The sequence below is a fragment of the Rhizobium sp. SAFR-030 genome (genome assembly GCF_059415005.1).
The window spans coordinates 514,710-743,737 of record NZ_JBPFDO010000002.1; the positions used below are offsets into that span (position 1 = coordinate 514,710).

General features: G+C 64.3%; 207 protein-coding genes, 1 pseudogene and 1 riboswitch (2 of these 209 cut by a window edge). Of the genes and pseudogenes, 132 read left to right on the forward strand and 76 right to left on the reverse strand.

The features are described from left to right. The 3 genes in view from ACR65N_RS08065 to ACR65N_RS08075 are tightly spaced (at most 39 nt apart) and all read left to right on the forward strand, a layout consistent with a single transcriptional unit that may run on beyond the window. A protein-coding gene (locus ACR65N_RS08065; protein WP_430307001.1) for a hypothetical protein crosses the window boundary here: on the forward strand, positions 1-437 show its 3' portion. It extends 22 nt beyond the left edge of the window; 437 of the gene's 459 nt are visible here — the last part of the coding sequence; its start codon lies beyond the left edge, outside the window; its stop codon occupies positions 435-437. A 3-nt stretch (positions 438-440) separates the two neighbouring features. Further along, complete coding sequence (locus ACR65N_RS08070) at positions 441-1,823, forward strand: tripartite tricarboxylate transporter permease (RefSeq protein ID WP_440456543.1); 1,383 nt, start codon at positions 441-443, stop codon at positions 1,821-1,823. 39 nt (positions 1,824-1,862) lie between these two features. Continuing rightward, the gene (locus tag ACR65N_RS08075) at positions 1,863-2,894 is read left to right on the forward strand and encodes an SMP-30/gluconolactonase/LRE family protein (RefSeq protein WP_440456544.1); all 1,032 of its coding nucleotides are present in this window, start codon (positions 1,863-1,865) and stop codon (positions 2,892-2,894) included. Between the two features lie 136 nt (positions 2,895-3,030). Here the strand turns inward: ACR65N_RS08075 and ACR65N_RS08080 are convergent, their stop codons facing one another. Next, on the reverse strand, positions 3,031-3,273 hold the full coding sequence (locus ACR65N_RS08080) for a hypothetical protein (protein ID WP_430307004.1): 243 nt from the start codon (positions 3,271-3,273) through the stop codon (positions 3,031-3,033). A gap of 379 nt (positions 3,274-3,652) precedes the next feature. On the opposite strand from ACR65N_RS08080, the gene ACR65N_RS08085 reads away from it, so the two are divergent. The 3 genes from ACR65N_RS08085 (at position 3,653) to ACR65N_RS08095 (ending at position 6,427) form a co-directional block, all read left to right on the forward strand. Then, positions 3,653-4,393, forward strand: coding sequence for a response regulator (locus ACR65N_RS08085; RefSeq protein ID WP_430307005.1), 741 nt, complete (start codon positions 3,653-3,655; stop codon positions 4,391-4,393). Next, positions 4,393-5,790 carry an ATP-binding protein gene (locus ACR65N_RS08090; RefSeq protein WP_440456545.1) on the forward strand — a complete coding sequence of 466 codons (1,398 nt, stop codon included), beginning with the start codon at positions 4,393-4,395 and terminating at the stop codon, positions 5,788-5,790. Before ACR65N_RS08085 ends, ACR65N_RS08090 begins: the two co-directional genes overlap by 1 nt. 187 nt (positions 5,791-5,977) lie before the next feature. Beyond that, positions 5,978-6,427, forward strand: a complete 450-nt coding sequence (locus tag ACR65N_RS08095; protein WP_440456546.1) for a hypothetical protein — start codon at positions 5,978-5,980, stop codon at positions 6,425-6,427. Between the two features lie 130 nt (positions 6,428-6,557). On the opposite strand, the gene ACR65N_RS08100 is transcribed toward ACR65N_RS08095, so the two are convergent. Further along, the gene (locus ACR65N_RS08100) at positions 6,558-7,295 is read right to left on the reverse strand and encodes an SDR family oxidoreductase (protein WP_440456547.1); all 738 of its coding nucleotides are present in this window, start codon (positions 7,293-7,295) and stop codon (positions 6,558-6,560) included. Positions 7,296-7,390: 95 nt separating this feature from the next. Between ACR65N_RS08100 and ACR65N_RS08105 the strand changes: the two genes are divergently transcribed. Then, complete coding sequence (locus tag ACR65N_RS08105; RefSeq protein ID WP_440456548.1) at positions 7,391-8,311, forward strand: AraC family transcriptional regulator; 921 nt, start codon at positions 7,391-7,393, stop codon at positions 8,309-8,311. Positions 8,312-8,378: 67 nt separating this feature from the next. On the opposite strand, the gene hutX is transcribed toward ACR65N_RS08105, so the two are convergent. Both hutX and hmuQ read right to left on the reverse strand, forming a co-directional pair. After that, the gene (gene hutX / locus ACR65N_RS08110) at positions 8,379-8,915 is read right to left on the reverse strand and encodes a heme utilization cystosolic carrier protein HutX (protein ID WP_440456549.1); all 537 of its coding nucleotides are present in this window, start codon (positions 8,913-8,915) and stop codon (positions 8,379-8,381) included. Beyond that, a complete protein-coding gene (hmuQ, locus tag ACR65N_RS08115; protein ID WP_440456550.1) occupies positions 8,912-9,256 on the reverse strand; it encodes a heme-degrading protein HmuQ in 345 nt (114 codons plus the stop codon). The genes hutX and hmuQ overlap by 4 nt, the downstream gene beginning before the upstream one ends. Before the next feature lie 148 nt (positions 9,257-9,404). On the opposite strand from hmuQ, the gene ACR65N_RS08120 reads away from it, so the two are divergent. From ACR65N_RS08120 to ACR65N_RS08130, 3 genes are read left to right on the forward strand one after another with little or no spacing between them, the layout of a single operon-like run. Then, a complete protein-coding gene (locus tag ACR65N_RS08120) occupies positions 9,405-10,289 on the forward strand; it encodes a heme/hemin ABC transporter substrate-binding protein (RefSeq protein WP_440456551.1) in 885 nt (294 codons plus the stop codon). 2 nt (positions 10,290-10,291) lie between these two features. After that, the gene (locus ACR65N_RS08125; protein ID WP_440456552.1) at positions 10,292-11,380 is read left to right on the forward strand and encodes a FecCD family ABC transporter permease; all 1,089 of its coding nucleotides are present in this window, start codon (positions 10,292-10,294) and stop codon (positions 11,378-11,380) included. Next, positions 11,380-12,192, forward strand: a complete 813-nt coding sequence (locus ACR65N_RS08130; RefSeq protein WP_440456791.1) for a heme ABC transporter ATP-binding protein — start codon at positions 11,380-11,382, stop codon at positions 12,190-12,192. The genes ACR65N_RS08125 and ACR65N_RS08130 overlap by 1 nt, the downstream gene beginning before the upstream one ends. A 158-nt stretch (positions 12,193-12,350) precedes the next feature. Here the strand turns inward: ACR65N_RS08130 and ACR65N_RS08135 are convergent, their stop codons facing one another. Further along, complete coding sequence (locus tag ACR65N_RS08135; protein ID WP_440456553.1) at positions 12,351-14,540, reverse strand: TonB-dependent hemoglobin/transferrin/lactoferrin family receptor; 2,190 nt, start codon at positions 14,538-14,540, stop codon at positions 12,351-12,353. 349 nt (positions 14,541-14,889) lie between these two features. Next, positions 14,890-15,933: a dipeptidase gene (locus ACR65N_RS08140; protein WP_440456554.1), complete on the reverse strand. Its 1,044-nt coding sequence runs from the start codon at positions 15,931-15,933 to the stop codon at positions 14,890-14,892. 180 nt (positions 15,934-16,113) lie between these two features. Here ACR65N_RS08140 and ACR65N_RS08145 point away from each other — a divergent pair, with 180 nt between their 5' ends. The 3 genes from ACR65N_RS08145 to ACR65N_RS08155 all read left to right on the forward strand — a co-directional run bounded on the left by ACR65N_RS08145 (position 16,114) and on the right by ACR65N_RS08155 (position 22,619). Further along, a complete protein-coding gene (locus ACR65N_RS08145) occupies positions 16,114-17,622 on the forward strand; it encodes a serine hydrolase domain-containing protein (RefSeq protein ID WP_440456555.1) in 1,509 nt (502 codons plus the stop codon). A 51-nt stretch (positions 17,623-17,673) separates the two neighbouring features. Then, positions 17,674-18,558: a LysR family transcriptional regulator gene (locus ACR65N_RS08150; protein ID WP_440456556.1), complete on the forward strand. Its 885-nt coding sequence runs from the start codon at positions 17,674-17,676 to the stop codon at positions 18,556-18,558. Between the two features lie 221 nt (positions 18,559-18,779). Next, positions 18,780-22,619: a beta strand repeat-containing protein gene (locus ACR65N_RS08155; RefSeq protein ID WP_440456557.1), complete on the forward strand. Its 3,840-nt coding sequence runs from the start codon at positions 18,780-18,782 to the stop codon at positions 22,617-22,619. A gap of 29 nt (positions 22,620-22,648) precedes the next feature. Here the strand turns inward: ACR65N_RS08155 and ACR65N_RS08160 are convergent, their stop codons facing one another. From ACR65N_RS08160 to ACR65N_RS08180, 5 genes are all read right to left on the reverse strand, one after another. After that, positions 22,649-23,515, reverse strand: a complete 867-nt coding sequence (locus tag ACR65N_RS08160; RefSeq protein WP_440456558.1) for a D-amino-acid transaminase — start codon at positions 23,513-23,515, stop codon at positions 22,649-22,651. Continuing rightward, a complete protein-coding gene (locus ACR65N_RS08165) occupies positions 23,482-24,585 on the reverse strand; it encodes a DmpA family aminopeptidase (protein ID WP_440456559.1) in 1,104 nt (367 codons plus the stop codon). Before ACR65N_RS08165 ends, ACR65N_RS08160 begins: the two co-directional genes overlap by 34 nt. Positions 24,586-24,661: 76 nt before the next feature. Continuing rightward, a complete protein-coding gene (locus tag ACR65N_RS08170; protein WP_440456560.1) occupies positions 24,662-25,606 on the reverse strand; it encodes a dihydrodipicolinate synthase family protein in 945 nt (314 codons plus the stop codon). Between the two features lie 29 nt (positions 25,607-25,635). Beyond that, positions 25,636-26,514 (reverse strand): SMP-30/gluconolactonase/LRE family protein, encoded by an 879-nt coding sequence (locus ACR65N_RS08175; protein ID WP_440456561.1) that lies wholly within the window; start codon positions 26,512-26,514, stop codon positions 25,636-25,638. A gap of 71 nt (positions 26,515-26,585) precedes the next feature. Then, complete coding sequence (locus ACR65N_RS08180) at positions 26,586-27,299, reverse strand: FadR/GntR family transcriptional regulator (RefSeq protein ID WP_440456562.1); 714 nt, start codon at positions 27,297-27,299, stop codon at positions 26,586-26,588. Between the two features lie 252 nt (positions 27,300-27,551). Between ACR65N_RS08180 and ACR65N_RS08185 the strand changes: the two genes are divergently transcribed. The 7 genes from ACR65N_RS08185 (at position 27,552) to ACR65N_RS08215 (ending at position 37,118) form a co-directional block, all read left to right on the forward strand. Further along, positions 27,552-29,498 (forward strand): ABC transporter substrate-binding protein, encoded by a 1,947-nt coding sequence (locus tag ACR65N_RS08185; RefSeq protein WP_440456563.1) that lies wholly within the window; start codon positions 27,552-27,554, stop codon positions 29,496-29,498. A gap of 162 nt (positions 29,499-29,660) precedes the next feature. Next, positions 29,661-30,647, forward strand: coding sequence for an ABC transporter permease (locus ACR65N_RS08190; protein ID WP_440456564.1), 987 nt, complete (start codon positions 29,661-29,663; stop codon positions 30,645-30,647). A 9-nt stretch (positions 30,648-30,656) separates the two neighbouring features. Further along, positions 30,657-31,778, forward strand: a complete 1,122-nt coding sequence (locus tag ACR65N_RS08195; protein WP_440456565.1) for an ABC transporter permease — start codon at positions 30,657-30,659, stop codon at positions 31,776-31,778. Between the two features lie 9 nt (positions 31,779-31,787). Continuing rightward, the gene (locus tag ACR65N_RS08200; RefSeq protein WP_440456566.1) at positions 31,788-33,521 is read left to right on the forward strand and encodes an ABC transporter ATP-binding protein; all 1,734 of its coding nucleotides are present in this window, start codon (positions 31,788-31,790) and stop codon (positions 33,519-33,521) included. A gap of 13 nt (positions 33,522-33,534) precedes the next feature. Continuing rightward, the gene (locus tag ACR65N_RS08205; protein ID WP_440456567.1) at positions 33,535-34,722 is read left to right on the forward strand and encodes a galactarate dehydratase; all 1,188 of its coding nucleotides are present in this window, start codon (positions 33,535-33,537) and stop codon (positions 34,720-34,722) included. Then, entirely contained in the window at positions 34,709-35,578 is an 870-nt protein-coding gene (locus ACR65N_RS08210) for an aldose epimerase family protein (protein WP_440456568.1), read from the forward strand. Before ACR65N_RS08205 ends, ACR65N_RS08210 begins: the two co-directional genes overlap by 14 nt. 226 nt (positions 35,579-35,804) lie before the next feature. Next, entirely contained in the window at positions 35,805-37,118 is a 1,314-nt protein-coding gene (locus ACR65N_RS08215) for a GGDEF domain-containing response regulator (RefSeq protein WP_440456569.1), read from the forward strand. Between the two features lie 345 nt (positions 37,119-37,463). Here ACR65N_RS08215 and ACR65N_RS08220 read toward each other — a convergent pair whose 3' ends face one another. Beyond that, the gene (locus ACR65N_RS08220) at positions 37,464-38,828 is read right to left on the reverse strand and encodes an amidase (protein WP_440456570.1); all 1,365 of its coding nucleotides are present in this window, start codon (positions 38,826-38,828) and stop codon (positions 37,464-37,466) included. A gap of 319 nt (positions 38,829-39,147) precedes the next feature. Here ACR65N_RS08220 and ACR65N_RS08225 point away from each other — a divergent pair, with 319 nt between their 5' ends. The 3 genes from ACR65N_RS08225 to pcaF are packed head-to-tail and all read left to right on the forward strand — an operon-like array spanning position 39,148 to position 41,772. After that, entirely contained in the window at positions 39,148-39,855 is a 708-nt protein-coding gene (locus tag ACR65N_RS08225; protein ID WP_440456571.1) for a 3-oxoacid CoA-transferase subunit A, read from the forward strand. Continuing rightward, positions 39,852-40,556 (forward strand): CoA transferase subunit B, encoded by a 705-nt coding sequence (locus ACR65N_RS08230; protein WP_440456572.1) that lies wholly within the window; start codon positions 39,852-39,854, stop codon positions 40,554-40,556. Before ACR65N_RS08225 ends, ACR65N_RS08230 begins: the two co-directional genes overlap by 4 nt. 10 nt (positions 40,557-40,566) lie before the next feature. Further along, positions 40,567-41,772, forward strand: coding sequence for a 3-oxoadipyl-CoA thiolase (pcaF, locus tag ACR65N_RS08235; protein ID WP_440456573.1), 1,206 nt, complete (start codon positions 40,567-40,569; stop codon positions 41,770-41,772). A gap of 40 nt (positions 41,773-41,812) precedes the next feature. Here the strand turns inward: pcaF and ACR65N_RS08240 are convergent, their stop codons facing one another. The 6 genes from ACR65N_RS08240 to ACR65N_RS08265 form a co-directional block, all read right to left on the reverse strand. Next, positions 41,813-43,333: a S10 family peptidase gene (locus tag ACR65N_RS08240; RefSeq protein ID WP_440456574.1), complete on the reverse strand. Its 1,521-nt coding sequence runs from the start codon at positions 43,331-43,333 to the stop codon at positions 41,813-41,815. 94 nt (positions 43,334-43,427) lie between these two features. Further along, positions 43,428-44,276, reverse strand: coding sequence for a sulfite exporter TauE/SafE family protein (locus tag ACR65N_RS08245; protein ID WP_440456575.1), 849 nt, complete (start codon positions 44,274-44,276; stop codon positions 43,428-43,430). Positions 44,277-44,388: 112 nt separating this feature from the next. Beyond that, positions 44,389-44,547, reverse strand: a complete 159-nt coding sequence (locus ACR65N_RS08250; protein WP_430307039.1) for a YqaE/Pmp3 family membrane protein — start codon at positions 44,545-44,547, stop codon at positions 44,389-44,391. A gap of 94 nt (positions 44,548-44,641) precedes the next feature. Next, positions 44,642-45,142 carry a DUF1003 domain-containing protein gene (locus tag ACR65N_RS08255; protein ID WP_440456576.1) on the reverse strand — a complete coding sequence of 167 codons (501 nt, stop codon included), beginning with the start codon at positions 45,140-45,142 and terminating at the stop codon, positions 44,642-44,644. A 179-nt stretch (positions 45,143-45,321) separates the two neighbouring features. Next, positions 45,322-46,356, reverse strand: a complete 1,035-nt coding sequence (locus ACR65N_RS08260) for a Gfo/Idh/MocA family protein (RefSeq protein WP_440456577.1) — start codon at positions 46,354-46,356, stop codon at positions 45,322-45,324. Beyond that, positions 46,353-47,339, reverse strand: coding sequence for an MDR/zinc-dependent alcohol dehydrogenase-like family protein (locus tag ACR65N_RS08265; protein ID WP_440456578.1), 987 nt, complete (start codon positions 47,337-47,339; stop codon positions 46,353-46,355). Before ACR65N_RS08265 ends, ACR65N_RS08260 begins: the two co-directional genes overlap by 4 nt. A gap of 242 nt (positions 47,340-47,581) precedes the next feature. Here ACR65N_RS08265 and ACR65N_RS08270 point away from each other — a divergent pair, with 242 nt between their 5' ends. From ACR65N_RS08270 to ACR65N_RS08315, 10 genes are read left to right on the forward strand one after another with little or no spacing between them, the layout of a single operon-like run. Beyond that, complete coding sequence (locus ACR65N_RS08270) at positions 47,582-48,691, forward strand: NAD-dependent epimerase/dehydratase family protein (protein ID WP_430307043.1); 1,110 nt, start codon at positions 47,582-47,584, stop codon at positions 48,689-48,691. Then, complete coding sequence (locus ACR65N_RS08275) at positions 48,688-50,718, forward strand: NAD-dependent epimerase/dehydratase family protein (RefSeq protein ID WP_440456579.1); 2,031 nt, start codon at positions 48,688-48,690, stop codon at positions 50,716-50,718. The genes ACR65N_RS08270 and ACR65N_RS08275 overlap by 4 nt, the downstream gene beginning before the upstream one ends. Further along, entirely contained in the window at positions 50,718-51,827 is a 1,110-nt protein-coding gene (locus ACR65N_RS08280) for a glycosyltransferase family 4 protein (protein WP_440456792.1), read from the forward strand. Before ACR65N_RS08275 ends, ACR65N_RS08280 begins: the two co-directional genes overlap by 1 nt. Positions 51,828-51,829: 2 nt before the next feature. Next, a complete protein-coding gene (locus tag ACR65N_RS08285) occupies positions 51,830-52,960 on the forward strand; it encodes a CgeB family protein (RefSeq protein ID WP_440456580.1) in 1,131 nt (376 codons plus the stop codon). Continuing rightward, the gene (locus ACR65N_RS08290) at positions 52,957-54,045 is read left to right on the forward strand and encodes a CgeB family protein (RefSeq protein ID WP_440456581.1); all 1,089 of its coding nucleotides are present in this window, start codon (positions 52,957-52,959) and stop codon (positions 54,043-54,045) included. The genes ACR65N_RS08285 and ACR65N_RS08290 overlap by 4 nt, the downstream gene beginning before the upstream one ends. Then, the gene (locus ACR65N_RS08295) at positions 54,042-55,166 is read left to right on the forward strand and encodes a CgeB family protein (RefSeq protein WP_440456582.1); all 1,125 of its coding nucleotides are present in this window, start codon (positions 54,042-54,044) and stop codon (positions 55,164-55,166) included. The genes ACR65N_RS08290 and ACR65N_RS08295 overlap by 4 nt, the downstream gene beginning before the upstream one ends. 17 nt (positions 55,167-55,183) lie before the next feature. Continuing rightward, positions 55,184-56,227, forward strand: coding sequence for a UDP-glucuronic acid decarboxylase family protein (locus ACR65N_RS08300; RefSeq protein WP_440456583.1), 1,044 nt, complete (start codon positions 55,184-55,186; stop codon positions 56,225-56,227). A gap of 2 nt (positions 56,228-56,229) precedes the next feature. Beyond that, entirely contained in the window at positions 56,230-56,994 is a 765-nt protein-coding gene (locus ACR65N_RS08305; RefSeq protein WP_440456584.1) for a TIGR04290 family methyltransferase, read from the forward strand. Then, positions 56,984-57,847, forward strand: coding sequence for a TIGR02587 family membrane protein (locus tag ACR65N_RS08310; RefSeq protein WP_440456585.1), 864 nt, complete (start codon positions 56,984-56,986; stop codon positions 57,845-57,847). The genes ACR65N_RS08305 and ACR65N_RS08310 overlap by 11 nt, the downstream gene beginning before the upstream one ends. 11 nt (positions 57,848-57,858) lie before the next feature. Further along, the gene (locus ACR65N_RS08315; RefSeq protein WP_440456586.1) at positions 57,859-58,275 is read left to right on the forward strand and encodes a TIGR02588 family protein; all 417 of its coding nucleotides are present in this window, start codon (positions 57,859-57,861) and stop codon (positions 58,273-58,275) included. 17 nt (positions 58,276-58,292) lie between these two features. Here the strand turns inward: ACR65N_RS08315 and ACR65N_RS08320 are convergent, their stop codons facing one another. Then, on the reverse strand, positions 58,293-58,631 hold the full coding sequence (locus tag ACR65N_RS08320) for a hypothetical protein (protein ID WP_430307054.1): 339 nt from the start codon (positions 58,629-58,631) through the stop codon (positions 58,293-58,295). A gap of 250 nt (positions 58,632-58,881) precedes the next feature. Here ACR65N_RS08320 and ACR65N_RS08325 point away from each other — a divergent pair, with 250 nt between their 5' ends. The 8 genes from ACR65N_RS08325 (at position 58,882) to ACR65N_RS08360 (ending at position 66,128) form a co-directional block, all read left to right on the forward strand. Then, the gene (locus tag ACR65N_RS08325) at positions 58,882-59,931 is read left to right on the forward strand and encodes an NAD(P)-dependent alcohol dehydrogenase (protein ID WP_440456587.1); all 1,050 of its coding nucleotides are present in this window, start codon (positions 58,882-58,884) and stop codon (positions 59,929-59,931) included. A 2-nt stretch (positions 59,932-59,933) separates the two neighbouring features. Beyond that, on the forward strand, positions 59,934-61,145 hold the full coding sequence (locus ACR65N_RS08330) for an MFS transporter (protein ID WP_440456588.1): 1,212 nt from the start codon (positions 59,934-59,936) through the stop codon (positions 61,143-61,145). 90 nt (positions 61,146-61,235) lie between these two features. Then, on the forward strand, positions 61,236-62,033 hold the full coding sequence (gene pcaD / locus ACR65N_RS08335; RefSeq protein ID WP_440456589.1) for a 3-oxoadipate enol-lactonase: 798 nt from the start codon (positions 61,236-61,238) through the stop codon (positions 62,031-62,033). A gap of 2 nt (positions 62,034-62,035) precedes the next feature. Beyond that, on the forward strand, positions 62,036-62,455 hold the full coding sequence (gene pcaC, locus ACR65N_RS08340) for a 4-carboxymuconolactone decarboxylase (RefSeq protein WP_440456590.1): 420 nt from the start codon (positions 62,036-62,038) through the stop codon (positions 62,453-62,455). After that, on the forward strand, positions 62,452-63,192 hold the full coding sequence (gene pcaH / locus ACR65N_RS08345) for a protocatechuate 3,4-dioxygenase subunit beta (protein WP_440456591.1): 741 nt from the start codon (positions 62,452-62,454) through the stop codon (positions 63,190-63,192). The genes pcaC and pcaH overlap by 4 nt, the downstream gene beginning before the upstream one ends. Then, on the forward strand, positions 63,193-63,810 hold the full coding sequence (gene pcaG, locus ACR65N_RS08350; protein WP_440456592.1) for a protocatechuate 3,4-dioxygenase subunit alpha: 618 nt from the start codon (positions 63,193-63,195) through the stop codon (positions 63,808-63,810). Positions 63,811-63,817: 7 nt separating this feature from the next. Beyond that, positions 63,818-64,876, forward strand: a complete 1,059-nt coding sequence (locus ACR65N_RS08355) for a 3-carboxy-cis,cis-muconate cycloisomerase (RefSeq protein ID WP_440456593.1) — start codon at positions 63,818-63,820, stop codon at positions 64,874-64,876. Positions 64,877-65,051: 175 nt separating this feature from the next. After that, positions 65,052-66,128, forward strand: coding sequence for a glycoside hydrolase family 25 protein (locus ACR65N_RS08360; protein WP_440456594.1), 1,077 nt, complete (start codon positions 65,052-65,054; stop codon positions 66,126-66,128). Between the two features lie 16 nt (positions 66,129-66,144). On the opposite strand, the gene ocd is transcribed toward ACR65N_RS08360, so the two are convergent. After that, complete coding sequence (gene ocd, locus ACR65N_RS08365) at positions 66,145-67,200, reverse strand: ornithine cyclodeaminase (RefSeq protein ID WP_440456595.1); 1,056 nt, start codon at positions 67,198-67,200, stop codon at positions 66,145-66,147. 129 nt (positions 67,201-67,329) lie between these two features. Here ocd and ACR65N_RS08370 point away from each other — a divergent pair, with 129 nt between their 5' ends. The 5 genes from ACR65N_RS08370 (at position 67,330) to phnN (ACR65N_RS08390) (ending at position 71,203) form a co-directional block, all read left to right on the forward strand. Next, on the forward strand, positions 67,330-67,776 hold the full coding sequence (locus ACR65N_RS08370) for an Lrp/AsnC family transcriptional regulator (protein WP_430307064.1): 447 nt from the start codon (positions 67,330-67,332) through the stop codon (positions 67,774-67,776). An 84-nt stretch (positions 67,777-67,860) separates the two neighbouring features. Continuing rightward, on the forward strand, positions 67,861-68,280 hold the full coding sequence (locus ACR65N_RS08375) for an RbsD/FucU family protein (RefSeq protein ID WP_440456596.1): 420 nt from the start codon (positions 67,861-67,863) through the stop codon (positions 68,278-68,280). A gap of 31 nt (positions 68,281-68,311) precedes the next feature. Next, a complete protein-coding gene (locus ACR65N_RS08380; protein WP_440456597.1) occupies positions 68,312-69,241 on the forward strand; it encodes a site-specific integrase in 930 nt (309 codons plus the stop codon). Between the two features lie 223 nt (positions 69,242-69,464). After that, entirely contained in the window at positions 69,465-70,601 is a 1,137-nt protein-coding gene (locus tag ACR65N_RS08385; RefSeq protein ID WP_440456598.1) for an alpha-D-ribose 1-methylphosphonate 5-triphosphate diphosphatase, read from the forward strand. Positions 70,602-70,648: 47 nt separating this feature from the next. Then, entirely contained in the window at positions 70,649-71,203 is a 555-nt protein-coding gene (gene phnN / locus ACR65N_RS08390; RefSeq protein ID WP_440456793.1) for a phosphonate metabolism protein/1,5-bisphosphokinase (PRPP-forming) PhnN, read from the forward strand. A gap of 48 nt (positions 71,204-71,251) precedes the next feature. On the opposite strand, the pseudogene repC reads toward phnN (ACR65N_RS08390), so the two are convergent. After that, positions 71,252-72,442 (reverse strand): annotated as a pseudogene (gene repC, locus ACR65N_RS08395) (plasmid replication protein RepC); the annotation flags it as partial. Between the two features lie 628 nt (positions 72,443-73,070). On the opposite strand from repC, the gene ACR65N_RS08400 reads away from it, so the two are divergent. The 4 genes from ACR65N_RS08400 (at position 73,071) to ACR65N_RS08415 (ending at position 76,961) form a co-directional block, all read left to right on the forward strand. Continuing rightward, positions 73,071-74,072, forward strand: coding sequence for an ABC transporter substrate-binding protein (locus ACR65N_RS08400; RefSeq protein ID WP_440456794.1), 1,002 nt, complete (start codon positions 73,071-73,073; stop codon positions 74,070-74,072). A 191-nt stretch (positions 74,073-74,263) separates the two neighbouring features. Beyond that, positions 74,264-75,088 (forward strand): ABC transporter permease, encoded by an 825-nt coding sequence (locus ACR65N_RS08405; protein WP_440456795.1) that lies wholly within the window; start codon positions 74,264-74,266, stop codon positions 75,086-75,088. Between the two features lies 1 nt (position 75,089). Further along, positions 75,090-75,878 carry an ABC transporter permease gene (locus ACR65N_RS08410; protein ID WP_440456599.1) on the forward strand — a complete coding sequence of 263 codons (789 nt, stop codon included), beginning with the start codon at positions 75,090-75,092 and terminating at the stop codon, positions 75,876-75,878. A 24-nt stretch (positions 75,879-75,902) separates the two neighbouring features. After that, positions 75,903-76,961 (forward strand): ABC transporter ATP-binding protein, encoded by a 1,059-nt coding sequence (locus ACR65N_RS08415; protein WP_440456600.1) that lies wholly within the window; start codon positions 75,903-75,905, stop codon positions 76,959-76,961. A 21-nt stretch (positions 76,962-76,982) separates the two neighbouring features. On the opposite strand, the gene ACR65N_RS08420 is transcribed toward ACR65N_RS08415, so the two are convergent. From ACR65N_RS08420 to ACR65N_RS08440, 5 genes are all read right to left on the reverse strand, one after another. Beyond that, a complete protein-coding gene (locus ACR65N_RS08420; protein ID WP_440456601.1) occupies positions 76,983-78,851 on the reverse strand; it encodes an adenine deaminase in 1,869 nt (622 codons plus the stop codon). A gap of 127 nt (positions 78,852-78,978) precedes the next feature. Further along, complete coding sequence (gene scpB / locus ACR65N_RS08425) at positions 78,979-79,635, reverse strand: SMC-Scp complex subunit ScpB (protein ID WP_440456602.1); 657 nt, start codon at positions 79,633-79,635, stop codon at positions 78,979-78,981. A gap of 2 nt (positions 79,636-79,637) precedes the next feature. Beyond that, positions 79,638-80,588, reverse strand: coding sequence for a DUF1403 family protein (locus tag ACR65N_RS08430; RefSeq protein ID WP_440456603.1), 951 nt, complete (start codon positions 80,586-80,588; stop codon positions 79,638-79,640). Between the two features lie 118 nt (positions 80,589-80,706). Then, positions 80,707-84,174, reverse strand: coding sequence for an ATP-binding protein (locus ACR65N_RS08435; RefSeq protein ID WP_440456604.1), 3,468 nt, complete (start codon positions 84,172-84,174; stop codon positions 80,707-80,709). Further along, entirely contained in the window at positions 84,174-85,442 is a 1,269-nt protein-coding gene (locus ACR65N_RS08440; RefSeq protein ID WP_440456605.1) for a metallophosphoesterase family protein, read from the reverse strand. The genes ACR65N_RS08435 and ACR65N_RS08440 overlap by 1 nt, the downstream gene beginning before the upstream one ends. Positions 85,443-85,577: 135 nt before the next feature. Continuing rightward, positions 85,578-85,680: riboswitch (TPP riboswitch) on the forward strand. Positions 85,681-85,819: 139 nt separating this feature from the next. Between ACR65N_RS08440 and ACR65N_RS08445 the strand changes: the two genes are divergently transcribed. From ACR65N_RS08445 to ACR65N_RS08485, 9 genes are all read left to right on the forward strand, one after another. Continuing rightward, positions 85,820-86,614 (forward strand): ABC transporter permease, encoded by a 795-nt coding sequence (locus tag ACR65N_RS08445; protein WP_440456606.1) that lies wholly within the window; start codon positions 85,820-85,822, stop codon positions 86,612-86,614. Then, complete coding sequence (locus ACR65N_RS08450; protein WP_440456607.1) at positions 86,611-87,555, forward strand: ABC transporter substrate-binding protein; 945 nt, start codon at positions 86,611-86,613, stop codon at positions 87,553-87,555. The genes ACR65N_RS08445 and ACR65N_RS08450 overlap by 4 nt, the downstream gene beginning before the upstream one ends. Further along, positions 87,552-88,298 (forward strand): hydroxyethylthiazole kinase, encoded by a 747-nt coding sequence (locus tag ACR65N_RS08455; protein ID WP_440456608.1) that lies wholly within the window; start codon positions 87,552-87,554, stop codon positions 88,296-88,298. The genes ACR65N_RS08450 and ACR65N_RS08455 overlap by 4 nt, the downstream gene beginning before the upstream one ends. Beyond that, positions 88,285-88,947 (forward strand): thiamine phosphate synthase, encoded by a 663-nt coding sequence (gene thiE, locus ACR65N_RS08460; RefSeq protein WP_440456609.1) that lies wholly within the window; start codon positions 88,285-88,287, stop codon positions 88,945-88,947. Before ACR65N_RS08455 ends, thiE begins: the two co-directional genes overlap by 14 nt. Beyond that, positions 88,944-89,744: a bifunctional hydroxymethylpyrimidine kinase/phosphomethylpyrimidine kinase gene (thiD, locus tag ACR65N_RS08465; protein ID WP_440456610.1), complete on the forward strand. Its 801-nt coding sequence runs from the start codon at positions 88,944-88,946 to the stop codon at positions 89,742-89,744. Before thiE ends, thiD begins: the two co-directional genes overlap by 4 nt. 62 nt (positions 89,745-89,806) lie before the next feature. Then, positions 89,807-91,519 carry a TRAP transporter large permease subunit gene (locus ACR65N_RS08470; RefSeq protein WP_440456796.1) on the forward strand — a complete coding sequence of 571 codons (1,713 nt, stop codon included), beginning with the start codon at positions 89,807-89,809 and terminating at the stop codon, positions 91,517-91,519. Positions 91,520-91,533: 14 nt separating this feature from the next. After that, positions 91,534-92,520, forward strand: coding sequence for a TRAP transporter substrate-binding protein (locus ACR65N_RS08475; protein ID WP_440456611.1), 987 nt, complete (start codon positions 91,534-91,536; stop codon positions 92,518-92,520). A gap of 43 nt (positions 92,521-92,563) precedes the next feature. Then, positions 92,564-93,124, forward strand: a complete 561-nt coding sequence (gene recX / locus ACR65N_RS08480; protein ID WP_440456612.1) for a recombination regulator RecX — start codon at positions 92,564-92,566, stop codon at positions 93,122-93,124. A 212-nt stretch (positions 93,125-93,336) separates the two neighbouring features. Further along, on the forward strand, positions 93,337-95,958 hold the full coding sequence (locus tag ACR65N_RS08485) for a DNA translocase FtsK (RefSeq protein WP_440456613.1): 2,622 nt from the start codon (positions 93,337-93,339) through the stop codon (positions 95,956-95,958). Between the two features lie 3 nt (positions 95,959-95,961). Here the strand turns inward: ACR65N_RS08485 and ACR65N_RS08490 are convergent, their stop codons facing one another. The 6 genes from ACR65N_RS08490 to ACR65N_RS08515 all read right to left on the reverse strand — a co-directional run bounded on the left by ACR65N_RS08490 (position 95,962) and on the right by ACR65N_RS08515 (position 101,154). After that, entirely contained in the window at positions 95,962-97,314 is a 1,353-nt protein-coding gene (locus tag ACR65N_RS08490) for an LLM class flavin-dependent oxidoreductase (protein ID WP_440456614.1), read from the reverse strand. A gap of 26 nt (positions 97,315-97,340) precedes the next feature. After that, complete coding sequence (hutC, locus tag ACR65N_RS08495) at positions 97,341-98,129, reverse strand: histidine utilization transcriptional repressor HutC (RefSeq protein WP_440456615.1); 789 nt, start codon at positions 98,127-98,129, stop codon at positions 97,341-97,343. A gap of 2 nt (positions 98,130-98,131) precedes the next feature. Then, a complete protein-coding gene (locus tag ACR65N_RS08500; protein WP_440456616.1) occupies positions 98,132-98,923 on the reverse strand; it encodes an amino acid ABC transporter ATP-binding protein in 792 nt (263 codons plus the stop codon). Continuing rightward, positions 98,920-99,588, reverse strand: coding sequence for an amino acid ABC transporter permease (locus tag ACR65N_RS08505; RefSeq protein WP_440456617.1), 669 nt, complete (start codon positions 99,586-99,588; stop codon positions 98,920-98,922). Before ACR65N_RS08505 ends, ACR65N_RS08500 begins: the two co-directional genes overlap by 4 nt. After that, positions 99,585-100,226, reverse strand: a complete 642-nt coding sequence (locus ACR65N_RS08510) for an amino acid ABC transporter permease (protein WP_440456618.1) — start codon at positions 100,224-100,226, stop codon at positions 99,585-99,587. The genes ACR65N_RS08505 and ACR65N_RS08510 overlap by 4 nt, the downstream gene beginning before the upstream one ends. A 100-nt stretch (positions 100,227-100,326) precedes the next feature. Next, positions 100,327-101,154, reverse strand: a complete 828-nt coding sequence (locus ACR65N_RS08515; protein WP_440456797.1) for a transporter substrate-binding domain-containing protein — start codon at positions 101,152-101,154, stop codon at positions 100,327-100,329. Between the two features lie 268 nt (positions 101,155-101,422). Between ACR65N_RS08515 and ACR65N_RS08520 the strand changes: the two genes are divergently transcribed. From ACR65N_RS08520 to ACR65N_RS08530, 3 genes are all read left to right on the forward strand, one after another. Beyond that, positions 101,423-103,201, forward strand: a complete 1,779-nt coding sequence (locus ACR65N_RS08520; protein WP_440456798.1) for an ABC transporter ATP-binding protein — start codon at positions 101,423-101,425, stop codon at positions 103,199-103,201. A 192-nt stretch (positions 103,202-103,393) separates the two neighbouring features. Then, positions 103,394-106,114 carry an ABC transporter transmembrane domain-containing protein gene (locus tag ACR65N_RS08525; protein WP_440456619.1) on the forward strand — a complete coding sequence of 907 codons (2,721 nt, stop codon included), beginning with the start codon at positions 103,394-103,396 and terminating at the stop codon, positions 106,112-106,114. Positions 106,115-106,152: 38 nt separating this feature from the next. Next, on the forward strand, positions 106,153-106,617 hold the full coding sequence (locus ACR65N_RS08530; RefSeq protein ID WP_430307101.1) for a cyclic nucleotide-binding domain-containing protein: 465 nt from the start codon (positions 106,153-106,155) through the stop codon (positions 106,615-106,617). 44 nt (positions 106,618-106,661) lie between these two features. Here the strand turns inward: ACR65N_RS08530 and ACR65N_RS08535 are convergent, their stop codons facing one another. Next, positions 106,662-107,144 carry a class I SAM-dependent methyltransferase gene (locus tag ACR65N_RS08535; RefSeq protein WP_440456620.1) on the reverse strand — a complete coding sequence of 161 codons (483 nt, stop codon included), beginning with the start codon at positions 107,142-107,144 and terminating at the stop codon, positions 106,662-106,664. Positions 107,145-107,179: 35 nt separating this feature from the next. Beyond that, positions 107,180-108,523, reverse strand: coding sequence for a nucleotide sugar dehydrogenase (locus ACR65N_RS08540; RefSeq protein WP_440456621.1), 1,344 nt, complete (start codon positions 108,521-108,523; stop codon positions 107,180-107,182). Positions 108,524-108,724: 201 nt separating this feature from the next. Here ACR65N_RS08540 and ACR65N_RS08545 point away from each other — a divergent pair, with 201 nt between their 5' ends. Beyond that, positions 108,725-109,813 carry a glycosyltransferase family 4 protein gene (locus tag ACR65N_RS08545; protein ID WP_440456622.1) on the forward strand — a complete coding sequence of 363 codons (1,089 nt, stop codon included), beginning with the start codon at positions 108,725-108,727 and terminating at the stop codon, positions 109,811-109,813. After that, positions 109,810-110,544: a polysaccharide deacetylase family protein gene (locus tag ACR65N_RS08550; RefSeq protein WP_440456623.1), complete on the forward strand. Its 735-nt coding sequence runs from the start codon at positions 109,810-109,812 to the stop codon at positions 110,542-110,544. Before ACR65N_RS08545 ends, ACR65N_RS08550 begins: the two co-directional genes overlap by 4 nt. 7 nt (positions 110,545-110,551) lie before the next feature. On the opposite strand, the gene ACR65N_RS08555 is transcribed toward ACR65N_RS08550, so the two are convergent. Then, on the reverse strand, positions 110,552-111,532 hold the full coding sequence (locus ACR65N_RS08555) for a glycosyltransferase family 32 protein (protein WP_440456624.1): 981 nt from the start codon (positions 111,530-111,532) through the stop codon (positions 110,552-110,554). Positions 111,533-111,797: 265 nt separating this feature from the next. Here ACR65N_RS08555 and ACR65N_RS08560 point away from each other — a divergent pair, with 265 nt between their 5' ends. From ACR65N_RS08560 to ACR65N_RS08600, 9 genes are all read left to right on the forward strand, one after another. Next, positions 111,798-113,687 (forward strand): ABC transporter ATP-binding protein, encoded by a 1,890-nt coding sequence (locus tag ACR65N_RS08560; protein WP_440456625.1) that lies wholly within the window; start codon positions 111,798-111,800, stop codon positions 113,685-113,687. Then, entirely contained in the window at positions 113,684-115,588 is a 1,905-nt protein-coding gene (locus ACR65N_RS08565; RefSeq protein ID WP_440456626.1) for an ABC transporter substrate-binding protein, read from the forward strand. Before ACR65N_RS08560 ends, ACR65N_RS08565 begins: the two co-directional genes overlap by 4 nt. Further along, positions 115,581-116,588, forward strand: coding sequence for an ABC transporter permease (locus tag ACR65N_RS08570; RefSeq protein ID WP_430307112.1), 1,008 nt, complete (start codon positions 115,581-115,583; stop codon positions 116,586-116,588). The genes ACR65N_RS08565 and ACR65N_RS08570 overlap by 8 nt, the downstream gene beginning before the upstream one ends. Continuing rightward, positions 116,585-117,757: an ABC transporter permease gene (locus ACR65N_RS08575; RefSeq protein WP_440456627.1), complete on the forward strand. Its 1,173-nt coding sequence runs from the start codon at positions 116,585-116,587 to the stop codon at positions 117,755-117,757. Before ACR65N_RS08570 ends, ACR65N_RS08575 begins: the two co-directional genes overlap by 4 nt. 58 nt (positions 117,758-117,815) lie before the next feature. Beyond that, positions 117,816-119,024, forward strand: coding sequence for a glycosyltransferase family protein (locus tag ACR65N_RS08580; protein WP_430307114.1), 1,209 nt, complete (start codon positions 117,816-117,818; stop codon positions 119,022-119,024). A gap of 5 nt (positions 119,025-119,029) precedes the next feature. Continuing rightward, the gene (locus tag ACR65N_RS08585) at positions 119,030-120,280 is read left to right on the forward strand and encodes a glycosyltransferase family 4 protein (protein WP_440456628.1); all 1,251 of its coding nucleotides are present in this window, start codon (positions 119,030-119,032) and stop codon (positions 120,278-120,280) included. A 6-nt stretch (positions 120,281-120,286) separates the two neighbouring features. Continuing rightward, a complete protein-coding gene (locus ACR65N_RS08590; RefSeq protein ID WP_440456629.1) occupies positions 120,287-121,444 on the forward strand; it encodes a glycosyltransferase family protein in 1,158 nt (385 codons plus the stop codon). Positions 121,445-121,588: 144 nt separating this feature from the next. Further along, positions 121,589-123,040 (forward strand): sensor domain-containing diguanylate cyclase, encoded by a 1,452-nt coding sequence (locus ACR65N_RS08595; RefSeq protein WP_440456630.1) that lies wholly within the window; start codon positions 121,589-121,591, stop codon positions 123,038-123,040. A 194-nt stretch (positions 123,041-123,234) separates the two neighbouring features. Beyond that, the gene (locus ACR65N_RS08600) at positions 123,235-123,636 is read left to right on the forward strand and encodes a host attachment family protein (RefSeq protein ID WP_430307118.1); all 402 of its coding nucleotides are present in this window, start codon (positions 123,235-123,237) and stop codon (positions 123,634-123,636) included. An 80-nt stretch (positions 123,637-123,716) separates the two neighbouring features. On the opposite strand, the gene ACR65N_RS08605 is transcribed toward ACR65N_RS08600, so the two are convergent. Beyond that, positions 123,717-124,967: a D-amino acid dehydrogenase gene (locus ACR65N_RS08605; protein ID WP_440456631.1), complete on the reverse strand. Its 1,251-nt coding sequence runs from the start codon at positions 124,965-124,967 to the stop codon at positions 123,717-123,719. A gap of 27 nt (positions 124,968-124,994) precedes the next feature. After that, a complete protein-coding gene (alr, locus tag ACR65N_RS08610) occupies positions 124,995-126,113 on the reverse strand; it encodes an alanine racemase (RefSeq protein WP_440456632.1) in 1,119 nt (372 codons plus the stop codon). Between the two features lie 135 nt (positions 126,114-126,248). On the opposite strand from alr, the gene ACR65N_RS08615 reads away from it, so the two are divergent. After that, positions 126,249-126,713 (forward strand): Lrp/AsnC family transcriptional regulator, encoded by a 465-nt coding sequence (locus tag ACR65N_RS08615; RefSeq protein ID WP_440456633.1) that lies wholly within the window; start codon positions 126,249-126,251, stop codon positions 126,711-126,713. A 15-nt stretch (positions 126,714-126,728) separates the two neighbouring features. On the opposite strand, the gene ACR65N_RS08620 is transcribed toward ACR65N_RS08615, so the two are convergent. The 7 genes from ACR65N_RS08620 to ACR65N_RS08650 are packed head-to-tail and all read right to left on the reverse strand — an operon-like array spanning position 126,729 to position 134,268. Beyond that, a complete protein-coding gene (locus tag ACR65N_RS08620; protein ID WP_440456634.1) occupies positions 126,729-127,493 on the reverse strand; it encodes a copper homeostasis protein CutC in 765 nt (254 codons plus the stop codon). Positions 127,494-127,531: 38 nt separating this feature from the next. Next, on the reverse strand, positions 127,532-128,740 hold the full coding sequence (locus tag ACR65N_RS08625) for an MFS transporter (protein ID WP_440456635.1): 1,209 nt from the start codon (positions 128,738-128,740) through the stop codon (positions 127,532-127,534). Between the two features lie 40 nt (positions 128,741-128,780). Continuing rightward, on the reverse strand, positions 128,781-130,229 hold the full coding sequence (locus ACR65N_RS08630) for a M81 family metallopeptidase (protein WP_440456636.1): 1,449 nt from the start codon (positions 130,227-130,229) through the stop codon (positions 128,781-128,783). Between the two features lie 25 nt (positions 130,230-130,254). After that, positions 130,255-132,180, reverse strand: a complete 1,926-nt coding sequence (locus ACR65N_RS08635) for a beta-N-acetylhexosaminidase (protein ID WP_440456637.1) — start codon at positions 132,178-132,180, stop codon at positions 130,255-130,257. A gap of 35 nt (positions 132,181-132,215) precedes the next feature. Further along, positions 132,216-132,992: an SDR family oxidoreductase gene (locus ACR65N_RS08640; protein WP_440456638.1), complete on the reverse strand. Its 777-nt coding sequence runs from the start codon at positions 132,990-132,992 to the stop codon at positions 132,216-132,218. Positions 132,993-132,995: 3 nt separating this feature from the next. Next, complete coding sequence (locus tag ACR65N_RS08645) at positions 132,996-133,859, reverse strand: MurR/RpiR family transcriptional regulator (protein WP_440456639.1); 864 nt, start codon at positions 133,857-133,859, stop codon at positions 132,996-132,998. Positions 133,860-133,881: 22 nt separating this feature from the next. Continuing rightward, on the reverse strand, positions 133,882-134,268 hold the full coding sequence (locus ACR65N_RS08650) for a RidA family protein (protein WP_430307128.1): 387 nt from the start codon (positions 134,266-134,268) through the stop codon (positions 133,882-133,884). Between the two features lie 112 nt (positions 134,269-134,380). Between ACR65N_RS08650 and ACR65N_RS08655 the strand changes: the two genes are divergently transcribed. The 3 genes from ACR65N_RS08655 (at position 134,381) to ACR65N_RS08665 (ending at position 137,563) form a co-directional block, all read left to right on the forward strand. Beyond that, a complete protein-coding gene (locus tag ACR65N_RS08655; RefSeq protein ID WP_440456640.1) occupies positions 134,381-134,866 on the forward strand; it encodes a hypothetical protein in 486 nt (161 codons plus the stop codon). Positions 134,867-134,976: 110 nt separating this feature from the next. After that, entirely contained in the window at positions 134,977-136,446 is a 1,470-nt protein-coding gene (locus tag ACR65N_RS08660; protein ID WP_440456641.1) for a M81 family metallopeptidase, read from the forward strand. A gap of 1 nt (position 136,447) precedes the next feature. Beyond that, positions 136,448-137,563, forward strand: a complete 1,116-nt coding sequence (locus ACR65N_RS08665; RefSeq protein WP_440456642.1) for a D-TA family PLP-dependent enzyme — start codon at positions 136,448-136,450, stop codon at positions 137,561-137,563. Between the two features lie 130 nt (positions 137,564-137,693). Here the strand turns inward: ACR65N_RS08665 and ACR65N_RS08670 are convergent, their stop codons facing one another. Next, a complete protein-coding gene (locus ACR65N_RS08670) occupies positions 137,694-138,455 on the reverse strand; it encodes an SDR family NAD(P)-dependent oxidoreductase (protein WP_440456643.1) in 762 nt (253 codons plus the stop codon). A 143-nt stretch (positions 138,456-138,598) separates the two neighbouring features. On the opposite strand from ACR65N_RS08670, the gene ACR65N_RS08675 reads away from it, so the two are divergent. Continuing rightward, positions 138,599-139,228 (forward strand): TetR/AcrR family transcriptional regulator, encoded by a 630-nt coding sequence (locus ACR65N_RS08675; RefSeq protein WP_440456799.1) that lies wholly within the window; start codon positions 138,599-138,601, stop codon positions 139,226-139,228. Between the two features lie 11 nt (positions 139,229-139,239). Here the strand turns inward: ACR65N_RS08675 and ACR65N_RS08680 are convergent, their stop codons facing one another. Next, entirely contained in the window at positions 139,240-140,250 is a 1,011-nt protein-coding gene (locus ACR65N_RS08680) for a LacI family DNA-binding transcriptional regulator (RefSeq protein WP_440456644.1), read from the reverse strand. 160 nt (positions 140,251-140,410) lie between these two features. Here ACR65N_RS08680 and ACR65N_RS08685 point away from each other — a divergent pair, with 160 nt between their 5' ends. From ACR65N_RS08685 to uxuA, 8 genes are all read left to right on the forward strand, one after another. Next, positions 140,411-142,339 (forward strand): ABC transporter substrate-binding protein, encoded by a 1,929-nt coding sequence (locus ACR65N_RS08685; protein ID WP_440456645.1) that lies wholly within the window; start codon positions 140,411-140,413, stop codon positions 142,337-142,339. A 103-nt stretch (positions 142,340-142,442) separates the two neighbouring features. Continuing rightward, positions 142,443-144,557, forward strand: a complete 2,115-nt coding sequence (locus tag ACR65N_RS08690) for a family 10 glycosylhydrolase (RefSeq protein ID WP_440456646.1) — start codon at positions 142,443-142,445, stop codon at positions 144,555-144,557. A gap of 28 nt (positions 144,558-144,585) precedes the next feature. Then, positions 144,586-145,572, forward strand: coding sequence for an ABC transporter permease (locus ACR65N_RS08695; RefSeq protein WP_430307136.1), 987 nt, complete (start codon positions 144,586-144,588; stop codon positions 145,570-145,572). A 9-nt stretch (positions 145,573-145,581) separates the two neighbouring features. Beyond that, positions 145,582-146,757, forward strand: coding sequence for an ABC transporter permease (locus ACR65N_RS08700; protein ID WP_430307137.1), 1,176 nt, complete (start codon positions 145,582-145,584; stop codon positions 146,755-146,757). Between the two features lie 11 nt (positions 146,758-146,768). After that, positions 146,769-148,481 carry an ABC transporter ATP-binding protein gene (locus ACR65N_RS08705; protein WP_440456647.1) on the forward strand — a complete coding sequence of 571 codons (1,713 nt, stop codon included), beginning with the start codon at positions 146,769-146,771 and terminating at the stop codon, positions 148,479-148,481. A gap of 12 nt (positions 148,482-148,493) precedes the next feature. Continuing rightward, a complete protein-coding gene (gene otnI, locus ACR65N_RS08710; RefSeq protein WP_440456648.1) occupies positions 148,494-149,279 on the forward strand; it encodes a 2-oxo-tetronate isomerase in 786 nt (261 codons plus the stop codon). A gap of 3 nt (positions 149,280-149,282) precedes the next feature. Beyond that, on the forward strand, positions 149,283-150,134 hold the full coding sequence (locus tag ACR65N_RS08715; protein ID WP_440456649.1) for a 2-hydroxy-3-oxopropionate reductase: 852 nt from the start codon (positions 149,283-149,285) through the stop codon (positions 150,132-150,134). Positions 150,135-150,238: 104 nt separating this feature from the next. Then, positions 150,239-151,420: a mannonate dehydratase gene (uxuA, locus tag ACR65N_RS08720; RefSeq protein WP_440456650.1), complete on the forward strand. Its 1,182-nt coding sequence runs from the start codon at positions 150,239-150,241 to the stop codon at positions 151,418-151,420. Positions 151,421-151,475: 55 nt separating this feature from the next. Here the strand turns inward: uxuA and ACR65N_RS08725 are convergent, their stop codons facing one another. Beyond that, positions 151,476-152,555, reverse strand: coding sequence for a GAF domain-containing protein (locus tag ACR65N_RS08725; protein ID WP_440456651.1), 1,080 nt, complete (start codon positions 152,553-152,555; stop codon positions 151,476-151,478). A 1-nt stretch (position 152,556) separates the two neighbouring features. Further along, a complete protein-coding gene (locus ACR65N_RS08730) occupies positions 152,557-152,772 on the reverse strand; it encodes a hypothetical protein (RefSeq protein WP_440456652.1) in 216 nt (71 codons plus the stop codon). Here ACR65N_RS08730 and ACR65N_RS08735 point away from each other — a divergent pair. The 11 genes from ACR65N_RS08735 (at position 152,771) to ACR65N_RS08785 (ending at position 165,291) form a co-directional block, all read left to right on the forward strand. Beyond that, entirely contained in the window at positions 152,771-153,490 is a 720-nt protein-coding gene (locus tag ACR65N_RS08735) for a winged helix-turn-helix domain-containing protein (protein WP_430307143.1), read from the forward strand. The two genes, ACR65N_RS08730 and ACR65N_RS08735, sit on opposite strands and share 2 nt — an antisense overlap. 110 nt (positions 153,491-153,600) lie before the next feature. Next, a complete protein-coding gene (locus ACR65N_RS08740) occupies positions 153,601-154,455 on the forward strand; it encodes an MBL fold metallo-hydrolase (RefSeq protein ID WP_440456653.1) in 855 nt (284 codons plus the stop codon). Positions 154,456-154,667: 212 nt separating this feature from the next. After that, positions 154,668-155,813: an iron ABC transporter substrate-binding protein gene (locus ACR65N_RS08745; RefSeq protein ID WP_440456654.1), complete on the forward strand. Its 1,146-nt coding sequence runs from the start codon at positions 154,668-154,670 to the stop codon at positions 155,811-155,813. A 194-nt stretch (positions 155,814-156,007) separates the two neighbouring features. Further along, positions 156,008-157,621 carry a GMC family oxidoreductase gene (locus ACR65N_RS08750; protein WP_440456800.1) on the forward strand — a complete coding sequence of 538 codons (1,614 nt, stop codon included), beginning with the start codon at positions 156,008-156,010 and terminating at the stop codon, positions 157,619-157,621. 89 nt (positions 157,622-157,710) lie between these two features. Beyond that, positions 157,711-158,460, forward strand: coding sequence for a CDP-diacylglycerol diphosphatase (locus ACR65N_RS08755; protein ID WP_440456655.1), 750 nt, complete (start codon positions 157,711-157,713; stop codon positions 158,458-158,460). A 119-nt stretch (positions 158,461-158,579) separates the two neighbouring features. Continuing rightward, positions 158,580-158,918: a hypothetical protein gene (locus ACR65N_RS08760; RefSeq protein WP_440456656.1), complete on the forward strand. Its 339-nt coding sequence runs from the start codon at positions 158,580-158,582 to the stop codon at positions 158,916-158,918. 90 nt (positions 158,919-159,008) lie between these two features. Beyond that, positions 159,009-159,248: a DUF1127 domain-containing protein gene (locus tag ACR65N_RS08765; protein ID WP_440456657.1), complete on the forward strand. Its 240-nt coding sequence runs from the start codon at positions 159,009-159,011 to the stop codon at positions 159,246-159,248. Positions 159,249-159,559: 311 nt separating this feature from the next. Then, positions 159,560-160,282, forward strand: coding sequence for a response regulator (locus tag ACR65N_RS08770; RefSeq protein ID WP_430307150.1), 723 nt, complete (start codon positions 159,560-159,562; stop codon positions 160,280-160,282). Continuing rightward, a complete protein-coding gene (locus ACR65N_RS08775; protein ID WP_430307151.1) occupies positions 160,279-161,319 on the forward strand; it encodes a cytochrome-c peroxidase in 1,041 nt (346 codons plus the stop codon). Before ACR65N_RS08770 ends, ACR65N_RS08775 begins: the two co-directional genes overlap by 4 nt. Beyond that, complete coding sequence (locus ACR65N_RS08780; protein ID WP_440456658.1) at positions 161,276-163,807, forward strand: two-component system VirA-like sensor kinase; 2,532 nt, start codon at positions 161,276-161,278, stop codon at positions 163,805-163,807. Before ACR65N_RS08775 ends, ACR65N_RS08780 begins: the two co-directional genes overlap by 44 nt. Positions 163,808-163,929: 122 nt before the next feature. After that, positions 163,930-165,291: an MFS transporter gene (locus ACR65N_RS08785; protein ID WP_440456659.1), complete on the forward strand. Its 1,362-nt coding sequence runs from the start codon at positions 163,930-163,932 to the stop codon at positions 165,289-165,291. A gap of 69 nt (positions 165,292-165,360) precedes the next feature. On the opposite strand, the gene ACR65N_RS08790 is transcribed toward ACR65N_RS08785, so the two are convergent. After that, the gene (locus tag ACR65N_RS08790; protein WP_430307155.1) at positions 165,361-165,621 is read right to left on the reverse strand and encodes a hypothetical protein; all 261 of its coding nucleotides are present in this window, start codon (positions 165,619-165,621) and stop codon (positions 165,361-165,363) included. A 277-nt stretch (positions 165,622-165,898) separates the two neighbouring features. Between ACR65N_RS08790 and ACR65N_RS08795 the strand changes: the two genes are divergently transcribed. Continuing rightward, entirely contained in the window at positions 165,899-166,669 is a 771-nt protein-coding gene (locus tag ACR65N_RS08795; protein WP_440456660.1) for a GNAT family N-acetyltransferase, read from the forward strand. 94 nt (positions 166,670-166,763) lie between these two features. Here the strand turns inward: ACR65N_RS08795 and ACR65N_RS08800 are convergent, their stop codons facing one another. Further along, positions 166,764-167,981: a cytochrome P450 gene (locus ACR65N_RS08800; RefSeq protein WP_440456661.1), complete on the reverse strand. Its 1,218-nt coding sequence runs from the start codon at positions 167,979-167,981 to the stop codon at positions 166,764-166,766. Positions 167,982-168,199: 218 nt separating this feature from the next. Here ACR65N_RS08800 and ACR65N_RS08805 point away from each other — a divergent pair, with 218 nt between their 5' ends. Further along, on the forward strand, positions 168,200-169,078 hold the full coding sequence (locus ACR65N_RS08805) for an alpha/beta fold hydrolase (protein ID WP_440456662.1): 879 nt from the start codon (positions 168,200-168,202) through the stop codon (positions 169,076-169,078). A gap of 47 nt (positions 169,079-169,125) precedes the next feature. On the opposite strand, the gene ACR65N_RS08810 is transcribed toward ACR65N_RS08805, so the two are convergent. Continuing rightward, positions 169,126-169,971, reverse strand: coding sequence for an SDR family oxidoreductase (locus ACR65N_RS08810; protein WP_440456663.1), 846 nt, complete (start codon positions 169,969-169,971; stop codon positions 169,126-169,128). 169 nt (positions 169,972-170,140) lie between these two features. Between ACR65N_RS08810 and ACR65N_RS08815 the strand changes: the two genes are divergently transcribed. Beyond that, the gene (locus tag ACR65N_RS08815; RefSeq protein WP_440456664.1) at positions 170,141-171,082 is read left to right on the forward strand and encodes an AraC family transcriptional regulator; all 942 of its coding nucleotides are present in this window, start codon (positions 170,141-170,143) and stop codon (positions 171,080-171,082) included. A gap of 60 nt (positions 171,083-171,142) precedes the next feature. On the opposite strand, the gene ACR65N_RS08820 is transcribed toward ACR65N_RS08815, so the two are convergent. After that, on the reverse strand, positions 171,143-172,078 hold the full coding sequence (locus ACR65N_RS08820) for a LysR family transcriptional regulator (protein ID WP_430307163.1): 936 nt from the start codon (positions 172,076-172,078) through the stop codon (positions 171,143-171,145). A gap of 151 nt (positions 172,079-172,229) precedes the next feature. On the opposite strand from ACR65N_RS08820, the gene ACR65N_RS08825 reads away from it, so the two are divergent. From ACR65N_RS08825 to ACR65N_RS08835, 3 genes are all read left to right on the forward strand, one after another. After that, a complete protein-coding gene (locus ACR65N_RS08825) occupies positions 172,230-173,027 on the forward strand; it encodes an alpha/beta hydrolase fold domain-containing protein (protein ID WP_440456665.1) in 798 nt (265 codons plus the stop codon). A 247-nt stretch (positions 173,028-173,274) separates the two neighbouring features. Continuing rightward, on the forward strand, positions 173,275-174,453 hold the full coding sequence (locus ACR65N_RS08830; protein WP_440456666.1) for an efflux RND transporter periplasmic adaptor subunit: 1,179 nt from the start codon (positions 173,275-173,277) through the stop codon (positions 174,451-174,453). 220 nt (positions 174,454-174,673) lie between these two features. Continuing rightward, the gene (locus ACR65N_RS08835) at positions 174,674-177,856 is read left to right on the forward strand and encodes an efflux RND transporter permease subunit (RefSeq protein WP_430307166.1); all 3,183 of its coding nucleotides are present in this window, start codon (positions 174,674-174,676) and stop codon (positions 177,854-177,856) included. 174 nt (positions 177,857-178,030) lie between these two features. Here ACR65N_RS08835 and ACR65N_RS08840 read toward each other — a convergent pair whose 3' ends face one another. Beyond that, complete coding sequence (locus tag ACR65N_RS08840) at positions 178,031-178,543, reverse strand: PAS domain-containing protein (protein WP_440456667.1); 513 nt, start codon at positions 178,541-178,543, stop codon at positions 178,031-178,033. Positions 178,544-178,789: 246 nt separating this feature from the next. Here ACR65N_RS08840 and ACR65N_RS08845 point away from each other — a divergent pair, with 246 nt between their 5' ends. From ACR65N_RS08845 to ACR65N_RS08865, 5 genes are all read left to right on the forward strand, one after another. Beyond that, positions 178,790-179,938, forward strand: a complete 1,149-nt coding sequence (locus ACR65N_RS08845; protein ID WP_440456668.1) for an ABC transporter ATP-binding protein — start codon at positions 178,790-178,792, stop codon at positions 179,936-179,938. Continuing rightward, positions 179,935-180,870, forward strand: coding sequence for a carbohydrate ABC transporter permease (locus ACR65N_RS08850; RefSeq protein ID WP_440456669.1), 936 nt, complete (start codon positions 179,935-179,937; stop codon positions 180,868-180,870). The genes ACR65N_RS08845 and ACR65N_RS08850 overlap by 4 nt, the downstream gene beginning before the upstream one ends. Next, positions 180,870-181,691 carry a carbohydrate ABC transporter permease gene (locus tag ACR65N_RS08855; protein WP_440456670.1) on the forward strand — a complete coding sequence of 274 codons (822 nt, stop codon included), beginning with the start codon at positions 180,870-180,872 and terminating at the stop codon, positions 181,689-181,691. The genes ACR65N_RS08850 and ACR65N_RS08855 overlap by 1 nt, the downstream gene beginning before the upstream one ends. A gap of 45 nt (positions 181,692-181,736) precedes the next feature. After that, on the forward strand, positions 181,737-183,032 hold the full coding sequence (locus ACR65N_RS08860; protein WP_440456671.1) for an ABC transporter substrate-binding protein: 1,296 nt from the start codon (positions 181,737-181,739) through the stop codon (positions 183,030-183,032). A gap of 71 nt (positions 183,033-183,103) precedes the next feature. Next, complete coding sequence (locus tag ACR65N_RS08865; protein WP_440456672.1) at positions 183,104-183,904, forward strand: phosphodiesterase; 801 nt, start codon at positions 183,104-183,106, stop codon at positions 183,902-183,904. Positions 183,905-183,958: 54 nt separating this feature from the next. Here the strand turns inward: ACR65N_RS08865 and ACR65N_RS08870 are convergent, their stop codons facing one another. The 4 genes from ACR65N_RS08870 to ACR65N_RS08885 form a co-directional block, all read right to left on the reverse strand. Further along, a complete protein-coding gene (locus ACR65N_RS08870) occupies positions 183,959-184,981 on the reverse strand; it encodes an LLM class flavin-dependent oxidoreductase (protein WP_430307174.1) in 1,023 nt (340 codons plus the stop codon). 164 nt (positions 184,982-185,145) lie between these two features. Next, the gene (secD, locus tag ACR65N_RS08875) at positions 185,146-187,659 is read right to left on the reverse strand and encodes a protein translocase subunit SecD (RefSeq protein ID WP_440456673.1); all 2,514 of its coding nucleotides are present in this window, start codon (positions 187,657-187,659) and stop codon (positions 185,146-185,148) included. A gap of 88 nt (positions 187,660-187,747) precedes the next feature. Further along, positions 187,748-188,083, reverse strand: coding sequence for a hypothetical protein (locus ACR65N_RS08880; protein WP_440456674.1), 336 nt, complete (start codon positions 188,081-188,083; stop codon positions 187,748-187,750). A 178-nt stretch (positions 188,084-188,261) separates the two neighbouring features. Next, complete coding sequence (locus tag ACR65N_RS08885; RefSeq protein WP_430307177.1) at positions 188,262-188,546, reverse strand: helix-turn-helix domain-containing protein; 285 nt, start codon at positions 188,544-188,546, stop codon at positions 188,262-188,264. Between the two features lie 102 nt (positions 188,547-188,648). Here ACR65N_RS08885 and ACR65N_RS08890 point away from each other — a divergent pair, with 102 nt between their 5' ends. Genes ACR65N_RS08890 through mnhG form a run of 6 tightly spaced genes read left to right on the forward strand, consistent with a single transcriptional unit; the run spans position 188,649 to position 194,709 of the window. After that, positions 188,649-191,570 (forward strand): monovalent cation/H+ antiporter subunit A, encoded by a 2,922-nt coding sequence (locus tag ACR65N_RS08890; RefSeq protein WP_440456801.1) that lies wholly within the window; start codon positions 188,649-188,651, stop codon positions 191,568-191,570. After that, on the forward strand, positions 191,570-191,908 hold the full coding sequence (locus ACR65N_RS08895; protein ID WP_430307179.1) for a Na+/H+ antiporter subunit C: 339 nt from the start codon (positions 191,570-191,572) through the stop codon (positions 191,906-191,908). Before ACR65N_RS08890 ends, ACR65N_RS08895 begins: the two co-directional genes overlap by 1 nt. Further along, the gene (locus ACR65N_RS08900; RefSeq protein WP_440456675.1) at positions 191,905-193,536 is read left to right on the forward strand and encodes a monovalent cation/H+ antiporter subunit D; all 1,632 of its coding nucleotides are present in this window, start codon (positions 191,905-191,907) and stop codon (positions 193,534-193,536) included. The genes ACR65N_RS08895 and ACR65N_RS08900 overlap by 4 nt, the downstream gene beginning before the upstream one ends. Beyond that, positions 193,536-194,012, forward strand: a complete 477-nt coding sequence (locus tag ACR65N_RS08905; RefSeq protein WP_440456676.1) for a Na+/H+ antiporter subunit E — start codon at positions 193,536-193,538, stop codon at positions 194,010-194,012. The genes ACR65N_RS08900 and ACR65N_RS08905 overlap by 1 nt, the downstream gene beginning before the upstream one ends. Next, positions 194,009-194,290, forward strand: a complete 282-nt coding sequence (locus tag ACR65N_RS08910) for a K+/H+ antiporter subunit F (RefSeq protein WP_440456677.1) — start codon at positions 194,009-194,011, stop codon at positions 194,288-194,290. Before ACR65N_RS08905 ends, ACR65N_RS08910 begins: the two co-directional genes overlap by 4 nt. Beyond that, the gene (gene mnhG, locus ACR65N_RS08915; protein ID WP_440456678.1) at positions 194,287-194,709 is read left to right on the forward strand and encodes a monovalent cation/H(+) antiporter subunit G; all 423 of its coding nucleotides are present in this window, start codon (positions 194,287-194,289) and stop codon (positions 194,707-194,709) included. Before ACR65N_RS08910 ends, mnhG begins: the two co-directional genes overlap by 4 nt. Positions 194,710-194,742: 33 nt before the next feature. Here the strand turns inward: mnhG and ACR65N_RS08920 are convergent, their stop codons facing one another. Together ACR65N_RS08920 and ACR65N_RS08925 are read right to left on the reverse strand one after the other, a co-directional pair. Further along, a complete protein-coding gene (locus ACR65N_RS08920) occupies positions 194,743-195,384 on the reverse strand; it encodes an NrsF family protein (protein WP_440456679.1) in 642 nt (213 codons plus the stop codon). Next, positions 195,371-195,943 (reverse strand): sigma-70 family RNA polymerase sigma factor, encoded by a 573-nt coding sequence (locus tag ACR65N_RS08925; RefSeq protein ID WP_430307186.1) that lies wholly within the window; start codon positions 195,941-195,943, stop codon positions 195,371-195,373. The genes ACR65N_RS08920 and ACR65N_RS08925 overlap by 14 nt, the downstream gene beginning before the upstream one ends. Before the next feature lie 164 nt (positions 195,944-196,107). On the opposite strand from ACR65N_RS08925, the gene ACR65N_RS08930 reads away from it, so the two are divergent. From ACR65N_RS08930 to ACR65N_RS08940, 3 genes are all read left to right on the forward strand, one after another. Further along, positions 196,108-196,383 carry a pentapeptide MXKDX repeat protein gene (locus tag ACR65N_RS08930; protein ID WP_430307187.1) on the forward strand — a complete coding sequence of 92 codons (276 nt, stop codon included), beginning with the start codon at positions 196,108-196,110 and terminating at the stop codon, positions 196,381-196,383. A 214-nt stretch (positions 196,384-196,597) separates the two neighbouring features. Next, positions 196,598-197,644: an alpha/beta hydrolase gene (locus ACR65N_RS08935; protein ID WP_440456680.1), complete on the forward strand. Its 1,047-nt coding sequence runs from the start codon at positions 196,598-196,600 to the stop codon at positions 197,642-197,644. Positions 197,645-197,655: 11 nt separating this feature from the next. Continuing rightward, the gene (locus tag ACR65N_RS08940; RefSeq protein ID WP_440456681.1) at positions 197,656-198,186 is read left to right on the forward strand and encodes a DUF4142 domain-containing protein; all 531 of its coding nucleotides are present in this window, start codon (positions 197,656-197,658) and stop codon (positions 198,184-198,186) included. Between the two features lie 105 nt (positions 198,187-198,291). On the opposite strand, the gene ACR65N_RS08945 is transcribed toward ACR65N_RS08940, so the two are convergent. Next, a complete protein-coding gene (locus tag ACR65N_RS08945; RefSeq protein ID WP_430307191.1) occupies positions 198,292-198,723 on the reverse strand; it encodes an organic hydroperoxide resistance protein in 432 nt (143 codons plus the stop codon). Positions 198,724-198,850: 127 nt separating this feature from the next. Between ACR65N_RS08945 and ACR65N_RS08950 the strand changes: the two genes are divergently transcribed. After that, positions 198,851-199,309, forward strand: a complete 459-nt coding sequence (locus ACR65N_RS08950) for a MarR family winged helix-turn-helix transcriptional regulator (protein WP_430307192.1) — start codon at positions 198,851-198,853, stop codon at positions 199,307-199,309. 31 nt (positions 199,310-199,340) lie between these two features. Here the strand turns inward: ACR65N_RS08950 and ACR65N_RS08955 are convergent, their stop codons facing one another. After that, positions 199,341-200,027, reverse strand: a complete 687-nt coding sequence (locus ACR65N_RS08955; protein WP_440456682.1) for a GntR family transcriptional regulator — start codon at positions 200,025-200,027, stop codon at positions 199,341-199,343. Positions 200,028-200,309: 282 nt separating this feature from the next. Here ACR65N_RS08955 and araD point away from each other — a divergent pair, with 282 nt between their 5' ends. After that, a complete protein-coding gene (araD, locus tag ACR65N_RS08960) occupies positions 200,310-202,046 on the forward strand; it encodes an L-arabinonate dehydratase (protein WP_440456683.1) in 1,737 nt (578 codons plus the stop codon). 20 nt (positions 202,047-202,066) lie between these two features. Continuing rightward, positions 202,067-202,792: a ribonuclease activity regulator RraA gene (locus tag ACR65N_RS08965; RefSeq protein ID WP_440456684.1), complete on the forward strand. Its 726-nt coding sequence runs from the start codon at positions 202,067-202,069 to the stop codon at positions 202,790-202,792. Between the two features lie 22 nt (positions 202,793-202,814). Here ACR65N_RS08965 and ACR65N_RS08970 read toward each other — a convergent pair whose 3' ends face one another. From ACR65N_RS08970 to phnG, 14 genes are all read right to left on the reverse strand, one after another. Next, entirely contained in the window at positions 202,815-203,174 is a 360-nt protein-coding gene (locus tag ACR65N_RS08970; protein WP_440456685.1) for a response regulator, read from the reverse strand. Beyond that, on the reverse strand, positions 203,171-206,269 hold the full coding sequence (locus ACR65N_RS08975) for a PAS domain S-box protein (RefSeq protein WP_440456686.1): 3,099 nt from the start codon (positions 206,267-206,269) through the stop codon (positions 203,171-203,173). The genes ACR65N_RS08970 and ACR65N_RS08975 overlap by 4 nt, the downstream gene beginning before the upstream one ends. A 136-nt stretch (positions 206,270-206,405) precedes the next feature. Next, the gene (phnN, locus tag ACR65N_RS08980; RefSeq protein ID WP_440456687.1) at positions 206,406-207,008 is read right to left on the reverse strand and encodes a phosphonate metabolism protein/1,5-bisphosphokinase (PRPP-forming) PhnN; all 603 of its coding nucleotides are present in this window, start codon (positions 207,006-207,008) and stop codon (positions 206,406-206,408) included. Continuing rightward, entirely contained in the window at positions 207,001-208,140 is a 1,140-nt protein-coding gene (locus ACR65N_RS08985; RefSeq protein ID WP_440456688.1) for an alpha-D-ribose 1-methylphosphonate 5-triphosphate diphosphatase, read from the reverse strand. The genes phnN (ACR65N_RS08980) and ACR65N_RS08985 overlap by 8 nt, the downstream gene beginning before the upstream one ends. A gap of 42 nt (positions 208,141-208,182) precedes the next feature. Continuing rightward, positions 208,183-208,920: a phosphonate ABC transporter, permease protein PhnE gene (gene phnE, locus ACR65N_RS08990; protein WP_440456689.1), complete on the reverse strand. Its 738-nt coding sequence runs from the start codon at positions 208,918-208,920 to the stop codon at positions 208,183-208,185. A 146-nt stretch (positions 208,921-209,066) separates the two neighbouring features. Beyond that, a complete protein-coding gene (gene phnD, locus ACR65N_RS08995) occupies positions 209,067-210,065 on the reverse strand; it encodes a phosphonate ABC transporter substrate-binding protein (protein WP_440456690.1) in 999 nt (332 codons plus the stop codon). 25 nt (positions 210,066-210,090) lie between these two features. Then, positions 210,091-210,933, reverse strand: coding sequence for a phosphonate ABC transporter ATP-binding protein (phnC, locus tag ACR65N_RS09000; RefSeq protein WP_430307203.1), 843 nt, complete (start codon positions 210,931-210,933; stop codon positions 210,091-210,093). 84 nt (positions 210,934-211,017) lie between these two features. Continuing rightward, positions 211,018-211,632 carry a DapH/DapD/GlmU-related protein gene (locus tag ACR65N_RS09005; RefSeq protein WP_440456691.1) on the reverse strand — a complete coding sequence of 205 codons (615 nt, stop codon included), beginning with the start codon at positions 211,630-211,632 and terminating at the stop codon, positions 211,018-211,020. Then, complete coding sequence (phnL, locus tag ACR65N_RS09010; RefSeq protein WP_440456692.1) at positions 211,629-212,375, reverse strand: phosphonate C-P lyase system protein PhnL; 747 nt, start codon at positions 212,373-212,375, stop codon at positions 211,629-211,631. The genes ACR65N_RS09005 and phnL overlap by 4 nt, the downstream gene beginning before the upstream one ends. Before the next feature lies 1 nt (position 212,376). After that, entirely contained in the window at positions 212,377-213,150 is a 774-nt protein-coding gene (phnK, locus tag ACR65N_RS09015) for a phosphonate C-P lyase system protein PhnK (protein WP_440456693.1), read from the reverse strand. After that, on the reverse strand, positions 213,147-214,025 hold the full coding sequence (locus ACR65N_RS09020) for an alpha-D-ribose 1-methylphosphonate 5-phosphate C-P-lyase PhnJ (RefSeq protein WP_440456694.1): 879 nt from the start codon (positions 214,023-214,025) through the stop codon (positions 213,147-213,149). Before ACR65N_RS09020 ends, phnK begins: the two co-directional genes overlap by 4 nt. After that, complete coding sequence (locus ACR65N_RS09025; protein WP_440456695.1) at positions 214,022-215,119, reverse strand: carbon-phosphorus lyase complex subunit; 1,098 nt, start codon at positions 215,117-215,119, stop codon at positions 214,022-214,024. The genes ACR65N_RS09020 and ACR65N_RS09025 overlap by 4 nt, the downstream gene beginning before the upstream one ends. Before the next feature lie 5 nt (positions 215,120-215,124). Then, entirely contained in the window at positions 215,125-215,718 is a 594-nt protein-coding gene (phnH, locus tag ACR65N_RS09030; RefSeq protein ID WP_440456696.1) for a phosphonate C-P lyase system protein PhnH, read from the reverse strand. Next, positions 215,718-216,170 carry a phosphonate C-P lyase system protein PhnG gene (gene phnG, locus ACR65N_RS09035; protein ID WP_440456697.1) on the reverse strand — a complete coding sequence of 151 codons (453 nt, stop codon included), beginning with the start codon at positions 216,168-216,170 and terminating at the stop codon, positions 215,718-215,720. Before phnG ends, phnH begins: the two co-directional genes overlap by 1 nt. Before the next feature lie 114 nt (positions 216,171-216,284). Here phnG and phnF point away from each other — a divergent pair, with 114 nt between their 5' ends. After that, on the forward strand, positions 216,285-217,019 hold the full coding sequence (gene phnF / locus ACR65N_RS09040) for a phosphonate metabolism transcriptional regulator PhnF (protein ID WP_440456698.1): 735 nt from the start codon (positions 216,285-216,287) through the stop codon (positions 217,017-217,019). A 16-nt stretch (positions 217,020-217,035) separates the two neighbouring features. On the opposite strand, the gene ACR65N_RS09045 is transcribed toward phnF, so the two are convergent. Beyond that, positions 217,036-217,449 (reverse strand): winged helix-turn-helix transcriptional regulator, encoded by a 414-nt coding sequence (locus ACR65N_RS09045; RefSeq protein WP_440456699.1) that lies wholly within the window; start codon positions 217,447-217,449, stop codon positions 217,036-217,038. Positions 217,450-217,552: 103 nt separating this feature from the next. Between ACR65N_RS09045 and ACR65N_RS09050 the strand changes: the two genes are divergently transcribed. From ACR65N_RS09050 to ACR65N_RS09100, 11 genes are all read left to right on the forward strand, one after another. After that, entirely contained in the window at positions 217,553-218,566 is a 1,014-nt protein-coding gene (locus ACR65N_RS09050) for a zinc-binding alcohol dehydrogenase family protein (RefSeq protein ID WP_440456700.1), read from the forward strand. A gap of 144 nt (positions 218,567-218,710) precedes the next feature. Beyond that, the gene (locus ACR65N_RS09055; protein WP_440456701.1) at positions 218,711-219,496 is read left to right on the forward strand and encodes a DeoR/GlpR family DNA-binding transcription regulator; all 786 of its coding nucleotides are present in this window, start codon (positions 218,711-218,713) and stop codon (positions 219,494-219,496) included. Continuing rightward, a complete protein-coding gene (locus ACR65N_RS09060) occupies positions 219,493-220,410 on the forward strand; it encodes an N-acetylglucosamine kinase (RefSeq protein ID WP_440456702.1) in 918 nt (305 codons plus the stop codon). The genes ACR65N_RS09055 and ACR65N_RS09060 overlap by 4 nt, the downstream gene beginning before the upstream one ends. 17 nt (positions 220,411-220,427) lie before the next feature. Next, the gene (locus ACR65N_RS09065) at positions 220,428-221,675 is read left to right on the forward strand and encodes an ABC transporter substrate-binding protein (RefSeq protein ID WP_440456703.1); all 1,248 of its coding nucleotides are present in this window, start codon (positions 220,428-220,430) and stop codon (positions 221,673-221,675) included. After that, positions 221,675-222,574 carry a carbohydrate ABC transporter permease gene (locus ACR65N_RS09070; protein WP_440456704.1) on the forward strand — a complete coding sequence of 300 codons (900 nt, stop codon included), beginning with the start codon at positions 221,675-221,677 and terminating at the stop codon, positions 222,572-222,574. The genes ACR65N_RS09065 and ACR65N_RS09070 overlap by 1 nt, the downstream gene beginning before the upstream one ends. Continuing rightward, positions 222,574-223,425 (forward strand): carbohydrate ABC transporter permease, encoded by an 852-nt coding sequence (locus tag ACR65N_RS09075; protein ID WP_440456705.1) that lies wholly within the window; start codon positions 222,574-222,576, stop codon positions 223,423-223,425. Before ACR65N_RS09070 ends, ACR65N_RS09075 begins: the two co-directional genes overlap by 1 nt. 14 nt (positions 223,426-223,439) lie before the next feature. Then, the gene (locus ACR65N_RS09080; protein ID WP_430307227.1) at positions 223,440-224,384 is read left to right on the forward strand and encodes an SIS domain-containing protein; all 945 of its coding nucleotides are present in this window, start codon (positions 223,440-223,442) and stop codon (positions 224,382-224,384) included. 33 nt (positions 224,385-224,417) lie between these two features. Beyond that, positions 224,418-225,473 (forward strand): ABC transporter ATP-binding protein, encoded by a 1,056-nt coding sequence (locus ACR65N_RS09085; RefSeq protein WP_440456706.1) that lies wholly within the window; start codon positions 224,418-224,420, stop codon positions 225,471-225,473. Between the two features lie 150 nt (positions 225,474-225,623). After that, positions 225,624-226,514 (forward strand): substrate-binding domain-containing protein, encoded by an 891-nt coding sequence (locus ACR65N_RS09090; protein ID WP_430307231.1) that lies wholly within the window; start codon positions 225,624-225,626, stop codon positions 226,512-226,514. Between the two features lie 124 nt (positions 226,515-226,638). Then, positions 226,639-228,153: a sugar ABC transporter ATP-binding protein gene (locus tag ACR65N_RS09095; RefSeq protein ID WP_440456707.1), complete on the forward strand. Its 1,515-nt coding sequence runs from the start codon at positions 226,639-226,641 to the stop codon at positions 228,151-228,153. After that, positions 228,150-229,028 carry the 5' portion of an ABC transporter permease gene (locus ACR65N_RS09100; RefSeq protein ID WP_440456708.1) on the forward strand. It continues 84 nt past the right edge of the window, so only the first 879 of its 963 coding nucleotides appear in the window; its start codon is at positions 228,150-228,152; its stop codon lies off the right edge, out of view. Before ACR65N_RS09095 ends, ACR65N_RS09100 begins: the two co-directional genes overlap by 4 nt.

A 229,028-nucleotide genomic window follows, 5' to 3' on the forward strand; every position in this document is an offset into this window, starting at 1 on the left:
GCGCCGCCGGCGCGCATGGTCAGCTTGCCGAGATCTGGGGAGACGTCGTGTCTCGGCCACAGCTCGCCAAGGCCATGATCATCGGCGCCATACTGAGCGTCGCGGTTTACTACGCGACGCTTGCCGCCATTGCGCCGATGGCTGCCACGCCGGCCGTCGGCAAGGCGCTGGCAATGCTTGCCGGCATCCTCGGCTCGGTAATCAGCGGCGCCGTATGCTCGCGGATATTTGCGCCGAAGCGCGTCGTCGTCGAACAGGCGCAGACCGGGACCGCCTGGCAGGCCGACGTCCTGGAGCAGCTCGAACAGGAGGGCGGGCCGATCGGCCGGGTGGAGGATCTTCCGCCGGTCGTGGTGCAGGAGATGCGTGAGGTCGGGCTTTACGATCTGTTCAAGACATATCAGGACCGCAGCAGCGCTGTCAGGCAGGGGGAGTGACCAATGGACGGCATGCTTTACGAAATCGTCATGGCGGTGTCCCTCGGCCTCCTGGGGGCCATCCTGTTCTCGGCCATCGGCCTGATCTCGGGAACGGACGAAACCACCACGATTGCCCCTGTCACCCTTCTCGTCGTTCTTCTCGGTGCGCCGCCGGTCGCCGTCTTCACCTTCTGGATGTGCGCGGCGGTTTCCAAGCACATGACGCATGCGGTGCCGACTGCGCTGCTGGGCATTCCCGGCGACACCCTGGCACTGCCGCTTCTGCAGCAGGCGACGGCGCTTCGCAATCTGGGTGCGCCGCACGTGGCACTGCGCAAGATGCTCGCTGGTTCCGTCATATCGGCGTTCATCGCCGTGCCGCTGGCGGTGCTGTTCGCTGTCATCCTGGCACCGTTCGGGACCTACATCACCGCCTCCGCGCCGTGGCTGTTCATCGGTGCGGCGCTCATCATCGCCTATTTCTCGGCCGGCCGCTGGGCGTCCGTCCTGGCGCTGATCCCGTTCACGCTGCTGATCGTGGCGCTGCAGGGCTTCACCGCTACGCACAACATCAAGCTCGGCGTCAGCTACTTCCTCGGCATCGCCGTCGGGCCTTTGGTGGCGGAACTGTTTTCCGCCGTCTCGCCACTTGAGAGCAAGCGCATGAACCGCAGCGAATTGCGGCAGACGACGCTTGCGCCAGACGTGAAGGGCTGGGGCGGCTACTTCCCCAACCCGTTCCGGGTGCTCGACCGGAGCCAGGTGGTGACGACTGCGACAGCCGCTGCCGTGACCAGCGCCACCTTTGTGTTCAGCCCGGTCGCCGTCACCGTCATCGCCGGCGAGATCGTTGGCGCGCGCATCAAGCACGCCTACCATCGCCTGACCTCGGTGCTTGCGGTGCGGAACGGCGTGACCGAATCCACCTACATCGCCGAAGCGCTGATCCCGCTGATCGCCTTCGGGCTGCCGCTGAGCCCGGTTGCGGCCGGCCCGGCAGCACCGCTGTTCAACGCGCCGCCGCGCTTCACGGTCGATGCCGGCACCGGCGTCGTCAACAACCTGCACACGATGATGTCGGTGTCGGAATTCCTCATCTGGGGACTGATCTCCGTCGTCATCGCCGCAGCCATTGCCTACCCATTCGCGATGAACCACGCCCGCAGCGCCGCAGCCTTCGTCGCCAAATACATCAGCCATGAAGCGATCATCGCGACCTTCGTGGGCCTCATCCTGGTCATCGGCCTCTGGGAGGGCGGATTGCTGGCACTGCTGGTGATCGTCACCGTCGGCCTCGTCGGCGGCCTGCTCTACCGCGTGCTCGGCATGAACACCGGTGTCCAGTTCATGGGCTACTACGCCGCGATCCTGAGCGTTCCGGCGATCCTGAAGCTGATCGGCTGATCCAGCCGCTCGGCAGAGAGACTATGGGAGGAGAAAACGATGAACCGACTGCTACGCATGTCGGCTCTGGGGGCGGCACTGATCCTGATCGGTGCCGCAGCTCACGCAGCCGATGACAAGTCCACGCTTCCTGCCCTGGATATTCCCAGGGCACTGCGAAGCGTCGTACCACTGCCGATGGCGGAAGCTGATCTGCCCTCGGTCGAGGCCCGCGAATATCTCAAGGTCTCCGACAAGGGCCTGCAGCTCGAATGCCCGACCTTCGATGCGAAGGGCGACCTGCTGTTCTGCGAGGTTTTCGGCGGAACGGTCTTTCGCCTGACGCCCGACAAGCAGCTGTCGAGCTTCGTGCCGGATGCCGAACTTCGCCCGGCCGGTCTCGCCGTCCACCCAAGCGGCCGCATCTACATGGCCGAACTCGGCGACTTCGGGTCGAGGGGTTCGGTCGTGACGATGGCGCCTGACGGCACGGACGTCCAGACGGTGGTCTCCCGAAACGACGGCTTTCTGCCCGACGACCTGGTCTTCGACAAGGACGGAGGCTTCTACTTCACCGACTTCAAGGGCGGATCGAGCACACCGAGCGGCGGCGTCTATTACATCGGCCCGAGTGGCGGCAAGCCGGTGCTGGTGGTGCCCAACCTGCGGATCGCCAACGGCGTAAGCCTCAGCCCGGACGGCAAGACGCTTTGGGTGACGGAACTGGCCGGCGGCCGGCTGCACCGCATCTCGCTGGCCAACGCCACCACCATCGCGCCGTTCGGATCGTCACTGGTGTACAATTTCGTCGGCGGCGGCCCGGACTCGCTGCGCATCGATGCCGACGGCAACGTCTATGTGGCAATGTACGGCCAGGGCCGGATCATGGTGATGAACCCGCTCGGCTTTCCAATCGGCCAGTATCTGCTGCCCGGCCGCGACGAGGGGCACAACCTGCGTTCGACAGCCATGGTCATCCGGCCCGGCACCGACGAACTGCTGATCTTCACCAACGACTGGGACAAGGGCCAGGGATCGACCATCTTCGTCGCCAAGGCGCTGGCGAAGGCGGCACCCTCACCTTCGCCCTGAGAAGAGCTCAACCGTGGCCCAAATGGATGGTGGAGGCCGGAAGGAATGCCGGCCCCCGCTGGGGACGATCGAGCTGCGCCTCGGCTCGTTGAGCGGCTATCGCCGCATCAGGCGGCAAACCCGCGATCGCAAGCCATTACAGGCATGCCTGCGTGAGCGCGTCCACCTGTTGCCGGCACATTCTGGATTGTGACTTGCCGGCAATGTTGCGCGCAACCTCCTGCCGCTCGCCGCCGGCCAGCAACGACCTTCGCTGCCGAAGGGCAGCATCGGCCAGCAAGGTCTCCATGGCCTCCAGCGAGACGCCGTCGGCACGCATCATGAGCCGGATCATGGGGTCTCTCAGGATCTCGGTGATCGTCAGGTCGGTCTCGGTCATCGTGTTGTTCCTGTTGCAGACCCTGATGTAGGTTGGTTTTCCAACCACGCGATGTCGAAAGCCGGACAAAAGAAAGGCGGCTGATGAAGTTATGTTGCGCAACCGTTACGCCGCATGACGAGGGTCGATCGGCCGTTTCTCTCAGCCCCCAGTCTCTCGGCCGCTGTCTCACAGGGTGAGGCCGCTTCGGGTTCCGTGATGCTAAGAGATGGGGTGGTGCCGTCAATGACCGGGTCGTGGTGCGGGTCAGTGGCTGATCCAGCCCGTCTCGCGTGCTGCGGATCAGTTCCGGCTTAATATTTAAAAACAAATATTCCCGTGACCTCGCCCGCCTGTTTCGTGAGTATGTTCGTCAGTCGCCCTGACCATAAGGCACACCATGAGCGCTCATCTGCATCTCGTCGCCCCGGAAACCGGTTCGCGCATTCTGCTGGTCGAGGATGATCAGGAGATCGCCTCGATGGTCGTCGAGATGCTGCGCGACAGCAACTTCAGCGCCGTCGCGGTGGGATCCGCAGCCGACATGGACGCCGTGATGCGGAAACAGTCATTCGACCTGATCGTCCTGGACGCCATGCTGCCCGGGGAAGACGGGTTCAATATCTGCCGGCGCCTGAGGGCCGTCTCCGTCACGCCAATCATCATGCTGACCGCCTTGAAGGACGACGTCGACCGGATCGTCGGCATAGAGCTCGGCGCCGACGACTACATCACCAAGCCGTTCAACCCCCGCGAATTGATGGCGCGGATCAAGGGGCTGCTGCGCCGGGCCTCCTACAGCGCCGATCAGCGCGCACCCCGTGGCCCGATGGAATTTGCGGGATGGTTGATCGATCCCGTCCCGCGTCAACTGATCAGCCCGGACGGCGTGCACGTGTCGATGACGACGGCGGAGTTCGACGTGCTGCTGGCCTTCTGCCGCAATCCGGGCCGGGTCATGACGCGCGAGCAGTTGCTTGGGCTGACGCATGCCGGTCTCGCAGGACCGGTCGAGCGCAGCATTGATGTTCATGTCAGCCGCGTTCGCCAGAAGATCGAGCCCAACATCCGCGAGCCGACGTTCATCAAGACGGTTCGCCTCGGTGGCTACCTGTTCACGCCAAGGGTGGAGATCCGTTGATGATGCTGAAGCGGATGAGAGCCGGATCGATACGGTGGCAGATTGCGGCATCGGTAATGGTGCCGGTCTTGATCGTGGCGATCCTGACGATCCTGACGGAGCCGATGACGCTGTACGAGCCCGAACGCCTGTCCTATGCGCGCGGCACGGCGGTCAAGATAGAGATGGTGACCGAGCAGGTGCGTACCGCCGATACGCCCGAACGTCTAGCAGCGCTGCTGGCGATCGTTTCGAAGACCGGGCTTCAGGTGGAAGAGGTTTCGCCCGCCGAACTGACACCCGACCCCAGGGTGGAGGTCGCGCGCCGGGACCCGCGGCAGCTTGTGAGAAAGAACATGCCGGAAGCCATCCTCACGAGTTTTCGGGCCGAGACATCGACCGGAAGGCTGAACGACGTGCTGGTGGTGGCGACCGGCGACGGCCGCGCCCTGGCGTTCCGGCCGGCGCCTGCTCCACCCGACACCTGGATCACCAACAAGCAGATCAACCTCATGATCAAGGTTGTCGTGGTGATCGTGCCGGTGCTTTTCCTGTCGCTCTGCGCTGCATCGATGATCACCGCCCCGCTTCTGAAGTTTGCCGAGGCTGCCGAGACCCTGAGGCCCGACGAGGGCCCCGATCGTCCGTTTGAAGAAAGCGGAGCGGCCGAGGTCCAGACGCTGGCGAAATCGCTAAACGACATGCGCAGCCGCGTCCGGGGCATGATCGAGGATCGCACCCGCATGCTGCGGGCCATCAGCCACGATCTTCGCACGCCCCTGACGCGCCTGAGATTGCGCGCCGAACGATCCAACCAGCCGGACCTCAAGGCATCCTTCCTCGCCGATATCGCCATTCTCAGCGACATGATCGATGACACGCTGATCTACCTCAGCAAGGAGATGGGCGCCGAAAAGCTGTTGAACGCCGACCTGCCGAGCCTGCTGGAAACGGTCTGCGCCGACTTTACGGACATGGGCTACGATGTCGAATACCTGGGCCCCGAGCGGTTTGCCTATCGCTGCAAGCCGCGCTGGTTGGCCCGTGCGGTGACCAATCTCGTCGAAAACAGCACCAAGTTTGCGCAGCGTATCACGGTGACCCTCTCCGTGGTTGAGGGAAGCACAGTGCGCATCAGCGTCCAGGATGACGGTCCCGGCCTGCCCGCCGACCTGCGCACGCGGGTGCTTGAGCCGTTCTTCAAGGCCGACAATGCCCGAACGTCCGCCGATCGAACCGGCTTCGGCCTGGGGCTTTCCATCGTCGACGACATTGTCCGGGCTCACGGCGGCAAGACCAGGCTGCTGAACGCCGTGCCGCACGGGCTCATCGTCCACATCGATCTGCCAACGGAGGAAGCCGCTTCCATGCTGACGATGTCTCCGCTGCACAGCGGGGCGAGCCGCGCGACCGCCTGATCCCGCCGCGCGGCGACGGCTGACGGCAGGAGCGTCCGCGGTCACCCACAGGCGCTGCCTGCCCGCACGTCCCATCCCCGGAATGCACGGCGACCAGCCGTCTTTTCCGCAACAAAACTAAACCTATCCGAACACACGGGCCGGCGGCGTCTGCGTATCATGGCACCAGTTAGCCAAGGATATTGCCATGGATCACCATCCCGGACAGCGCATTCTGGTCTTCCTGCCAGACGCCGCAGCAGCTCTGATTGCCACGCGCCTGAACGAGGCCGGTTATCTTGCTTGCGTCGCGTGCACCGTGCCCGAGCTTCAGAAGGCTCTCGCCGAAACGGAGTATCGTGTCGTCGTCACCACCCGTCCCGACATCGACACCGTGCGCGACATCCAGCCGCTGCCGGTCGTCAACCTGGAGATCTTCTTTCATCCGGATCCAGGCGGGACCTCGACCGGACGCCGGACGAAGCGCTTCGACGCCAAGGCATTTCTGGATCGGGTGAGGACTTTGACCGAACCTGCAAAGGCGCGGGAAGAACCACACGCTTTGCACAGTCCCATGCCATCGGATGGGCTTGGTTTCCGGCTTTGGAGGCTGTTCCGGCTTCGCGCAGCGCCGAACGGCACGCAGTTGGCCCGCTAGACGATCTTCCGTTGCAGGCACATGAAAGACCGTCCCAGGGATCTACGCATGATCTATGAGTGGATCGCGGTCTTGTCGTGTGTCGGCGACCTGCAGACCGAGGACATGACGGGGCGCTGCGCAAGCTTCTTTATCCCTGCGCCGTCGGGCGCAGGACGATCTCACCGACATCGACATTCGGCGGCTGGGAGATGGCGAACACTATCGCATCGGCGACGGCCGACGCCGGCATTCCCATCGACTTCATGCCGGCTTCCCCTTGTGCGCGCATCGCGGGATCGGTCATCGAGGATGCCAGGTCCGTATCGACGAAGCCCGGCGAGATGCCGGTCACCCGCAGCGACGCGCCGGCTTCCTGGCGAAGCCCTTCGGTGATCGTTCTCACGGCGTTCTTCGATCCCGCATAGACGGCCATGGTCGGCACGATCTTCAGCCCGGCGGTCGAGATCGTGTTGACGAAGTGACCGAAACCCTGGCGGCGGAAGACCGGAAGAGCCGCGGCAATGCCGTAAAGGACGCTCTTGACGTTGACGTCGATCATCGCCTCCCAGTCCTCGACCCTCAGATCGTCGAGCGGCGAAATCGGCGCGATGCCGGCATTGCTCACCAGAACGTCCAGCTTGCCGTATGTGTCGACCGCATGCGTGACAAGCGCCTCGACATGTTCGCGACGCCTGACATCGGTGACGCGGTAGGATGCCGTTGCGCCCTTCGCCCCGATCGCCTGCGCGAGTGCTGCCAGCCGATCCTCACGCCGAGCGCCGAGAACCAGAATGGCGCCCTGCCCGGCCAGCTTCAGCGCTGTCGCCTCGCCGATACCGCTGCTCGCGCCGGTGATGGCGATGACCTTGCCTTCGATACCAATCATGATCTTTCTCCTGTTGTTCGGAAGGAGTCTCGCATCGCTGGTTGATCCGATCTATGCTGTAAGCACTCAGAAATCGTCGCGATCGGATAGATGTCATGGATCCCTTGTCCGAAGTCTTCTCGCTGCTCAACATCCGCAGCGCGCGCTGCACACGCTTCGAGGCCAGCGGGCCGTGGTCCTACCGGTTCCCGGCCAAGCCGGCATTCAAGTTCGGCGCCGTGTTGCGTGGCAGTTGCTGGATCGATTTCGGCGATGGCGAGCGCCGGCAGCTGGCGGCAGGCGATTGCTTCCTGCTGGCCAACGCGCCGAGCTACGTGCTGGCGAATGACGATGAGGTTGCGCCCGAAGACGGGATCGCGGCTTTCGACTGGGCACAATCGGATGTGGCGCATCATGGCGGCGATGACACGGTGCTGATTGCCGGCACCTTCGGGTTCGAGACATCGGGCGCCGAACTGCTGCGGGGATCACTGCCCCGGTTCCTGCTGATCCCGTCCGGCAACGCATCGGCTGCCGTCGTGCGCGCGACGCTCGACATCCTCGACCTTGAAATCAGGAGCACGCGTATCGGCGCCGGCGTTCTTGTCGACAGGCTGGCCGACGTGCTTCTCATCCAGGTTCTGCGGGCGGCGCTCGATCAGGACAGCGGCGAGGATTTCGGCTGGATCAGCGCGCTGGGCGATCCGCGGATCGGCAAGGCGATCCGGTCTATGCACGGCGATGCTGCCCATCCGTGGACGCTCGACGGTCTGGCGGGATCCGTGGCGATGTCGCGAGCGTCCTTTTCCAGGCGCTTCAAGGCGCTGGTGGGCATCTCGCCGCTGGATTACCTGCTGCGCTGGCGCATGCGGCTGGCGCGCAGCGATCTTCGCCATGGATCGACGATCGCAGCGGTTGCCGTCAGGGTTGGATATTCGTCGGAAAGTGCATTCGGGCATGCGTTCAAGCGCATCTATGGAGTGGCCCCTCGCCGGTACTGGCGAACGCACGACGAACCCGAGACCGCTGCCTCCTGAAGGCGGAGCCGGACAGAAAAAGGCGGCCGGCACGTTTTGCACCGGCAGCCCTTCGATCAGGTGTGCGTCAGACCGCGGCGTAGCGGTGGGCCAGAGCCTCGAAGCTGCCGAGCTGGTCGGCCAGCAGTTCGCGGGCCTCGTCGCGCCGGACGAAGATCTTGAACATCGCGGCACCATCGGCGTTCATGAACCAGATCGAGCACGACCGGCGGCCGTGGAACATCCGGTCGACGAAGGTGATGCCGGCGCAGCGATCCTTGCGGATATGTCCGCCAATGGGGCTGTCGCCGTGGATGTTGAACCAGCCATGGCCTTCGCTGCCCTGAGGCAGGCTGCCGGTCACTTCCAGCACGATATCGCCGGTGTGAACGATGAACAGCACATCGCCCCAGCCGGAGACCTCGGCCCAGATCGTCTCGAAGGCATCGGCACCGACGGATACCGCGGCTCCCGAAGGCAGGATGGCGAGGATCTCGGCCGGCGTCACCTCGGCCTTCGTGGCGATCGCCTCGACCACGCCGTCCGGCTTTTCCGCCAGCGCCGCGAGTGCTCGCTGCCGCCTGTCTTCATCGGCCTGCAGCATCGGACTGACAGACGTCGTCATGCAGCCTTTTCCTCTTTGCCGTCGCGGCCTTCGTGGATGATGACCTCGAAGCCTTCGAAATGCGGGCCAGAGAGATATTGCACGCTCCCGCGATTTTCGCCGGCGCGGGCATGGGCGGCACGGAACTGCTCCGACTTCGTCCAGGCGGTGAAATGCTCGACGCTCTCCCAGATCGTGTGCGATGCGTAGAGCGTGTGGTCGTCGTGCTTGGCGCCCTTCAGCATGCGAAATTCCAGGTAGCCTGGCATGCTCGACAGGTGCCGCTCGCGGCTGCGCCAGACCTCCTCGAAGCGTTCCTCGTGGCCCGGCACGACCCGGAAGCGGTTCATTGCAATGTACATTCTGTGACCCCCATTAAAACTGGTGTGATCCGCTCATGATATAGATTGCCCTCCCGGAAGGAAAGTCCTAAGACTTGATAATCACAGTCAGGTTTTAGCGCTGCGCCCGGGTTCAAGGCGTGGCGTCGAGGGGAACGGGGTAGCAGTCATGGCCAAGCAGAAGCGTTTCAGGAGGCTTGGCCTTCCGGTATTCGGCGTCCTCGCGGCGATAGCGGCCGGCTCTGCGCTGGCTGCCGAACCCGCCAATCCAGCCGCCCGCCGTATCGTATCGATCGGCAGCGCCGTCACCGAGATTCTCTATGAGCTTGGTGCCCAGGACCGGATCGTCGCCGTCGATTCGACCAGTACCTATCCGCAGGGCACAAAGGAAAAGCCGGATATCGGCTACCTGCGGGCGCTGTCCCCGGAGGGCATCATCGGCCAGAACCCGGACCTGATCCTGCTGCAGGACGGTGCTGGGCCGCCGGATGCGCTGACCGTCCTGCGCGCCAGCGGCATCGCCACGGCAACGATCAAGGCGCTGCCCTTGAGCGAGACGATCCCCGACAAGATCCGCGACGTGGGCGCCGCCGTCGGTCTGGCAGACAAGGCCGACGTGCTGGCGCAGAAGACCAAGGCCGAGCTCGACGCCGCGCTCGCCGAGACCGCGAAGATCCCGCAGCCGCGCAAGCGCGTGCTGTTCATCCTTTCCGTCGCCAACGGCCGGATCATGGCCGGCGGCAAGGGCACCGAGGCCGCGGCGATGATCGAGATGGCCGGCGGCATCAACGCCGCCGACCAGATCACCGGCTACAAGCCGCTGACCGACGAGGCGGTGATCGCCGCAAGGCCGGATTACGTGCTGGTCATGCAGTCGGGCAACCACCACCTGACGCCCGACCAGGTCTTCAGCCTGCCGGCCTTCCTGTCGACGCCCGCCGCCGACAATCGCGCCCTGCTGCAGATGGACGGCCTGTTGCTGACCGGCTTCGGCCCGCGCACGCCGACAGCCATCGGAATGCTGACATCGCAGCTCTATCCGCAGAGCAACTAGAGATGCGCCGCAGCCTGATCGCCGCGATCCGCTCGAGCGAACCGGATGGGGACCGATCCCGCCTCGGCGTGCTCTGCCTGACGGGCCTGCTCCTGCTTCTCGGTGTCTCGTGCTTCGTATCGCTGGCGCAGGGTCCGACCGGCGTCGATCTCAGCCATCTCTGGCTCTACGTCACCGGTCGCTCGGCGGAATTGACGCTGCAGGAACGCGTGGTCCTGGAGGCAGTGCGGCTGCCGCGCACGGCGCTTGCAGTGCTGGTGGGTGCCGGCCTTGCCGTTTCCGGCGCCATGATGCAGGGGCTGTTCCGCAATCCGCTCGCCGATCCCGGCGTCGTCGGCGTGACCTCGGGCGCGGCCCTGTTCGCCGTCCTCGGCATCGTGCTGGGATCGGGGCCACTTGCCTCGCTCTCCGCTTTTCTCGGGAGCCATTTCCTGCCGGTGATGGCGTTTGCCGGGGGGCTCATCAACACGCTGCTGCTCTACCGGATCGCCACGCATTCCGGCCAGACCCAGACCAGCACGCTGATCCTCTCCGGCATCGCGGTCGGCGCGATCAGCGCCGCGATCATGGGGCTGCTGATCTTCGTCGCCGATGATCGTCAGCTGCGCGACATCACCTTCTGGAGCCTCGGCTCGCTGAGCGGCGCGACCTTTGCCCGCGTCCTCTCCATCCTGCCGTTCGTGGTGCTGGTATCGGCCGTCATCCCGGCCGTCGCCCGCGGCCTGGATGCGCTGGTGCTGGGCGACGCAGCGGCCTTCCACATGGGCGTCCCGGTGCAGCGCCTGAAGCGCCTCGTCATCCTGGCTGTTGCCGCCGCTTGCGGAGCGACGGTCGCCGTTGCCGGTTCGATCGGCTTCGTCGGCATCGTCGTACCGCATCTGCTGCGGCTGATCATCGGGCCGTCGCACCGCTTCCTTCTGCCGGCGTCCGCGATCGGCGGCGCGGTTCTGCTGCTTCTGGCCGACAGCGTCGCCCGCACTATCGTCGCTCCGGCAGAACTGCCCCTCGGCATCGTCACGGCGCTGTTCGGCGCGCCGGTCTTCCTGCTGCTGATCGTCGGACGCAATGGCATGCGCACAGGAGATGCATGATGTTCAAGGCTCATTCCGTCACGGTCGAACGTCGTGGCCAGCGATTGCTCGATGACGTCTCGGTGAGCCTGCAGCCGGGTGCCATGACGGCGGTCATCGGTCCGAACGGTGCGGGTAAGTCGACGCTGATGAAGGTCCTGTCTGGCGAGCTTTCGCCCTCCAGCGGATCGGTGACCTATCATGATGTCGACGTCAGGCTGCAGGATGCCAGAGCGCTGTCCGCCAAGCGCGCGGTTCTGCCTCAGGCAAGCGAACTGGCCTTCCCGTTCACCGTGCTCGAGGTCGTGCGCATGGGGGCGGTCGCCCAAGGTGCTGCCGATCCGAGTACCGCGGCACGAATGGCGCTGGCACGCGTCGGGCTGACGGGCTTCGAACGCCGGCCCTTCCCAACACTGTCGGGTGGCGAACAGCAGCGCGTGCAGTTTGCGCGCGCACTCGCCCAGGTCCCGCAGCCGGTGAAGAACGGCATGCCGATGGGCCTGCTGCTCGACGAGCCGACCTCCAGCCTCGACCTCAGCCATCAGATTGCCGTCCTGGAGACCGCCAAAACCTTTGCGCGCCAAGGCGGCATCGTGCTGGCGATCCTGCATGACCTGAACCTGGTCGCCGAGTTCGCCGACCGGATCGTGGTGCTGGAAAAGGGCCGCGTCGTGGCGCAGGGCAGCTGCGCGGAGAGCCTGAACGACGCGATGGTTATGCAGGTCTACAAGATCTCCGGCGCCGTCGGACGCACCCCTGTCGGCCAAATGCCGTTCGTGCTGCCGCAATCGCGCGACCGCCACATCAGCTCATCTCATCCTGATCCATCATAGTGACGGCTTCGGTTCCGGAGCCTGACGGCGGCTGGTCCATGCCTGCCGGCGGAGAGGAATTTCGCTGCCGGTAGCGGCCGGACGATCAGACCCATCGACGCATGCAAAAAGGGCACCCCTCCTGCGAGGGATGCCCTTTTTCGGTGGGATCGTTTTCTTCAGAACCGCTGGGTCAGCGACACCTTGAATGAGCGGCCGGGCTCCGAATAGAACTCGCGGGCCTGGGTGGCGGCGTTCGAGCGAACCGAGCTGTAGTCGTAGTAGGTCTTGTCGAAGACATTGTAGATGCCGGCATTGATGCGCAGGCCCTTGACCTGCTCCGGTTCCCACCATGCGGTCAGGTCGACGAGACCATAGCCCGGCGTGCGGAAGTAGGTGCCGGCCTTGCCGTCGTCGTGGCGCGACGCCGAGACGCCGATGAGGTCGACGCCGACGCCCCAGATTTCCGTATCGTAGCCGAAGCTGACGACGGCCTTGGCCGGCGCGACGGAGCGCAGGAAGGTATCGTTGTCGAGATCTTTGCCGCTCAGCGCGGAAAGTCCGAGGCCGACGCGCAGGCCGTTGTCGAAGGCGCGGTGGCCGGAGACCTCGACACCGTAGATCTCAGCCTTGGAGATGTTGCGGAACTGCTGGACGCCGCCCTGGCGGTAGTCGTTGAGGTTGTAGCCCATGGCAGCGGCCTCGCCAGCCGTTAGGCTGCGCGAGTCGATGAAGTTTTCATAGCGGTTGTAGAACAGGTTGATGCTGCCGCCGAAGCTTTCGTCGCCGAGGTTGGCGCCGATCTCGAAGCCGTTGCTGGTTTCCGATTCCAGATCCGGATTGCCAAGGCGCAGATAGGTGCCGCTGGCACCGAAGCGGCTGTAGAGTTCGCCGGCGGTTGGTGCGCGGAAGCCCATCGCCCACTGGCCGAAGAGCTGGATATCCGGTGCGGCATCGTAGGTCAGACGTAGCTTGGGCGAAACGGCGGTGTCTTCGAACGAGGCGGGGAGCGACGGCCGCGATGCGTTGCGGGCAAATCCATCGGTCATCTGCGGCTCGTAACGAACCCAATCGAAGCGCAGGCCGGGCGTCAGCGTGAAGCCGGACTGGCCGAGTTCGATCGCGTCGTCGAGATAGAGGCCGATGCGATTGCCGTCGACCTTCGGCGTATCTGCCTGGTTGGTGTGCAGGTTGTTGCAGGCCGTTGCGGCGCCCGTATAGATGCCGCTGGCCGGCTTGCGCGGGCACGCGTCGTAGCCTGCCGAATACTGGTCGCTGGTGATCGTCGCGAGGTCCCAGCCGAAGGTCAGCAGGTGGTTGTTGCCGCCGATGGATAGGTTCTTCTGCGCCGCGCCGATCAGGCCGATGTCGCGCTCATCGGAGGTGTTGTCGCGGCCGATCGGGCCGACGATCGACGTCGAACGGAACCCTGTATAGCCGTCGAGAGTGCCGATCTTCTGGACGTAGAGCGAGGTCCAGAGGTTGTCGATGAAGCTCGTATCGCTCTCGCTTTCGAACTTGTAGTCGAGCGAGGCGCGGTCGCGATCGCTCTCCTTCTGCGACTGATAATTGCCGGGGCGATAGTTGCCGGTCACCGCCTGGTTGATGCGGTTATCAATATCGCGATCCTTGCGGTAACGCTCCAGCGTGACGCCGATGGTGTGACCGCCGGCCAGCTCCTGTCGCAGCTTGAAGAGCAGGTTGTGCTCGTTGAAATCCGACGGGTTGGCTTCCGTGCGGGTGGTGCTGTAGCCGCCGATGCTGCCATCGGTCTCAAGCTCATGGCCCTTCTTGTAGCTGCCCTGGAACAGAACCGAGGTGCCGTCGACCTTGCGGGCGACCGCTGCCGCGCCCTGCCAGCTGCGCTCCGAGCTGTCGTAGATCGTCTTGACGAGGCCGCCCCACTGCTTGCCCTCGCCGATCAGATCCTCGGGCTCCAGCGTCCGGTAGGCAAGAACGCCACCCAGCGCGCCGGCACCGGCGCGGCTGGAATCGGCACCCTTCATGACGTCCACCGCCGACAAGGCGCTGAAGTTGACGGTATCGACGCCGCCGGTCGCCTGGCGGGTCGGGTCGCTGAGGAACGGCAAGGGGATACCGTCGACGGTGGTCAGCACGCGGCTGCCTTCGAGACCGCGAATGTTGACCGAACCGTTGGCGCGGTTGAAGTTGACGCCTGGCTCGGCGACACGCCCGAGATCCTGGACGCTGGTGATCTGCCGGGCCCCGATCGTCTCCCGGCTTACTTCACTGGTCAGCGGGCTGTCTGTGGCACCGCCCTGCGGGACGCTAGACCGGTCGCCCTTGATGGTGACGCGCGACAGGACCGTCGCATCCGAGGGGGACGCCTGTTGCGCAACGGCGGTCATGGGGAGGCCCAGGGACGCGACGCTGGTGCAAGCGAGCAGGAGACGAGAAAGGCGGGGCAGCATCGCTGATCTTTCATGTTGAGCACGCGCACGGACACGGCGAGGCTGCCGCGCACAGAGAGCGTTGATGTGGTGGGTGAGGCCGCCGAGACGCCGGTGCCTTATTTCTACCGAATAAAAAACATGATTCCTTTTGTCAACATATTTAACATGACAAACAGACTCTTGTTTTAGACCGATGCCGCTCAGGCCCGCTGATGTGGCTTCAACGCACGTTAAGTGCGCAAGCGCTTACATGCCGGCCCTGCGAGAAGCGCGACTTGTTGAACAGAGAAGAGGTGGATTAGGCTCAGCCGCCCCAGGTGCGCTCCAGCACGTCAATCCAGTTGCCGTGGCCGATGGCCGCCAGCGCCGCGTCGTCGAAGCCGCGCTGGCGAAGCGCCTCGATCAGCCGTGGCAGGCCGGCGGCATCACCGAGTTCCTTTGGCACCGTCGTACCGTCGAAGTCGGATCCCAGTGCCACATGCTGGATACCGATGCGATCTGCGACATAGGCGACGTGGTCGGCGATCTTCGACAGCGGCGTATCGCCGTTGCGGGCGCCATCGTCGCGCAGGAACAGCACGCCGAAATTGATGCCAACGAGACCGCGGCTGTCGCGAATGGCATCGAGCTGTCGGTCGGTGAGATTTCGGCTATGCGGGCAGAGCGAGTGGACGTTCGAATGCGAGGCGACGAGCGGTGCCTGCGACAGGCCGGCAACATCCCAGAACCCTTGCTCGTTCATGTGCGAAAGATCGATCATGATCTTCAGGTCGTTGCAGGCCCGCACGAGGGCCCTGCCAGCTTCCGTCAGGCCCGGCCCGATATCCGGCGTCGATCCGAAACGGAACGGAACGCCGTAGGCGAAGATGTTCGGGCGGCTCCAGACCGGTCCCAGCGTCCGCAGACCCGCCTGGTGCAGGAGGTAGAGCGCGTCGAGGTCGGCACCGACCATCTCCAGACCCTCGATGTGGAAGACGGCGGCAAACGATCCCGCGTTCATCGCCGCACGGATGGCCGCAGCGCTGCGGCAGACGGTGACGGCACCCTGCGAGCGGCTTTCGAGCTCGAACAGCAGGCGCGTCATGGCCATTGTCTCGTTCAGCGCATCGGCCTGGGCTGGGGCGAGGAAATCGCCGTTGGCATCCGGACGCATGCTCGGCGGCGGGATGAATATGGCGCAAAGGCCGCCGGCGAGGTGACCGGCGCGCGACCGCGGCAGATCGATATGCCCCGTCGCCTCGCCGTCGAGGAAGCCCTGCACCGGATCGGCCTGCCCGGCGCGGCGCATGCGAAGCAGGACGTCGTTGTGGCCGTCGAAAACGGGGATAGCGGCAGGAATGGATGACATCGCAATATTCCGGGGAGCTTGTGTCTGAGGGTGGATGCACTGGTAGGTATGGTCGCACCGCCCGGCAAATGCAAACTGCGCATGGCGTTCGTGCAAAATGGAATTGGTCGCAGCCGGCGAGCGCTGGTAGACGATGGACTGGGAGGGCGTGCTGCAAGCCGCAACGACCTTAAGCGAGGAATGACGATGTCATTGGACTGGGACGCCGCCGCTGCCGCGGCCAAGACATTCACCGATGGCTGGGGGCCGGATGCGCCGGGCGGCGCGGTCATAGGCTTCGATATCGACGGCATCCGGTTTTCCGCCTGTGGCGGAGTGGAAAGCCTCGCGACGCTGGTGCCGTTTAGCGTCCGAAGTGTCGTGCGGTACGCCTCGGTGACCAAGCACGCCTTCTGCGCCATGGTGCTGTCCCATCCCGAACTGATCGGGCTCGACGACAGGCTCGGCGATCATCTGCCGGAACTGCAGGCGCCGCTTGCCGCGGTGTCCGTCGGGCAGGCACTCGACATGAGCGGTGGCCTTCCCGATACGCGCGAATGCCTGACGCTGCTGGGGCTTTCTGTCTATACCGAGACCCGCTCGACGGAGCTGCTCGACTTCATCTCCCGCCAGACACGCCTCAACTACCAGGCAGGCACGGAGACCTCCTATTCTAATACCGGCTATCGGCTGGTGGAGGCGGCGTTCGCGCGAAAGGGCACGTCGTTCAAGTCTTTCATCCAAGCAGCCGGTCGCCGGGCGGGTGCCGAGTTCGACGCGCCGGATGTCTGGAACGATCCGGTCGCCGGCCTTGTCCCCGGCTATTGGCGCGACGATGAGCGCTGGCAGCTGTCGTCCGCCGGCCTGCACCTGTCCGCATCCGGCAGCATGACCGGTAGCGCCGAAAGCCTCGTCGCCTGGCTGCGCATGCTGATGGCCGACGCAGGACCGTTCGGCGACATCCTGCAGCGGCTGGCTTCACCGCGCCTCCTCGCCGACGGCCGGCCGAGCGGCTATGGCCTCGGCTTGCGCCGGTCCGTGCTCGACGGCCAGGACTTCATCGGCCACGGCGGGTCGCACCCTGGCTACAAGACCTATTTCCTTCTCGATCCGGACACGAACGCCGGCTTCGTCGTCGTCTCGAACCGCGAGGATACCAACGGCTACGGGATCGCGTTGCAGGCCATGGCGGCGCTGCGCGGCCTGCCGTTGCCCCGCGTTTCGACGGCCCTGATCGACGGGCTCTATGTCACGCAGGAGGGCCCCTGGTGGATCAAGGTCGCCGGCAGCACGGTCACCTATCTCGATGCCGACGAAACGGTCTATGACGACGGCGACGGCTGGGTCTCCTCCCGCTCCGCCTCCTCTCCCTTGCGGCTGCGGATGGACGGCGATGAGATCGTCGGCGAAGTCGGTCACGCGGCACGGCGTTTCGTGCCGGTCCGCACTGTGGATGTGCCGGAAACCCTGTCCGGAGAGTGGGTTTCTCCCGAAGGTGCGCGGTTGGAGATCCAAGCGGATGTGCTGACGATGGGGATCGGCCCGGTGCGCCATGGCATGCCGCTCACCGCGCTCGGAAACGGCCGTTTCCTGTTCACCTTGAAGGACGGACCGTGGACCAAGCGCGTCTGTATCCACATGCTGGCGGACGATCGGCTGGAACTGGTGCTCGGCCGGGCCCGGATGATGGAATATAGCCGTCGGCACTGATGCCGGTCTGATCGGCACCGCCGAACTTGTGGCCTGGAAATGGAGAGCATTGTGGAAGTCAAATGGCTGGAGGACTTTCTGGCATTGGCCGGGACCTTGAACTTCTCCAGGGCCGCCGACGAACGGCATGTGACGCAATCGGCGTTCAGCCGCCGCATTCGCCAGCTTGAGGCCTGGGTCGGCACGAGCCTGATCGATCGCGCCACCTATCCGTCGCGGCTGACGGAGGCCGGCGAGCGGTTCGTTCCGGTCGCCGAGCAGACGCTGCGATCACTCTATCAGGCGCGCCGCAATCTCCGGCACGAAGACGGCGCCGAGGTGCAGCGGGTGACGCTGACGGCGTTGCATACGCTGTCCATCACTTTCTTTCCCGGCTGGATACAGACACTGGGCGCGGCTGTCGGACCGCTCGTCTCGCACCTGCGGCCGGATTCCGGCAGCATGGAAGAGAACCTCAACTCGCTGGTCGACGGCCATTCCGATTTCCTCCTCACCTACCAGCACGCGCATGTGCCGATGCTGCTCGGGCCGGAGTTCGAGCACCTGACGCTCGGCCGTGAAAATATCGTGCCGGTCAGTGCTCCGGATGAACGGGGCGCGGCGCGTCACCCGATCGAGCCGAGCTTCCTGCATGCCAGCTACCAGAAGAGCTCGTTCTTCGGCCAGCTCATCGCCGGCGCGCTTGCGGACCGCCTGCCGCCCAACACCTGCGCGCATGTCGGCAGCATGTCAGTCGGGCTGAAGGCGATGGCGATGGCCGGCAGCGGTCTCGCCTGGGTGCCGGAAAGCCTGGTGAAAGACGAGCTTGCCACGGGCGTGCTGGTGCGCGCCGGCGGTCCCGAATGGGACATCGCGGTGGAGATCCGCCTCTACCGATCGCGCGACAACGGACGGGCGATCGTCGGTCGGATCTGGGAGCTACTGCAGGTCGCCTGATCCAGCGGCCAGACGCCGGCCAGCCACCACAGGCTCGGGCAAGCCATGCGGTGTACCGGATCTCATCCGCATGCAGCAGCCAGGGAAACCGGCACTCGGCGGCCGGGCGACATCGGACGAGCGACAGAGATTTTCGATCCGAAGCAGGCGGATCACTCTGGCAGTCGGCTGCCGGCGCTCGCGTAGTGCCGCCGATCCATTTGCTCCGAGGGCCGCTGTCAATGACCTCCATCGTTCCCAATCTCAGCATCTACCAGATCAAGGCGCTGTCGACCGCCTCCATCGCCTCCTGGACCTCGAGCGACGTCTCGCAGCTGTCGGCGGCCCAGGTGAACGCTCTTTCGTCGAAGCAGATCGCTGCGCTTGAGAGCGAGGACATCGCCGCGCTCAACACCGCGCAGATCGCTTCGATCGCGGTGAAGTCGCTCCCGGGCCTGTCGCTCGACCAGCTGGCGGCGCTCGGTACCGACCGGATCGCCAGCCTTGGTGCCGCCCAGGTTGCGGCCTTTTCCACGGCACAGATCGGCGCCCTCAGCAGCGAACAGGCCGAGGCGCTGACGCCAGCACAGATCTCCAAGCTGAGCGCCAAGCAGATCGCAGCCCTGGATGCCGCGGATCTCGCCACGTTCTCGACCGCCGATATCGCGGCAATCAGCGCGAAGGCGGTCGGCGCCCTTTCTTCGACGCTGATCTCCGGCCTGGCGACCGACCAGATCGCTGCCCTGACCACCCTGCAGGTGGCATCGATGAGCGCCCAGCAGGTCAAGTCTCTGACGTCGGACCAGGTGGAGGTGCTGAACCCGTCACAGATCCGCACGCTGACGGGCCTGCAGCTTGCGGCGCTGAGCAGCGACAATCTCGCCGGCCTTTCGACGAGCCAGATTGCCGCGATCAATGCCAAGGCGGTTCCCTCGCTGACCTCCGGCCAGATCGCTGCCCTGTCGACGCAGCAGGCCGAAGCGCTGACGGCGTCGCAGGTGGCGGCCCTGTCGCCGAAACAGCTGGCGCTGTTTTCCGCCGACGGCATCGCCACCTTCTCGACCGCCGACATCGCCGCGATTTCCGCACGGGCGATCGGTGGGCTCGCGAACCTCACCATCGCGCTGCTGTCGAGCGGCCAGCTTGCAGCTCTCACCTCCGCCCAGATCGGTGCGCTTAGCAGCAGCCAGCTCGGCTCGTTCGGCAGCAGCCAGATCGGCGCGTTGACGACGGCGCAGCTGAAGGGCCTCGCCTCTGCGCAGCTGGCAGCGATCACCACCGAGCAGATCGCAGCGCTCTCGACCGATCAGGTGGCGGCCCTCAGCGCCAAGGCCATACTCGGCCTCACCTCTCTGCAGCTTGCCTCGCTGTCCACCAACCAGGCAGAGGCGCTGACCTCCGCGCAGGTGGCGGCGCTGACCTCCAAGCAGCTTTCCGCCCTCACCCCGGCTGCCCTTGAGACCTTCTCGACCGCCGATGTTGCCGCCATCGCTGCCAAGGCAATCTCCGGCCTGCCGACCGAAACGCTGGCGGCGCTGACGCTCGAGCAGGTATCGGCACTGACGACGGCGCAGATCGCGGCGTTGAAGACCAGCCAGATGGCAGCGCTCGCCCCGTCGCAGATCGAAACCTTCAGCACCGGCCAGATCCGCGCGCTGGCGTCGTCGCAGCTTGCAGCCCTGTCGACCGACAGCGTCGCCGCATTGAATGCGGACCAGTTCGCCGCACTCACCGCCAAGGCCATTCCCGGCCTCAGCACGATGCAGATGGCTATCCTGACGCTCGACCAGATCGAGGCACTGTCCAGCGCCCAGATCGCCACGCTCACCGCCGCGCAGATGGCCTCGCTGACCTCGGACGGGCTGGAGACGTTCACGACATCGGAAATCGCGGCCATCAATACCCGGGCGCTGGGCGGGCTTGCGTCGACGACGCTTGCGGCGCTCGGTCTCGAACAGCTTTCGGCACTGACGGCGGGCCAACTTGCTGTGCTGAAGACGGACCAGATCGGCGCGCTTGGCGTCGGGCAGATCGGTGCGCTGACGACCGCTCAGGTGAAGGCCCTGACGGCAACCCAGCTGGCGGCGCTCGGCACGGCTGCAATTGCTGCCCTGTCGGTTGACCAGATCGCCGCGCTCAACACCCGGGCCATCTCCGGCCTGACGACGACGCAGCTTGCCGCGTTCAATGCCGACCAGGCGGAAGCCTTCCTCGCCTCGCAGGTCGCGGGTCTCACCGCCACCCAGATTGCCGCCCTTCCAACCGATGCGCTGGCAACCTTCTCGACGGGCGACATTGCGGCTATCACGGCGGCCGCCATCGCCGGCCTGTCAAGCGATGGCATTGCGGCGCTCAGCCAGGACCAGTTCGCAGCCCTCACCACGGCGCAGGTCGCTTCGATGAAGTCATCGCAGATCGCTGCGCTGAACCCCTCGCAGATCCTGTCGCTGACCTCCGCCCAACTGCGTGCGCTTTCGGCGGCGCAGGTCGGTGCCGTCGCGACAGCAAGCCTTGCGGGCCTGTCGCCGGACCAGATCGCGCTGCTGACCGCAAAGGCTGCGGCCGGGCTGACGACGGCGCACATCGCCGCGCTCACTCTGGAACAGGCGGAAGCGCTCACGCCGTCCCAGGTCGCCGCGCTGAGTTCGGCTCAGATTGCCGCCTTCAGCAACCAGAACCTTTCAGCGTTTTCCGCCGAGGACGTGGCCGCCATCGGCGCGAATGCGATCGCGGGCCTGCCGACGAGTACGCTTGCCGGCATCGGCACCGAACAGATCGCGGCGCTGACCTCCGGTCAGCTTGCCGGGCTGCAGTCAGGCCACATCGCCAGCCTGACCTCGTCGCAGATCGCCAGCCTGTCGACGGCGCAGATCCGGGCACTTGGCGCGACCCAGATCTCGGGCCTGGAGACCAGCCAGCTTACCGGCCTCAGCGGCGACCAGATCGGCGCGCTCGGTGTGAAGGCGGTTGCGGCGCTCTCCTCGACGCAGCTTTCGGCACTCTCGACGCTCCAGTTCGACAACCTGTCGACCGGGCAGCTTGCGGCACTGACGTCAGCCCAGGTCTCAGCCCTGTCGAGTGACGCGATCGCCACCTTCTCGACCGCCGATATCGCCGCACTTTCGGCAGCCGCCATTTCGGGCCTGGCCAGCGACGCACTTGGCACTCTGAACGCCGAACGCATCGCAGCGCTCACCGCAGCGCAGATCGGCGGACTGTCCGGCAGCCAGATCAGCCAGCTTTCCGCAGCGCAGATCGGCGCCATGAGTTCTTCGCAGATCGCTGCGTTCAATCCGGTGCAGGCGGCGGGACTTGGCCCAACCGTGCTCGCCAGTCTGTCGCCCGAGCAGGTCGGAGCGCTATCGGCGAAATCCATTGCCGCATTGACCTCGGACCAGGTCGGGGCGCTCTCCCCGTCGCAGTTCGATGGCCTTGCCGCCAGTCAGATCGGCGCACTGTCTGCCAGTCAGATTGCCGCACTCGGCACGCAGGTGCTGGAAGCGTTGACTTCGGCCGACATCGCCGCGATCAGCGCCGCCGCTGTGGCAGGGCTGGCGAGCACGACGATCAGCCAGCTTTCGGGCGAACAGGTGGCGGCATTGACGCCTGACCAGGTAACCAAGCTGAGCTACTTCCAGCTGACGGCGATGAGTTCGACGCAGCTTTCTGCGATGACCACCAGCCAGGTCGGCGTGTTCAACGCGCTGCAACTGGCGGCTCTCGGCACCGCCAAGATCTCGGCACTGGAGACGGCACAGATTGCCGCAATCAGCACCAAGGCGATCGTCGGGCTGACGACCGCGCAGATCGGCGCCCTGTCCACCGCCCAGGCCGAGGCGCTGACGCCGGCGCAGGTCGCAGCCCTGAGTTCTGCTCAAATCGCCGCCCTCAGCACGCAGGAACTCGGGACCTTCTCGGCGGCCGACATCGCCGCGATCAACACCGCGGCGCTCACCGGCCTGTCGACCTCCGATCTCCTGTCGCTGAGCAGCGACCAGTTGCTGGCCTTCACCTCGCCGCAGATCGACGCATTGAACGCCGACCAGGTGGTGGCGATCATTTCGGCCTACCAGGCGTTCTGATCGCAGCGACGGGCGGGTACCCGGTCGGTTCAGATCGCCGTCTTGCGGGCGTTGTCCATGTACAGCGCCCGCAGCCGGCGGACGATCGGCCCCGGCTTCCCATCGCCGACCGGCTGTCCGTCGATATTGGTGATCGGCACCACGAAGTTGGAAGCGCTGGTCAGGCAGGCCTCGACCGCGGTGTGCGCTTCCTCCACAGAGAACGGCCGCTCTTCGAGGATCATGCCGGCCTCCTTGGCCAGTTGCAGGACGGCAAGCCGGGTGCAGCCTGGCAGCGTCGCGTTCGAAGACCCCCGCGTGACGATGCGGCCATCGCTCGTGACGATATAAGCTGTCGACGAGGCGCCCTCGGTGATGAAGCCGTCCTCGACCATCCACGCTTCGTCGAACCCTTCCGCCTTGGCAGTACGCTTGGCGAGCACCTGCGGTAGCAGGCAGACGGACTTGATGTCGCGCCGTTCCCAGCGCTGGTCGGGGACGATCTTGACCTTCAGCCCTTTTTCGACCGCCGCCACATGCTCAAGAGTTCTGGCCTGGGTGAACAGCAGCAGCGTCGGCTGGAGATCCTCGGAGAACAGGAAATTCCGGTCCTCGGCGCCGCGGGTGTATTGCAGGTAGACGACGCCTTCGGTCAGCCCGTTGCGTTCGATCAACTGCTTTTCGATGGCGACGATCTCGTCCGTCGACACCGGCAGGAAGCCGCCGATCTCGCCGACGCTGCGCTCCAGCCGCGCCATGTGAAGGGCACTGTCGATCAGCCTGCCTTCAAGCACGGCGGTGACTTCGTAGATGCCGTCGCCGAACAGGAAGCCGCGGTCGAAGATCGACAGACGCGCCTCGTTCTCCGGCAGAAAGGCGCCGTTCAGGTAGACTGTGCGGAGGGTCGGGCTGGACATGAATGCTCCTGGATGTGGGATCGGTTATGGGCGCTCGGTGGCAGGCGCAGGGCCTTCACCAGGCTCGACTTGCCGGTTGCGGCATTGAAGCCATGGGTGTCTTCGGCCATCGTCAGCGAGTTGAGGATCGCCTCTTCTGTCGCCTCGATGGCGGCCTCGAACAGCGGCGAGACGATGTCGTTCGATAGCGACGGGATTGTCATGACGGCCTTGCGGCGCTCCGGCGTGCGGCGAACCTCTTCGGCCGTCGAAAAGGCCAGCGCATAGTCGCCGGAGCCGTTGCTGAGGGCGGCACCGGTGCGGGCGAGCCCGCCGAATGCGCGGCTGGCAAGCCGCTTCAGATTGCGCGGGCAGAGCGGCGCATCGGTTGCCAGGATGATGACGATGGAGCCGTCGCGGTCGTGCTCCGCCAAGTCGTCGACATGTCGTCCGGCAACCGTCAGTCGGCCGCCGTAGTTCGACTGCACAAGCACGCCGAGCGTGAAGCTGTGCCCGGCGACCGGCACGATGCGGGAAGACGTGCCGATGCCGCCCTTCAGGCCAAAGGCGACGGTCCCGGTTCCGGCTCCGACCGCACCTTCGTCGACCGGGCCGGATGTTGCGACCTCGATCGCCTGGCGCATCTCGTCGATGCTCGGGCGTGGCTGGCGGATGTCGTTCAGCCGGGAATCGTTGGTTTCGCCGACAACGGCGTTCAGTGAGACGACACGCTCGTTCCCGGGTTGGTCCAGCGTGTAGCGGTTGATGGCCTCGATGGCCCGGCCGACGGCGAGCGTGTTGGTCAGCAGGATCGGCGTCTCGATCTCGCCAAGTTCCTCGATCTGCGTGGCGCCGGCGAACTTGCCGAAGCCGTTGAATACGGACAAGCCCGCCGGCACCTTGTCCTGGAACAGGTTGCCGCCATGCGGCAGGACCGCGGTGACGCCGGTGCGGGTGCGCTCGCCTTCGACGCACGTGACATGACCGACTGTCACGCCCGCCACGTCGGTGATGGCGTTCAACGGTCCGGTCTTGAAGCGGCCGATGGAAATGCCGAGTGCGCGGGCGCGTTTAGCTGGCTGGTTTGTCATCGTCGCGGTCACCTCGTCTGATGCGGCGACACTAACGCGACGACCGGACGAGCGGCAGCAGAAAAACGGAATAGTTTCAGACCGCGTTTGCAACGGCGCGCGGTCGCTCTCCGGTTTCGGGAAGAACCTGCCACTCGCCGAGAAGCGTCTTCAGCGCCATCCGGTCCGCCTCGTCCAACTGCGGCAGGCCCGGGACACGCACCGGCCCGACATCGAGACCGCACATTGTCACAGCTTCCTTGACGACGGTGACGTTGGCGCCGTTTCGGAACTTGGTGCGCATCCGCTCGAACGGTTCGATGCGTGCGACGATGGCGCGGGCCGCGTCAAAATCGCCGGCATCGAGCGCCGAGAGCACTGCGAGCGAGAACTGCGGCGCGACGTTGACGAGACCCGAGGTGAAGCCTCGGGCGCCGACCGCGGCGAAGGCCGGTGCCCAGCTTTCGGCAAGCCCGCAGACGAAGATCGCGCCGTCCGGATCAGCCGCCTGGATGGACCGCGACAACAGCATCAGGTCGGTGGTCGCGAACTTGATGCCGGCGATGTTGGGATGATCGGCAAGTCTCACCATGTCCTCGACTGAAAAGCCGTCAGCCCGAACATAGGCGACGAGCGGCAGCGGCGTTGCATCCGCAAGATTGCGGAAATAATCGATCTGCGCCTGCGGGGCGGCAAACGGATCGACCGGCTGATGCGACATCACAGCGGATGCCCCCATCGAATGCGCCTGCGTCGCCATCGCCACGGCCTCGCGCTGCGAACGCCCGATCGCCGCAGTCACCGGCGACCGTCCATCGACGCCCGACACGGCTGCCTCGTAGACCTTCAGGATCTCGTCCGGGGTCAGTGCATAGAACTCGCCGGTGTTGCCGGCCGCCACGATGTTGTGGATCCCGGCATCGGCGACCTTCGCATAGACCTCTGCCGTCATGGCAGTATCGACCTCGCCGTCCCGGCCATAAGCGGTCACCGGAACGCCCGAGACGCCCTTCAGCGCAGTGCGGATAAACTTCATGGTCATGGTGTTGATCCCTTTGCTGCCGGATAGCGTCAGATGGCGAAGCGCGTCACGGGCACGCCCGGCACGTCGACATCGAAGGCGAGAATGCTGCCGTGCTCCTCGACGCCGTCGACGGTGCGCGACAGGGTCGAGAGGTAGAGTGTCTTCAGGTCGGGGCCGCCGAAGCAGGGCATGGTGGGGCCGGACACGGGCATCTGGTAGACCTCGATGATCTCGCCCTCCGGCGACAGGCGGTTGAGCTTGCCGTCCAGCACGCCGGCGCTCCAGTAGAAGCCGTCCACGTCGGTGGCGCCGCCGTCCGGGCGTCCCTCGAGATTGGTGAAATCGGTCAGCCGGCGCGGCGGGCCGAGCGCGCCGCTCTCGGGCACGAACGAGAAGGACTGGAGGAACTGGCCGCTGCTGTCGGAATGGAACATCGTTTTGCCGTCGGCGCTCCAGGCGAGACCATTCGACGTCTTGAGGCCGTCGAGGATCTGGCTGAACGAGCCATCCGGCGCGACCCGGTAGAGCCTTGCATTGCCGGTCTGCGGCACGGCCTCGTCGCGGGTGCCGACCCAGAAATGTCCATCGGGGCCGACCTTGCCGTCGTTGAGGCGACTGTCCGGACGTCCGCCATCCGGATCGCAGAGGAATTCAAGCGTGCCGGTCTTCGGATCGAGAAGATGGACGCCGGTTTGCAGAGCAACGGCGATCCGCCCGCTTTCGCACAGCGCAAGGCAGCCGATGAGCGCCGGCATGTCGAAGCGCGACAGGCGGCCGTCCGCATGCAGGCAAAACGCAGCCGGCGCCAGGATATCGACGAACCACAGATCGCCGGTTCGATCGTCCCAAGTCGGCGATTCCCCGACCTTGAGCGGCGTATCGATAACATGGCGTGCTTTCGGATGAACAATGCGTGGCGCTGGCATGCGATCTCCTTCCCTGTGACGGCTTGTTCGGCGCGATCAAGGCACCTTCCGCCGTCAGCTTCTGTCAACGCTCAGATGCCCTGGAACATCCGTGCCCTGGCGTTCAGCACATGCGCCTTCATCGCCGCATGGGCGCCTGCCTCGTCGCGCGCGAAGATCGCCGAGACGATCGCCGCATGCTCATCCTGTACGGCGCGCACATGGGCGGCGGTGCGCTTCAGGCTGAGGCTGCGCGTCACCGCCATGCCGATGGCGATGTGCGGCTTGAACCATTCGCGCGCCAATGTGTGGAACTGGTTGCCGGTGGCGAGCGCCACCGCATCATGCAGCGCCAGATCCTCGTCGGTCCCGAGGTCGTTGCGCTGCAGACACTGTTCCAGCGCCTCGAACATAGCCTCGATGCGCGTCCGGTCCTGCGGCTGCCAGTTGCGCGCCGCCAGTTGCGCCGCCTCCGCCTCCAGCCCGGCACGGAACTCGAAGAACCGCTGGACATCGGCAAGCGACCCGACAGGAACGTCGCTCAGAACCGAGACGTCGGGCCGCTGGCGAACATACGATCCGGAGCCCTTGCGCGAGACGATCAGCTGGTCGGTGCGCAACCGCTCCAGCGCCTCACGCACCACCGGGCGCGAGGCGCCGAGCATGGTCGCAAGATTGATTTCCGACGGCAACCGCTCGTTGACGGCAAAACGGCCGTCGGCAATCATCCCGACGATCTTCTCGTAGATAATGTCGCTGAGGCGTGTCTCGTTACGCTGAGACGCGATCAGCTCAGGCTTGTTCATTGTCGACCCTTGTTCATCACGATCTCCCATAGCGCGCGACCCGAATGATCCTGCCGTCGGGACCGTCCTCTCCCAGGCGTCGCTGCGCTCAGAACTAGTGTTGCTGTAAAAATCTGTCAATACTTGTCATGATCTGAAAAGCATCCTATGGTTCCTCAGCTGGCCTTTGGAGGGGCCGGTTGCGGCATCTGCTTGGGAGAGCAGCGGGCGAAAGCCCCGCCGGTGCCATCGATCTTTGGGAGGAGATGTCTGATGCAGGATGGGAACAAGCAATCGGGTGTAAGCCGTCGTACGGTTCTCGCCGGCATGGGGGCTGCCGCGGCAATGTCGCTTGCGCCGTATGGGGCGAGAGCGGCCGGCGGCAAGGAGGCGCCGCAGCTGGCGGCGCTGGTCAAGGACGGGAAGCTTCCGCCGCTCGCCGAGCGTCTGCCGCCGAAGCCGATGGTGGTCACGCCGCTTGAAAAGGTCGGCACCTATGGCGGGACGCTGCGGCGCGGTCTGCGCGGTTCGTCCGACCACAACGGTATCCTGCGGCTGGTCGGCAACCAGGGCCTCGTGCGCTGGAACATGGATTTCACCGAGGTGCTGCCCAATCTCGCAGAACGCTGGGAGGTCAGCGATGACGCAACGCAGTTCACCTTTCACCTGATCCCCGGCATCCGCTGGTCAGACGGTCATCCTTTCACCGCAGACGACGTGGTCTTCGCCATCGAGGACGTCGTCAAGAACACCGAACTGTACAGCGCAACGCCTGCCCAGCTGGCCGTCGCCGGCAAGCCGGTGGTCGTCGAGAAGATCGACGACAGCACGGTGAAGTTCACCTTCGCTGCAGCCAATGCGCTCTATCTGGAAAACCTGGCGACACCGCTCGGCCAGCACCCGACGCTGTTTGCCAAGCACTACTGCATGAAGTTCCTGCCGAAATACAATGCCGGCCTCGACGCCGAGGTGAAGGCGGCCGGCGTATCAAGCTGGACGGAACTCTTCCGCGCCAAGTGCGGCGACATAGAGATCCCGTCGCGCTGGTCGAACGCCGAAAAGCCGGTGCTCGACCCGTGGGTGGTCAAGGAACCCTATTCCGGCGGCGCGACCCGCGTGGTGATGGAGCGCAACCCGTTCTTCTGGCAGGTGGACACCGCAGGCAACCAGCTGCCCTACATCGACGAGCTGAACTTCGGCATCAGCCAGGATGTCGAATCGCTGATGCTCAACGTCATTTCCGGCAAGATCGACATCCAGGAGCGCCATATCAGCGTTCTCGCCAACAAGCCGACGCTGTCGCAGAACATGAAGAAGGGCGACTACCGGCTGCTGTCGCTGGTGCCGTCGGCGGCACAGCAGTGCCAGATCTATCTCAACATCACCCACAAGGACCCGGCGATCCGCAAGATGTTCGCCGACAAGTCGTTCCGCCAGGCGCTTTCGCTCGGCATGAACCGACAGGAAATCATCGACATCGTCTATTTTGGCCAGAGCGAGCCCTACCAGGCCGGTCCCCGACCGACCCATCCCTGGTACAACGAGAAGCTCGGCCGGCAGTTCACCGAGTTCAATCCCGAGCAGGCAAACAGCATGCTCGACAAGATCGGCCTCGACAAGAAGGGCTCGAACGGCATTCGCCTGCGGCCGGACGGGCAGCCGGTATTCTTCTCCATCGACGTCATTCCGACGCTCTATCCGGATCTTGTCGATACGCTGGAACTGGTGAAGTCGCACTGGGCGGCGATCGGCGTCGACATCAAGGTCAACACCATCGAGCGCGCCCTCTATTATACGCGCGGCGATGATAACGCCCATGACGCGGCCGTCTGGCCCGGTCCGGGCGGCCTCGATCCGATGCTCGACCCGCGCGATTTCTTTGCTTTCCATCCGCAGGGCTCGCGCTACGCAATTCCGTGGACGCTCTGGTACACATCCAACGGCGCCAAGGGTGAAGAACCGCCGGAAAGCCAGAAGCAGCGCTTCAAGCTGTTCGACGAGGCGCGCTCGACGGCCGACCTCGAAAAGCGTGGCGCCTTCATGAAGCAGTTGTTCGACATCACCGCGGAAGAATTCGAAACCATTGGCGTCTGCCTGGCCGTCGGCGGTTTCGGCATCATCCGCAACAATCTTCGCAACGTGCCGGAGAAGGAACCGGACAGCTGGTCCTGGCCGAACCCCGGCCCTGCCCTGCCGCAGCAGTTCACTTTCACAAGCTGACTCGGCACAAACTGCCCGGACACACTGTCCGGGCAGAAGCCGCCCTGAAGAGCCGACGCCGCCACACACCGCGGCGCCTCGTCAATGCCGGAAATGGGATCCACCCTCGCAGGCGCTCTGCGACGGCGCTCCATCCCGGCCCTTGTCTCAGAGTGCCTTCTCATGCTGAAATTCCTCATCAAACGCCTGCTGTGGATGATCCCGTCCCTCTTTGCCGTCAGCTTTCTCGCCTTCGTGCTCATCCAGCTGCCGCCGGGCGATTATGTCACCACCTACATTGCGACGCTGGCCGCCTCCAACGAGATCATCGACCAGAACACGGCCGCCCAGTTGCGAGAGCGGTTCGGGCTCGGCGATCCGCTCGCCGTCCAGTACGTGAAGTGGATCTGGGGCATTGTCACCCGCGGCGATTTCGGCATTTCCTTTGAATGGCAGCAACCGGTCTCCGGGCTGATCTGGGAGCGCATGGCGCTGACGCTGGTGCTCGCAATCGCCAGCCTTCTCGCCACCTGGGCGATCGCCTTGCCGATCGGCGTGTTTTCGGCAGTCCGCAAATACTCGATCGGCGACTACGCCTTCACCGCCTTCAGCTTCTTCGGCCTCTCGGTTCCCTCGTTCCTGCTGGCGCTGGTGCTGATGTACATTGCCGCCGTCGAATTCGGCCAGGACGTCGGCGGACTTTTCTCGCCGGAATATGAGACAGCCTCCTGGAGCATCGGCAAGATGGTGGACCTGATGGCCCACATCTGGCTGCCGGTGATCATCCTTGCCGTCTCGTCGACCGCCAGCCTCATCCGCGTCATGCGCGCCAACATGCTGGACGAGCTGCCGAAGCCCTATGTCACCACTGCGCGGGCAAAGGGACTGTCCGAGTTCAGGCTGCTCACCAAGTACCCGATGCGCATTGCCCTCAACCCGTTCATCTCCACCATCGCCTGGCTGCTGCCGAACCTGATCTCCGGCTCGGTGGTGGTCGCCATCGTCCTCAACCTGCCGACTGCAGCGCCCCTGCTTCTCCAGTCACTGATGGCGCAGGACATGTACCTGGCCGGCGCATTCGTGCTTCTGATCTGCGCCCTCACCCTCGTCGGATCCCTGATCAGCGACATTCTGCTGGCGCTGGTCGATCCGCGAATCCGTCTCGAATAGGAGGGCATCATGGTCGATATAGCCGCCGTCAACGTGCAGCCGGACCGTGCCGCCGTCGCCTCGCAGTGGCAGCTGATCTGGTGGGCATTCAAGCGCCACCGGCTGGCGATGATCGCCCTCTTCGTGACCATCGCCATGTATGTCGTGGCGCTGGTTCCGGGCTTCTTCGCCATCAACGATCCGGTGCTGCAGAACGCCCGGGCGACCTTCTATCCGCCGCAGCGGGTGCATCTCTTCGACACGTCCAACGGATTTTCGCTCGGCCTCCACTACTACGCGATGAAGCTGACCCGCGATCCGGAAACGCTTGCCGCCATCTTCGCCGAGGATACGTCGAAGCCGATCCCGATCCAGCTGTTCGGCCGCGGCTACCAGTATTCGGTGCTCGGCCTGTTCGACACCAATATCCACCTGATCGCCTCGACGGATCCGACCAAGCCGCTCTTCCTGTTCGGCGCCGATCGCCTTGGCCGCGACGTCTACAGCCGCGTCGTCCAGGGGGCGCAGATCTCGCTGTCGATCGGCCTCGTCGGCGTATTCATCTCGCTGCTGCTCGGCGTCATCCTCGGCGGCATTTCCGGCTATTACGGCGGACGCATCGATTTCATCATGCAGCGGGTCATCGATTTCGTCCTGTCGCTGCCGACGATCCCGATCTGGCTGGCGATGGCCGCCGCCCTTCCGCAGGGCTGGCCGGCCGCGCTCCAGTACATGATGATCACCATCATCCTGTCGCTGACCGGCTGGGCGCAGCTTGCCCGCGTCGTGCGCGGCCGGTTCCTGTCGCTGCGCACCGAAGAATTCGTCGCCGCCGCCCGTCTCGACGGGGTGTCGGAAGGGCGCATCATCTTCCGCCACATGCTGCCGAGCTTTTCCAGCCACATCATTGCTTCAATGACGCTTGCCGTGCCGGCGATGATCCTGGCCGAAACTTCTCTGTCCTTCCTCGGGCTTGGACTACAGCCGCCGACCATCTCCTGGGGCGTGCTGCTGCGCGAGGCTCAGAACATCCGCTCGATTGCGACGGCTCCCTGGCTGTTCATGCCGGGTGCCGCCGTCGTCGTCGCCGTCATGGCGCTCAACCTTCTCGGCGACGGCCTGCGCGATGCAGCCGATCCCTACAATAAGTGAGGGCGGATGATGTCTGAAATCGTTCCCATGACACCCCGCAAGCCGCTGCTCGACGTCCGCAACCTGGTGACGGAATTCCAGCTGCGCACCGGCGTCTTCCGCGCCGTCAACGATTTGTCCTTCTCTATCGAGACCGGCAAGACGCTCTGCGTCGTCGGCGAAAGCGGCTCCGGCAAATCGGTGACAGCCCGCTCGATCCTGCAGATCGTCGACAGCCCCGGCGAGATCGCTTCGGGCTCGATCGTCCTCAACACCGCCGATGGCAAGTCGGTGGACCTTGCCAGGCTGCATCCGCGCTCCAAGGCGATCCGCGACATCCGCGGCCGCGACATCGCGATGATCTTCCAGGAGCCGATGTCGTCGCTGTCGCCGGTGCACACGGTCGGCGACCAGATCACCGAAGTGCTCCGGCTGCACATGAAGATGACGAAGGCGCAGGCGCGCGCGGAGGCGATCAGCCTGCTACGCCAAGTCGAGATCCCCAATCCCGAGCAGGCGATCGACCGCTATGCCTTCCAGTATTCCGGTGGCATGCGGCAGCGGGCGATGATCGCCATGGCGCTCGCCTGCAAGCCGCAGCTCTTGATCGCCGACGAACCGACAACGGCGCTCGACGTGACGACGCAGGCGGAAATCCTCGACCTCATCAAGCGGCTGCAGACATCCTTCGGCATGGCGGTTCTGTTCATCACCCACGATATGGGCGTGGTGGCACAGATCGCCGACGAGGTGCTGGTCATGCATCACGGCGTTGCCAAGGAATACGGCCCTGTCGAGCAGATCTTCCATGCGCCGCAGGATCCCTATACGAAGATGCTGATCGGCTCGGTTCTGAAGCTGGAGCAGAAGGCAGAGATTCGGCTGGCCCGCCCGCCGCTGGACCTTGCCGCAAAGCCGATCCTCGAGGTGCGAAACCTGTCGCAGCATTTCGGCACGCTGAAAGCGGTCGATGACGTCTCGATCTCGTTGCTGCCGGGCGAAACGCTCGGCATCGTCGGCGAAAGCGGGTCCGGCAAGACCACCATGGGCCGCGCCATCATGCGGCTCTACGATCCGACCGGCGGCGAGATGCTTTACCGCAAAGCCGACGGCACGGTGGTCGACCTGGCACGGCTGGAGGGCTCGGCACTGAAGGCGGCGCGGCGCGAGCTGCGCATGGTCTTCCAGGATCCGTTCGGCTCCCTCAACCCGCGCATGACTGTCGCCCAGGTGATCGGCGAACCGCTGCTGGTGAACGGCGTCGCGCGTGGCAAGCAGCTCGACGAGCGCGTCTGCCACCTGATGGAGCAGGTCGGTCTCGATCCGAGCGGCCGCGAACGCTACCCGCACGCGTTTTCCGGCGGCCAGCGCCAGCGCATCGGCATCGCCCGCGCCATCACGCTGAAGCCGCGCATCATTGTCGCCGACGAGGCGACATCGGCGCTCGACGTCTCGGTACGTTTCCAGGTGCTCGACCTCCTGATGCGGCTGCAGGACGAGCTCGGGCTCGCCTACATCTTCATCAGCCATGACATCGGCGTCATCCGCTACATGTGCGACCGCGTCGGCGTCATGTATCGCGGCAAGCTGGTCGAGGTGGGCGATGCGGAGAAGGTCTGCAACGCGCCCGACCACCCCTACACCCAGGCGCTGCTCTCGGCGATCCCGCGGCCGGATCCGCGCGACCGCGACCGTTCACGCCGGTTCCGCTATGTCGAGCCGGTGCACCCCTCCCCACACGTCACCACCATGATGAGCCACTGAGGATATTTCGACCATGAAGATCGATCGCATGCGCGTCTTCGTGACGCGCGACAAGGACCGTCCACGCGTTATCGTCGCACTGGACACCGATGATGGACTGACCGGCTGGGGCGAGTGCTACAATCACGGGCCCGACCTCGCGCTACCGCCGCTGCTCGACTACCTCTACGGCTTCATTTCCGGCCAGGATCCGACGCGGGTCGAATATCTCGTCAACCTGCTGATCCAGCAGAGCCGCTTCCCGCCTGGCGCCATGGGTCTCTCGGCCATCTCGGCGATCGATCACTGCCTGTGGGATCTGGCGGCCAAGGCGCTGAACGTGCCGGTCTACAAGCTTCTCGGCGGCGCCGTGCGCGATCGCATCAAGGTCTATGCGGGTGTTTACACCGCTCCGGACGCGCCGGCGGCGCGCGACGAGTTCGACCGGCTGAACGAGGGCTGGGGTTTTACCGCCTTCAAGCTCAGCCCTTGGCGGATCGACCTGCACGCCAACCGGTGGGGCGAAGTCGTGCGCGCTTCTGCGGACTACTTCCGGTCGCTGCGAGAAACCATCCGCAACGATTACGACATCGCTTTCGACGCGCATGCGAAGATCTTCGAGCCGGCCGCTGCAAGACAGCTCGGCAATGCGTTGGCGCCCTACGATCCGCTGTTCTTCGAGGAGCCGCTGAGGCCGGAAAACATCGAGGCCTGGGGCGACCTGAAGCAGGGGCTGAACTGCACGCTGGCCACCGGCGAATCCCTCTACAGTCGCTTCGAATTCCTGCGGCTTCTGCAGGTGAAGGGTGCCGATTTGATCCAGCCGGACATCTGCGTCGTCGGCGGCATCACCGAAATGCGCAGGATCGCCACCATTGCCGAAGCCTTCTTCGTGCCGATCGCGCCGCACAACCCGATGGGACCGCTGGCGACCGCCGTCAATGTGCATTTCGCCGCCGCCACTCAGAGCTTCAAGATTCTCGAATACCGGCTGCCGAAGGGACCGGTCTATGTCTATGGCGGCACGCAGGTGGAGAGCCGAGAGGACGAGGCGCGCTACGTCGCCGATCCCTACCTGCCGAAGGATGGCTATCTGGAACTTCGGCCGGATCGCCCGGGCTGGGGCGTCGAGATGGACGAGAAGGCGATGTCCGAGGATGGCTACATTCACTGGCAGCGTAGGGTTCCCAAGCGGCCCGACGGGTCCTATGCGTTTGCCTGACATCACCATCGGTGCGGGAGCGATGAGCGCTTCGTTTCGTCCCGATGCCGGCGGGCGGATGAGCCGTCTGACGCACCGGGTGTTCGGCGAGATCCTGGTGCCGATGGCTGATGGGTCTTTCGATCCTTACGATTGGCCGAAAGCCGGCGCCTATCCGCTGTTTCCGTTTCACAGCCGGATCCGCGGCGGACTGGTGCATCACGAGGGGCGAGTATTGCAGCTTGCGGCCCATCCGGCGCTTTCCCCCGACGTCATGCATGGCCCCGCCCATCGGCGGCCGTGGCAGGTGATCGACCACGCCCGCGACCGGCTGTCGATGCGGCTCGACTACTGTGCGGATGCCGACTGGCCGTTCGACTTCCGGGCGGAGCAGGAGTTTCGTGTCCGTGAGGGCTCGCTGACCATTGAGCTGCGTCTCGTCAATATCGGTGCGCTTCCCATGCCGGGCGGGCTCGGCTGGCATCCCTATTTCGCTTCCGGACTGCGACAGACAGCGACGAGCGATGCCGCGTTGTCCTATCCGCTCGATCCGTTGAACCTGCCGACCGGGGAGCCAGCCGTGCACCGACAGCCCGGCCCCCTGCCCGAGCATGCCGGTTATACGATCCATCTGCGCGACTGGTCATCCGCGAGCCTGACGCTGGACGGCGGAGCGGTGGTAACGATTGGCGCAGGTCCGACCCTGCCGCATCTGGCCGTGCACCGGATGCCGACCTACCTCTGCCTGGAGCCGGTATCTCACCGTGCCGGCGCGCTTGGTTCACCCGGTGAAGCGCTGGCCGAGGATGTTATCGCCTCGATTGCTCCAGGCGAATATTTGGATGCGCTAATTCAAGTCGAAATTGCGGAAGCCTGAACGCTTCTTCGGTTGATCCTGCCGGTTGCATATTCGCGTCAAGGATGAGCGAGCTTTTCCGGCGGCCACACGTCTCGGGAGAACCCTGATTTACTGCCTGCTGCTTGCCGCTGATTCTAGAGTTTCGGCGTAAGTCATGAGTTTATTTACGCTCTCCTGATATCTGTCTCGGCAACGGGCGCGGCGACCTTAGAGGCCGCGGAAACTGGCCTTTCAGGAGCCTTGGGTGAACAAATTCCGCATTGCCGAAGCTTCAAACGCGGCCGTCGCGCCCTCTGCCGATGTTCTGCTGATCGAAGACTCGGTGGCGCTGTCGCTGCTCTTGAAGCGACGTATCGAGGCAGAAACCAATGCGACGGTTCACCTGTGCACCAGCTTCGCCGAAGCCGAGCGGGCACTCGACAATGGTCAGTTCACGCTTGCGCTCACCGGCCACAACCTACCGGATGCCGCAGACGGCGAGATCCTCGAACTGCTGACGGATCGCGACGTGCCGACCATCCTGTTCTCCGGCAGCGTCATCAATGACCTGCAGAGCAATTATGCCAAGTACCGGCTGGTCGACTACATCATCAAGGACAATCACGCGACGCTCGACGCGGCCATCGCTGCGGTCGCCAAGGTCATCGCCAACCAGATGATCTCGGTGCTTGTCGTCGACGACGCCAATGCCGCGCGCACTGACCTCGTCGGCTTCCTGCAGCGGCAGAACTTTCGCATCTACGAGGCGGTCACCGGCCAGCAGGCCCTACAGTGCCTGATCGACGAGCCGTCGATCGAACTCGTCATCACCGACTACTACATGCCCGACATGGACGGCTACGAACTGACCAAGCGCATCCGCGCGCTGCACGGCTCGGACCGTATCCGGATCATCGGCGTGTCGGCCTCGACGGATCGCGGCCTCTCCGCGCAGTTCCTCAAGGCGGGCGCCAGCGACTTCCTCTACCGCCCCTTCGTTCCGGAAGAACTGCAGTGCCGCGTCAACAACAATGTCGAGACGCTGGTGCAGCTGAAGCGGCTGCGCCATCTGGCCGAGCGCGACCCGCTAACATCCCTCTATAACCGTCGGGCCTTCTTTGAGCGGGCGGAGAAGCATCTGCGGATCTTCAGCGTCTCCGAGATTGCCGGCGCGATCGCAATTCTCGACATCGACCACTTCAAGCGCATCAACGACAATTTCGGCCACGAGACCGGCGACAGCGTGCTGCGCCAGGTGGCCGAGATGCTGCTGCGCGCCGCCCAGCAGTACAAGCTGGTCGCCGCTCGCCTGGGAGGCGAGGAGTTCGCGCTTTTCCTGCCAGGGATGAGTATCGAGGACGCGCAGGAACTGTGCAACTGCCTGCTGGAGGACCTGCGTAGGCAGGCTTTCGCCGCGAACGGGCGGCCGCTCCAGGTGACCGCGTCGATCGGCCTTGCCAGCCTCTACCGCAACGAGACGCTCGACAACCAGCTGAACGCCGCGGATCAGATGCTGTATCTGGCGAAGACCGGTGGCCGCGACCGGGTGTTCAGCGAAATCGTCCTCGCGGAACTGTGAAGATCGGCGCGTGCGGTTTGGCGAGACATAAACACTAAAAGCGCACGTGTTGTCGGCGGCTCAAAACGTCCGATAATGGTATCGGGTGGGGTCGACAGCCTGGGCTGCCGAAGCTGTTGTACCATACCACAGCCGGATCCTGTGTGGATGCAGCAGGATGGAAGTTTCACCAGATTTTCTCTCGGAGTGATGAGCGCGATGCCGCCATGCCGCCATTGGCATCTGTCATCTTCGGTAAAGAGATGACGATCCGGCGGTGTCCAACTCGGTGGGTATCCTCCCCTCTTGAAGCCAGGGCAGTCCCCTGCCCTTCCCTTCCCTGCTCTTCCCTCGCCTACGTGAACTTCAGCCAAAGGCGGTGATCGACGCCAATGCTGCCTCTATGGCCAGGCCTACGGAGAGGATCTTCCGGTCCTGCATCTGCGCGCCGGCGATCATCAGTCCGGCGGGTGGTTCACCCGGCGCGTGGCACGGGACCGACAGAGCGCAGCCGTCGAGGAAGTTGATCATCGTCGGGTTGCGCAACACCAGTGCGTTGGCGGCGAAGAACGCATCGTCGTCCCCCTCCAGTGCGGCAATCGCCGGGGCGATGATCGGCACCGTCGGCATCACCAGGGCGTCGTAGCCGGCAATCTTGGCCTCCACCCGCGCCTGCCACAGGCGCCGCACCGCAAGCGTTTCGATGTAGTCGGCAGCCGTCACCTCCCTCCCCCGAAGGATGCGCACGCGCACGCGCGGGTCATACTGCTCACCAACGTCGGCGATCAGCTGTCGATGCCAGTGGTACGCTTCGGCCGCAACGAGCCCGCCCCGTGCATAGATCGTCGCCACCTCGGAGAACTCGGGCAACTCGATGTCGGTGATCACCGCACCGGCCGACGAAAGCCGGCTGAGCGCCCGATTGAACGCGGCGGACACCGCGCGATCCATGTCGGCAAGCACGACCGTCTGCGGGACCGCCAGGCGCAGGCCGGCGAGCTGTAGCTCGAATGGCGGGAGCGGCGCGTCAGCGGCGATGATCGCATCGATGGCGGCACAGCAGGCGACGCTGCGGGCAATGGGTCCGATCGAATCGAGCGAGGTCGACAGGGGCACCACGCCTTCCGCCGAGACGCGACGGGCGGTCGGCTTGAAGCCGGTCAGTCCGCACAGTGCTGCAGGAATACGGATCGAGCCGCCGGTATCGGTGCCGATGGCGGCGACTGCCATGCCATCCGAAACGGAGACGGCAGCCCCGGACGACGAGCCGCCGGGGACGCGCCCGGTCTCGCGGTCGAAGGGGTTGCGGGGTGTGCCATGATGCGGGTTGAGACCGATCCCTGAGAAAGCGAACTCGCTCATGTTGGTGGTGCCGACGATGACCGCACCGGCAGCGACCAGTCGCTTGACGACAGGAGCATCGGCGTTGGCCGCAGGCTGTCTGGCGAGCGCTGTGCTGCCGGCGGAAGTCGTTTCGCCGGCGATGTCGAACAGGTCCTTGACTGAGATCGGCAGGCCTTCCAGGACGGAGCGTCGGCGGCCGGTGCTGCGAAGGAGATCGGAGGCCTCGGCCATCGCGATTGCGCGGGTGTCGTTGCGCCGGACGAAGGCGCGGCTCCCCTCGCCCGCCGGCTCGGCGATGCGGTCTATAGCGTCGGACGCCATTTCACGGGAGGTGGCATCGCCGTGGATAAGAGCTTCGGCGGCGGCGGCAATGGTGGGTTCAGACATCGAATCGGGATCCAGACTGTCGGCGGGGTGAAGCGGGATGCTGGGATGTTTTGGCGGATCTTTCAACTGCGTTTGTCGCACGCCGCTTCCGATGGGGGTCGTCCCGGCTCGATACGCGGGCAAGAGTACAGCTGATTCCCAGCGGGGTTGACAGCTGTCAACCGGAGTCAACCTCGTCTGATGCTGAACCCACTGCTGCGTTGACATCTGTCAACGCATCCCTCTCCCTCACGCTGATGCTGGATAGCTGGGGCTGGAGAGTTGACGGCTGGCAACTCGCCGAGTTTACTGCCCAAAGACCAGCGGGAGGGGCGGCAGCATGAACAAGACGGTAGGCACCCTCGCCGAAGCGGTCGAAGGCATCCGCGATGGCGCCACCGTCATGATCGGTGGATTTGGCGGCTCAGGGGCGCCCATCGAACTCATTCACGCATTGATCGACAGGCGTCTGAAAGGCCTGACAGTCATCAACAACAACGCCGGCAACGGCCGCATCGGCATCGCAGCAATGATTGATGCCGGCATGATCGCAAAGATGATCTGTTCGTTCCCGCGCTCTTCCGATCCGCGTGCCTTCACCGAACAGTATCTGGCGGGAAACATTGAGCTCGAGCTTGTGCCGCAGGGGACGCTCGCGGAGCGCATCCGGGCGGGTGGCGCCGGTATTCCGGCATTCTACACGCCGACCGGCTACGGTACGGAGCTCGCGATTGGCAAGCCGATGGCCGAATTCGAGAGCCGGCATTACGTCCAGGAACGCTGGCTGAAGGCGGATTTCGGGCTGGTGAAAGCCCTGCACGGCGATCCGCAGGGCAATCTCATTTACAACAAGGCGGCGCGCAACTTCAATCCGCTGATGTGCATGGCGGCGGCGACGACCATTGTGCAGGTCTCCAGGGTTGTTCAGGCGGGCGCGATTGATCCGGAACACGTCGTGACGCCCGGGATCTTCGTGGACAGGCTAGTGGAGGTGCCGGAGCCGCAGCAGGAGGAAGAACTGGTGCGCGCAGGAGCCGTTTACCCATGACAGAAGAACAGAGCCCGCCGAACGCGCGCGACGATATCAGGCTTTCCAATGCCCAAATTGCCTGGCGCGCCGCACAGGACGTCGCCGATGGCGCTTACGTCAATCTCGGCATCGGCTTTCCGGAGCTTGTCGCGCGCTTTCAGCCGCCCGGGCGCGAGGCGATCTTTCACACTGAGAACGGCATCCTCAACTTCGGTGAAGCGCCGCCGGAGGGCGACGAGGACTGGGATCTGATCAATGCAGGCAAGAAGGCCGTGACACTGAAGCCGGGCGCCGCCTTTTTCCACCACGCGGACAGTTTCGCGATGGTACGGGGAGGCCATCTGGATGTCGCTATCCTTGGCGCCTACCAGGTGGCGCAGAACGGCGATCTTGCCAACTGGCGCGTCGGCGCCAAGGGTGTGCCCGCCGTCGGCGGCGCCATGGATCTGGTGCACGGCGCAAAACAGGTGTTCGTCATCACGGAGCACGTCACCAAGGATGGCAAGCCGAAGCTGGTGGATGCCTGCACCTTCCCGCTCACTGGAGTCGGCTGCGTGACCCGCGTCTATACGAGCCACGCCGTCGTCGATATCAAGGAAGGACGATTCGTTCTGCGGGAAAAGCCAGCGACGATGACGGTGGATGAGCTTCAGGCTATGACCGGTGCGCCGCTGCATATCGAAGGGCACGTCGCCGACCTCGTCGTCCCGGCACTCTGAGGAAGTAACAATGACTGATGCCTATATCTGCGACTACATCCGCACCCCAATCGGCCGGTTCGGTGGCTCACTCTCCTCGGTCCGCGCCGACGATCTCGGGGCCATCCCGCTCGCCGCGTTGATGAAACGCAACGTCGGCGTCGATTGGGAAGCGGTCGACGATGTGATCTACGGCTGCGCCAACCAGGCTGGCGAGGATAACCGCAACGTGGCGCGCATGTCGCTGCTGCTCGCCGGGCTGCCGGTCGCCGTCACCGGTACTACCATCAACCGGCTCTGCGGCTCCGGCATGGATGCCGTGCTGGCTGCGGCCCGCGCCATCAAGGCCGGCGAGGCGGAGCTGATGATTGCCGGTGGTGTCGAGAGCATGAGCCGCGCACCCTTTGTTATGCCGAAGGCCGATGCCGCGTTTTCGCGCAACGCGGAGATCTACGACACGACGATCGGCTGGCGTTTCGTCAACCCGCTGATGAAAAAGCAGTACGGGATCGATTCGATGCCGGAGACTGGCGAGAACGTCGCGGAAGAGTTTGCGGTTAGCCGCGCCGACCAGGACGCTTTTGCCATGCGCAGCCAGAACAAGGCGGCGGCTGCACAGGAAAACGGACGGCTGGCTAGGGAAATCACGCCGGTGACGATCCCGCAGCGCAAGGGCGACCCGCTGCTTGTCGAGAAAGATGAGCACCCGCGCGCCACGACGATGGAGGCGCTGGCAAAGCTTGGCACGCCGTTCAAGAAGGATGGCGGCACCGTCACCGCCGGCAATGCCTCTGGCGTCAACGACGGCTCGGCGGCTCTGATCATCGCCTCCGAGGCAGCCGCCAGAAAGTATGGCCTCACCCCAATCGCCCGGGTTCTCGGTGGTGCCACCGCTGGTGTCGCGCCGCGCATCATGGGGATCGGTCCGGCTCCGGCGTCGAAGAAGCTGCTGGCCCGGCTTGGCCTGACGCAACAGCAGATGGACGTGATCGAACTCAATGAAGCGTTTGCCAGCCAGGGTCTCGCGACGCTGCGCGATCTCGGAATTGACGACGACGACCAGCGTGTCAACCGCAACGGCGGCGCCATTGCGCTGGGTCATCCGCTCGGCATGTCGGGTGCACGCATCACCGGCACGGCCGCCCTGGAACTGCAGGAAACGGGTGGCCGCTACGCGCTGTCAACCATGTGCATCGGCGTAGGGCAGGGGATCTCGATCGTTCTCGAGCGGGTCTGATGGAGAAGTTGACAGGGCAGCGACTTTGCCCTGCCGCCCCTCAATCGCTCGGCGACGACTGGTAGAAAACCTTGGCGTCGCCATACATCGCCGCCCGCTCCGCGTCGCGCGTGTAGAACATGTGGCCGCCGCGATAGACCTTCAGCGTGGTCCGGTCCTTCGAGAGCGTCGGCGGCAGGTGGTCAAGCACGTAGCGGCTCATGCCGTAGGGCGTCAGGATGTCGCTGTAGCCGTGCGCCACCATCAGCCGGAATGACGGGATGACCGAGAGGAGATCCCGCAAGTCATTGGAAACGCTGGCGATTGCCCGTGTTCCGGCTCCGCGGCCACCGTTCCACTCCCACCGCCGGTTGACGTCTTCGTTGAGCAGCGAATAGGTCATCTGCGTCCGGAAACCCAACTCGCTCCTCGCATAGGACGCGAAGGCTGACCCGTATGCGCGGGTAAAGCCCTCAAGCACCGGATCGTCGTTCTGGCCATAGGCCGCCTCGGGATAGGCGTCGGGAAGCGCGTGGCCGGCATCGTAGGGGCTGAGAATGTTGCCAGGCCCGCCCGCTTCCTTGGCGTAGACGCCTCCGACGAAGCCGCGGGTGCGAGCGACGCGTTCCGATGACAGGCCAGTCAATTCGGCTATGCGGCCGAAGAAGGCGTCTGCCTCGCTGCCGGGCGCTGGTGGGAGCGCAAGCTTCGGCAAATACCCGGATATGGCATAGCGTTCGATATCGGCCATCGCCTGCGGCTCAAAACGACCCTGCCGCTCCATATACGCAGCCGCAAGCGAGGGCAGTTGCAGGGCAGCGGACAGCGGATCGTCGTCCGCGCCGAAGATGAACCGGCCTTCGAGCAGCGGCGACACCATGATGATGCCGGAGGCGATCATGTTCTGGCTGTTCTTCAGCGCCACGGCCACCTTTGCCGCCCGGAAGCCGCCATAGCTCTCGCCGAGCAGGTATTTGGGCGCGGCGATGAGGCCGTTCTCCTGGACGTAAAGGGCGATGGTCTTTGCCATGCTCTCGGCATCCTGCTGAACGCCGTAGAAGCGTCCGGCAGCCTCCTCGTTGATGCCGCGGCTCCAGCCCGTGCCGACCGGATCGATCAGCACCAGATCGGTAAAAGCTAGCCAGCTCTGCGGATTGTCCTTCAGCACCGGGTGCGAGCCATCGCTGTTGGCACCCTCGAACGGCAGGATCTTTGGCCCGACGAGACCGAGGTGAAGATAGGCGGAGGCGGCACCCGGGCCGCCGTTGAAGGCGAAGGTGATCGGCCGGTCTGCGGCGCGATCCTTTGCCCTGTAGGCAGTGTAGAAGATTTTTGCGGTGACCTTGCCGTCCTGGCCACGCAGTTCCAGCGTTCCGGCGGTCGCCGTATAGGGGAGGGGGCCTTCCTCAGTCTGCAGCACGTGCTCGCTGACCGCATTGGCCGGCAACAAGCCGAGTATACCCTCGGGGCCTGCCTCCGGAACGGGCCTTTCCTCGGCAACCTGGGGTCCGCGATCCTGGGCATGGACCGGCACGACGAGCGCTGTAAGGGCGACGAGAGGGAGTATCTGGATCAGGCGCACGCGTCTTCCTCCTGCAATGACAAGAGCTATGTAGCGCGCAGATCGTCGAGGAAAATCAACTTGGGTTGATCTGCGGCCGCTTGGCCAGCGGCAGCTAGAGCGAGACCAGGAACCGCAGGCAGATCAGCAGCAGAAACAGGCCGAGCGCCAGCTCCAGCTTGCGGCGTGACAGCCGGTGCGCGAGATTGGCGCCGAACGAGGCGCAGAGAACGCTTGTCGGGATGAAAAGCGCAGCACCGATCAGCGACACGAAGCCGACCGCCAGCGGGAATTGCAGGGCGACGATATCGGGATTTTCCGCAGCACGTCCCGAGCCGGCATAGATGTAGCCGAGCGCCCCGGGGATCGACACGAGCAGACCGACACCGGCGGATGTCGCCACGGCCTGGTGGATCGGTCGCCCGTAGAAGGTCAGCATGAGGGTCGACAACTGTCCGCCGCCGATCCCCATCAGGCTCGACAGGACGCCGATCACGACGCCGTAGATCCTAAGCGCCGGCTTGCCCGGCAGTTCTGTACCCAGCCGCCAGCTTTCGCGCGAGAAGATCAGCCGGATGGCGGAGAAACCGGCGACCAGGATGAAGACGATCTTGAACACCTCGGGTGGCGCGTAGCGGGCAATGACGCTGCCGCAGAGCACGCCGATGATGATCGGGAGAGCCCACAGCTTCAGCACGTCGGTATCTACCGCGCCCCGCTTGCGATGCGCCATGAAAGAGCGAAACGATGTCGGGATAATGATGGCGAGGGAGGTGCCGACGCAGAGCGGCATCCGCAGGTCCTCGGGCACCTCAAGGATGCGGAACAGCTCGTAGAGGACCGGCACGATGACCGTTCCGCCGCCGACGCCGAAGAGGCCAGCGAGAACGCCCGTCACGGCGCCGGCACCGGCAAGTGCGACGACGAGCAGGATCAGATCGGAAATCGGCAGGGAGGAGAACATTGTGCACTTTCAGCTGCTTCTTGCCCGGGCGGGCGTGTCTGCAGCTGACTAGACGAGGATGCGCGCCGGGCCAAGCCCGGCACGAGCCTTTCGGCGGTCGAAAATGCGGCCGCTACTTCTTCAGGATCACCCAGAGCGCGTGGATGATGCCCGGGACGTATCCGCAGATCGTCAGGAGAATGTTCAGCCAGAAGTGCAGGCCAAGGCCGACCTGCAGGAAAACGCCGACCGGCGGCAGGATGATGGCGAACAGAATACGAATGATATCCACGGAAAACCCCTTAAGTCCATCGAATGAGGACCCATAACGCGGATCGGCTCGTTTGGTTCAACAGCCGTGAACATCAGCCCGGAACGGACGGTTGTTAGAGCTTGCTCTTCTTCTCGCGCTCGATCTTGTCCATCACCTTTTCCGGCCTAACGTCCCGCTTCAGCTCGTCGATTTCGGTATCGATCTCGGTTTGAACATTGAGCTGCCGGGCCAGCTCCGAAACCAGCGCGATCAGCCGCGTGGTTTCGTGCTCGTGCAGCAGGGAGATCTGCAGGTTGAGGTCTGCGCGCTTGTCGTCGGCTGCCGACATGCGGTTCTGGCTGATGAGCACGAAGGTCGACAGGAAGATCGCCTCGACGGAAGCCGCCATCGCCAGCACCACAAGCGACGCGTCGAACGGCCGGACCAGGGGCAGGATGCCGGTATTGATCAGGATCCATCCGCCGAACAGGGCGAGGTGCAGATAGACGAACAGCATGCTGCCGGCAAACCTCGTGATCCCGTCGGCCAGCCGCTCCTGCAGACCAACCTCGACGGTATCGCGCCTTGTCCGATCGACCAGCGCGTCGATGTTGCGCTCCAACGTGCGGCTCATGGCATCGCCGCCCTTTTCAGAGCGGCAATAGGTTGGCGAATCTGGTGACGAAGAGGGTGTCTGCATGGGCGAAGCGATCTCGTTGCATCACCCGAACCGCCGCCGATCGGTCCGGTTCCAGGCGGTGTCGCAGGATGACACCTGTCCCCCTGACGGCCGAGGCGCGGCTTGCTCGCGTCTCAGTCCCGGTGTCGCCCGTAGATCCGGTCCAGCACGTCGGCGACGTCGACCATCCGGTCGCACTCAGTGTCAAAGCGGGCGCCACCGGCCAGCCGCCTTGCCCAGTCGGCCGCGGCACGGCCGCCCCATTGTTCCGGTGGCACCGACAGCACCTCCCGGGACGTGCCGCGCAGGTGCTCCGCCTGGAAATCGTAGAAGGAGCCGCCGACGTTCTGGAACTTGGCGCCGCCGGAGGTGCCGAAGAAGTCGGCGCCGATTACCGCGTCCTGGCCAGCCGGCAACCGCCAGGAACAGGCGAGCCGGACGCTTGCGCCGCTCTCCAGATCGAGCGTTGCGATCGCATAGTCCTCGATCTTGTCGCTGTCGCCGGAGATCGGCGTGCCGCCGCTCATCAGCCGGCTTTCGATGCCGGTGACCGCCGGAAAGCCGAGCGCCCAGAGCGCCGCGTCCACCAGATGAACGCCGAGGTCGATGACGCATCCGCCGCCCGACAGCGCCTTGTCGTAGAACCAGGGCTTGTCCGGCCCATAGGCGTTGTGGAAGACCAGATCGGCAGCAAAGACTGTGCCCAGCTGGCCGCTCTGGATCAGCGTGCGGATCTGCTGCATGCCCTCGGTGAACCTGTAGGAAAGATCGACGCCCAGCAGCCTGTCGGCGGCGCGGGCCGCATCGACCACGGCCTGCACTTCGGCAGCCGTCCGGCCGAGAGGCTTCTGGCAAAACACCGCCTTGCCGCTTTCCAGCACCCGGATCGACTGCTCGGCATGCTGGGCGCTGGGGGTTGCGATCACCACGCCGTCGATATCCTCGGCGAGCATGTCCTCCAGCGACGATGCCGTCTTCGCTCCGGGCGCCACCTGCAGGCCCGCCTCCAGCATCTCGGGCGACGGATCGGAGATGACGGCCGCCTGCGCCAGGCCCGTGTCCAGCACCGCCTGCATGCGATGCCTGCCGATCCAGCCGATGCCGAGAAAACCCAGCCGCACGGGCCGGGTGACGGAGGAGAGGTCGTCCTGCTTGATCATCTGGTTCATCGCAACATCACCATGGCTTTCAGGAAGCCTTCCGGCCGGTCGCGGGTCGCGTTCAGCGCCTCGTCCAGCCCGGAAAGCGGATAGGTGTGGGTATAGAGCGGCGAGGGGTCGAGCCGCCCGCTGGCGACCGCCTCCACGGCCTCGCGGATGCCGTCGATATAGATCTTCGGGTCCCGCTCATGGGCGTTGATCACGTCGAGGCCGCGCCAGTTCCACATCTGCATGTTGACCTGTCGCGGGCCGTCCTGGTGATAGCCGGCAATAATCAGGCGGCCGCGTTCGCGGGTCAGTTCGCCGGCGAGATCCAGCGGCCACTGCTTGCCGACAGCTTCGACGACCCGGTCGCAGAACTGGCCGTCGGTGAGGTGCCGGACCTTCTCGATAATCTCCCAGTGGTCGTGCATTTCGATCGTCTCGGCGGCGCCCATGCGACGCGCGATCTCAAGCGAGAACGGCCGGCGGGAAATGGCGATGACGCGGGCGCCGGCCTTGGTTGCCAGCTGCGTCAGGAGCGCGCCGAGGAAGCCGATGCCGATGATGGCGACCGTCTGGCCGGCCTTGATCTCGGCACGGCGGAAGATGTTCATGGCGCAGCCGAGCGGCTCGCCGGGGAATGGCTTTCCCGCCATTTCGGCGGGCAGCTTTACGACGCTGTCGGCCGTGGCGATGTCATGGGTGGCATAGGCGTGATAGGTGAGGGCGGCCACCCGGTCGCCGACTGCAAGGTCCGTCACGCCTTCGCCGATGGCGTCGATTTCGCCCCAGCCTTCGTGGCCAAGGCCGCCCGGCTCGGTCGGAAACTCCATCCAGTCCGGCCCCGACCAAGGCGTCAGGTTCGAGGCGCAGACGCCGCAACCTTCCAGCCGTATGCGCACCTCGCCGTGCTTCGGCTCCGGCAGCGCAACCTGGCGCACCTCCATCTCTCCGGCGCCGGTGATGACCGCAGCGCTCATTGCGGCCGTCGTTTGCGAAAGAGTGTCCATCCCTATCCCTTCTGTTCGTCCACCTACGCCGTCGCGCAGGTTCACGGGAGCGTTAACAGGCGGAAGCAGATGAAGTTCCTGAAGGATGACATTGATGATGTCATTCAAGATGACATTGCCGAGGCGGATCCGCTAGCGCCTTCGCAGGCAAGGAAAATTTCCGCCGGGAACATTTCGGATTGTTCGCTTGTTCGTCCGCTGATTGATCATCTTCAACCTCCAAGAAAAACAGGTGAAACCCGGTGTCCAAGAAGGTCCTTATCACAGGCGGTTGCGGCTTCATCGGCCGCTATGTCACGGAAGAACTCCTCGCGAACGGCTATCAGGTGCGTATCTTGGATGCCCTGATCGACCAGGTGCACGGCGATACGGGCGTCAGCGTTCCGGACGGCGTCGAGTTCATCCAAGGCGATGTCTGTGACATGGCCAAGGTAAAGCAGGCGCTCGACGGAGTCGACTCTGTCCTGCATCTGGCGGCCGAAGTCGGCGTCGGCCAGTCGATGTACGAGATCGCCCGTTACGTCGGCGGCAACGACCTGGGCACCGCCGTGCTGCTGGAATCGATGATCGGCCTGCCGATCAAGCGGATCGTCGTTGCCTCCTCGATGAGCGTCTACGGCGAGGGATTGTATGTGAGCGACGATGGCCGCCGCTTCGGCCAGGTGCGCCGCCGCAGCGCCCGCATCAAGGCCGGCGAGTGGGAACCGCAGGGTCCGGCCGGCGAGATGCTGACCCCGGCGCCGACTGATGAGGAAAAGCCCGTCGACCTGGCGTCCATCTATGCGCTGACCAAGTATTTCCAGGAGCGCGCCGTGCTGATCTACGGCGAAGCCTACGGCGTCGATGCCGTAGCGCTGCGGCTCTTCAACGTGTTCGGCCCGGGCCAGGCGCTGTCCAACCCCTATACGGGCGTTCTCGCCAATTTCGCAGCGCGCATCGCCAACGGCCAGCCGCCGATGATCTTCGAGGACGGCAAGCAGCGCCGCGATTTCGTCCATGTCCGCGACGTCGCCCGGGCCTTCCGGCTGGCGCTCGAGAAGCCGCATGCCAGCGGCCACGTTATCAATGTCGGCAGCGGCCAGTCCTATTCGGTGGCCGAGGTGGCGTCGATGCTGGCGGAAGCGATGGGTGCGCCCGAACTTGGTCCCGACATCATGCACAAGGCCCGTTCCGGCGATATCCGCAACTGCTTCTCGGACATCTCCAAGGCCCGCGAATTGCTGGGCTTCGAGCCCACCCATCGCCTTGAAAACTCGCTGGGCGAGCTGGCCGAATGGGTGCGCGAGGCGGGTGCCATCGATCGCGGTGCCGAGATGAAGCGCCAGCTTGAGCAGCGGGGCCTGGTATCATGACGGCAGCCGGATCCCCCGCAAGCGGGCGGCATTTCGGCTTTGCCGAGTGGTTCCGCCCGGGCGAATACGAGCGAACGGAAAACCTGCTTCCCGGCATCATCGGCAGCGGCGCCAGCTATCTGCGCACCCATTTGTCATGGGCTGAATACCTTGCGCCGGGTGGCCAGGAATGGTTCGACTGGATGATCCCGAAGGTCGGCAGCCAGATCGACCTGATGCCCTGCATCCACTACACGCCGCCGTCGATGTCTCGCACCGGGCGCTCGAACGGCGCGCCGAAGGTGCTGAAGGATTACGCCGATTTCGTCGACCACGTGCTGACCCGCTACGGCAAGCATTTCCGCCACATCGAGCTGTGGAACGAGCCGAACAACTTGCTCGACTGGGACTGGCGCGAAGACGCTGATTTCCAGCTGTTCTGCGAGATGGTTGGCGGTGCCGCCCACTGGGCCCGGGAGCGCGGCTGGAAGCCGGTTCTCGGCGGCCCGTGCCCCTTCGATCCGATGTGGCTGAACCTGATGGGCGAGCGCGGCGTGCTGAACGTCGTCGACGCCGTCGGCTTCCACGGGTTCCCCGGGACCTGGGATAGCGAGGAGGGCAGCTGGGGCGGCTGGGACATGCATCTCGGCGAGATGCGCTCGATCCTCGACCGTCACAATCCGAAGGCCGAGATCTGGATCACCGAGACCGGCTACTCGACCTGGCGCAACGACGAGATGGAGCAGGCGCGCCGGTTCACGCGGGCGCTGCAGGTGCCCGCCGACCGCATGTACTGGTACTCCTACGCGGATGTGCCGCCGGATGTCGCGGTACAGGAAGGCCTGTGGTTCGACCCGCGCCACTACCACCTGGGCGCGGTTACCCACGAAAACCAGCCGAAGCTGCTGGCCCGGCTGCTGAGCGAAGGCGGCATCGATCGGCTGATGGACGTGACGCGGCTTGCGACGCCGCATCTGGCCACCGGTGCCGCGCCCGTGATCATCACCGGCGGCAGCGGCTTCATCGGCAGCAATCTTGCAGACAGCTTCCTGGCAGAAGGGGAGGACGTCATCGTTCTCGACAATCTCGGCCGCCCGGGCGTCGACCAGAACCTTGCCTGGCTGACCGAACGACATGGCGGCCGCGTGCATCCGGTGCTGGCCGACGTGCGCGACCTGCGCGGCATCGAAGCCGCCTTCCAGGATGCCAAGGCAGTCTTTCACCTGGCAGCGCAGACGGCCGTGACCACCAGCCTGGTCTCGCCGATCGACGACTTCGAAGCCAATGCGCGCGGCACCGTCAACGTGCTGGAAGCCGTCCGCAAGGCAGGCAAGAAGGCACCGGTGATCTTCGCCAGCACCAACAAGGTCTATGGGGCACTCGAAGACATCGAGATGGTCGAGATGGACGACCGCTATGTGCCGGCCGACCGCGCCATCCGGGATTTCGGCATCGACGAACGCCGCCCGCTCGACTTCTGCACGCCCTACGGCTGCTCGAAGGGCGTCGCCGACCAGTACATGCTCGATTACGCCAAATCCTTCGGCATCCCGACCGCCGTCCTGCGGATGAGCTGCATCTACGGGCCGCGCCAGTTCGGCACCGAGGATCAGGGCTGGGTGGCGCATTTCCTCATCAAGGCACTGTCAGGCGAACCGGTCTCGATCTACGGCAACGGCAAGCAGGTGCGCGACATCCTCTATGTCGACGATGCGATCGCCGCCTACCGGGCGGTGCATGGCGCCATCGACACGGTCAAGGGCCGCGTCTTCAACCTCGGCGGCGGACCGCAGAACTCGGTCAGCATCCTTCTGGTGCTGCGCGAGATCGAAAAGCTGGTCGGTGAGCCTTTGCAGACCGCGTTCGGCGATTGGCGCGCCGGCGACCAGTTCTTCTTCGTTGCCGATACGCGACGGTTGGAAAATGAGCTTGGCTGGCAGGCGTCGACCCGTTGGAAGACTGGTCTCCGGCAACTCGCCGAGTGGCTGCAGGAGCATCGTTTCGGCGGCAGCCGGATCGCCGACGAGCGCGTGAGGGTGACCGCATGATGCAGCAGGGCCAGCCGCGCAAGATCCTCATGACCCTGGACGCGGTCGGCGGCGTCTGGCGTTATGCTTTGGACCTTGCCGCCGGACTTTCTGCGCAGGGCTCGGAGGTTGTGTTTGCCGGTCTCGGGCCACAGCCGAGTGCCGACAAGCGCCGCGAGGCCGAAGCAATCGGCGATCTCGTCTGGCTGGACGCGCCGCTCGACTGGATGGTGTCGGACCCGCAGGATCTGGCCGGCATTCCGGACCTTTTGAGCGATCTCGTCTCGCGCCACGGCGTGGACCTCGTTCATCTCAATCTGCCGACACAGGCGGCGGACCTCCGGGTGGATGTGCCGGTGGTCGCGGTTTCGCATTCCTGCGTCGTCACATGGTTTGCCGGCGTCCGCCGGCAGGATGTGCCGGCCGATTGGGCCTGGCAGAAACATCTCAACGCGCAGGGCCTCCGGCGCGCGGACAGGGTCATCGCCCCCAGCCGGGCGCATGCCGACATGCTGGAAGCCTGCTATGGGCCGATGCCGCAGTTGACGGTCGTCCACAATGCGACGCGCATAGCCGTTCCCGCCTCATCACCGAACCGCGAACCGTTCGCACTGGCCGCCGGTCGCTGGTGGGACGACGGCAAGAACGGCTTCGTTCTCGACCAGGCGGCGGCCTCGACGAACTGGCCGGTGGTGATGGCGGGACCGACCATCGGGCCGAATGGTCAGAGCGTCACGCTCGCCAATGTCGATCACCGGGGCGAACTCGGGCACGCGGCGACGATGGACCTGATGCGGCGTGCGGCGATCTTCGTTTCGCCGTCCGTCTACGAGCCTTTCGGTCTCGCGCCTCTGGAGGCTGCAAGGCTCGGCGCAGCACTGGTTCTTGCCGACATTGCGACCTACCGCGAGCTTTGGGACGGCGCTGCCCTGTTTGCCGAAGCAAGCGATCCACACGCCTTCGCCGATGCCATCAATCGCCTGGCAGAGCGGCCGGTCCTGCGGGCCGATCTTTCTCGGCGCGCCCGCGAAATCTCCCGTCGTTTCACCCCCGAGGTGCAGGCCGAACAGACCAGCCGGATCTACGCGAGCCTGCTTTCGCCGTCTCTTGTCCCCGCCGCTGCGGAGTAATCATGAAGTTCCTGTTCTATACCCATTCCCTGATCTCCGACTGGAACCACGGCAACGCCCATTTCCTGCGCGGCGTCATGCGTGACCTGATCCGGCGCGGCCATTCCGCCACGGCACTTGAGCCGGAGGGCGCCTGGAGCCGAGAGAACTTGATCGCCGAAGGCGGCGAAGCGGCCGTCAGTGCCTTCCACGAGACGTTCCCCGATCTCGAGACCAGCATTTATGATAGCGACTTCGACCATGAGGCCGCCGTCAATGCGGCCGATGTAGTCATCGTGCACGAGTGGACGGATCCGGCGCTCGTGGAGCGGATCGGCAAGGCGCGTCGCAACGGCGGCAGCTTCACGCTGATTTTTCACGACACCCATCACCGCGCAGTGTCGGCCAAAGGCGATATCGCCGGCCTTCAGCTGCAGGACTACGACATCGTGCTGGCCTTCGGTGAGACGCTGCGGCAGCGCTATCTCGACAGCGGCTGGGGCAAGCAGGTCCACACCTGGCACGAGGCCGCCGACGACACGCTGTTCCGGCCGATGATCGAGGTGGAGAAGGAGCGCGATCTCATCTGGATCGGCAACTGGGGCGACGACGAGCGGTCTGCTGAGATCGCGGAATTCCTGGTTCGGCCGGTCGAGGAACTCAAGCTGTCCGCCACGGTGCGGGGCGTCCGCTACCCCGAGCACGCGCTGACGTCGTTGAAGAAGGCCGGCATCGCCTATGGTGGCTGGATCGCCAATGCCGAGGCGCCGAAGGCCTTCGCCCGGCACAAGCTGACAGTGCACATTCCCCGCCGCCCGTATGTGGAGAACCTGCCGGGCATCCCGACGATCCGCGTCTTCGAGGCGCTCGCCTGCGGCATCCCGCTGATTTCCGCACCCTGGGACGACTGCGAGCATCTGTTCCGCCCGGACCGGGACTTCGTCATGGTTCGTAACGGTACCGAGATGAAGAAGGCGATGCGCGATCTCCTCAACGATCCGGCGCAGGCCCAGGAACTCGTCAGTGCCGGCCTCGAGACCGTCACCATGCGCCACACCTGCCGGCACCGCGTCGACGAACTCCTCGGCATCCTCAGCCGTGACGGCACCAAATCCGTCAAAGATGCACTCGCCCTTCCGGAGGCAGCAGAATGAAGATCGCATTTTATGGCTCGAGCCTTGTTTCCGCCTATTGGAACGGTGCCGCCACCTACTATCGCGGCCTCTTGCGGGCGCTTGCCGCCAAGGGCTACGACATCACCTTCTATGAACCGGATGTCTACGACCGGCAGAAGAACCGCGATATCGATCCGCCGGAATGGGCACGCGTGGTGGTCTATGACGGCACCGTCGAAGCCCTGAGGCGGGTGGCCGTGGAGGCGGCGCAGGCCGACATCGTGGTAAAGGCAAGCGGCGTCGGCTTCGAGGACGACCTGCTGCTCGCCGAAGTGCTGCGCCACGCCCGGCCGGATGCGATGAAAATCTTCTGGGACGTCGATGCGCCAGCGACGCTTGCCGAACTGCGCGCCCATCCCGACCATCCACTACGCCATGCACTCGGTCAGCTGGACACGGTACTGACCTATGGCGGCGGTGATCCGGTGGTGGCCGCCTACCGCTCGCTCGGCGCCCGCGATTGTGCGCCGATCTATAATGCGCTCGATCCGGAAACCCATCATCCGGTGCCGGCGAACCCGGGTTTTGCCGCCGATCTCGGCTTCCTCGGCAACCGGCTGCCCGACCGCGAGGCTCGCGTCGAGCACTTCTTCCTGGAGCCGGCGGCCCAGGTGCCGGGCCAGCGCTTCCTGCTCGGCGGTTCCGGCTGGGAGGGCAAGCCGATGGCCGGCAATATCCGCGCCATCGGCCATGTGCCAACCCGCGACCACAACGCCTTCAACGTGACGCCGAAGGCCGTCCTCAACATCTCGCGCGACAGCATGGCGCAGAACGGCTTCTCGCCCGCCACACGGGTCTTCGAGGCGGCCGGTGCCGGCGCCTGCCTGATTACCGACTACTGGGAAGGCATCGAGCTTTTCCTCAAGCCCGACGAGGAGATCCTTGTTGCGCGCGACGGCCGGGAGGTGGTCGAGATCATGGCAGGCCTCACCCGTGAACGCGCCGAAGCCATCGGCCGACGCGCGCTCGATCGCGTGCTCTCGGCCCATACTTATGCCCATCGTGCCGAAGATGCCGACCGCATCTTCAAGCGATTCGCCGAGCGTCGGGAGGCCGCCGAATGACGAAGCCGCTCGATATCGTCATCCTCGGTCTGTCGCTGTCGTCGTCCTGGGGCAACGGTCATGCGACGACGTTCCGCTCGCTGCTGCGCGGCCTCCAAGGGGCGGGCGATGGGCACCGGGTGCTGTTCCTCGAACGCGACGTACCTTGGTATGCAAGCCACCGCGATCTTCCCGATCCCGACTTCTGCGAGTTCGCCTACTATTCCGACATTGATGACATGCTGTCGACCTATGGCGAGCGCATCCGGCTTGCGGACGCCGTCATCGTCGGATCCTACGTGCCGGCCGGTGTGACGCTGATGGATGCGCTGATCGCGCTCGGTCCGCAGCGCCTGTGCTTCTACGACATCGATACGCCTGTCACCCTGGCCAAGCTGGAGCGGGGCGACGAGGAATACATCGCCCGGCGGCAGATCCCGGAGCTCGACGCCTATTTCTCGTTCACCGGCGGGCCGATACTGCGCCATCTGGAGAGACACTACGGCGTCCCGAAAGCGCTGCCGCTCTACTGCTCCGTCGATGCCGACCGCTACCAGCCCACGGGCGAAGCAATCGAATGGGATCTCGGCTATCTCGGCACCTACAGCCCCGACCGGCAGCCGGTGCTGGAGAAGATGCTGATCGAGCCGGCAAGACGAATGAAGGATCGTAGGTTCGTCGTCGCCGGCCCGCAGTATCCAGCGGACATCGACTGGCCGGAGAATGTCGAGCGTATCGACCACCTGCCGCCGTCCGAGCACGCCTCCTTCTACAGCCGCCAGCGCTTTACGCTGAACGTCACCCGCGCCGACATGATCGCCGCCGGCTGGTCTCCGAGCGTGCGGCTGTTCGAGGCAGGCGCCTGCGCGTCGCCGATCATCAGCGATGCCTGGGAAGGCCTCACGGACCTGTTCCCGGACGGCGAGGCGATCGTCATCGCCAGGACGACGGAGGAGGTCGTTGCTGCGCTCGAACAGACGAGCGACGAGGAGCGCCAGGCGATGGCCGAGGCAGCACGCCTGCGGGTCCTGGAAGGCCACACAGGCCGTGCCCGTGCGGCCGAACTGATCCGCGACCTTCGCGACTTGCCGCTTCGCCGGCAGGACATGGGCGCTGCGCCGCGCCACAAGATTTCGGCATGAACAGAGAGGAAATGGGAATGCTGCAACGTACCACTCGCGGAATGACGAAAACCGTCCTGGTTGCCGGAGGGGCCGGCTTTGTCGGCTCGCATCTCTGCGATGCACTCTTGGCGAGGGGCCATCGGGTGATCTGCGTCGATTCCTACCTCACGGGGTCGGAGGACAACATCCGTCCGCTGGAAAATCATCCCGGCTTCCGGATGATCGAGAAGGACATCTGCGCCCTGACCTCGATCGATGAGCATGTGGACGAGGTCTACAATCTTGCCTGCGCCGCTTCCCCGCCGCAGTATCAGGCCGATCCGGTGCACACGATGATGACCTGCGTTGTCGGTAGCGGCAACCTTCTGGCGATTGCCGAGAGCCACGGCGCGTCCTTCCTGCAGGCCTCGACCAGCGAAGTCTATGGCGACCCGGAGGAGCATCCGCAGCGCGAAGACTATCGCGGCAACGTCAACTGCACGGGCCCGCGCGCCTGCTACGACGAGGGCAAGCGAGCCGCCGAAGCACTGTGCTTCGACATGCTGCGTTCCGGACGGGTGGACGCCCGCGTGGTGCGGATCTTCAACACCTACGGCCCGCGCATGGCGCCGGACGACGGCCGCATCGTCTCTAACCTCATCGTCCAGGCGCTGAAGGGCGAACCGCTGACGATCTACGGCACGGGCGAGCAGACGCGCTCCTTCTGCTTCGTCAGCGATCTGGTTGCCGGTCTCATCAAGCTGATGGAGGTTGATCCCAATCCGGGCCAGCCCGTCAACATCGGCAATCCCGGCGAGTTTACCATCAATGAACTGGCCGACATGGTGCTGGCGATGGTCCCCACTCAGTCCCGCATCGTTCACCATCCGCTGCCGATGGACGATCCGCAGCGTCGGCGGCCCGATATCGACCGGGCCAAGGAGCTTCTCGGCTGGGAACCGAAGGTGCCGCTGGCTGAAGGTCTCCGGCAGACGATCGACCACTTTATTTCGGTCATGCCGAGCAACCGACAGGGCGTGCGGTTTACACCGGCCAAGACGCGTAAACCGCTCATCTCCGATTTGAGCCTGGGGGTCTGAGAATGGATGCCGCAAGAACTCCGCCGGCCGAACTGCGCCGGCGGATCGCAGAACTGGGTCCATGGTTTCACAATATGGAGATCGGCGGCGTCCAGACGGCGCCGGACCATTTCCTCGGCGACTACCCCGCCTTCAAGTGGAAGGGTTTTCAGCATGTGCTGCCGGAGGATCTCGAGGGGCGCAGCGTTCTCGACGTCGGCTGCAATGGCGGCTTCTACTCGATCGAGATGAAGCGCCGCAATGCCGGGCGGGTGGTGGCGCTGGATACCGATGCACGGTATCTGGCGCAGGCACGGTTTGCTGCGGAACAGGCGGGCTACGACATAGAGTTCCAGCAGATGTCGGTCTACGACGTGCCGCAGCTACAGGAGCGCTTCGACCTCGTCATCTTCATGGGCGTGCTCTACCACCTGCGCCATCCGCTTCTCGCGCTTGATCTTCTCTGGGAACATGCGGTCGGCGAGCAGATGCTGTTCCAGTGCCTGCAGCGGGGCGACGAGCGGATCCCGCACCTGCAGGAAAATCACGATTTTTCCGAATGGGCTCTTTTCGATCAGCCCGATTATCCTAAACTCTTCTTCGTCGAAGAGCGCTATGCCTCCGACCCGACGAACTGGTTCATTCCGAACACGTCGGCGATGGAAGCAATGTTGCGCTCCTCGGGCTTCGAGATCGAGGCGCATCCGGAGAGGGAGGTCTACCTGGTGAAGCGAGGCAATCGGCACTACGCGGTGGAGCCCGCGCCGTGCGTACATCATGACGGCTGACGCCAAGGCCGCCGAGGCGCAGGACGAGCAACGGCGTTTCCTTGTCGGGCTTTTGCGGGGCTCCGGCGGAGCTTTGATCTTCGGCCTGCCGATGCTGATGACGATGGAGCTCTGGTTCCTCGGCTTCTACATGGAGCGCGGCCGGCTGCTTCTGCTGATGCTCGTCAACATTCCGCTGCTGATCGCGCTTGCCCACCGCATCGGTTTCGAGCCCACATTCACCTGGCGCGAAGCGGTGCGCGATGCGATCACCGCCTATGCCCTGGCGATCCTGACCAGTGCCCTGGTGCTGATGCTGCTGGGCGTCCTGACGGCCGACATGCCGCCGCGCGAGTGGGTCGGGATGATCGCCATGCAGTCGGTGCCGGCGAGCATCGGCGCATTGCTCGGCCGCAGCCAGTTCGGCCAGTCCGAGAAGGATGACGAAGACGACGACCAGGATGCCACCGAGGAGATCAGCACCGGTTATGCCGGTGAACTGTTTCTGATGGGCATCGGCGCGTTGTTTCTCAGCCTCAACGTCGCGCCGACGGAAGAGATCATCCTGATCTCCTACAAGATGACCGCCTGGCACGGGCTGGCAGCGGTGGCCGCGTCGATAGCGGTCATGTACGGCTTCGTCTACGCCGTCTCGTTCCGCGGCACCCATCAACTGCACGAGCACACGCCGAGCTGGCATGCCCTTCTGCGCTTCACCCTGCCCGGCTATGTGGTGGCCTTTGCCATCAGCCTCTATGTGTTGTGGACGTTCGGACGGCTGGACGACACGTCGTGGACGCAGATCATGATGTCGGGCATTGTCCTCAGCCTGCCTGGCTCCGTCGGTGCCGCGGCGGCACGCCTCATTCTTTAAGGACGACACCGATGACGGTGACCAACAAACGCTCGCGGACCAACACCGAGCAGCGTGAGGCAAGCTGGGTCGAGTGGACGACGGGCATCGTCTCGCTTCTGCTGGTTCTGGCCCTGCTCGGCTGGATCGGCCGCGAGGCTCTGGTCAAGGACAGCAGCGCGCCGGAACTGAAGATCGAGATCACCGGCATGTCGCGGTCGGGCGAATTTCATCGGGTGGAGTTCGAGCTGGTCAACGACGCACCCTCGACAGCGGCCGCAGTAAAGGTCGTCGGCGAGTTGAGAGGGGCGAACGGCGAGGTGGAGATCTCGGACGTGACATTCGACTACGCGCCGGCTGAATCCCGCACCAGGGGCGGGATCCTCTTCCGGGGCGACCTGCAGGCCGGCACTCTGTCAATCCGGCCTGCGGGCTACACAGAGCCCTGATCATCGGTCAGGCGGACCTAGCCGGGGATCTGGCCGAGTTCCGGAAACTGCTGGCGTGCCGCATCGATCGATGGGCAGATCGTATCGCTGGCCCCAAGCGTCACGGAGATGTTGTCGCCAACCTCCAGTTCGCCGTCGAAGAAGACCGGCAACTGGTCTCCCTGGTGTCGGACGAGCGTCGCATCGCGCTTGAAGCCCTGCATCAGCAACCAGTCGCGCGGGGCCATCACCGATATCTTCACTCTCACCGCATCGTCGTGCTCGCGGGTTGCGACCAGCTTGTAGCCGACGGTCGACCGGCTTTCGCCGACCTGCAGTTCTCCGGTGCTCGCTGCTTCCTGCAGATGCTCGCTCATGGAAATCTCCGCTCTGAATGAAATCGATAGGATGGATTGCCAGCTTAAACCGACCTTTCCTTTGCTTTGTTCCGTGCCGTGAGCGTGTGACCTGCCCTCTTGCACCGGACTTGCGCCGCCTCTCGGAGGATCGGGCAATAAATCCGGCGGATCGAATAAATCAGTTCGCAAGCTCCTGGGTTAAGAGAGTGTCGCTCCACCGGCGCCGGGCGAGCACTCCTCAATTCACTCAGATCGAAAGGTCTTCACCATGGCTACTGCAAGAGGCTATGCGGCGACGGATGCGTCGAAGCCGCTCGAGTTCTTCACCTTCGAGCGCCGCGAACCGCGCGACGACGATGTCGTCATCAACATCGAATATTGCGGCGTCTGCCACTCGGACATTCACCAGGCCCGCAACGAGTGGGGTAACTCCCGCTTCCCGATGGTCCCAGGCCACGAGGTTGCCGGCACGGTGACCGCCGTCGGAACCAAGGTCAGCAAGTTCAAGGTCGGCGATCGCGTCGGCGTCGGCTGCTTCGTCGACTCCTGCGTCCATTGCCAGACCCGCGACGTCGACAACGAGCAGTACCTGCCGGGCCTCGTCCAGACCTACAACGACGTCGAAGCCGATGGCACGACGCCGACCTACGGCGGCTATGCCGACTCGATCGTCGTCAAGGAAGGCTACGTCCTGTCGATCCCGGACAACCTGCCGCTCGACGCGGCGGCTCCCTTGCTGTGCGCCGGCATCACTCTCTACTCGCCGCTCGCCCACTGGAAGGCCGGACCCGGCAAGAAGGTGGCGATCGTCGGCATGGGCGGCCTCGGCCACATGGGCGTCAAGATCGGCTCGGCCATGGGCGCCGAGATCACCGTGCTCAGCCAGACCCTGTCCAAGAAGGACGACGGGATGAAGCTCGGGGCGACGGCCTACTACGCCACCTCCGACGCCGAGACCTTCAAGACGCTCGCCGGTACCTTCGATTTGATCATCTGCACGGTCGCTGCCGAGATCGACTGGAACGCCTATCTCAACCTCTTGAAGGTCGACGGCACCATGGTCCTGGTCGGCGTTCCGGAGAACCCGGTTCCGGTGCACGCCTTCTCGCTGATCCCCGGCCGTCGCAGCCTCGCCGGCTCGATGATCGGCTCGATCAAGGAGACCCAGGAGATGCTCGACTTCTGCGGCAAGCATGATATCACCGCCGAAATCGAAGTGATCGACATCAAGGACATCAACCAAGCCTATGAGCGTGTCGTGAAGAGCGACGTGCGCTATCGCTTCGTCATCGACATGGCAACGCTGCCGAAAGCCTGAGAATGTCCAATCATCGCCCCGAAGGTGCCGCCGGCATCGCAGACGGCCCTTCGACGGCCTTGATAACAACAGTCGGATTGGCGGCGGGAGCTCTCGTTGCCAATCTCTACTATGCGCAGCCGCTGGTCAGCCAGATCGGGCCCGAACTGGGCATCGATCCGGACGTGGCCGGTGCGCTGACTAGCACCACCCAGATCGGCTACGGCGTCGGCCTGTTCTTCCTCGTCTCGCTTGCCGACCTCGTCGAGAACAAGAGACTGGTGCTGGTGACGCTTGTCATCACCATGCTCGGTCTCGTCGGCATGGGGCTGTCGACATCGGTGGTACCGTTCTTCATCGCCTCTTTCCTCATCGGGCTCTGCTCGACGGGCGCCCAGGTGCTGATCCCGATGATCGCCCACCTCGTGCCCGTCGAACGACGCGGCCGGGTCGTCGGCAATGTCATGGGCGCCGTTCTCACCGGCATCATGCTGGCGCGGCCGGCATCACTATTCATCTCGGCAAGCTTCGGCTGGCGCTCGGTGTTCTTCCTGTCGGCTGGATTGATGGCGATCATCGGCCTGTCGCTGGTGGCGGTGATGCCCCGCCAGAAGCCGAATAGCGGCATGACCTATCCGCAGATCCTCCGCTCGATGGGAACGCTGTTCCGCGAGACGCCGGTGCTGCGCTGGCGGTCGTGCTACCAGGCGATCGTCTTTTGCGCCTTCAACCTGTTCTGGACGGCGATCCCGCTGGCGCTTGCCGATCGGCTGTCTCTCGGGCCGCGCGAGATCGGCCTGTTTGCACTGGCCGGTGCCGGCGGCGCACTCGCAGCCCCGATCATCGGCCGGCTGGCGGACCGAGGTCTCGGCGTCGTGCTTTCGGCATCGGCGATGCTCGGGCTGGCGGTTTTCTTCGCGATCAGCGGCTATGCCATGGCGGCCGGGGCGCTGATCCTCCTCACGCTTTGCGCCGTGCTGCTCGATGCGGCCGTTCAGGCAAACCAGATCATCAGCCAGCGGATCATCTTCGCCATCTCGCCGGAAAAGCGCGGTCGGCTGAATGCCATCTACATGACCTCCGCCTTCATCGGCGGTGCGATCGGCTCGACGCTCGGCACCATCACCTATCACTGGGGCGGCTGGACGGCGACGTCGGCCGTCGGCAGTCTACTCGGTATTGTCGGACTCGTGCTGTTCAGCATCGAACAACGGGGCCGGCGCCTGGCCGCCTGACGACCGGCATTTCTGCGACAACCATCTGCACGATTTCTTATTTTGCTTCGCCACCCTGTTGGTGCAATAAAAGCAGCGGAGGAGTGCAGCATGAGGTTCGTCCGCATCAACGATGTCGTCATCAGCCATGACCTTCATGGCCAGGGGAGCGGCAAACCGACGATCGCGTTCATCAACTCGCTCGGCACCGATCGCCGTATCTGGGAGCGGGTGGTCGAGGCGCTGGCGCCCGACTTTACCATCCTCACCTTCGACAAGCGCGGCCACGGTCTCTCGGATCTTGCCGCACCGCCTTACCGCATCGAGGATTTCTCCGGCGATCTTGCCGGTCTCATCGACCACTACGGCCTGAAGGACGTCATCGTCTGCGGCCTCTCGGTCGGCGGGCCGATCGCCCTCAGCCTCTACCGCGCCCGCCCGGATCTGGTGCGCGCCCTGGTGCTTGCCGATACGGCGCACAGGATCGGAACGCCGGAATTTTGGAACGCCCGCATCGAGGCGGTCCGACAGGGCGGCATTGCAAGCATCCTCGAACCGATCATGTCGCGCTGGTTCACTGCCGCTTATCGCCGTGACGATAAAGCCGACTACCGCGGCTACTGCACGATGCTCGCCCGTCAGTCGCCGGAGGGCTATGCGGGCACTTGCGCCGCGGTTCGCGATGCGGATTTCACAGAGGTCGCGCGATCGGTCGCGGTGCCGACGCTCTGCGTCGTCGGCGCCGAGGACGGATCGACACCCCCTGAACTGGTGCAGTCACTGGCCGAGCTCATTCCCGCCTCGCGCTTCGCGATCATCCCGGATGCCGCGCATATTCCTTGCGTCGAAGCGCCGGAAACCTTCATCGCGCTGCTGCGCTCCTTCATCGACAACCTTCCCGGAGCTTGACCATGGCCGACCAGTCCCCTCCGTCCGAACGCCACCGCCAGGGAATGGCGACCCGGCGGGCGGTGCTTGGAGATACGCATGTGGACCGGGCCGTCGCCGGCGAGACCGCCTTCGACCAGCCGTTCCAGCAGATGATCACGGAAACGGCCTGGGGCACGGTGTGGTCGCGCCCGCATTTCAGCAAGCGCGAACGGTCGATCGTCACCATCGCCCTGCTGGCTTCGCTTGGCCAGGACGACGAACTGGCGCTGCATATCCGGGCGACGGCGAATACCGGCGCGACTGAAGAAGATGTCTGCGAAGCGCTCATGCATGTGGCGGTGTACGCCGGCGTTCCGGCAGCCAATCACGCCTTCAAGATCGCCAAGTCGGTCTATGCCGAAATGCGGGCGTCGGGTGCCGACAGGGAGGACAAGGCATGAAGAACACTCTGCCGGAGACGGGCGGCTTTTTTGCCCGTGACCGAGACATCCATCCGCCGGCCTACACGCCCGGCTACAAGACGTCCGTTCTGCGCTCGCCGCAGCGGGCGCCGATCTCGCTGGACGGGACCAGGAGCGAGATCACCGGCCCGGTGTTCGGCCACAACATGCTCGGCGCGTTCGACAACGACCTGATCGTCAACTACGCGCAGCCGGGAGAAATGGCGATCGGCCAGCGCATCCTCGTCCACGGCCGGGTGCTGGATGAGCGCGGCATTGGCGTGAGCGGCGCGCTCCTTGAATTCTGGCAGGCGAATGCCGGCGGCCGCTACCGGCACAAGAAGGAGACCTATCTGGCGCCGCTCGATCCGAATTTCGGCGGCTTCGGCCGGACGATCACCGATGACGACGGCACTTACGCCTTCCGCACCATCAAGCCCGGCGCCTATCCATGGCCTAACGGCGTCAACGACTGGCGCCCGGCGCATATCCACTTTTCGATCTTCGGCCATGGCTTTGCCCAGCGGCTGATCACCCAGATGTATTTCGAGGGCGACCCGCTGATCTGGCTGTGCCCGATCGTCAAGACGATCCCGGATGAGGATGCCATCCGGCGGCTGGTCGCGCCGCTCGACATGAACAACACCATTCCCATGGACCTGCGCGCCTACAAGTTCGACATCGTGCTGCGCGGCCGTCGCTCGACCTTCTTCGAGAACCGCAAGGAGGGCAACTGAATGGTGCAGCCGCTCACCTACCTGAAGGAATCCTCGTCGCAGACCGCCGGCCCCTACGTCCACATCGGCTGTACGCCGAATTTTACCGGCATCCACGGCGTCTACGAGACCGACCTCGGCGCCGGGCCGATGGTCAACGACAAGACGCGCGGCGAACGGATCACCATCCGCGGGCGGGTGATCGACGGCACTGGAACGCCGCTTCGCGATGCAATGATCGAGATATGGCAGGCGGATGCCGACGGCTTCTACAACAGCCCGTCAGAGACCCGCGGCACCGCCGATCCGGAATTCTTCGGCTGGGGCCGTTGCCCGGCGGACATGACGACCGGCGAATTTTCGTTCGAGACGATCAAGCCGGGCCAAGTACCGTTCAACGACGGCCGACTGATGGCGCCGCATGTGACGCTCTGGATCGTCGCGCGCGGCATCAACATCGGCCTTCATACGCGGATGTATTTTTCCGACGAGGAGACGGCCAATGCCGAGGATCCGATTCTTGCGCGGATGGAGCACCGGGTGCGGGTGCCGACGCTAATCGGCTCTCGTGAGGGCAATACCGTGACCTTCGACATCCACCTGCAGGGCGAGGACGAAACTGTCTTCTTCGACATCTGAGGCTTCCATGAGCATCTCCGCCTTCGAGCATCCCTACCTGTCCGGCCTGGTCGGCGACGAGGAGACCGGTGCGATGTTCTCGGCCAGCGCCGACATCGGCGCCATGCTCGCCTTCGAGCGGGCTCTGGCCCTGGCGGAAGGGGAGGCCGGCGTCATCCCTTCGGCTGCTGCGGGACTGATCGCCGATCTCTGCGGCGTGTTTGAACCGGATGTCGTCGCCCTGCGCGCGGGCGTGGCACGCGACGGCGTTGTCGTTCCGCAACTGATCAAGCAGCTCAAGGCCGCAGCCGGCAGCGATGCCGCGCAATTCGTGCATCTCGGTGCCACGAGCCAGGATGTCATCGACACCAGCCTGATGCTGCGACTGAAGGGCGTGCTTACCATATTCTCCATTCGGCTGGAGCGGCTCTCCGAACAGTTCGCTCAACTCGAAAAGAACTTCGGCGCCCGGCCGATGATGGCGCATACGCGGATGCAGGCAGCGCTTCCCATCAGCGTTGCCAATCGCTTGCGGTCTTGGTCGGCGCCGCTCGAGCGGCACCGAACCCGTCTGCGGCATCAAATCTCAGCACTGCCGATCCAGTTCGGCGGTGCCGCCGGCAATCTCGATCAACTCGGTCCGCGGGCGTCAGAGGTCCGGCGGCGACTGGCGGATCATCTCGGGCTGGCCGACCAGGTTCAGTGGCAGAGCCAGCGCGACGGTGTCGTCGACGTGGCCGATACCCTGTCGTTGATCTCCGGCAGCCTCGGCAAGTTCGGCCAGGATATCGCGCTGCTGGCGCAGATGGGGGAGGAGATCAGGCTGGCGGGCGGCGGCGGCTCTTCGGCCATGGCGCACAAGCAGAACCCGGTGGCGGCCGAAGCGCTGGTAACGCTTGCCCGTCACAATGCGGTTCTTGTCTCCGGCATGCACCAGTCGATCGTCCACGAGCAGGAACGCTCAGGTGCCGCCTGGACCCTCGAATGGCTGCTGCTCCCGCAAATGGCGATCGCAACCGGCGCCTCGCTGCGGCTGGCATCCGAACTCGTCGTCAAGATCCAGTCGCTCGGCCGGACTGACGGTTGATCCGGCATCCCTCTCATGACGGAAACGTGATGCTGTTCTCCATCAGCGCCCGCTGAAAAAGCGCGCCTCGCGACCCTTGCGGTAAAGCTTGCATTTAGATTTTGCCGGTAATGCTCTGTTAGTCACGTTCCGTCGAACCGCCGCTTGCGGCTCCTTGCTACAGAGTACGGTGTTCATGCGTTCCTCTCTCATCCCCGCCATCCTCGTCGGCTGCCTCGTCATCGGCGGCTGCCGCTCAAGCGGGCCGGAGGAAGCGCTGACGCTTGCACCGTCTCAGGAAATCACCAGCGCCGTCTCGCCGGTCACGCCGCCCGGGTCAATCGGTTCGGCGGCTCCACAGGTCGAGACGGCAGCGGTTCAGGAAGCTGCAGACCAGGCAAGGCCGGCGCCGCACGAGCTCGCCTGGTCAGGAAACGTACCGCAGCCGCAATCTTTCCAGACCGGACCGATGGATGTCGGCATGCCGGTTCCGAGCAACCGCCCCGTCGCCATGCTGGTCCCCGACGCGCCGGATCTGCGCGGTCCGTCGGGCAAGCGCGAGCGCGTCTACAGCCAGCGCTTCCGCGATGCCAAGCCGATGAATTTCGGCCGCATCACGCCGCGTCACCACCCGGTGCACGGCGTCGACGTATCGCGCTGGCAGGGCAATATCGACTGGCCGAAGCTGCGCACCGAGGGCGCCAACTTCGCCTACATCAAGGCGACCGACGGCGGCGATCATCTCGATCCGATGTTCAAGACCAACTGGCAGCGCGCCAAGGCCGCCGGCGTCAAGCGCGGCGCCTACCATTTCTTCTACTGGTGCCGGGTGGCGAGCGAGCAGGCCGAGTGGTTCATCCGCAACGTGCCGAACGACCCGGACGCCCTGCCGCCGGTGATCGACGTCGAATACAACCATCAGTCCGACTGCAAGCGTCGCCTGTCGCCGGAGAAGATCCGCGAGAAGATGCAGGTGTTCATGGACACGCTGGAGCGCCATTACGGCAAGCGCCCGCTGATCTACACGGCCCCGGACTTCTACAAGGACAACCTTCAGACGGCGTTTCCCAACCACCCGTTCTGGCTGCGTTCGGTGGCGGCGCATCCGTCGAAGATCTATCCCGGCCGCAACTGGGTGCTGTGGCAGTATTCCGGCTCTGGCCTGTCGCAGGGCGTCAACGAGAAGATCGACCTCAACGTCTTCTACGGCAGCGCCGAGCAGTGGTACCGCTGGTCCACCGCGCGTCCCGGATCGCAGATCGCCACCCGTTGACCGCTGCCCCCGGGGTCTAAGCCGGCTCCACTGCTCTTTGCAGCATCCCGTAGAGATCGCGCGGATCGTCCGGATCGGCGATGATGTCGAGGAGCTCGAAAAACTCGGTGCCGACGATCCGGCTGCGGACATAGCGCAGCGCCGAGAAATCCTCGACGGCGAACCCGACACTGTCGAACAGGGTGATCTGGCGCGCGTCGCGCCGGCCTTCCACCTCGCCTGAGATCACCCGCCAGAGTTCCGTGACCGGATAGTCCGCCGGCATCTGCTGGATCTCGCCCTCGATCCGCGTCTGCGGCGGATATTCGACGAAGGTGTCGGCCCGCTTCAGGATGTCCGGATGCAGCTCGGTCTTGCCCGGGCAGTCGCCGCCGATCGCATTGATATGCACGCCAGCGCCGACCATGTTGTCGCTGAGAATGGTGGCGTACTGCTTGTCGGCCGTACAGGTGGTGATGATGTCTGCCCCTTCGACGGCCGCCTGAGCGCTATGGCAAGGAATGAGGGTGAGACCGGTGCCGTGGAGGTTGCGGCAGACCTTTTCCGTCGCCCGGCTGTTGACGTCGAACAGCCGCAGATGGGTGATGCCGAGCACCGCTTTCATCGCCAGCGCCTGGAATTCCGCCTGAGCCCCATTGCCGATGATCGCCATCGTCCGGGCGTGGCGCGGAGCGAGATGACGCGCCGCGACGGCCGACGTCGCCGCTGTCCTGAGCGCCGTGAGCAGCGTCATCTCGGTCAGCAGCACGGGATAGCCGGTATCGACTTCCGCCAGCAGGCCGAAGGCGGTCACCGTCTGCAGACCCTTCGCCATGTTGCGGGGATGGCCGTTGACGTATTTGAAGCTGTAGATCTCGCCGTCGGAGGTCGGCATCAGTTCGATGACGCCGTGGCGCGAGTGCGAACCGAGCCGCGGCGTCTTGTCGAACACCGGCCAGCGGCGAAAGTCCGCCTCGATCTCGTCGGCCAGACCGACCAGCATCGGCTGAAGGCCGATGTGGTGGACCAGCCGCATCATGTTCTCGACGCTGACGAACGGCACCAGGGCCTTTGGCGAGGGGATCTGCAGCAAGACGTCCTCCTTGTTTTGCGACTGGCCGCAGCCTAGCGCATGCAGGCTTGTGCGCAAAAGGGCAATCATGTGTTGAAATCGCCAGCGGATTGAGCGAAATGCACATGACGATCCAGCGGAATGATGAAGATGAGCGACACGCCCCAGCGCAGCTACGTTCCCGACGACCTCGACCGGCGCATCATCGCGCAGTTGCGGATCGATGGCCGTGCATCGCTCTCCAAGCTGTCGGATCTGCTGGGCGTTGCCCGCGGCACGGTGCAGAACCGGCTGGACCGGTTGATGCAGACCGGCACCCTGACCGGCTTCACGGTACGCGTGCGCGAGGATTTCGACGCCCAGACGGTGCGGGCCATCATGATGATCGAAGTCACCGGCAAATCGACCGACCGGGTGATCCGCAAGCTGCGTGGCATGCCGGAGATCCATGCGCTGCACACGACCAACGGCAACTGGGATCTCGTCGCCCAGATCCGCGCCGCCAACCTCGGCGAATTCGACCGCGTCCTGCGCGATGTCCGCGTCATCGACGGGGTATCGAACAGCGAGACCAGCCTGTTGCTCACCAGCGTTTGATGCCGGGCTTCGGCTTGACGAAGCATTCGCGGCGCCGATAACGTCCGGCCGGAACCGGCTGTGCGCCGGCGGAGGCCGCTTTCCATGCTCATCAATATCGATCCACTGCTTTCCCCCGAACTTCTCCATGCGCTGAGGGCGATGGGGCATGGCGACGAGATCGCGCTTGTCGACGCCAATTTTCCGGGCACGTCGAACGCCCAGCGCCTGATCCGCCTGGACGGCGTGACCATCACCGACGCGGCCAGCGCCGTGCTGAGCGTCCTGCCGCTCGACGAGTTCGTCGACGTGCCGGTGTTCACCATGGAAGTCGTCGGCAATCCCGATGAGGTGCCGCCGGCCGTTGCCGATCTCCGGGCGATCGTTGGCGATCGCGCCGCCTGCGGTACGCTCGAACGGCACGCCTTCTATGCCCGGGCGCGAACCTGCTTTGCGATCGTCCAGACCGGGGAGACCCGGCTCTACGCCAACATCATCCTGAAGAAGGGCGTGGTGCGCAGCTAGCATCGCCGACGCGGCTTCAATTCGAAGCGCCGTGATCTATGCTGCCGGCATGGATACGTCGCGATTCGCAGCTGCATTGCCGCCCCAGGCGCCGACTTCCCACTCGACCGTGGATGACGCTCCGGCCGCGACCGGACAGCCGCTCGTATCGGCCAATACGCGGCGCGCCTATGCTTCGGACTGGAAGCACTTTTCTGCCTGGTGCCGACGGCAGGGCAGGGCGGTCCTGCCGCCGACGGCGGATCTGATCGCTGGTTACATCGGCGACTGCGCGGCGGGACGGGCTGATCCGACAGGGCGCGACAAGGCGCCGTCGACCGTGGCGCGGCGGCTGTCGTCGCTGTCGTGGAATTTTGCTCAGCGCGGGTTTCCGATCGATCGCCGGGATCCGCAGCTTGCGGACGTCATTGCACGTCTGCGGGAGGCGCCGCGCACCGACACCGGGCCGTCTGCTGCAGTCATGCCGGACGATCTGCGCGCCATGCTCGAGACGCTGGACCGCGGAACGCTGCGCGGCCTGCGGGATCGGGCGATGCTGCTGGTCGGATATGCGGGCGCTCTGAGACGCTCGCAGGTCGTCGGACTGGATGCCGGTCCGGACCAGACGCCCGACGCTGCCGGCTGGATCGAAGCCGATCCGAACGGTCTGCGGGTGACGCTGAGGACTCGCAAGGGAATGCGCAGCATCGAGATCGGGCGCGGCTCCTCCGATGCCACCTGCCCGGTACACGCAGTCGAGACCTGGCTGTCGCTGGCAAGGATCGAGCGCGGGCCGCTCTTCCGCCGCGTCACCGGTCAGGGCCGTGCCGTCGGTCTGGATCGCCTCAACGATCGCGAACTGGCGCGTCTCGTCAACCGCACTGCCCGCAGCGCCGGCATCAGCGACAACCTGGCGAGCCGGGCGCTTCGCGCCGGACGCCTGGCGGAGCCGCGTTCAACGCCAGAAAAGCCAAGCTCCTAGAGGATAAGATTGACCTCTGGCCTCGGTTCGGACGGCTTGTGGTGATGGGCATGAGTTTTCCCGCCCGGTGTTGATCTTCCGTCTCGTGATTGTCATCTTCCCGGTCATAGTAGACATCTCTCGTCGCGGCCGGCTCCCGGCTGTGATGGTGCATCGCCGGCACCCCGGTGGCACCAATACCTGCATTCGGGCTCGCAGCAGCTCCCAACATACGGTTTCCTTCATGCCCGACCTCATTCTTGGCAATGCCCGCATTGTTCTCGACGACCGGATCCTCACCGGCAGTGTCCGGGTTCGCGACGGCCGGATCCTCGATATCGATGAAGGGCAGAGCGCGACGGGTGAGGATCTCGACGGGGATTACCTGATCCCCGGCCTCGTCGAACTGCACACCGACCACCTGGAAACCCATTATTCGCCGAGACCCGGAGTGCGCTGGAACACCATGTCGGCAATCCAGGCGCATGATGCGCAGATCGCTAGTTCCGGCATCACCACGGTGTTCGACTGCCTGCGCATGGGATCGGACGAGAGTTCCGGTTTCGAACGAGGCGAGATGCGGCGCATGGCCGATGCCATCCAGACGGCGCAGAAGGAGGATCGGCTGCGCGCTGACCATCTGCTGCATCTGCGCTGTGAAGTCTCGGCCGCTGATGTCCTGCAGCATGTCGAGGACTTCGGCGACGATCCTGCCGTCCGTCTCGTCTCGCTGATGGATCATGCCCCCGGCCAGCGGCAATTCCAGACGCTCGACCAGTACACGCTCTACTACAAGATCAAGCGCGGGCTCTCGGACGAGGCGTTTGCGCATTTCATGAAGCGGCGTCAGGACGATGCGGCCCGCTATGCAGCGCCGCATCGCCGGCAGCTTGCCGCCTTCTGTCAGGCTCGCGGCATCACCGTCGCCAGTCACGATGATGCGACGCTTGAGCATGTGGAAGAGGCGATCGACTACGGCGTCCGGCTCGCCGAATTCCCGACCGGTCTCGATGCCGCGGATGCCTCCCACGCAGCGGGCATGAGCGTGCTCATGGGGGCGCCCAACGTCGTGCGCGGCAAATCGCATTCCGGCAACATCGCTGCCCGTGATCTCGCCGAACGCGGCGTTCTCGACGTCCTGTCGTCCGATTACGTGCCCCTCAGCCTGCTGCACGCGCCCTTCGTGCTCAGCGAAGAGATCGAGGGCATGTCGCTGCCGCGGGCGCTCGCCATGGTCACGTCGACGCCCGCCCGCACCGTCGGCTTCGAGGACCGCGGCCGTATCGCACCCGGCCTGCGCGCCGATCTCGTTCGTGTCCGCCATACGCAAGGCGTGCCGGTGGTCCGCGCTGTCTGGCGCCAGGGCCAGAGGGTGGCCTGATGCAGGCGGGATCCTTACAGCATCCGGGGCCTGGGCGGTTCGGCACGATGGTCGTCGTCGTCGGCGCAAGCGGCGCCGGCAAGGACAGCCTGATCGACTATGCCCGCGCCAGACGGTCCGAGCGTGCCGACATTCTTTTTGTCCGGCGCGCCATCACCCGCAATGCCGAGGCCGGTGGCGAGGACCATGAGCCGGTATCGAGCGCCGAGTTCGAGCGTCGCAGGGCCGAAGGCGGCTTTGCCGTCCACTGGAGCGCCCACGGGCTCGACTACGGCATTCCCTACGAGGCCCGGGCCTTCCTCGCCCATGGCGGGATCGCCATCGCCAACGGCTCGCGGTCGGTGCTCAGCCGTTTTGCGGCGGCATTTCCGCGCCTGCTCGTCGTCAACGTCGTGGCGCGCCCGGATATCCTTGCCAGCCGCCTCCGGTCCCGCGGCCGGGAAACCCAGGACGACATCACGGCTCGGCTTGTCCGCAGCGAGGCCTTCGCCATTCCGGAGCAGTACCGGTGCATCACCATCGACAACAGCGGAACGCTGCCGGAGGCCGGGGAGCAGTTGCTCGCGGCGCTCGATCGGCTCGTCGCGGCGCATCGTCTCTGACAGCAGTTCCGGCCGTGCATTGGCAGCGGCGCCGCTTCCGGGGCTTCGCACCAGAGCCATTACCATCGGCGCCGGCGAAAAGCCGCCGCGCCTTGCCCTCTGGGTCAACTCCCTGAGGTAGGCGCCCGGCACGCGGATTTTATCGACGCGCATCAGGATGCAGGCCATGGCCGTTGCGGCATTCGTCGGGCCCATGGCCGCGCAGGCTTCGTCGTAGGCCGAGCTCGAAACGCCGAGCATCGAGCGAACGACGATGGCGGCACGGGTGAAATCGCTCCAGCTGCGGATCTCTCCACCGGGACCATAGTCGGCGATATCCGGGCAGGCCTTGAGGATGACCGACAGCGGCAGGTCGCATCCTCCACCCGACGGCTGTCTCGCCGGCAATTCCCCCCTCGTGGTAACGACATCGAGGACATTGGTTGCTCGTGCCGCTTCAGAGTCAATGATGGATTCGGTCTCTGGATTCTGTATGTGGCATCCAGTCCGGCGTTCACTGCCGGCCACATCTGCGCAATTAACGTGACATTCCAGCACGTTGACGATCTCTGCGCGCAGGCGCGTAAGGCCGTCGAGAGCGAGCCTCACCGGCCCGATGCACGACCGCCGTGGCAAGGGCTGGAGCACTGACTCGAGGCGCGCTTGCAGATCGGCGAGATGCCCTTCGACGCCGGATTCGATGGCCAGTGCCAGCAGCTTGCGGATGTCGCGGCGGCAGAGGCTCAACCCTTCGCGGGCTTCGGCCAGCGCCCGCCGTTCGGCGACCACCGATTGTGCCAGTTCGGCGACCTCATCGGCGCGCGTCAGCAGCGGCAACAGGCTAAATCCGAATGCGTGGTCGATCTGGCCGCTCGCCCTGCGGCGGGCATAGCGCTTTCCGTTCGGACTGTCGCGCCGGTGGATGAGCCCGGCCTCGACGAGGACTGCCAGGTGCCGCCGGAGCGTCGTTCCGGCAATGCCATGCGCCCGCAGGCTCAACTGCGCATTCGAGGGGAACACAACCAGCCCCTTGGTGACGCACAGTTCGGGATGCGGATAAAAGCTCAGCAATGCATGCAGCACGGCAAGGCTGCGATCCTGCAGGCCAAGCTTTTCTCGGGCTTCCGAGAGATCGCGGAAGATCTTCCATTTGTCGACCGGGCGGCCGACATTGGTCGCGGCGGCGTCCACCTGCCCCTTCAACAGGGCAAGCGAAGCCGGCCGCCGCCCAAAGGGCGTCGTCATCACATGCGTCTGCATGTCCTTCACCTTCTTCAAGGCAAAAGAAATACACCCGTCAAAACGACGTCGGACTCTTGACTGGGATTCGGAGAAATGCGATTCTCTAGCTGCTTAGACACGAGAAGGGCTTCCACGACTCCGGTCGCTTGGGGGCCTTTTTCTTTTGCGGTTACGTCTCCGGATTTCCTCGCCCACGCGAAAGCCCGCCTGATGGCGGCCGGCGCAAAGACGACGCTGTTCATTGTTCAACATTTCTGACGCGGACACACGAGCCGGAAAGGATCACCGTGCAGCCGCACGGACGACGCAAACGCTACGCCGATCGTCCGGTTATGCTGCACGCCATCAGAAACGGGTTCATCCCGTTCATCGAGGCTTCAGCCTCAGTAACGACAGTTCGCCGTCAATCAGCCGATAACCGTCACTGTTATCCGATTCCCTTCGACCGACAAAGCCGCGATTTCCGGCGGACGCCTCAAGGGTGCTGCACGAATATTGTGCATGCCTCATTGGTGAGCTTGAAATTCATCGGCAGGTCGGTAGTATCTGCGCCGCCGGCCCGGGTGAGGGTTCCCCGATCGGCATCTCCAGAGAAGGAATGATGAACATGACACACGTAAATCGCCTGCGAGCATCGGCCGTGGCGATGGGCCTCGTTCTGGCTGCAGCAGGCTCGTCCGCCGCGCAAGCCAAGACGTTGACGATCTCTTGGTGGGGCTACAATGGCGACAAGCTGAATGCCAACATCATCGAGCCCTTCAAGAAGATCTGCGGCTGCGACATTGCGTTCGAGACCGGCAACAATGCCGACCGCCTCAACAAGCTGAAGCTCCGGGGTGGCAAAGGCGTCGACGTCATCTACCTCACCGACAGCTATTCGCAGATCGGCATTGCCGAAGACCTGTTCCAGAAGGTCGACGCCTCCAAGCTTTCCAACCTCGCCGATCTCTACGATCTGGCCAAGGATCCGCAGGGCGGCTACGGCCCGGCCTACACGATCGGCCGCGTCGGCATCGTCTACGACGCCGCCAAGGTCAATCCGCCGATCTCGTCGTGGAACGACCTGTGGCGTGACGATCTGAAGAGCGCCGTGACCCTGCCCGGCATCACCACCACGGCCGGCCCGATGGTCGTGCTGCAGGCGGCAAAGCATGGCGGCACCGACGCCTTCGCCGACACCGACAAGGCGTTCGAGAGCATCGAGGCGCTGAAGCCGAACGTCGCCAAGAACTACAACACCGGCTCGGAAATGGTGAACCTGATCTCCACCGGCGAAGCCAAGGTGGCGATCTCCCAGGACTTCACGCTAGCCTCGATGAAGGCCGCCGTGCCGACCATGACCTGGGCGACCCTCACCGATGGCGACATTGCGACGCTGAACACAGTGAACATTCCGAAGGGCTCGGAGAATGTCGAACTGGCTCACCAGTTCATCAACTTCATCCTGTCGAAGGAGGTCCAGCAGCTTGGAGCCGAGCAGGGCGTCGACGCGCCGGTCTCGACCATGGTGCAGCTGACGCCGGAACAGGCGAAGATGTGGACCTACGGTGCCGAGATGATCGCCAAGCTCAACCGTCTCGACTACGTCAAGCTGAACGAAGCCAAGACCGACTGGATCGATCGCTGGAACGAGATCTTCAGCAACTGAGCCGCCAGCTCTTCATTAGATTGGCATCGACCCGGGCATAACCGGGTCGATGCTCTTGATCGGCAGACGGGCTTGAGCCATTCTGCCGCAGGTCAATCGCCGCGAGGCGGTTCCGAAATTCAACAGACATCGCAACGACAGGCCTGCACCCCTCGGCTTTCGCCCGGGACGCGCCGACTGGGCACAGAATGATGAAACGTTTAAGCCCCTGGTTTCTGGTGGCTCCCGCAACCCTGCTGGTAATGATCTGCCTGATCTTTCCCGTCGGCTCGACGCTTGCCGCGACATTCATGGACGCCAAGGGCTGGCTTGCTCCCTACACCACCTTCTTCAGCAGCGGGTTTCGCCGCACCGTGCTGTACCGGACGATCGAGATCTCGCTGATCACCACCATCATCTCGGTGATCCTCGGCTTCATCGCCGCTTATGTGGTGGCGCACATGCCGGGTCGGCTGAAGAGCATCATGATCATCGCCGCGGTCTTCCCGCTGCTGACCGGCGTCGTCGTGCGCTCGTTTGCCTGGCTGATCCTGCTCGGCAAGAACGGCATCCTCAATTCGGCGCTGCTGTCGCTCGGCATCATCTCCGAACCGCTGACCATGCTCTACACCGAGGGCGCGGTGATCGCGGCGATGGTCTACCTGTTCGTGCCGCTGATGATCCTGACGCTGGCGGGCGTGCTGGAAGGTATTCCCAAGGACGTCATCGAGGCGGCAAGCTCGCTCGGCGCCACGCCCTTTGCCGCCTTTCGCCAGGTGATCCTGCCGCTTGCCATGCCCGGCCTCATCGTCGGCGCGGTGCTGGTCTTCACCGGCAGCTTTACCTCCTACGCGACGCCGCAGCTGCTCGGCGGCGAGAAACAGATGATGATGGGCACCTTCCTCTACCAGCGCGCCATGGTCACCTTCGACTGGACCGGCGCCTCGACGATCGCCGCGATCATGGTGGCCGTCACCATCGTCATCGTCGTCCTGATGACGCGGCTTGCACGCCGCCTGAACCCGATGGCGGCCTGACATGACCACCAAGCTTCACCCGGCGCTCATCGCCATCGCATCGCTGATCTTCGCCATCCTCATCGCGCCGTTGTTCATCATCCTCGGCGCATCGGTGAGCGACACCAGCTTCCTCACCTTCCCGCCGCAGGGCTTTACCCTGCAGTGGTATGCCAACATCTTCCAGGTCACCGCCTTCCGGACGACAGCGATCACCAGCCTGCAGATTGCCTTTCTCGGCACGTTCCTGGCGCTGCTCATCGGCATTCCGGCCGCCTATGCGCTCAATCGCTTCCGCATCCGGCTGCCGTCCTGGCTGTCGAACGTCTTCGTGCTGCCGATCCTCGTGCCGGAAATCGTCCTCGGCTTTTCACTGATGAAGTCGATCACCATCGGCCTGGAGCTGCCGGTGTTCTCGACGCTGCTGATCGGCCACACGCTGCTGGTGCTGCCCTATGCGGTGCGGGTGGTCGGCGCCAGCCTCGCCTCGTTCGACTTTTCCGTCGAGGAGGCTGCCATCAGCCTCGGATGCCCGCCGCTGAAGACGTTTCTGACCGTCGTGCTGCCCAACATCAGCGCCGGCGTCATCGCCGCCTTCATCCTTGCCTTCATCACCTCGATCAACGACGTGTCGATCTCGCTGTTCTTGACCGGCCCCGGTATCTCGACGCTGCCCATCCAGATCCTTGCCCACATGGAACAGTTCTTCGACCCGACGATCGCCTCGGTTTCAGTTCTGCTGATGCTGCTGACCGTCGGCGTCATGGCCGTCGTCGAGGCGACGCTCGGCCTCACCTTCCTGACCAAGTGACCTTCCTGACAAAGTGAAACACCCGTGACCGTATCGCTTACCCTCGACAACGTCTCCGCCCATTATGGCTCCACCCAGGTGCTGCAGGACCTGTCGCTTGCCGTTGCGGCCGGTGAACTCGTGTCGCTGCTCGGCTCGTCCGGCTGCGGCAAGACGACGACGCTCCGGCTCGTCGCCGGCTTCCTGGAACCGACGGCCGGATCCATCCGGCTGGGCGACCGGGACCTGACGCGGCTGCCAGCCCACCAGCGGGATATCGGTCTGGTGTTCCAGAACTATGCGCTGTTCCCGCATCTGTCGGTACGCGACAACGTCGCCTTCGGCCTGAAGCAGCGCGGCATCGCTGGTACTGAGCGCAGACAGAAAGCGGATGCCATGCTGGAGCGCGTCGGCCTGTCGGCCTTCGCGGAGCGCATGCCGGCGGCGCTCTCTGGTGGCCAGAAGCAGCGCGTGGCGCTCGCCCGTGCGCTGGTCATCGAGCCGCCGCTGTTGATGTTCGACGAGCCGCTGTCCAATCTCGATGCCAAGCTGCGTGTGGACATGCGCGTCGAGATCCGCCGTCTGCAGCGGGCCAACGGAACGACATCGCTCTACGTGACGCATGACCAGGAAGAAGCCTTCTCGATCTCCGATCGGGTCGCCATCATGAATGCCGGGCGGATCATGCAGCTCGACCGGCCGGAAGTTCTCTACCAGCGGCCGGCAAACGCCTTCGTCGCGCGGTTCGTCGGCTTCGAGAGCCTCATCGACATGACGGTGACGGATCGCAACGGCGATGTGGTAACGGCGCGAACCTCGGACGGCGCGACGCTCACCCTGTCGCAGGCCGTATTCGGTGCCGTTCCCGATCGTTTCGTGCTCGCCGCAAGGCCGGACGGGCTGGCTGTCAGCCGCGCCGGCGAGGGGATCCCCGTCACGCTCGGCATCCGCACCTATCTCGGCCGCGCCTACCAGTATCAGTGCACCACGGCAGCCCATACCTATCTCGGCAATGGTCCGCTGTCCGAACTGCTGGAGCCCGGCATGCCCGCTGTGCTGATGCCGGTTGCCGAACAGTGCTGCATCCTGCCGCCGGAAAGCTGAGCCCCGGTCGAGCGCGGCCGGTCAGAAGACGACCGGCTGCACCGCGCCTGTCTGGACGTTGACGAGGCCCTGCGGGGCATACTCGCTCGGCGCCACGAGCACCCAGCGCCACGGCGCGCAGGTGAGGGTGGCAAACGCCAGCCGCTCCGGAAGCCCTGGAAACCAGCGTGGGCTGAAGGTCGGCTCGTACATCCAGTCGATCTTCTCGCCCTCGGCATAGAGCGCCTGCATCTCTTCATGCAGCGCTTGCGGCGATCGGCAGGTCATCAGGCCCGCCACCTCGTAACGCACGGTTGCCACCACGCGTCCACCCGTCACCAGCGCCCAGCCACCGTCGTTTTCGGCAATCGCATTGACCGCCATCGCCATGGCCGCATCGGACGATCCGACGCACCAGATATTGTGTTTGTCGTGCGCCATCGAGCAGGCGAGGGCAGTGTCGGGTGTGCGCGGCCCGGTCCCGACCCAAAACATCTTCGAGACGGCACCTTTGCCGGAAAACCGGTCGACGACGGAGAACTTGGTGATGTTGCGGCTCTCGTCGCGCTGCACAAGCCCACCCTCGACGGGAAGCTCGTAGGTCAGGAAGGCGTCCGCCCAGTGGAATGGCCGGAGCACCGCCGCCTGCATCGTCTCGCGTCCCGGTTCGGCGAAGATGGAGAAATCCGCGTCGGTCAGCGGCCGGCCGATGTTGATCGTCTTCGTCGCCCATTCCGGCCAGTCGATCGTTGGCACTTCGGGCAGGTAGGTCGTGCCCTCGGAGATCTGCCGGCCGTCGGCCCAGACCTTGGCGATCTGAAAAGTCTGCACGTCCGACAGCAGCACGATATCGGCATAGCGGCCCGGCGCGATCGAGCCGACGAACGGCGTCAGGCGCATATGGCGGGCAGGGTTGATCGTCGCGCACTGGATGGCGATCTCAGGTGCCAGGCCGGACTGGATGGCGAGCCGGACATTGTAGTCGGTGGCCCCCATCTTCAGCGTGTCGGAAGCACTGCGGTCGTCGGTGGTGAAGGCGATCTGCGACCAGTCGGCGAGCCCCTTCTCCAGCAGGCCATTGATGACCTCGGGAAGGCTGTGCGGGCGCAGTTCCATGAACAGGCCGTGGGTGAGCTTGTCCCAGAACTCCTCCAACGTCCACGCCTCGTGATCGGAGGCGAGGCCGGCTGCAGCAAAGGCGTTGATGGTCGCCATGTCGCGAATGCCAGCCGCGTGCCCTTCCACGACGCCGCGCTGCTCGAAAGTCGCGCGGATCATGCCCCAGAGGCGATCGTAGGACGGGTTGTCGCGGTTCCAGACGGCCGGCCAGTCCATCACCTCGTCGAGGCCGGCGACCATCAGGCTCTCCTTGAGGAAGGCCTTCTGCTCGTCATAGCCGAGATAGCCACCGCCATGCTCGTAGCCGGTCGGAGGCACTGCAGAGCCGGGGAGGGGGAAGATCTTCAGCGGCGAGCCCGCCTCGCGCGCCTTCAGCCAGAATTCCAGCGTCTTTGCGCCATTGACGTTGGAGAATTCGTGGCTTGCCTCGCAGGTCCAGGTATTGCCGCGGGGAAGCACCAGCGCCGCCTCCCATTCCGGCGTCAGGTGCGAGCTTTCGATATGCTTGTGCACTTCGCCGAGCCCCGGAACGGCGGAGAGATCCGGTTCGTGGACGCGCAGTGCAACCTCGCCGGGGTAGCTTCCGGCCGGGCCGACATAGGCGATCCGCCGGTCCTTGATGACGATTTCCTGATCCAGCGACCAGGTCCGCGTCGCCACGTCCAGCAGCCGCCCGACACGCAGCGCGACGTCAGCCGGCTCCTTGCCGAGCGCCACCAGCGTCAGCTGCTGGCGGATGGCGATTTCGGTGGCGGCGCTGGGATTGATGTCGATGGGCGGGAGACGCGACACGGGTCACTCCTGGATGACAGACGGCGAAGCGGGATACCCCGCAGCCGTTGCGGAACATGGGCAGGCCTCCGCCTTACCGCCCGGGCAGGGGCACTGCAACAGCCAAGTTGGGGCGGCGCCGGCAGTGTCAGTCCGTTTCGTCCTCCTCGATGCCGAGCACGCCGCTCAGTGCATCCGGGTTCATCTGCCGGCGGCTGAGCAGGCCCGCATCCTCAAGGCGTTCGAGATCCGGCAGGTCACGCAGTGATGTGAAGCCGAAGGCCGAGAGGAACGTTTCCGTCGTCACATAGGTATAGGGCGAACCAGGCGTCGGGCTGCGCGGGCCGAAGGTGATGAAGCCTGCCCGCCGGATGCCGGCGATCGTATCGCGGCTCACCTCGCGGCCGTAGATGCGCGACAACTCGCTGCGGGTGACCGGCTGGAAATAACCGATCATCATCAGCACCAGGGCTTCCTGCTGCGACACCTCGTCCGGCATGGCGACCGGTGCTCCGGAGGCGCGCACCACCTGCGCGTAGCCGGGTTTGGTCCGGTACTGAAAGCCGCCTGCCACCGAGACCACGTCGAAGGGCCGTGCCTGAAGTTCGGCACGGATGTCGTCGATGATCAGGTCAAGGTCGCAGTCGCGTCCGACGACCCTCGACAGCATCTCCCGGCCGACAGGTTCGGCGGAGGCAAACAGCACGGCCTCCACGCGGTTCATCCATTCGCGCCAGCGGGCGTCGGGAGCCATGGCTTCCAGTTCGGTATCGAGCGTGTTTGAGGACCTTGGGCTGCGGGCCATGGCTAAAGCCCGAAAACGCGGAAATTGCTGCGCCCGGACAATTCCCGCACCGCATCGAGCGCCAGCAGGCGGTCGAACAGCCGCCGCGAGGCGAAACGCGAGAGGCGCGGCGTCGTCAGCGAGCCCGGCACCGCATCGTCGCCGAGCAGCAGATCGAGCGCCTCACCCGCACCCTTGGCCCGCAGCTTCGGCGCCACGGCAAGAAGGTGTGCGCTGCGCCGGTCGAGTTCGGCTGCCAGCCGCAAGGCATCCGCCACCCCATCCACCAGAGCAAGGCAGAGCCCGCGCAGGAATTCCGGGGATCCGGGCGCCGGACGAGGCGCGCCCTTCTCTGCCCGAAACTGCGCCGAGTAACGCTGACCCATCGCCAGGGGCAGGGCGACCGGCCAGCCGCACAGGTCGCGCAGCACAAGGTCGGCGATCCACCAGCCGAGGATTTCGTAGTCGGGCCCGACCGCGCCCACATCCGCCAGTACGGATGCCATAGCATGCGGTGCCGACACGGTCTGCTGCTTCGCCTCCGCCACCCGATCGGCAAGCCCGTCGAGCCCTTCCGTCCAGGGCAGGCCGAGGCTGGCTGCAAGATCTTTCAGCACGTCGTCCCGCAGTTCCAGCCGCGGCCGGCCGAGCCGTTTCCAGGCGCCGTAGATATTGCCGGAAGGTCCGGCGTCGTCGCCGGCCCTGCGCAGCACCCAGGCATCACGCAGTTCGGCTTCGGCTTCGCGCCGCCCGGACATCCGCACCGCAACGGCTGCACATTTCAGCGCCTGACGCTGGCGCCAGACGCCGGCCCAGGGCGGATCCGCGCGCACCACCCGGTCGAGCGCCAGGAGTGCGGCGCCGCAGAGGAAGGCAGCTTCGGCTTCGCTCCCGGCAAACGCGCTGCGCTTGGCCCAGGCGGGCACCTGGAAGCGCAGATCAGTGGCGGCAGCAGGCTTCGGCGCTGGAATCATGCCGGAAATGATAGAGTTTTGCCGGCCCGACGCCATAGCCGTCCGGCAAAGCACACAGATCTTCTGGTCGACCTGCGGCCGCAGCACGCTCCGCCGTCACCGGTTGCCGGCAAGCGGCCTAGATCTCGTGGATCCTGACACCCGGCACCACCGCCTTGGCGATCTCACAGAGATGCCGGTGATGGGTGAGGTAGATCACCTGACCGATGCCGGCCATCTCGCCGAACAGCTTGAAGACCTCTTCCGACCGAAGCTCGTCGAAGGTTTCCATGATGTCGTCGGCGACGAACGGAACCGACGGGCGCACGGCGGCGAATTCCTCGTAGCCGGCAAGCCGCAGGGCGAGGTACAGCTGGTAGCGCGTGCCGGTCGACATGGCATCCGAGAGCTTGGAGGCGCCGTCGCGGGCGACGCCGATGAGGATCTCCTTGTCCTTCTCCGGCTGGGCGGCGAGACCGGAATAGTCGCCACGGGTGATTTGCCGGAAAGCCTCCGACGCCCGCTTCATCATCGAGCTGCGGTGCTTTTCGCGGTAGAGCGACAGCGCATTCTCGGCGGCCAGAGTGCCGGCGCGCAGCTTCAGGTAGCCGATCGCCAGATCCTCGACCTCGACCAGCAGCGTCGACCGCTGGGCTTCCAGCCGCGCCACGGCATCGTCGCCGCCGACGGCCTCGACCTTGTCCTTCGCCCGGCTGAGTTCGGCAAACAGCACCCGGCTGCGCTCGGCCAGATTGTCGATGCGCTCGGCCAGCTCCTCGGCCTGGCGCGCCAAGTCGTCCGCGTCGATCTCCGACAGCGCGGCCTGCGCCTCAGCCAGCGAACCAAGCTTCAGCTCGGTCAGGATCTGTTCGCGCACCTCACCCAGGCGTCGCTCAAGCCGGTCGCGCTCGGCCGCCTGCTCCATCCGCAGGCTGACATCGGTGAGCGTCTCGACGCCGAACAGGCTCGTCATCTCCAGCCTGTTCGCCTCGTGTTGGCTCATCTGGTCGGCAAGCCGTGCCTGCTCCTCGTGCGCCGCGGCAAGATCTGCGGTCTTGGCTTCATATCGGACACGGCTTTCCTCGGCCTGCGCCTTCAGCAGGGCGAGCGCGTCTGCGTCCTCCAGCACGGTCGTGCCCGTCTGGCCCAGACCCGCCGCTCGCTTCAAGACGTCCACATCGCCGGCGAACGCCTGCATGTCGCGCTGCATCATGGCGATCCGCTGGGCAAGCTGGTCGCGCTCGCGCACCAGTGCTGGAAGTTCCGCCAGTGCATCGAGGATGGCGCGAACGGCGGTCGGCTCGCTTTCCTCGGCAAACCAGGTGCCGGCCAGCGCATCGCTCCATGCCGACTGCCACTGGGCATCCAGGCGCTCCGCATCCTGAAGCTCGCGCTCGCGCTCGCTCACATCCCGCTGCAGATCCGCAAGGCGGGTGACTAAGCCTGCGCGTTCGGTCGCCTGAGTGACCGCTTGCCCAAGCATTTCGTCCACGACGTCGATCGACTTGCGCAGATCCAGCCGGTCGCTCAAAGGCCAGCCAAGGTCTTCGACCGCCTCCCGCAGCTCTGCGAAGTCGCTGTCGAGTTCGGCGCGCAACGTGTCCCGGCGCACCTGCGCCTGTCGAAGCGAGGCAGCGGCCGCAAGGCAATCCTTGCGGCGGCCCGACCAGGCTTCCAGAAAGGACAGCTGTCGATAGATGTCGTGCTCGGGATCGGTCGCCACCGGCAAAGCACGGACGACAGCGTCCGACAGCGTCTGGCGCTCGGCAAGCGCATCGCGCTTCAAATCCTCTTCACGCGCCAGCGCCGCGGCAATCTGATGCTGTTCCTGCCCCAACTGACGCAGCTCTGCCAGATCCTTGGCATTGAGCAGGCGAGCCTCGGAAAGCCTGTCATCCTGTTGAAGTGCGACCTCGAAGGCATCCGCGGTTGCTGCGTCCATCTTCGCGCGATGCAGATCCCACGCCTTGCCGCGCGCCTCCCGCCGACGTGCCGCCGTCTCGTCGTCCAGCGCCTCGCCGCCCGTCTGCAGGGCCGACAACCGTGCCGCGATCTCTGCCTGGCGTGCCCTTAGGTCGCGCAGCCGCTCGCTCGAGCGTGCAAGGCGACGGTCGAGATCTTCGGCCGCGCTGCGCCATGCGGCGATCTGCCGATGATCCGCCGGCACGATCGTTTCCAGCTCGGCGATGTCTCCGCTCCAGGGGGCGAGCGTCGCGAGATCCCGATCAAGCTCGTGCTGCATCTGCGCAAGCGCCCGCTCTTCTATGCCGAGCCGCGTCTGGCCGTCGCCCTTGCGCAGCCGCGACAGCAGGCTTTCCAAACGACGCGTCGAACCGGCGCGCCCGGTGGAGGTTTCCGACGCATCGGCACGCAGCTGCATGTCCTGCAACAGGCGCTGCGTCCGTTCCAGCTCGCGCTCGCCGTTGCGCAGGGTTGCAGCGATCCCGGAGCGGGTCTCGATCAGGTCACGTAGCCTGGCAGTTGTCGTGGCGCGCAACACAAGCGACGAGGGATCGGTGTGATCCTGTTGGCCGAGCGATGCGAGGAGGGCGGCCAGCGCCGCCTCCTTCTCCGCCAGAGAAAGCCGCCGTCTCGGCAGGTCATCCTCGGCCGTGCGATAGCGCGCGCGCCCGTCGTCGAGGCCGGCAATCCGGTCTGCCAGCGACAGAACCGACGTATCGACGGCGATCTCCGCGAGATCTTTCTCCAGCCGATCGATCGTCCGCTGCAGGCTCGATGCCTGCGTCTGAAGCCGTGTCTCGTCGCGCAGCAGCTCCGGCAACAGCGTGACCCATGCGCGCGGCGGACGCGGCAGTTCGCCGAACGTCGTGACTTCGTTCTCGATGCGGGAAAGCTCGCGCGACAGCGGAAGTGCGCGCAGCAGCGCCGTCACATCTGCCTGGCGGGCCCGTGCGGCAGACAGTTCACCGAGCGTTTCGCCGTAGGCCTTTTCCGCCTGCGCCCGCGCTGCCACCAGCCCGGCATAGGCCGACGCATAGGTGTCGATCGTCTCGCGTTCTGTCTTCAGCGTCGCCAGTTGCTGCTTCAGTTCCGCCAGCCGCGTGTTGCGGGCACGCTTCTTGTAGAACTGGCTCGCCTCATCGCCGGCCGCCGTCAGCACCCGGCCGATGTCGGCAAGGCCGGCGCTGGCGGAAAACAGAAGCTCGCCCAGATCGCCCTTGCTTTCGACGATCGCCGCACCGCCGTCGCGCAGCGACCGCTCGTCGAGCGAGAACATTGTCCGGTAGGTCTCGCGCGTCAGGCCACCGAGCGCCGAAGACAATAGCGCTTCATTGAGCGGCTGCCCGCGCGCATCCAGGAGGCCGCTGGTGCGGTGCTTGATGCGGACCAGCTCCTGCTCCCGCCCGTCGATATCGAGGACCGCACCCACCTGCATCGCGTGATAGGCGTGCAGAAAGTTGTAGGCGCTGCGCTCGGGGATGCCGAACAGCAGGTCGAGATAGGCGGAAAAAGCGGTCGACTTGCCGGCCTCGTTGAGGCCGTAGACGATGTGCAGATCAGGACTGCCGGTCGGCGCCGGGCCGAAGTCCAGGCTCTGCTCGGTAAACTTGCCGTAGCGTGTCAGGTCGAGACGACGAAGCCGCATCAGCGCGCTCCGCCATCGGCCGCAAGCCTGGCCATCAGGTCTTCGCCGCCGTCGCGGATCAGATCATCGAGAAAACGGTCGAACGCGGCCGGGTCGCTGCCGGCGAACCGCCGGCTCTCCGGTGGCAGGTCGTCGAGCAGGCTCTGCACCATCTCGCGCACATCCTCGCGAAAACCATGCGCGGTCATCACCTCTTCGCGCATCAGCACGCTGAGTTCCAGGATCGGATCGCTGCCCGATGCGGCACGCGTCTCGTCCGCCGGAACATCGACGGCAAGTTCCAGCTTCTCGATCCAGGTCCGCCCGGTCCGCTCGCCGCGCTGCTCGGCTTCGGCCTGCAGCAGGTCGCGGTCGCGGCGGATGGTCCAGGCGAGCGGCGTACGACCAACCAGCCGCAGACGCACGACGAGGTGGTCGGAGCGGGTCCGCTGCCGTTCCTGTTCCAGTGCCGTGCCGATATGCTCGACGACGCTTCGCCAATCGTTTGCGCCGGTGATGTCGACCGTCAGCCGGGCGAACTGCGCAAGGCTCGTCAGCCGTTCCTCGACCCGCACCGAACCGTCGTCGCCAATGGTCACCAGCGACACGGTCTTCTCGCCGGCTTCGTTGATGTCGCGGCCCTGCGGCATGCCGGGCATGATCACGGTCCGCTCGCCGGCATGGTGGGTGCGCTGGTGGATGTGGCCGAGCGCCCAGTAGGCAAAGCCGGTGCCATGAAGGTCGACAAGCGAGCAGGGCGCGTAGAGATCGTGACCGGAAGCCCCGGCAAGGCTCGTGTGCATGATGCCGATATTGACGGCGCCGGGGGTCGGCGGCCGGTACTTTGGCAGCAGGCTTTCCGGCGCCTGCGGTTTGGAAAAGCTGAGGCCGTGGATCGCGACATCGATGCCGCCGGTCGTCAGTTCGACCGCTTCCGCGCGACCGCCGAAGACCTTGACCGAAGGCGGCAGCACCAGCTCCTGGGTGATCCGCGACAACGCATCGTGGTTGCCACGGATCTTGAACACGGCGATGCCCGCCTCGTGCAGGCGCTGCATCTGGGTCGCGAGGAAGCGGGCGGTCTTCATCGAGGTCTGGTCGCCGTCATAAAGATCGCCTGCGATGATCAGCGCATCGACCTGTTCCTCGAGGCAGAGGTCGACGATCCTGATCAGCGCCCGACGCGTCGCGTCACCCACCAGATCGGCGAGTTCTGCATTGCGCAGCGACAGTGAGCGGAGCGGCGAATCGAGATGGATATCGGCGGTGTGGACGAACCTGAAGGGCATGCCGCTTTCTAGCCGGTCCAACCGGCGCGGGCAATGGCGACGAGATCTCGTGCACCGGTCTTCGGATCGCCGGGCGGCCGTGCTGATCCAGTCCTGGGCGCCGTTGACTTGGCGCCCGGTTTGTCGCTAGGGTCTCCGCATTCCGAGGGGAGCACCGAACGGTGCTGAGATGGCGTGGAGCCGGACCCTTGAACCTGATCCGGGTCATGCCGGCGTAGGAACGGAAAATGCGCATGTGACCGCGCCGCTTTCTCTTCTCCGCTTCACCTGGATCTCCGTGCTGTCAAGGTTTGGAGATCGCCATGCGTTGTTGTTCGGCTGCTTCTCGCAGCATCGTCGTCTTGCCCCGAACCCCGCTTAAGTCCGCCGGCTGAGCCATGCGTGCGTCCGAGGCGAGTTTTGCCCTGATCCTTCTTGCGGGTGTGTGGCAGGCAGTCGTGACGGTGCTTGCGCCGCCGCGTTACCTGCTGCCGTCACCGCTTTCGGTCGCCGACGTGTTCGTTCGCCAACCGGCTTTCCTGCTGCATCACGGCCTGATCACGGCTGGCGAGATCCTCGTCGGCCTGCTGGTGGGAAGCCTTCTCGGCGCCGCGACGGCTATTGCGGTGGCGGCAATGCCACGCCTCGGTCAATTGATCTGGCCGCTGGTGCTGGTCATCCAGGCGTTCCCGGTCTTCGTGCTGGCACCGGTACTGGTGCTCTGGTTCGGCTTCGGCATCGCCTCCAAGGTGGCGATGACGGTGATTATCATCTTCTTCCCCGTTGCCTCCTCGCTCGCCGACGGCCTGCGCCGGACCGACCCGGACATCCTCGACGCGGCAAGGCTGACGCCGGCCAGCCACTGGCAGATCCTGCGCCATCTGCGCCTGCCACTGGCGCTTCCGTCGCTGGTCTCCGGCCTGCGGGTTGCCGCGCCGCTTGCACCCTTGGGCGCCGTCGTCGGCGAATGGGTCGGCGCGGCCGGCGGCCTCGGCTTCATCATGGTGCAGGCCAATGCCCGCATGCAGGCCGACATGCTGTTTGCCGCCATGATCGTGCTGGCGCTGTTCACCGTCGCTCTGCGCCTTCTCGTCGACCGGCTGACGGCCGGCCTTGCTCCCTGGGCGCGCGAGACCCTCGACGCTCCTCTTTCCTCGCCTCTCTCACTGAAACCCAGAAGGTCATCCCGATGAAACGCCTGCTGCCCGCTCTCGCCACGGCGCTCCTGATCAGCCTTGCTCCGGCCGCCGCCCAGGCCGCCGACAAGCTGTCGGTGCTGCTCGAATGGTTCGTCAATCCGGACCACGCGCCGCTGGTCGTCGCCCAGGAAAAAGGCTTCTTCCGCGACCAGGGGCTGGAGGTCGAGCTCATCCCGCCAGCCGATCCGTCGGCCGTGCCGCGGCTCGTCTCGACGAAGCAGGCGGATGTCGGCATCCACTACCAGCCGAACCTCTACCTCGACCATGCGGCCGGCCTGCCGCTCGTCCGCTTCGGCACGCTGGTCGAGACGCCGCTCAACACCGTAACCGTGCTCGCTGACGGGCCGATCAAAAGCTTCAAGGACCTGAAGGGCAAGAAGATCGGCTTTTCGGTCTCGGGCTTCGAGGATGCGATGCTGAAGCGGATGCTGGCGGGCGAGGGCGTCGACGTGAAGGACGTCGAGCTCATCAACGTCAACTTCTCCCTGTCGCCCTCGCTGATCGGCGGCAAGGTGGATGCGACCGTCGGCGGCTTCCGCAACTTCGAGCTGACGCAGATGCGGTTGGAAGGTCACGAAGGCCGCGCTTTCTATCCGGAAGAACACGGCGTGCCAATCTACGACGAGCTCATCTTCGTCACGCATAAGAATCTGGTGAAGGATGACCGCCTGCCGCGATTCCTGGCAGCGGTCGAACAGGCGTCGGTCTATCTGACCAACCATCCGCAAGAAGCCTGGCAGATGTTCATCAAGGCTTACCCCAACCTCGACGACGCGCTGAATCGCCAAGCCTTTACCGACAGCCTGCCGCGTTTCGCCAAGCGGCCGGCAGCGCTCGATCGCGGCCGTTACGAACGCTTCGGCGCCTTCATGGCGGAAAGCGGGCTTGTTCCGGTCGCGCCGTCCGTCGACGATCTGGCGGTGGAACTGCGATGACGGCGCCGAAATCCACACTATCGCCGGCAACGGCCGCCAACCTCTTGGCCCGCGTCCGCCAGGCCCGGCCGCGCGTCCACTGCCTGATGAACACGGTGGTGCAAAAATTCACCGCTGATGGCATCTCGGTCATCGGCGGCATTCCGTCGATGACCTCGTCCATGGAGGAGATCGCCGATTTTGTCGCCCGGGCCGACGCTCTGACGATCAACCTCGGCACGCTCGATGCGGAGCGGCGAAAGGTGATCCGGCTGGCCGTCGATGTCGCCAATGCCGAGGGCAAGCCGTGGATCCTCGATCCGGTGCACTGCGACTACTCGCCGACGAGGCTGGCCTTCGCCCGCGAGCTGATCGCGCTCGGGCCGACGGTCGTGCGCGGCAACCGTGCGGAAATGCAGCTGATCGGCGAGACGCGGTCTAGCCTGCGCATCCAGACGGGACCCGTCGATCTGCTGGAGGATGACGGCCGGCGCGTCTCGGTCGCCAATGGTCATGCCTGGATGGCCCAGGTCACCGGCACCGGCTGCCTGTCGGGCGGCGTCATTGCCGCGTTTCTGGCGGTCGAGCCGAACGCGCTGACGGCGGCAGCCGCGGCGCTTGCAACCACCGGCGTTGCAGCGGAAGTGGCTGCCGCTGAGGCGCGCGGCCCGGGCAGTTTCGAGCCTGCCTTCCTCGATGCACTCGCCGCACTCGACGGCGCCGATCTCCTCCAACGGGCACGGATAGACCATGACACGCATTGACTACCGCCTGAATGCCATCGTCGATGCCGGTCTGGCCGATGTCGGCCACCTGCCGGACCTCGCAGCGATTGCCGCCAAGAATGGCGCGACGCTGATCCAGTACCGCGACAAGACGGCCTCGACCCGCCTGATGATCGAGCGGGCGCAAGCCATTCGCGACGCACTCCTCGGCACTGGCGTGCCGTTCGTCGTCAACGATCGGGTGGATGTGGCGCTCGCCGCCGGCGCGGATGGCGTGCATCTCGGCGCCGACGACATGAACGCCGCCACCGCACGCCGGCTGCTCGGGCCGGGTGCCATCATCGGGCTGACGGTCAAGACGCAGGCGGATGCCGATCGCGCCGGTCGTGCGCCCGTCGACTATGCCTGCATCGGCGGCGTGTTCGAGACGCTGTCGAAGGTCAATCCGGATCCGCCGGTCGGGCTCGATGGGCTGAAAGCCCTGCGCGATACCATCCGCCGGCTCAACCCGGCGCTGCCCGTCGGCGCCATCGCCGGCATCACGCTCGATCGGCTACCGGAAGTCATTGCCGCCGGCGCCGATGGTGTCGCTGTCATCTCCGCGCTGTTTCGCACGACGGACATCGCCGGTGCGGTTCGTGATTTTCGCACCCGTATCGACATCGCATTGAAGGAGCCGCGCATATGACGGCGATTGCGCTGACCATTGCAGGATCGGACAGCGGCGGCGGCGCCGGCATCCAGGCGGACCTGAAGACCTTCTCGGCGCTCGGTTGCTACGGCGCCAGCGTCATCACCGCGATCACGGCGCAGAACACCCGCGGCGTCACGGCAGTCGAGGATGTCTCCGCGCCGATGATCGTCGCACAGATGACTGCAATCTTTTCCGATTTGGCGGTCAGTGGCGTGAAGATTGGCATGGTGTCGCGGATCGAGACCATCCACGCCGTTGCCGAGGGATTGTCCGGCTATGGCGGCCCGATCGTCGTCGACCCGGTGATGGTGGCGACCTCCGGTGATCGGCTGCTGCAGGAGGATGCGATCGCCGCCCTGCGCGAGAACCTGCTGCCGCTGGCCAGGGTGGTGACGCCCAATCTGCCGGAGGCCGCGCTGCTGACGGGACGGCCGGTCGCGACCAGCGAATCCGAGATGGAGGATCAGGCCCGCCAGATCCTGACCTTCGGTGCCCAAGCCGTGCTGATAAAGGGCGGCCACGCGACAGGCGACGAAAGCGTCGACCTGCTGGTGACCGCGCAAAGCACGCTGCGGCTGACGGCGCCCCGGATCGACACCCGCAACGATCACGGAACAGGCTGTACGCTGGCCGCGGCGGTCACCGCGCATCTGGCGCATGGCATGTCGCTCGTCGAGGCAGCGCGGGAGGCCAAACGCTATCTGCATGCGGCGCTTGTCGCCGGGGCAGGGCTGCGCGTCGGGCAGGGCCGTGGACCAGTGCACCATTTCCATGGCTGGTGGCCGGCGTGATCAAGCGCCTGGAAGCCGGGCTCGAAGCACTGCTCGGAGCGCTTTCCGCAGTGCTCCTGCTGATGCTGCTGTCGACGGTGATCGTCAACGTCATCCTGCGCTACGGCTTCCAGTCCGGTTTCGTCGGGATCGAGGATCTTGGCATCTGGCTGCACCTGGCGCTGATCGCCGTCGCTTCGCCGCTCGCCCTCAAGGGGCCGCTGTCGATGCGCTTCGACGTCGGGCTGCGGCTGATGCCGGCGCGCCTGAAGCGGGCAGCCGAAATCGGCGCCGATGCGGTGAGCACCATCGCGGCGCTGACGTTGCTGTCGAGCGGCTGGCAGACGATGGCACTCCTCGGCGGCACGTCGCCGACGCTCGGCCTGCCCGAATGGCTGCGTTTCCTGTTGTTCGCCGTAAGCGGCGGACTTCTGCTCGCCGTCCTGCTGCTCCAGCGTACCAATGAGGGCCGCACCCGAGACGTGATCATTTCCGTCCTCGTCGGGGGCGGGGTCTATGCGCTGGCGCCGCATCTGTCGATCGAGACGTCGCTGCCGCCGAGCGCGTTCCTCGCGATGATCGCCGGCTTCGGCCTCCTGATGTCGGCACCGCTGGCGCATGCGTTTCTCGCGGCCGCAGCGCTTGCTGAGCCGTTCGGCAGCAGCCTCACCGAGCCGGCACTGGTCTCTTCGGCCGTCAACGGCATGTCGAAATTCCTGCTGCTCGCCTTGCCGTTCTTCCTGCTCGCCGGCGGATTGCTGACTGTGTCCGGGGCTGCGGCGCGGCTGGTGGCGTTTGCCGCGACGCTCGTCGGGCACCGCAAGGCAGGGCTCGCCCAGACCGTGCTCTTGACCAGCGTCATCTTCTCCGGCGCCTCCGGCTCCTCGGTCGCCAATGCCGCCTTCGGCGCCGCCACTTTCCAACCGCACCTGGTGAAGAATGGTTATCCACCGGCGCAGGCCGGTGCCGTCATCGCCGCCGCCTCGGTGCTCGACAATGTCATCCCGCCGTCGATTGCCTTCCTGCTGCTGGCGGCAGCGACCAACCTCTCGGTCGGCGCTTTGATGACCGGAGGCTTCTTCGCCGGCGGCGTCATGGCACTGTTCCTCGCGATCGCCATCCACCTGTCGGTGAAGGCGCGCCCGGAGGGGCGGGCGGCAACCGGCGCGGAGCGAGCAGCCGCCGCACTCTCGGCGCTGCCGGCCTTCGGGCTCGGCGTCATCGTCGTCTTCGGCATTCGTTTCGGCATCGTCACGCCCACCGAAGCGGCGGCCATGGCTGCGGCCTACACGCTTGTCCTTGCACTCAGCGCTCGGCTCTCGGCAAAATCCCTGTTCTGCGCCTTCCGCCAGGCGGCCGCGGAAGCCGGCGCCATCGGGCTGCTGATCGGTTCGGCGGGACCCTTCGCCTTCCTGCTCGCCGTCGACGATGTCGGCGGCCTGATCGCCGGTGCCGTGAACTCCTTCGGCAGCAGCCCCTGGCTGGTCCTGCTGATGGCCAACCTGGTCCTGCTGGTGGCCGGCCTGGTGCTCGATATCGGCGCGGCCATCCTGCTGCTGGGGCCGATCCTGCTGCCGGTGGCGACCGCCGCCGGCATCGATCCGCAGCGCTTCGGCGTCATCCTGGTGGTCAACCTGATGATCCACGGGCTGACGCCGCCGATCGGCATGCTGATCTTCGTCGTCTCGGGCGTCACCAAAGTGCCCGCGCCGGACCTCTTTCGCGCCGTGCTTCCCTATCTTTTCGCCCTTCTGTTGGCGCTTGCCGCCCTGTCCGCCGCCGCCCTTCTTCTCTGAAAGGACTTCAAACCATGCTGACCCGCCGCACCCTGCTCAAAACATCGGCCGCCGGTCTTCTCGCAGCGCCGATGCTGTCGCATCCGGCCTCGGCAAGGACGATGGCGATCACCGTCGCCTCGCTGCTCGGCGAGGACAAGCCGGAGACGAAGATCTGGCGGCGAATCGTCGAACGGGTGGAGGCAAGGCTCCCGGGCCGCTTCCGCTTCAACATCGTGCCGAACGGCGCATTGGGGGGCGAGAAGGAGGTGGCCGAGGCCATGCGGCTCGGATCGGTGCAGGCGAGCCTCTCCACCGTCTCGGCGCTGTCAGGCTGGGTGCCGCAACTGCAGATTCTCGACCTGCCCTTCCTGTTTCGCGATGCCGCCCACCTCCGTCGCGTTGTGGAGGGCGATCTCGGACAGGACCTCGCAAAGCGACTGGAAGCGGAACAGTTCATTGCCTGCGGCTTCATCGATTACGGCGCACGCCACCTGCTGACGAAGGAGCCGGTGACGCGACCGGAACAGATGAAGGGCAAGCGCATCCGGGTCATCCAGAGCCCGCTGCACACCAGACTGTGGAGCGCCTACGGCGCCGCGCCGGTGGGCATCCCGATCACCGAGACGTACAATGCGCTCTCCACCGGCATTGCCGATGCCATGGACCTGACGAAATCCGCCTATGCCGGTTTCAAGCTCTACGAGGTGGTGCCATCGATGACTGAGACCGCCCATATCCGAGCCTCCGGCGTCGTCTATTTTGCCGCAAGCTTCTGGAAGCGGCTGGGAGCCGAAGAGCAGGTGATCCTGCGCCAGGTGGCGGCTGAGGGCGCGCTCTACTTCAACCAGCAGATCCTCGAGGACGAAGCGCGGTCGGTGGAAGTGGCGCTCGCGAATGGCGGAACGCTGCTGGAGCCTGAGGACATCGAGGCATGGCAGGCGGGCGCTCACGGTGTGTGGCAGGATTTCGCGTCGGTGGTCGGCGGCATGCCGCGCATCGAGGCTGTTCTCAAAGCCTGAGGTATCTGGCATCGGCGCGGCTTTCGGCCTATGACGAGGCACCATGAGCGACGATGAAACGCCTGCCGAACCGAGCGTGCCGACGGCACGCATGCTGACATGGGTGCGCAACTCTGCCGCCTATCGGCTGGCAAAGCAGATGATGACCGAAAAGCAGCTGTCGGACGCCATCAGCCGCAAGGCGCGGCAGAAGTTCGATGGTATCAGCGACGAGCAGGTGGAGGCGCTGGCAAAGGCCGCTGTCGCCTTCGGGCTCGACCTCAAGGCACTCGATGACACCGCCTACGCCGAGATCCGCACCCGCTCGTCGGCGCGCGCCGGCAAATCGCGCAAGGCCATCGCCCAGGCGCTCTCCCGTAAAGGCATCGACCGGGAGATCGTCGCGCAGGCAGTGAGCGACACGGACGACCTGAAGGCGGCGATCGTCTACGCCCGCCGTCGCGCCTTCGGGCCGTTCAGGCGCGTCGAACTCGATGACCGGCAGAAGGCCAAGGAACTCTCCGCTTTCGCGCGGCAGGGATTTTCCTATGACATTGGCGCGCGCGTTTTTCGTATGGATCGCAATGAGGCGGACGAGATGCTGGGTAGCGACGCCTTCTCGTGAGCGGCTTGCGCCGTTTACCCTGTCACGCCGCGCCCGAAGGATTTTGCGCAGGTATAGTTCTTCTGCGAAATCAGGATGATAGGCTATGATCATCAGCGTTTTCCGGCGCGGTCGGGGTGCCAAATTGTAGAGCCGGATGGGGCTCCGGAAAGGAGGCGTTAACCTTTATTTTCTACTCCATAAGACTGCCAATTCAGTACGCGGTCGGTGCCATGCAATTTCCCAGAACCAACTTCAACCAAGCCTCCCAGAACGGCCAGTCCGAGGATGGACCTGAGCCGGTAGCGACGCATGGCCAGGAGGCTCTGCCGCAATCGGTCGATCCCAACGCAGCAGTGATCCAGCATGCGCCGTGGCAGGCCGCTTTCAAGCTGGCGCCCAATGTCCGTTTTACCCGCACGCCCGAGACGGCACTGGCACGTCCGCGCGGCCGTGATCCGGTCGGCCCCGTCGCGCCGGAGGAACGCGTGCCCGCGGCAACCGGCCGTCTTGTCGAACCCGTCGACGTCGATCCATCCGCCCTGCCGCAGACCGAGACCCTGGCACCGGAACTGCTGGTGACGGCGCTGAACGGCGTCGCATCCGCCATGCAGCAGCCGATCCCCGCCAACCTGCCGCAGATGCCCAAGGTCAAGCCGGAGCCATCGCCGCGCGCGCTGATCTTCAAGCGAACCCGCCCTGAGGCCGATCCGAAGCCGCAGGAAGCCGCGCCTGCCGCAGCACCGGTTGCCCTCACCTTGCCCGAACCCACGGTCGCTGTGGCTCTGGTCACCACACCGGCGCCTGCAAAACTCTGGCTGTCGGACTTCGCCTTCTTCGAGGCTGGTATCGAGATGGAAGTACCGGCGCAGGCCGCTGCGCTTCAGCCGGTCGTTGCCGCGCTGCCCATCGCGACGCCGGCCGTGCCCTATGTCGGGCGTGCTGCCGAAATCGTCCGTCAGTCGCTGCCGATCGAGCCGAACACGGTGACGGCATTGTACCGCGAAGTCCGGCCCGGTGCGACGCCGCGCCCAGCCATGCAGGTAGCGGCACAGCCACCGGTCCAGTCGGTAGTTCATCCGGGTGCAACGCCCGTCTCGCAGGCTGCTGCACCGGCGCTTCCGGTCCAGACACCGCCGCAGGCGGCGGCCGTCGAACCTCAGCCCGTCGAACCGGTGGCCCCGGCCGCGCAGACACCGGCACCGCTGGTCAGCATCCATGCGGCACCGGCGGAACGCACGATCCCGATGACGATGCGTCGTCAGCAGCCCGGCCTGCTCGGCCTGGCCGGTGGCCTGACGCCACGCGTCAGCGACGATTCCTACGAATTTCCGCCGATCTCGCTGCTCCAGCAGCCGTTCGGTCAGCAGGCAGAAGCCGTGCAGCCGGATGCCCTGCAGCAGAGCGCCGGACTGCTCGAAAGCATCCTCGAGGATTTCGGCGTCAAGGGCGAGATCATCGACGTGCGTCCGGGCCCGGTCGTCACGCTCTACGAATTCGAGCCGGCACCGGGCGTCAAATCCTCACGCGTCATCGGCCTTGCCGACGACATCGCCCGTTCCATGTCGGCACTTTCGGCGCGTGTCGCGGTCGTTCCCGGTCGCAACGTCATCGGCATCGAACTGCCGAATGCCGTGCGCGAAGTGGTGTTCTTCCGCGAACTCATCGAGTGCGAGGATTACTGGGAAACCAAGCATCGGCTGCCGCTCTGCCTCGGCAAGACGATCGGCGGCGAACCGGTCATCGCCGAACTTGCCAAGATGCCGCATCTTCTCGTTGCCGGCACCACCGGGTCTGGTAAGTCGGTCGCCATCAACACGATGATCCTGTCGCTTCTCTACCGGCTGCGTCCTGAGGAATGCCGCCTGATCATGATCGACCCGAAGATGCTGGAATTGTCCGTCTATGACGGCATTCCGCACCTGCTGACGCCCGTCGTTACCGATCCGAAGAAGGCCGTTCTCGCGCTCAAATGGGCCGTGCGCGAGATGGAGGATCGTTACCGCAAGATGTCCCGGCTCGGCGTGCGCAACATTGACGGCTACAACACCCGTGCGGCCCAGGCCCGTGAGAAGGGCGAGACGATCACCGTCAGCGTCCAGACCGGCTTTGATCGCCACAATGGCGAGATCGTCTACGAGGAGCAGGAGCTCGACCTGTCGCCGATGCCCTACATCGTAATTGTGGTCGACGAGATGGCTGACCTGATGATGGTCGCCGGCAAGGAGATCGAGGGCGCCATCCAGCGGCTGGCGCAGATGGCGCGCGCCGCCGGCATCCATCTGATCATGGCAACCCAGCGCCCCTCCGTCGACGTCATCACCGGCACGATCAAGGCGAACTTCCCGACGCGTATCTCCTTCCAGGTCACCTCGAAGATCGACAGCCGCACCATCCTTGGCGAAATGGGTGCCGAGCAGCTTCTCGGCCAGGGCGATATGCTGCACATGGCCGGCGGCGGGCGCATCAGCCGCGTCCACGGACCATTCGTCTCGGATGCCGAGGTCGAGCACGTGGTGACGCACCTGAAGGCGCAGGGGCGTCCGGACTATCTCGGCAACGTCACGGAAGACGAGAGCGAGATGGACGACGAGCCGGACGCAGACGCTGCAGTCTTCGATCGCACCGGCATGGGCGGCGAAGATGGCGACGACCTCTACGACAAGGCCGTCAAGGTGGTGATGAAGGACCGCAAGTGCTCGACCTCCTATATCCAGCGGCGCCTGTCGATCGGCTACAACCGCGCCGCCTCGCTGGTCGAGCGGATGGAGCAGGAGGGCCTTGTTGGCCCTGCTAACCATGTCGGCAAACGCGAGATCATCTCCGGCAAGCCCTCCGGCACCAGCGAAGACTGATCCTTATTTTCCCTGCCGGGCAGCCGTATACCGGTTGGCCGGCATCGACAGGCCAAGGTTTTCGCGCAGAGTCGAGCCCTCGTACTCGTCGCGGAACAGGCCGCGACGGCGCAGTTCCGGCAGCACCAACTCGACGAAATCGGTCAGGCTTGCCGGCAGCGTCGGCAGCATCAGGATGAAGCCGTCGGCGGCTCCGGCCTCGAACCATTCCTCCATGAAGTCGGCTATTTCCGTCGGCGTGCCGGTAATCCCGTTGCCGGTGCTCTTTTCCGCATAATGGCGGATCAGGTGGCCGAGCGTGTGGCCCTGGCGGATATAGTCGGTCAGTTCCTCGAACAGTGCCTTCGAACCTTTCGGCTCGGCGGGCAGCCGCTCCATCGGGAACGGCTGTTCGAGCGGGGCGCCCGAGAGATCCGTCTCAAGGAACTCGCCGAGCATCCAGCGGCCGACATCCGGATGCAGGTTGTCGACGAGGAAATCCACCTTCGCCTGCGCTTCAGCCTTCGTTTCCCCGACATTGATGACGACGCCCGGCATCATCTTCAGGTCGTCGGTCGAACGACCGTACTTGGCCATGCGTCCCTTGACGTTCTCGGCGAAGGCCTTGTTGCGCTGAAGGTTCGAGGCAAGGCTGAAGACGATCTCTGCGGTGCGCGCAGCAAGCTCCATGCCCGGCTCCGACCCCCCGGCCTGGGCGATCACCGGCCGTCCCTGCGGCGAGGCGGCGATGTTCAGCGGCCCGCGCACCTGGAAATGCGGACCGTTGTGGTTCAGCAGGTGCAGCTTGTCCTTGTCGTGGTAGAGGCCCGCCTGCTTGTCGAGGATCAGGGCGTCCGGCTCAAAGCTGTCCCAGAGGCCGAAGACGACATCGACGAACTCGGCGCCGCGTTCGTAGCGCCAGCTGTGGGGCGGCAGGCCGTCAAAATTGTAGTTGTAGCCGGTCTCGTCATGGTCGGAGGTCACCACGTTCCAGCAGGCGCGGCCGCCGCTTAAGTGATCGATCGAGGCGAAGATGCGGGCGATGTTGAAGGGCTCATAGAAGCTCGTCGAGGCGGTGGCGACGAAGCCGAGCTTTTCCGTCAGTACCGAGAGTGCCGAGATCAGCGACAGCGGCTCGAAACGGTTCATCTTGGTCGGCGAGCGGGCGAGCGCATCCGCATCACCGATGGCAGCCGCCGGCGAATCGGCCAAAAACATGAAGTCGAACTTCGCCGCCTCGGAGATCCTGGCGACGTTGAGCAGGTGGTCGATCTTGTTGGCGCCGTGCACATCGGCATCCGGATGGCGCCAGGCGGCCGGGTTGAAGCCGAAGGTGTAGACGAAGGTTCCAAGCTTCAGTTTGTCGGGACGCGCCATGGCGACCTCCTCTCCATGGTGGGTTTTCAGGATCTGTCGGCAGGCGACAGCGGCCGCTGCAGCGGCGTAAAGCGGGCCGTCAGGGAGTGGCGGCTGCCGGGGTAGGTGAGGCGGACACGGGTGATCGTCTCGTCCAGCCGCCAGGTCTGGCGATCGACGACCAGCACCGGTGCCGCAGCGGCGATGTTCAAGGCAAGGGCCGCATCCGCCGATGCCGTCGCAGCCGAGATCCGGTGTTCGGCGGCGTTCCACGGCACGTGCTGCAAAAGCCATGGCCCTGGGGAAAGCGCAACGAAGGCTTCGTCTGCAGCTTCGGGCACGATCGACAGGTTGATGATCCGCTCCTCGAGGCAGAACGGTCGCTCGTCGGCCAGGTGCATCACCCGTAGCGCGATCAGTCTGCGGCGGGAGGGAAGGGCAGCGGATCGCAGTTCCGCCTTCGTCGGCAGCCGCAGTGTCCGCTCCAGCAGTTCGAACCGGTAGGACTGATCGAGCGCCCGGACCTCGTCGCCGATGTCGTAGATCTTGAGGATGGCGCTCTGCGTATCGCGGGCGGTGACGATGCTGCCGACCTTGCGCCGGCGCAGCACCAGCCCGGCGCGCGCCAATTGCGTCAGCACCTTGTTGACGGTCATCCGCGAGCAGCCGTAGGTCTCGGTCAGCGCCTGTTCGGACGGGACCTTGTGGCCGGGCGGCCAGCGGCCGGAGACGATGTTCTCCTGCAGATCGTCGAGGATACGCTGGTGCAGCGACGGGGCGGGCGACCTGCCGGTTTCCGGAACGAGTTCGCCGTGATGCCGCCCGACGCCTTGCATCGTCAGGCCAGCATGGATGCGCCGCGATCCAGATAGGTATCGAGGAACTGTTCGAGGCGCGGGTGGCGCGGCTTGGCGAAGACTTCCGAGGGCCGTCCGGTAAACTGCAGGCGGCCATGGTCGAGGAAGCTGATCTGCTGGCCGACGGTCGCGGCAAAGCCGATCTCGTGGCTGACGACGACCATGGTCATGCCTTCAGCCGCAAGATCGCGCATGACGTTCAGCACTTCGCCGGTCAGCTCAGGGTCGAGCGCCGATGTCGGCTCGTCGAACAGCATGATCTTCGGCGAGAGCGCCAGCGCCCGGGCGATCGCGACGCGCTGCTGCTGGCCGCCGGACAGCTGCGAGGGATAGTGGCCGGCGCGGTTTTCCAGGCCGACCTTCTTCAGCTGCGCCATCGCCCGGTCTTCGGCTTCGCTTTTCGCCACCTTGTGCACCGTCTTCAGTGCCTCGGAGACGTTGCCGAGAGCCGTCATGTGCGGCCACAGATTGAACTGCTGGAAGACCATGCCGATCTGCGAACGCACGGCGCGGATCTGGCCTGCCGGCAGCCGCTCGCGCTCGCCCCTGGCGTTCTCGTAGAAGCCGAGTGCCTCGCCGTTGACGGTGATCATTCCCTCGCTCGCCTCCTCCAGGAAGGCGAGGCAGCGCAGCAGCGTGCTCTTGCCGGAACCGGACGGGCCGATAAGACAGGAAACCTTGCCTTCGGGCACGACCAGATCGATGTCCTGCAGCACCGTGGTGGTGCCGAACCGCTTGACGAGCTTGTGGACGGAAATGGCGGGTAGCGTCATGGCGCGGCGAACCTAAGGGTGGACAGACGGGATTCGGCAAATCGGCCGAGGCGGGCGGCGGCTTCGACGATCACCCAATAGATGACCGCGAGCAGGAAGATCGCTTCGAGGAAGGCATATTCCTGCGAGCCGATGGCGCTGACGGTGGTCGTCAGTTCCGGAACGGTGATGATCGACAGCACGGCGGATTCCTTCAGCAGGATGACCGACAGGTTGACCGACGGTGGCAGCACGATCAGCGACATCTCCGGCAGCAGGATGCGGCGGATGATTTGAAGACGCGATAGTCCGAGGCATTCGGCGGCTTCGACGTGGCCGTGGGGAACGGCGCCGTAGCCGGCCCTGAAGATCTCGGAATAGTAGGCGGCGGCATAGATGCTGAGGCCGAAGAGGCCGCAGGGTATAGGATCGAGCGAAATGCCGATGAATGGTCCGCCGTAGTAGACGAGAAAAATCTGGATGAGGAATGGCGTGCCGCGCAGCACCTCGACCACGAGCCCGAGCGGCAGGTCGAACAGCGCGCCGCCATATCGGCGAAGGGTCGCCACGACGAAGCCGAGCAGCACGCCGAGAAGCATGCCGGCTATCCACAGAGCCAGCGTGACGCCGATGCCGCTGACGATTTCCGGCAGGTGCCGGACGATGACGTTCGGATCGAAAATCATTTGACCGCTCCCGGCAGCGAGCGCTCGGCGTACCGGCCGGCCATAGCAACGCACCAGCAGATCACCAGGTAGATCAGCGCGGCGGAAGAGAAGATCTGGATCGGCAGGTAGGTCGACGAAGCAAGGTCCTGCGCCATGCGGGTGATCTCGATGATGCCGACCACCGACACCAGCGACGAGGATTTGAGGATCATGATCGCCTCGTTGACCAGCGCCGGAAACGTCAGTCGCAGGGCGATCGGTATCTTGATGCGGACGAACACCTGGCGCGGCGAGAAGCCGACCATGTCGGCTGCCTCGACCAGGCCGCGCGGCACGCTCTCAAAGCCGCCACGCAGGTTTTCCGCCTGGTAGGCGGCAGTGCACAGCGTCATGCCGATGATGGCGGCGACGATGCTCGGCACGTTGAGGCCGATGAACGGCAGAAGATTGTAGATCAGCAGCAGCTGCACGAGGAGCGGCACACCGCGAAAGAAGCTGATGAAGAACTGCGCCGGCCGGACGAAAAGCGGCCGGCCCGAAAGCAGCGCCGCAGAGATCCCGAGCGCCAGCAGGAAGCCCAGCGCGATGGAAATGGCGCTGATGCCGATCGTCCAGGCAGACGCCTGCACCAGGAGCATGAAAAGCGTGAAGGACATCAGGAGCGCGCACCTGTCGCGGAGCCTGCTGGCGGGATGACGTCCCGCTCAGCTTGAGGAAAGCCGGGCGCGCCATCGACGCGCCCGCACCGTGAAGGGATCAGATAGCCGGATCCTTGACGGCATCCGGGGTCTCGAACTTCGTGCCGAACCATTTCTCCTGCAGCGTCGCCATGCGGCCGTCGCCCTTCATCTTGATGAGCGCTGCGTCGATGGCGTCCATCAGCGGGGCGAAATCGGCATCCTTGCGGCCGACAAAGCCGAAATAGGTCTTCTTGCCGAAGGCTGGCGTCACGACTTCAAACATGCCGGCGCGCTGCTTCGCAACGAAGGCGATGTTGGGCAGCGAGTTGGCGACGGCGACGACGCGGCCAGCCGCCATGTCGGCATAGGCGTCGTTGAAGGCCGGATATTCGCGGATGTCGACCTTGGTCGGCAGCGTCGCGGAAAACTCGGTCAGCTGGGCGAGCTGAGCTGTCGCCTTGCCGACGCCGACGGCCTTGCCGGCGATGTCTTCCGGCTTGGTGATCGATGCATCGCCAGCCTTCTTGAGGATGGCGACTGTCGCTTCGGCGATCGGTGCGGTGAACCGGTAGCGTTCCATGCGTGCCTTGGTGATCGTTGCCGGACCGGCGACGACGTCAAACTTGCCGGCTTCGAGGCCAGGCAGAACGCCTTCCCACGGCAGGGCCACCCATTCGATCTTGACGCCGAGTTCCTTGCCGACTTCAGCGAAAAGATCGACGTTCAGACCGGAATGCTTGCCTGCGTCGATGAAATCGAAGGGAGCGAACGCGGTTTCGGTGCCCACCTTCATCACGCCGGCGGCCTTGACCTTGGCAAGAACGTCGTCCGCATGGGCGGAGACGCTCGCGCCGAACAATACTGCGGCGCCGAGAGCCGCCTTGAGGAAATATCTCTTCTGCATCATGATGACTCCCGTTGAAACTGGCGTGAAGCGCCGTCCCGCAGCGCTGTTCCCCGTTTTGGCTGCTTGTTGCAGCGCCTTTTGACTATACAAATAGAACCAGCGGCGCCATGGCTGTCAATCGTTCCTGAACAAATTTTTTGCATGCCCAATCGGAAGGCACACGCGGCCGATGGCCTTCTGCGGCGTTTGCCATTTGCAATTGCGGATGCCGCGGTTTATGCCGCTCGCCTTTGCCTGCCGATAGCGCAATCCCGAGACCGACATGATGTCCACGATCCTTCGGCGTTTCGCCGCCTATTATCGCCCCCATACGCGGCTGTTCGTTCTGGACTTCTCCTGCGCTGTGGTGTCAGGCCTGCTGGAACTGGCGTTTCCGGTCGCTGTGACGCTGTTTATCGACCGGCTGCTGCCGACCCAGCAGTTCGGCCTGATCGCGCTCGCGGCCGCCGGCCTGCTGGTCGTCTATCTCCTCAATGCCGGGCTGCAGGTGGTGGTGACCTACTGGGGCCACATGCTTGGCATCAACATCGAGACCGAGATGCGTCGAAAAGCCTTCGACCATCTGCAGAAGCTGTCCTTCGGCTACTTCGACAACGAACGGACCGGCCGGCTGGTGGCGCGGCTGACAAAGGATCTGGAAGAAATCGGCGAGGTCGCCCATCACGGGCCGGAAGACCTGTTCATCGCCATCATGACGCTGATCGGCGCGTTCTGGATCATGGCCTGGGTGCATCTGCCGATGGCGCTGATGGCGGCGATCATCGTGCCGCTCACCGCCTTTCTCACCAGCCACTACGGCCAGCGCATGACGGTCACCTGGCGGGCGCTCTATGGACGGGTCGCAGATTTCAACACCCGCATCGAATCCAATGTCGGCGGCATTCGTGTCGTCCAGGCATTTGCCAACGAGGATCACGAGCGCCGGCTGTTCGAACAAGACAACAGTCAGTACCGCGACACAAAGCTGCAGGCCTACCGTTTCATGGCGGCCTCCACCTCGCTCACCTACCTGTCGATGCGTTTCGTGCAGGTGGTGATCATGCTGGCAGGCGCCTGGTTCGTCACCCAAGGATCGCTCAGCGCCGGAGGGTTTGTCGGCTTCCTGCTGCTGGTCAACGTCTTCCTACGGCCGATCGAAAAGATCAACTCGGTGATCGAGACCTATCCGAAGGGCATTGCCGGCTTCCAGCGCTATCTCGGCTTCCTCGATCAGCAGCCGGACATCATCGACCGGCCGGACGCGCGCTCAGCCGGCCGGCTGCAGGGCGACATCGCCTACCGCAAGGTCAACTTCGGCTACGCCAACGGCCGCAAGGTTCTCGACGGCATCGATTTCACCGTGCGGGCCGGCGAGATGATCGCCTTCGTCGGGCCGTCCGGCGCCGGCAAGACGACCCTCTGTTCGCTCCTGCCGCGCTTCTACGAGGTGTCCGCCGGCGCGATCACCATCGGCGGCATCGACGTGCGGGACATGACGCTCAAATCCTTGCGAAGCAATATCGGCATCGTCCAGCAGGACGTCTTCCTGTTCGCCGGCACGATTCGCGAGAACATCGCCTATGGCCGGCTCGATGCCAGCGAAGCGGACATCCTGCAGGCGGCACACCGGGCACGGCTCGACGATGTGATCCAGGCGCTGCCGGACGGGCTCGACACGGTGATCGGCGAACGCGGCGTGAAGCTGTCGGGCGGACAGAAGCAACGCCTGGCAATCGCCCGGATCTTCCTCAAGAACCCGCCGATCCTGATCCTCGACGAGGCGACCTCGGCGCTCGACACCGAAACCGAACGGGCGATCCAGGCATCGCTTGCGGAACTGTCGGTTGGTCGCACGACGCTGGTCATCGCCCACCGGCTGGCGACCATCGCCAAGGCTGACCGGATCATGGTTGTCGAGCACGGCCGCATCGCCGAGGAAGGCAGCCATGCCGACCTGCTGGCGCGGCCAGACGGTCTCTACCGCCGGCTGCACCACATCCAGGTCGAAGGGGTGATGAATGGGGTCGGCGATCCGGCGATGGATGCCGCAAGGCCGGCCTCGTGAAGACGACGCCCGCGGGCTGCCGGCAGCGCCTCGGCCACATGCCGTAGCGACGGCAGACCCCGCTTGCATAGCTGCCTTTCGGCCAGCCCGGTTTGCGCTGGCCGATGGACCTCGTATATATTCGCTTCCCTGACCTCGGCCGCCCATCGGGCCCGCCGCGGCCCCCCGCCGGACGCCGATGACAGACTGCTGATGGAAAAAAGCCTACTCCGCTATATCTGGAACCATACGCGCCCGCAGCAGATCTGGATCCTGGCGATCGTTCTGCTGTCGATGATCCCGTATTTCGCGGCCTTCGACCTGCCGAAGCAGATCATCAACGGCCCGATCCAGGGGCAGGGGTTCGAATCGCCGGACGCCACTGCGCTTTACCTGGAGTTCGACTTCACGGTTCCGTTGCTCAACCTGAACTTCTCGTTCGAGGGGTTCGAGCTCGATCGCCTGTCGATGCTGATGGCGCTCAGCGGCGTGTTCCTGCTGCTGGTGGTCATCAACGGCCTCTTCAAGTTCTACATCAACACCTACAAGGGCCGGCTCGGCGAGCGGCTGCTGCGACGTGTCCGCTACGAATTGGTCGACCGGGTGCTGCGCTTTCCACCGAGCGTGCTGAAGCAGGTTCACGGTGCCGAGATCTCGACGATGGTCAAGGACGAGGTGGAACCGTTCGGCGGCTTCACCGGCGACGCCTTCGTGCAGCCGGCGATGCTCGGCGGCCAGGCGGCGGCGGCGCTGTTCTTCATCTTCCTGCAGAATTTCTGGCTGGGGCTGATCGCCGCGGTGATGGTCGCCCTGCAGGTCGGCATCATCCCGAAAATGCGCCGCCGGCTGATCGATCTCGGGCGTCAGCGGCAGATCACGGCGCGCCATCTGGCCGGCAAGGTCGGCGAGATCGTCGATGGCATCGAGACCATCCACGCCTACGACACCTCCAATTACGAGCGCGCCGATATCGCCCACCGTCTCGGGCTGATCTTCAAGATCCGGTACGACCTCTACCGGTGGAAATTCCTGGTCAAGTTCGTCAACAACTTCCTGTCGCAGCTGACGCCGTTCCTGTTCTATTCGATTGGCGGCTACTTTGCCCTGCGCGGTTCGCTCGACGTCGGTCAGCTGGTCGCCGTCATCAACGCCTACAAGGACCTGCCGGGGCCGCTGAAGGAACTGATCGACTGGGACCAGGCCCGCCAGGACGTGCAGGTGAAATACGAGCAGGTGCTGGAGCAGTTCGAGCCCGGGCAGTTGATCGATCCGTCGCTGCATGCGCTGGCGACGACGACGCCGACCCACGGCAGCGGGCCGCTGGTCGCCCACAACGTGACGATCGTCGACGGCAGCGGCGCGAAGGTGGTGCAGAACGCCAACATCCGCATCGAACGCGGCGAGACGATCGCCATTATCGACAATCTTGGCAACGGCGCCGAGGCGCTGGCCGAAGCGTTCGGCCGTCTCGTCTGGCCGGTTTCCGGCCGTATCACGCTCGCCGAGACCGATCTTCTGGAGCTGCCGGAATCGGTCGCCGGACGGCGGATTTCCTACGTCTCCGGCGACAGCTATTTCTTCCACGGCAGCCTCAGGGACAATCTTCTGTACGGCCTCAAGCACGCACCGATGACGACGGTCAGCTACTCAGGCCGCGAGGCGGTGCAGCGCCAGTGGGAGATGCGTGAAGCGCAACTGGCGATGAACAACGACTACGACCTGAACGCCGACTGGATCGACCGGCGCTCGACCTCCGTGCTGCATGGCTCGGACGACGACATGGAGCAGTCGCTGGTGCGGGCCCTGGATGCGGTGCAACTGACCAACGAGGTCATGGAACTGGCGCTGCATTCGTTCTTCAACCCGGAAGACGATCCGGCCTTCGCGGAGCGGGTCGTCGAGGTGCGCCATGCGCTGCGCGAGGCGCTGCAGGCGGAAGGGCTCGGGCATATCGTTGCCCACTTCGATCCATCCGCCTACAATACCGAAGCCACCGTCGGCGAAAACCTGCTGTTTGCCGCGACACGCTTGTCGAGCACCGGCGAGGGCGACCTGTCGGAAAGCGACTACGTCTTCGACGTGCTGAAGGTCACCCGGCTGTTCGACATGCTCTACGACATGGGCCTGACGATTGCCGAGAACCTCGTGGAAATCTTTGGTGGCCTGCCGCCGGACCACCCGTTCTTCCAGCAACTGGACCAGATCACCGCCGAAGACATCACCTATTACCAGCAGTTGCTGTTGCGCCAGCAGGCACGAGGCAATCAGAATGCCACCGACGACGAGGCGCGCGCGGTGGTGCGCCTCAGCCTCCACTACATCGAGCCGCGCTATCGTTTCGGCGTCCTAACCGAGGAGATCCAGAATGCCGTGGTGGCGGCGCGCGACCAGTTCTACGCCAGCCTGCCGCCGGAACTGCACGATCGCATCGAACGCTACGACCCACACCGCTACATGGCGGCTGCGACGCTGCGCGAGAACGTGCTGTTTGGCAAACTGTCCTACCGGGTGCCGGACGCGCCGGCCAAGGTGCGCCCGGTTGCGGCGCGCATCGTTAGGGAAAAAGGCCTGTTCCAGAATTTCCTGGCGCTCGGACTGAACTTCGACGTCGGTGCCGGCGGACGACGCCTGACGCTCTCGCAGCGACACAAGCTCAGCCTTGCAAGGGCACTGGTCCGCCGTTCCGATTTTTACATCTTCAACAGGGCGCTTCCGGGTCTCGACAGACGAATGCAGGAGGAAATCGTCTCAGCGGTGCTTGATTTCGTCCGTGAGCAAGACAATGATCCATCAATCGTATGGGTTCTTTCGAACACATCGCTGTCACGATTGTTTCATCGAGTAATCGTATTCGATCGGGGGACGGTGGTCGAAGACGGAACCTTCGAGGCGCTGGACAAAGAGAGTGGGATATTCAAGTCGCTGGTCGCATGACCCTTTGCCGGCCGGCGCACATACGAATGGTGGACGCCATGATGCTCGACGACGAAGTACAGATGCTGCGGAACGTCTCCTATTTCGGGAAGGTCGACCCATGCAAGCTGAAGCTGATGGCGTTTTCGTCGGACCGGGTCTGCTATAATCCGGGTGAAGTCCTGTTCAGCCAGGGCGATCAGGCCGATGCTGCCTATGTCATCCTGCGCGGCGAAGCCGAGCTCTGGGTCGGGTCGGCATCCGTCGACATCAAGATCGGCACGGTCGGCCCGCAGTCCATCGTCGGCGAAATGTGCCTGCTCCGTGACGCCCCGCGGGCGGCGACCGTCAGAGCCTCAGGCGAGGTCGAGGCGCTGCGTATCAACAGGGACTGCTTCTTCCGGGTGATTGCCGACAATCCGCGCATCGGTATCGAAGTCAGCCGCGCGCTGGCCGAGACGCTGCGCGACCAGGCGATCCAGCTGCAGGCGCCGATGGCGAAAGCAACCGAGCCCAGCCACTGAGGCCCGGCTCGCAACACGCGCGAATCTCCGAATACGTTCTGTCCTTAGACCCGCCGGTAGTGGAAGTATCGGCCTTCCTCGATTGTCGGCAGCTGCGGCAGACGTGACAGTTGCGGATGATCGAGCGCCAGGCCGCTCACCGCGTAGCCGCCCGGCTGCAGCATCCCGGCCACCATCTGCGGCAGCCAGGTCAGCGTGATGGCGTCCTTGTCGTCATAGCCGGTGCCGATATCGGCATGCACAAGTGCTGCGCCGCTGCCGACGAATGCCTGTCCGCTGTCCCTGATCTCACCCTCGACGAAATCCTCCGGCGCCGGCGTTCCGGATGCGTGCGCGGCGAGCTTGCGGTCGAAGGCGACGATCCGGCGCCCGGGAAAGTTCTCCCGGAGATGGCTGAAGGTGCGGCCGTTGCCGAGCCCGATCTCGAGGACCGGTCCCTCTACCGGCAGGTCCGGCAGGTCGCGCACGTGGTTCAAGAGGTCCCGTTGCGCGCTCATGCGGTTGATGAAACTGTCCAGTCTGCTCACGAAACTCTCCGATCTGGGCGTGAAGTCGCTCGGTCCTAAGCCTTCACCAGCCTGTCGCTGTCGATGCCGCGACGGGCAAAGGCGTTGCGGGTGTCGACGATCAGCTGCGCGGACTTGGCCAGCGCCTGGTAGTCGATCTGGTCGTGGTCGGTTGCAATGACCACCGCATCGAAACCGGCAACCGTTTCGGGCGTCAGCGCGACCGAGCGACGACCCTTGAGGTGGCCGTATTCACGGGTGCGCGGCACCTCGTCAATGAACGGGTCGTGGTAGCTGACATCCGCCTGCCGCTCGAGCAGCAGTTCCATCAGCCGCAGCGACGGGCTTTCGCGGATGTCCGGCACGTTCTTCTTGTAGGCTAGGCCGAGCACCAGCACCTTGGAGCGGCTGAGCGCCCGCCCGAGCCGCCGGTCGAGCGCCTCGGCCAGCTTTTCCACCACATAGCGCGGCATGGCCGTGTTGATTTCGCCGGCAAGCTCGATGAACCGTGTCGGCTGGTCGTATTCCCGAGATTTCCAGGTGAGGTAGAAGGGGTCGATCGGGATGCAGTGGCCGCCGAGCCCTGGCCCCGGATAGAACGGCATGTAGCCGAACGGCTTGGTCTTCGCCGCGTCGATGACGTCCCAGACGTCGATCCCCATGGCGTCGTAGACGAGCTTCAACTCGTTGACGAGGGCGATGTTGACGGCGCGGAAGACGTTTTCCGTCAATTTCACGGCTTCCGCAGTGCGAGTGTTGGATACGGGAACGATGGTCTTCACCACGGCACCGTAAAAGGCCTGCATCAGTTGCGAGGCGACCTCGCCGTCGCCGGCAACCACCTTCGGGATGCTGGACGTGTCAAAATCGCGATTGCCGGGATCCTCGCGCTCCGGCGAATAGCCGAGATGGAAGTCGCGGCCGCAGACAAGCCCGCTGGTTTCCAGGATCGGCTTCATCACCTCTTCGGTGGTGCCGGGATAGGTCGTCGATTCCAGCACGATCAGCTGGCCGGGGCGCAGGTGGCGAGCGATGTCGCGGCAGGTGTTTTCGACGTAGCTCAGGTCGGGATCGCGGTGGCGCGTCAGCGGCGTCGGCACGCAGATGGCGATGACGTCGCAATCGCCGAGCAGCGCGAAGTCGACGGTCGCCGAGAACCGGCCGGCCTCGCACTGACTGGCGAGCACCTCGTTGGATACCGCGTCGATATAGCTTCGGCGCGCCTCGATCTGGGTGATCTTGTCGGGGTCGACGTCGAAGCCGATGACGGTGAAGCCGGCGCGCGCCATGCTCATGGCAAGCGGCAGGCCCACATAGCCGAGGCCGATGACACCGGCTTTCGCAGTTCTGTCATGGATGGCGGCGAGAAGATCCGGCCTCGTCTTGTTCTGTTCGTCCACCTGGATCGCTCCGCATGAGGATGGCATTTCGGCTCCTCAGTTGAGAGGCCGACGATCTCCTGTCAAGATCACGGAAGGTCGCGCCGGGTCAACCCGGCTGCGGGAACCGGTCGCCCGCCTGCGGCGCTTCGTGGTGGACCTCACAGAAAACGACGCCGCCTGTGCTTGCATTTTACCGCCGGTCCGCGCCATCTGCGCTGCATGAAGATCGCCTTTTACGCGCCCTTGAAAGCACCCGACCATCCGGTTCCCTCCGGCGACCGGCTGATGGCCCGCCAGCTTGTGGAGGCGCTGACCCTCTCCGGTCACGATGTCGGCCTGGTGTCGCGGTTGCGCAGTTTTTCCGCGACGCCCGATGTCTTGCCGGACGATCTGCAGGCGGCCGAGATGGAGATCCAGCGGGTCGCCTCCAGCTTCGCGCGCGATGGCTTGCCGGATTTGTGGTTCTGCTACCATCCCTATTACAAGGCGCCTGACAGGCTGGGGCCGGTCCTCGCGCGACGGTTCGGTTTTACCTATGTAACCTGTGAAAGCTCCTACTCAGGCCGGCGCAACATCGGTGGCTGGGCGCAGTCGCAATCACTGGTGCGCGACGGTGCGGCGCAGGCAGCGGTCAACATCTGCCTCACCGAGCGGGATCTTCGCGGACTTCGCGAGGCAGTGCCGGAGGGCCGCTTCGCGCGGCTGGCGCCGTTCATCGAGCCCCGGCCTTTCCTCGTTCGGGATCCGCAGCCGCGGTCGAAGCATATGGTTACGGTGGCGATGATGCGGTCCGGCGACAAGCTGAGCAGCTACATGGCCCTGGCAGAGAGCCTCTCGCAGATGCTCGACATCGACTGGCACCTGACGATCGCCGGTGACGGTCCGGCGCGGGGAGAGGTGGAAGCGGCGTTCGCCGGCATTCCCGCTGCGCGCCTCACATGGGCCGGCGAGCTTGGACCCGATCAGGTGGCGCAGCTGCTCTCCACCGCCGCGCTCTATCTCTGGCCGGGCCACGGCGAGGCCTACGGTCTTGCTTATCTCGAAGCGCAGGCCGCCGGCGTGCCGGTCATCGCCGAAGCGGTGGCGGGCGTGCCCGAGGTGGTCGCCGACGGTCAAACCGGAATACTGACGCCGCCCGGCGATCGTCACGCCTATGCCGTGGCCATCCGGGAGGTCCTGGACAATGAGAACCGACGCCAAATCCTGTCGGGTGAGGCCCGCCGGTTTGTTCGCGAGGAACGGTCGATGGCTGCGGCGGCGCAGCGGCTCGACGACATCATTCGCACCCATGTTGGAGGCACAGCATGACTCGCGCATTGTTCAGGCAGGCTCTCGACGATCTCGCGACGAAGGGTGCGACGGTAAACCTCTGGCTGCGTGACGACGATGCCGTCATCCCGACGCCGGCACTCGCAACACTGCTTGATCTGACCGAACCGCAGGGCGTGCCTCTGACGCTCGCGGTCATTCCCGAGGAGACTGACCACGCGCTTGCCGAGCATCTGGCACGGCGTGATCGTGTATCGGTGGCGGTCCATGGCTGGTCGCATCGCAGCTACAGCCAACCACCTGCCAAGAAGCAGGAGCTTGGGCTTGACCGGCCGTCTGAGGTCGTTCTGGTCGAGCTGGCGCAAGGCTTCGACAAGCTCTCGGCGCTTTACGGAGAGCAGCTTCTGCCGATGCTGGTGCCGCCGTGGAACCGCATCGCGTCACAGATCGTCGAGCAGCTGGCGGGCCTCGGCTTCGAGTGCTTGTCGGTGTTCGGTCGCGAAAAGCCGGCGCCGCTGCCGCTCATCAACACGCATGTCGACGTGATGGACTGGCGCGGCACGCGGGGCGGGCGCCCGTCGGACGAGCTATTCGGCGATCTTGCGGCGATCATCAATGGCGGGCAGCGGCCAGCCGCCATCGGCATCCTCACCCACCATCTGGTGCACGATGCGCAGGCTTGGGCCTTCCTCGGCGAACTGATCGCGGAGACTTCAGGTCATCCCGCCTGCCGCTGGGTTTCGGCACGCGACGTGATCGCCACGACGTGATCCCGGGCTACCAGGATTTCCAGTTGATCAGCAGGCCGCCCTTCTCGTCCAGGGCTTTCGCCCGTGCCGCCTCGACCTGCTCGAACGGTGCCTTGCGCTCGAGGTTGGAGGCAACGAAATCCGCATCCGGCATGGAGAAACTCGTACCGCGAAACACCAGCGTCAGGATCAGCGGACCGGTCGACCACCAGGCGGGACCTTCCGGCAGCAGCCGGACCGCTTCCGGCAGGATATCGAGAAGTCGCGCGAAGGCGGGATGACCAGCCGGCGCCGCGAGAAACGAGTTGGTCAGCAGCAGGCTTCCCATGCCGGTGTTGCGCGGCGTCTCCTCGGCGAGCGCCGTCAGACCCGTCAGCGGCAGCAGATCGGCAAAGCTCACATCGTCTCGGGCGGGATACCAGTCGCAATCGAGGTAGATACCGCCCTCCGCCATCAGCACGGCATAGCGCGCCACGTCCACCGCGCCCGGAAAATCGCCCGCGGCGATCATCGCGGCAAAGCCGGCGTGATCGTAGACGCCGATGCGCGCCAGATCGTCCTCGCGCCACAGCCGGTATTCAAGACCGTTTGCCTCCGCATGGCGCCGCCACGCCTCGACGCCCGGCGGCACCGCAAGCGAACCGATCCATATCTGGTGGAGGATCCGCGGGACGGGCTGGCAATTGAAGCTGTTCATCAGCCGCCGCATCGTCTCGTCGGTCTGAGCGAGGGGCATCAGCAGCGCTGGCGGCGGCACGAGGCTGTACTGCAGGGAGACACGCTCGGCCGATCGGCCTTCCGCCTTGGCAAGCTTCAGATAGGTCGAATGCAGCTTGCGCGGCAGGCCGAGAGCGGTGCGGCTTCCAAGGCCCGCCAGTCCGTCGAGACGCTTATCCGCAGTGATCCGGTCGAGGAGCGCCCGGCCCTCCGCAAAACGCCCGTCTGCGATCATGGCCTTCGCCGCCTTCAGGTCTTGCAGCGCGGCCGGGAGGAGGGAGCAGTCTTTCATCGATCGAGGTTCCGGGCGAAGCGAAGGGTCGAAGCTTTCGTGCACGTTGTCAGAGGATCGTTCAAGCCATCATGACGATTTGCGTCGAGTGTCATGCTCCCGAAATCAATCTCGTTCAATTGAGCGTCAGCGAGCGGCTCCCGGCCACGGGGTTCGTCATGGACATGGACCATAGGCTGCGATACGGTTTGGCAAAACAGTGGGAACAACAAGGGAAACGGGGCGGCCAAAAGGCGCGTCAAGCAGTTTCCGGGATATTGACTGGATGAGTGCACGCACAGATCTGCTCCGGGTCGAAGGGCTGTCTGTCTCCTTCCCCTTGTGGGGAGGAAGTATCGAAGCCGTAAAGAATATCAGCATGCGCGTGCGGCCCGGCAGGGTGACCGCTCTCGTCGGCGAATCCGGGTCCGGCAAGTCGGTCCTCGGGCGCGCGATCATGGGCATCGAGACCGACACCGCGCAGATCACCGGCAGCGTCTTCTTCGACGATCCGCGGACCGGCGAGAAGATCGATCTCCTCAGCCTGCCTGCCGATGGCCGGACCATGCGCGGCATTCGCGGCAACCGGATCGGCATGATCTTTCAGGAGCCGATGACCTCGTTCTCGCCGATGCACACGATCGGCAACCAGATCGAGGAGGCGCTGCGCATCCATTCGGTGATGACGCCTTCCGAACGGCGCGAGCGCTGCGAGGAAATGCTGAGCCTCGTCGGCTTTCCGGAGCCGGTGCGGGCCTTCGACATGTATCCGTTCGAGCTGTCGGGCGGCATGCGGCAGCGTGCAATGATCGCCATGGCGCTGATCTGCAAGCCGTCGCTGCTGATCGCCGACGAGCCGACTACGGCGCTCGACGTGACGATCCAGGCGCAGATCCTCAAGCTGCTGCGCGATCTGCAGTCCAAGCTCGGAATGGCGATGCTACTGATCACGCACGATCTGGGCGTGGTTGCCAGCATGGCTGACGAGGTGGTCGTGGTCTATCGCGGCGAGGTGATGGAGCAAGGGCCGGTCGAGGCGATCTTCCGGCGTCCGGGCCACGCCTATACAAAGGGGCTGATGGCCGCGGTTCCGGATTTCAACATGCCGCGCGACACGCGCCTCAAGCCGCTGCGGGAGATCCACGTGGAGACCGCGGGGCTTCTTGGAAAGCAGGCGCGCACGGCGCCGGCCGCGGCGGATGAGGTCATCCTCTGTGTTCGCAACGTGTCGAAATCCTTCACCTCCAAGCGCCGTGGCGGCTACGGCATGGGCAAGGCGCCGACGACGCTTGCCGTCAACGACGTCAGCTTCGACATCAGGCGCGGCGAGACGCTGGGGCTGGTCGGCGAGAGCGGCTGCGGCAAGACGACACTCAGCAAGATCCTCATGCGCGGCGTCACCGCCGACCACGGCTCGGTCACCTACAATGGCGACACCGGCCCGGTCGATGTGCTGAACGCCGAAGGCAGCGCGCTCACCATGCTGCGCCGGCGCATCCAGATGGTGTTCCAGGATCCGGTATCCTCGCTGTCGCCACGCATGACGGTGCGCGGCATCGTCAGCGAACCGCTGGAAATTCACCAGCGCGGCGACGGCAAGAGCCGGTTGGAGGCCGTTCAGCGGCTGATCCGCGCCATCGGCCTGCCGGAGAGTGCCCTCAGCCGCTATCCTCACAGTTTCTCCGGCGGCCAGCGGCAGCGCATCGGCATCGCCCGGGCGCTGGCGCTCGGCCCGGACCTGCTGATCTGCGACGAGCCGGTGTCTGCCCTCGACGTGTCGATCCAGGCGCAGATCCTCAACCTGATGAAGGACCTGAAGAAGGACCTCGGCCTCACCTACCTGTTCATTTCGCACAATCTGGCTGTGGTGGATTACATGGCCGACCGGGTTGCGGTCATGTATGCGGGACGCATCGTCGAGATCGCGCCCTGCGAAATCATTATGCGCCATCCGGTTCATCCCTACACGAAGAAGCTGCTGGCGGCCGTGCCGCTGCCCAACCTCGACAGCCCGATGGATTTCGCCGCCATCGGCCAGCCGAGCGCCGAAGCCAAGCGTCTCTGGGCCCGCCAGTTCCAGTCGGAGGCGGAGAACGATCTGACGCATGCCGATCTCGGTGACGGACATTTCGTGCTGGCCCGCCGCAATGTCGATGCGCGGGAGTTGCGCCGATGATCTCGCGTCGCCAGACCCTCGCGCTGCTTGCCGGAACCCTCGTGCCGCGGTCGGTACTTGCCGCCGCCTATCAGGATTCGGATTTCCTGCGTGATCCGAAGGCCGCCAAGCCGCTGCAGCCGGTTGCCGAGCGTTTGCCGAAGGTGCCGCGCGTCGTCAACATGGCTGCCAAGGGCATGCTGCCCGGCAAACATGGCGGCACGCTGCGCATGCTGATCGGCGGCCAGCGCGATATCCGCTACGTGCCGATCATCTCCTACTCGCGGCTGGTCGGCTATAACGAGCATCTGCAGCTAGAGGCCGATCTGCTGGAGCGCTTCGAGGTCGAGGACGAGCGCGTCTTTACCTTCCACCTGCGCGACGGCCATCGCTGGTCGGACGGCAGCGAGTTCACCGCCGAAGACTTCCGCTATGTGTGGGAGGACATGTTCCTCAACAAGAAGCTCTTCAAGGGCGGCATTCCGGCAAGCCTGAAGGTCGAGGGCAAGGGTCCGAAATTCGAGGTGATCGACCGGTTGACGGTCCGCTATACCTGGGAGAACGCCAACCCGATCTTTCTTGCGGACGTGGCCTCGCCGTCGCCGCTACGGCTGATGCAGCCCTCGGCCTATCTGAAGCAGTTCCACCCCACTTACCAGGACAAGGCCAAGCTCGACGCGCTGATCGTCAGCGAAAAGGCGGCCGACTGGGTGGCGCTGCACCAGAACAAGTCGCGCACCGTGCGTCCGGAAAATCCGGATCTCCCGACGCTTGACGCCTGGTGCAACCGCACGGCACCTCCATCCGGCCGCTTCGTCTTCGAGCGCAATGCCTATTACCACCGGGTAGACGAGAACGGCCGCCAGTTGCCCTATGTCGACCGCCTGTTGCTCGACATCAGCTCGTCCGACCTGATTGCCGCCAAGACCGGCACCGGCGAGGCCGACCTGCAGTTCACCAATCTCGATTTCTCCGATTACACGTTCCTGAAGAACGCCGAGCAGCGCTATCCGATGGTCGTCAATCTGTGGAAGCGGATCCAGGGGTCGCGCGTCTGTCTCATCCCCAATCTCAACTGCCGGGACGACGTCTGGCGCAATCTCTGGCGCGATGCACGGGTGCGCCGCGCGCTGTCTCTCGCGATCAACCGGGCGGAGATCAACAAGGCGGTGTTCTTCGGCCTGGCCAAGGAAAGCTCCAACACGATCCTGCCGGCAAGCCCGCTGTTCAAGCCGGAGTATCGTGATGCGTGGTCGGCTTTCGATCCGGACACGGCCGATCGGCTGCTGGACGAAGCAGGGCTCGACAAGCGCGGCCCCGAAGGTCTTCGGCTGCTCCCCGACGGCCGGCCGGCAAAGATCGTCGTCGAGACTGCCGGCGAGCATTCGGCCGAGGCAGACGTGCTGGAACTGGTCAACGACCAGTGGTCGCGGGTCGGCATCAAGATCTACCTGCGCGCATCGCAGCGCGAACTTTTGCGCCGCCGCGTCAAGGGCGGCGAGACGATCATGACCGTCGGCATGGGGCTCGACAATGGCGTCCCGTCGGCCGACATGGCCCCCAACGAGCTGGCGCCGACGACCGACGACCAGCTGCAGTGGCCGCTCTGGGGGCTGCATGCCCTGTCCGGTGGCAGCGACGGCCGCGCGCCGGACCTGCCGGAGGCGATCGCCCTCTTCGAACTGCTGGAGGCCTGGCGCGGCGCTGCCGCCGCCGAGGACCGCGAAAAGATCTGGCACCAGATGCTTCACCTATACACCGACCAGGTCTTCACCATCGGCACCGTGAACGCGACGCTGCAGCCGATGGTGCGCGCCAGAACGCTGCGCAACCTGCCGGATGAGGGTCTCTACGGGTTCGATCCCATGTCCTATCTCGGCGTCTACATGCCCGACAGCTTCTGGTACGATGCCGATGCGTGACCTTCTCCGCTACATCCTCTGGCGCATGCTGGTGATGATCCCGACGCTCGGGCTGATCTCGCTGTTGATCTTCACGATCATCCAGCTGCCGCCCGGCGACTATTTCGAAAGCTATGTCGAGGAGCTGAAGGCGATCGGCGAGAAGGCCGACATGGAGCAGATCGAGGATCTGCGGGCCCGCTACGGCTTCGACAAGCCGATGCCGATCCGCTACCTCAACTGGGTCGGTGGCATGATCGTCGGCGATTTCGGCTATTCATTCGAATACCGGATGCCGGTTCAGGACGTCGTCGGTGACCGCATGTGGCTGACCATCCTCGTCTCCACCGTCACCATCATCCTCACCTGGCTGCTTGCCTTCCCGATCGGCATCTATTCTGCGACGCATCAGTACAGCTGGGGCGACTACGGACTGACGCTGCTCGGGCTGATCGGCCTTGCCGTGCCGAATTTTGTCCTGGCGCTGATCCTGATGTATCTCGCCAACATCTGGTTCGGCACCTCGATCGGCCACCTGATGGACCAGAAGTACCTCTCCGAGCCGATGAGCTGGGACAAGATGCTTTCGATCCTCGAGCACATCTGGATACCGGTCATCATCATCGGCACCGCCGGCACTGCCGGGATGGTGCGCCGGGTGCGCGCCAATCTGCTCGACGAACTGCACAAGCAGTATGTGATGACGGCCCGGGCCAAGGGTCTCCACCCGTTCCGCGTGCTGATCAAGTACCCGCTGCGCATGTCGCTGAACTTCTTCATCTCCGACATCGGCTCCATCCTGCCGTCGATCATTTCCGGTGCCGAAATCACGGCCGTCGTGCTGTCGCTGGAAACCACCGGCCCGATGCTGATCCGGGCGTTGCAAAGCCAGGACATGTATCTTGCGGGGTCCTTCCTGATGTTCCTCGCCTTCCTGACGGTCATCGGTGTGCTGGTGTCCGACATCGCGCTCGCTTTGCTCGATCCCCGGATCCGCCTTCAGGGAGGGAGCACGAAGTGACGACCACCACCGATCCCCGGACCGACGACCTGCCGCATTACGTGCGCGACACACCGTTCGACCCGTACGCCGACGACAAGATCCTGACGTCCTCGCCGCTCGATCAGGCGTCGCAGCTGCGGCTCATGTGGTGGCGCTTCAAGCGGCACCGGCTGGCGTTGATCTCCGGCATCGCGCTTCTCGCCGCCTACCTGATGATCGTCATCGTCGAGTTCCTGGCGCCCTATACCGTTCACACGCGCAACATCGACTTCATCTTCGCACCGCCGCAGCGCGTCCACCTGTTCCACGAGGGCGACTTTGTCGGTCCCTTCGTCTACGGCCAGAAGATGACGCTCGACATGCAGACGCTGCGGCGCGTTTATGACAACGATCCGGCCGACATCCAGCGATTGCGGTTCTTCTGCCGCGGCGAAGCCTACAAGTTCTGGGGTGTCGTCGACAGCAACCTGCATTTCGTCTGCCCGGCTGAGAACGGCCAGATGTTCCTGCTCGGAACGGACCGGCTCGGCCGCGACATCTTCACGCGCATCCTCTACGGGGCGCGTATCTCGCTCACTATCGGCCTTCTCGGGGTGATGACGAGCTTCGTTCTCGGCATCGTGATCGGCGGTCTCGCCGGCTACTGGGGCGGCTGGTTCGATCTCATCGTCCAGCGGATGATCGAAGTCCTCCAGTCGATCCCCACCATTCCGTTGTGGCTGGCACTGGCGGCAATTATGCCGGTCGACTGGAGCCCGCTGTTCGTCTATCTCGGCATCACATTCATCCTCGGCCTCCTGGACTGGACAGGGCTGGCGCGTGCGGTGCGCTCCAAGCTTCTGGCGCTTCGCGAAGAGGATTACGTGCTGGCGGCGCAGCTTATGGGAGCCGGCAGCGCCCGCATCATCGGCCGCCATCTGGTGCCCGGCTTCATGTCGCACCTGATCGCCAGCGCGACGCTGACCATACCCGGCATGATCCTTGGCGAAACGACGCTGTCCTTCCTCGGACTTGGCCTGCGCGCGCCGATTACCAGCTGGGGTGTCCTGCTCACGGAAGCGCGAACAGTGAGTGTACTGGCGCTCTATCCATGGCTGCTATTTCCCGTTTTGCCCGTGATTTTCGTGATCCTCGCCTTCAATTTCCTTGGGGACGGTCTTAGAGATGCCGCCGACCCGTATAAATGAGATACTCGGATTGCGCGTCGCGTCTTCCGGCATTCGGATCCTAAGGAGAATACTGAGCATGCCGAGACGACTGGGAAACGCTCGTATCCTGATGTACAGCCACGACACCTTCGGGCTTGGGCATCTCAGGCGATGCCGCACGATCGCCCATTCGCTGGTCGAGGATTACCGCGGCCTCAACGTGCTGATCATTTCCGGGGCGACGATCGCCGGTGCCTTCGACTATCGGGCGCGGGTCGATTTCGTCAAGATTCCGAGCGTCATCAAACTGCGCAACGGCGAATACACGTCGATGGACCGTCATATCGATCTCCACGAGACGATGAAGATGCGCCAGTCGATCATCCGGCACACCGCCGAAACCTTCGAGCCGGACGTCTTCATCATCGACAAGGAGCCGCTCGGGCTACGCGGCGAAGTGGAAGACACGCTCGTCTACCTGAAGACCAAGGGCACGACGCTGGTTCTTGGCCTGCGCGACGTGATGGATGCGCCGCATCTCCTGGAGGCGGAGTGGAAGCGCAACGACGTGCTGCGCAAGATCGGCAATCTCTACGACGACGTCTGGGTCTATGGGCCGCCGGAATTCTATGATCCGCTGACCGGCATCGACGTGCCGCCCTGCGTCCGCTCGAAGATGAATTTCGTCGGCTTCCTGCAGCGCAAGGCATCGCTGGAGCCGTCGACGTCGCAGCCGGGACGCGAGGACTACCTGCTGGTGACGACCGGCGGCGGCGGCGACGGTGCCGACCTCGTGCGCGACGTAATCGCCGCCTACGCGGCAGATCCGACGCTCACCCACAAGGCGGTCATCGTGCTCGGTCCGTACATGTCTGGCGAACAGCGCAACCATTTCCACGAGGCCTGTGTCGGACACCCGCACATCGAGATCATCGAATTCGACAATCGCATGGAAGATCGCATCGCCGGCGCCAAGGCGGTTGTCGCGATGGGCGGCTACAACACCTATTGCGAGATCCTCTCCTTCGACAAGCCGGCGCTGATCGTGCCGCGCACACAGCCGCGCGAGGAACAGCTGATCCGCGCCACCCGGGCTGCCGAACTCGGTCTCGTCGACATGCTGTCGCCGGAGGAATCCACCGACAGCCTGCGTTTTGCCGCTGCCATCAAGGACGTGCTGCGTCGCGAGGCGCCGTCCGTCAGTGCGCCCGACCTGCAGCTTGAAGGACTTCCGAACATTTCGCGCATCGTCGCCGACTGGTTCAACCGCAAGGGCGAGCATCACCTGTCCCTCGCGCAGGGCTGACGGCCGTGCACCGAAAGAAGAAGATCCTCGTCCTCCTGAAGGGCTATCCCCGGCTGTCGGAGACCTTCATCGCCCAGGAGCTTCTCGGCCTCGAGCGGGCGGGCTTCGAACTCGAGCTGGTGGCGATGCGCCGTCCGACCGACCGCAAACGGCACCCGGTGCATGACGAGATCCGCGCCAGGGTCTGGTACCTGCCCGAGTATCTGCACCAGGAACCGCTGCGCGTCCTGAAGGCGCTCTGGAAGGTCCGCCGGCTGCCGGGCTTTGCACGCGCCTTAGCCGCCTTCAGAAACGACCTGCGCCGCGACGTGTCGCGCAACCGGGTCCGCCGGTTCGGCCAGGCGGCAGTCCTCATCGCCGAATGGCCGCAGGCGGCCGAATGGCTGCACGTGCACTTCATCCATACGCCCGCGTCCGTCGCCCGCTATGCCAGCATCATCGGCGGCGTGCCGTGGACGGTCTCCGCGCATGCCAAGGACATCTGGACCTCGCCCGACTGGGAGCTGGAAGAGAAGCTGCAGCATGCGGACTGGGCGGTGACCTGCACCCGCGTCGGCTACGACCACCTGACGCTGCTGTCCCGCGGCCGCAACAACGTCAATCTCAGCTATCACGGCCTGGACCTCACGCGCTTCCCGCCGTTCGAAGGTACGCGCAGCCGCCGCGACGGCAGCGATGCGGCGGATCCGGTCCGTCTGCTCAGCGTCGGCCGGGCGGTAAAGAAGAAGGGCTATGACGTGCTGCTACGGGCGCTGGCAAAGCTCCCCGCCGACCTTCAATGGCAGCTTGTCCATATCGGCGGCGGCGACGAGCTGAAGGTGCTGAAGCCGCTGGCGACGGAACTGGGTCTTGAAGGACGGATTACCTGGAAGGGTGCCCTCGATCAGAAGGACGTGCTGGCGCATTACCGCGACAGCGACCTTTTTGCACTCGCCTGTCGGATTACCGCCGACGGTGACCGGGACGGGTTGCCGAACGTCATGGTCGAGGCCGCGAGCCAGGGCCTGCCGGTGGTGTCGACGACGGTGTCGGGCATCACCGAACTGTTCGAGAACGAGGAGAACAGCCTGCTTGTTGCCCCCGACGCGCCCGACCCGTTGGCGCTGGCCCTCGAGCGGATGATCCGCGATCCTGACCTGCGCCACCGGCTTGCCGGGAGTGCAGAACGGAAGGTGCGCAGCGACTTCGATTACCGCAACAGCATCCGCGACCTAGAGCGGCTGTTTGCCGCCAGCTGGGCCGGGAAAGGCGCGTAAAGCCAGATGACCACGCCCCGTCGCATTCTCTTCTACGTGCAGCATCTGCTGGGTATCGGTCACCTGGTGCGGGCAAGCCGCGTCGCACAGGCGATCTACGCGGCGGGCATGGAGGTGACCATGGTCACCGGCGGCTCGGCCGTCGCCGGTTTCCCGGCCCCAGGGATCAGGCATGTCGCACTGCCGACGATCCTCGCCTCGAACAGCAACTTCTCGGGCCTTGCGGACGGCACCGGCGCACCCGTCGATGACGCGTACCGCGAACAGCGGACACGGGCGCTGCTCGAGGTCTTCGAGACCACCCGGCCGCATGCGGTGATCATAGAGGCCTTTCCTTTCGGCCGCCGACAGATGCGGTTCGAACTCCTCCCGCTGCTCGACGCGATCGAGGCTGCCGATCCGCGCCCGCTGCTATTCAGCTCGGTGCGCGACATCCTGCAGGAGAACCGCAAGCCCGGACGCGACGAGGAGACCGCCGACCTGGTGGGCCGTCATTTCGATGGCGTGCTGGTCCACGGCGATCCGAACTTTGTGCGCCTGGACGACACGTTTCCGTTTGCGGGGCAGATCTCGGCCAAGGTTCATTACACGGGGCTGGTGGCGCCCGAGCCGCCCGTACCATCCGCCGACCGCTTCGACGTGGTGGTTTCCGCCGGCGGTGGCGCCGTCGGTGCCGAGCTTCTGGAAGCAAGTCTCGGCGCTGCCCGCATCCTTGCAGACGGCCGAAGCTGGTGCCTGATTGCCGGCCCCAACCTTCCCGGAGACGATTTCGTCCGCCTCGAAGCGATGGCACCGGACACCGTCACGCTCGTGCGCTTCCGTCCCGACTTCCCGAGCCTGCTGATGAATGCCGAGGTGTCGGTGTCACAGGCTGGATACAACACGGTCTGCGATCTGCTGCGGGCCAAGTGCGCGGCAGTGCTGGTGCCCTTCGCCTCCGGAGGTGAAACGGAGCAGACCGTGCGGGCGCAAAAGCTTGCCGCGCTGGGCTTCGCGCAGGTGGTTCCCGAACACGCGCTCGACAGCGACCGGCTGGCGCGCGCCATCGTTGCGGCTCGATCCGGCATCGCGCGACCGACGGTCGCCGTTGCCCTAGACGGCGCACAACAGACGGCGCGGCTCCTTCAGGACCTCATCGACAGCCGGTCGACATCAGGCCGCTGACGCGCAATTCACGAATATTTCGCATTACTAAAGTACACTTAAAAGTCATCGTCGTATTTTTGCGGTCGTGTTTAAGTTCATTTAAGTGATTCGACCGCTAAGGAAGGTCAGCGATTCCTTCCGACAATCTTGAGATAACTTCCCATGTCTGCATTCGACCGTTCCGGTGTTTTCGATCTGGCGCCGATCGCCATGTGGATGGAAGATTTTTCGCAGGTGAAGGCACAATTCGACGCGTGGCGTCGGGCAGGTGTCTCCGACATCCGCTCGTTCCTGAGGGAAGATCTGTCGCGGGTGGCGCTGTGCGCCGGCAAGATCCGCATCATCGACGTCAACGCCAGAACGCTTGAGCTTTTTGGTGCGTCGAGCCGCCAGCAGCTCGTCGACAATATTGGCCGCGTGTTCCGCGACGAAATGCTGGAAAGCCACATAAACGAGCTTTCCGCGCTGTTCGACGGCGAGACGCAGTTCGTCGGCAGCGGCGTCAACTACACCCTGACCGGGCAAAGGCTGGATATCCAGCTGCGTGGTTCGGTCATGCCGGGTCACGAGGCAACCCTCGACCGGGTGCTGCTGACCACCGAGGACGTCACCGAGCGCGAGCAGGCTCGGCGGGCCGAGCACCAGAACCGGCAATATGCCGAGGGCATCTTCGAGCATTCGCCGGTCTCGCTATGGGTCGAGGATTTCAGCAGCATCAAGGCCCTGCTGGACGAACTGCGCGATCGCGGCATCGTCGACTTCCGCGTCTTTACCGACGTGCATCCGGAATTCGTGCGCCAGTGCATGAGCGAGATACGGGTCATCGACGTCAACCGCGCGACGCTCGATCTGTTCTGCGCCGAAGATCGCCGCACGCTGCTTCACCGTCAGGGCGAGATTTTCCGCGACGAGATGGAGAAGCATTTCAAGGAGCAGCTGATCGACCTGTGGAACAACAACCTTTTCCACCAGCGCGAAGTCGTGAACTATGCCCTTGATGGGTCGGCGCGCCACGTGCTGCTGCAGTTCTCCGTCCTTCCCGGCCACGAGGACGACTGGTCGCTGGTGCAGGTGGCGCTGACCGACATCACGGCGCGCAAGAAGGCAGAGGCTTATCTCGAATATCTCGGCAAGCACGACGTCCTGACCAAGCTCCACAACCGCGCCTTCTACATGGACGAACTGAACCGCCTGGAACGCAAGTCGCTGCGTCCGGTTTCGGCGATGGTCATCGACCTCAACCGGCTGAAGGAAACCAACGATCACTTGGGCCATGATGCCGGCGATGCGCTGCTGCGCCGGATCGGCGAAGTGCTGAACGGTGCCGTATCGCGGCCGAACCATGCAGCCCGCATCGGCGGCGACGAGTTCGCCGTGCTGATGCCGGGGGCTGACCGGCAGGCGGCAGCCGCCATGGCCGACACGATCATGGAACTGCTGAAGATCAACAACCAGTTCTACTCGAACGCTCCGCTGTCCATTTCCATAGGCCTTGCAACGAGCGAGGACGGCGAGAAGATCGAAACCGTCGTCCGGCGTGCCGATGCGCTGATGTACGAGCACAAGCGGGCGCAGCAGCGCGTTCGGCCGGAACTCCTGCGCAGCAATGCCTGACGACCGACATTCGTCTGCGGCGGTGCCGGAATCATCACATCACACCACGAGTGGTTCTCGACCTGGATCCGTCGACGGGCGCGGTTGTCGTCTCGCGCCTTCCGGAACCTAACGTCGACTGGCGCGCTGATGAGGGGCTGGACCACCGGTTCGGCCCTTTGCCTGCGCATGCGGGCCAAATGTTGGAGATGAACTTGCACCTTCCCAAGAACACCGTGATCGCCGTTGCCGACGGCGAAAAGATCAGCCTGTTTCAGAACGAAGGCGATGGCGCCAACGTCAAGCTGAAGGCGCTCGCGACCCCGGACGTGGATGCATCCAAGATTACTTCGGGCGCACGCCATTCCAGCAGCGCCGCCAATCCGGGTGACAGCCAGCAGGACGAAGACGGCTTCAGCGGCGGTATCGCCGAGCTCCTCAACAAGCAGGTCCTCGACGGTCACATCAAGAACCTGGTGATCATTGCAGCGCCGCGCACGCTCGGTGAACTGCGGAAGCACTATCACAAGTCGCTGTCCGAGATCCTCATCGGCGAGATCGACAAGGATCTGACAGGACATTCCCTTCAGGATATCGAGAAGGCGCTGGCAAACTAGCGTTCTGACGGAGCCTCTGCCGCAGCGGCGTCAGAGGCTCCACCACTTTACGGTGGCTTTCCGCGGCCCCGTTGTTCTTCCTACCGATAGCGCGCGACCGCCAGGTCCTTGGTCTCGATATCGGCCTGTCGGCCGCCGACAATATCGGCGAGCACCTTGGCCGAGCCGCAGCTCATCGTCCAGCCGAGCGTTCCATGACCGGTATTGAGGAACAGGTTGCGCACTTTCGTCGCACCGATGACCGGCGTGCCGTCCGGCGTCATCGGCCGCAGCCCGGACCAGAAATTTGCCTTGGAGACGTCGCCGCCCGGGAACAGGTCGGTCACCGAATGCTCCAGCGTCCGGCGGCGAGCCTGTCCGAGGTCGTTCGTGTAGCCGGAGATTTCCGCCATCCCGCCGACGCGGATGCGATCGCCGAGCCGGGTGATGGCGATCTTGTAGGTCTCGTCCATGACCGTCGATTCCGGCGCCCGCGCCGCATCGACGATCGGAATGGTCAACGAATAGCCCTTCACCGGATAGACCGGCAGGTCGATGCCGTGTGGCTTGACGAGCAGCGGCGAGTAGCTGCCGAGCGCCACGACCACGGCGTCCGAGGCGACCAGCCCAGTATCCGTCATGACGCCCTTGACCTCTCCGGCCTCAACGTTCAGCGCCTTGATCTGCACGCCCCAGCGGAATGTCACGCCCATGCTGGTCGCTTTGTCGGCCAGGGCATTGGTGAACTTGAAGCAGTCGCCGGTTTCGTCCTTCGGCGTCAGCAGTCCGCCGACCATCTTGTCGCGGACATGGGCGAGCGCCGGCTCGACGCGGATGCAGCCATCCGGATCCAGCACCTCATAGGGAATGCCGTCTGCCGCCAGCGCCTTGACGTCCTTGGCCGATGCGTCGAGCTGTGCCTGTGTCCGGAACAGCTGCAGCGTTCCCTGCATGCGCTGATCGTAATCAATGTTGGTCTCCATTCGCACTTCGGCCAGCGCCAGACGGCTGTAATCGGCTAGCCGCAGCATGCGGCTCTTGTTGATCGCGTAGCGCTCGGAGGTGCAGTTGGAGAGCATCTTCAGCATCCACGACAGCATGGCCGCGTCGAGCTTCGGCCGCAGGATCAGCGGCGCGTGTTCCATGAACAGCCACTTCAGCGCCTTCTGGGGAATGCCCGGCGCCGCCCAGGGCGAGCAGTAGCCGAACGACACCTCGCCGGCATTGGCAAACGAGGTCTCCAGAGCCGGGCCCGGCTGCCGGTCGAGGACGGTGACCTCATGGCCGGCTTTCGCCAGGTAGTAGGCGGAGGTCACGCCGATGACGCCGGCTCCAAGAATGGTGATCTTCATCGTAGTGTCCCGTGACTGGTGGTTGGCTCAGCGGTAGCGGCGCAAGGTGCGATGGCCGATGCTGGTGAGGATCTCGTAGGGAATGGTGCCGGCGTCTTCCGCGACGTCTTCGATCGACTGCTGCGGACCGATCCACTCGACAAGGCTGCCGAGCTTCAGGGTGCCGGCCGGCAGGTCGGAGATATCGATGATCGTGCTGTCCATCGACACGCGACCGAGGATCGGCAGCCGGACGCCGTCGAAGTAGAAGGCGCCGCGATTGCTGAGCGACCGCAGCACGCCATCGGCATAACCGAGCGCCAGCGTCGCCAGCCGGCGCTCGCCTTCGGTCACATGGGTCGCGGCATAACCGACCGCTGTACCGGCCGGCACGATGCGCGTCTGCACGACAGCCGCCTCTATGGTCACGACCCGTTCCATAGGCCGCACCGGCAGGTCCGTTGGCCGCGCGCCGTAGAGCGCGATGCCGGGACGCACGAGAGCACCGCGGTAGTTCGGCCCAAGGAACGCGCCGCCCGAATTGGCAAACGACACCGGGACACCGGGAAACATGTCCTCGAACCGCAGCATGCTCTGTTCCTGGGCCGCGTTATGCGGATCCTCGGCATCGTCGGCGCAGGCGAGATGGCTCATGATGGCGCGCACGTCGATGCCGCTCAGCAGTGCCGGATCGGTGGCCAGCGCTTCCGCCTCCTCGGCCGCCATGCCCAGACGCGACATGCCGGTATCGAACTGCAGGAGGGCGGGCAGGCGACGCGACGCAAGCTGTGCAACCGAGCGCCAGCGGCCGATCTGCTCCAGGGAATTCAGCACCGGCACGATGTCGCGTGCGGCGCAGTCCGCCTCGACGCCGGGCTGCAGGCCGTTCAGGACGTAGAGCGTCGCATCTTGGGGAAGGCTCGGCCGCAGCGAGGTCGCCTCGTCGTACTGCGCTACGAAGAAATCCCGGCATCCTTCGCCATAGAGAACGGGGGCGATCGTGCGGGCACCGAGACCATAGGCGTCGGCCTTGACCACCGCTGCGGTCCTTGCCGGCGCCACCATCTCGGCGATATGCCGATAGTTGCGGCGCAGAGCGGCAAGATCGATTGTCAGGACGCCCGGCGGGCCGGTGGTCTCGCAGTCCGGGTTCGACAGAATGTCCATGGGCGAGACCTCACAAGCTCAATCCTGACAAAAGTGTAGCGTGAAGATCGTGCGCGTTCCGAGCAGATATTGCCGCTATCGCGCGTTCATGCTCATATCGCTCGAAATCTCAGCGCAAGGACGCATGAAGCGAGCATGAGCCCGACGATCGATGCCATAGACCGCAACATCATCAGACTGCTGCGGTTGGATGCCCGCATGAGCAGCGCCAAGATGGCCGAGATCGTCGGCCTTTCGCCGTCCGCCTGTCTCAGGCGGATCCGCATGATGGAACAGAGCGGCATCATCCGCGGCTATACGGCGCTGGTCGGCTCGGGCGAAGAGGGAAGCACGCTGGCGGTGATGATCAACATCACACTGGACCGGCAGACGGAGGATTCGCTCAATCGCTTCGAAGATGCGGTACGCAAGCATCCGGAAATCCGCGAGTGCTATCTGATGACCGGAGACTGGGACTATTTCCTGCGGGTCGAGGTGGAAAGCCCGAAGGAATTCGAGGCGATCCACACGGACATCCTGTCGAAGCTGCCGGGCGTCACGCGGATCCACTCCAGCTTCTCGATCCGCAACGCATTGTTGGCGCGCGGCCGCCGGGGCTAGCGGCAAGACCCGTCTTCAGGCACGCCCGGTGCGACGCCCGGCCCGGTCGGCAACCGCGCTGCAGAGGATGGCCTTCAACTGCCGGACGGCCGAGGCATCGGTGCGCAGCATCTCGCGTGCGGCAAAACTCAGGTCGACCAGCTGCTGGTCGTGTTCGACGAATCGTGCCGAGCAGGAGGCATGCAGTTCCACAACGGCAAGCCGCGCGAGAAGGGCAGGCGCGGTTGCCGGGCGAACGCCGGAGCCCGGCATGATCGCGATCCGGGTGCCCGCCTGCTCGAAGAGCCCGGCCAGCGTCTCCACGCCTTCGAGCGCGGTGGGTTTTCCGCCGGAAGTCAGGATACGGGAAAAGCCAAGTTCGACCGCCTGTTCCAGAGCCTCCGCCTTGTCAGGCGTCACATCGAAAGCGCGGTGGAGCGTGCGGTCCAGCCCGTCGGCATGACGGCAGAGCGTCGCGAGTGTCGCCATGTCCAGTCTGCCGTCGGCAAGGCTGGCGCCGATCACTACGCCGGCAAGCCCGGCGGCCCGGGCAGCGTCGATGTCCGCCTTCATGATCTCCACCTCCTCGGGCGAGAAGACGAAGCTTCCGGCGCGCGGCCGGATCATGGCGAACACCGGAATCGGTTGGCGCCCAGCAAGCGTCATGAAGCCGCGCGACGGGGTCAGGCCGCCGACCGATAGCGCCGAACAGAGCTCGATGCGGTCGCCGCCGCCTTCGATGGCCGAAAACAGCCCTTCGGCGTTGTCGACGCAGATTTCGAGGATCGGATCGTTGTGCATGCTGTGACAGCCTCCCGCTGACCTTCCCGCTGCTGTTCTCATACGGTTCTTCGCCGGGTGCCGTCCAGCACCAGAAGCAGCGCGATGCCGGCGCTGCCGACCAACGCTCCGAGGATCGCCACAAGGCCATAGCTGCCGATGGCCGTGCCGACGGCGAAGATGACGGCGCTGAGGCCGGCGCTGAGGAAGATGTTGACGGCGATCAGCGAGCTTCCGAGACCAGGCCGGTCGGCAATCAGGTCCTGCAGATAGGTGATCGGCAGGCTGATAATGGCGGCTGCCGCGATGCCGCTGAGGATGGTCTGGGCGTAGACGTGCCAGGTGGTGCTGACAAACCCCTGGAGCAGCAGATAGAGCGCGTAGAGACCGGCTCCGATGGCCAGCGCCCGCACCGCGGTCAGCCAGCGCTCGGCGCGTCCCCAGACGATGATGAAGATGATCTCCAGCAGTGCGACGATACCGATGATGATGCCGACATCGCCCACCGTGCCGCCCGCCTGGCCGGTGACGATCAGTGGTAGGATGGCATCGTTGATGTGCAGCATCGAGCAGATCAGCGCGATGGCCAGGATCCGCAGCATCACGCGCGTCTCGAAGACCTCGCGGAGCGATGCGAGAAACCGGTAGCGCTCCTCGGTCCGCCGCTCAGGCTGGACCTGCGGCTTCGGAAACTGGAAGGCCGCCAGCAGGAAGCAGGCAATCGCCGCGATCGTCGCCACCAGATAGGCCGGCAGTATCGAGGAGGCGCCTGCCAGCATGACGCCGACGATCCCCGGCATCAGCACCCAGGATAGTGACAGGGTGGCGCGCATCGTCGAGTTGATGGCGATCAGTCGTGCGGCCGTCTGGCCCGTCGAGCTTGCCCGGATATAGGCGAAGATCAGCGAGTTCAGCGCCCCGTAGATCGGCAGCAGGATCAGCTTCGAGGCGACGAAGGCGGGCACGCTGGCGGCCAGGTAGACGAGACCGAAGCCCGCCACGCCGAACAGGCTGATATAGAGGATCGATGTCCGGTAGTCGCCCATCCGGTCAGCGAGAATGCCCATCAGCACGCTCGCCGTGACGTTGATGGCGGCGGCCGAAAACATCAGGACTGCGTAGCCGCTGTCACTGAGGCCAAGCTCCTGGATGCCGATGATAGACTGGTACGGCGACGTTGCCGCACCAGTCGTGCCGAAGAAGAAGATGGCGAGCGCGCTTGCGCGCAGCGCCGGATCCTTCAGCGTATTGCGCAGGCTGACACTCATCTGAGGCTCCGCCCGACCGAGCGGCGCAATGCGTCAAGCATCATGCCCTGTCCGCCCAACGGCTCGAGAGCTTCGCGTCCGCCTGGTACTCGAAATCCTTCTGGAACGGGTAGCTCGGCTGCCTGCGGCGGTTGTTCGACAGGCGCTCGATATCCTGGTTGATGACGCCGTCGGTCAGCGCCATCAGGCTGGGACTGGCAAGCGGGCTGAGCTCCGGGGAGAGGTAGCCGGATTTGACCACCAGCAGTCGGACAGACGCGGGGTCGATGCCGTGGCGGGTAAAGTCAGCGATGTTGTGATACGGCCTGCGACGGGCCGCAAGGATCAGCGTGATGCCGCCGATCTTGACCACCGCCTGCCGTTCGGCCGCATTGCCCGGGTCGTCAAGGCTCAGAACCTGGGCTTGTGTTTCCACCGAAGGGCTGTTCGGATCCAGAGATCCGCCGATCTTCAGCGTCAGTGCGGAGCCGACACCGGCGGCAAAGCAGGCCTCGACCGCGGGCCTGTCGGTGATGCCGCCGATCACCGCGCCGTCGAATTGGCGCTCGATCAGAGCCTTCAGCACATCGGCACGATCACCGACGCCGCCGCCGGTTGGGTTGTCACCGGAATCGGCCAGGATGATTGGCCGGGTTTCGGCCTTTTCGGCGATGTCCAGAACTTCGGCGAGCGGCGCGGTCACCGGGCCGAAACGGAAGGCTTCCCGTGCGTTCCAGTAGGACATGGCGATTGCTTCGGCCGCCTGTTTCGCAGCCGTCTTGTCGGTCGCGGTCACCACGGCGCAGGCCGTGCCGCGCGGCTCGTCCGCCCAGACATAGCCAACCATCAGGTTGGCGTCCCAGACACCGGCCACCTTGTCGTGCTCCGGCAGTTTCGCGTAGAGCCCGTCAGCCGGTGCGTCTTCGGTGGAGGTCCGCTCACCCGGCAGCAGCACGGGCACCGGCGCCCAGGCAACACCCGGCCTCTCGCCGGTCCTGATCGTCTTCAGCAGCATCGACCAGGCGCGGATCATCGTGTCGCGCACGTCGATATGCGGCGCGGTCCGGTACGCGGCGAAGATGTCGAGCTGGTCGACGATCCTCTGGGTCACATTGCCATGTAGGTCGTAGCTTGCTGCGATCGGCAGGTCCGGGCCGACGACTTCGCGGGCCGCCGAGATCCAGTCGCCTTCGGCGTCATCCATGCCCTCAACATTCATCGCCCCGTGCATCGCGAGATAGAGGCCGTCGAGCGGCAGGCTGGCCCGCAGCAGGTCGAGAAACTCGGCCTTGAAAGCCTCGTAGGTGTGGCGTGCCAGCGGGCCGCCCGGCACCGCCCTGGCATGCAGGAGCGGCAGGTGCTCGACGCCATCGGCATCGAGGAAGTTGAAATACTCGGCGCCAAGGAGATCAGCGCCGCGCAGGACGCGGAAATCCTCCGGCTGCATCAGCACAGGTGAGGAGGTCGAGCATTCGGTATGGATGCCGCCGACGGCAATGCGAAACGTCATGAAAATCTCCTGGAGCGTCGAATGGTCAAAGCTTTGGCATCAGCGGAGCGATGGCAGCAAAACGCAGCCAGTCCTTGTTGTCCTTCGGCGTCCAGGCGGCCTCGGCAATCGCGCCGAGCCTCGGGAAGACCAGATGGTTGAAATAGTCGCGGTTGAGGAAATGCTCCGACCAGATGCAGGCCTGTACGCCGCGCATGCGCGACTTCAGCTCCTCGGGAAACTCTCCGACCGCCTCATAGGTGTAGGTGTGCTTCGGCGGCACGGTGCCGGCCCAGCTGGCACCCGGCTCCTGGAAAGCCTCGTCCTGCACCATGTCGAGATAGTAGGCCTGGCCGGGCGTCATCACCACGTCGTAACCGAGCTTTGCCAGCTCGACGCCGACCTCCGGCTTCTGCCAGGCCATCAGCAGCGTGCCCTCAGGATCGACGCCACCGCCATGGCTAACCTCATCCCAGCCGGCGACCTGACGGCCGCGCTCGGCCAGCATCTTCTGAATGCGCTTCATGAAATGGCTCTGCAGGCCGAAAGTGCCATCGAGGCCTTCGTCCTCCATCAGCTTGCGGGCAAGCGGCGAGGCCATCCAGGTATTGGCCGCCACCTCGTCGCCGCCGATATGGAGGAGCTTGGAGGGAAACAGCTCAACCATCTCGTCGAAAACCTTGCCGAGGAAGGTGTAGGTCTCCTCGATCGCCGGGTTCAGCGCATTGTTGGGGAAACCCTGCACCGAACGGTAGCTGTCTGGTGCTTCCTGGCCGTCGGTCAGGTCCGGGAGCGCCGCAAGCGTCGCCGTGCTGTGGCCGGGAATGTCGATTTCCGGCACCACCTCGACATGCAGCGCGCCGGCATGGGCGACGATCGCCCTCACGTCGTCCTGGCTGTAGAAGCCGCCGACAGGCTCGGCGCCATTGCCGAGTTGCGGAAGCATCGGCTCGTCCGGTCCGCGGAGTACCCCAGTTGTCGTCAGCTGCGGATAGGCCTTGATCTCCAGCCGCCAGGCTTCGTCGTCGGTCAGGTGCCAGTGGAAGATGTTGAGCCGCATCCACGCCATGATGTCGATGAGGCGGATGACGTCGGCCGTCGGATAAAACTGCCGCGAGACATCGAGATGGCACCCCCGCCAGCCGTAGCGCGGCTGGTCGCTGATTGTGCCGGATGCTGGAAACTTGAACGTGCCGGGCTGGGTGCGCGCCCCGTGCAGAAGCTGCGCCAGCGCCGTCAGAGCATACTGGCGACCGGCCGGACCACCAGAGGTGAGCGTGATCTCCTCGGCAAACTCCAGCCGGTAGGCTTCGGCGCCGAGCCCGGTGTCGTTGGCGAACCGGATCGCCTGGCCCTCGTGCACGGTTGCCAGCGCAAACGGCTGCTGGCCGATCTCGAACAGCCGGCGGTAGAGGCCGCCGACCACCTGCATCGCCCGTCGGTCCTCGACGCTTGCACCTTCCAGCGGGTAAAGCGCCACGGGTACAATGTCGCCGGCTTCAAGTGCCGCATCGGCAGGCCAGGGCAGCAGCGAGAAAGGCTGCTTCGCCTCGCCCGCGGGCATCAGCACGGGCGCCGGTTCGGCAGGCCGGCCCGACAACAGCGTGTCGTCCACGGCAACCGGGACATGGCGTCCATCGGAAAGCGTCAGGTAGGCGGATTTCGCCCCGTCGGTGCGATGGCGGGCCGGCCGCCAGAGCGGCGCCACGGTAAAGCGCCAACTGTCGCCGGGCTGCAGCGTCAGGCCTGCCGGCGGCTGGTACTGGTGGAAATTGGCATTGCGACGCAGGAAGGTGGCATTCTCGCAATGCGGCTCTTCGGAATCCTTGATTCGGGTGAGCGAGGTATAGGCCAGCTTGAAGCCGGACAGCGACGCGTCTGAAAGATTGATCAGCGTGAAGACGAAGCGCCCGCAGGGGTCTCCGTCGACCGGCTCCCAGGCATTCTCAAGACGATACTCTGCATTGGCCATGATGGTTCCCCTTCCGGCTCTTTATGATCGATGATTCAATAGTGATCGGACTGTGAAAACGTGTGGGCGAGTTCGGCCTGTCCGGCGGTGAGACCGCAGTCGACTGGCAGGCAGACGCCGGTGATCGCGGCCGCCTGATCTCCGGCGAGGAAATGCACCGCATTGGCAACGTCATCAGCGGTGGCGATACGGCGCAGCGCGTACCAGCGCTTGACCTCTTCGAACACCTGCGGGTTCGCCGCCGCGCGGGCCTCCCAGGCCTGCGTGCGCACGGTGCCCGGCGCCACGGCATTGGCGCGGATACCAAATTTTCCGTATTCGACGGCGACCAGCTTGGTGAAGTGGATCAGGCCGGCCTTGGCGGCGCTGTAGGCCGGGTGGCCGAACACGGCCATGCCGTTGACGGAGGCGATGTTGACGAGGGCGCCCCGGCTTTCCTTCAGCGGTTCCTCCAGCGCCCGGAAGGTAAGGAAGGCGGCCTCAAGATTGAGCGCCAGATCCTGCCGCCAAATCGACGCATCGGTATCGTGCAGCGAGACGGCGCGCGCTGCGCCGGCATTGTTGACCAGCGTCTTGACCTGTCCGGCCTCAGCGAGCACCCGCGCCATTGCGGCAAGGCTCTGCTCGTCGGTCACGTCGCAGACCACGGGCAGAAAGCGGTCGCCACCGCCGAGATGATCGATCGCGGCGGAGACGGCTGCAGCGTCGATATCCAGAAGTGCCACGCGATCGTGGCCCTCCGCCAGGCGCCGGGCGATCGCCCGGCCGATATCGCCGGCAGCACCTGTCACCACGGCTAGGGAGCGGGTCATGCTCTAGTCTCCGAGAACCTGCCGGTCGTCACTGTCTCGGTGCTCGACCAGCTGCTGCTTGATATGGCGAAGGGTAACGGTGGAAAGCTTGCGGTTGCGATAGGCGACGAGGCTCGCGACGATGTCGATGACCGCGAGAAACGCGAACCGCGTCGAGGTCGGGCGGTAGATATTGTCGCCCTCGGGGATGTCGATGCCGATCACCAACTCGGCGGCCTCAGCCACCGGGGTGCCGCTCTGCGTCAGCGCGATGGTGCTGATGCCGTTCTCGCGCGCCAGTGCGAAGCAGCGAGCGAGATCCTCGTTGCGGCCGGAAAACGACGAGCCGACGATCACGTCGTTGGTCTGCGCGGCGGCCGTCAGCATCAGCTGCATGTTATGGTCGTTGCTGGCGGTCACGCGCGAACCGAGCCGGAAAAGCCGGTTCTGCAGCTCGCTGGCGATCATCGAGGAATTGCCGCCGGAGCCGAAAGCATAGATCATGTCGCCCCGCGACAGCCGGTCCGCGACCTTGTCCAGCACGGCAGGGTCCAGCGTCCGGTGGATCATGAACAGCGCGTTCTGCGCCTTGGTGATGACGTCTTCCGCCACGTCGACGGGTGCCGTGCTCTTGGCTTCCGGATTGAGATAGCGCACGCCGACGAAGGCAGTCTTCGCCAGCCTCACCTTGAAATCCGAAAAGCTCTGGCAGCCAAGGCGGCGGCAGAAGCGGGTGACGGTCGGCGGCGAGACTTCGGCGCGTTCGGCAAGTTCGATGATCGACGCGTTGACGGCGAAATCGAACTGATCGAGCAGGATGTCGGCGATGCGCTGCTCGGAGGGCGAGAACTGGCTCCGGTCTTCCTGGATCTTCTCGAAAATATCCATGCGCCCTCCCAAAAAGCCCGGATCAGCTTTTCGGCTTGTAGGCGATGCAGTCTATTTCCACCTTGCAATCGACCATCATCGACGCCTGCACGCAGGCACGCGCCGGCGGGTGCTCGCCGAAATAGCCCTGGTAGATCTTGTTGAACGTCCAAAAATCGCGCGGATCGTCCAGCCAGACGCCGCAGCGCACCACGTGCTCCAGCCCGTAGCCGGCCTCTTCCAGAATGGCGATGACATTGGCGATCGTCTTGTGGGTCTGCTCAACGATCCCGCCATTGATGATCTCGCCGTCTTCCATGGCCACCTGGCCAGAGACATGCAGCCATCCATCGGCTTCCACGGCGCGGGCGAAGGGCAGTCGCTGGCCACCGGCACCGGCCTTTTCGGCTCCGTAACGCTTGATCGACATTCCGCCTCTCTTGCAAATTATTTTCTTTGTTCGTTGACACTGGACCATATCGAGTGAATTTTGACCAGAGTTTTTCAGGCTGGATGAAAAGAATTTAGACAGGTGGCCCTCGATGCGTGATCCTTTTCAAAATCCGTTCCCCGATAGCGACAGCGCACGCCGGTCCATCTGGGAGATGCTCGTGCCGCGCGACATCGACGCTTTTCTGTCTGCCGACTGGTCGATGGTCGCCGCCGATTTCGTCGAGGACGGATTCATCGGCATCTCCGGCAACCGCGACGCCAACCCGGACAAATGGAGCCTTGCCTTCCCAAATCTCGCCGCCTACCGGGCCGAATGGCTGCGACAGGCGGAGGATTTCGCCGGCCAGACCTATGGCGAGGATCCGCGCGCCGCGATCTTCACGACCACCACGCTGGAAGAGATCGAGATCGAAGGCGAGACGGCGCTGGTGCGCAAGAAATTCGACGGCGGCATCAAGAAGGCCGACGGCACGCTCGACGTCATGGCCTGGCAGACGCTCTACTATTGCCGACTGCACGAAGACCGCTGGAAGATCTCCGGCTTCACCGGCTACCTGCCCAACCCGATGGGGTAAGCCGACGGACGAGGGGTTCGACAGTGCCTCTCGACGCCGGACCCGGCACGGCCAGCCCCAATCCAAGCCGGCGTTCCGACCACACTTCGTCCCACAGAAAGCCGCTCTCCGTGCGCATCTTCACCGCCGCCCTCGCCACCGAAACCAACACCTTCTCGCCGATCTGCGTCGACCGCCGGGCGTTTGAGGAATCCCTCTACGCACGGCCCGGCCAGCATCCCGAGACGCCGACACTCTGCACGGCGCCGATTACCGTCGGCCGCAAGGTCTGTCGGGATAAGGGCTGGACGCTGATCGAGGGCACCGCCGCCTGGGCCGATCCCGCCGGCCTCATCAACCGCAAGACCTACGAGGACCTGCGCGACGAGATCCTCGGCCAGTTACAGGCCGCCATGCCGGTCGATGCCGTCGTGCTCGGCCTTCACGGCGCCATGGTCGCCGATGGCTACATTGATCCGGAGGGTGATTTCCTCACCCGCATCCGCGGCATCATCGGGCCGGACATCCTGCTCTGCGCCGAGCTTGACCCGCACAGCCACCTCACCGAGAAACGCGTTGCAGCTGTGGACTTCTTCGTCGTCTTCAAGGAATTTCCGCACACCGACTTCGTCGATCGCGCCGAGGACCTCTGGAAGATCGCCGTGGACACGCTGGAAGGCCGGGTAAAGCCGGCCATGTCGGTCTTCGACTGCCGGATGATCGATGTGTTTCCGACGTCGCGCGAGCCGATGCGATCGTTCGTCGACAAACTGATCGAGATCGAGGCAAGCGACCCGGACGTGTTGTCGCTGTCGGTGATCCATGGTTTCATGGCCGGCGACGTGCCGGAACTCGGCACGAAGACCATCGCCATCACCGACGCCAGGCCGGAAAAGGGCCAGGCGCTTGCCCGCGCGCTCGGCATGGAGCTCTTTGCCAAGCGCGGCACCTTCATGATGCCGTGGATGGACGAGAAGCAGGCGGTTCGCCTGGCGCTCGCCGCAACGTCCGGGCCGGTGGTGATTGCCGACATGTGGGACAATCCCGGCGGCGGCACGGCCGGCGACGCGACGGTTGTTCTGGAGGAGCTGCTGGCGCAGGGTGCGACGGATGTGGCGATCGGCATGATCTGGGATCCGATTGCCGTGCAGATCTGCATGGCAGCCGGCGAGGGGGCCGAGATCCCGCTGCGCTTCGGCGCCAAATCGGCGCCCGGCACCGGCAATCCGGTCGATGGGCTGGTGAAGGTGGTGAAGGTCCAGCCTTCGGCCGAGATGCGCTTCGGCGACAGCATCGCGCCGTTCGGCGACGCTGCGCACATTCATCTTGCCGGCATCGACATCGTGCTGAGTTCGGTGCGCGTGCAGAGCTATGATCCATCGCTATTCACCGCGCTCGGCATCGACCCGACGCAAAAGCGCATCCTGGTCATCAAGTCGACCAACCATTTCTATGCGGCGTTTTCGAAGATCGCCGCCGAGATCCTTTACTGCTCCGCCGGTTCGCCCTATCCCAACAACCCGGCGACCAACCCCTATCGGCGGGTGCGCCGCGACATCTGGCCGATCATGGCCGATCCGCACGGCACGGAGGCCGCCTGACATGGATACCGGACAGCGATCGTTCCCGAGCGACCTGCCGATTGCCCGGCCCGGAGACGACATCTTGTCACTCTCGACGCCGCTGCCGCTGATCGACGAGGATCGACTTGCGGCAAACATCGCCCGCGTCCAATCCTACATGGACGCGCATCACCTGAACTTCAGGCCGCACATCAAGACGCACAAGCTGCCGGCCGTCGCCCGTCAGCAGGTGGAGGCCGGCGCGCGCGGCATCAACTGCCAGAAGATCACTGAGGCGGAAGTGTTTGCCGCCGAGGGCTTCGACGATATCCTTATCACCTTCAACATCGTCGGGCCCGAAAAGCTGGAGCGGCTGGTGGCGCTGAACGCTACTATCTCCGGCCTCAAGGTCGTCGCAGACAGCTTTGCGACCGTCGACGGCCTCTCCGCCCGCTTCGCCGGCGAAAAGCCGCTTACTGTGCTGGTCGAATGCGACACCGGCGCCGGTCGCTGCGGCGTCCAGACACCGGACGCAGCGGCTGATCTCGCCCGGCGGATCGCAGCCAGTGCCGGTCTCGTGTTCGGCGGGCTGGTGACCTATCCGAAAGCGCGTTCGGAGGAGGCGACGGAAGCGTTCCTCGCGGCCACCATCGCCATGCTTGCCGAAACCGGCATTGCCTGCCCCATCGTTTCCAACGGTGGCACGCCCAGCCTGTTCTCCGGCCATCTCGTACCGTCGGCCACGGAACACCGGGCCGGCACATATGTCTACAACGACCGGGCCATGGCGCGCGCCGGGCATTGCACCCTCGACGACTGCGCCATGCATATTCTGGCGACCGTCGTCTCGCGCCCGACGCCCGACCGCGCCGTGCTCGATGCCGGGTCCAAGGCTCTGAGCTCGGACCTGCTCGGCCTCAGCGACTACGGCCATGTGGTCGAGTATCCCGATGCGGTGATCACGGGGCTCTCCGAGGAGCATGCCGTCGTCGACCTGTCGAAGGTGGCAGGTGACCGGCCGCAGATCGGCGACAAGCTGCGCATCGTTCCGAACCACACCTGCGTCGTCACCAACCTGTTCGACGCCATGACCTTCCACCGTAACGGCGTCGTGACCCGGGTCGAGCGGATCGAGGCGCGCGGACGGGTCTGGTAGCTCCGCGTCCGGGCAACTGGCCGTGCGGTTTCACGATGGATGTCTCGATCTGCGATCACCCGACGTCAGCGTTGAGGGCGGGGCGGCCCTGGCCATCCCGCCCTCCCACGCATGTTATCGTTCGTGAGTGTCAGATGCCGAGGCCACCGGCAACATTGATGGTCTCGCCGTTGATGTAGCCGGCATCGGGACCGGCGACGAAGCAGACGGTTGCCGCGACCTCCTCAAGCGTCGCGATACGACGGATCGGATGCAGGTCGAGGATCGCGTCGAGGTTCGGCAGTTCGCCGGCGACCTCTGCGGCCATGTCCGTCGGCATGATGCCCGGTTGCACCACGTTGACGGTAATGTTGCGGGGTCCCAGGTCGCGGGCAATGCCCTTGGCGTAGCCGACAAGCGCCCACTTGGTTCCGGCGTAATCGGCGACGCACGGGAAAGGCACGTAGGAGCCGAGCCCCGAGCCGATGAAGATGATCCGTCCACCGTCGGTCAGCTTCGGCGCCGCCGCCCGCGTGTTGGCGATCGAACCGAGGACGTTGACCTGCCATTGACGATTGTAATCCTCGCCATCAAGCGTCGGATCGTCGACGCGCTTGCCCTGAATGGCGATGCCCGCATTGTTGACGAGAATATCGAGCCTGCCGAATTCCGCCATCACGCGATCGATCAGCGGGGTCGCCGACGAGAGATCCGACTGGTCGCTCTGAACGGCGATGGCTCTCGCGCCTTTTGCTTTCAGTTTCTCGACAATCGCCCGGGCTTTGTCCGCCGAGGCCGCGTAGCTGATCGCAACGTCCGCACCCCGATCCGCGAAGGCTTCGGCGATCGCAGCACCTAGCCCGCGCGAGCCGCCGGTCACCAGCACTGCTTTTCCCTTGAAGATGGCTGTCATGAATTTGTCCCTCGGTGTTCGCGCGCTTGCTCGACGCGTTGGAATTAACGTAACGGATGTTACTATAACGATCGGTATGAAATTTGACAGTGCCCGTCAAGCCGTTTAATAATGAGCGTTATGAAACTCTGCAGGGCAGGATGATGGGGCGCCATCGCGAATTCGACGTGGATAAAGTCCTCGATGCGGCTCTTTGCGTCTTCTGGCGCAAGGGCTACGAAGGCGCGTCCTACGCCGACCTGACCGCTGCCGCAGGCGTCGAGCGACCCGCTCTCTATTCCGCCTTCGGCAACAAGGAAGCGCTGTTCCGCAAGGTGCTTGTCCGATACTACGAGCGATATCTGGATTATCTGCCGGCTGCGCTGGAACTGCCCACTGCGCGCGACGTGGCGGTGCATATCCTTTACAGCGCCATCGACCTCAATACCCGATATCCGGAACACACCGGCTGCCTTGGCATCAATGGTGTCCTGGCGGGATCCGACGAGGCGGAACCGGTGCGTCAGGCGCTGATCGAGGCCCGGGCGGCCGGGGAGGCGCAACTGCGGGAACGGTTTGAACGGGCAAAGGCGGAGGGCGATCTGCCGGAGACGGCACGGCCCGAATCGCTGGCGGCGTATCTGCTCGCCGTCCTCCATGGCATGGCGGTGCAGGCGAAGGCGGGCTTCAGCCGGGAGACGCTGCAGGGCGTGGCCGAGCAGGCGCTTGCCTCCTGGCCCGCCGGCGGCCATACGGGAACGGCTCCGCAAGTCAGCCTGAGCTGCGACGCCTAACCGGCGCGCGCTCAGGTCTTTTCGTCAAGCCGTCGGGCGCGCTTCGGCGCCGGGCCGGACGAACGACGCTCGATAAACGTCGATGCGATAAGAATGCGCCTTGCCGGAGCAGGAAGCCCCTCACCTTCGATACGCTCGAGAACGAGCCGGAGTGCCGCCGCCCCCATCTCCAGGCCCTGAACCTTGATGGTGGTCAACTGCGGAGAGATCTGCGTCGCGGCCGAAAAGTCGCCAAACCCGACAACCGACATGTCCTGCGGGATCCGGTACCCGTGTCCCAGCAGTTCAGAGACGGCTGTCAACGCCAGCCCATCATGGGCGCAGAACAGCGCCGTCGGCGCAATGCCCTCTGCATGCAGGGCGCGCAGTGCCGGGATGAAGCCGCCGCTTTCGTCGAAGCGCAGGTCGTGGAGCTCGGCGTCGGGGTGCGGCTCCAGGTATTCCCGCAGGCCGAAATACCGCTCCATCCGGCCGCGGTACCCGCTCTCGCCCTGCAGGAACGCGATCTGGCGATGGCCGAGCGCCGTCAGGTATTCGCCGACCGCCATTCCCGCTTCGTGATCCGTTCCGCCGACATGATCCGCCTGCTCGAGAGGGGCAACCCAGCCCAGGCGCACCACCGGGATGCCAGCGGCCTTCACCAGATCGAGCGTTTTCCGCTCGTGCGGGCCGACGAGAATGAGGCCCGCGCTGTCGCGGGCCATCGCCTGGACCCGGTTTGCATCATGGGTCCACTGAAGCCGGACCGGCTGACCAAGACGCTGGGCTTCACGCTGCATGCCATCCTGCAGCATGGTGCGCAGCTCATAGCTGACGCTATCCACCTGGTCGTGGAAGACGACGGTTATGTCGCGGCGCTCTTCCGGCGGTTTTTCCCGCCGGTAGCCGAGCGCGATCGCCGAGGCTTCGACCTTCTTGCGCGTTGCATCGCTGACACCATCCTTGCCGGCAAGCGAGCGGGAGACCGCGAATTTCGAAAGACCTGTCGCTGTGGCGATATCCTGCAGGGTGACCCGGCTCATAGCCTTCCCTCAAAAACATTTCACATAACGCTTTACCTAACAAAACACATAATACAAGCTACCATCCATAAACAGAAGGAAGCTTACATAGTATTTCTGGATGCGGGATCGAACCTGAGGAGGGGAGGATCCGGCCATCACCTCGGGAGGAGGAAACACCATGCAAGAATTCAATCGGCGCGCCTTCCTGGCCGCCAGCACAGCTGCAATCCTGTTGCCTGCACTGCCCGTCCTGGCGCAAGCCGGACCTGCCAAAGAACCTCAGATGTTGAAGGCGCTGGTCGATAGCGGTAGTCTGCCGCCGATCGCCAGCCGTCTGCCGCTCAATCCGCTCGTGGTGACGCCGCTCGATCGGGTCGGCACCCATGGTGGGGACTGGAACAGCGCGATCGTCGGCGGCGGATCGCTGTCGATGCTGTTCCGCTACCAGGCCTATGAGCCTCTTGTACGCTATGCGCCGGACTGGTCGGGCGTCGTGCCGAACGTTGCCGAACATTTCGAGAGCAACGCCGACGCGACCGAATTCACCTTCAGGCTGCGCAAGGGCATGAAGTGGTCGGACGGAGAGCCCTTCACCACCGAAGACATCCTGTTCTGGTACGAGGACATCTTCAACTACGAGGGCCTCAACGACGTCGGCCAGAACCACCTGCGCGCCGGCGGCAAGAAGGCCCGGTTCGAGGCGGTCGACGATGTGACCTTCAAGGTGATTTTCGCCGCACCCAACGGACTTTTCCCGTTGCGGCTCGCTTGGGCGAACGACGACCAGACCACGCGCGCGCCGAAGCATTACCTCAAGCAGTTCCACATCAAGTACAATCCGAATGCCGAACAGGAAGCCAAGAGCAAGGGCGCGTCCGGCTGGATCCAGCTGTTCCAGCGCGAGGCGGGTCTTGTCGTCGACAACGAGTTCTTTCAGAACTCGCAGCGCCCGGTCATCCACGCCTGGAAGATGACGGTGGCGCCCGGACAGAGTACCGACCGCGCCGTTGCGGAACGAAATCCCTATTACTGGAAGGTTGATACCGAGGGCAATCAGCTGCCGTATCTTGACCGCATCGTCTACCAGATGGTGGCGGACGCACAGGTCCTGCTGCTGAAGGCGATGCAGGGCGAGATCGACCTGATGGACCAGTATATCGCAACCCCCTCCAATCGCGCCGTGCTTTACGACGCCCAGGAACAGGGCAAGTTCGGCCTCTACACGCTGACGTCGACCGAGACGAACGAGATGGTCTTCCAGCTCAATCTCAACCATCCCGAGGAGGCCAAGCGCAAGCTCTACAACAACAAGGATTTCCGCGCGGCGCTGTCGATGTCACTCGATCGGCAGGCGATCATCGATACCGTGTTCATCGGACAGGGGACGATCTCGCAGCCTGCCGTCAGGGCGGAAGATCCGCTCTACAATGAGCGGCTTGCCACCCAGTTCACGCAGTACGATCCCGAGGCTGCAGCGGCACTGCTAGACAAGATCCTGCCGAACAAGGATGGCGAGGGCTATCGGCTGGATGAAAGCGGCAAGCGCGTGTCGATCATCTTCGAGATTGACCAGGCACGCGCCACCTTCCTCGACATCTTCCAGCTGGCACTGCCGATGTTCCAGGCGGTCGGGGTCGATGTGCAGATGCGCAGCATGGACCGCTCGCTCTGGGAAGTCCGGGTTCGCCAGGGCATCGAGTTCGATGCCACGGCGCACCGCTTCGGCGGCAATGGCGGGATCGCAGCCATCCTCGATCCGCGCTACTTCATCCCCAATACCACCGAGGCGCTTTACGCCAAGGGCTGGCAGTTGTGGTACCGCGACCCTGCGTCCAAGGGAGCCGTCGAGCCTCCCCAGCCAGTCAGAGATGCGCTGGCCCTCTACGACCGGGTGCTCGGATCTCCGGATCCAAACGAGCAGAAGAAACTGATGGCCGAGATCCTGGAGATCGCCGCCGACCAGTTCTACGTCTTCGGCGTCTGCCTGCCGAGCGACAGCTATGGTGTCGTGAAAAACGACATGCAGAACGTCCCGAAGACCATGCCGAACTCCTGGGGATATCCGACGCCGGGACCTGCCAATCCCGAGACTTTCTTCAAGGCCTGATCACTCCGTCCCGTTCCGATCCCGCCAGGGGCGGAACGGGAACTTCAAACCTGCTGCACGTGCCGTCCGGCGCGAAGGCACCGTATTGCCATGGGAAGCCCAGATGCTGCATCGACCAGACACCATTGCCAACTCCTCCGCCCGTTCCAACGAATGGTACAAATCCGCCACCCGCTGGACGCAGCTGACCTTCGCGGAAGACGATCCGGAAAAATACGATCCGGAGTTCTGGATCGATGTGTTCCGCCGCACGAAGTCGAATGCGGTGTGCCTCTCGGCCGGCGGCTACATCGCCTACTACCCGAGCGAGATCCCCCTCCATTACGTTTCGAAGTTCATCGGCGGCACCGACCCGTTCGGGACCATCGTCGAGGGCGCGCGCAAACTCGGCATGCATGTCATGGCGCGCGTCGATCCGCATGCCATCCATGCGGACGCGGCAGAGGCGCATCCGGAGTGGGTGGCGATCAACCGTGACGGCAGCCCGCGCGAGCACTGGGCCTTTCCCGGCATTTACGTCACCGATGCGCTGGGAAGCTACAACCGCGATTTCACCACCGACGTCATCCGCGAGGTCATCAGCAAATACGATGTCGACGCTGTCTTCGCCAACCGCTGGCAGGGACACGGGGTCTCCTACAGCGAGGACAATCAGCGACGGTTCAAGAACGAGACCGGCTTTGATCTGCCGGCAAAGGCCGATGCCAGCGATCCGGCCTGGCAGGCGTGGGCCGCGTGGCGCAGGCGGATCCTCACCGAGCTCGTGGTCTACTGGGATGAAACCGTGAAGGCGGTGCGGCCGCATGCGAGCTTCATTCCCAACATGAGCGGCTCCTCACTCATGGAATTCGATCTGTCGCTCATCCAGAAGCACTGCCCGATCCTGTTCGTCGATCATCAGGCACGCCAGGGCGTCGAGGTCGGCTGGTCCGCCGGACGCAACGGCAAGCGCATTCGCGGGACGTTCCGCGACCGCCCGGTCGGACTGATCACCTCCATCGGCCCGGAGGAGGAATACCGCTGGAAGGACTCGGTCCAGAGCGGCGAAGAGATCAAGCTGTGGATCCATGATGGCATGGCGCAGGGGCTGTTCCCGTGGTTCACCAAGTTCAATGCCTGCGTTCCCGATGATCGCTGGGTGCAGCCGGTCGTCGAAGCCTTCAACCTGCATGCGGAAATCGAGCCGCAGATCGACGGAATGCAGCCGACGGCCGAGATTGCCATCATCGATCCGTCGACGACACTCAGGCACTGGGCACCGGAAGAACGGCATATCGCCGAGCACAACGATCTCGGCTTCTATCATGCGCTGGTGGAAGCGCGCATTCCGTTCGAGTTTCTCTCCGACCAGGTCATGACGCCGGAAGCGCTCGATCGTTTCAAGCTGATCGTGCTGGCCAACGCCACCTATCTGTCCGATGCGCAGTGCGCTGCCATCGAGCAATACGTCCAGCGTGGCGGTTCGGTCGTCGCGGCAAACGAGACCTCGCTCTACGACGAAGTCGGCAATCGGCGCGATGACTTTGGGCTGGCTCGGGTGTTCGGAGCTTCGCTGACGTCGGATCCCCGCGGGCCGGTGAAGAACACCTATGTCGCGCTGTCCGATCCGCATCCGTTGAACCAGGGCTACGACGGTGCAGCCCGCATCATCGGCGGCACGCGACTCATTGCCGTCGATGCGGATGCCAGCGCCCAGACCCCGTTCCTCTACGTGCCGGATTTTCCCGACTTGCCGATGGAGGAGGTTTATCCGCGCGAGGCGCCAAGGGGTGCCGCCGTCGTTGCGCGCGAAACCGATCAAGGTGGACGCACCGTCTATATCCCCTGGAATATCGGCGAGGTATTCTGGAAGGTCCTGGCGCCGGATCACGGCCGGCTGATCGCCAATGCCGTCAACTGGGCGATCGGCAAGGACCACCGCGTCCGGGTCGACGGCAAGGGGATCATCGATATCGCGGTCTACGAGAGCGACGATGCGATGGCGATCTTCCTCGTCAATCTTACCAATCCGATGATGATGAAGGGGCCGCTGCGGGAGATATATCCGATCGGCCAGCAGACCGTGTCGATCAAGATCCCGCCGGGTCGCAAGTCGGCTTCGGCAAAACTGCTGGTCAGGGGCGAGACGCGCTCATGCCGCATCGTCGGCGATCGCGTCGAGATCATGGTGCCGTCGATCGAGGCACTGGAGACCGTCCACCTGACATGGCATTCGTAAGCCGAGGAATACGCAGCGGGAGGAAACCATGCTGGCTTATGTGGCAAAGCGCGTTCTCTACATGATACCGACACTGTTCGGCATGTCGTTGATCGCCTTCATGATCATCCAGTTGCCACCGGGCGACTACCTGACGTCGCTCCTGTCGACCATGGCCGATGGCGGGCAGAACCTCGACGAGGCGACGATCGCCCGGCTGCGAGCCCAGTATGGCTTGGATCAGCCCGCCTACGTCCAGTATTTCGTCTGGATAACCGGCATCCTGACCCGCGGTGATTTCGGTTATTCGTTTGAGTGGAACCAGCCGGTGTCGACCCTGATCTGGGATCGGATGGGATCGACACTGCTGATCTCGCTCGCCAGCCTCCTGCTGGTATGGGCGATCTCGCTGCCGATCGGCATCTATTCGGCTGTAAGGCGCCATTCGTTCGGTGACCATGCCTTCACGCTTTTGGGGTTCATCGGGCTGGCGGTGCCGAATTTCATCATGGCACTCACTTTGATGTATGCGAGCTACCGGTTCCTCGGGCAGAGCGTCGGCGGGATCTTCTCCCCCGCCTTCGCCGATGCGCCGTGGAGCTTCGCAAAGCTTCAGGACATGCTCAGCCACATGTGGATCCCGGTGATCGTCATCGCCATGTCGGGCACGGCCGCGATGATCCGCATCCTGCGGGCGAACCTTTCGGACGAGCTGAGCAAGCCTTACGTCGTCACCGCCCGGGCCAAGGGGCTGCCCGAACGGAGGGTAATCCTGAAATACCCGGTCCGCATCGCCCTCAACCCGTTCGTCAGCTCGATCGGCTGGGTGCTGCCAGACCTCGTCTCCGGCGTCACGATCACCGCGATCGTCCTCAATTTGCCGACCGCCGGCCCCCTGCTGCTGCGGGCGCTCGTCGGTCAGGACATGTACCTCGCGGGCAGCTTCATTCTCCTGATGGGAGTCCTCACGCTGGTCGGGATGCTGATTTCCGACATTCTTCTGGCCGTGCTGGATCCGCGGATCCGGTTCAACTGAGGGGTCGCCATGTTGATCGACACGAATTCTGCCGCGGTCATGGAGACCGGTCCCGCCGTCAGCCCGCTGAAGTCGGGAGGCAAGGTGGTGACGCTGGAGGCGGCCGGCCAATGGACGCTCATCCGCCAGCGCTTCTTCCGCCACAAGGTCGCCGCCTTCGCCGGCGGCATCATTCTGGTGCTCTACCTCATCGGCGCGTTTGCCGAGTTCCTGGCACCCGGCCTGCCCAACGCCTCGCGGCCGCAATACACGTTCGCGCCGCCCCAGCGGATCGCCTTGTTCACGAGCGAGCCCGACGGAGCCACGAGTTTCCGGCCGCACGTGAAGGGCTACAAGATCGAGATCGAGCCCAAGGCGCTTCGCCGCAGCTTCGTCGTCGACGAGACGAAGATCATTCCGATCGGCTTCTTCGTCAAAGGCGCGCCGTACGAACTCTGGGGCGTCATTCCGATGGAAACCCATCTCATCGGGCCTCTGAATGCGCGCGATCCGATGTACCTGCTGGGGTCAGACCGTCTCGGACGAGACCTGATGAGCCGCCTGATCTACGGAACGCGCGTGTCCATGTCGATCGGACTGGTGGGTGTGGCCATCTCGCTGACGCTCGGCGTGATAATGGGGGCGGTTTCCGGCTATTACGGCGGCTGGGTCGACACGCTCATCCAGAGGATCATCGAGATCGTCAGCGCCATGCCGACCATCCCGCTGTGGTTGGGGCTCGCCGCCGCCATCCCGCTCAACTGGTCGCCACTCTCGGTCTATTTCATGGTGACGCTCATTGTGTCGCTGCTGAGCTGGACCGGATTGGCGCGCGAGGTCCGGGGACGCTTCTTTGCACTGCGCGGAGACGATTTCGTCACGGCCGCACGGCTGGACGGAGCAGGCGAGCGGCGGATCATCTTCCGCCACATCCTGCCGTCGCTCACCAGCCATATCCTTGCGGTGGTGACGCTCGCCATTCCGACGATGATCGTTGCGGAGACCTCGCTGTCGTTCCTCGGCGTCGGCCTGAAGCCGCCGGTCGTCAGCTGGGGCGTGCTTTTGCAGGATGCCCAGAACGTTCGCACCGTCGCGACTGCGCCGTGGTTGCTCATCTGGCCCAGCCTCGCCGTCGTGCTGGCGGTGCTGTCCTTCAATTTCTTCGGCGACGGCCTGCGTGATGCAGCCGATCCCTACGATACGTGAGAGGAAATTCGATGATGAAGCCCGACACGATGCTTTCGGTCCGCAATCTGTCGATCGATTTCCACCTTCGGACACATGTGCTGCACGCCGTGCGCGACGTCACCTTCGACCTGCAGCGCGGCAAGACGCTGGCGCTTGTCGGCGAAAGCGGTTCGGGCAAATCGGTGACGGCGCGCGCGCTGATGCGAATAATCGACAAGCCCGGCCGGATGATTGGCGGCCAGATCTTGCTTGACGGTCCGGACGGCCCCGTGGACGTGGCGCAGTTCAAGGAGGGGAGCCGCGAGGTGCTCGCCATCCGCGGCGGTCGGATCGGGCTGATCTTCCAGGAGCCGATGAGCTCGCTGTCGCCGGTCCATACGATCGGATCCCAGATCGTCGAAGCGGTGCGCCTGCATACGCGGTTGTCGAAGGCGGAAGCCAAGGCCCGTTGCGTCGAACTGCTACGCCAGGTCGAGATCCCGCAGCCTGAACTGATGGCCGATCGTTACACGTTCGAGTTTTCCGGCGGCATGCGGCAGCGGGCCATGATCGCCATGGCGCTCGCCTGCGATCCCGAGGTGCTGATCGCCGACGAACCGACGACGGCGCTCGACGTCACCACCCAGGCAGAGATTCTCGACCTCATCAAGCGGCTGCAGGACGAGCGCGGCATGGCGATGCTGCTCATCACCCACGACATGGGCATTGTCGCCGAAGTCGCGGATGAGGTCGCCGTCATGCGCTTCGGCAAGATTGTCGAGCAGGGGCCGGTCGACAATATCTTCCACGCCAGCCAGCACCCGTATACGCGCCAGCTTCTCGACGCGACGGTGAAGCTGGAGAGCGGCGCTAAAGCACGTGTCCTGCCGGCGTCGCTGACGCCGTCGGTCGAGCCGGTACTTTCGGTGCGAAACCTCAGCAAGATCTATGGCGCGCCGTCGCGCCTGTTTGCCCGCAGCAGCGGTCGCGGGCTGGTGGCCGTCGACGATGCCAATCTCGATCTCTTCCCCGGCGAAAATCTCGGCATCGTCGGCGAGAGCGGATCCGGCAAGACGACCCTCGGACGGATGATCCTGCGCATCGTCGAGCCGACATCCGGCACCGTCACCTATCGCGCCGACGGGACGGCCGCACCGGTCGACGTGACGACGCTCAGCAAGGTCGACCTGCGGCGCTACCATCAGGACGTCCGGCTGATCTTCCAGGATCCGTTCGCCTCGCTCAATCCACGCATGACCGTCAAGCAGATCATCGGCGATCCACTCGTCATCTCGAAGGGCATGTCGGGCAAGGCCGTCGAGACACGGGTTGCCGAGCTTCTCGGCAAGGTGGGCCTCGATCCGCTCGCCATGGAACGCTACCCGCATGCATTCTCAGGTGGCCAGCGCCAACGCATCGGCATCGCCCGGGCGCTCGCCCTCAATCCCAAGGTCATCGTTGCGGACGAGGCGACGTCTGCCCTCGACGTGTCGATCCGCAGCCAGATCCTCGACCTGCTGCTCGACATCCAGAAGCAGCTGCATCTCAGCTTCGTCTTCATCTCCCACGACATATCCGTCGTTCGCTATTTCTGCGACCGGGTGGCGGTGATGCACAAGGGCAAGATCGTCGAGGTCGGCGATGCGGAAACCATCTGCACGAACCCGTCGCAGCCCTACACGAAGCGGCTGATTTCCTCCGTTCCCAACCCGGATCCCCGCAACAAGCGCATGCTTCACCGCATGCGCGCAGATCAAGTCTGAAGGCCCGCCAGCATGCCGAAGTTCGCAGCCAATCTCTCCATGCTCTACACGGAGCGCCCCTTCATCGAGCGGTTTACCGCCGCCGCCGCCGATGGCTTCCAGGCGGTCGAATATGTCAGCCCTTATGAGGAAACGCCTGAGGCCATTGCAGCCGAACTGAAGCGTCACGGTCTCACGCAGGCGCTGTTCAATCTTCCGGCCGGCAACTGGGGAGCCGGCGAGCGCGGCATCGCCTGCCTGCCGGAAAGGGTCGCGGAGTTCGAGACATCCGTGGATAAGGCGATCGCCTACGCGGACGCGCTCGGCTGCCGCAAGATCAACTGCCTTGCCGGCATCGCGCCCGTAGGCTTAGAGGCGGACGTGGCCGAGGCGACACTCGTCGACAATCTGCGCTATGCCGCCGAGCGCCTGGCCGATGCCGGGATCTCGCTGGTCTTCGAGCCGATCAACACCCGCGACATCCCCGGCTACCTTCTGACGACGACGGATCAGGCCGAGCGGATCATGGACCGGGTCGGACATTCCAACCTGCTGATCCAGTATGATTTCTATCACATGCAGATCATGCAGGGTGATCTCGTCGCCACCTTCGAGAGGCTGCAGAGCAAGATCGGCCATGTGCAGATCGCCGACAATCCCGGCCGCCACGAGCCGGGGACCGGGGAGATCAACCACGACTTCATCTTCAGGCGGCTGGATGAGCTCGGCTACGACGGCTGGGTCGGCTGCGAATACAAGCCCGCCGCCGGTACAAGCGCCGGGCTCGGCTGGCTCAAGATGCTTCAGCAGGGGAATTGAACAGTGAAAATTGGATTTATCGGTCTGGGCGTGATGGGACGCCCGATGGCGCAGCACCTGATCGAGGCTGGTCACGAACTCTACCTCTATCGGGTGAAGCCGGTGTCTGCCCATCTCGTCGAAAGCGGTGCGACGGCCTGCGCGTCTGCGGCGGAGGTGGCGCGGTTGTCTGAGGTCATCATTCTCATGCTCCCCGACACACCGGATGTCGAACACGTCCTGTTTGGCAAGGACGGCGTGGTGCCCGGCATCAAGCCGGGAAAACTGATCATCGACATGAGCTCCATCTCGCCGTTGGCGACGAAGGATTTTGCCGCCCGCGTCGAGGCTTGCGGATGCGATTACCTCGACGCACCGGTCTCGGGCGGAGAGGTGGGGGCAAAAGCTGCCTCTCTGACCATCATGGCCGGTGGCAGGCCGGACTTCTTCGAGCGGGCAAAACCGCTGTTTGAAAAGATGGGCAAGAACATCACGCTGATCGGCGGCGTCGGTGATGGTCAGATCGCCAAGGTCGCCAACCAGATCGTCGTCGCCCTGAACATTCAGGCAGTCTCGGAAGCGCTGAGCTTCGCGCGCAAGGCGGGAGCCGATCCCGCGACCGTCCGCAAGGCGCTGATGGGAGGGTTTGCAGCCTCGCGCGTGCTCGAGGTTCACGGCGAACGCATGATCAACGAGACGTTCGAGCCCGGCTTCCGCTTGCGCCTGCATCACAAGGACTTGTCGCTGGCGATGGACTCGGCGCGTCTGCTGGAGCTCATGTTGCCGAATACCGCCATGGTGCAGCAACTGATGAACAGCGCGCTGGCAAAGGGGCTGGGCGACAAGGATCATTCGGCGCTGATCGAGGTCTTATAGAACGCGCAGAAACATGATCTACCTCTGTCGAGAGCGCCCGGCCGAGTGAATCGTGACGCGCGGGCGGCGGGCGCAGCATGGTCAGGTGAGGAGGCCGCAAACAGATGGAACAGACCTGGCGGTGGTTCGGTCCTGACGATCCGGTGACGCTTGATCATGTGAAGCAGGCGGGCGCGACAGGCATCGTCACCGCCCTGCATCATCTCAACGACGGGCGGGCCTGGCCGGAAGACGAGGTGCTGAAGCGCAAGGCACTGATCGAGGGCAACGTCCTGACCTGGTCGGTCGTCGAGAGCATCATCGTCCACGAGGACGTCAAGACGCGGACCGGCCGCTACCGCGAACTCATCGACAACTACAAGGCATCCATCCGCACGGTCGCCAAGGCGGGCATCACCACGGTCTGCTATAATTTCATGGCGATCACCGACTGGACCCGCACCGATCTCGATCATCGGATGGCGCATGGCGGCACGGCGCTGCGGTTCGATATCGTCGAGTTCTGCGCCTACGACGTGTTCATCCTCAAGCGGCCGAACGCCGAGGCGGATCATCCGGCCGACCGCATCGAACAGGCAGCCCTGCGGCTGGCGTCGCTGAGCGCAAGCGACCTGGCTCGCCTCGAGCGCAATCTCATCGAATGGGTGCCGGCGCGTGAGTTCGTCTACGACCGGCAGAGCCTCAACCGCATGCTGCACATCTACGGGGAGCTTTCAGAGACCGGTTTCCGCGACAACCTCTTTGCATTTCTTGGAGAGATCATCCCGGTGGCGGAAGAGGCAGGGGTGAAGATGGCGATCCATCCGGACGACCCGCCGTTTTCGCTGTTCGGCCTGCCGCGCGTCGTGCGCAATGCTGCAGATATCAGGGCTCTGCGCCAGGCCGTTCCATCACCCTCCAACGGTATCACCCTGTGCACCGGCTCTTACGGCGCCAATCCGGAGAATGATCTGGTGGCGATGGCCAAGGAGTTCGCGCCGGACATCCACTTTGCCCATCTGCGTAACGTCACGAGGGAAGCCGACGGCTCGTTCCATGAGGCGGAGCATCTGGAGGGCGATATCGACATGGTTCGGGTCGCTCTCGCGCTGATGGCGGAGGAACGCCGCAGGCGCGAAGCGGGACGGCCGGACTGGGAAATCTCGATGCGCCCCGACCATGGGCACGCGATCATCGACGACATCGGCAAGCCGGTGAATCCCGGCTATTCGTGTATCGGCAGGCTGAAGGGCCTGGCGGAATTGCGCGGCATCATGCGGACGATCGAGGCCTTGGACCTCGCCTAGTTCGGTTGCAGATCGACGACGCGTCCATCGTTCATCGGATACACTCGCTCAAGACTTATGCGTCCATCGTGGCGCGAAGCCGGCGAAGCTGTCGCTCCTGGGCGCGCCATTTGATGATGTTGGATGCAGCTTCGGACAGCGTGGTAAGCGCATTGCGGTCATCCGGCCCGAAGGACCGCGGCACACGGTCGATGATGCAGATCGATCCGAGCGCATAGCCATTTTCGTCGCGGACCGGAGCGCCGGCATAGAACCGGAAATGATGCGGCTCTTGGATCATCGGGTTGTTGGCGAAGCGTGCATCGGTGGACAGGTCTTCGAAGACGGTCAACTGATTGGCAGCCAGCGTATAGTTGCAGAAAGCCCAGTCGCGCGGCGTGGCGCCGGCGTCGAACCCTGTCAACGCCTTGAACCATTGCTGCGACGAGGTAAGCAGGGTGAACATCGCCATCGGCGCCTGAAACGTCCGCGTCGCAAGCTCGACCAGCCGGTCGAAGCTTTCCTCGCGCGGCGAATTGTAAAGCCCTGATGCCGCCACGGCCTTCAAGCGGTCCTGTTCATTGAACGGAAGAGGATAGGGAACATGGTCATCCGGCGTCGGGATCGCGCAGCGGCTCAGGTGCACACGGATGGCCTCGATACAGTCGGCGACGTTCTGGTCCTCGTCCAGGACCAGATGCTGACGGGCCGCCACGCGCTTGGGTGCGCCCGACCTGGCCTTGCGTCGCACCACCACCAGCGAAGACGCCAGCAGGCCGTCTGCGTCGAGGCGATCCAGCAGCTTATCCTGGTCCGTCTCGGCGGTGTCGACGACGATCAGCGACGGCAGAAGTTCGCCGATCCGGATGGCCGCCTGGAGAACATCCTCGATGATCTCGACCAGCAAGCCGGCTTTTCCCAGCGCCTGCCATGCCGCGGCCCGATCGCCTTCCGTGAGGACCACGGCAGTGGCGCCCGTCGGCTGCCGCATCGCCTGGCCGGCAATCAGTTCGGCAACGGCAAGCCGCGGAATGCGTCGGTGGCCTCCGGGCGTCTTCCAGGACGAGAGGTTGCCGCTCTCCACCCAAAGCTGGGCCGTCCTGACGGACACGCCGAGCAGCTTGGCAGCCTGGGCAGTGGTGAGGATATCGTCCAACTCACATCTCCATTTTCTTCAGCATAACCAAGCGCCGACAAAGCTCATATCGAGATTCTGTTTCAATCGCAACAAACGGCAAAAATGATACTTGTGATAAATTTGATAGTCTGTACATATGGCGCATCGTTCCATCTGAAACCGAGGTGCGAAATGAAGACGCAGAATTCCGAGCCAGCATGCCCTGCGCGATCCTCAGTAAGGAGAGGCGTGTCATGAGACATCTCCTCGTCGTCGACGATGACAGCCAAGCGCGCGGACTGATGATAGATTACCTGTCCCAGCATGCCTTCCGCGTGACGGGTGCCCGTGACCCGGGACAGGCCGAGCAGATCCTTGCCCGCGAGCAGGTCGATCTGACGCTTGTCGACCTCAACCTGCGCCAGGAAGACGGCTTGGGCATCGTCCGCAGGCTGTCTGGCAAGTCGCAGTCCGGCATCATCATCATGAGTGGCGATCGGCTGGACGAGGCGGACAAGGTCGCCGGCTTTGAGCTTGGAGCATCGGATTACATCGCCAAGCCCTGCGGCATGCGGGAACTGGTGGCACGTGTGAGGGTGGCGCTGCGCGAACGGCCGGCGCCTCTGGAGCGCAAGGAGCAGAAGCGCTATTCCTTCGGCCGCTGGGCCCTGAACCCCAAGATGCGACAGCTGACGCACAACAACGAGACACGGGTGAAGCTGACGGCCGGCGAGTTCAACCTGCTGCTGGCCTTCGTCAATGCGCCACGGCAGGTTCTGTCCCGGGAGCAGCTGCTGTCGGCAAGCCGCGTGCATGCCGAGGAGGTCTTCGATCGTTGCATCGACGTGCTCGTCCTGCGCCTGCGTCGCAAGCTGGAAGTCGACCCGTCCGATCCGAAGATCATCAGGACCGAGCGGGGCGTCGGCTATGCTTTCGATACGGACGTTGCGGTAGAGGTGCGTCGGGCCGGTTGAAGAGCCGTCGGCCGGCGCTGATTGCGTTTGACATCGGCCGCTCAACGACTGACACCGCCGTGCAATGCAGGTTGCCGATCCGGAGGGATCACGCAACGCGAGAGCAAGATATGAAACCTGACGTCAAAGCCTTCCATGACGAGCCGACAGGCTCGATCCAGTATGTCGTATCCGATCCCGTCTCGGCCCGCTGCGCGATCATTGATCCCGTACTGGATTTCGACCGCGCCTGCGGCCGCTTCACGACGAACAACGCGGACGCGATCCTCGATTTTGTGAAGGCGCGCGGACTGGTAATCGACTGGATCCTCGATACCCATCCGCATGCCGATCACATGTCGGCGGCGCATTATCTGCATGGGCGGACCGGCGCTCCGACGGCGATCGGCGCACGTGTGACGCAGGTGCAGAGGATCTGGCAGGAACGCTACGACCTGCCGGAGCTGCACACGGACGGGCGGCAGTGGACAAGGCTCCTCGGCGAGGGAGACGTGCTGACGGTCGGAGCCTTGGAGGTCAGCGTCATCAACGCCCCGGGCCATACGTTGGCGACCGTCATCTACCGGGTCGGCGACGCGGCCTTCATCAACGACACGCTGTTCATGCCTGACAGCGGCACCGCACGGACGGATTTCCCCGGCGGCAGCGCCGAGGACCTCTGGCAGACGATCGGTGCGATCCGCAGCCTGCCGGCCGAGACGCGGCTTTTCACCGGTCACGACTATCGGCCGCAAGGTCGGGCTCCGGCTTTCGAAAGCTCGCTGGCCGAGCAGCAGGCCAACATCCATCTGGCTGGCCGCGACCAGCAGCAGTTCGTCAACGAGCGCCAGGCGCGCGACAGGACGCTGCCTCTGCCCAATCTCATGCTGATGGCGCTGCAGGTCAATCTCGACGGCGGCAGGTGGCCACGCGCCGACGCTGCCGGACGGCGGTTCCTCAAGCTGCCGGTCGAGATCGGCTGGTAGAGCCGGACCGCACGCCGGCCGGTGTCAGCTGTAATCGCTTCATGCGCGGCTGACATCGGGCGCGCATCTCGTCCTGCAAGATCGGGTGTCTCGGACTTCGCTCCGTTTCCCCTGCTTGCAAAGGACCAGATCATGCTCCAGCCCGACCGATCATTCGCCCATCCCGACCGTAGGGGTGACATCGACCACCCCCGCACGAAGGAGGCTGGCCGATGATCGAGATCTGCATGGTTCCGTGGTCTGACCATCCGCCAGGTTCGGCCAATCGGTCGCACGCCATCTCCCGCCGAGACATCCCGCTCTGGCGGATCTGGGGGCTGACGGCGGCGTTGAAGATCATCATATCGATCGTCACGATCAGCTTCGCGGCCGTCTCGCCCGCCCTGGCACGCACCTTCACCGATGCGGGCGGACGGACCGTCGAGCTCCCCGACAAGATCTCGCGTGTGCTGCCTGCCGGCCCACCCGCTTCCGTTCTCGTCTACGTACTGGCACCCGACAAGCTTGTCGGCTGGTCGCGCGAGCCGAGCGAACGGGAGAAGCAGTTCCTGTTGCCGGCCGCGCGTTCACTGCCGACCTTCGGCCGGCTTACCGGCCAGGGCAACACGGCAACTCTGGAGGCCGTCATTGCCGCCCGTCCGGATGTCATCATCGATATCGGTACCGTCAATCCGACCTTCATTGCACTTGCCGACATGGTGCAGGCAAAGACCGGCATTCCGTACATCCTGATCGATGGAAGCCTTGAGAAAACGCCGGAAAGCCTGCGGCAGGTCGGAGAGCTGCTCGGGGTTCCGGACCGGGCAGGAGAACTGGCCGATTATGCCGAAGCCACGTTCCGGACGCTGAGGCACGGTCTTGCAAGGATCCCGGAAGCGGACCGTCCGCGCGTCTACTACGGGCGCGGACCCGAGGGGCTGGAAACCGGCCTTGGCGGATCAATCAATCTCGAGGTTCTCGAAGCCGTCGGCGCCAATAATGTCGCGGCAGCGCTCGGCAAGGGCGGGCTGGCGAACGTCTCCGTGCCGCAGGTGGCGGCCTGGAACCCGGACGTCATCCTGGCGGCAACGCCGCGCTTTGCCCGCATCGCCAAACGCGAGCGGTCCTGGGCGGAGATCGCCGCGGTCCGCTACGGCAAGGTCTACGCAACGCCGACGCTGCCGTTCGGCTGGTTCGACGCTCCTCCCGGGATCAACCGACTGATCGGCATCCGCTGGCTGGAGGCACTGTTCTACCCGACAGTCTTCCAGGGGGACCTGCGCGCCGACGTCGCGACCTTCTTCAAGCGCTTCTACCAAGTGGATCTGACGGAAGTGCAGCTCGATGATCTTCTGAAGGACGCGGTGCCGAGACACTGACGCGGACGGTCGGATTGCTGCAGATGAAACCCGGAACCTGAAACCGAAACACCGCAGCAACAGGCATGGGCGAAGGTCTGCACAGCCGGATCGCGGCAGGGGTGCCCCAAAGGGTCAGCCCCGCTTCAGCAAGATCAATCTCAACATAAATCATGGTGAGCTCAATGACATACCAATCCGATGATGCTTCGCACATGTACGACGTGGCCCGGAACCAGGCGGGCCTGCGCGAGCATCTTCGCCGGGAATTCGACTTCATTGTCTGCGGTGCAGGCTCCAGCGGCTCGGTGGTCGCCGCGCGACTGGCTGAGGATCGCAACGCGCAGGTTCTGCTTCTCGAGGCGGGTGGCAGCGACGAGATGCCGGCGATCACCGAACCCGGCCAGTGGCCGTTGAACCTCGGATCGTCCAACGACTGGGCGTTCCAGGGCGAGCCTGCCGCAACCCTGAACGGTCGCCGCCTGCCGCTCAGCATGGGCAAGGCGTTGGGTGGCGGCTCGAGCATCAACGTCATGGTCTGGGCCCGCGGGCACAAGGCGGACTGGGAATATTTCGCGGCCGAATCCGGCGATCCGGCCTGGGGCTACCAGTCGGTGCTCGACTATTATCGGCGCATCGAGGACTGGCAGGGACAGGCCGATGCGCTGCGCCGCGGCCGCGGTGGTCCTGTTCACGTTGAACAGCCGGCATCGCCGCAACCGATCGCCGGCGCATTGCTCGACGCTGCGGCGGCCATGGGCATCCCGACCTTTGCCAGTCCCAACGGCGAAATGATGGAAGCAGCCGGCGGCGCTGCCATCGCCGATCTGCGCATCCGCGACGGCAAGCGCCAGTCCGTCTACCGGTCCTACACCTATCCACGCATGAACCAGTCCAACCTGACGGTGCTGACGGATGCGCTGGTGACGCGGGTGATCCTCGACGGGAAGAAAGCCGTTGGCATCGAGGCCATGGTCGGAGGGCAGTTGCTGCGGTTTGCCGCGCGCTGCGAGGTCGTCCTGTCGCTCGGCGCCCTGCACACGCCCAAGGTGCTGATGCAATCCGGCATCGGGCCACAGCAGGAATTGAGCCTGCACGGCATCAAGACGGTGCAGCACCTGCCGGGTGTCGGCCAGAACCATCAGGATCATCTGGCCTTCGGCTGCACCTGGGAATACCTGGAGCCACAGGGCGTCGGTAGCAGCGGATGCGAGGCGACGATCTACTCGAAGAGCGACTCGCGTCTTCCCGCACCGGATCTGCTGCATTGCCAGCTGGAATTTGCGGTGCCGTCGCCGCAGGAAGTGGGTATCGATCCGCCCGAACACGGCTGGTCGATGTTCGCCGGCCTTGCGCAGCCGAAGAGCCGCGGGCAGCTTCGGCTGTCCGGCGCCGATCCCAGCGACCCGATACTCATCGAGCTCAACTCGCTGAGCGAGCCGGAGGATCTGGCGGCGGCGTTCAAGACCATCGAACTGTGCCGGGAGCTCGGCAACAGCGACAGCTTCCGCTCGCTGGTCAAGGGGGAGGTCGCGCCGCTGCAACGCGATCGGCTCGGCATGGAACGGTTCATCCGCAATTCCGCGATCACCTACTGGCACCAATCATGTACCGCCAAGATGGGCCGCGACGCGATGTCGGTGGTCGATGCCCAGCTGCGTGTCTACGGGATCGACAATCTGCGGATTGCCGATGCGTCGATCCTGCCGCGAATCCCGGTCGGCAATATCATGGCTCCCTGCGTCGTCGTCGGTGAGCGTGCCGCCGACATAATCCGCGCCGCCCATGGCCTTGATCATTTCCGCCCGCAGGAGAATGCTGCTGAGTAACCTGCCGTGCGAGGGTGCGGGCTCCGACGAGGCGCCCGCACCTGCCGCTGCCACACGTCGTTCGCCTGCCGCGTCGAGAGGAATCGGTGTTGAGATCGCTAAGTAAGTTCCTCCTCGTTCCGGGCCTGGTCCTGGCGCTGATCTTCGGCGCCTATCTCGCCCTGCTTCCGGACGGCAATGCCCTGTCGAAGATCATCGGCAGCCGGTGCGGGCTCCGGGCCGGGCAGGCGGCGATGGCCGAGCCTTGCCTCAAGGTTGATCGCGGCGCCGGTTATGTCGTGCTGCGGGACCGGAACGGTCCCCATCACTACCTCCTGCTTCCGACGCAGGCGATATCCGGCATGGAAAGCGCGACGCTGCTCGATCCAGAGACGCCGAACTATTTCTGGCTTGCCTGGGAGAACCGCGAATTCCTCTCGAATGGGCCGCGCGGCATCAACGACGATCAAGTCCTGCTGGCCATCAACTCCCGCTATGGCCGGTCGCAGAGGCAGCTTCACATCCACATCTCCTGCATGTCGGCCGACGTTCGAGCCCGGCTCGATGCGGTGGAGCACGGGCTCGGCGCCGCTTGGCGACCGATCGCCAACGGCTTGAAGGGCAATGACTACTGGGTCCGCCGGGCCGGCGAAGACGAGATCCAGCGTATCGGCGCCTTCCGACTGCTCTCCGACAGCCTGCCGGTTGCGCCCTCCGACATGGGACGCTTCAGCCTTGCGATGACCAGGGCCCGCGCCGACGGGTTCCTCATCCTCGCCACCCGATTGTCCCTGTTCGACCTGAATCTCGCCTCGGCCGAGGAACTGCAGGACCATGCCTGCGGCCTTGAGCGCTCCTGAACCTGTAGGCGGATCGAGAACCGATTGCCGTCCGGCTACATCTGTAGGAGCGGCAGGGTCCCGATGAAACGGTGCTGCAACGGCAAGCCGGCTCCCTGTGGTCTCCCCTGGAGGCTGCCATGTCAGACATCGACCGATCCTCATTGTCCCCCCGCAACTGCAGAAACCATCTGAGGCTTATCGCCCTGGATGGCCCCGAGCCGGCGGATCCGCCGGCGCAGGCGCAAAGTCTGGTGCCGGTGGCCCGGCCAGCCGCCCGGCGGCTCCTCGACGAGATGCTGAGCGGCTTCGCATTCGCCGGAGAAAGCCTGCACGCGACGCCCGCTTCGATGGGCGCGCCGGATGACGCGCATGAGCAGATCACTTGCGATCAGCCGGTTGAGCGGCGTGGGCGCTTCGCCGGCCGGATCAAGGCGCTGCTGTTGCGGATGCAACCAAGGTCCCGCTTGCTGAAATGACGACAACCGCCGGACCGGCGATCCTGATCTTGCTGCCGCTCCAACGCGGAAGCCCAAAGCAGAAGAAACAGGACACCAAGGAAAAGCAAAATGCATTATCAGGTCATCCACACCAAGAAGCATTTAAACGGGTTCCAGGAGCTGCAGAGGCTCAGCCCCATCGTCATTCTCATGCGCTACCTGGCGATCCGCGCGCGCAGGTGGTCCAGATGGCAGGCGCGCAAGCGGGCCTCCCAGCAACTGATGTCGCTGCCCGACTATCTCCTCAAGGATATCGGCATCTCCCGCTCCCAGATCCATTCGGTGACCGGCAGGTTGAGGGATCACTGAGCAGCAGGCTGTCACAGCGGCACGTCGCCGCTTGCCTGCGCGGCTGGTGGCCCAGCCGCGCAAACGGACCTCGCAAATGGGCGCGGCTGACAGCGTGCGGCGGCGCAGTGGGATGCGACCATGTTACGGTTGCATTCATTTTTCCATCCGTTGAAACGGCGCTGAAACCCTGGCCGCCGACATAGTCGCAATTCTCAGGCCATGCAGCGCCGTGGTCGTCGACGTGTGTTCCGGCCACCGCCACCATGCTGCAACTCCTGCGGTTGTGGGGAGGGACCCGCATGCCGACCTGCGCGCCCAGGAGCGGAACATTGAAGCACGTACTCGTAATCGATGACGACCCCAGCATCCGAAATCTGCTGACCGACTACCTCACCCAGCACGCCTTCCGGGTCACCGGCATTTCCGACAGCCAGCATCTGACCCGCATCCTGTCGACCGATCCCGTCGATCTGGTGATCGTCGACCTCAATCTGGGACATGAGGACGGGCTGGAAATCGTCAGGACCCTTTCGAGCTCCTGCGACGCGCCGGTCATCATCATTAGCGGCGACCGTCTGGAAGAGGCGGACAAAGTAGTGGGACTGGAACTCGGGGCGGTCGATTACATCACCAAGCCCTTCGGCGTGCGCGAGTTTCTCGCCCGCGTCCGCGCATCGCTGCGCGAGCGACCCGTCATCAAGGGGCGGAAGGAGCGCAAGACCTACTCCTTCGGCAACTGGGTCCTCAACATGAAGCTGCGCAAGCTCGTGTGCGGCGACACGCGAGAGGTGAAGCTGACGGCTGGCGAGTTCAACCTGCTCACCGCCTTCCTCAAGTCTCCACGGCAGATCCTGTCGCGTGAACAGCTGCTGGCCGCCAGCCGGATTCACGACGACGAGGTGTTCGATCGCAGCATCGACGTGCTGATCCTGCGGCTGCGTCGCAAGCTGGAGGAAGACCCGTCGCGGCCACGGCTGATCATGACCGAGCGCGGTGCCGGCTATCTCTTCGATGCCGATGTGGTCACCGACCGGCTACGGAGCAAGCCATGATCTCGTCGCGGACAGGCATCAGGGTTCTCGCCGGCCTGTCCGTCCTCGCCGCCGGTCTCTGTGTTGCCGGAATGGATTTCAGCGGCGGGCTGCCGAGCAGCCATGCGGCGCTGGCGGAGGATCAGCGTGATGCGCTCTTCCCCCTGCCGCCGTCGCCGCGCCTGAATGCCGCCAAGGTGGAGCTGGGCGAGACGCTGTTCAACGATCCCATCCTGTCGCGGCGACAGATGCTGTCGTGTGCCTCCTGTCACGGCCTGGCGACCGGGGGCACGGTGCCGGTGAAGCGGACGGTCGGCTATGACGGCCGGCTGCATCAGTTCAATGCGTCCACCGTCTTCAACGTCGGCAACAATTATCGTCTCGGCTGGCGCGGCAAGTTTGCGTCGCTTGCGGCGCAGAACGAGAATGTGCTGATCGATCCCAACCTCATGGCGAACGACTGGCAGACGCTGCTGCCGCGCCTGACGGGCACGGATTTCTACCGCACGCGCTTCAAGGCCATCTACGGACGATCGCCCGACCGCGACAGCGTTCTCGATGCGCTGGTGACGTTCCAGCGCTCGCTGGTGACGCCGAACGCCCCGTTCGACCTCTACCTGGAAGGCAATGCGAATGCGATCACACCGGAGCAGCAGCGCGGCTATGAGCTGTTCAAGAGCTATGGCTGCGTCTCCTGCCATCAGGGCTCGAACATCGGCGGCAACATGTTCCAGATCTTCGGGATCTTTGCACCGCCGGAACCGGGAAACTGGGCGGGCCCATCCGCCGACATCCTGCCCTGGCCGCTGTCGGGCGCTGACGAAGACGAACATGTCTTTCGGGTGCCGAGCCTGCGCAATGTCGAGGTCACGGCGCCGTACTTCCACGACGGCCGGGCGGAACGTCTCGACGACGCCGTCGCCATCATGGGCCGGAGCCAGCTCGGGCGCGAACTGCCCCAGGACGATGTCGCGTCGATCGTCGAATTCCTCAAGAGCCTGACCGGAGAATACAATGGTGAAAGGCTCAAAGCGCCGTCCATTGAAGGTGGTCGGTGAGGCGTGGCTCATCGCGCTGGCGGTCATGTTTGCCATTTCGCTGGCCGTCATCGCCGCTGGGCGCGATCCCGGCCAGTCAACGCACGAAAAGATCACCAGGACGCTGCGCGAGGTGGATCTCAGCCATGCGTCTCTGCAGCGAGACGTGCTGCGGGTGCGGGCCGGCCTCATCCGCTCGTACGATCCGCTGGTCAATTCGGTGGTGGCCTTGCGGGCAATCACCGCCAAGCTCAACGACCTGCTGCTGGCAACGAAGCTCGACGATCAGGAACGGCTGGCGCGACTTTTGCAGGAGCTGCAGAAGAGCATCGATGCCGACGAGCAGCTGGTCGAGCAGTTCAAGACCCGCAACGCGCTGCTGCAGAACTCGATCGGCGTCTTCGGCCAGACCCTCACCACCCTTCATCAGTCTCGGAACCCGGCGGTGCGCACCGGCCTCGCCGCCGTTTCCGATCTCGGAAACCTGATGATGCGGTTCGCGACCAAGCCGGAGGCGGAACTGGTGCCGACCATCCGCGCCGATCTCACCTATATCCGGCACATGGCGGTTCCCGCGGCCGACAGCCGGGAGATCCAGACGCTGGTCACCCATGCGGAGATGATCCTCGCCATCCTGCCGGTGGTCGACGAGAAGATCGCCGCTGTCCAGGCGTCCGGCACGCCGGCGCGCGCGCAACAGCTGCAGGCGCTCTATCTGGAAATCTACGGGGCCGTCAATTCGAACGGCGCCTGGAGCCGCATGCTGCTCGGCGCGACGGCGATCTCGCTCTGCCTCTATGTCTTCGTGCTGGTCTACCGGCTCCGCAACCAGACGGAACGGCTGAAGAACCGTCTCGAATACGAAAGCTGCATCACCCTTATCAAGACAATGATGGTCAATGCCTCGCCGCGCGATTTTCCCGACCTGATGGAGCAGGCGCTGGGAATGCTTGCCGGGTTCTTCGACGCCGATGCCTGTGGCTTCGTGATCCTCAACGGCGATACGGGCGAGGTCAAAGACCACTACCGGCTGCGCGGTCAGCAGGAAGAATACGTCGCGCTGCTTGCCGATTTCGCCAGGGACCTGCTGATGAACGCGGACGCGCAGCCGCAGGACGACCCCTGGTGTCCGACCCACCGAAACCTCCTGAAGACCGACGATCTCGCCTATACGCGCGACGATACATCCTCGGGGATCGTCGTCGGCCGCAAGCTGCCGGACCGCTCAGCGGCGACGCTGCTCTTCCTCTTCGACGCGCCGCGCCCGAAGCTGGCTGCCGACGACATCGGCCTCATGCAGACGACGGTGCAGGTGCTGATCGAGCTCATCGACAGCAAGCAGAGCCGCCAGGAAAAGGAGGCGCTCGAAAACCGGCTGGAACATTCGCAGCGGCTGGAGGCGGTTGGAACGCTCGCCGGCGGCATTGCCCATGAATTCAACAACGTGCTGGGTGCGATCCTCGGCTACGGGGAAATGGCGCTCCAGATGCTGCGCAAGCCATCGCCGACGCGCCAGTACGTGCAGGAGATCCTGACGAGTGCCGAGCGCGCCAAGCACATCGTCGACCAGATCCTCACCTTCAGCCGCAAGCGGGAGCGGGCTCGCAAGCCGTTCGATGTCGTCGAGGCGATATCGGATATCCTGCCCCTGCTGCAGGTCACGCTGGGAAACCAGATCGCGCTGACCGCCAGGCTGCCGGAAAAGCCGGCCGTCATCGAAGGCAATCCGATCGAGATCCACCAGATCGCCATGAACCTCTGCAAGAACGCGATGGAAGCCTCCGTCCGCGGCCAGGAGGTCGAGATGGAAGTCAGCCAGGTGCAGGTCCGCAGGCGGCGGACACTGTCGCACGGGGAAATCCTGTCGGGTTCCTATGTCTGTCTCGCGGTACAGGATCATGGCGACGGAATACCGAAGTCCCTGCTGCCGCACATATTCGAGCCGTTCTTCACCACCAAGGCGCAGTCGGGCGGCACCGGCCTCGGCCTCTCGGCCGTTCATGGCAGCGTCTCTGGCATGGACGGCAGCATCAACGTCCAGAGCATTTCCGGATCGGGCACACGCTTCGAGCTGTTCTTTCCGGCAAGCCTGCGACCCCCGGTGCCGGTCAAGAGCTTCTTCAACGAAGGCTCGGTGCCGACCGGCAGCGGGCAGACAGTCGCCATCGTCGAGAAGGACAAGGCGCTGCTCGACATGTACGAGGAGAAGATCGCAGCACTCGGCTACGAGCCGGTCGGCTACGGGAGCCTGGATGCGCTCCTGCGGATCCTCGAGCCGGAGGAAATCCAGCCGGACCTGGTGGTGGTCGACAGCAGCTGCATCGACCCGTCGATGTCGATCATGCAGCTCGAGGCGGTACTGAGCGGCCTTCGCTACCTCGTGCTGGCTGACCGCAACCGGGCGGCCAATCTGGATGACTGTCCGCTTCTGAGCGCCTGCGCGCTCAACAAGCCATTCAGTTCGCAGTCCCTGGCGCAGGCGATCTTCCACCGGATCAACCTCGCCTAAAGCTTGGGCCCGAGGACAGAGAAAGATTTCAATCGTAACCGAACAGGCCGTTTCTGACATCGAGTGCCAATGACCGGCCCCCACCGTTTGGATGATGTCGGATGCTTGGGGAGGGCAGGTGGATGGCGGTTTCCGCAAAGCCAAGCGACGGCCGCTCAGATCAAGGTACAGGTCGTGTGCCGGCGGCAGACCTTTACCAGAACCTGCGCACGATCGGGCTGGTCGCCGCCGGCGGCTCGGTGGTCTACTATGATTTCGTCGTCTTCGCCTTTCTTGCACCGGTCATCGGCAAGGTGTTCTTCCCGGCTGGTATCGCCGGCTGGCTGGCGGTCATGCAGTCCTTCGGCATCTTTGCCGCCGGCTATGTGTTCCGTCCCCTCGGCGGCATCGCCTTGGCGCATTTCGGCGACCTGTTCGGCCGTAAGCAGCTGTTCGCCTTCTCGATCCTGTTGATGTCGGTGTCGACGCTCGGCATGGCCGTGCTTCCCGACTACGCGACCGCAGGCGTTGCAGCACCGCTGCTGCTGATCTGTCTGCGCGTGCTCCAGGGCGTCGCCATCGGCGGCGAGGTGCCCGGTGCCTGGACGCTGGTCGCCGAGCAGATGCCGCGCCGCCACGTGGGCCTCGCCTGCGCTCTCGTCTCGTCGTCGTTCACGGCCGGTATCCTCCTGGCATCGGTCATCGTCGCGCTGCTCAACTCGTTCTTCTCCGCCGCAGAGATCGAGGCCTTCGCCTGGCGGATCCCCTTCGTCATGGGCGCGCTGTTCAGCCTGCCGGCGATCGGCGCCCGGTGGCGGCTGAAGGAGACACCGGTCTTTTCTGCATTGCGTGACCGCTGGGCCCTGGTGCCTGAGCTGCCGCTGGTGTCGATCTTCCGCAATCATCTGAGGGCGATCGTCGTGTCGATCCTGCTCACCTGGGTGCTGTCGGCAGGCATTCTCGTCACCGGCCTGATGACCGCGACCCTGCTCCAGACCGTCTACGGATTTTCGGCGCAACATGCGCTGGTGGCGACGAGCATCGGGACGTTTGCGCTGATCCTCGGAACCGCTCTCTTCGGAATGGCCGTTGATCGGCTCGGTGCCGGTTTCTGCCTGATGGGCGGAAGCGCCATCTTCGGAGCGGCGACATTCGTCTTCTATTCGTTCGCCGGGCACTCATTCGGTCTTCTGTGCCTGCTCTATATCATCATGGGGCTGGCCGTCGGGCTGATGGCGGTGGTGCCCTTTGTCATGGTCAACGCGTTCCCGGCGCGTGTGCGGGTCACCGGCGTCTCCTTCTCCTACAACATCTCCTACGCAGTCTTCGGCGGATTGACGCCGGTTCTTCTCACCTGGCTCGTCGAATACGATCCGATGGCGCCGGCCTACTATCTGCTGTTCATCGCCGTGCTGGCCTGCGGTCTCGGCGCCTATATCAGCAGCAACAGGCAGATGCTGGAGCCGCATCCGGACGATCTGCGACTGGGCATATGGGGAGGTTGACCGGTCGGCCGGTCCTATTTCTGCGACAGAGCGGGCGCGGCGACCGGCCGCCGCGCCCGTGCGGCCAGGTTAGTCGTTGCCAACGCCGCGGTTGGTCAGCTTCAGCGAGCGGTCCTGCTGGATGACGTAGGTCTCGCGGTACTTGCGTCCGTCCCGCCGAAACTCGTGCACGACGGCGCTGCCGACCGGCGCCTTGGTGAGCTTCGTGTGCGGCGGTTGCGGGAAGATCAGGCTGCCGGGGATCGGCTCGGGTACGAAAGCCATGGCCTCGGTGGCGGCAAGCGCCAGACCAAGTGCGCCGAAGCCGATAGCGATAAGGGCGGTTTTCATCGTTGTGTTCTCCATTTCTGTGAACCGCCGTGTGCGTCACGAGCGGCATCATGGAGTTGACCAGTGGCCCATGAGCCTACGGTTTCAGCATCGCCCTCGATGCATTCATCGGTAACCCGGCCCAACCCGGATGTAACGAAGGCTTCGGCATCTCGCGGGCCTAATCTGCCGTGCGGAATAGCCTCCATGTCATCCGCAATCGACAGCCGTGAATCTGACATGGCAGTGCATCAGCGGGCCGGAAAGGGTGGCGGGCAACCTGATCCGAGGACCTTCAATGATCGACCAGACCTACCTTTCCGACGCCACCTTCCAGGCCGCTCTCGCCAACTGCCGTCGCTACTGGCTGAACTTCGGCCGCGAGCTCCGCCGTGACGACGGCATTTCATTGTTTCGCTCCGGTGTCGTCCACCCGCAGCTGAACGGCGTTCTGCGCCTCTACGGCGCCGACATCGATGTGCTGATCACGCAGGCACAGGAGCAACTGGCGGGCGTGCCCTGCATCTGGTGGGTCGGTCCGGACTCCCGCCCGGATGCGCTGGACGCCCTCATGCGGCACGGCGGCGCCAGGCATGGCACAATACCTGTCTACGCGCTGCGCCTCACGGATCTGCCCACCGGCAAAGCCAAGCCCGCCGGGCTTGTCATTGAGGAGGTGAGGGACGATCGCGGTCTTGCGGAATGGGTGGATTGCTTTGCGCCGTCGATGGGCGTCACCCCGGACCAGGTCGGAAGAACGCTGCAGATGGAGCTCGACCGCCCGGATGCGCCGGGAAGTTTTCGGCGGTTCGCCGCAAGGATCGGCGGCAGGATGGTCGCGACCTCGGCGCTTCTCTGCGCGGAGGGCATCGCTGGAATCTACCTCTGCTCGACCGCCGAACAGCATCGCAGAAAGGGTATCGCCACCCTCATGACGCTGCACGCGGCGTGGACGGCTGTCGAGATGGGCTTCGAGGTGGTGACGCTCCAGGCAAGTCCGATGGGACAACCCGTCTATGAGCGTATCGGCTTCAAGAGGATCGTCGAATACAACGTCGTCGCCTTCTGAGCCAAGGCTGGAGCCGCTCCGCGGCCGGTCACGCTCGCTATCGACGTCCGGGCGCTGTCTTCTCGCCCGGACGCTTGTGCCCCTTGTTGGCTGCCTATCGGCACTCGATCTCCAGCTCGTCGACCTTGCGGATCGCCGCGTGCCCGTGGATGCGCAGCGGCTGTGACCCGAGGCCGAACTGCAGCTGCGAGGTCGTCAGCGTCGTCAGTGCCTCTTCCAGTTCGATCCTCGCCAGCGCCTCACCGAGACAGCGATGTTCGCCGCCGCCGAAGACGGGGTGCCAGCGCGGCTGCTCGCGCTGCGGATCGAATGCGTCGGGATTGTCGTAGACCGCAGGGTCGCGCAAACCCGAAAGGGTCGAGAGGCTCATGGGACCGCCCTTGGGGATCAGGTGCCCGTCGAGCAACACATCCTCCAGCGTCAGCCGCGGGATCGATCCCACCGCCGGCTCGTAGCGCAAGGCTTCGGCGACTGCCGGGACGATCATCTGCGGATCGCTCCGCATCGCCTCCCAGAGATGCGGCCGTTCGAGCAGCAGCCCCGTCTGGATGACGATCGCGGCGCGGGTGGTGTCGCTGCCGCCGAGCACCACGGAAACGATCTGCATGACGGCCTCGATTGGCGACAATTCCGGCGTTTCGTCGATCTTCGCCACATATTCGGAAAGGAAATCGTTTCTCGGGAGCTTGCGCCGCTCGGCGATCAGCCGCGCGCAGTAGTCCGTCAGCTCCCGGGTCGCTGCTTCGATGCCGGGAATGTCCTCCGTCGTCCACGAGGTCGTCAGGATCCTCGCGACCTCGTAGGCGAGCGTCGTGAACAGCGGAACGTCTGAGCGCGGGATGCCGAGGATCCCGGCAATCGTGATTGCCGGGATCAGCGCGGCATAATCGTCGCGAAGCTTCAGCCGACCCTTGTCGACGGCGTTATCCAAAAGGTCCTGGGAAAGCGCCCGGACCTTCGGCCGCAAGCCGGCCATCATGCGGAAGGCGAAATTCCGGGTCAGCGGCTGCCGGCGCCGGCGATGCGTCTCGCCGTTGGAAAACAGCATGCTGTATGAGACGAAGTCCATGATCGGCCCGGAGTTGATCCCGCGGATCCTGATCATTTCGGTCTCGATCTGCCGCGTACGGGGATCGCTGATCAGCGTCTCGATATCTTGGGCGCGCAAGACGATGTAGACGCCGTCCTCACGCCTGACGAACGGAAAGCGGCTGCGCAGCTCCGCGTAAAGCTGATGGGGGTTGGCGTTCAGTTCCGCGAAACTGAGAGTGGGCGGAGCCGAAGCTGAAGCTGTTGTATGGGAAATGTTCACCGGGAGCCCTCTGAGGTTGAGACAAGGATCCCAGTCTCCGCTTGCCTGCGCGTCGAAGGATTACAGGGCCGGGCAAACGGGTTTGATCTGTAATCCGGCGGGCTGCCGCGTTTGCTGCGAGGTCTCCAGTTTCCGATGCAACGAAGTCGCGGCTTCCTGAAACATCAAAGTGCCAGCCGGCTGCGATCGTCCCGCACATCAGACACGGGGATGTTTCCATGTTAGCAAGAATCAACGACGCATCGATTTTCTTCGACGTCGCCAGCAGTGCCTTCGCCGTCGAGGCGGGCGGGCTTGTCGAGAAGCCGACGATCATCGCGCTGCATGGCGGCCTGGGTTTCGATCACGGCTATTTAAGGCCCGGGCTCTGCGAGCTTGCCGACATCGCCCAGGTGATCTTCATCGATCTGCGCGGCAACGGCCGCTCCGAGCGCGTGCCGCTCGATACCTGCACGCTTGAGCAGATGGCCGATGATGTGGCGCTGTTCTGCAAGCAACTGGGCATCGAACGACCCGTCGTCTTCGGGCATTCGGCTGGCAGTTTCGTCGCGCTGCACATGGCGCTGCGGCATCCCGGTCAATTGGGCGGTCTGATCATCTGCGACGGCAGCCCGACGGTTGCGCCGATACAGGAGGAGGATGGCGATCCTGGCCCGACGCTGGCATCGCGGGGCTCGGACGCGGCGCTGGCCATCGCGTCACGCGTCTTTTCCGGAGAGATCACCGAAGAGACAATGTCTCTGTTCATGCGCGATCTTACACCGTTCTATGTGGCACCCTCGAATGCGTCGATTATGCAGGAAATCCTGTCGCTGACGTCCCTCGACATCCCGATGATGCAGCATTTCATGCAGGTCGTCGCGCCCGACTATGACCTGCGTTCGCAACTGGATACGATAGAGGTGCCGGCACTGGTGATCGTCGGCCGACACGACTGGGTCTGCCCGCCGAGTGCGGCGCGGTTCATGGCCCGGTCGATGCGCAATGCGAGACTGGTCGAGTTCGAAAACTCCGGGCATTTTCCGTTTGCCGAAGAGCCGCTGAAGTTCTTCTCGACGGTTCAGGGGTTCTTGAACGAGCTGACCGGCGGGCGGTGATGCCGGCGCGATGTCTCAGCGCCGGCAGGCCGTAGGCGCGCCGCTGCTCAGGCGGCGTTCGACATCCGGCGGATATCCGGCGCGAACATCTCGCGCATCCTTGCCCGGTAGTGATCTTCCGAGGTGGTCCAGCGAAGCTCCGCCAGCATCTTGCTGTCGGCGCCCGCGGGATAGCGAAGCCGTTCGCCGCCCTCGGTCGCCGCGGCATAGGCGGCGTCTGCGACTTCCGCCTCGCTGCAATAGGCGGTGGGATAGTTGGCGAATTTTTCGAAGCAGCCTTGTGCGAACTGTCCGTAGTCGGCCGGGATGAGGCCCTGCATGCGCGGTCCGCCATTGGCGGTGAAGCGGGTGGTCGGCCCGTAGCCCGGCTCGACGAGCCGCACCTTGATGTTGAACTGTTCGAGCTCGTAGGACAGCGCTTCGCTAAACCCTTCGACGGCGAACTTGCTGGCTGCGTAGAGCGCCACGAGCGGGACGACGCCGAGGGTAACGCTCGACGTGACGTTGACGATCACGCCGTGACCCTGGCGGCGCATGTGCGGAATGATGGCGCGGCAGACGTTGAAGACGCCGAAGGTATTGGTTTCGAAGACCTCCCGGGCCGCGCTGTCCGGCGTCGCCTCGACGGCGGACGCCAGCCCGATGCCGGCATTGTTGATCACCACGTCGATGCTCCCGAAAGCCGTGATGCTGTCGGCAATTGCCTTGTCGATCGTCTCCGGCCTTGAGACGTCGAGGGCGAGCACCTTCAACCTGTCGCCGCCGGGCGGGAAGATCGTCGGGTCCGGATGGCGCATGGTGGCAATGACATTCCAGCCGCGGTCGAGAAAGTGTTCGGCCATGCTGAAGCCGTATCCGGAGGACGTGCCGGTGATCAGAACTGTCTTGGTCATGTATCGATCTCCTTGTTCTTCGATGCCCCGAGAATAGCGAACCAGCGAAGATTAGGAATAATGGAAGATCCAGCTGTTGTTACGGATCGTCTCAATGATCATCGAGCAATGGTGCCTGAGGCCTGACCCTGTACAAATCGTCTGGGACGATCCATGGTGTAGCCGTTAGATGGCGTTATGGATTGTGCAGATGGATGCGCTGACGGATGTGGTCCAGTTGCTGCGACCGAAGACGGTGCTGATGGGCAGCATGGCGGGGTTCGGAGACTGGGCCGTGCAGGTTCCGCCGCAGCCGGGACCGATGCTCTACTTCGTGATCGAAGGCAACGTCCGTTTCCGGACGGCCGAAGGAGAGACCGTGCACCTGGACGCCGGAGATTTCGTGTTGTCGGGCAGCCCGACTGCGGATGTATTCTTCAGCGCCGATGGACAGGACATCGTCTTGTCCGATGACGACTTCAAGGCCCGGCATCTGGTGAACGGCGAGATCATCGTCGGCGATGCCGGCGATGAAAGCGTTGCCCGGATTGTCGGCGGCTGCATCCTCTGCGATCCGACCAATGCCGACTTGCTGACAGAGCTTCTGCCGCGCCTCGTTCACGTCGGTGCAGGCGAGGGAACTGGCGCAAGGCTCGGCAACCTGATCTCCTATATCCGCGACGAAGCGGAGAACGCGCGCGTCGGTAGCGACCTGATCCTCTCACGGTTGCTCGAGGTGCTGCTGATCGAGACGCTGCGCAGGGAGGCAGCCAAGCTTCCTCATCCCGGCATGCTGCGCGGACTTTCGGATCCACAGCTCGCCCGGGCGATCGGCGAGATCCATTCCGACGTGCGGCGCGGCTGGACCATTGCCGAACTGGCGCAGCGGGCCGGGATGTCGCGTTCCGCCTTCGCCCGCAAATTCTCCGAGGCAGTCGGGCTTGCTCCGGTAGAATATCTGCTGCGGTGGCGAATGGCGCTCGCCAAGGACGCCCTGCGCTATTCGCGTGGCACGCTGGACGAGATCGCCGAACAGGTCGGCTACCAGTCCGCCAGTGCTTTCAGCACTGCCTTCAGCCAGAAGATCGGCTGCCCGCCGCGCGAATATGCGCGCATGGCTTTGGCCGGTTGACGCTTTTGAGCGAGTGATCGGAGATGACCGACAGGGGTCGGTATTCCCGGTGCCGGATGATCAGCTCGCCTTGCGCAATTCCGGTAGTTCGTCGCCCGACTTCAGCCCTTGAACGAGCTTTGCCAGCCAATCGACAAACACCCGCACCTTGTTGCTGACGTGGCGGGTCTGCGGATAGACGATGTAGAGCGGCAGCTTCTCGCACTCCCAGTCGGTCAGCACCTCGACGAGTTCGCCACGCTCCAGCGCATCCTTGACGATGAAGCGGGCGCTCTGGGCGACGCCCATGCCGGAGATCGCGGCGTTCACATAGGAACGCGCGTCGTTGACCGAGACCGCGTAGCGGGGTGCGATATCCAGCACCTCGTCGCCGCGGCAGAATTCCATCTGCATCACTCGCCCTGCCGTCGCGTTCAGATAGCCAACCGCGAAATGCTTGTCCTCGAGGTCGCGCGGATGCTCGGGAACACCGAAATTGTTGATATAGATCGGCGAGGCGTAGGCGTGCAGCTGGATCTCGCCGACCTTACGGGCGATCAGCGACTGATCGGTGGGCGTGCCGCCGCGCAGAGCACAATCGACATTCTCGGCGATGTAATCGACCAGCCGGTCGCCGACCCCGATATCCAGCTGGATCTGCGGATAGCGCTGGTAGAAGTCGCAAAGCGCCGGAATGACGATGAGGTCCGCAAAGGCGCCGGCCATCTCTACCCTCAGCCGCCCGGATGGCTGTGCCTGCGATTTCGACATCGACCCGTCGAGTTCGTCGAGCTCCGAAAGGATCTGGATTGCCCGCTCGTAATAGAGGGCGCCGTCGGTGGTCACCATGACCCGTCGGGTTGTGCGGTTCAGCAGCGTCGTGCGAAGGTGGGCCTCCAGGCTCTGCACCATGGTGGTGACGGTGGTCTTCGGCATATCCAGAGCGGTCGCGGCACGGGTGAAGTTGCCGGTTTCGACCACACGCACGAAGACACGCATTGCAGACAACTGATCCATGTACAGCTCCCGTGACGCGCTGCAGCATTATTCCGATTTTCGGAACAGTGTTACCCTGAAGAGCGACTTGTGCAAGTTTTCTGGGATAATAATATCATACTTAGAAAATTCGGCAACGCTTGCTCATCCAATCGATGGCACTGGGACTTTCATGACGCTGCAGTGGCAAAACATCGCATTCGACCGGTCGGCGACACCGCCGGTGCCGATGCGGCTGTATGAGGGGACGAAGCCCGGCAAGGTGCCGCCGATCGTCCTCTACCTGCGGGGCCGTGCGTTTCTCGATGAGGACCGCGGCGAGACGGAACGGCCGATCGCCAAGGCGCTTGCGGAGACCGGCGCGATCGTTCTTGAGGCCGACTATGCGGGCGTATCGAGCAATACGTTTCCGAAGGCGATGGAAGTTGCGTTCGAGGCTCTGACCTGCCTGTCTACCCGCCGCAAGCAATTCGGCAGCGCCAAGTCGCCGCTGTTCGTGGCCGGTGACGAGGCGGGTGGCAACGTTGCTGCAGGTGTCGCCTTGAAGGCGCGTGATCTGCTGCCCGGCGAGTTGAACGGACAGATGTTGTTTTCGCCGATGATCGATCCGCAGATGACGAGCGCCTCGTTTCGCAAGGCGGACGACGTCGGAATGCGGGAGCGCTGGTCGGACGGCTGGAGCCACTATCTTGGCTCGCATCTGGGTTTTCAGCATCCCTATGCGGCGCCCTGTCTCTGTTCGCGGCTTGCGGGCGTCGCACCAGCTCTCGTGGTGACGTCGGAAGACGATCCACTGCGCGACGAAGTCATCGGTTATGCGGACAGCCTGAGGGCTTTCGGCGTCACGGTACAACAGCGCATCTTTTCAGCCGATTGCGGCTGGACGAGCATTTACAAGGAAGGGAAGGGCACGTGGCTTGCTCCTCTCTGTTCGGAATTCACCAGTTTCGTCGACGGACTGCAGGTCTAGGCCGACGATTTTTAGACGGCATCACATTCAGCATTTCATCTCTGAAGGAGACCGGAATGACATCATACAGGTTCTCGATTTCGTGACACCGGTGCCCTTCGCAGCCCGGTTCACAGACTAAAAGCAGACACATTCAGATCACCGCGGCGTCAGCGCCGCGCAGCCGACCGCCGGTTTCCGGCGTGGTCGGATCCATTGACGTTTCGACTAGAGAGGCGGGCTTCCCAAGGGTCCGCAGGAGAGCAAAATGACATCGAAGATCACAAGCTGGGCCCTGTGGGGCACCGGGCTGAGCGTCGCTGCCCTGATCGCCGGCGCATCCATCTATCTCGACATGCCGCAGGCGGCCAAGGCTGCCCCGGCTGCACAGGCAACGCCGGCGGTACCGGTCACGGTCACCTCCGTCGAGCCGCGCAAGGTCACCACCTGGCAGGAGTTCTCCGGCCGGCTGGAAGCTGTCGACCGGGTGCTGCTGCGCCCGCGCGTCGCCGGCGCCGTTCAGGCCGTACACTTCCGCGAAGGCGGCCTCGTGAAGGCCGGCGACCTGCTGGTCAGCATCGATCCGGAACCCTATGCGGCAGCCGTCGCCCAGGCGCAGGGGCTTGTCGCCTCGGCGGAAGCCAAGCTCGAACTCGCCAATACCGAGCTCGAACGCGGCAACAATCTCCTGGCCAGGAACACCATCTCGCAGAGCGAGCTTGCCCAGCGGCAAAGCGCCCAGCGGGATGAGCTTGCCGGCGTCCAGTCTGCAAAGGCTGCATTGAAGGTGGCACAGCTCAACCTCGACTATACGCAGATCAAGGCTCCGATCGCCGGCCGCGTCGGCAAGATCGAGGTGACGGTCGGCAATCTCGTTGCCGCCGGCTCGGCCTCCAGCCCGCTGGCGACCATCGTTTCGATCGATCCGATCTATGCAAGCTTCGATGCCGGCGAAGAACTGGTGGCGCAGATCATCGCCGACCTGCCGTCCGAAAACGGCGTTCCGGCCATCGACCGGGTACCCGTCGAGGTCAGCACGCTCGCCGCCAACAGCACGCCGATCCGCGGCAAGCTGCAGCTCATCGACAACGAGGTGAACGCGTCGAGCGGCACGATCCGTGTCCGCGCCGTCTTCGACAACCCGGGCGGCAAGCTCATTCCGGGCCAGTTCGTCCGCGTTCGCCTCGGCCAGCCAACCGCGTCGGACCAGCTGATGATCAGCGAAAAGGCCGTCGGCACCGACCAGGACAAGAAGTTCGTCTTCGTGGTCGATGCAAACAATACCATCGCATACCGGCAGGTGGAGCTGGGTTCCGCGGTCGAGGGCCTGAGGATCGTGCAGAAGGGCCTGAATGCCGGCGATCGGATCGTCATCAACGGCCTACAGCGAGTTCGCCCCGGCGCGGTGGTTGCGCCTGAGGAAGAAGCCAAGGTCGCCAACAACTGATGCCCTGACCGGCTCTGCCGGTCGGACCGTTCAAACCATATCGTTCGCCTGTGTCGCCTGCGGCCTCACGCGTCAAGCCGGAAACCGAGAACGGTTTTCGCAGGCTCGGCGCGTGGTTCCGAAGGATGGATCTCGCCTGCGCCCGAAAGGGCGTCGGCGTCCATTGGCCGCGGGACAGGCGTCTTCCGTTTCTTGTTAACCCCGGAGAGAGGGCTTTGACATGAATATTTCCCGCTTCTTTATCGACAGGCCGGTGTTTGCCGGCGTGCTGTCGATCCTCATCGTCGTCGCAGGTTTGATCGGCCTGCGCTCGCTGCCGATCTCGGAGTATCCCGAGGTCGTGCCGCCGTCGATCGTCGTGCGCGCCAGCTATCCGGGCGCCAACCCGTCCGTCATTGCCGAAACGGTCGCGACGCCGCTCGAAGAGCAGATCAACGGCGTCGAGGACATGCTCTACATGTCGAGCCAGGCAACCTCCGACGGCGTGCTGAACGTCACGGTGACGTTCAAGCTCGGCACGGACCCGGACAAGGCGCAGCAGCTGGTGCAGAACCGCGTCAGCCAGGCCGAGCCGCGCCTGCCGGCGGAAGTCCGCGCGCTCGGTCTCACTACCGTCAAGAGCTCGCCTGACTTCATCATGGTCGTGAACCTTGTCTCTGACACCGACCGATACGACATCACCTACCTGCGCAACTACGCAACGCTCAACGTCAAGGACCGGCTGACGCGGATCCAGGGCGTCGGGCAGGTGCAGGTGTTCGGCGCCGGCGACTATTCGATGCGCGTCTGGATCGACCCGCAGAAGGCCGCTGAACATTCGCTGGCCGCAAGCGACATCTCGAATGCTATCCGCAGCCAGAACGTCCAGGCCGCAGCCGGCATCATCGGTGCGTCGCCGTCGCAGCCGGGCGTCGAGCTGCAGTTGAACGTCAACGCCCAGGGCCGCCTGCGGACGCCGGAAGAGTTCGGCAACATCATCGTCAAGAGCGGTGAGAACGGCGAGATCACCCGGCTGCGTGACGTCGCCCGTATCGAACTCGGCGCGGCCGACTATACGCTCCGTTCGCTGCTCGACGGCCGCCCGGCGGTTGCCGTCGCCGTCCTGCAGGCTCCCGGCTCTAACGCCATCGAAATCGCAGACAACGTGCAGGCGACGATGGACCAGCTGCAGCTGGCCATGCCGGAAGGCGTGAAGTACGAGATCGTCTACGACACGACGAAGTTCGTCCGGTCTTCGATCGAGAAGGTCGTCGACACGCTGCTCGAAGCCATCGCCCTCGTCGTTCTCGTCGTCATCGTCTTCCTGCAGACCTGGCGCGCGTCGATCATCCCGTTGATCGCCGTGCCCGTATCGATCATCGGCACCTTCGCGGTGATGTATGCCTTCGGGTTCTCCATCAACGCGTTGACGCTGTTCGGGCTCGTGCTGGCAATCGGCATCGTCGTCGACGATGCGATCGTCGTGGTGGAAAACGTCGAGCGCAATATCGAGAACGGCCTCAGTCCCCGTGACGCCACCTACAAGGCGATGAAGGAAGTGTCCGGCCCGATCATCGCGATCGCACTGGTGCTGGTCGCCGTGTTCGTGCCGCTCGCCTTCATCAGCGGCCTGTCCGGCCAGTTCTACCGGCAGTTCGCGTTGACGATCGCCATCTCGACGGTGATCTCGGCGATCAACTCGCTGACGCTGTCGCCGGCGCTGGCCGCCCTGCTGCTGAAGGACCATCATGCCAAGAAGGACTGGCTGACGCGCTTCATGGACGCCACCTTCGGCTGGTTCTTCCGTGGCTTCAACCGTGCCTTCGGCGCGGCATCCAACGGCTACGGCCGCACGGTCGGCGGGCTCCTGTCGCGCAAGAGCCTGGTGATGATCATCTACCTGGCGCTAGTCGCGGCAACCTACAGCATGTTCAATGCCGTTCCCGGCGGCTTCGTGCCGGCGCAGGACAAGCAGTATCTGATCGGCTTTGCCCAGTTGCCGGACGGCGCGACGCTCGATCGCACCGAAGACGTCATCAAGCGGATGAGCGAGATCACCCTGGCGCAGCCGGGCGTGGTGCACGCCATCGCCTTTCCGGGCCTGTCGATCAACGGCTTCACGATCGGCTCCAATGCCGGCATCGTTTTCGCCATTCTCGACGACTTCGATAAGCGCACCACGCCGGAGCTTTCCGGCGGCGCGATCGCCATGCAGCTGAACCAGAAGTTCGGCGGCATCCAGGACGCCTTCATCGCAATGTTCCCGCCGCCGCCGGTCAACGGTCTGGGGCAGACCGGCGGCTTCAAGCTGCAGATCGAGGACCGTGCCGGCCTCGGCAATCAGGCGCTCGACGAAGCGACCAAGGCGGTCATCGCCAAGGCCTACCAGACGCCGGAACTTGCCGGCATCTTCTCGAGCTTCCAGATCAACGTGCCGCAGCTCTATGCGGATCTGGATCGCGCCAAGGCGGAACAGCTCGGCGTATCGGTGACCGACGTCTTCGAAACGCTGCAGATCTATCTCGGTTCGCTCTACGTCAACGACTTCAACGCATTTGGCCGCACCTACAGCGTGCGGGTTCAGGCGGATGCCAAGTACCGCGCAAAGGCGGAGGACATCGGCCAGTTGAAGGTCCGCTCGCAGTCCGGCCAGATGATCCCGCTTTCGGCACTGTTGAAGGTCGATGCGCAGACCGGTCCGGAACGCGCGACGCGCTACAACGGCTTCCTGTCGGCCGACATCAACGGCGGTCCGGCTCCGGGCTTCTCGTCCGGCCAGGCGGAAGCGGCGATCACCAAGATCCTCAGCGAAACGCTGCCGCCGGGCATCGAGTTCGAATGGACGGATCTGACCTACCAGCAGATCCTGGCGGGCAATTCCAGCCTCGTGGTCTTCCCGCTGGCGCTGCTGCTCGTCTACCTGGTGCTCGCAGCACAGTATGAAAGTCTCACCCTGCCGCTGGCGATCATCATGATCGTGCCGATGGGCGTGCTGGCGGCGATGACCGGTGTCTGGCTGACGGGAGGTGACAACAACATCTTCACCCAGATCGGGTTGGTGGTGTTGGTGGGGCTATCGGCGAAGAACGCGATCCTGATCGTCGAATTCGCTCGGGAGCTGGAATTCGAGGGGCGCAAGCCGTTCGAAGCCGCAGTCGAGGCAAGCCGTCTTCGCCTTCGCCCGATCCTGATGACCTCCATGGCCTTCATCATGGGTGTCGTCCCGCTCGTCCTGTCGACGGGTGCCGGCGCCGAGATGCGATCCGCCATGGGCATCGCCGTCTTCTCCGGCATGATCGGGGTGACCTTCTTCGGCATCTTCATGACGCCGGTGTTCTACATGCTGGCCCGCATGCTGACCGGTGGTCGGCCGCTGCGCCAGCACGGTACGGAGGCGGTGCCCGCTCTCTCTCCAGCGGAGTAATTACGCCGTCTCCTGGTCGGGGCCACACATTGTCTGCCGCAATGATGTGAACCATCCTCGACTGCGCCGCGCGGGTCTATCCACCGCAGACCCGCGCGGTGTCCTCCCTTGAAAGGCTGCAACGAACGGCGCGCAAGCGTCGTTTCTGCATTCGAGCGACTGCCGGCGTTCCTCCTAGAGGGCCGAGCTATCGAGCTCTTCGAGCACCGGCTCGAGCAGTGCTGCGATCTTCGGGTTGGCGAGTTCCGCTGCATGCTTCTGGGCGGCAGTGACGAAGCTTCGGACGATATCGTGGCCGACCTCAGCCTTCTCCTCGACCGATTTGAACATCACGCCGCAGTACTGCACCGGGTCACCCTGCTCATCGAAGAAGCAGCGGCCGATGGCGGTGACTGTGACGGTCTCGCCGTTCGGCCTGGTGATCCGGTACTCCTCCTGGTAGGGGCCGCCGGCGACGATCGCTCCGTGAATGGCAGCCGCCACGCGTTCCCTATCTTCATAGAACACCCGATTGAGGTACTGGCTGATGCCGAGCCCCCGTGCGACGTCCTCCGACGGCAGTCCGAAGAAACCGGCGATCTCGCTGTCGCCTCTCAACCGGTCGCTGATGACATCCCAGGAGAATATTCCGACGTCCTGGGCGACGATAACCAAGGCATTGGCGTCCGGAGCGGATGCGCTGTCCATTTGTCGAATCCTCCACTTGATGTCGGCATCTGTCACATGCATTTGACTGCATATACGGAATTCGCAACCGTCGGACCTGTTACGTCCGATGCCGTACGCTTCTCGGTAGAATTGCCGCGCTGCTGCGGGTAATCGCCCGGCGGGCAATGCCACCGCATCTCTGCGGGACGGTCATCAAACTTTGTTGGAACCGTCGTCCATCTGTCATGCAGGGGTCGCATACGCGCTTTGAAAAAGGAGCGCAGAATGACGACGCCTCAATCGCTTGACCTTCTCGGCATCGGCAAGAGCTTCGGGAACGATGAGGTCCTGAAGGAGATCAATCTCTCCATCCGCCCCGGCGAATTCCTGTCGCTGGTCGGCATGTCCGGCTGCGGCAAGTCAACGCTGCTGCGGATCATCGCCGGGCTGGAAGCGCCGGATCGCGGCACCGTCTCGATCGGCGGCAACGATGTGACCGACACGGATCCCAGCGATCGCAACCTGGCCATGGTTTTCCAGTCCTACGCGCTCTACCCTCACATGAGCGTCCGGCAGAACATCGCCACGCCGCTGCGCATGCGGCGCCTGACATTTTCTGCTCGCCTGCCGCTGATCGGGCGGCTGCTGGCGCCGGCAGAAACCATGAAGGCGATCGATGCTGCCGTCGAGCAGGCGGCGGAAACGCTTCATATTGCACATCTGCTGGACCGCAAGCCGGCGCAGCTGTCCGGTGGCCAGCGCCAGCGCGTGGCCCTCGCCCGCGCACTCGTCCGCTCGCCGGCAGCCTTCCTGATGGACGAGCCGCTCTCCAATCTCGATGCCAAGCTGCGCGCCCACATGCGCGAGGAACTGGCCTCGCTGCATCGCCGCCTGGGCGCAACCTTCATCTACGTCACCCACGATCAGATCGAAGCGATGACGATGTCCGATCGCATCGCGCTGATGTCGGAGGGCCGGATCGAGCAGCTCGGGACGCCGGACGAGCTTTACCGTTCGCCCGCAACGCTCACCGTCGCCCGCTTCATCGGCACGCCGTCGATCAACCTTCTGCCGGTCGAGATCAATGGGCAGGGACGCGTCTCGGCTTTCGGCCAGAACCTGCAGATCCAGGCGGCGGCCAAGGATGCAGGTCCCTCGACGCTGGGTATCCGCGCCGAGGACCTGCGCCACGCGGCCGACGGTTTTGCGGTTCGCGTGGTGCGCAGCGAGACCCACGGCGCCGACCGCTTCGTCACCACCCATCTGCTCGCTGATGAGACCGTTCGCCTGACGATGCGTCAGTCATCCGACGAGCGACTGGCCGTTGAGGCGGCCGGCACGATGCGCCTCGGCTTTGCGCCGGAGCAGGCGCACCTGTTCGGCACCGACGGCGAGCGCCGCAAGGTCTCGGTCCTCGAGCGGGTGGCGGCATGACGGCAGCGGACTTTTACACGCCGGCCTCGACAGTAACGGTCGGGCAAAGACCCCGGGCGGCGCGCGCGCAGCGGCGGATGATGTGGCGCGGGCTGATGTTCGTTGCCCCGGCCGCGCTGCTGCTGGTGGCGATCTATATCGTTCCGATGGTCGTGCTCGCCGGTTTCTCGGTCACCGACTACCAACTCGGTGCGCTTTCCAGCCGCTTCGTCGGACTTGAGAATTTCATCAAGGCCTACCACGATCCTGTGTTCATGAGATCGCTGAAGAACACCGTCATCTATGCGGCAATCGTCATACCTTTCGGCGTGTTTCTGGCGCTTGGCGTCGCGCTGCTGGTCTACAACCGCAAGCGCAGCCGCGGCTTCTGGGAAGTCGCCTATTTCCTCCCCGTCACCGCGACGCTGGTGGCCATGGCCACCGTCTGGCAGTTCCTGCTGCATCCGTCGCTCGGGCCGGTGAACGCTGCGATCAAGTGGTTCGGCTTCGAGCCGGTCGCCTTCCTGTCGAACCCGGTGCTGTTGATCCCGACGATGGCCTTGATCGGTGTCTGGCAGATCGTCGGCTTCAACATGGTGCTGTTTCTCGCGGGATTGACGGCAATCCCAAAGGATCTGCACGAGGCAGCCCGGCTGGATGGAGCCAGAAACCCCATCGATAGGTTCTTCACCGTCACCTGGCCGATGCTCGGCCCGACGACGATGTTCGTCGTCGTCACCACCTCGATTTCCGCCTTCAAGGTTTTCGAGACGGTCGCCGTCCTCACCAAGGGCCGCTTCGGCTCGGAGACCCTGCTGTTCGATCTCTATCTCGAGGGCTTCGAATACGCCAACACCGGCTATGCGGCGGCCCTGACGCTGATCTTCCTTGTCATCGTTCTGATCCTGTCGATCGGCCAGACGGTGCATATGGACCGGAAGGTGCATTACTGATGGCGTCGTTGCGCAGATATCTCCCGCATCTGGTGCTCGCACTCGGCGCCTTCGCCATGCTGCTGCCGTTCTACTGGATGGTGCTGACGTCGATCCGTTCTCCGGCGGAAATCTTCGACGTATCGCTGTGGCCGATCCCGCAGAAATTCGATGCGGCCGAGAATTATGCCCGTGCGGCGGGCCAGGTGCCGATGGCGCGGTTCATGCTGAACGGCGTGATCGTCTGCTTCGGCATCCTGTCCGTGCAGGTGGTGACGGCGGTTCCGGCTGCCTATGCGCTCGCCAAGCTTCGGTTTCCCGGCCGCAGGCTGATGATGACGCTGGTGATCGCAGCGCTTTGCGTGCCGATCCAGGCGCTGGCGCTGCCGCTCTTCGTCGGCCTGGCGAAGACGAACCTGCTCAACACCTACTTTGCGATGATGGCGCCGTTCCTGCTGTCGGTCTTCGCCATCTTCCTGTTCCACCAGTCGTTCCGCAGCTATCCGAGCGAAATCATCGAAGCCGCCCGGATGGACGGTTTTTCGGAGCTGGAGATCTGCTGGGGACTGGTGCTGCGCGGCTCTCTGCCGTCACTTGCCGCCTTCGCCGTCTTCTCTCTGGTGGCCCACTGGAACGACCTCTACTGGCCGATGATCGTCGTGTCGGACACCAATCTCGCGCCGCCGCCGCTCGGGATGCTCTACTTCTCGGATGTCGAATCCGGGGCGAACTACGGCGCGCTGATGGCCGGCGCGACGATCATCACCGCACCCATGCTGATCTGCTTCCTCCTCGTGCGCCGCCATTTCATCGCCGGCATCACCATGACCGGCGTCAAGTAACCGTTCACCACTCCTCCCACCGACCACTCACCTCTGGAGACTGACATGAACATCAACCGACGTACCGCGCTCGGCGGCCTCGTCCTCGGCCTGGCTGCTGCCGGACTGGGACAGCCGACGCTGGCAGCCGACAAGATCACGCTCGACGTGCTATACAATCTTCCCGGCTTCACGAAATTCCATCAGCCGCTCGCTGACGAGTTCATGAAGAAGAACCCGGATGTGACGATCAACTTCCTCGCACCGGCCGCCGGCTATAACGAGGGCCAGCAGCAGGTGCTGCGCGCCGCTGTGACCGGCAACCTGCCGGACGTCTACTTCTCCGGCTATAACCTGACGGCCGAACTGGTTCATACCCTTGAGCCGCGCAAGCAGATCACCGACCTCGGCCCGTTCATCGAGGCCGATGGCGGCCAGGCGTTCCTCGACAAGAACTACAGCCCGAAGATGGCCGCCCTCGGCCAGATCGACGGCAAGCAGTACGGACTGCCGGTCAATGCCTCCTCGCCGATCATCTACATCAATGCCGATCTGGTCAGCAAAGCCGGCGGCGACCCGGACAATATGCCAAAGACCTTTGCCGGGCTGATCGAACTGGCCGCCAAGATCCATGCGCTCGACCCGAAGGTCGCCGGCATGGGCTACGACATCAACGGCTGGCCTGACGACTGGCTCTGGCAGGCCCTGATCGTCCAGCAGGGCGGCAAGATGGTCGATACGGCAACCAAGACTGCCGGCTTCGACAACGAAATCGGTCTCAACGCGCTGAAGCTGGTGCGCCAGTTCGTGACGGAAGGTCACCAGACGCTGCTCGACTGGGACCAGTCGCGCCAGCAGTTCGGCGCAGGCCTCACGGGCTTCATCTTCTCGACGCCGGCACATGTGCAGACGGTCGAGGGTCTCGTGGGTGATCGGTTCAAGCTGAAGACCGCAACCTTCCCGCTTGATAACGCGGAAAAGGGCGGCGTACCGACCGGCGGCAACTCCGCCGTCATCCTGACCCAGGACAAGGCCAAGCAGGATGCTGCCTGGAAGTACCTGAAGTGGATCACCGGTCCGGAAGCCCAGAACCTGATCGTCCGCATCACCGGCTATCTGCCGACCAACAAGCTGGCGACCGGTCCTGACTTCCTGGCGCCCTATTATGCCGAGCATCCGAACGTCAAGACTGCCTCGCTGCAGGCAGACCGCTCGCTGCCGTGGGCCGGTTATCCGGGTGGCGATTCGGTCCGCATATGGCGCACCCAGCGCGACATCATCGGCACGGTGATGCGCGGCGAAGTGACGCCGGAAGAAGGCCTGAAGCAGATCGTCGCGCAGACCAACGCGCTGATGAACTGAGCCGCAAGGCAATCTGACGGGGCTGCGGGGAGATGATCTCCGCAGCCATTTCTTGAGCAGAAAGACAGACGATGAAGATTATCCAGCTGACCGATACCCATCTCATGCCTCCGGGTGTCGTCGTGAACGGCGTGGACCCGGAAAAGCAGTTGCGCGCCGCAGTGACCGACATCATCGACAAGCACGCCGATGCAGATCTGCTGGTGATGACCGGCGACCTCTGCAACTACGGAGACCCGGAAGCGTACGAACTGCTGCGCGACATCCTGGCGCCGCTTCCCTTCGAGGCGCGCCTGCTGCTCGGCAACCATGACAAGCGGCCGGAATTCATCGACGCCTTTCCGGACCAGCCGCGCGATGGCAACGGCTATATCCAGTCGTTCATGGATACGAAGTTTGGCCGGCTGCTGTTTCTCGACAGCCATGAGGCAGCGGTGATCGGCGGCATCTATGGTCCGGACCGGCTGGAATGGTTAAGCGGCGCGCTGGCCGGTGCCGGCGACCTGCCGGTGACCGTGTTCATCCACCATCCGCCCATGGACCCGGGCATCGGTCACTTCGAGAACATCGGCATGCATGACGAGGGTGCTATGATGCGCAGCCTCAGCGCCCACCCGGCCGGGGTTCGGCACGTTGTCTTTGGACACATCCATGTGCCGCTGGCAGGCACCAGCGCCGAGGGCATCGCCTACAGCTCCGGGCAGGCCTGCTCGCACAGGTTCATCACCGATCTGGACATTCCCGATCCCTGGTGGACGGGCGGCAATCCCTGCTACCGGATCATCCGCCTCGATGATCAGGGACTTAGGGCCTATGGCGTCGAGGTCGGACAGGTGCCGACGGAACGCGCTCCGGTCTGCGCCGGCCCATAAACGAACGATGGTCGGGAGCGGCGGCGATGTGCGCCGCGGCTCCGCACCGTTACGTCAGCGCCAGCCGAGCGCCGGCGCCACATGCGTCAGAATTGCCTCGATCACGTGCGCGTTGTATTCGACGCCGAGCTGGTTCGGGACGGTCAGCAGCAGCGTATCGGCTTCGGCGATGCCCTCGTCGGCGCGCAACTGCTCGATCAGGTTATCCGGCTCGCCCGCGTAGGAGCGGCCGAAGATGGCGCGCGTGCTCTCGTCAATATAACCGATCGAATCCTGCTCCTTGCCGCCGCGGCCGAAATAGGCACGGTCAAGATCGTTGACGATCGCAAAGATGCTGCGGCTGACGGACACCCGCGGCGTGCGGGCATGGCCGGCTTCCTTCCAGGCCTCGCGATAGGCGCGGATCTGCGCCGCCTGCTGGATGTGGAAGGGCTCGCCGGTCTCGTCGTCCTTCAGCGTCGAGCTCTGCAGGTTCATGCCGTGCTTGGCAGCCCAGACGGCGGTGGCGTTCGATCCGGCGCCCCACCAGATCCGCTCGCGAAGGCCTTCGGAATGCGGCTCGAGCCGAAGGAGTCCCGGCGGGTTCGGAAACATCGGACGCGGATTAGGCTTCGCAAATCCTTCGCCCTTCAGCACATCCAGAAGCACCTCCGCATGCCGGCGGCCCATGTCGGCGTCGCTCTGGCCATCTTCCGGCTCGTAGCCGAAGTGACGCCAACCGTCGATGACCTGTTCCGGCGAGCCGCGGCTGAGGCCGAGCTGCAGGCGACCCCCTGAAATCAGGTCAGCAGCGCCGGCATCCTCGGCCATGTAGAGCGGGTTCTCGTAGCGCATGTCGATGACGGCGGTGCCAATCTCGATCTTGGACGTCCGGGCGCCGACGGCTGCGAGCAGCGGGAAGGGCGAGGCAAGCTGCCGGGCGAAATGATGGACGCGGAAGTAGGCGCCGTCGGCACCGAGCTGCTCGGCGGCAACCGCCAGATCAATGGATTGCAACAGGGCATCCCCGGCGGACTGCGTGCCCGACTGGGGAGAGGGCGACCAATGGCCGAAGGATAGAAAACCGATATTCTTCATGATGCGCGCCTTCGCGGTGGTGAACGTGGTTGGCTCCCATATAGGAGCGAGGCGCCGTTCAATGCGAGAGGAGCGACGTGAACGCACTGTTCGCTTCCCGGACAACCGCCCGCATGTTGGACCACCGGCGTCGAAACGCCGATGGTCCTGTTTGTCTCGCCGGCCTATTCCGAAGCGGTTGCCGGAACCAGTTGCTGCTGCTTCTGGCGCTTGGCTCGCCAATCGCCGAGGAACAGCAGGATGGGAGCGGCAATGAACACCGACGAGGACGCCGCGATGAAGATGCCGAACACCATGGGTACGGCAAAGCTTTCCACCGCGCTGCCGCCCCAGATGGCCATCGGCACCATGGCCAGGAATGCCGTGGCGGAGGTGTAGAGGCTTCGCGCCAACGTCTCGTTGATCGACAGGTTGATCAGGTCGCGGAACGGCATTGACTTGTAGAGACGCATGTTCTCGCGCATTCGGTCGTAGACGACGACCTTGTCGTTCACCGAATATCCGACCAGCGTCAGCAGGGCAGCGATGGCCGTCAGGTTGAAGTCCAACCCGGTCAGTGCGAAGAAGCCGACCGTCTTCGTCACGTCGAGGACCAGCGTCGCGATGGCGCCGACCGCGAACGGCCATTCGAAGCGCACCCAGATGTAGATGAGCATGGCAAGGCTGGCGAGCACCACCGAGGTAATGCCGGCGATTGCCAGTTCGCCGCTGACCTTCGGGCCGACGACCTCAGTGCGCTCGACCTTGGCGGTCGGGTCGATCTTGACGATCTCCGACCTCAGCTTTTCGACGGCTTCGGTCTGCGCCGTCTCCGGTCCCGGCTGGCGCTCGAGGCGCATCAGGATGTGGTTGCGGTCGCCGAACTCCTGCAGCGCCACTTCACCGAGACCGAGGCCTTCGATGCCCGACCGGAAGCGCGCCAGATCGGCCGGTTCGCGGGTCGACACCTCAAGCTGGATGCCGCCCTTGAAGTCAACGCCGTAGTTGAGGCCGGGGGTGATGAACAGGATGATCGAGGAGATCGACAGGAAGGCCGAGATGCCGATGCCGAACATCCGCGCCTTCATGAAGTCGATCTTCGTTCCGTCGCGGATGAGGCCGACGGCCACCAGCGGTCGGATGTTGATGACCTTCATCTTCCGGCGGCGGACGATGGCGATCATCGCGACGCGAACAACGGCGACGGCGGTGAACATCGAGATTGCGATGCCGAGGCCCATGGTAACGGCAAAGCCGCGCACCGGGCCCGAGCCGAACCAGAACAGCAGGACCGTTGCGATCAGCGCCGTGACGTTGCTGTCGATGATCGTCGAATAGGCTTTGGCAAAGCCCTGGTCGATCGCCGCATAGGCGCCTCTGCCCTTGCGTGTCTCTTCACGGATACGCTCGTTGATGAGGACGTTCGCGTCGACCGCAAGGCCGATGCCGAGCACGATACCGGCAATGCCGGGCAGCGTCAGTGTGGCGCCGACCATCGTCAGGCCGGCAAACGTCAGAATGACGTTGAGCGCCAGAGCGACGACGGCGAGGATGCCCCAGGATCCGTAGAGGACGATGATGAAGCCAACGACCAGCGCAAAGCCGATGAGGCCCGACAGGATGCCGCGCTCGATGGCGTCACCGCCAAGGTCGGCGCCGACGGTGCGTTCCTCGATAACGGTGAGCTTGGCCGGCAGAGCGCCGGCGCGCAGCAGAGCCGCCAGCGTGTTGGCATTGGCGACCGAGAAGTCTCCGGAGATCTGGCCTGAGCCGCCGGTGATCGGTTCGCGGATGACCGGCGCGCTCAGCACTTTTCCGTCAAGCACGATGGCAAACGGATTGCCGACGTTGTCGCGGGTGATCTGGGCAAAGCGGGTGGCGCCGGCCTGGTCGAAGCGGAAGCTGACGACCGGTTGATTGGTGTTCTGCTCGAACGAGACGCGGGCATCCGTCAGACGGTCGCCGGACAGCAGGACGCGATCCTGGACCGGGTAGTTGCGGCCCTCTTCGTCGGCGATCATGGTGATGCCGGGTTCGCCTTCGCGACCGAGCAGGTGGAAGCTCATCTTGGCGGTCGAGCCGAGAAGTGCGCGAAGGTTGGACGGATCCTGCTCGCCCGGAAGCTGGACGAGAACCCGGTCGCCGCCGATCCGCTGGATCGTCGGCTCGGCGACGCCGACCTGGTCGACGCGCTGGCGGATGATCTCGAGGCTCTGCTCGACGGCATTGCTCATGCGGTAGGTGACGCCGGCTTCAGACGGGCGCAGCAGCACGGTGTCGTTGCCACGCAACGAAACGTCGAGCTCACTTGCGCCTGCACCGATGCCGGTTGGCACGCCGCTGCCGAGCTTGGCCAGTTCATCGCGTGCGGCATCGCGCCTGGCGGGATCGGTAATGGTCACCGCCACCGATCCGCCCTGGCGCTGCACCGAGCGGAAGTCGATGCCAGCTTCGCGCAGGCTGGTGCGCGATTCCTGGGTGAGCGTCTGCAGCCATTCGTTTTCGAGCGACGGCCGGTCCACTTCGAGCACGAGATGCGAGCCGCCGCGCAGGTCGAGACCGAGAGAGGCGCGTTCGTGCGGCAGCCAATTGGGCCAGCCGGCGAGGGTTTTTTCAGGCAGTGCGTTCGGCAGGGCGATCAGCACGCCGATGACGATGACGATCAGATACGTCATCACCTTCCAGAGTGAGTTCTTCAATGTCGTCGTTCCAGATTTTGCTGGGCGGTCTGCCTCATTCAAGGCAGCGGTCGCGCCGGATAAGTCGTGAAAGCCCGAGGGCTTCAGGTCAGGACGTGTGACCTGCCGGCGGCGGTGCGCGCGGTTGGAATGCAGCAACCGGCCCCGAAGCCGAAAGCCAGCCGTCATCCCGGCCTGTTCGTTGACGGTGCCAGCTGGAGCCGGCGACACGAGCGCCATGGGACAGGTCGAAGTCCGGCGGATCGATCAGCCGCGCCTTGCTGCGGGTCCCGTGATCGGCAGCAAGCGTTGGACGCGTGCTCTCGCGCTTTGCCAACCCCTCGTGATCCGCGGAGGCGGGCGTCGAGGACATGGCAAGCAGATCGGCGACGTCGAGGTCGCGCTTGCTCTGCGCCGATGGGTAGAACAGCAGCAACAGCAGCAACAGGCTCTGCGCGCAGGCGATCGCGTGAGCGATGGTCGCGGCAAAGCTCCAAGGGCTGCTGGAGGCGGAAAGGCGGATCGGCGTGTCTCCTCTACGTTGGAAGGCACGGCATATACGAGTGTCCGGCCCGATACAAACCGATCGTCGCGAAATCCTGGCCCCCACGTGTTCGGCAAGATCAGGGATTGCAGATGCCGATCGTATCGCCCTCGATCGGGACGAAGGAAATCCCGCCGCGCTCGAATGCCAGCCGCAGCTGCGCTTCGGTCGCCCGATGCACATCATGTCGGTGGCCCTCGTAATCGCGGATCGTGCTGCGCGATACGCCCGACCGGTCGGCCAGTTCCGCCTGTGTCCAGTCGAGAAAACCACGTGCGGCGCGACACAGTGCCGGCGATAAAATTTTGTCGTGTGCGAGTTGACCCATCGGACCAAGCTGCCCATATTGGTTGATATTGATCATATATGGCGTCCTTGGAAAAATTGCTAGGGGGCCAGTTGCGGCGATCTGCGGCGGTCATCCCGGAGCGTTTGTCCGCAGCCTGAAAGGAAATAATTCGTTGGGATAACGTTCGAGCCCTATCTCCTCGTCCTGTTGCTTGCTTTGCCGTTCATCGGCAGCCTCGTCTCCGGCCTGCTTCTCAATACGACGTCGCGCGACCTGCCCGTGTTCATCGCCGGCGGTGTGGCGCTTGCCTCGCTCTGCCTGACGACGATCGCCTACGCCTATGTGACGAGCGGCAACGTGCTGCGGTTCGAAGCCGAATGGCTCCCGCAGCTGGGTCTCAACTTCACGCTTCGGATGGATGGTTTCGCATGGATCTTCTCCATGCTGGTAACGGCGATCGGCTTCCTCGTCGTCCTCTATGCCCGCTACTACATGGGCGACGATGACCCGATCCCGCGCTTCTTCTCGTTCCTGCTCGCCTTCATGGGTGCCATGCTCGGCATCATCATTTCCGGAAACGTCATCCTCTTGTCGATCTTCTGGGAACTGACCAGCATCTTCTCCTTCCTGCTGATCAGCTACTGGCACCACATCCCCTCGGCCCGCGACGGGGCCCGCATGGCACTCACCATCACCGGCATAGGCGGCTTCTGCCTGCTGATCGGCATGCTGCTGCTCGGCAACATCGTCGGCAGCTACGACCTCGACAAGATCCTGGCGTCCGGCGACGCCATCCGCGCCCACGCACTGTACCTGCCGACGCTGATCTTCATCCTGCTCGGCGCCTTGACCAAGAGCGCGCAGTTCCCGTTCCACTTCTGGCTGCCGAACGCCATGGCAGCGCCGACGCCGGTGTCGGCCTATCTGCATTCGGCAACGCTGGTAAAAGCCGGCGTCTTCCTGCTGGCGCGCCTCTGGCCGGCTTTAGCCGGGACATACGAGTGGTTCTTCCTGCTCGGCGCCGCGGGCATGCTGACGCTGCTGCTCGGCGCCTATTTCGCCGTGTTCCAGCGGGACCTGAAGGGCCTGCTCGCCTATTCGACGATCAGCCATCTCGGCCTTATCACCACGCTTCTGAGCCTCGGCAGTCCTTTGGCGATGGTCGCCGCCATCTTCCACATGCTCAACCACGCGACCTTCAAGGCGTCGCTGTTCATGGCCGCCGGCATCATCGATCACGAGACCGGCACGCGCGACATGCAGCGGTTGAGCGGGTTGTTTCGCTACCTGCCGTTCACGGCAACGCTGGCGATGGTGGCGAGTGCGGCGATGGCCGGCGTGCCGCTGCTCAACGGCTTCCTGTCGAAGGAGATGTTCTTCGCCGAGGCCGTCGAGACGCATGCCGATTCGCTGCTGGACAGCATCCTGCCGTATGTGGCGACGCTCGCCAGCGCCTTCAGCGTCACCTATTCGCTGCGCTTCATCCACACCGTCTTCTTCGGACCGCCGCCGGTCGACTTACCGAAGCCGAAGCCGCACGAGCCGCCCCGCTGGATGCGCTTCCCGGTCGAGTTCCTCGTCGTCGTCTGCCTGGTGGTCGGCATTGTCCCGTCCCTGTCGATCGGACCGTTTCTCGATACGGCGGTCACCAGCGTGCTGGGGACCCGGGCGCCGGAATTCAGCCTTGCCGTGTGGCACGGGTTCAACCTGCCGCTGCTGATGAGCTTCATCGCTCTGATCGGCGGAACCGTCCTCTATTTCGCCCTGAAGCCCTACCTGTCGTGCTGTCAGGATGGTCCGCCGTTCTTCCGCAGGCTGCGCGGCCAGCGTATCTTCGAACGGGTTCTGGTCACGGTGTCGTGGCGCTGGGCGCGCATGGCGGAAAGCCGCATCGGCACGCGAAATCTGCAGCCGCAACTGCGCTGGGTCGTCGCAACCGGCTTCATGGCGGGACTGCTGCCGCTCCTGCTCTCAGGCTTCGAAGTGCGGCCGCTTGCCTTTTCCGGAATTGACCCGGCATTCGCAATTGTCTGGCTGCTCGGAACGGCGCTGGCGATCGGCGCGGCCTATCTCGCCAAGTATCACCGGCTTGCGGCCCTGGTGATGCTCGGCGGCGTTGGGCTGATCGTGTGCATCACCTTCGTCTGGCTGTCGGCGCCGGACCTCGCCATCACCCAGCTGCTGGTCGAGATCGTCACCACGGTTCTCATCCTTCTCGGTCTTCGATGGCTGCCGAAGCGCAATGTCGATGTCGGCGAGGTGATCACCCTGCGCAGCCGCTTCCGGCGGTTCCGCGACCTGCTGCTGGCCATCGCCTGCGGCGTCGGCATGTCGTTCATCGCGTTCGCCGTCATGACCATGCCGGTGCCCGATGCGATCGCCACGTATTTCCTCGACAACGCCTACGAGCAGGGCGGCGGCCGCAATGTCGTGAACGTCATTCTCGTCGACTTCCGCGGCTTCGACACGCTGGGCGAAATCGCCGTGCTCGGCGTCGTGGCACTGACGGTCTATGCCCTGCTGCGACGTTTCCGTCCGGCGGCCGACAGCATCGACATGCCCGAACAGCAGCGCATCCAGAACCGCTTCGACGAGGAGCGTCCCGAGCGCTCTCCGGGCGATACCGTGCGCGACTACCTGCTCGTGCCATCGGTCATCATGCAGTGGCTGTTCCCGGTCATCCTGACGCTTTCCGTCTACCTGTTCATGCGCGGCCACGACATGCCGGGAGGCGGCTTTTCCGCCGGGCTTACCCTGTCGATCGCCTTCCTGCTGCAGTACCTGGCCGGTGGTACGCGCTGGGCGGAGGATCGCATCCGCATCCTGCCGGTTCGCTGGATGGGCGGCGGACTGCTGATCGCATCGGCGACGGGCATCGGCGCCTGGTTCCTCGGCTATCCGTTCCTCACCTCGCATTCACGGTATCTGGATCTGCCGCTGATCGGCAAGGTGCCGGCAGCCACCGCGCTGCTCTTCGACCTCGGGGTTTTCGCTCTCGTCGTCGGATCGACGGTCCTGATCATGGTGGCACTCGCCCACCAGTCCATCCGCAACAATCGCCTGAAGGCGATCGGCGCGGCCAAGGCGGAGGACAGCTGATGGAACTGGTCCTGTCTATTGCCATCGGCGCGATGACCGGCTGCGGCGTGTGGCTCATCCTGCGGCCGCGCACCTATCAGGTGATCGTCGGGCTTTCGCTGCTCTCCTATGCCGTCAACCTGTTCATCTTCGGCGTCGGCGGCGTGAAGAGCAACCTGCCGCCGATCCTCGAAGAGGGTGTCGATCCCTCGGTTCTGTCGGATCCGGTTCCGCAGGCGCTGGTCCTGACGGCCATCGTCATCGGCTTTGCCACGACAGCGCTGTTCCTCGTCGTCATGCTCGCCTCGCGCGGGCTGACCGGCAACGACCACGTGGACGGGAGGAACGACCTGAAATGATCTCCTGGAGCCACCATCTGATCATCGCGCCGATCCTGGTGCCGCTGATCGCCGCCGCCGTGCTGCTGTTTTTCGACGAGCGTAAGCGCGTCACCAAGGCGATGATCAGCCTGGCTTCGGCGATCATCATGTTGCTCATTGCCTTCGTCCTGTTCCGCATCGAAAGCAATCCGAACGATTTCGACGGCGTCTACCTGCTCGGCAACTGGGCAGCCCCCTTCGGCATCGTGCTCGTCGTCGACGGGCTGTCGGCGCTCATGCTGCTGCTGACGGCGCTGCTGGCGCTTGCCGCACTGGTGTTCTCGATGGCCCGCTGGCATGCCGTCGGCGCCCATTATCACAGCATGTTCCAGCTGCTGCTGGTGGGGCTGAACGGAGCCTTCCTCACCGGCGACCTGTTCAACCTGTTCGTTTTCTTCGAGGTCATGCTGGCGGCTTCCTACGGCCTGCTGCTGCACGGCTCGGGTCCGATGCGGGTGAAGGCGGGGATGCACTACATCGCCGTCAATCTCGTCGCGGCATTCTTCTTCCTGATCGGCGTCAGCCTGATCTACGGGACGGCGGGCACCCTCAACATGGCGGATCTCGCCGCCCGGATTCCGCAAATAGAGCCGGATCGCCGCATGCTGATGGAAGCCGGGGCAGGGGTGCTCGGCGTGGCGTTCCTGATCAAGGCCGGCATGTGGCCGCTCTGCTTCTGGCTGCCGACGGCCTACAGCGCCGCCGCCGCACCCGTCGCTGGCATCTTTGCCATCCTCAGCAAGCTCGGCATCTACGTCATCTTGCGGCTGACCATGCTGCTGTTTGCTGACGGCCCTTCTGCCGGATTTGGCTCGGAGGTGCTGCTGTTCGGCGGCATCGCCACGCTCATCTTCGGCACCGTCGGCGTGCTGGCCTCACAGGCGCTGGGGCGGCTTGCGGGCTATTCCGTGCTCGTGTCGTCCGGCACGATGCTGATGGTCGTCGGCATCAGCGACGGGGCGGTCTCGTCGGGTGCGCTGCTCTATCTGGTCAGCTCCACCTTCACCATCAGCGCCCTGTTCATGCTGATCGAACTCGTCGAGCGCGGCCAGGATGCAGGCGCCAACGTTCTGACGGTGACGATGGAGGCCTATGGCGACGGTGAGGACGAGCGGATGGAGGAGGAGGACGGCGTCATGATGCCGGGGACGATGGCGATCCTCGGCACCTGCTTTGCCGCCTGCACCATCCTGCTGGCCGGCTTGCCGCCGCTGTCCGGTTTCATCGGCAAGTTCGCCATGCTATCGGCAATGATGGGGATCGGCGCCATCGGCACGCCGCCGGATGCTGCCGTCTGGACGCTGATCGTGCTGGTCATCCTGTCGGGCGTCGCGGCGCTGATCGCCATGACGCGCGTCGGGATTCGCACCTTCTGGAGCTCGCTCGAGGGGACCGTTCCGCGGGTGCTGGTCATCGAGCTGGTGCCGGTGATGTTCCTGCTGTCGCTGACCATGGCGTTGACCATCCAGGCAGGCCCGGCGATGCGCTACATGGATACGACCATCCGGACGCTGTCCCAGCCGTCGATCTACATCGACGCGGTGCGAAACGCCGTCCGGGTCGATGGCTGGCGTCCGGCGCCGGACGTTGCAAAGGGGGCGCCGTGATGCTGCCCTACCCAATTCTCAGCCTCTGCCTTGTCCTGATGTGGCTGTTGCTGAACGGGTTCACTGTCGGTCACCTGCTCTTCGGCTCGATGGTGGCGATCTTTGCCGGCTGGGCGCAGGCAGCGCTTCGACCCGACAAGCCGCGGCTGAGGAAATGGTATCTGCTGCCGAAGCTGTTCGTCGTCGTGTTCGTCGACGTCATCCGCTCCAATATCGCCGTCGCCTGGCTGCTGCTGCAGGGCAAGCGGCGCCAGAACACCTCGGGCTTCCTGCTCGTGCCGCTCAAGATCGAGGATCCGACAGCGCTTGCGATCATGGCCGTCATCCTCACCGCGACGCCGGGTTCGGCCTGGCTCGAATACGACAGCGGCGATAAGACCGTGCTGATCCACGTGCTCGACCTGATTGACAAGGAGACCTGGGCGGCCACCATCAAGCAGCGTTACGAGGCCCTGTTGCTGGAGATCTTTGCATGAGCGCCATCGTCCTGTTCACCGCCGTTTCGATCGCCCAGCTTCTGCTCGGTTGCGCGATGCTGGTCGCCGCCGTCCGGATCTTCACCGGTCCGAGAGCCCAGGATCGCATCATGAGCCTCGATACGCTCTACATCAACGCCATGCTGCTGCTCGTCACCTTCGGCATCGGCACCGGACGCACCGTCTACTTCGAGGCCGCCCTGGTGATCGGCATGCTGGGCTTCGTCGCGACCCTGGCGCTCGCAAAATTTCTGATGCGTGGCGAGGTGATCGAATGACCCAGCCAGTCCTCGACCTGCCGCTGTGGGCGGCGATCATTGTCGCGTTCTTCCTGCTGCTCGGGGCAGCCCTGGCGCTGATCGGCACGATCGGCTTCCTGCGCCTGCCGACCTTCTACGAGCGGCTGCATGCACCGACGCTTGGCACCAGCTGGGGAACCGGCGGGATCATGGTGGCGTCGATCATCTATTTTTCGGTGGGGTCGTCGCGTCTCGTCGTGCATGAAATCCTGATCGGCCTGTTCGTCACCATCACCACGCCTGTGACCTTCATGCTGCTGGCGCGTGCGGCGCTGCATCGCGACCGATCCGAAGGAAATGCTGCGGTTCCCGCCAAGCATGCCGTCCATGCGGTGGTGGAGGCGGCCGACGCCACGCCGCGCGATGCCGTCGCCGAAGTGACACCGTCGGCGAAGTGACGTCGCCGCGCAGCTGGACCGGCTCGGCGATGCCTACCAGGCGAGCAGCCGGCGGCCGGATGCCATTCCGATCAGGCCCATCAGCAGGATGCCCGTCGTGTACCAGAGCGCGACGAAAGTGAGGCCGTTCTCGATGCAGCCCCAGGAATACACCCAGGCGCCGGCAGCTCCGGATGTAATGCCGGCGACGAAGCCCGCCAGCCGCAGCCTGGTCGGCGCCGCCTTGCGCAGGAACCAGGTGAGTGCGGCGAGTATCGGCGCACCGCTTGCCAGCACCGCGATCGGGCAGAACCAGGCCGAAACACCGAGTACAAGTTGCCGATAGTCGGCGGCAGGTGCCAGGTGCAACTGCCACAATGCAAGCGTCAGAACTCCGATATAGACGAGGAGTGCGCTAGCACCCGCTGCCCTCGGCACGCCGCCGGGACGAGCAACGATCACCATCGCACCGATGCCGATGATCGCCAGCAGCAGCGGATAGGCCGACTTCACCCAGAACGCCGGAAGCAATATCGCCTGCGCAAGATCGGGACGCAGACCATGGACGAAGACGATCAGGGCCGCAGAGACCGCAAGCGCAGGCGGCAGCGCAAGAACCAGCAGGCGGCCAAGCGCATTCGGCGCGACGGGGCGCAGGTCGCTTGCCAGTCTGTCGATCAGATCATCCGTCGTCACGGTCGCCTCTCATTCTTGCGGCCAACGCTTTGATGCCGCGGTGCACGCCGATCTTGACCATCGCCTCGGTTCGCCCGCCGCTTGCTGCGGTCTCGGCGACCGAACGCCCTTCCAGTCGCACCTGGCGGATCATCTGCCCCTGCCAGGCCGGCAGGCTTGCCAGCAACCGCTCGACATCGAGGCTTGCCGCTGCGGCCTCGCTGCCGTTGCTGCTGTCGACGATGTCGCCGACTGCATCCAGCGGTACGTGGTGACGGCCGCCATGGCGACGGTAGTGATCAACCAGCTTGTGGCGGGCGATCGTGAAGAACCAGGCGGTAAACGGCCTTTGCCGGTCGTAGGTTATTCGTCGCTGGTGCAGCGCCAGCAGGGTCTCCTGAACCAGGTCATCAACGTCTCCGCCCGCCGAACCATTCATGCGCCGGCCATAGTAGTTGACGAGCAGGTGTCGCAGGGCGTTGAGCAGGCAGCGGTAGGCGACCTCGTCTCCATCCAGGGACAAGAGCATCAGCGATTTCAGCTCAGGCTCGATCAACTGCGTCATGTCGGTAAGCTTCATACGGCGCTGCCGTGAAACGGTTACACCCGTATGTCGGAAAATGCGAGGGAAGGCTTGCGATCACTTGGTCGTGATCCTTGTAACCGCTGCTTCGCTCGCGCCGAACTTCCAGCATGTGACCTTTGGCGCGACCTGCGGCGAGCACATCAACCGGGAGAAGCAACATGATCAGCCACCGTTCCAGCACCGTCGGTGCCATCCTTCTGGGTCTCGCCATGACGGCGGGCGTCGCCCAGGCTCAGACCAGCCCTGCGCCGATGAAGACGGACACCATGAAGACCGACACGATGAAGACCGACACCATGAAGGCGGATCCGATGAAGTCCTCCGGAATGACGACCACCGCCGGCACCAAGACGGACTGCATGCATAAGGCAGGCATGGAAAAGAACAGCATGAAGAAGTCCGAGATGATGAAGGCCTGCGATACGATGAACTGATCCGGTCCGTGTCGTAGGACCTCACGCTAACGTCACCGCGCCGGCGATCTGATTGCCGTTACCGGCGCGGTTCTTTGACAAGACTATGAGCTGGTGTCGATCTTTCCTGCCGTTGCAGATTTCAGCGTCGAGTTGCGGGTGCAGCCTCCCATAAGAAGCTGGAACATTAGCTGTTTCTCGCGGTTCTTCGGTTGCTATCCAACGGAGAACTCTCATGACATTACGTCTTTCGAGCAGCGCTGCGGCAGCGGCCCTGTTGCTGTGCCTGGCTGGTACCACGCAGGCACAGGAAGCGCCGAAGCCGGCCGCGGAAATGCAGGCCGTACTCGACAAGCTGCAGGCTCTCGATGCCAAGCCCTTCGCCAGCCTGACGGTAGCGGAAGCCCGCACGCAGGCAAGCGCAGCCGACGCCGCCCGTGCCATCCAGTGGGACAAGCGCATTTCCAGCAATCCTGATGCGCAGGTGACGACGCGCGACATCGCGATCCCCACAAAGCAGGGAAGCATCGCGGCGCGCGTCTACATTCCCGGCGGCGAGGGCCCGTTCCCGGTGGTCGTTTACTATCACGGCGGTGGCTTCGTGGTCGCCGACATCAATGTCTATGATGCGACGCCGAGGGCGCTGGCGCTGAACACCAACGCCATCGTGGTGTCCGCCGAATATCGCCACGCACCGGAACACAAGTTTCCGGCTGCCCACGACGATGCCTGGGCCGCTTATCAGTGGACGGTCGAGAACATCCACGAACTGAATGGCGACGCTGACCGCATCGCCGTGGCCGGCGAGAGTGCCGGCGGCAACCTGGCTGCCAACGTGGCGCTGATGGCGAAGGAAAAGAAGGCCAAGATGCCGGTGCATCAGCTGCTGGTCTACCCGATCGCCGGCAACGACATGAACACGCCGTCCTACCAGGAAAATGCCGAGGCCAAGCCGCTCGGCAAGGCCGACATGGAGTGGTTCGTGAAGAACAGCACGACCTCGATGGATCAGGCCGCCGATCCGCGCATCAACCTGAACGGTCGCTCCGATCTTGCCGGTGTGGCGCCGGCGACTGTCATCCTCGCCCAGATCGATCCGCTTCGGTCGGATGGCGAAACCTATGCCGCCAAGCTCAAGGATGCCGGCGTTGCCGTCAACTCGAAGATTTTCCCCGGCGTGACCCACGAGTTCTTTGGCATGGCCAAGGTCGTGCCGGCCGCCAAGGACGCAATGGATCTGGCCGTGGCCGATCTGCAAACTGCATTCGGCAAGGCCAACTGAGGAGCCTCACGATGAAAAACATCATTTCCACTTCGTTCGTCGCGGCCGCGCTTCTTGTCAGCGGAGCCTCGCTCTCCACCGCCAAGATGCCGGCCAAGGCGGACACCGCGGCCCCGGCGATGAACATGGACAAGGGATCCTTCGTCAAGCAGGTCCAGAGCTCCAACATGTTCGAGATCGAATCCAGCAAGCTGGCCCAACAGAAGGCCCGCGATGGAGACGTGAAGGAGTTCGCGCAGCAGATGATCAAGGATCATACCAAGGTCGGCAAGGACTTGAAGAGTGCCGCCAAGGTGGATGCCGACGGCATGCTCTCGCCCAAGCACGCCGCCATGCTGGAAACGCTGAAGGGCGCCTCGGAGCAGGAGTTCCAGCCGCTCTACATAGAGATGCAGAACGTCGCACATATGGAGGCCGTCACGCTGTTTGCGACCTATGCCAAGGGCGGCGACGATGACGCCACCAAGGCGTTCGCGAAGAAGACGCTGCCGACGCTCGAAATGCACAAGATGCACGTGGCGAAGCTCGTCGCTGCGCATTGATGGAGAGAAGACAGCGTCCCTTCGCAGGTCGCTGTTCCTCACAAGAAGAACCCGGCCATACGGGGTATGGCCGGGTTTCGAAAGCGGACAGGTTTCCGCTGTAAATCAGGTGCGAACGGTCGTTGCCACGTCGACGCTTGCCTTGATGGCGTTCGAATAGGGGCAGATGCCGTGCGTGGTTTCAGCCAGTTGCTGGGCTTCCGCTTCCGCCATGCCCGGCAGGTAGACGTCGAGAGCCGCGGTGATGCCGAAGCCGCCTTCCGAGCGGGGGCCGATGCCGATGGTCGCGGTGACCGTCGAGCCTTCCGGCACCTTCGTCTTCAGCTGCTGTGCGCCGACGCGCAGGGCGCCGAGGTAGCAGGCCGAGTAACCGAGTGCGAAGAGCTTTTCCGGGTTGGCACCGTCGCCGCCCGGTCCGCCAAGTTCCTTCGGCACGACCAGCTGCAGTTCCAGCGTGCCGTCGGCGAGTGCCGTCTTGCCATCACGGCCGCCGCCGTTTGCGGTTGCAGTTGTCTTGTACTTTGCATCAACAGACATAGGTGCTTTCCTTGTGTGAACGATGATCGATTTCTATAGTTCGTGATCTTATAGCACGCAATCTATTGGTTGATCATCCGCCTGTCAACGCCTTGCAATTATATTTTGCGCAATATATATCCCGCTCATGGACACACCGCATCAGACATACGACGAGCTTGGTCTTGACCGCATGCTGTGCTTCTCCGTCTACAAGGCGGGGCAGGCGTTCAATCGCGTCTACCGCGCGGCCCTTGAGCCGGTCGGGTTGACCTACCCGCAATTCCTGATCATGCGCCTGCTTTGGGCAGATGGTTCTCTGTCCGTTGGTGATATCTGCGAACGACTCGGTCTCGACACCGGTACCGTCACGCCGATTCTCAAGCGGCTGACGGTGATGGGGCTGGTGAAGAAGGAGCGGCGTGCAGCCGACGAACGGCGCGTCGACATTTTCCTGACCGAGCAAGGCCGCCGGCTCGAAGTTGCATCCGAATCGGTGACGCGCCACGTCACAGAGGCAATCGGCATGGATCGAAAGACGGCGGAAGAAACGCTGGCGACGATCAATCAGCTGACCGCCAATCTCAGTGCCGTCCGCAACGACTGACGCCGGTCCGCATCTCTTTTCCGGTATTTCTTCAAAAGAACTGGCTGTGTGCGAGACGGATGGCGTCCACCGTCGCCAGCGTCCCGGTCAGGTGCCGTCGCACGACGTCTTCCAGCGCCGCAATGCGGCCATGCCGCAGGTGGTCGACGATCTGCGTATGTGCCGCAAGGATAGTTCCTGCCTTGCCGGGATCCATCAGGTTCAGCTTGCGCAGCCGGTCGATATGGCCTGATCTCGACTGGATCAACGTCCAGAGATTGGGAACGCCAGCGCCTTCGAACATCGTTCGGTGAAACTGCCGGTCGAGCAGGGCGAATTGGCCAAGATCCGTATCCAGGGTGCTCTCCTGCTCGGCCACAAGCTGTTGCATTCTGTCGAGCGTCGCCTGCGGCCGCGTTGCCGCAAGCGCCCGGACGACCTCCAGCTCAAGCGACATGCGCAGGAACTGCGTTTCGCGTGCCTGGCCGATGTCGATCCGCGAGATCTCGGTCCGCGATTGCGGATAGACGAGAACCAGTCCTTCCGTCTCCAGCATCTGCAGTGCATCGCGCACCGGCGTCTGGCTGACACCGTAGAAGAGCGCGATCTCGCTGCGCGAAAGCTGGGCGCCCGGGACAAGGTCGAGCGAGATGATGCGATCGCGCAGCAGGTCGTAGACCTGGCGGGAGGTCGATATCCGCCGGGTGGGCGGGGCGGCGGGTAAAGGCAGCGTATCCATGAGGTCTCCGTGGCATCGAATATAGCGCGCGGGAGGAGAACAAGAAACTGATATATAAGCCCGTTGACCAACTGATGTTTTAGTTTATCAATCTGTGAACGGGAGCGTTCCCGGCTCATGGGCTTCGGAGGAGGGTTCCGTGATCGATCCTCGCGTCGCATCGACCGGCATCGCTATCCCATCGCCGCACCAGCCTGCGTCGCACCACCGTCGTTGCCGATCGCGGTCCGACTGCATCAGGTCCCGGCTCGGGCGAGGCTCCACCACCCATCGGACATCATCATGAAGCAGCGCAAGACTTACGACCAGCTCCGCTCGGCGCGCTGGATGGTTCCCGACGACCAGCGTTCCTTCGGTCACCGCTCTCGCACCATGCAGATGGGCTACGATCCGATCGACTGGGAAGGGCGTCCGATCATCGCCATCCTCAATACCTGGTCGGATGCGCAACCGTGCCACATGCACTTCAAGGATCGCGTCGAATGGGTGAAGCGCGGCGTGCTGCAGGCCGGTGGCTTCCCGATGGAGCTGCCGGCACTGTCGCTGTCTGAGAACTTCGTCAAGCCGACGACGATGCTCTACCGCAACATGCTGGCGATGGAGGCGGAAGAGCTGCTCCGCTCGCACCCGGTCGACGGTGCGGTACTGATGGGTGGCTGCGACAAGACAACGCCTGGTCTGGTGATGGGGGCGCTCAGCATGGGGCTGCCGTTCATCTATCTGCCGGCCGGTCCGATGCTGCGCGGCAACTGGGCCGGCAAGCATCTCGGCTCGGGCACGGATGGCTTCAAGTTCTGGGACGAGCGCCGCGCCGGGACGATTTCCAAGGAGGAGTGGCAGGGCATAGAGGGCGGCATTGCGCGGTCCTACGGTCACTGCATGACGATGGGCACCGCCTCGACGATGACGGCAATTGCCGAGGCGATGGGGCTGACGCTGCCCGGCGCCTCGTCCATCCCGGCCGCCGATGCAGGGCACCAGCGGATGTCGACGCAGTGCGGGCGACGTATCGTCGAGATGGTCTGGGAAGACCTGACGCCGGACATGATCGTCACGCCGGCGGCCGTCGAAAATGCGGTGACCGTGGCCATGGCGACAGGCTGCTCGACCAATGCCATCATCCACCTGATCGCCATGGCGCGCCGCGCCGGTATTCCGCTGGAACTCGACGACCTTGACCGCATCGGCCGCACGACGCCGGTAATTGCCAACATCCGCCCCTCGGGCACGACCTATCTGATGGAGGACTTCTACTATGCCGGCGGTCTTCGGGCCCTGATGAAGCAGCTCGGCGACAAGCTCGATTCCTCGGCGATCACCGTCACCGGGCGGCCGATCACCGAGGGGCTGGACCTCGTGAAGGTGTGGAACGACGACGTCATCCGGCCGCTCGACAATCCGGTCTATCATGAAGGCTCGCTGGCCGTGCTGAAGGGCAACCTCTGTCCGGATGGCGCGGTCATCAAGCCGGCGGCCTGCGATCCGAAATTTCACCGGCATACGGGGCCTGCACTGGTTGCCGACAGCTATGCTGAACTGAAGACGATCATCGATGACTCCGACTACCCGCTGACACCCGACACGGTCCTGGTGCTGCGCAATGCCGGTCCGCAGGGCGGGCCGGGCATGCCGGAATGGGGCATGATCCCGATGCCGAAGGCGCTCCTGAAACACGGCCTGCGCGACATGGTGCGGCTCTCCGACGCGCGGATGTCCGGCACCTCGTTCGGCGCCTGCGTCCTGCATGTGGCGCCGGAGGCCTATGTCGGCGGGCCGCTGGCGCTCCTCAAGACAGGCGATATGGTCGAGCTCGATATTCCGGCGCGAAGCCTCAACATGCTGGTGCCGGAGGCGGAGCTGGAAGCACGCCGCGCCGCCTGGCAGGCGCCACCGCCGCGTTACGGGCGAGGCTACGGCGTGATGTTCTCCAAGCATATCGAGCAGGCCGACAAGGGCTGCGATTTCGACTTCCTGAAAACCGAGTTCGGGCCGCGCGTCGACGAACCCGCCATCAACTGACAAACAAGCCGGAGACGACGATGACCGAGTACGTGCTTTCGACGGAGACCCGCGCCAAGCTGATGAAGGTGTCGACGGCGTCGGTCGCCACGGCGCTTTACAAGCGCGGGCTTCGCAACCAGTTCATCCAGAACGTTTTCCCGATCGCCTGGAAGGGCAGGAACATGGTCGGCCAGGCCTTCACGCTGCGCTATATTCCGGCGCGCGAGGATCGCAATCCGATTACCGTCTTCCGCAAGGCGGATCATCCGCAGAGGGTTGCCGTCGATACTTGCCCGGAAGGATCGGTGCTGGTGATGGACAGCCGCAAGGACGCGCGGGCGGCCTCTGCGGGGTCGATCCTCATCACCCGGCTTGCCATGCGCGGCTGCGCGGGCGTCGTCACGGATGGCGGTTTTCGCGATGCGGAAGGGATCGGCCGTCTGGACATGCCCGCCTACCACCAGCGGCCCTCTGCGCCGACCAACCTCACTCTGCACGAAGCGCTCGACATCAACGTGCCGATCTCGTGCGGCGATGCGCCGGTCTTCCCGGGCGATGTGCTGGTCGGTGACGGCGACGGCGTGATGGTCATTCCGGCGCACCTCGCCGACGAGATCGCCGAGGAATGCCAGGGCATGGAGACGTTCGAGGATTTCGTGCTGGAGCAGGTCCAGGCCGGCGCCTCGGTCATCGGCCTCTATCCACCGACGACCGAGGAGGCGCAGGCGGCCTACGATGGCTGGAAGGATCGTAACGGGCGGTGATCTTTCCAGGCCTGGACGGAAGTTAGCCGAACAGTGCCTTGGCCAGCGCCGAGGCCTCGACGGGCTTTTCGCAGCGCTTGACATTGGCGTGCTGGGCCGGAATGGCGGCCTGGTCATATCCAGTGGCGAACACGTGCGGCACGCCCCGGGCCGCGAGCACCTCGGCGACGGGAAATACCATCTCGCTCCCAAGGTGGACATCGAGCACTGCCGCATCGATCTGGTGTGCATCGATCAGTTCGAGCGCCCGGGCGACGTTGGACGCCGGCCCAACGACCTCGGCACCTTCGGCGGTCAGAAGACGGGCAGTGTCCCGCGCAATGAAGTAATCGTCTTCCACGAGAAGCAGGCGTTTGCCGCTGAAGTGCTGCGTTTCTGTCATCCACCCGATCCTTTCCGTTTGGCGAGAGGCAGGTCGATGGTGCATCGCAATCGACCATCGCCCAGTTCAAAGCTGGTTTTCGCCCGAAGGCTGTAGGGGAGTGCGTGCTCGATCAGTTCGCGCCCAAACCCTTTGCGCTCCGAACCGCCGGACGGGGCTGCGAGGGTCAACCCTTCCTCCAGCCATTCCAGAAGCAGCCGCCGACCTTCGCCCTCGACGCTGGAGGTCGTCCAGGTGATCCGGAGAGAGCCGTCCGGCGCCGAGAGCGCACCGTATTTGCGGGCGTTGGTTGCGAGCTCATGCAGCGCCAGCGCCAGCGTCTGGACGACCGAGTGCCGCAACGGGACCGCGGGGCCGGACATCACCAGGCGCTCGCTCGCGACCGCACCCAGCGCATCGAGCTCCATCTTCACCAGTCCACCGATCGTGATCCGCTCATCCTGCGCCTGGGAGAGCAGACCCTGAACCCGCGAAAGTGCTGAGAGGCGATCGCTGAATTCGGTCCTGAAGGCTTCCGTCGGACCCGTATGCGCCATGGTCTGGGTGGCGATAGAGCGCACCACTGCGATCAGGTTGCGGGTCCGGTGCTGCAACTCGGCGACCAGCACCTTCTGCGTCTCTTCCCATTCGTGCCGGTTGGTGGTGTCCTGGCCGATCTTGAGGAAGCCGTACGGCGCGCCGTTCTCCTGGCGCAGGAGACGGGTCGAACCTTCGATGAACACCCGCCCTCCGTCCTTTCGGCGGTGCCAGCGTACATTCGGGGCAACGCCATTTTCCATTGCCTCCGACAGCTCCCGTCCGGGCTGACCCTTCGCCACATCCTCCGGCACGAAGGTGATCGCGCTGTCCTGGCCGATGGCTTCCTCGGCGGTCCAGCCGAACACGGCTTCGGCTCCAGCCGGCCAAGTCTGGATGCAGCCGTCGAGATCGGTCGCGAAGATGGCGTAGTCGCGGGCGCTATCGAGGATCATCCGATAGCGTTCCTCACTCTCGCGCCGCGCCAGTTCGCCCTGCTTCTTCTCCGAGATGTCGCGGAAATAGACGGACAGGCCGCCGTCGGCCGTCGGATAGATGCTGACGTCGATCCAGTGCCTGAGAATGAGCGAAACGGTTTCCAGCCGCACGACTTCACGCGCGGAAATCGCCTGCAGGTGCGCCTCATAGGCCTCCGAACCCAGCGCCGCCGGAAACACGTCGAGGAACCTCGATCCGAGCAGCTCCTCGCGTTTCTTGCCCCACACCTCTTCCGCCCGGCGGTTGACGTAGGTGAAGCACAGATCGGAATCGACTGCGTAGAAGGCGTCCGAGATGCTCTCCAGGATCTCCCGGTTCCGCTCGCCGAGCGCCAGGATCTCGGCCTGGACGCGTCGTTCTGCGGTGACGTCCTGAACGATCGTGATCCCGCCGATGATCGCGGCACCATTCTTCACGGGTACGGCCGAGACGCGGAGCCATCGCTCGTCGCCGTCTGACACGCGCTTGAAGTCGGTCGGCAGGCTCGCATCCTCGCCGCGCAGGGCGCGCACTCCGGGATATTCTTGAAGCGCGATGGGGCGGCCAGCCGCATCGACGCCCTGCCAGTGATGCCCGCCGGCCTCGTCTTGAGAGGGGATGAAGTCGCCGATCAGATGCTGCAAATGCGGGTTCTTGAGCTTGATCCGGCCGTGCTCATCGAAGAGAGCTACGCCCATCGGCACCTGTTCGATCACGCCGGCGAGCGTCGCCTCGCTCTCGCGAAGGGCGGCTTCCGAGCGAGCCCTCTCGACAGCCGCCCAGGTTCGCTCGGCGGTTTCCTCGACAAGACCGATTTCGCCCGCCGTCCACTTGCGTCGAGCCTTCTGGGTCACGAGCAGGACGGCGGCTAGCCTGCCTTCCTTGACCAGTGGTGCGGCGATCAATGCGCTGATTGCATCGCCACGCCGGCCGGACCTGTGCTCGTCGGGCACCGCTGGATCGATGCTCGTGTCGGCAACCGCCCAGGTCCGGCCGGCAGTGAGACCTGGGATCGTCCACTCTTCGAGCAGGCAATGCGTGCTGGAACCGGGCTCATCCGGATGATGCCACTCCCCGCCGACGATGTAGCGTCCGGTCGTTGCGTCCAGTTCGTCGTAGCAGACGGTGCTGGACTGAAGGTGCTCGCCGAGCAGCCGTGCGGCCTCCTCCTGAATCCGGCGCGGCTCCGACACGGATCGCAGCTCGTCGCTCAGCCGCAGCAGGAATGTCTGCCGTTCCTGCTGCTGCCGGCGATCTGTCACGTCACTTCCGGCACCGAACCATTCGACGATCTCGCCGTCCGCCCCGAGAATGGGAACGGCACGCGAAAGCGCCCAGCCGATGCTGCCGTCGGGGCGCCGGATGCGGTGCTCGAGCTCGAACACGCTCTTGTTGCGAATTGCCTCGTCGATGGCTGTGTTGACGAGATCCTGATCGGCGGGAAGGATATACTCTATCAGCCAGGCCCGGCCCGATCCGACGTCCGGCGCGGCAGCACTTCCGTCTTCGAATTCGTGCATCTCGGCCCAATCGGCGCTCATCCGGTAGGACAGGTAGGAACTGGCCTTGTTGAGCGCCCGGAGCAGTTGCTCCGAGTTGCGCACCGCGGCTTCGGACCGGACCCGATCGGTGGTGTCCATGCCGCTGGCAATGACGCCGAGGATGTCCCCACTGTCGCCCCTGATCGGCGTCCAGCCGCCGGTGAAGCGCCTCTGCCGGGATCCGCCGTCGCCGGAGGGCAGCAGCATCGCCTCGTCATCGTAGTCGAAGGCTTCGCCGGTGGCGAACATGCGGTCGCGCGCGGCACGCAGGCGGGTGGCGGATTCGACGAAGTTCTCCAGCAGCGGCCGTCCGAGTGCGGCCGGATGGCGGTGTCCGTAGCTGTCGATGGCGCGGTCGTTGTAGATCTGCAGGAGATCTGGCCCCCAGCCCACCGCTGCCGGAAACGGCATGTCGAGGACCAGTTCGATGGCGTGCCTCAGCCGGTCCGGCCAGGCGTTGACCGGACCGAATGGCGTCGCACTCCAATCATGCGCCCGAATGCGCTGCGCCATCTCGCTTTCGCCGATGGGCCAGGCTCCGACCCGAGACATTGTTTCCATCGGCGGACATCCTACGATCTGCTATCGTCGGTGTTCCTAACCAGAAGCGTCGCCCGGGGTTGCAAAGATCCCCTCGCGCAAATGTGCTGCGGCACGATGTCGCGACGCGCGGGTGCCGGAGTATCTCGATCCTGGATCAGGCCAAGCGACTGGAGATCGATGGATCGTCCGCGGCGCGGGTTCGCGTTTTCAGATGCCGCGCCAGTTGCCCGGCAGCAGCCGAAACGTCGTCGGAATTGTCGATGGAAAGGAAGCCGATCGCTGACGCCGGGCGATCGACCGGGGCGTAGCGAGCGACGCGTGCGGCGATCTCCTGCGGCGTTTCACGCCCACGCGCCGTCAGGCGGTCGATCAGAAGCTCCGGCCGTGCGGTGATCTCGACCACGTCGATGCCGCCGAAGATCCCGGCCGCCAGGTCGAGGGAACGGCGCGACATGTTGGCCACCACCACGTTGCCAGCCTTCAATTCCAAGGCGATCGAAGCCGGCAGCCCGTAGCAGAGGCCATGTGCCTCCCAGCTCAGGCAGAAGTCGCCACGCGTGCGCGCCTCCTGGAATGATGCGACATCCAGCGTGTCGTGATCCTCGGTCGCCCCGTCGGCATCGCGGGTGATGACCCGCCGGGCGAACCGGATGCCTGGGCAATCCTGCAGCGCCTCCCGGGCGAGGGCCAGCAGCGTGTCCTTGCCGGCGCCGCTCGGTCCGACGATGGCGACGAAGATCCCGCGACGATCAGGCAACGCGCGCGCCCTCCCGCCAGACGCCGGCGATGAAGGGCGGCATTCCCGGCGTGGCGCGGACCCGGACGAGGTCGGCGCGGCGGCCGATCTCGATCCGGCCGCGGTCAGTCAGCCGGGCGGCATCCGCCGGATTGGCGGAGACGAGCCTGACGGCGCTCGCAAGATCGGTGATCTGCTTGTCGGCGAGCAGGAATGCTGCCTGGACGAGGCTGAACGGAACGTAGTCGGACGACAGGATGTCCAGCGCCCCCCGGTTCAACAGGTCGAGGGCGGAGACGTTGCCGGAATGCGATCCGCCGCGCACGACGTTGGGTGCACCCATCAGCACCTGCAGTCCGGCCTCGCGGGAAAGCTCGGCCGCCGAAACGGTCGTCGGGAATTCGGCAAGCGAGATGCCGAGCTGCAGGCCTTCCGCGACATGCTCGGCGGTCGCATCGTCATGGCTGGCGATCGAAATGCCGGAGGCGTGGCAGCGCTCGGCGATCAGCCTGCGGTTCTTCGCCGAATTGGCCGCGGATTCGGCGATCCGGCGCTCGCTGAAGGCGGCAAATTCGCTGTCGGACAGCTTCTTCTTGCCTTGATAATAGATGCGGTAAGCTTCGAGGCTGACGAACTGACGCTGGCCCGGCGCGTGGTCCATCAGCGATGCCAGGCGGATCCGGTCGTTGCCCTTCATCCGGTCGAAATGATCGACGACATCGGCGACGGAGACTTCGCAGCGCAGGTGAATGAAATGCTCGGCGCGCAATCTGCCGGCTTTCGAGGCGCTGGAAATGGTCTCGGCCATCGCCGACATTTCTGCTGCACCCAGTTCCGTATCGCCATCCAGCCCGACGCGCAGTGCATCGAAGACGGTGGTGATACCCGAGGTGGCGATCTGTCCGTCATGCGCCTGCAGTGCGGCATCCATGTTCCACCGCACCTTCGGGCGCGGCTGGAAATGCGTTTCCAGGTGATCGGTGTGCAGTTCGACGCAGCCCGGCATGACGTAGTCGCCGTCCAGATCCGTGCCCGAGGCAACGGCGCCGGAGGAGATGTCGGCGATTTTGCCGTCGCGCACCACCATCGAACCATGGACGATCTCGTCGTGGAGGATGATGGCGCAGTTGGTGAAGATCAGTTCGGAAGACATGGGTACGGGACATTCATGAGGTTGGCGAACAGGTCGGAGGCGTCAGATGACGATCTTGCGCAATTGCTGCGAGATCAGGTCCATGACGGTGACTGTCAGCACGATGATGATGATGATGGCGGAAGCCTGGGGATAGTAGAAGCCGCGGATCGTCTCGAACAGCACCTGGCCGATGCCGCCGGCGCCGATCAGCCCGAGAACGGTGGCGGAGCGGATGTTCGATTCCAGCCGGTAGAGCGAGAACGAGATCCACAGCGGCAGAACCTGCGGGATGACGCCGAAGATCACCTGCTGCATGCGCGATGCGCCGGTCGTGCGGATCGCCTCGACGGGACGGGGATCGATGGCCTCGACCGCCTCGGAAAACAGCTTTGCGAGGATGCCGGTGGTGTGGACGAACAGCGCCATGACGCCTGCAAACGGGCCGAGCCCGACGGCGACGACGAACAGCACGGCGAACACGACCTCATGAATGGCGCGGAACAGATCCATTACCCGGCGCACCGGCTGGTTGATCCACCAAGGCGCCATGTTGTGGGCGCTCAAAATCCCGAACGGCACGGAGAGGACGACGGAGAGGAACGTGCCCCAGAGCGCGATCTGGACGGTGACCAGCATTTCCTCGAGATAGTATTGCCAGGTGCTGAAGTCCGGCTTCATGAAGTCGCGGGCGTAGGCAGCCATGTTGCCGCTGTCGCTGAACAGGTAGGTCCAGCGGTCCATTTCAGCGGGCGCCCAGCTGAAGGCGAGCGCTGCAACGACGGCGATCATCAGCAGCATGCTGCGCAGGCTGCTCGGTTGTTTAACGTCTGGCAAAGCCGGTCTCGAGCTTGGGCCGGCGGGGAGAGTTGCGTCGGTCATGGTCATGGTTCCGGTGCCGAGAAAGGGGGGCGGGTCCTTGAACCCGCCCGCGTTTGTCGATGAGGTCAGGTCTTGGAAGCAGCGGCGAGTTCGGCTTCGAACTTCGTCTTCTGCTCGGTCAGCGTCTTGATCTTGGCGCTCTTGGCGTCTGCCGACAGCGTCGCATCGGCCTGCGCCTGGGCGATCGACTTCGACAGTTCCATGACGCGGATCGGCAGGAGTTGCTTGTCGGTCGATGCACGGAACGGTGCCCACTTCAGGCCTTCCAGCACCTTCTTCTCGGCAGCCACGTCACCGGTGGACTTGTCGGTACCGTAGGTCATGAAGAAATCGCGGATCTTCGTCTTGGTGGCATCCGGCAGATCCTTGCGCCAGACGATCGGGTCCGAAGGGATCAGCGGCGAACGCCAGATCTCGCGGATGTTGGCGAAAGCGTCCGGCTTGTTCTGCTTGATCAGCGCCATGTTCTCGGTGTTGTTGGCAGCCGCGTCGACCTGCTTGTTGGCAACGGCCATGGCGTTGGTTTCATGGTTGGCGTTGGTGACGTTCTTGAAGCACTTCTTCGGGTCGATGCCGCGAGCGCCGAACACGAAGGTCATCGGCACCAGGTATCCCGACGTCGAGTTCGGATCGCCGAGACCGAAGTTGATCGACTGGTCGCACTTCAGCACGTCGTCGATCGTCTGGATCTTGCTGTCCTTCGGAACGATGACCACCGACCAGTAGCCAGGTTCGCCGTTCTTCGGCACGCTCTGGACGAACACTTCGCCTTCGGCGCGATCGACGGCTTCCATTGCCGACTTGTTGCCGTACCAGGCGACCTGCACCTTGTTGAAGCGCATGGCTTCGATTACGCCGGCATAGTCCGAGGCGAAGAAGGCTTTGACGTCTAGGCCGGTCTTCTTCTTCATGTCGCTCAGGAGCGGGTCCCAGGTGGTCTTCAGGTTCTGCTGGGATTCCGTCGAGATGATGCCGAAGTTGATGGTAGTCTCCTGCGCCAGCGCAGATGTGGTAATCGTAAGGGCGACAGATACCGTCGCCATGCTCTTGAGGATCGCGTTCATGATTGGTCTCCGGTGATGGATGTGGTCAGGCGTCGATGAGAGCCGGGTGGCGGCTCTGTAACCCCGTGTGTGGTGCGGGAGGCAGTTGCTCCGCCGGAGCATCCGGCAGGACCAATTCTTCGGACGCCGAACCGTAGAGCTCGGCGAGGAAACTGTTGGAAAGCGCCGTCGACGGGCCGTCGAAGACGATCACGCCGTCGCGCATGGCGATCGTCCGCTTGCAGTAGCGACGGGCGTATTCGACCTGGTGAAGTGAGACCAGGATGGTGATGTTGTCCTGGCTGTTGATGTCGGCGAGCACGTCCATGACCCGGCGTGCCGAAGACGGATCGAGCGCCGAGATCGGCTCGTCGGCGATCAGGATCTCCGCGCCTTGCACAAGGGTTCGGGCAATCGCCGCGCGCTGCTGCTGGCCGCCCGAAAGCGTCGAGGAGCGCTGTGCGGCAACCTGCGGGATGCCGACGCGGGCAAGTGCTGCGTGCGCTTTGGTCTTTTCGGCGCGGTTGAACAGTCCGAGCGTTCCGCGCCACTGCGGCACGCGGCCGAGATGGCCGACCAGGACATTGGTGAGCACCGACAGGCGGCCGACCAGGTTGAACTGCTGGAAGATGACCGACACGGCGCCGCGCTTCACCTGCCCGCTCATCCGCCCGGCCTTCTGCGAGGTGCGGCCGAGGATGTCGATCTGACCGCCCCGTCCATCGCCCGTTTCAAGCCCGGCGAGATGGCGAATGAGGGTGCTCTTGCCGGAGCCTGATGCGCCGATCAGGGCCACCATCTCACCGCGTTCCAGCGTCAGGCTGACACCGTTCAACGCCTGGGTCGAACCGTAGGTCTTGGAGAGGTTGGATACCGTGATCGCAGTCATTGTGGAGTTCCTGCTGTGCGCTGTCTGCGGTAGCTTGCGTAGGCTTCGATGATCGTGCCGTGACAGTTCTGTGAAGTTTTTGCGTCACTGCCGGTAACGGTCGAGAAATGCCTCGGCCGAGAGATTGCGGAAATCCTGCAGGGCGTCGTGGATCTGTTCGTGCGACCAGTTCCACCAGGCAAGACTGTCCATCCGCGCGCCGATCGTCCCTTCGAAGCGATTGCGGATCAGCCGTGCCGGAACGCCGCCGACGATGGTGTAGGCGGCGACATCGCGGTTGACGACGGCGCCGGCACCGATCACGGCGCCGTTGCCGACCGTCACACCCGGAAGAAGCGTCGCCCCATGGCCGATCCAGACATCGTGACCAATCGACACCCGCTTGGCACGGCGGGCGGCGAAGAATTCGCTCTCATCCTGCTCGCCCGGCCAGTAGTCGCCGGCGCGATAGGTGAAGTGGTGAAGGCTGGCGCGGTCCATCGGATGGTTGGTGGCATTGATGCGTACGCCGGCAGCGATATTGGCGAACTTGCCGATCGTCGCGCACCAGACCTGTCCGCCCCGCTCGATGTAGGAATAGTCGCCGAGATCGGTCTCCGAGATGCGGCAGCCCTCGGCGATTTCCGTATAGCGCCCGAGCGTGCAGTCGCTGACCCGCGCCGTCGGATCGATCAGCGGCTCGATGGAGAGCTTGGTCATGCGGCGGTCCTCCGGGCAGAAAAGGCGGCGACATCGAGGATCCGCGTCGCGACCGCATCACGCACCGGCTGGTCGTGGAAGATTCCGAGGATCGCCGTCCGGCTGGCGCGCTTCTCGGCGATCATCGCGACCACCACGTCGCGGTTCTCGGCGTCGAGCGAGGCGGTCGGCTCGTCAAGCAGCAGGATCGGGTGATCGGTGATGAAGCCGCGGGCGATGTTGACGCGCTGTTTCTCGCCACCGGAAAAGGTTGCCGGCGGCAGGCCGAACAGGGCCCGTGGGAGATTGAGCCGTGCCAGCATCGTGGCGGCCCGGTCGACGGCTTCGTCGCGTGGCGTGCCGCGGCTGATCAGCGGCTCGGCGACGACCTCCAGGGCCGACACGCGTGGCACGGCGCGCAGGAACTGGCTCACATAGCCGATGCTGTTCTTTCGCAGTTCCAGCACCAGCCGCGCGTCGCCGCTGCCGAGATCCTGCATCTCGCCGGAGGCGCCGTTTCGCACCATGATCTGACCCTCGTCGATGGCGTAATTGCCATAGACCATGCGCAGGATCGAGGATTTGCCGACGCCGGACGGTCCGCCGAGGACGACGCATTCGCCGCTGTGGATCTCGAAGCTGACATTGCGGACGACCGGAAGCACCAAGCCGTCGCGCAGATGCATGGTGAAAGACTTGGCAACGTCGCGAACCGACAAAAGCAGAGTGTCGGCGATCACCGGTTGAGTTTGATCCAGGGTCATCTCAGTTCTCCGGGATCGAGGCGACGAGCAATTGCGTGTAGGCATGCTGCGGATCGTCCAGCACACGGTCCGTCAGCCCCTGTTCGATGATCCGGCCGCTCTTCATGACGATCATCCGCTGCGACAGCAGCCGTGCGACGGCCAGGTCATGGGTAACGATGACGACCGACAGGCCGAGGTCGGTGACGAGATTGCGGAGGAGGTCAAGCACGCGCGCCTGGACCGAAACGTCGAGACCACCCGTCGGCTCGTCCATGAAGATCAGCCGCGGATGGGTGACGAGGTTGCGGGCGATCTGCAGGCGCTGACGCATGCCGCCGGAGAATGTCACTGGCTGGTCGTCGATCCGCTCGGTGCCGATCTCGACGCGCGACAGCCAGTCGCCGGCGGTGCGGCGGATGTCGCCGTAGTGCCGCTCGCCGACCGCCATCAGCCGCTCGCCGACATTGGCGCCGGCGGAGACGCGCATCCGCAAGCCGTCAGCCGGGTTCTGATGCACGAAGCCCCAGTCGGTGCGCATCAGGAAGCGGCGCTCCGCCTCGGATAGTTCGGCGAGATCCGGAAAGCCGCCGTCGCGCATGCGGTAACGGACGCTGCCGGACGACCGTTCGAGCCGGGCCGATATGCAGTTGAGGAGAGTTGTCTTGCCGGAGCCGGATTCACCGACGATGGCGACGACTTCACCGGGCCAGACATCGAACGAGACGTCCGTGCAGCCGATGAAATTGCCATAGCGCCGTTCCAGATCGCGGACGGAGAGGATGGGACCGGTCATGGCTGTTCTCCTGCGGCATGCGGAAGCCCGGAGCCATGGTGGCCCTCGGCCTGGCGCGTCTCGCAATGATCGGTGTCAGAGCAGACGAACATCCGGCTGCCGCGGTCGTCGGTCACGACCTCGTCGAGATAGACGCCGGTTGCGTTGCAGAGCGCGCAAGGCGCGGTAAAGCGCTGCACGGCGAAGGGGTGATCCTCGAAATCGAGGCTGACGACCTTGGTGAACGGCGGCAGCGCATAGATGCGCTTTTCGCGTCCGGCCCCGAACAGCTGCAGGGCCGGCGAGTTGTCCATCTTCGGGTTGTCGAATTTGGGGATCGGCGACGGATCCATGACGTAGCGATCCTCGACCTTCACCGGATAGGCATAGGTCGTCGCGATGTGCCCGTGCTGGGCGATATCCTCGTAGAGCTTCACCTGGATCAGACCGTATTCCTCCAGCCCGTGCATGATCCGGGTTTCGGTTTCGCGCGGTTCCAGGAAGCGCAGCGGCTCGGGGATCGGCACCTGGTAGACGAGGGTCTGCCCGGCGGTCAGCGGCGTTTCGGGGATCCGGTGGCGCGTCTGGATAACGGTTGCCTCGGTGGTCTTGGTCGTCGTCGCGACGCCGGCCGTCTTGGCGAAGAAGGCGCGGATGGAAACCGCGTTGGTGGTGTCGTCGGCGCCCTGGTCGATGACCTTCAGCACGTCGGTCGGACCGAGGATCGCTGCCGTCACCTGCACGCCACCGGTTCCCCAACCGTAAGGCATCGGCATTTCGCGCGAGGCGAAAGGCACCTGGTAGCCGGGGATGGCGATCGCTTTCAGGATCGCCCGGCGGATCATCCGCTTGGTCTGTTCGTCCAGATAGGCGAAGTTGTAGCTGGGCAGGTTCATTCCGCCGTCTCCCCGGCCTGCAGTCGTTGCGCGTCGCCGTGCTCCTGTCGCAGCATGCGCAGGAGGCCAAGCTCGGCCTGGAAATCCACGTAGTGGGGAAGTTTGAGATGCTCGACGAAGCCGGTCGCCTCGACGTTGTCGCAATGGGCAAGGACGAATTCCTCGTCCTGCGCCGGTGCCGTCCGCTGCTCGTCGAACTCGTCGGCGCGCAGCGCCCGATCGACAAGGCTCATCGCCATCGCCTTGCGTTCCGACTGGCCGAACACCAGGCCATAGCCGCGCGTGAACCGCGGACCGTCTTCGCCCTGGTTGCGGAACTGCGAGATCATCTGGCATTCGGTGACGCGGATCGATCCAACGGCGACCGCAAAGCCCAGTTCCGGCACGTCGATCTCGACCTCGACGAGACCGATGCGCGCTTCGCCGACAAACGGATGCGTTCGGCCATAGCCACGCTGCGTCGAATAGGCGAGCGACAGCAGAAAGCCTTCGTCCCCACGGGCAAGCGCCTGTAGCCGCTGGTCGCGATCGACTGGAAAGCTGGTCGGATCGCGGGTCAGGTCGGCGGGCTCCTTGTCCGAGCGCACGTCCGGTTCGATCAGGCCTTCACCGTTCAGGATGTCGGTGACCCGTGGGAATGCCTTGCCCTCAGCAAGTTCTCGCCGTGGCGGCGGATCGACCGGCTCGTCGCCTGCCATGGCGGGATCGATCAGGCGGTGCGTATAGTCGAAGGTGGGCCCAAGAAGCTGACCGCCTGGAATATCCTTGTAGGTCGCCGAAACCCGCCGCTCGATCTGCATGGAACCCGTTTCGACCGGCCGCGAGTAGCCGAATCTCGGCAGCGTCGTGCGATAGGCGCGCAGCAGGAAGATCGCCTCGATGAGGTCGCCGCGCGACTGGCGCACGCACATGGCAGCAAGCTCAGGATCGTAGAGCGAGCCTTCGGCCATCACCCGGTCGACGGCCAGCGACAGCTGCCCCGCCACCTGCGCCAGTGTCAGCGCCGGAACGTCACGATCGCCGCGCCGGCGATCGGCAAGAAGTTTGTGAGCCTTGTCGATGGCGGCTTCGCCGCCCTTTACCGCTACATACATCGGTTTCAGATCTCCCTGATGCGCGTCGTGCGCGGCAAGGCGAGCGCGTCGCCGTTGCAAACGAGGACGAGGTCCAGCCCGAGCGGGTAGGCGGCATGGTTACCTTGAGCCCAGGCGACAAACTCTGGGGCAAGCCCGTCAGGCGCGATCTGGCGGGTCGTCTCGATGCCGGGGCCGGACAGTTCAAGCGGTGTTCCGCCGGTCAGCGACCGCACCGGCAGCAGCAAGGTGGCGGAACGGTCCGGGTAGTTGACCGTGCCGTGGGAAAAATCCTCCCACTGCGCCGGATGGCTGCCTTCGGACAGGACCACCAGTGCGGCTTTGGACGGATCGGACGCGGCGGGAGCGCCGGTATGGAAGGTCAGCCAGGCGGCTGCGTCCTGCGTTGCCTCGCCTTCGAACCAGACAGGGGTGTCGTAGTCGGCAAGCGTCAGCAGGATCGCCGAGGCGGCTGCACCGAGCGGTGCCGGGCCTGCTGCGTGACCGGAGAGCGAAGCCACCGTGCCGGGGCTGGAAAACGCGTCCATGATGGCCCGGAAGACCGCCTGGGACGTATAGACGGGATCGCCGAAGCCGCCGTCAAAGGAAACGTTCTGCATCAGTCTTCTCCCCGCGCGACGGTGAAGAAGTCGACGAGGGTCGCCTCGGTCTCCTCGGCGCGCCGCAGCTTTTCTGCATTGATAAGTTCGAAAGCGGGGCGCAGGATCTCGTCGTCGATGCGTCCGACCCAGGCGTTCAACTGGCGGACGGCATCCAGATGCGCGACGATCTGCGCCTTGCGCTGGTCGCGGCCGAGGATGATCGAATGTCCTACCTCGCCGCTGGCGATCTTGACCGTCGCACGCGTGACACTTGCTTCGCCCAGATTGAATGCGGCGCCGCCGCCACCGGCTCGGCCACGGATCATCACGGTGCCGATCTCCGGCCCGCGAACCGGCGTGACGGCCGGCAGATCGGAGCCGAGCAGCGCGTAACGCTCTGCCAGCATCTCGGCCGGCGCGGCGGCAAGAATGTCGAGCGCCTGTTTTCGACTGAATGTTTCTGAACCCACGGCGGCAAACCTTTGTCATCAACAGCAGAGTTGTCTATTTGTTTAGACAATCGGATATGTTTACGTTATACCCGGTGAATGATGACGATTGAATGACGCGCTGAGGGAAACGGCATGAACGGAACGGATGACGGGATCTCGCGCTGGCGCCGGGTGGCGGACGAACTCCGGAGTGCGGTGTCTATGGGAGAGTTTGCCGATCAACTGCCGCCGGAGACGGAACTGGCGTCGCGCTTCGGCGTCAACCGGCACACGGTGAGGCGTGCCATTGCCGCGCTCTCGGTCGAGGGTTTGCTGCGGGCGGAGCGCGGGCGAGGGACCTTTGTCAACGCCGTCCCGCAGCGGATCGTCTATCCGATCGGAGCGCGAACGCGCTTCTCCGAAAACATGATGCGCCAGTCGCTCGAGCCGTCGGGGCGCCTCATCCAGGCCGACATCGTCGCAGCTGATGCGGCCCAGGCCCGGCTATTCGGCTGCCGCATGGGCGCGCCGCTGCACCGGCTCGAACGGCTGTCGGTGGTCGATGGCGCGCCTCTGTCGCGATCGACGTCCTGGTTTTCGGCCGGTCGGTTCCCGGGCATCATCGCCGCCTATGCCGAGAGCGGATCGATCACCAAAGCATTGCTGCAGGAGGGGCTGGCGGACTACCGGCGGAAGGAGACGCGGCTGACGGCAGAGCGGATCACCGCGCGCGATGCGGAATTTCTCCAGTGCGCTGCCGACAGCATCGTCCTTGTCAGCCGTGCGCTCGATGTCGATGCGGAGGACCGCACGGTTCAGAGCGTGGTGACCCGGTTTTTGGCGGACCGCATGGAACTCGTGTTCGCAAATCCCTCCGGACAGTCCTGAACGATCAGTTACCCGATCAGGCGTTAGCGTCGTTCAGCCGGCCGCCGGCCGAGGCTGCTTTTTCGTCATTGGCGGGTGCGGCGGTCGGCTTGCCGTAGAGTCCGATATTGGCATCGCCCCAGGCCTTCAGCGATAGAAGGATAGGCTCCATGCTCCGGCCGAGCGGCGACAAGCTGTACTCCACCTTCGGCGGCACCTGGGCATAGACCTTGCGCTCGATCAGCCCGTCGCTTTCCAATTCGCGCAGCTGATTGGTCAGCATGCGCGGCGTCACATTGACGATCTGCCTGTGGATCTCGTTGAAGCGCAGCGTGCCGTCGAGCAGGTGGTAGAGGATCACCGACTTCCATTTTCCGTCGATAAGGCCGACGGCGGCTTCCACCGAACAGCCCGGACTACAGTCGAAGCGCGAGTGCCGGACCTTGGCCATCACACTATCCTTTCTGATAGTATTAGCGTTGCTTGTGCGTATTGCAGTTTTCCGAGGCTAGCACATTTTGAGGCGACAACAACTGCCGTCAAAGGAGAAGACGATGAAGGCGATCGGATACAGGATCCCCGGTGCAATCGATCGGGATGATGCACTTGTGGATATCGAACTCGAGCGGCCGCGCGCATCTGGTCGCGACATCCTGGTTCAGGTGGCGGCTGTCGCCGTCAACCCGGCCGACACCAAGGTTCGCCGTAGCGCCCGGCCTGAAGACAATGGCTGGAAAGTCCTCGGATGGGATGCCGTCGGCACGGTCGCCGAAGTCGGACCGGACGTCACAGCGTTTCAACCCGGCGACGAGGTATTCTACGCCGGCGCCCTCGGCCGCCCGGGTGCCAACAGCGAGTTCCACATCGTCGATGAGCGGATCGTCGGCCACAAGCCGAAGACACTGTCGAATGCCGAGGCCGCCGGGCTGCCGCTGACGGCGGTAACGGCTTGGGAAATGCTGTTCGACCGGCTGGACGTCCGCAAGCCGGTTCCGGGCGCCGCGAACGCCATCCTCATCATCGGCGGGGCAGGCGGGGTAGGCTCCATCGCCATCCAGCTGGCGCGGGCGCTGACCGACCTGACGGTGATCGCCACGGCATCGCGCCCTGAGACCCAGGCATGGGTCAAAGATCTCGGTGCTCATCACGTGATCGATCATAACCAGCCGCTTGCTGCCCAGGTGGAAGCACTCGGCATCGGCGCTCCGGCCTTCGTGTTCTCCACCACCGAAACCCACCGGCATCTGAAAGAGATCATCGATCTGATCGCGCCACAGGGCCGGTTCGGGCTGATCGACGATCCGGACGTTCTCGATGTGGTGGGCTTCAAGCGCAAGGCGGTCTCCATCCACTGGGAGCTGATGTTCACTCGCAGCCTCTTCGAAACGCCCGACATGGGCGAGCAGGGCGCGCTTCTGAACGAGGTGGCAAAGCTGATCGACGACGGGCGGATCCGCACCACCGTCACCGAGGTGCTCAAGCCCATCAACGCCGAAAACCTCAGGAAGGCGCACGCGACGATCGAAAGCGGCAGGGCCAAAGGCAAGATCGTGCTGGAAGGGTTCTAACCCTTGTGGCGCGCCGCCCAGGTTGGCGCGCCGCACTCACCGTGCCAAAAGCTGAAAACGATCAATAACGATCATCAAAATGATTGACATTGATCTTCCGTCCATCGATAGTTTGGTCAGTTCAAGCAAGACGAACGGCCACCGATGAAAAGCGACCGCGCTCAAGCCATCCGTCAGTTTCTGTTCTCCAACGGCTCGTCGCAGATCGCGGCGATCGCCGAAGCAGTCGGTGCCTCGGTGCCGACGCTTCGCCGGGATCTGACCCAGCTCGAGGAGCAGGGTGTCATCGTCCGGACCCACGGCGGCGCGCGGCTTTCGGATCATTTCGAGGGCGAGGTGGCGTTCGAGCAGCGCGAGGCGCAGGGGCTGGCGGCAAAGCGCGCCATCGGTGATCTCGCCTATGACATGCTCCAGCCGGGAACCTCGGTATTCCTCGATTCCGGCACGACCGTGCTTCAGCTGGCACGGCGCATCCGGCTTGATCCGCTGCCGCTCAACATCTTCACCAACTGCCTGCCGGCTGCCCAGCTGCTGATCGATGTCGAGGGCGTCAAGGTGACGCTTCTCGGCGGGCATTTGCGCAAGGAGAACTCCTCCCTCGTCGGCCCGCTTGCGGAGGAAATGCTCGACCGCCTGTGGTTCAAGCAGCTCTTCCTCGGCGGCGGCGCGATCGCCGAGGATGGTAACATCTATTCGGTCGACGAGAACGAGTCGCGGCTGAACACGGTAATGCTGAGCCGCGCCGAGCAACGCATCCTGTTGGCTGATTCCAGCAAGTTCGGCGCGCGGCTCACCTACAAGGTCGCGCCTCTGTCGCGCCTGCAGACGATCATCTCCGACAATGGCCTTGGCGCCGAATGGATCGAGCGGATCGAAGCCTTTGGGACGGAAATCACGCTTGCTGCGCTCCAGGACGCGGTGCGGCCATGAGCTTCGTCCTCGGGCTCGATGCCGGCGGCAGCAAGACGATCGCAGCCATCGCTGATCCGACTGGCACCGTGCTTCGCCGATTTGAGGGGCCGAGCCTCGATCCGCACCACGTGTCCGACTGGCAGTCCCTGCTGGCGGGAGCAATTGCCGAGGTTTGCGGCGGCGAAACGCCTGAAGCGGCCGTTCTCGGCCTGCCGATGCATGGCGAGATCGTGTCTCTCAGCCGAGAGCAGCAGCGCGTGGCGGGCACGCTTTTGCCTTGCCCGCATCTCGTCCTCAACGATGTCGAGGTCGCCTATGATGGTGCTTTCACCGGCAAAAGCGGCGTGCTGCTGCTGGCCGGAACCGGAAGCATGGCCTGGGCGAAAGCAGGGGCGACAAGCCTGAGGGTCGGCGGCTGGGGCGATGCGTTCGGCGATGAGGGGTCGGCCTTCTGGATCGGCCGTCAGGCGCTGTCGCTGGCGTCCCAGGCACTCGACGGCCGCAGCCGCGCTCATGATTTCGCCCAGGGCATCCTCTCCGCCTGCGGCTGTACGGCCGAGACACTGATCGACTGGGCCTATGCGCAGCAGAATTCCCGTGCCGGCGTCGGCGGTCTTGCACGGCATGTGGATGCGATGGCCGACAGCGGCGATGCATCCGCAGTCCAGCTTCTCATCGGTGCCGCGGAATTACTCGCCACCCATGTCGAGGCGGCCCGGTTTCGGCTGGCAGATCCGACGCTTGCCTGGTCGCATGCCGGCAGCGTGTTCGGCTCGCGGACGATCACCCACCATCTCGAAACGCTGCTCGGCGCGTCCTCCACGCCGAAGCTGCCACCTGTCGGAGGCGCCATCTGGCGCGCCGGCACCTTGGCGGGCTGGCCGATGGAGGACTTCTTCGCACCGACTGTTTCTGCATGCCTTCAACCATAATAACAGGAGAACAGCTGATGAAACGCCGCACATTCCTTGCTTCCACCGCACTGCTCGGGCTTGCCACGAGCTTTGGCACGATGAGCGCTCACGCCGCCGAAGCGCTCGCCGTCCTCTTGCCGCCCTGGGTCACGCTGCCCAAGGACATGACCGACAAATATACCATCAAGACCAAGGGCACGCTGGATATCCAGACGCTCGGTTGGGACGAGATCCGCACCAAGATCATCACATCGATGGTCGCCGGCACGGCGCCGGCATCGGCGACCGAAGTCGACTGGTCGTGGGTTGGCCAGTTCGGCAGCGCCGGCTGGTATGACGATCTGTCGGGCTTGCTGTCCGAGGACCTGAAGAAGGATCTGCCGACCACGTCGATCTTCACCTTCGACGGGAAGCAGGTCGGCATCCCCTATAACAACGACTACCGGGTGATGATCTACAACAAGGCGCATCTCGAAAAGGCCGGCGCCACGGTTCCGAAGACGCCGGATGAGCTGCTCGCCGCCGCCAAGGCGGTCAAGGCCAAGGGCATCGCCGAATATCCGATCGGCCTGCCGCTTTCGGCGACCGAAGGCTCGGCCACTGCCTGGTACCTCCTCACCAAGGCGTTCGGCGGCGATCTCTTCGATGCCGAGTTCAAGCCGCTGTTCACCGAGGCGTCGAGCGCCGGCTACAAAGCCATGGAATTCGAGGTGGAAGCGCTGAAAGCCGGTCTCATCGACCCCGCGGCGACGTCGCTGAAGGATGTCGAGATCCAGGAACTGTTCAAGTCGGGCAAGACCACCTTCGACGTTGCCGGCTGGGCCGGTAACCTCGCAGTCTATACCGATGCGTCGAAGTCGCAGGTATCGGCCGATGCCGCCGCAGCCCTGCTGCCGAATGTCTCCGGTAAATCGCGCACGATCGGCCTGCCCGGTGCGCTTGGCGTCCCGGTCTCGGCCAAGGACAAGGAGACGGCGCACGCCTTCATCAACTGGATGCTCGATCCGGAGACCATGATCGACAACTACGAGAAGCTCGGCAACCTGCCGACGCGCATCTCCGTGCTCGAAAAGCTCAACAAGGACGGCAAGCTTAAGCAGGGCGACGTGCTGATCGCTCAGGCCGCCCTGGTCGAGCCGCTGTTTGCCGGCGGTACGCCCGGCTGGTATCCGGAGTTCTCGAGCGCCGTTGCGACCAACCTCAATGCCGCCGCCAAGGGCCAGATGTCGGTCGCCGATGCGGTTCAGGCGATTGCCGCCGCAGCCGAAGAGGCACGGCAGTAATGGCGCCCAGCTTCCAAGCGAAGCGCCTCCTGGGACGGGAGGCGCGGCTCGGCCTCGGCCTCACCGCCCCGGTCATCGCGGTGATGGGGGGGCTGGTGATCCTGCCCCTCGTCATCACGGTGTTCGACAGCTTCTTCCGCATCGAGCCGATGCGGCCCGGAACGCCGTTCGTGGGCTTCAGGAACTACATCGCCCTGATGTCGGACAGCAACGTGCTGACGAGCTGGGTCAACACCTTCGCCTACGTGGTGATTGCCGTGACCATCGAGACCGTCGGCGGGCTGGCCGCCGCGCTGCTGCTGCATCATGCATCGGTAGGCCGGCGCTGGTTGCTCGCCATCGTCATCCTGCCGTGGTGCCTGCCGCCGGTGGTCAACGCGATCATCTGGCTGTGGATCTACAACCCGAGCTACGGACTGCTGAACAGCCTGCTCCAGGCGGTCGGCCTGACGTCGACCAACCAGGTCTGGTTCAACGATCGCTTCACCGGCCTTTTTCTCGTGTCGGTCGTGCACGCCTGGCGGATGATGCCGTTGACGGCGATCATCCTGCTTGCAGCCCTGCAGTCGATCCCGACGAACCTCTACGAGGCTGCACGACTGGATGGCGCCTCGCGCTGGCGCCAGTTCACGATGATCACCCTGCCGCTAATTGCGGGCGGGCTGGCGATCGCGCTCAGCCAGTCGACGGTGTTCGCCTTCAATCTCTTCGACGAGGCATGGATCCTCAACGGCAGTTCGCTTGGAACCCGCAGCGTGATGATCCAGGTCTATCTGTCGGCCTTCCAGAACATGAAGTTTTCGCTCGGCATGGCGCTGTCGATCCTGGCGATGATCGCCTCGCTCTCGGTGTCGGCGCTCTACGTGCTGCGCGTCTACAAAGAAACCAGGTACGACTGATGCGGCGTCTCGGATATCTTTTCGCCGTCGCGGCCCTCATCCTGTGGTCCGTTGGCCCCATCTACTGGTCGTTCGTCACCTCGCTGACGCCGCCCAACGCGCTCGTCGGAACCGGCCTCAGGTTCTGGCCGGAAGCTGCGACCCTCGAACACTACGGCAAGCTGTTCGGTGCGGCCTCGATCAGCCAGGGCAACCAGGTGCAGTCCGTCTGGCCGCAGTTCTCGCGGGCGCTCGCCAACAGCATCGTCACCTCGCTGGCGGCGACACTGGTCACGGTTATCGTTGCCGCCTTCGGTGCCTGGGCCTTCGTCCGGCTGCGCTTTCCGGGCCGCGACGCGCTGTTCGTCATCATCGTCGCGACACTCGGCGTTCCGGCCTATACTGTGATGATCCCGCTCTACCGGATCATGATCGGTGCCGGGCTCGTCGATACCTATGTCGGCGTGACGCTGATCTATGTCTCGGCCTTCCTGCCGCTGGCGCTCTGGCTGATGCGCAGCGTCTATCAGGCGATGCCCCTGTCGCTGGAGGAGGCGGCCTGGCTCGATGGTGCCTCGAAACTCCACACGCTCGTGCGCATCGTCCTGCCGCTTGCCGGCCCCGGACTGGTCGCCACCGCGATCCTTACCTTCCTGTCGGCCTGGGGCCAGTTCATGGTGCCGCTGGTGTTTTCGCCGACGCTGTCCACCAAGCCGCTCACCGTCCTGATCCCCGAATTCGTCACCCGCAACTATGTCGACTACGGCCTTATGAACGCCGCCGGCATCGTCGCCATCGTGCCGCCGGTGCTCCTGGTGATCTTCCTCAATCGCTTCCTCGTGCAGGGCCTGATGGCCGGCGCGAGCAAATAAAGGGTATGACTGCAATGAATCTGACCGAAAAAGTCATCAAGGAACAGTTCCCGTTCTGGGAAAAGGCGCTGCTGCAAAGCCTGCCCGAGGTCCCTGGCAAGACCGTCGTCGTCACCGGCTGCGGAACCTCCTTCTTCCTCGCCCAGTCGATCGCCACCGCCTTCAACCACAACGGCCGCAACGCGATTGCCGTACCGGGCGCCGAATGGGCGCGCCGCATGGACGACTACCTGGCCGATCGCGCGGACGTGACGGTGATCGGACTTTCGCGCTCCGGCACGACGACCGAAACCGTGCAGGCGCTTGAGGCGTCGCGGGCTGCCGGCATCCGCACCATCGGCATCTCCTGCGCGCCGGACACGGCGCTGCTGGAGGTGGCCGACGTGCCCGTCTACATCCCGACGCATGCCGAGGAAGGCATCGTCATGACCGTTTCGGCTTCGCTGATGCTGCTGGCGGGGCTGCGCATGGCCGGTGTCGAGGTCGGCACCGTGGCCGAGGCGCAGGCCGCGTTGGGTGCGGCGGAAGCCGCCGTTCCGCTCATCGCCGGGCGTTCGCACTTCGTCTATCTCGGCGGCGGTGCACTCTATGGCATGGCGACGGAAGGCTCGCTGAAGCTTCAGGAAATGTCGATCACCTACAGCCAGGCCTTCCACCCGCTCGAATACCGACATGGGCCGATCAGCCTGATCGACGAGACCTCGCTCGTCGTTCTTCTCTATTCGGCCGACACGACAGACGAGGAGGCGAAGGTGGCCAGCGAAGTGCAGGCCAAGGGCGCCCGCGTCATCGGTCTCGGCGGACCGGGCGATCTCAGCATTCCGCTTGTCCGGACCGGCGCCGCGCGGGCGCTCGAACTGCTGCCGGCGCTGCAGATCCTCGGCGAACGCGTCGCCAACCAGAAGAACGTCGATACCGCCGCACCCCGCCACCTCAGCAAGGTCGTCGTCCTCGCTTGAGGATGGCACGCGCGGTTCGGTAACGGAGAGAACATGGCCCAGGTAGAATTGCGAAATCTCGTCAAGGCCTACGCGACGCATCAGGTGATGCATGGCGTAAGCTTCGACGTCGCGGACGGCGAGTTCGTGGCGCTGGTCGGACCGTCGGGCTGCGGCAAGTCCACGCTTCTGCGGATGATCGCCGGCCTTGAGGAGGTCACCGGCGGAACGATCTCGATCGCCGGGCGCGTCGTCAACGAGGTCGAGCCCAAGGAGCGCGACCTCGCCATGGTGTTCCAGAACTATGCCCTCTATCCGCATATGACGGTACGCGAGAACATGGGCTTCTCGATGCGGCTGCGGAAGGCGCCGAAGGAGGAGATCACCGGGCGCGTTGAGGAAGCGGCCGCCATTTTTGGCCTTGGCGACTACCTGGAACGGATGCCGCGCCAGCTGTCCGGCGGCCAGCGCCAGCGTGTGGCGATGGGCCGGGCCATCGTCCGGCGCCCCGCGGTCTTCCTCTTCGACGAGCCGCTGTCGAACCTCGATGCCGCGCTGCGGGTGCAGATGCGCGCCGAGATCCGCGCGCTTCACGACCGTCTCGGCTCGACCTCCATCTTCGTGACCCACGACCAGGTGGAGGCGATGACGATGGCGGACCGCATCGTCGTTTTGCGGGCGGGTCGCCTCGAGCAGGCAGGCGCTCCGCTCGATCTCTACGACCGTCCCGGCAACGTCTTCGTCGCCGGCTTCATCGGCTCTCCGGCGATGAACCTGCTGAAGGGCCACGCCAGCGACGGCATGATCCGGCTCGGTGCCAATCTTTCGGTTCCGGCACCCGTAAACGCCTCGGGCGAAGTCATCTGGGGGATCCGGCCGGAGCATCTGGAATTGGCTGCCGCCGATACCGACGGCGCGTTTGCCATGCGCGTTACCGGCGTCGAGAGCACCGGCCACGCCACCTTCATCCTCGGCGAGACGGACGGGATACCGCTGACGGCGCTGTTCACCGACCGGCCCAAAGTCGCAAAGGGCGACGTCCTCTATCTAAAGGCACATCCGACGCGACAGCATCTGTTCGACGCCGGGACGGGTTTGCGGATCGAGTGATCGCAAAGTTCAATAGTAGCGCGCTAATATTTTAAATTTGACGCGCGTAAATATTTATGATTTTTCGGACCGTGTGATCGGGACCTGAGGAGGGTCTGCGTCCCGACTGCGCCATCTGACTGCAGACCCGCGAAAAGTTCGGGAGGAACTATGAACCGCACCCCCATTCTCAAAGCCATCCTCGCATTCGGCCTGCTGTCGGCCGCTAGCGTATCCGCGCATGCGGACGGCATCGGCGCGTCGCTTCTGACGCAGCAGCATCCGTTTTACATCGAGCTTGCCAACGCCATGAAGCAGGAGGCGACGGCAAAGAACGTCAAGCTGGAAGTGGCGATCGCCAACCAGGACCTCAGCAAGCAGCTGGCCGACGTCGAGGACTTCATCGTCAAGGGCGTCGATGTCATCGTCATCTCGCCGGTCGATAGCCAGGGCGTCCTCGCAGCCATCACCAAGGCCGAGCGCGCCGGCATCAAGGTGATTACCGTTGACGTGCCGGCCAAGGACGCCAAGGTCACCTCGCACATCGGCACCGACAACTTCACCGGCGGCGTCAAGGCCGGCGAGCTGATGGCCAAGGAACTCGGCAACAAGGGCAAGGTCGCCGTGATCGACTACCCGACCGTCCAGTCGGTAGTGAACCGCGTCGAGGGCTTCAAGAAGGCTATCGCCGAGCATCCCGAGATGAAGATCGTCGCCATCCAGACCGGCATCACCCGCGCCGAGGCGCTGGCCGCCGCTCAGAACATGCTGCAGGCAGATCCCGAGATCGCCGGCATCTTCGGCTTCGGCGACGACGCGGCACTTGCCGCCGCAGTTGCCGTCAAGGCAGCCAATCTGGAGAGCCAGGTCAAGGTCATCGGCTTCGACGGTATGGAAGAAGCCCGCAAGGCCGTCGACAGCAACCCGGTCATGGTCGGCGTCATCCAGCAGTTCCCGGACCAGATGGGCAAGCAGGCCGTCGACTCGGCGATCAAGGTGATCGCCGGAGAAGAAGTTCCGGCCGAACAGCCGATCGTTCCCGGCGTCTACACCAAGAAGTAATGCCGCATCCGGAGCCGCCGGGCCTGTGCTCGGCGGCTTCTGGCAACCGGCCGTTCCCGCTGCACCTCGGCGTCAGTGGACCGTCGGGAGCCGCCATTTGATACCGATATGAGGAGAGGTTGTGATGGCCACAGCCGATGACGACACGGTCCTCCGGATCAGCGACATCACCAAGACCTTCGGTCCTGTCACCGCGCTGAAGAGCATGCGCCTCGACGTCAGGCGCGGTCGCGTCCACACCCTGCTGGGCGAGAACGGTGCTGGAAAATCAACGCTGATGAAGATCCTCAGCGGCGTCTATCAGCCGTCCTCCGGCAGCATTCATCTGAACGGCCGTCCGTACCACTGTGGAAATCCGCAGGAGGCTGCCGCGCTCGGCGTGACGATCGTCTTCCAAGAACTCAGCCTCTGCAACAACCTGACGGTCGCGGAAAACATCCTGGCAACTCGGGAGCCGTCGCGCGCCGGCTTCATCAACGACCGGGCGCTTGTCGCCCAGGCGCGGCGCATCGTCCAGGATCTCGGGCTGCCGATCGACGTCACCGACAAGGTTGGCGATCTGTCGATCGCGCAACGCCAGCTGGTTGAGATCGCCAAGGGCCTGAGCATCGAGGCAAGCGTGGTGGTTCTCGACGAACCGACATCCTCGCTGAGCGACAGCGAGGCGGAAATCCTTTTCCGCATCATCGAGCGGCTGAAGGCGAAGGGCGTCGCGGTCATCTACATCTCCCACCGCATGGAAGAAATCATGCGGCTCAGCGACGACATCACCGTCATCCGTGACGGCACCTATATCGCCACCAAGCGCCGCGAAGACACCACGATCGAGGACCTCATTGCGCTGATGGTTGGCCGCACGATGGACGAGATCTATCCCGAACGCGTCGCCGCGGCTCCCGAGCGGTCCCTCCCGCCGATCCTGTCGGTCGACAATCTGACGCGCGATGGCGAGTTCGCCGATATCGCGTTCGATGTACGGCCGGGCGAGATCCTCGGTTTCTTCGGTCTGATCGGCTCCGGCCGGTCGGAGGTGATGAACGCCATCTTCGGCATGAAGCGGGCAGCCGGCACGGTTCGTCTCAACGGCGAGCGTGTTCATCTGACCTCTCCCGTCGATGCGATCGCCCACGGCCTGGGCTTCGTCACCGAAAACCGCAAGGAAGAAGGCCTCGTGCTCAGCCAGAGCGTCGAGAGCAATATCAGCATGGCGGCACTCTCCAGCTTTGCCGGACGGCTCGGGTTTCTGCGCCGCCGCCGCGAGCGTATGGCGGCCGATGCGGAAGTTGCGCGTCTATCGATCAAGACGGCATCGCTCGACACGCCGGCGGGCGCGCTCTCCGGCGGCAACCAGCAGAAGATCGTGCTTGCCAAGTGGCTGCTGACACGGCCGAAGGTCCTCATCCTCGATGAGCCGACCCGTGGCGTCGACGTCGGCGCGAAGTTTGAAATCTACAAGATCATCCGCCAGCTGGCGGCCGAGGGAACCGCGATCCTGCTCGTATCCTCCGAATTGCCGGAGGTGCTGGGCATGAGCGACCGCGTTGTTGTGATGAGCGAAGGCCGCCAGATCGCCATTGCCACCGACCACGACCTCAATCCCGAAACCATCATGTCATTCGCGACGGGACACTCTTCATGACCCAGACCAGCCAATCCGCAGCCGCTTTCAGGAAGATCATGAAGCAGTATGGCGGCATCTTCCTCGCGCTTATCGTTCTGTGCGTGATCTTTTCCGTCGTGAACCCGCGCTTCATGTCGATCGCCAACTTCATGAACATCCTGCAGCAGGTGGCGGTCATCGCCATCGCCGCCTTCGGCATGACATGGGTGATCCTGCTCGGCGAGATCGACCTGTCGATCGGCTCGATCATCGCCGTCGCCGGCATGGTTGGAGCGCAGTGCTTCGCCTTCGGTCTCGGCTTCGTGCCGGCCGTTCTCCTGACGCTGATCGCCGGCGCCATGCTGGGCCTGGTCAACGGCACGCTGACGGCGAAACTTCTGCTCCCCTCGTTCATCGTCACGGTCGCGACCATGGGCATCTATCGCGGCCTCGTCAGCCTGCCGACCAACGGTGCGCCAGCGATGATCCTCGACGAAAGCTGGATGGCAATCGGCGCCAACAGCGTGTTCGGCCTGCCGATCATCATCTGGATCGTTCTGGCGCTCTTCCTGTTCAACCACATCCTGCTCAGCAAGACGACGTTCGGGCGACGTGCCTATCTCATCGGCGGCAACCGCGAGGCGGCGCTCTATTCCGGCATCAAGGTCGACCGGATGAAGATCACCATCTTCATGATCTCGGGCATCATGGCGGCGATCAGCGGCATCCTTCTGTCGTCTCGGCTCCTGTCGGCGCAGACGAATGCCGGTGCAAGCTACGAACTGGACGCCATCGCGGCAGCCGTGCTCGGCGGAACCAGCCTTGCAGGCGGCGTCGGCACCATGGTCGGTACGCTCATCGGGGCACTGATCATCGGCGTCATGAACAATGGCATGAACATGCTGTCGGTCCCG

Excerpts from the sequence above, each read along its gene's own strand:
- ACR65N_RS08740 (WP_440456653.1), top strand. The coding sequence starts at position 153,601 with ATGAAACCTGACGTCAAAGCCTTCCATGACGAGCCGACAGGCTCGATC.
- ACR65N_RS08200 (WP_440456566.1), top strand. The coding sequence starts at position 31,788 with ATGTCTGAAATCGTTCCCATGACACCCCGCAAGCCGCTGCTCGACGTC.
- mnhG (WP_440456678.1), top strand. The coding sequence starts at position 194,287 with ATGACCCAGCCAGTCCTCGACCTGCCGCTGTGGGCGGCGATCATTGTC.
- ACR65N_RS08615 (WP_440456633.1), top strand. The coding sequence starts at position 126,249 with ATGAGCCCGACGATCGATGCCATAGACCGCAACATCATCAGACTGCTG.
- ACR65N_RS08210 (WP_440456568.1), top strand. The coding sequence starts at position 34,709 with ATGCGTTTGCCTGACATCACCATCGGTGCGGGAGCGATGAGCGCTTCG.
- ACR65N_RS08820 (WP_430307163.1), bottom strand. The coding sequence starts at position 172,078 with ATGGATCAGTTGTCTGCAATGCGTGTCTTCGTGCGTGTGGTCGAAACC.
- ACR65N_RS08625 (WP_440456635.1), bottom strand. The coding sequence starts at position 128,740 with ATGAGTGTCAGCCTGCGCAATACGCTGAAGGATCCGGCGCTGCGCGCA.
- ACR65N_RS08300 (WP_440456583.1), top strand. The coding sequence starts at position 55,184 with ATGCTGCAACGTACCACTCGCGGAATGACGAAAACCGTCCTGGTTGCC.
- ACR65N_RS08435 (WP_440456604.1), bottom strand. The coding sequence starts at position 84,174 with ATGCGGCTTCGTCGTCTCGACCTGACACGCTACGGCAAGTTTACCGAG.
- ACR65N_RS08550 (WP_440456623.1), top strand. The coding sequence starts at position 109,810 with ATGACTCGCGCATTGTTCAGGCAGGCTCTCGACGATCTCGCGACGAAG.
- ACR65N_RS08370 (WP_430307064.1), top strand. The coding sequence starts at position 67,330 with ATGAGCGACACGCCCCAGCGCAGCTACGTTCCCGACGACCTCGACCGG.
- ACR65N_RS08775 (WP_430307151.1), top strand. The coding sequence starts at position 160,279 with ATGATCTCGTCGCGGACAGGCATCAGGGTTCTCGCCGGCCTGTCCGTC.
- ACR65N_RS08130 (WP_440456791.1), top strand. The coding sequence starts at position 11,380 with ATGTTCAAGGCTCATTCCGTCACGGTCGAACGTCGTGGCCAGCGATTG.
- ACR65N_RS08630 (WP_440456636.1), bottom strand. The coding sequence starts at position 130,229 with ATGACGTTTCGCATTGCCGTCGGCGGCATCCATACCGAATGCTCGACC.
- ACR65N_RS08690 (WP_440456646.1), top strand. The coding sequence starts at position 142,443 with ATGCTGCATCGACCAGACACCATTGCCAACTCCTCCGCCCGTTCCAAC.
- ACR65N_RS08310 (WP_440456585.1), top strand. The coding sequence starts at position 56,984 with ATGACGGCTGACGCCAAGGCCGCCGAGGCGCAGGACGAGCAACGGCGT.
- ACR65N_RS08100 (WP_440456547.1), bottom strand. The coding sequence starts at position 7,295 with ATGATTGGTATCGAAGGCAAGGTCATCGCCATCACCGGCGCGAGCAGC.
- phnF (WP_440456698.1), top strand. The coding sequence starts at position 216,285 with ATGAACGGAACGGATGACGGGATCTCGCGCTGGCGCCGGGTGGCGGAC.
- ACR65N_RS08665 (WP_440456642.1), top strand. The coding sequence starts at position 136,448 with ATGGATACCGGACAGCGATCGTTCCCGAGCGACCTGCCGATTGCCCGG.
- ACR65N_RS08410 (WP_440456599.1), top strand. The coding sequence starts at position 75,090 with ATGACCACCAAGCTTCACCCGGCGCTCATCGCCATCGCATCGCTGATC.
- ACR65N_RS08780 (WP_440456658.1), top strand. The coding sequence starts at position 161,276 with ATGGTGAAAGGCTCAAAGCGCCGTCCATTGAAGGTGGTCGGTGAGGCG.
- ACR65N_RS08320 (WP_430307054.1), bottom strand. The coding sequence starts at position 58,631 with ATGAGCGAGCATCTGCAGGAAGCAGCGAGCACCGGAGAACTGCAGGTC.
- araD (WP_440456683.1), top strand. The coding sequence starts at position 200,310 with ATGAAGCAGCGCAAGACTTACGACCAGCTCCGCTCGGCGCGCTGGATG.
- ACR65N_RS09065 (WP_440456703.1), top strand. The coding sequence starts at position 220,428 with ATGAAACGCCGCACATTCCTTGCTTCCACCGCACTGCTCGGGCTTGCC.
- ACR65N_RS08640 (WP_440456638.1), bottom strand. The coding sequence starts at position 132,992 with ATGACCCGCTCCCTAGCCGTGGTGACAGGTGCTGCCGGCGATATCGGC.
- ACR65N_RS08190 (WP_440456564.1), top strand. The coding sequence starts at position 29,661 with ATGCTGAAATTCCTCATCAAACGCCTGCTGTGGATGATCCCGTCCCTC.
- ACR65N_RS08595 (WP_440456630.1), top strand. The coding sequence starts at position 121,589 with ATGTCTGCATTCGACCGTTCCGGTGTTTTCGATCTGGCGCCGATCGCC.
- ACR65N_RS08545 (WP_440456622.1), top strand. The coding sequence starts at position 108,725 with ATGAAGATCGCCTTTTACGCGCCCTTGAAAGCACCCGACCATCCGGTT.
- alr (WP_440456632.1), bottom strand. The coding sequence starts at position 126,113 with ATGGACATTCTGTCGAACCCGGACTGCGAGACCACCGGCCCGCCGGGC.
- ACR65N_RS08405 (WP_440456795.1), top strand. The coding sequence starts at position 74,264 with ATGAAACGTTTAAGCCCCTGGTTTCTGGTGGCTCCCGCAACCCTGCTG.
- ACR65N_RS08860 (WP_440456671.1), top strand. The coding sequence starts at position 181,737 with ATGAACATCAACCGACGTACCGCGCTCGGCGGCCTCGTCCTCGGCCTG.
- ACR65N_RS08900 (WP_440456675.1), top strand. The coding sequence starts at position 191,905 with ATGATCTCCTGGAGCCACCATCTGATCATCGCGCCGATCCTGGTGCCG.
- ACR65N_RS08125 (WP_440456552.1), top strand. The coding sequence starts at position 10,292 with ATGCGCCGCAGCCTGATCGCCGCGATCCGCTCGAGCGAACCGGATGGG.
- phnC (WP_430307203.1), bottom strand. The coding sequence starts at position 210,933 with ATGACTGCGATCACGGTATCCAACCTCTCCAAGACCTACGGTTCGACC.
- ACR65N_RS08165 (WP_440456559.1), bottom strand. The coding sequence starts at position 24,585 with ATGACAAACCAGCCAGCTAAACGCGCCCGCGCACTCGGCATTTCCATC.
- thiD (WP_440456610.1), top strand. The coding sequence starts at position 88,944 with ATGACGGCGATTGCGCTGACCATTGCAGGATCGGACAGCGGCGGCGGC.
- ACR65N_RS09085 (WP_440456706.1), top strand. The coding sequence starts at position 224,418 with ATGGCCCAGGTAGAATTGCGAAATCTCGTCAAGGCCTACGCGACGCAT.
- ACR65N_RS08360 (WP_440456594.1), top strand. The coding sequence starts at position 65,052 with ATGCGTTCCTCTCTCATCCCCGCCATCCTCGTCGGCTGCCTCGTCATC.
- ACR65N_RS09005 (WP_440456691.1), bottom strand. The coding sequence starts at position 211,632 with ATGACCAAGCTCTCCATCGAGCCGCTGATCGATCCGACGGCGCGGGTC.
- ACR65N_RS08265 (WP_440456578.1), bottom strand. The coding sequence starts at position 47,339 with ATGGACACTCTTTCGCAAACGACGGCCGCAATGAGCGCTGCGGTCATC.
- ACR65N_RS08485 (WP_440456613.1), top strand. The coding sequence starts at position 93,337 with ATGCAATTTCCCAGAACCAACTTCAACCAAGCCTCCCAGAACGGCCAG.
- uxuA (WP_440456650.1), top strand. The coding sequence starts at position 150,239 with ATGGAACAGACCTGGCGGTGGTTCGGTCCTGACGATCCGGTGACGCTT.
- ACR65N_RS08140 (WP_440456554.1), bottom strand. The coding sequence starts at position 15,933 with ATGTCATCCATTCCTGCCGCTATCCCCGTTTTCGACGGCCACAACGAC.
- ACR65N_RS08185 (WP_440456563.1), top strand. The coding sequence starts at position 27,552 with ATGCAGGATGGGAACAAGCAATCGGGTGTAAGCCGTCGTACGGTTCTC.
- ACR65N_RS08520 (WP_440456798.1), top strand. The coding sequence starts at position 101,423 with ATGTCCACGATCCTTCGGCGTTTCGCCGCCTATTATCGCCCCCATACG.
- ACR65N_RS08070 (WP_440456543.1), top strand. The coding sequence starts at position 441 with ATGGACGGCATGCTTTACGAAATCGTCATGGCGGTGTCCCTCGGCCTC.
- ACR65N_RS08730 (WP_440456652.1), bottom strand. The coding sequence starts at position 152,772 with ATGACACGCCTCTCCTTACTGAGGATCGCGCAGGGCATGCTGGCTCGG.
- ACR65N_RS08230 (WP_440456572.1), top strand. The coding sequence starts at position 39,852 with ATGACAGAAGAACAGAGCCCGCCGAACGCGCGCGACGATATCAGGCTT.
- ACR65N_RS08795 (WP_440456660.1), top strand. The coding sequence starts at position 165,899 with ATGATCGACCAGACCTACCTTTCCGACGCCACCTTCCAGGCCGCTCTC.
- ACR65N_RS08295 (WP_440456582.1), top strand. The coding sequence starts at position 54,042 with ATGACGAAGCCGCTCGATATCGTCATCCTCGGTCTGTCGCTGTCGTCG.
- ACR65N_RS08455 (WP_440456608.1), top strand. The coding sequence starts at position 87,552 with ATGACGGCGCCGAAATCCACACTATCGCCGGCAACGGCCGCCAACCTC.
- ACR65N_RS08155 (WP_440456557.1), top strand. The coding sequence starts at position 18,780 with ATGACCTCCATCGTTCCCAATCTCAGCATCTACCAGATCAAGGCGCTG.
- ACR65N_RS09045 (WP_440456699.1), bottom strand. The coding sequence starts at position 217,449 with ATGGCCAAGGTCCGGCACTCGCGCTTCGACTGTAGTCCGGGCTGTTCG.
- ACR65N_RS09080 (WP_430307227.1), top strand. The coding sequence starts at position 223,440 with ATGAATCTGACCGAAAAAGTCATCAAGGAACAGTTCCCGTTCTGGGAA.
- ACR65N_RS08590 (WP_440456629.1), top strand. The coding sequence starts at position 120,287 with ATGACCACGCCCCGTCGCATTCTCTTCTACGTGCAGCATCTGCTGGGT.
- ACR65N_RS08385 (WP_440456598.1), top strand. The coding sequence starts at position 69,465 with ATGCCCGACCTCATTCTTGGCAATGCCCGCATTGTTCTCGACGACCGG.
- phnD (WP_440456690.1), bottom strand. The coding sequence starts at position 210,065 with ATGAACGCGATCCTCAAGAGCATGGCGACGGTATCTGTCGCCCTTACG.
- ACR65N_RS09020 (WP_440456694.1), bottom strand. The coding sequence starts at position 214,025 with ATGAACCTGCCCAGCTACAACTTCGCCTATCTGGACGAACAGACCAAG.
- ACR65N_RS08430 (WP_440456603.1), bottom strand. The coding sequence starts at position 80,588 with ATGATTCCAGCGCCGAAGCCTGCTGCCGCCACTGATCTGCGCTTCCAG.
- thiE (WP_440456609.1), top strand. The coding sequence starts at position 88,285 with ATGACACGCATTGACTACCGCCTGAATGCCATCGTCGATGCCGGTCTG.
- ACR65N_RS09050 (WP_440456700.1), top strand. The coding sequence starts at position 217,553 with ATGAAGGCGATCGGATACAGGATCCCCGGTGCAATCGATCGGGATGAT.
- ACR65N_RS09060 (WP_440456702.1), top strand. The coding sequence starts at position 219,493 with ATGAGCTTCGTCCTCGGGCTCGATGCCGGCGGCAGCAAGACGATCGCA.
- ACR65N_RS08705 (WP_440456647.1), top strand. The coding sequence starts at position 146,769 with ATGATGAAGCCCGACACGATGCTTTCGGTCCGCAATCTGTCGATCGAT.
- ACR65N_RS09075 (WP_440456705.1), top strand. The coding sequence starts at position 222,574 with ATGCGGCGTCTCGGATATCTTTTCGCCGTCGCGGCCCTCATCCTGTGG.
- ACR65N_RS08510 (WP_440456618.1), bottom strand. The coding sequence starts at position 100,226 with ATGTCCTTCACGCTTTTCATGCTCCTGGTGCAGGCGTCTGCCTGGACG.
- ACR65N_RS09090 (WP_430307231.1), top strand. The coding sequence starts at position 225,624 with ATGAACCGCACCCCCATTCTCAAAGCCATCCTCGCATTCGGCCTGCTG.
- ACR65N_RS08530 (WP_430307101.1), top strand. The coding sequence starts at position 106,153 with ATGATGCTCGACGACGAAGTACAGATGCTGCGGAACGTCTCCTATTTC.
- ACR65N_RS08175 (WP_440456561.1), bottom strand. The coding sequence starts at position 26,514 with ATGCCAGCGCCACGCATTGTTCATCCGAAAGCACGCCATGTTATCGAT.
- ACR65N_RS08445 (WP_440456606.1), top strand. The coding sequence starts at position 85,820 with ATGCGTGCGTCCGAGGCGAGTTTTGCCCTGATCCTTCTTGCGGGTGTG.
- ACR65N_RS08855 (WP_440456670.1), top strand. The coding sequence starts at position 180,870 with ATGGCGTCGTTGCGCAGATATCTCCCGCATCTGGTGCTCGCACTCGGC.
- ACR65N_RS08735 (WP_430307143.1), top strand. The coding sequence starts at position 152,771 with ATGAGACATCTCCTCGTCGTCGACGATGACAGCCAAGCGCGCGGACTG.
- phnN (WP_440456793.1), top strand. The coding sequence starts at position 70,649 with ATGGTCGTCGTCGTCGGCGCAAGCGGCGCCGGCAAGGACAGCCTGATC.
- ACR65N_RS08680 (WP_440456644.1), bottom strand. The coding sequence starts at position 140,250 with ATGAGCCGGGTCACCCTGCAGGATATCGCCACAGCGACAGGTCTTTCG.
- ACR65N_RS08765 (WP_440456657.1), top strand. The coding sequence starts at position 159,009 with ATGCATTATCAGGTCATCCACACCAAGAAGCATTTAAACGGGTTCCAG.
- ACR65N_RS08650 (WP_430307128.1), bottom strand. The coding sequence starts at position 134,268 with ATGTCGATCAAGCGTTACGGAGCCGAAAAGGCCGGTGCCGGTGGCCAG.
- ACR65N_RS08910 (WP_440456677.1), top strand. The coding sequence starts at position 194,009 with ATGAGCGCCATCGTCCTGTTCACCGCCGTTTCGATCGCCCAGCTTCTG.
- ACR65N_RS08905 (WP_440456676.1), top strand. The coding sequence starts at position 193,536 with ATGCTGCCCTACCCAATTCTCAGCCTCTGCCTTGTCCTGATGTGGCTG.
- phnK (WP_440456693.1), bottom strand. The coding sequence starts at position 213,150 with ATGACCGGTCCCATCCTCTCCGTCCGCGATCTGGAACGGCGCTATGGC.
- ACR65N_RS08375 (WP_440456596.1), top strand. The coding sequence starts at position 67,861 with ATGCTCATCAATATCGATCCACTGCTTTCCCCCGAACTTCTCCATGCG.
- ACR65N_RS08325 (WP_440456587.1), top strand. The coding sequence starts at position 58,882 with ATGGCTACTGCAAGAGGCTATGCGGCGACGGATGCGTCGAAGCCGCTC.
- ACR65N_RS08835 (WP_430307166.1), top strand. The coding sequence starts at position 174,674 with ATGAATATTTCCCGCTTCTTTATCGACAGGCCGGTGTTTGCCGGCGTG.
- ACR65N_RS08275 (WP_440456579.1), top strand. The coding sequence starts at position 48,688 with ATGACGGCAGCCGGATCCCCCGCAAGCGGGCGGCATTTCGGCTTTGCC.
- ACR65N_RS08675 (WP_440456799.1), top strand. The coding sequence starts at position 138,599 with ATGGGGCGCCATCGCGAATTCGACGTGGATAAAGTCCTCGATGCGGCT.
- ACR65N_RS08790 (WP_430307155.1), bottom strand. The coding sequence starts at position 165,621 with ATGAAAACCGCCCTTATCGCTATCGGCTTCGGCGCACTTGGTCTGGCG.
- ACR65N_RS09025 (WP_440456695.1), bottom strand. The coding sequence starts at position 215,119 with ATGTATGTAGCGGTAAAGGGCGGCGAAGCCGCCATCGACAAGGCTCAC.
- ACR65N_RS08245 (WP_440456575.1), bottom strand. The coding sequence starts at position 44,276 with ATGTTCTCCTCCCTGCCGATTTCCGATCTGATCCTGCTCGTCGTCGCA.
- phnL (WP_440456692.1), bottom strand. The coding sequence starts at position 212,375 with ATGACCCTGGATCAAACTCAACCGGTGATCGCCGACACTCTGCTTTTG.
- pcaH (WP_440456591.1), top strand. The coding sequence starts at position 62,452 with ATGAAGAACACTCTGCCGGAGACGGGCGGCTTTTTTGCCCGTGACCGA.
- ACR65N_RS08815 (WP_440456664.1), top strand. The coding sequence starts at position 170,141 with ATGGCGTTATGGATTGTGCAGATGGATGCGCTGACGGATGTGGTCCAG.
- ACR65N_RS08700 (WP_430307137.1), top strand. The coding sequence starts at position 145,582 with ATGTTGATCGACACGAATTCTGCCGCGGTCATGGAGACCGGTCCCGCC.
- ACR65N_RS08400 (WP_440456794.1), top strand. The coding sequence starts at position 73,071 with ATGGGCCTCGTTCTGGCTGCAGCAGGCTCGTCCGCCGCGCAAGCCAAG.
- ACR65N_RS08570 (WP_430307112.1), top strand. The coding sequence starts at position 115,581 with ATGCGTGACCTTCTCCGCTACATCCTCTGGCGCATGCTGGTGATGATC.
- ACR65N_RS08255 (WP_440456576.1), bottom strand. The coding sequence starts at position 45,142 with ATGAGCCGCACGTTGGAGCGCAACATCGACGCGCTGGTCGATCGGACA.
- ACR65N_RS08565 (WP_440456626.1), top strand. The coding sequence starts at position 113,684 with ATGATCTCGCGTCGCCAGACCCTCGCGCTGCTTGCCGGAACCCTCGTG.
- ACR65N_RS08945 (WP_430307191.1), bottom strand. The coding sequence starts at position 198,723 with ATGTCTGTTGATGCAAAGTACAAGACAACTGCAACCGCAAACGGCGGC.
- ACR65N_RS08865 (WP_440456672.1), top strand. The coding sequence starts at position 183,104 with ATGAAGATTATCCAGCTGACCGATACCCATCTCATGCCTCCGGGTGTC.
- ACR65N_RS08225 (WP_440456571.1), top strand. The coding sequence starts at position 39,148 with ATGAACAAGACGGTAGGCACCCTCGCCGAAGCGGTCGAAGGCATCCGC.
- phnE (WP_440456689.1), bottom strand. The coding sequence starts at position 208,920 with ATGCTGCTGATGATCGCCGTCGTTGCAGCGCTCGCCTTCAGCTGGGCG.
- ACR65N_RS08810 (WP_440456663.1), bottom strand. The coding sequence starts at position 169,971 with ATGACCAAGACAGTTCTGATCACCGGCACGTCCTCCGGATACGGCTTC.
- ACR65N_RS08450 (WP_440456607.1), top strand. The coding sequence starts at position 86,611 with ATGAAACGCCTGCTGCCCGCTCTCGCCACGGCGCTCCTGATCAGCCTT.
- ACR65N_RS08145 (WP_440456555.1), top strand. The coding sequence starts at position 16,114 with ATGACGATGTCATTGGACTGGGACGCCGCCGCTGCCGCGGCCAAGACA.
- ACR65N_RS08655 (WP_440456640.1), top strand. The coding sequence starts at position 134,381 with ATGCGTGATCCTTTTCAAAATCCGTTCCCCGATAGCGACAGCGCACGC.
- ACR65N_RS08870 (WP_430307174.1), bottom strand. The coding sequence starts at position 184,981 with ATGAAGAATATCGGTTTTCTATCCTTCGGCCATTGGTCGCCCTCTCCC.
- ACR65N_RS08785 (WP_440456659.1), top strand. The coding sequence starts at position 163,930 with ATGGCGGTTTCCGCAAAGCCAAGCGACGGCCGCTCAGATCAAGGTACA.
- ACR65N_RS08330 (WP_440456588.1), top strand. The coding sequence starts at position 59,934 with ATGTCCAATCATCGCCCCGAAGGTGCCGCCGGCATCGCAGACGGCCCT.
- phnH (WP_440456696.1), bottom strand. The coding sequence starts at position 215,718 with ATGCAGAACGTTTCCTTTGACGGCGGCTTCGGCGATCCCGTCTATACG.
- ACR65N_RS08205 (WP_440456567.1), top strand. The coding sequence starts at position 33,535 with ATGAAGATCGATCGCATGCGCGTCTTCGTGACGCGCGACAAGGACCGT.
- ACR65N_RS08825 (WP_440456665.1), top strand. The coding sequence starts at position 172,230 with ATGACGCTGCAGTGGCAAAACATCGCATTCGACCGGTCGGCGACACCG.
- ACR65N_RS08290 (WP_440456581.1), top strand. The coding sequence starts at position 52,957 with ATGAAGATCGCATTTTATGGCTCGAGCCTTGTTTCCGCCTATTGGAAC.
- ACR65N_RS08830 (WP_440456666.1), top strand. The coding sequence starts at position 173,275 with ATGACATCGAAGATCACAAGCTGGGCCCTGTGGGGCACCGGGCTGAGC.
- ACR65N_RS08525 (WP_440456619.1), top strand. The coding sequence starts at position 103,394 with ATGGAAAAAAGCCTACTCCGCTATATCTGGAACCATACGCGCCCGCAG.
- pcaF (WP_440456573.1), top strand. The coding sequence starts at position 40,567 with ATGACTGATGCCTATATCTGCGACTACATCCGCACCCCAATCGGCCGG.
- ACR65N_RS08965 (WP_440456684.1), top strand. The coding sequence starts at position 202,067 with ATGACCGAGTACGTGCTTTCGACGGAGACCCGCGCCAAGCTGATGAAG.
- ACR65N_RS08120 (WP_440456551.1), top strand. The coding sequence starts at position 9,405 with ATGGCCAAGCAGAAGCGTTTCAGGAGGCTTGGCCTTCCGGTATTCGGC.
- ACR65N_RS08220 (WP_440456570.1), bottom strand. The coding sequence starts at position 38,828 with ATGTCTGAACCCACCATTGCCGCCGCCGCCGAAGCTCTTATCCACGGC.
- ACR65N_RS08095 (WP_440456546.1), top strand. The coding sequence starts at position 5,978 with ATGGATCACCATCCCGGACAGCGCATTCTGGTCTTCCTGCCAGACGCC.
- ACR65N_RS08975 (WP_440456686.1), bottom strand. The coding sequence starts at position 206,269 with ATGGAAACAATGTCTCGGGTCGGAGCCTGGCCCATCGGCGAAAGCGAG.
- ACR65N_RS08580 (WP_430307114.1), top strand. The coding sequence starts at position 117,816 with ATGCCGAGACGACTGGGAAACGCTCGTATCCTGATGTACAGCCACGAC.
- ACR65N_RS08635 (WP_440456637.1), bottom strand. The coding sequence starts at position 132,180 with ATGGCCAATGCAGAGTATCGTCTTGAGAATGCCTGGGAGCCGGTCGAC.
- ACR65N_RS08970 (WP_440456685.1), bottom strand. The coding sequence starts at position 203,174 with ATGACAGAAACGCAGCACTTCAGCGGCAAACGCCTGCTTCTCGTGGAA.
- ACR65N_RS08695 (WP_430307136.1), top strand. The coding sequence starts at position 144,586 with ATGCTGGCTTATGTGGCAAAGCGCGTTCTCTACATGATACCGACACTG.
- ACR65N_RS08645 (WP_440456639.1), bottom strand. The coding sequence starts at position 133,859 with ATGGATATTTTCGAGAAGATCCAGGAAGACCGGAGCCAGTTCTCGCCC.
- ACR65N_RS08355 (WP_440456593.1), top strand. The coding sequence starts at position 63,818 with ATGAGCATCTCCGCCTTCGAGCATCCCTACCTGTCCGGCCTGGTCGGC.
- ACR65N_RS08850 (WP_440456669.1), top strand. The coding sequence starts at position 179,935 with ATGACGGCAGCGGACTTTTACACGCCGGCCTCGACAGTAACGGTCGGG.
- ACR65N_RS08885 (WP_430307177.1), bottom strand. The coding sequence starts at position 188,546 with ATGATCAATATCAACCAATATGGGCAGCTTGGTCCGATGGGTCAACTC.
- ACR65N_RS08840 (WP_440456667.1), bottom strand. The coding sequence starts at position 178,543 with ATGGACAGCGCATCCGCTCCGGACGCCAATGCCTTGGTTATCGTCGCC.
- hutX (WP_440456549.1), bottom strand. The coding sequence starts at position 8,915 with ATGACGACGTCTGTCAGTCCGATGCTGCAGGCCGATGAAGACAGGCGG.
- ACR65N_RS08605 (WP_440456631.1), bottom strand. The coding sequence starts at position 124,967 with ATGAAGATCACCATTCTTGGAGCCGGCGTCATCGGCGTGACCTCCGCC.
- ACR65N_RS08440 (WP_440456605.1), bottom strand. The coding sequence starts at position 85,442 with ATGCCCTTCAGGTTCGTCCACACCGCCGATATCCATCTCGATTCGCCG.
- ACR65N_RS08285 (WP_440456580.1), top strand. The coding sequence starts at position 51,830 with ATGAAGTTCCTGTTCTATACCCATTCCCTGATCTCCGACTGGAACCAC.
- ACR65N_RS08475 (WP_440456611.1), top strand. The coding sequence starts at position 91,534 with ATGCTGACCCGCCGCACCCTGCTCAAAACATCGGCCGCCGGTCTTCTC.
- ACR65N_RS08305 (WP_440456584.1), top strand. The coding sequence starts at position 56,230 with ATGGATGCCGCAAGAACTCCGCCGGCCGAACTGCGCCGGCGGATCGCA.
- ACR65N_RS08180 (WP_440456562.1), bottom strand. The coding sequence starts at position 27,299 with ATGAACAAGCCTGAGCTGATCGCGTCTCAGCGTAACGAGACACGCCTC.
- otnI (WP_440456648.1), top strand. The coding sequence starts at position 148,494 with ATGCCGAAGTTCGCAGCCAATCTCTCCATGCTCTACACGGAGCGCCCC.
- ACR65N_RS08685 (WP_440456645.1), top strand. The coding sequence starts at position 140,411 with ATGCAAGAATTCAATCGGCGCGCCTTCCTGGCCGCCAGCACAGCTGCA.
- ACR65N_RS08075 (WP_440456544.1), top strand. The coding sequence starts at position 1,863 with ATGAACCGACTGCTACGCATGTCGGCTCTGGGGGCGGCACTGATCCTG.
- ACR65N_RS08170 (WP_440456560.1), bottom strand. The coding sequence starts at position 25,606 with ATGACCATGAAGTTTATCCGCACTGCGCTGAAGGGCGTCTCGGGCGTT.
- recX (WP_440456612.1), top strand. The coding sequence starts at position 92,564 with ATGAGCGACGATGAAACGCCTGCCGAACCGAGCGTGCCGACGGCACGC.
- hmuQ (WP_440456550.1), bottom strand. The coding sequence starts at position 9,256 with ATGTACATTGCAATGAACCGCTTCCGGGTCGTGCCGGGCCACGAGGAA.
- hutC (WP_440456615.1), bottom strand. The coding sequence starts at position 98,129 with ATGCAAGGCGTCGGGCGGCATCACGGCGAACTCGTTCCGGAAACCGGC.
- ACR65N_RS08930 (WP_430307187.1), top strand. The coding sequence starts at position 196,108 with ATGATCAGCCACCGTTCCAGCACCGTCGGTGCCATCCTTCTGGGTCTC.
- ACR65N_RS08515 (WP_440456797.1), bottom strand. The coding sequence starts at position 101,154 with ATGCAGAAGAGATATTTCCTCAAGGCGGCTCTCGGCGCCGCAGTATTG.
- ACR65N_RS08500 (WP_440456616.1), bottom strand. The coding sequence starts at position 98,923 with ATGACGCTACCCGCCATTTCCGTCCACAAGCTCGTCAAGCGGTTCGGC.
- ACR65N_RS08280 (WP_440456792.1), top strand. The coding sequence starts at position 50,718 with ATGCAGCAGGGCCAGCCGCGCAAGATCCTCATGACCCTGGACGCGGTC.
- scpB (WP_440456602.1), bottom strand. The coding sequence starts at position 79,635 with ATGGCCCGCAGCCCAAGGTCCTCAAACACGCTCGATACCGAACTGGAA.
- ACR65N_RS08315 (WP_440456586.1), top strand. The coding sequence starts at position 57,859 with ATGACGGTGACCAACAAACGCTCGCGGACCAACACCGAGCAGCGTGAG.
- ACR65N_RS08555 (WP_440456624.1), bottom strand. The coding sequence starts at position 111,532 with ATGAAAGACTGCTCCCTCCTCCCGGCCGCGCTGCAAGACCTGAAGGCG.
- ACR65N_RS09070 (WP_440456704.1), top strand. The coding sequence starts at position 221,675 with ATGGCGCCCAGCTTCCAAGCGAAGCGCCTCCTGGGACGGGAGGCGCGG.
- ACR65N_RS08085 (WP_430307005.1), top strand. The coding sequence starts at position 3,653 with ATGAGCGCTCATCTGCATCTCGTCGCCCCGGAAACCGGTTCGCGCATT.
- pcaG (WP_440456592.1), top strand. The coding sequence starts at position 63,193 with ATGGTGCAGCCGCTCACCTACCTGAAGGAATCCTCGTCGCAGACCGCC.
- ACR65N_RS08195 (WP_440456565.1), top strand. The coding sequence starts at position 30,657 with ATGGTCGATATAGCCGCCGTCAACGTGCAGCCGGACCGTGCCGCCGTC.
- ACR65N_RS08940 (WP_440456681.1), top strand. The coding sequence starts at position 197,656 with ATGAAAAACATCATTTCCACTTCGTTCGTCGCGGCCGCGCTTCTTGTC.
- ACR65N_RS09095 (WP_440456707.1), top strand. The coding sequence starts at position 226,639 with ATGGCCACAGCCGATGACGACACGGTCCTCCGGATCAGCGACATCACC.
- ACR65N_RS09055 (WP_440456701.1), top strand. The coding sequence starts at position 218,711 with ATGAAAAGCGACCGCGCTCAAGCCATCCGTCAGTTTCTGTTCTCCAAC.
- ACR65N_RS08160 (WP_440456558.1), bottom strand. The coding sequence starts at position 23,515 with ATGTCCAGCCCGACCCTCCGCACAGTCTACCTGAACGGCGCCTTTCTG.
- pcaC (WP_440456590.1), top strand. The coding sequence starts at position 62,036 with ATGGCCGACCAGTCCCCTCCGTCCGAACGCCACCGCCAGGGAATGGCG.
- ACR65N_RS08620 (WP_440456634.1), bottom strand. The coding sequence starts at position 127,493 with ATGCACAACGATCCGATCCTCGAAATCTGCGTCGACAACGCCGAAGGG.
- ACR65N_RS08135 (WP_440456553.1), bottom strand. The coding sequence starts at position 14,540 with ATGACCGCCGTTGCGCAACAGGCGTCCCCCTCGGATGCGACGGTCCTG.
- ACR65N_RS08955 (WP_440456682.1), bottom strand. The coding sequence starts at position 200,027 with ATGGATACGCTGCCTTTACCCGCCGCCCCGCCCACCCGGCGGATATCG.
- ACR65N_RS08950 (WP_430307192.1), top strand. The coding sequence starts at position 198,851 with ATGGACACACCGCATCAGACATACGACGAGCTTGGTCTTGACCGCATG.
- ACR65N_RS08750 (WP_440456800.1), top strand. The coding sequence starts at position 156,008 with ATGTACGACGTGGCCCGGAACCAGGCGGGCCTGCGCGAGCATCTTCGC.
- ACR65N_RS08760 (WP_440456656.1), top strand. The coding sequence starts at position 158,580 with ATGTCAGACATCGACCGATCCTCATTGTCCCCCCGCAACTGCAGAAAC.
- ACR65N_RS08985 (WP_440456688.1), bottom strand. The coding sequence starts at position 208,140 with ATGTCTTCCGAACTGATCTTCACCAACTGCGCCATCATCCTCCACGAC.
- ACR65N_RS08260 (WP_440456577.1), bottom strand. The coding sequence starts at position 46,356 with ATGAACCAGATGATCAAGCAGGACGACCTCTCCTCCGTCACCCGGCCC.
- ACR65N_RS08805 (WP_440456662.1), top strand. The coding sequence starts at position 168,200 with ATGTTAGCAAGAATCAACGACGCATCGATTTTCTTCGACGTCGCCAGC.
- ACR65N_RS08935 (WP_440456680.1), top strand. The coding sequence starts at position 196,598 with ATGACATTACGTCTTTCGAGCAGCGCTGCGGCAGCGGCCCTGTTGCTG.
- ACR65N_RS08560 (WP_440456625.1), top strand. The coding sequence starts at position 111,798 with ATGAGTGCACGCACAGATCTGCTCCGGGTCGAAGGGCTGTCTGTCTCC.
- ACR65N_RS08925 (WP_430307186.1), bottom strand. The coding sequence starts at position 195,943 with ATGAAGCTTACCGACATGACGCAGTTGATCGAGCCTGAGCTGAAATCG.
- ACR65N_RS08670 (WP_440456643.1), bottom strand. The coding sequence starts at position 138,455 with ATGACAGCCATCTTCAAGGGAAAAGCAGTGCTGGTGACCGGCGGCTCG.
- ACR65N_RS08505 (WP_440456617.1), bottom strand. The coding sequence starts at position 99,588 with ATGATTTTCGATCCGAACGTCATCGTCCGGCACCTGCCGGAAATCGTC.
- ACR65N_RS08845 (WP_440456668.1), top strand. The coding sequence starts at position 178,790 with ATGACGACGCCTCAATCGCTTGACCTTCTCGGCATCGGCAAGAGCTTC.
- ACR65N_RS08745 (WP_440456654.1), top strand. The coding sequence starts at position 154,668 with ATGATCGAGATCTGCATGGTTCCGTGGTCTGACCATCCGCCAGGTTCG.
- ACR65N_RS08470 (WP_440456796.1), top strand. The coding sequence starts at position 89,807 with ATGCTGCTGTCGACGGTGATCGTCAACGTCATCCTGCGCTACGGCTTC.
- ACR65N_RS08090 (WP_440456545.1), top strand. The coding sequence starts at position 4,393 with ATGATGCTGAAGCGGATGAGAGCCGGATCGATACGGTGGCAGATTGCG.
- ACR65N_RS08895 (WP_430307179.1), top strand. The coding sequence starts at position 191,570 with ATGGAACTGGTCCTGTCTATTGCCATCGGCGCGATGACCGGCTGCGGC.
- pcaD (WP_440456589.1), top strand. The coding sequence starts at position 61,236 with ATGAGGTTCGTCCGCATCAACGATGTCGTCATCAGCCATGACCTTCAT.
- ACR65N_RS08490 (WP_440456614.1), bottom strand. The coding sequence starts at position 97,314 with ATGGCGCGTCCCGACAAACTGAAGCTTGGAACCTTCGTCTACACCTTC.
- ACR65N_RS08080 (WP_430307004.1), bottom strand. The coding sequence starts at position 3,273 with ATGACCGAGACCGACCTGACGATCACCGAGATCCTGAGAGACCCCATG.
- ACR65N_RS08105 (WP_440456548.1), top strand. The coding sequence starts at position 7,391 with ATGGATCCCTTGTCCGAAGTCTTCTCGCTGCTCAACATCCGCAGCGCG.